Source organism: Enterobacter sp. RCC_40, from assembly GCF_041360735.1.
In the GTDB taxonomy this organism is placed as follows: domain Bacteria; phylum Pseudomonadota; class Gammaproteobacteria; order Enterobacterales; family Enterobacteriaceae; genus Enterobacter; species Enterobacter ludwigii.
This window is the reverse complement of sequence record NZ_JBFUPR010000004.1, coordinates 171,670-400,758: the sequence shown is the minus strand read 5'-3', so window position 1 is coordinate 400,758 and position 229,089 is coordinate 171,670. Positions and strand designations below refer to the sequence as shown.

At 55.1% G+C, this 229,089-nt stretch carries 228 protein-coding genes, 3 tRNA genes, 1 other RNA gene, 1 pseudogene and 1 riboswitch (2 of these 234 cut by a window edge); of the genes and pseudogenes, 130 read left to right on the top strand and 103 right to left on the bottom strand.

Annotated elements, in window-relative coordinates; translation table 11 throughout:
* The 7 genes in view from rpoN to AB6731_RS16560 are tightly spaced (at most 47 nt apart) and all read right to left on the bottom strand, a layout consistent with a single transcriptional unit that may run on beyond the window.
* Positions 1-839, bottom strand: partial view of an RNA polymerase factor sigma-54 gene (gene rpoN, locus AB6731_RS16590; RefSeq protein WP_014171817.1) — the 5' portion only. The gene continues 595 nt to the left of window position 1, outside the view; the window shows 839 of its 1,434 coding nt (coding positions 1-839); its start codon is at positions 837-839; the stop codon falls past the left edge of the window.
* A gap of 47 nt (positions 840-886) precedes the next feature.
* Positions 887-1,612, bottom strand: a complete 726-nt coding sequence (lptB, locus tag AB6731_RS16585; protein ID WP_014171816.1) for an LPS export ABC transporter ATP-binding protein — start codon at positions 1,610-1,612, stop codon at positions 887-889.
* Positions 1,613-1,618: 6 nt separating this feature from the next.
* On the bottom strand, positions 1,619-2,173 hold the full coding sequence (gene lptA / locus AB6731_RS16580) for a lipopolysaccharide ABC transporter substrate-binding protein LptA (RefSeq protein WP_020883526.1): 555 nt from the start codon (positions 2,171-2,173) through the stop codon (positions 1,619-1,621).
* Positions 2,142-2,717, bottom strand: a complete 576-nt coding sequence (lptC, locus tag AB6731_RS16575) for an LPS export ABC transporter periplasmic protein LptC (RefSeq protein WP_014171814.1) — start codon at positions 2,715-2,717, stop codon at positions 2,142-2,144. The genes lptA and lptC overlap by 32 nt, the downstream gene beginning before the upstream one ends.
* Complete coding sequence (kdsC, locus tag AB6731_RS16570) at positions 2,714-3,280, bottom strand: 3-deoxy-manno-octulosonate-8-phosphatase KdsC (protein WP_014171813.1); 567 nt, start codon at positions 3,278-3,280, stop codon at positions 2,714-2,716. The genes lptC and kdsC overlap by 4 nt, the downstream gene beginning before the upstream one ends.
* A 14-nt stretch (positions 3,281-3,294) precedes the next feature.
* A complete protein-coding gene (kdsD, locus tag AB6731_RS16565; RefSeq protein ID WP_020883527.1) occupies positions 3,295-4,281 on the bottom strand; it encodes an arabinose-5-phosphate isomerase KdsD in 987 nt (328 codons plus the stop codon).
* A gap of 13 nt (positions 4,282-4,294) precedes the next feature.
* Positions 4,295-5,272, bottom strand: coding sequence for a calcium/sodium antiporter (locus AB6731_RS16560; RefSeq protein WP_020883528.1), 978 nt, complete (start codon positions 5,270-5,272; stop codon positions 4,295-4,297).
* 231 nt (positions 5,273-5,503) lie between these two features.
* Between AB6731_RS16560 and mlaF the strand changes: the two genes are divergently transcribed.
* The 7 genes from mlaF to murA all read left to right on the top strand — a co-directional run bounded on the left by mlaF (position 5,504) and on the right by murA (position 10,297).
* Complete coding sequence (mlaF, locus tag AB6731_RS16555) at positions 5,504-6,316, top strand: phospholipid ABC transporter ATP-binding protein MlaF (protein WP_020883529.1); 813 nt, start codon at positions 5,504-5,506, stop codon at positions 6,314-6,316.
* A 7-nt stretch (positions 6,317-6,323) separates the two neighbouring features.
* Positions 6,324-7,106, top strand: coding sequence for a lipid asymmetry maintenance ABC transporter permease subunit MlaE (gene mlaE / locus AB6731_RS16550; RefSeq protein ID WP_010436044.1), 783 nt, complete (start codon positions 6,324-6,326; stop codon positions 7,104-7,106).
* A gap of 4 nt (positions 7,107-7,110) precedes the next feature.
* Positions 7,111-7,659, top strand: coding sequence for an outer membrane lipid asymmetry maintenance protein MlaD (mlaD, locus tag AB6731_RS16545; protein WP_025202923.1), 549 nt, complete (start codon positions 7,111-7,113; stop codon positions 7,657-7,659).
* An 18-nt stretch (positions 7,660-7,677) separates the two neighbouring features.
* The gene (mlaC, locus tag AB6731_RS16540) at positions 7,678-8,313 is read left to right on the top strand and encodes a phospholipid-binding protein MlaC (protein WP_014171807.1); all 636 of its coding nucleotides are present in this window, start codon (positions 7,678-7,680) and stop codon (positions 8,311-8,313) included.
* Positions 8,313-8,606 (top strand): lipid asymmetry maintenance protein MlaB, encoded by a 294-nt coding sequence (mlaB, locus tag AB6731_RS16535; protein ID WP_014171806.1) that lies wholly within the window; start codon positions 8,313-8,315, stop codon positions 8,604-8,606. Before mlaC ends, mlaB begins: the two co-directional genes overlap by 1 nt.
* A 126-nt stretch (positions 8,607-8,732) precedes the next feature.
* Entirely contained in the window at positions 8,733-8,987 is a 255-nt protein-coding gene (ibaG, locus tag AB6731_RS16530) for a BolA family iron metabolism protein IbaG (RefSeq protein ID WP_008501458.1), read from the top strand.
* Positions 8,988-9,037: 50 nt separating this feature from the next.
* The gene (gene murA / locus AB6731_RS16525; RefSeq protein ID WP_020883531.1) at positions 9,038-10,297 is read left to right on the top strand and encodes a UDP-N-acetylglucosamine 1-carboxyvinyltransferase; all 1,260 of its coding nucleotides are present in this window, start codon (positions 9,038-9,040) and stop codon (positions 10,295-10,297) included.
* Positions 10,298-10,358: 61 nt separating this feature from the next.
* Here murA and sfsB read toward each other — a convergent pair whose 3' ends face one another.
* Both sfsB and ispB read right to left on the bottom strand, forming a co-directional pair.
* Complete coding sequence (gene sfsB, locus AB6731_RS16520; RefSeq protein WP_014171802.1) at positions 10,359-10,646, bottom strand: DNA-binding transcriptional regulator SfsB; 288 nt, start codon at positions 10,644-10,646, stop codon at positions 10,359-10,361.
* A gap of 231 nt (positions 10,647-10,877) precedes the next feature.
* On the bottom strand, positions 10,878-11,849 hold the full coding sequence (ispB, locus tag AB6731_RS16515; protein ID WP_020883532.1) for an octaprenyl diphosphate synthase: 972 nt from the start codon (positions 11,847-11,849) through the stop codon (positions 10,878-10,880).
* Positions 11,850-12,105: 256 nt separating this feature from the next.
* On the opposite strand from ispB, the gene rplU reads away from it, so the two are divergent.
* From rplU to cgtA, 4 genes are all read left to right on the top strand, one after another.
* Complete coding sequence (gene rplU / locus AB6731_RS16510) at positions 12,106-12,417, top strand: 50S ribosomal protein L21 (protein WP_003025032.1); 312 nt, start codon at positions 12,106-12,108, stop codon at positions 12,415-12,417.
* A gap of 19 nt (positions 12,418-12,436) precedes the next feature.
* A complete protein-coding gene (gene rpmA, locus AB6731_RS16505) occupies positions 12,437-12,694 on the top strand; it encodes a 50S ribosomal protein L27 (RefSeq protein WP_004385076.1) in 258 nt (85 codons plus the stop codon).
* Between the two features lie 96 nt (positions 12,695-12,790).
* Entirely contained in the window at positions 12,791-13,756 is a 966-nt protein-coding gene (locus AB6731_RS16500; RefSeq protein WP_014171799.1) for a DMT family transporter, read from the top strand.
* 15 nt (positions 13,757-13,771) lie between these two features.
* Entirely contained in the window at positions 13,772-14,944 is a 1,173-nt protein-coding gene (gene cgtA, locus AB6731_RS16495) for an Obg family GTPase CgtA (RefSeq protein ID WP_134179627.1), read from the top strand.
* 32 nt (positions 14,945-14,976) lie between these two features.
* On the opposite strand, the gene pmrB is transcribed toward cgtA, so the two are convergent.
* From pmrB to dacB, 3 genes are read right to left on the bottom strand one after another with little or no spacing between them, the layout of a single operon-like run.
* Complete coding sequence (gene pmrB, locus AB6731_RS16490; RefSeq protein ID WP_371006573.1) at positions 14,977-16,020, bottom strand: two-component system sensor histidine kinase PmrB; 1,044 nt, start codon at positions 16,018-16,020, stop codon at positions 14,977-14,979.
* Positions 16,017-16,679, bottom strand: coding sequence for a two-component system response regulator PmrA (gene pmrA, locus AB6731_RS16485; RefSeq protein WP_014171795.1), 663 nt, complete (start codon positions 16,677-16,679; stop codon positions 16,017-16,019). The genes pmrB and pmrA overlap by 4 nt, the downstream gene beginning before the upstream one ends.
* Positions 16,680-16,681: 2 nt before the next feature.
* A complete protein-coding gene (gene dacB, locus AB6731_RS16480; protein ID WP_371006572.1) occupies positions 16,682-18,115 on the bottom strand; it encodes a serine-type D-Ala-D-Ala carboxypeptidase in 1,434 nt (477 codons plus the stop codon).
* Between the two features lie 227 nt (positions 18,116-18,342).
* Here dacB and greA point away from each other — a divergent pair, with 227 nt between their 5' ends.
* Positions 18,343-18,819, top strand: a complete 477-nt coding sequence (greA, locus tag AB6731_RS16475) for a transcription elongation factor GreA (protein WP_014171793.1) — start codon at positions 18,343-18,345, stop codon at positions 18,817-18,819.
* Positions 18,820-18,970: 151 nt separating this feature from the next.
* Here the strand turns inward: greA and yhbY are convergent, their stop codons facing one another.
* Positions 18,971-19,264, bottom strand: a complete 294-nt coding sequence (yhbY, locus tag AB6731_RS16470) for a ribosome assembly RNA-binding protein YhbY (RefSeq protein ID WP_003861814.1) — start codon at positions 19,262-19,264, stop codon at positions 18,971-18,973.
* A 127-nt stretch (positions 19,265-19,391) separates the two neighbouring features.
* Between yhbY and rlmE the strand changes: the two genes are divergently transcribed.
* The 6 genes from rlmE (at position 19,392) to AB6731_RS16440 (ending at position 24,984) form a co-directional block, all read left to right on the top strand.
* On the top strand, positions 19,392-20,018 hold the full coding sequence (gene rlmE / locus AB6731_RS16465; RefSeq protein WP_014171792.1) for a 23S rRNA (uridine(2552)-2'-O)-methyltransferase RlmE: 627 nt from the start codon (positions 19,392-19,394) through the stop codon (positions 20,016-20,018).
* 102 nt (positions 20,019-20,120) lie between these two features.
* A complete protein-coding gene (gene ftsH, locus AB6731_RS16460; protein ID WP_025202925.1) occupies positions 20,121-22,055 on the top strand; it encodes an ATP-dependent zinc metalloprotease FtsH in 1,935 nt (644 codons plus the stop codon).
* 98 nt (positions 22,056-22,153) lie between these two features.
* Complete coding sequence (gene folP / locus AB6731_RS16455) at positions 22,154-23,002, top strand: dihydropteroate synthase (RefSeq protein WP_040018747.1); 849 nt, start codon at positions 22,154-22,156, stop codon at positions 23,000-23,002.
* Positions 22,995-24,332 carry a phosphoglucosamine mutase gene (gene glmM, locus AB6731_RS16450; protein ID WP_014171789.1) on the top strand — a complete coding sequence of 446 codons (1,338 nt, stop codon included), beginning with the start codon at positions 22,995-22,997 and terminating at the stop codon, positions 24,330-24,332. The genes folP and glmM overlap by 8 nt, the downstream gene beginning before the upstream one ends.
* A 223-nt stretch (positions 24,333-24,555) precedes the next feature.
* Positions 24,556-24,888 carry a preprotein translocase subunit SecG gene (gene secG, locus AB6731_RS16445; protein ID WP_020883537.1) on the top strand — a complete coding sequence of 111 codons (333 nt, stop codon included), beginning with the start codon at positions 24,556-24,558 and terminating at the stop codon, positions 24,886-24,888.
* A 9-nt stretch (positions 24,889-24,897) separates the two neighbouring features.
* Positions 24,898-24,984: transfer RNA gene (locus tag AB6731_RS16440), tRNA-Leu, on the top strand.
* Between the two features lie 165 nt (positions 24,985-25,149).
* Here the strand turns inward: AB6731_RS16440 and argG are convergent.
* Positions 25,150-26,496, bottom strand: a complete 1,347-nt coding sequence (gene argG / locus AB6731_RS16435; protein ID WP_020883538.1) for an argininosuccinate synthase — start codon at positions 26,494-26,496, stop codon at positions 25,150-25,152.
* Positions 26,497-26,783: 287 nt separating this feature from the next.
* Between argG and AB6731_RS16430 the strand changes: the two genes are divergently transcribed.
* The 12 genes from AB6731_RS16430 to mtr all read left to right on the top strand — a co-directional run bounded on the left by AB6731_RS16430 (position 26,784) and on the right by mtr (position 40,477).
* A tRNA-Met gene (locus AB6731_RS16430) sits at positions 26,784-26,860 on the top strand.
* Positions 26,861-27,067: 207 nt separating this feature from the next.
* Positions 27,068-27,520 carry a ribosome maturation factor RimP gene (rimP, locus tag AB6731_RS16425; RefSeq protein ID WP_014833432.1) on the top strand — a complete coding sequence of 151 codons (453 nt, stop codon included), beginning with the start codon at positions 27,068-27,070 and terminating at the stop codon, positions 27,518-27,520.
* A 28-nt stretch (positions 27,521-27,548) separates the two neighbouring features.
* Entirely contained in the window at positions 27,549-29,051 is a 1,503-nt protein-coding gene (gene nusA, locus AB6731_RS16420) for a transcription termination factor NusA (protein WP_014171785.1), read from the top strand.
* Positions 29,052-29,075: 24 nt separating this feature from the next.
* Positions 29,076-31,763 carry a translation initiation factor IF-2 gene (gene infB / locus AB6731_RS16415; protein ID WP_014171784.1) on the top strand — a complete coding sequence of 896 codons (2,688 nt, stop codon included), beginning with the start codon at positions 29,076-29,078 and terminating at the stop codon, positions 31,761-31,763.
* Positions 31,764-31,851: 88 nt separating this feature from the next.
* A complete protein-coding gene (gene rbfA, locus AB6731_RS16410) occupies positions 31,852-32,256 on the top strand; it encodes a 30S ribosome-binding factor RbfA (RefSeq protein ID WP_014171783.1) in 405 nt (134 codons plus the stop codon).
* On the top strand, positions 32,256-33,206 hold the full coding sequence (truB, locus tag AB6731_RS16405) for a tRNA pseudouridine(55) synthase TruB (protein ID WP_014171782.1): 951 nt from the start codon (positions 32,256-32,258) through the stop codon (positions 33,204-33,206). Before rbfA ends, truB begins: the two co-directional genes overlap by 1 nt.
* Before the next feature lie 155 nt (positions 33,207-33,361).
* The gene (gene rpsO / locus AB6731_RS16400; RefSeq protein WP_013098914.1) at positions 33,362-33,631 is read left to right on the top strand and encodes a 30S ribosomal protein S15; all 270 of its coding nucleotides are present in this window, start codon (positions 33,362-33,364) and stop codon (positions 33,629-33,631) included.
* Positions 33,632-33,873: 242 nt separating this feature from the next.
* The gene (pnp, locus tag AB6731_RS16395; RefSeq protein WP_014171780.1) at positions 33,874-36,012 is read left to right on the top strand and encodes a polyribonucleotide nucleotidyltransferase; all 2,139 of its coding nucleotides are present in this window, start codon (positions 33,874-33,876) and stop codon (positions 36,010-36,012) included.
* Positions 36,013-36,120: 108 nt separating this feature from the next.
* A complete protein-coding gene (gene nlpI, locus AB6731_RS16390) occupies positions 36,121-37,005 on the top strand; it encodes a lipoprotein NlpI (protein WP_013098912.1) in 885 nt (294 codons plus the stop codon).
* A gap of 107 nt (positions 37,006-37,112) precedes the next feature.
* Positions 37,113-37,193, top strand: coding sequence for a protein YrbN (yrbN, locus tag AB6731_RS16385; protein WP_100122156.1), 81 nt, complete (start codon positions 37,113-37,115; stop codon positions 37,191-37,193).
* Entirely contained in the window at positions 37,186-39,090 is a 1,905-nt protein-coding gene (locus tag AB6731_RS16380; RefSeq protein WP_020883539.1) for a DEAD/DEAH family ATP-dependent RNA helicase, read from the top strand. The genes yrbN and AB6731_RS16380 overlap by 8 nt, the downstream gene beginning before the upstream one ends.
* 142 nt (positions 39,091-39,232) lie before the next feature.
* The gene (gene mtr, locus AB6731_RS16375) at positions 39,233-40,477 is read left to right on the top strand and encodes a tryptophan permease (RefSeq protein WP_134179629.1); all 1,245 of its coding nucleotides are present in this window, start codon (positions 39,233-39,235) and stop codon (positions 40,475-40,477) included.
* Positions 40,478-40,522: 45 nt separating this feature from the next.
* Here the strand turns inward: mtr and AB6731_RS16370 are convergent, their stop codons facing one another.
* From AB6731_RS16370 to AB6731_RS16360, 3 genes are all read right to left on the bottom strand, one after another.
* The gene (locus AB6731_RS16370) at positions 40,523-41,530 is read right to left on the bottom strand and encodes an LLM class flavin-dependent oxidoreductase (RefSeq protein WP_032679044.1); all 1,008 of its coding nucleotides are present in this window, start codon (positions 41,528-41,530) and stop codon (positions 40,523-40,525) included.
* 89 nt (positions 41,531-41,619) lie between these two features.
* Complete coding sequence (locus tag AB6731_RS16365) at positions 41,620-42,498, bottom strand: U32 family peptidase (RefSeq protein ID WP_032679043.1); 879 nt, start codon at positions 42,496-42,498, stop codon at positions 41,620-41,622.
* Positions 42,499-42,505: 7 nt separating this feature from the next.
* Positions 42,506-43,501 carry a peptidase U32 family protein gene (locus AB6731_RS16360; RefSeq protein WP_020883543.1) on the bottom strand — a complete coding sequence of 332 codons (996 nt, stop codon included), beginning with the start codon at positions 43,499-43,501 and terminating at the stop codon, positions 42,506-42,508.
* Between the two features lie 211 nt (positions 43,502-43,712).
* Between AB6731_RS16360 and AB6731_RS16355 the strand changes: the two genes are divergently transcribed.
* Both AB6731_RS16355 and AB6731_RS16350 read left to right on the top strand, forming a co-directional pair.
* The gene (locus tag AB6731_RS16355; protein WP_014171771.1) at positions 43,713-44,237 is read left to right on the top strand and encodes an SCP2 domain-containing protein; all 525 of its coding nucleotides are present in this window, start codon (positions 43,713-43,715) and stop codon (positions 44,235-44,237) included.
* Positions 44,231-44,734 (top strand): GNAT family N-acetyltransferase, encoded by a 504-nt coding sequence (locus tag AB6731_RS16350; RefSeq protein ID WP_020883545.1) that lies wholly within the window; start codon positions 44,231-44,233, stop codon positions 44,732-44,734. The genes AB6731_RS16355 and AB6731_RS16350 overlap by 7 nt, the downstream gene beginning before the upstream one ends.
* On the opposite strand, the gene AB6731_RS16345 is transcribed toward AB6731_RS16350, so the two are convergent.
* Positions 44,721-45,050 carry a GIY-YIG nuclease family protein gene (locus AB6731_RS16345; protein WP_014171769.1) on the bottom strand — a complete coding sequence of 110 codons (330 nt, stop codon included), beginning with the start codon at positions 45,048-45,050 and terminating at the stop codon, positions 44,721-44,723. The two genes, AB6731_RS16350 and AB6731_RS16345, sit on opposite strands and share 14 nt — an antisense overlap.
* Positions 45,051-45,064: 14 nt before the next feature.
* Between AB6731_RS16345 and AB6731_RS16340 the strand changes: the two genes are divergently transcribed.
* Positions 45,065-45,499 carry a YhbP family protein gene (locus AB6731_RS16340; RefSeq protein WP_014171768.1) on the top strand — a complete coding sequence of 145 codons (435 nt, stop codon included), beginning with the start codon at positions 45,065-45,067 and terminating at the stop codon, positions 45,497-45,499.
* Here AB6731_RS16340 and AB6731_RS16335 read toward each other — a convergent pair.
* Entirely contained in the window at positions 45,479-45,997 is a 519-nt protein-coding gene (locus AB6731_RS16335) for a type 1 glutamine amidotransferase domain-containing protein (protein ID WP_014171767.1), read from the bottom strand. The two genes, AB6731_RS16340 and AB6731_RS16335, sit on opposite strands and share 21 nt — an antisense overlap.
* Before the next feature lie 130 nt (positions 45,998-46,127).
* Here AB6731_RS16335 and AB6731_RS16330 point away from each other — a divergent pair, with 130 nt between their 5' ends.
* Both AB6731_RS16330 and AB6731_RS16325 read left to right on the top strand, forming a co-directional pair.
* Positions 46,128-46,772: an NAD(P)H-binding protein gene (locus AB6731_RS16330; RefSeq protein ID WP_371006571.1), complete on the top strand. Its 645-nt coding sequence runs from the start codon at positions 46,128-46,130 to the stop codon at positions 46,770-46,772.
* Positions 46,773-46,812: 40 nt separating this feature from the next.
* Entirely contained in the window at positions 46,813-47,850 is a 1,038-nt protein-coding gene (locus tag AB6731_RS16325; RefSeq protein WP_044866069.1) for a permease, read from the top strand.
* 52 nt (positions 47,851-47,902) lie between these two features.
* Here the strand turns inward: AB6731_RS16325 and dolP are convergent, their stop codons facing one another.
* Genes dolP through AB6731_RS16305 form a run of 4 tightly spaced genes read right to left on the bottom strand, consistent with a single transcriptional unit; the run spans position 47,903 to position 51,597 of the window.
* Positions 47,903-48,478 (bottom strand): division/outer membrane stress-associated lipid-binding lipoprotein, encoded by a 576-nt coding sequence (dolP, locus tag AB6731_RS16320; RefSeq protein ID WP_014171764.1) that lies wholly within the window; start codon positions 48,476-48,478, stop codon positions 47,903-47,905.
* A gap of 9 nt (positions 48,479-48,487) precedes the next feature.
* The gene (gene diaA, locus AB6731_RS16315) at positions 48,488-49,078 is read right to left on the bottom strand and encodes a DnaA initiator-associating protein DiaA (RefSeq protein ID WP_003861754.1); all 591 of its coding nucleotides are present in this window, start codon (positions 49,076-49,078) and stop codon (positions 48,488-48,490) included.
* 21 nt (positions 49,079-49,099) lie between these two features.
* Positions 49,100-49,495 carry a YraN family protein gene (locus AB6731_RS16310; protein ID WP_020883549.1) on the bottom strand — a complete coding sequence of 132 codons (396 nt, stop codon included), beginning with the start codon at positions 49,493-49,495 and terminating at the stop codon, positions 49,100-49,102.
* Positions 49,453-51,597 (bottom strand): penicillin-binding protein activator, encoded by a 2,145-nt coding sequence (locus tag AB6731_RS16305; protein ID WP_183516736.1) that lies wholly within the window; start codon positions 51,595-51,597, stop codon positions 49,453-49,455. Before AB6731_RS16305 ends, AB6731_RS16310 begins: the two co-directional genes overlap by 43 nt.
* A gap of 62 nt (positions 51,598-51,659) precedes the next feature.
* Here AB6731_RS16305 and rsmI point away from each other — a divergent pair, with 62 nt between their 5' ends.
* Positions 51,660-52,520 (top strand): 16S rRNA (cytidine(1402)-2'-O)-methyltransferase, encoded by an 861-nt coding sequence (gene rsmI, locus AB6731_RS16300; RefSeq protein WP_014171761.1) that lies wholly within the window; start codon positions 51,660-51,662, stop codon positions 52,518-52,520.
* A gap of 36 nt (positions 52,521-52,556) precedes the next feature.
* Here the strand turns inward: rsmI and AB6731_RS16295 are convergent, their stop codons facing one another.
* From AB6731_RS16295 to kbaZ, 11 genes are all read right to left on the bottom strand, one after another.
* A complete protein-coding gene (locus AB6731_RS16295; protein WP_163326576.1) occupies positions 52,557-54,446 on the bottom strand; it encodes an enterotoxin in 1,890 nt (629 codons plus the stop codon).
* Between the two features lie 16 nt (positions 54,447-54,462).
* On the bottom strand, positions 54,463-55,635 hold the full coding sequence (locus AB6731_RS16290) for a MalY/PatB family protein (RefSeq protein WP_068795047.1): 1,173 nt from the start codon (positions 55,633-55,635) through the stop codon (positions 54,463-54,465).
* A gap of 12 nt (positions 55,636-55,647) precedes the next feature.
* Complete coding sequence (gene malX, locus AB6731_RS16285) at positions 55,648-57,219, bottom strand: maltose/glucose-specific PTS transporter subunit IIBC (protein ID WP_020883553.1); 1,572 nt, start codon at positions 57,217-57,219, stop codon at positions 55,648-55,650.
* 118 nt (positions 57,220-57,337) lie between these two features.
* On the bottom strand, positions 57,338-58,210 hold the full coding sequence (gene kbaY, locus AB6731_RS16280; RefSeq protein WP_014171757.1) for a tagatose-bisphosphate aldolase subunit KbaY: 873 nt from the start codon (positions 58,208-58,210) through the stop codon (positions 57,338-57,340).
* A 12-nt stretch (positions 58,211-58,222) separates the two neighbouring features.
* A complete protein-coding gene (locus tag AB6731_RS16275) occupies positions 58,223-59,371 on the bottom strand; it encodes an SIS domain-containing protein (RefSeq protein WP_371006570.1) in 1,149 nt (382 codons plus the stop codon).
* Positions 59,372-59,617: 246 nt separating this feature from the next.
* Positions 59,618-60,751, bottom strand: coding sequence for an N-acetylglucosamine-6-phosphate deacetylase (gene nagA, locus AB6731_RS16270; protein WP_371006569.1), 1,134 nt, complete (start codon positions 60,749-60,751; stop codon positions 59,618-59,620).
* A complete protein-coding gene (gene agaF, locus AB6731_RS16265) occupies positions 60,748-61,182 on the bottom strand; it encodes a PTS galactosamine/N-acetylgalactosamine transporter subunit IIA (protein WP_138014182.1) in 435 nt (144 codons plus the stop codon). Before agaF ends, nagA begins: the two co-directional genes overlap by 4 nt.
* Before the next feature lie 15 nt (positions 61,183-61,197).
* A complete protein-coding gene (agaE, locus tag AB6731_RS16260) occupies positions 61,198-62,076 on the bottom strand; it encodes a PTS N-acetylgalactosamine transporter subunit IID (protein WP_025202940.1) in 879 nt (292 codons plus the stop codon).
* Positions 62,066-62,845 carry a PTS N-acetylgalactosamine transporter subunit IIC gene (gene agaW, locus AB6731_RS16255; protein ID WP_020883559.1) on the bottom strand — a complete coding sequence of 260 codons (780 nt, stop codon included), beginning with the start codon at positions 62,843-62,845 and terminating at the stop codon, positions 62,066-62,068. Before agaW ends, agaE begins: the two co-directional genes overlap by 11 nt.
* A 10-nt stretch (positions 62,846-62,855) precedes the next feature.
* Positions 62,856-63,329, bottom strand: coding sequence for a PTS N-acetylgalactosamine transporter subunit IIB (agaV, locus tag AB6731_RS16250; protein WP_014171751.1), 474 nt, complete (start codon positions 63,327-63,329; stop codon positions 62,856-62,858).
* 19 nt (positions 63,330-63,348) lie between these two features.
* Complete coding sequence (gene kbaZ / locus AB6731_RS16245) at positions 63,349-64,644, bottom strand: tagatose-bisphosphate aldolase subunit KbaZ (RefSeq protein WP_371006568.1); 1,296 nt, start codon at positions 64,642-64,644, stop codon at positions 63,349-63,351.
* Positions 64,645-64,895: 251 nt separating this feature from the next.
* Here kbaZ and AB6731_RS16240 point away from each other — a divergent pair, with 251 nt between their 5' ends.
* Positions 64,896-65,705 (top strand): DeoR family transcriptional regulator, encoded by an 810-nt coding sequence (locus AB6731_RS16240; RefSeq protein ID WP_121339864.1) that lies wholly within the window; start codon positions 64,896-64,898, stop codon positions 65,703-65,705.
* A 34-nt stretch (positions 65,706-65,739) separates the two neighbouring features.
* Here AB6731_RS16240 and garD read toward each other — a convergent pair whose 3' ends face one another.
* Entirely contained in the window at positions 65,740-67,311 is a 1,572-nt protein-coding gene (gene garD / locus AB6731_RS16235) for a galactarate dehydratase (protein WP_279261716.1), read from the bottom strand.
* 407 nt (positions 67,312-67,718) lie between these two features.
* Between garD and garL the strand changes: the two genes are divergently transcribed.
* The 11 genes from garL (at position 67,719) to AB6731_RS16180 (ending at position 77,905) form a co-directional block, all read left to right on the top strand.
* Entirely contained in the window at positions 67,719-68,489 is a 771-nt protein-coding gene (garL, locus tag AB6731_RS16230) for a 2-dehydro-3-deoxyglucarate aldolase (RefSeq protein WP_371006567.1), read from the top strand.
* A gap of 21 nt (positions 68,490-68,510) precedes the next feature.
* A complete protein-coding gene (garR, locus tag AB6731_RS16225; protein WP_041162871.1) occupies positions 68,511-69,401 on the top strand; it encodes a 2-hydroxy-3-oxopropionate reductase in 891 nt (296 codons plus the stop codon).
* Positions 69,402-69,461: 60 nt separating this feature from the next.
* Entirely contained in the window at positions 69,462-70,607 is a 1,146-nt protein-coding gene (gene garK, locus AB6731_RS16220; protein WP_371006566.1) for a glycerate 2-kinase, read from the top strand.
* A gap of 32 nt (positions 70,608-70,639) precedes the next feature.
* Positions 70,640-71,018, top strand: an RNA gene (gene rnpB / locus AB6731_RS16215) — RNase P RNA component class A.
* 289 nt (positions 71,019-71,307) lie between these two features.
* Entirely contained in the window at positions 71,308-72,702 is a 1,395-nt protein-coding gene (locus AB6731_RS16210) for a tyrosine-type recombinase/integrase (protein ID WP_233456266.1), read from the top strand.
* Positions 72,703-72,851: 149 nt separating this feature from the next.
* Positions 72,852-73,118, top strand: a complete 267-nt coding sequence (locus AB6731_RS16205; RefSeq protein WP_371006588.1) for a helix-turn-helix domain-containing protein — start codon at positions 72,852-72,854, stop codon at positions 73,116-73,118.
* 92 nt (positions 73,119-73,210) lie between these two features.
* Positions 73,211-73,711 (top strand): hypothetical protein, encoded by a 501-nt coding sequence (locus AB6731_RS16200; protein WP_371006565.1) that lies wholly within the window; start codon positions 73,211-73,213, stop codon positions 73,709-73,711.
* Positions 73,712-73,843: 132 nt separating this feature from the next.
* Positions 73,844-74,044 carry a hypothetical protein gene (locus AB6731_RS16195; protein WP_202785670.1) on the top strand — a complete coding sequence of 67 codons (201 nt, stop codon included), beginning with the start codon at positions 73,844-73,846 and terminating at the stop codon, positions 74,042-74,044.
* Positions 74,017-75,363, top strand: a complete 1,347-nt coding sequence (locus AB6731_RS16190) for a primase-helicase family protein (RefSeq protein ID WP_371006564.1) — start codon at positions 74,017-74,019, stop codon at positions 75,361-75,363. The genes AB6731_RS16195 and AB6731_RS16190 overlap by 28 nt, the downstream gene beginning before the upstream one ends.
* Before the next feature lie 611 nt (positions 75,364-75,974).
* Positions 75,975-76,598, top strand: coding sequence for a recombinase family protein (locus AB6731_RS16185; protein WP_100124897.1), 624 nt, complete (start codon positions 75,975-75,977; stop codon positions 76,596-76,598).
* 170 nt (positions 76,599-76,768) lie between these two features.
* Complete coding sequence (locus tag AB6731_RS16180) at positions 76,769-77,905, top strand: hypothetical protein (RefSeq protein WP_371006563.1); 1,137 nt, start codon at positions 76,769-76,771, stop codon at positions 77,903-77,905.
* Positions 77,906-78,216: 311 nt separating this feature from the next.
* On the opposite strand, the gene AB6731_RS16175 is transcribed toward AB6731_RS16180, so the two are convergent.
* Positions 78,217-78,969: a hypothetical protein gene (locus tag AB6731_RS16175; protein ID WP_371006562.1), complete on the bottom strand. Its 753-nt coding sequence runs from the start codon at positions 78,967-78,969 to the stop codon at positions 78,217-78,219.
* Between the two features lie 159 nt (positions 78,970-79,128).
* On the opposite strand from AB6731_RS16175, the gene AB6731_RS16170 reads away from it, so the two are divergent.
* Positions 79,129-79,338 (top strand): hypothetical protein, encoded by a 210-nt coding sequence (locus tag AB6731_RS16170; RefSeq protein ID WP_274417619.1) that lies wholly within the window; start codon positions 79,129-79,131, stop codon positions 79,336-79,338.
* A gap of 123 nt (positions 79,339-79,461) precedes the next feature.
* On the opposite strand, the gene AB6731_RS16165 is transcribed toward AB6731_RS16170, so the two are convergent.
* Both AB6731_RS16165 and AB6731_RS16160 read right to left on the bottom strand, forming a co-directional pair.
* Entirely contained in the window at positions 79,462-80,574 is a 1,113-nt protein-coding gene (locus tag AB6731_RS16165; RefSeq protein WP_371006561.1) for a helix-turn-helix domain-containing protein, read from the bottom strand.
* Positions 80,571-81,242 carry a hypothetical protein gene (locus AB6731_RS16160; RefSeq protein WP_033486668.1) on the bottom strand — a complete coding sequence of 224 codons (672 nt, stop codon included), beginning with the start codon at positions 81,240-81,242 and terminating at the stop codon, positions 80,571-80,573. The genes AB6731_RS16165 and AB6731_RS16160 overlap by 4 nt, the downstream gene beginning before the upstream one ends.
* A 1,146-nt stretch (positions 81,243-82,388) precedes the next feature.
* Here AB6731_RS16160 and tdcA point away from each other — a divergent pair.
* The 8 genes from tdcA (at position 82,389) to AB6731_RS16120 (ending at position 92,784) form a co-directional block, all read left to right on the top strand.
* On the top strand, positions 82,389-83,309 hold the full coding sequence (gene tdcA, locus AB6731_RS16155; RefSeq protein ID WP_014171743.1) for a transcriptional regulator TdcA: 921 nt from the start codon (positions 82,389-82,391) through the stop codon (positions 83,307-83,309).
* Between the two features lie 116 nt (positions 83,310-83,425).
* Positions 83,426-84,415 carry a bifunctional threonine ammonia-lyase/L-serine ammonia-lyase TdcB gene (gene tdcB, locus AB6731_RS16150; RefSeq protein WP_106504347.1) on the top strand — a complete coding sequence of 330 codons (990 nt, stop codon included), beginning with the start codon at positions 83,426-83,428 and terminating at the stop codon, positions 84,413-84,415.
* 10 nt (positions 84,416-84,425) lie between these two features.
* Positions 84,426-85,757 carry a threonine/serine transporter TdcC gene (tdcC, locus tag AB6731_RS16145; RefSeq protein ID WP_014171741.1) on the top strand — a complete coding sequence of 444 codons (1,332 nt, stop codon included), beginning with the start codon at positions 84,426-84,428 and terminating at the stop codon, positions 85,755-85,757.
* Positions 85,758-85,787: 30 nt separating this feature from the next.
* Positions 85,788-86,996 carry a propionate kinase gene (gene tdcD / locus AB6731_RS16140; RefSeq protein WP_151711698.1) on the top strand — a complete coding sequence of 403 codons (1,209 nt, stop codon included), beginning with the start codon at positions 85,788-85,790 and terminating at the stop codon, positions 86,994-86,996.
* A gap of 15 nt (positions 86,997-87,011) precedes the next feature.
* A complete protein-coding gene (gene pflB, locus AB6731_RS16135) occupies positions 87,012-89,306 on the top strand; it encodes a formate C-acetyltransferase (RefSeq protein ID WP_020883569.1) in 2,295 nt (764 codons plus the stop codon).
* A gap of 151 nt (positions 89,307-89,457) precedes the next feature.
* Positions 89,458-89,868 carry a Spy/CpxP family protein refolding chaperone gene (locus AB6731_RS16130; RefSeq protein WP_014171738.1) on the top strand — a complete coding sequence of 137 codons (411 nt, stop codon included), beginning with the start codon at positions 89,458-89,460 and terminating at the stop codon, positions 89,866-89,868.
* A 262-nt stretch (positions 89,869-90,130) separates the two neighbouring features.
* A complete protein-coding gene (locus tag AB6731_RS16125) occupies positions 90,131-91,462 on the top strand; it encodes an amino acid permease (protein ID WP_025202948.1) in 1,332 nt (443 codons plus the stop codon).
* A 20-nt stretch (positions 91,463-91,482) separates the two neighbouring features.
* A complete protein-coding gene (locus AB6731_RS16120; RefSeq protein ID WP_032679024.1) occupies positions 91,483-92,784 on the top strand; it encodes a serine dehydratase subunit alpha family protein in 1,302 nt (433 codons plus the stop codon).
* A 42-nt stretch (positions 92,785-92,826) separates the two neighbouring features.
* Here AB6731_RS16120 and AB6731_RS16115 read toward each other — a convergent pair whose 3' ends face one another.
* Complete coding sequence (locus AB6731_RS16115) at positions 92,827-93,528, bottom strand: pirin family protein (protein ID WP_371006560.1); 702 nt, start codon at positions 93,526-93,528, stop codon at positions 92,827-92,829.
* A 103-nt stretch (positions 93,529-93,631) separates the two neighbouring features.
* On the opposite strand from AB6731_RS16115, the gene AB6731_RS16110 reads away from it, so the two are divergent.
* Positions 93,632-94,534 carry a LysR family transcriptional regulator gene (locus tag AB6731_RS16110; RefSeq protein ID WP_014171734.1) on the top strand — a complete coding sequence of 301 codons (903 nt, stop codon included), beginning with the start codon at positions 93,632-93,634 and terminating at the stop codon, positions 94,532-94,534.
* A gap of 40 nt (positions 94,535-94,574) precedes the next feature.
* On the opposite strand, the gene AB6731_RS16105 is transcribed toward AB6731_RS16110, so the two are convergent.
* From AB6731_RS16105 to AB6731_RS16055, 11 genes are all read right to left on the bottom strand, one after another.
* Positions 94,575-94,940 (bottom strand): DUF805 domain-containing protein, encoded by a 366-nt coding sequence (locus AB6731_RS16105; RefSeq protein WP_014171733.1) that lies wholly within the window; start codon positions 94,938-94,940, stop codon positions 94,575-94,577.
* Between the two features lie 106 nt (positions 94,941-95,046).
* Positions 95,047-96,033, bottom strand: a complete 987-nt coding sequence (locus AB6731_RS16100) for a glutathione S-transferase family protein (protein ID WP_020883573.1) — start codon at positions 96,031-96,033, stop codon at positions 95,047-95,049.
* 72 nt (positions 96,034-96,105) lie between these two features.
* Positions 96,106-96,498: a DoxX family protein gene (locus AB6731_RS16095; protein WP_006178691.1), complete on the bottom strand. Its 393-nt coding sequence runs from the start codon at positions 96,496-96,498 to the stop codon at positions 96,106-96,108.
* 209 nt (positions 96,499-96,707) lie between these two features.
* A complete protein-coding gene (locus AB6731_RS16090) occupies positions 96,708-97,004 on the bottom strand; it encodes a YqjK-like family protein (protein WP_049023341.1) in 297 nt (98 codons plus the stop codon).
* On the bottom strand, positions 97,001-97,399 hold the full coding sequence (locus tag AB6731_RS16085; protein ID WP_013098867.1) for a phage holin family protein: 399 nt from the start codon (positions 97,397-97,399) through the stop codon (positions 97,001-97,003). Before AB6731_RS16085 ends, AB6731_RS16090 begins: the two co-directional genes overlap by 4 nt.
* A 1-nt stretch (position 97,400) precedes the next feature.
* On the bottom strand, positions 97,401-97,706 hold the full coding sequence (locus AB6731_RS16080; RefSeq protein WP_003862645.1) for a YqjD family protein: 306 nt from the start codon (positions 97,704-97,706) through the stop codon (positions 97,401-97,403).
* Between the two features lie 29 nt (positions 97,707-97,735).
* Positions 97,736-98,104: a DUF1090 domain-containing protein gene (locus tag AB6731_RS16075; RefSeq protein WP_014171729.1), complete on the bottom strand. Its 369-nt coding sequence runs from the start codon at positions 98,102-98,104 to the stop codon at positions 97,736-97,738.
* A gap of 143 nt (positions 98,105-98,247) precedes the next feature.
* A complete protein-coding gene (gene mzrA, locus AB6731_RS16070; RefSeq protein ID WP_020883575.1) occupies positions 98,248-98,631 on the bottom strand; it encodes an EnvZ/OmpR regulon moderator MzrA in 384 nt (127 codons plus the stop codon).
* A 2-nt stretch (positions 98,632-98,633) separates the two neighbouring features.
* Positions 98,634-99,296, bottom strand: a complete 663-nt coding sequence (gene yqjA / locus AB6731_RS16065; RefSeq protein ID WP_014171727.1) for a DedA family general envelope maintenance protein YqjA — start codon at positions 99,294-99,296, stop codon at positions 98,634-98,636.
* A 344-nt stretch (positions 99,297-99,640) separates the two neighbouring features.
* Positions 99,641-100,417, bottom strand: a complete 777-nt coding sequence (exuR, locus tag AB6731_RS16060; protein ID WP_014171726.1) for a transcriptional regulator ExuR — start codon at positions 100,415-100,417, stop codon at positions 99,641-99,643.
* A 117-nt stretch (positions 100,418-100,534) separates the two neighbouring features.
* Positions 100,535-101,833, bottom strand: a complete 1,299-nt coding sequence (locus tag AB6731_RS16055) for an MFS transporter (protein WP_014171725.1) — start codon at positions 101,831-101,833, stop codon at positions 100,535-100,537.
* A gap of 473 nt (positions 101,834-102,306) precedes the next feature.
* On the opposite strand from AB6731_RS16055, the gene uxaC reads away from it, so the two are divergent.
* Entirely contained in the window at positions 102,307-103,719 is a 1,413-nt protein-coding gene (uxaC, locus tag AB6731_RS16050; protein ID WP_371006559.1) for a glucuronate isomerase, read from the top strand.
* Between the two features lie 17 nt (positions 103,720-103,736).
* On the top strand, positions 103,737-105,224 hold the full coding sequence (locus AB6731_RS16045; protein ID WP_014171723.1) for a UxaA family hydrolase: 1,488 nt from the start codon (positions 103,737-103,739) through the stop codon (positions 105,222-105,224).
* A gap of 102 nt (positions 105,225-105,326) precedes the next feature.
* Here the strand turns inward: AB6731_RS16045 and sstT are convergent, their stop codons facing one another.
* The 4 genes from sstT to AB6731_RS16025 form a co-directional block, all read right to left on the bottom strand.
* Positions 105,327-106,568 (bottom strand): serine/threonine transporter SstT, encoded by a 1,242-nt coding sequence (gene sstT, locus AB6731_RS16040; RefSeq protein WP_014171722.1) that lies wholly within the window; start codon positions 106,566-106,568, stop codon positions 105,327-105,329.
* 235 nt (positions 106,569-106,803) lie between these two features.
* Positions 106,804-107,772: a TerC family protein gene (locus tag AB6731_RS16035; RefSeq protein WP_020883576.1), complete on the bottom strand. Its 969-nt coding sequence runs from the start codon at positions 107,770-107,772 to the stop codon at positions 106,804-106,806.
* Positions 107,773-108,035: 263 nt separating this feature from the next.
* Positions 108,036-109,034 carry a Gfo/Idh/MocA family protein gene (locus AB6731_RS16030; protein ID WP_014171720.1) on the bottom strand — a complete coding sequence of 333 codons (999 nt, stop codon included), beginning with the start codon at positions 109,032-109,034 and terminating at the stop codon, positions 108,036-108,038.
* 70 nt (positions 109,035-109,104) lie between these two features.
* A complete protein-coding gene (locus AB6731_RS16025) occupies positions 109,105-109,608 on the bottom strand; it encodes a YgjP-like metallopeptidase domain-containing protein (RefSeq protein WP_032679016.1) in 504 nt (167 codons plus the stop codon).
* Between the two features lie 85 nt (positions 109,609-109,693).
* On the opposite strand from AB6731_RS16025, the gene rlmG reads away from it, so the two are divergent.
* Positions 109,694-110,830, top strand: coding sequence for a 23S rRNA (guanine(1835)-N(2))-methyltransferase RlmG (gene rlmG / locus AB6731_RS16020; RefSeq protein ID WP_371006558.1), 1,137 nt, complete (start codon positions 109,694-109,696; stop codon positions 110,828-110,830).
* 61 nt (positions 110,831-110,891) lie between these two features.
* On the opposite strand, the gene AB6731_RS16015 is transcribed toward rlmG, so the two are convergent.
* The 3 genes from AB6731_RS16015 to lsrR all read right to left on the bottom strand — a co-directional run bounded on the left by AB6731_RS16015 (position 110,892) and on the right by lsrR (position 115,659).
* Positions 110,892-112,913 carry an FAD-dependent oxidoreductase gene (locus AB6731_RS16015; protein ID WP_371006557.1) on the bottom strand — a complete coding sequence of 674 codons (2,022 nt, stop codon included), beginning with the start codon at positions 112,911-112,913 and terminating at the stop codon, positions 110,892-110,894.
* A gap of 160 nt (positions 112,914-113,073) precedes the next feature.
* Complete coding sequence (gene lsrK / locus AB6731_RS16010) at positions 113,074-114,654, bottom strand: autoinducer-2 kinase (RefSeq protein ID WP_020883580.1); 1,581 nt, start codon at positions 114,652-114,654, stop codon at positions 113,074-113,076.
* A 33-nt stretch (positions 114,655-114,687) separates the two neighbouring features.
* Entirely contained in the window at positions 114,688-115,659 is a 972-nt protein-coding gene (gene lsrR, locus AB6731_RS16005) for a transcriptional regulator LsrR (RefSeq protein ID WP_020883581.1), read from the bottom strand.
* A gap of 215 nt (positions 115,660-115,874) precedes the next feature.
* Here lsrR and lsrA point away from each other — a divergent pair, with 215 nt between their 5' ends.
* Genes lsrA through lsrG form a run of 6 tightly spaced genes read left to right on the top strand, consistent with a single transcriptional unit; the run spans position 115,875 to position 121,561 of the window.
* On the top strand, positions 115,875-117,362 hold the full coding sequence (gene lsrA / locus AB6731_RS16000) for an autoinducer 2 ABC transporter ATP-binding protein LsrA (RefSeq protein ID WP_138614670.1): 1,488 nt from the start codon (positions 115,875-115,877) through the stop codon (positions 117,360-117,362).
* The gene (lsrC, locus tag AB6731_RS15995; protein ID WP_020883583.1) at positions 117,359-118,390 is read left to right on the top strand and encodes an autoinducer 2 ABC transporter permease LsrC; all 1,032 of its coding nucleotides are present in this window, start codon (positions 117,359-117,361) and stop codon (positions 118,388-118,390) included. The genes lsrA and lsrC overlap by 4 nt, the downstream gene beginning before the upstream one ends.
* Positions 118,391-119,374: an autoinducer 2 ABC transporter permease LsrD gene (gene lsrD, locus AB6731_RS15990; protein WP_014171712.1), complete on the top strand. Its 984-nt coding sequence runs from the start codon at positions 118,391-118,393 to the stop codon at positions 119,372-119,374.
* On the top strand, positions 119,371-120,372 hold the full coding sequence (gene lsrB, locus AB6731_RS15985; protein ID WP_025202959.1) for an autoinducer 2 ABC transporter substrate-binding protein LsrB: 1,002 nt from the start codon (positions 119,371-119,373) through the stop codon (positions 120,370-120,372). The genes lsrD and lsrB overlap by 4 nt, the downstream gene beginning before the upstream one ends.
* Before the next feature lie 11 nt (positions 120,373-120,383).
* Positions 120,384-121,271, top strand: a complete 888-nt coding sequence (lsrF, locus tag AB6731_RS15980) for a 3-hydroxy-5-phosphonooxypentane-2,4-dione thiolase (RefSeq protein WP_014171710.1) — start codon at positions 120,384-120,386, stop codon at positions 121,269-121,271.
* Positions 121,268-121,561: a (4S)-4-hydroxy-5-phosphonooxypentane-2,3-dione isomerase gene (gene lsrG, locus AB6731_RS15975; protein ID WP_020883586.1), complete on the top strand. Its 294-nt coding sequence runs from the start codon at positions 121,268-121,270 to the stop codon at positions 121,559-121,561. The genes lsrF and lsrG overlap by 4 nt, the downstream gene beginning before the upstream one ends.
* A gap of 38 nt (positions 121,562-121,599) precedes the next feature.
* On the opposite strand, the gene AB6731_RS15970 is transcribed toward lsrG, so the two are convergent.
* Both AB6731_RS15970 and AB6731_RS15965 read right to left on the bottom strand, forming a co-directional pair.
* Positions 121,600-122,448: a dihydrodipicolinate synthase family protein gene (locus tag AB6731_RS15970; protein WP_371006556.1), complete on the bottom strand. Its 849-nt coding sequence runs from the start codon at positions 122,446-122,448 to the stop codon at positions 121,600-121,602.
* Between the two features lie 12 nt (positions 122,449-122,460).
* Positions 122,461-123,147 carry a B3/4 domain-containing protein gene (locus AB6731_RS15965; RefSeq protein WP_371006555.1) on the bottom strand — a complete coding sequence of 229 codons (687 nt, stop codon included), beginning with the start codon at positions 123,145-123,147 and terminating at the stop codon, positions 122,461-122,463.
* 42 nt (positions 123,148-123,189) lie between these two features.
* Here AB6731_RS15965 and AB6731_RS15960 point away from each other — a divergent pair, with 42 nt between their 5' ends.
* Entirely contained in the window at positions 123,190-123,792 is a 603-nt protein-coding gene (locus AB6731_RS15960) for a helix-turn-helix domain-containing protein (RefSeq protein ID WP_020883589.1), read from the top strand.
* A gap of 33 nt (positions 123,793-123,825) precedes the next feature.
* On the opposite strand, the gene ygjG is transcribed toward AB6731_RS15960, so the two are convergent.
* Positions 123,826-125,205, bottom strand: coding sequence for a putrescine aminotransferase (ygjG, locus tag AB6731_RS15955; protein ID WP_020883590.1), 1,380 nt, complete (start codon positions 125,203-125,205; stop codon positions 123,826-123,828).
* A gap of 436 nt (positions 125,206-125,641) precedes the next feature.
* Here ygjG and AB6731_RS15950 point away from each other — a divergent pair, with 436 nt between their 5' ends.
* Both AB6731_RS15950 and AB6731_RS15945 read left to right on the top strand, forming a co-directional pair.
* Positions 125,642-127,162, top strand: a complete 1,521-nt coding sequence (locus AB6731_RS15950; protein WP_371006554.1) for a methyl-accepting chemotaxis protein — start codon at positions 125,642-125,644, stop codon at positions 127,160-127,162.
* 335 nt (positions 127,163-127,497) lie between these two features.
* Positions 127,498-129,071: pseudogene (locus AB6731_RS15945) on the top strand (methyl-accepting chemotaxis protein).
* Here the strand turns inward: AB6731_RS15945 and AB6731_RS15940 are convergent.
* Entirely contained in the window at positions 129,068-129,562 is a 495-nt protein-coding gene (locus AB6731_RS15940) for a PadR family transcriptional regulator (RefSeq protein WP_047956132.1), read from the bottom strand. The pseudogene AB6731_RS15945 and the gene AB6731_RS15940 overlap by 4 nt on opposite strands.
* 146 nt (positions 129,563-129,708) lie before the next feature.
* On the opposite strand from AB6731_RS15940, the gene AB6731_RS15935 reads away from it, so the two are divergent.
* Entirely contained in the window at positions 129,709-130,473 is a 765-nt protein-coding gene (locus AB6731_RS15935) for a siderophore-interacting protein (RefSeq protein WP_371006553.1), read from the top strand.
* Here AB6731_RS15935 and AB6731_RS15930 read toward each other — a convergent pair whose 3' ends face one another.
* Both AB6731_RS15930 and AB6731_RS15925 read right to left on the bottom strand, forming a co-directional pair.
* Complete coding sequence (locus tag AB6731_RS15930; RefSeq protein WP_047956131.1) at positions 130,474-131,643, bottom strand: DNA repair protein; 1,170 nt, start codon at positions 131,641-131,643, stop codon at positions 130,474-130,476.
* Positions 131,644-131,923: 280 nt separating this feature from the next.
* Positions 131,924-132,499 (bottom strand): phage repressor protein CI, encoded by a 576-nt coding sequence (locus AB6731_RS15925; RefSeq protein ID WP_025202968.1) that lies wholly within the window; start codon positions 132,497-132,499, stop codon positions 131,924-131,926.
* 287 nt (positions 132,500-132,786) lie between these two features.
* Between AB6731_RS15925 and AB6731_RS15920 the strand changes: the two genes are divergently transcribed.
* The 25 genes from AB6731_RS15920 to AB6731_RS15800 all read left to right on the top strand — a co-directional run bounded on the left by AB6731_RS15920 (position 132,787) and on the right by AB6731_RS15800 (position 149,951).
* The gene (locus AB6731_RS15920; RefSeq protein ID WP_014171697.1) at positions 132,787-133,125 is read left to right on the top strand and encodes a DUF5347 domain-containing protein; all 339 of its coding nucleotides are present in this window, start codon (positions 132,787-132,789) and stop codon (positions 133,123-133,125) included.
* Between the two features lie 67 nt (positions 133,126-133,192).
* Complete coding sequence (locus tag AB6731_RS15915; RefSeq protein ID WP_073396349.1) at positions 133,193-133,420, top strand: DUF2732 family protein; 228 nt, start codon at positions 133,193-133,195, stop codon at positions 133,418-133,420.
* Positions 133,420-133,641 carry a TraR/DksA family transcriptional regulator gene (locus tag AB6731_RS15910; protein WP_020883597.1) on the top strand — a complete coding sequence of 74 codons (222 nt, stop codon included), beginning with the start codon at positions 133,420-133,422 and terminating at the stop codon, positions 133,639-133,641. The genes AB6731_RS15915 and AB6731_RS15910 overlap by 1 nt, the downstream gene beginning before the upstream one ends.
* A gap of 7 nt (positions 133,642-133,648) precedes the next feature.
* Entirely contained in the window at positions 133,649-135,844 is a 2,196-nt protein-coding gene (locus AB6731_RS15905) for a replication endonuclease (protein WP_371006587.1), read from the top strand.
* Positions 135,845-135,953: 109 nt separating this feature from the next.
* The gene (locus AB6731_RS15900; protein WP_020883599.1) at positions 135,954-136,394 is read left to right on the top strand and encodes a DinI-like family protein; all 441 of its coding nucleotides are present in this window, start codon (positions 135,954-135,956) and stop codon (positions 136,392-136,394) included.
* 123 nt (positions 136,395-136,517) lie between these two features.
* Positions 136,518-136,721 (top strand): tail protein X, encoded by a 204-nt coding sequence (locus AB6731_RS15895; protein ID WP_020883600.1) that lies wholly within the window; start codon positions 136,518-136,520, stop codon positions 136,719-136,721.
* The gene (locus AB6731_RS15890) at positions 136,712-136,933 is read left to right on the top strand and encodes an HP1 family phage holin (protein WP_014171693.1); all 222 of its coding nucleotides are present in this window, start codon (positions 136,712-136,714) and stop codon (positions 136,931-136,933) included. The genes AB6731_RS15895 and AB6731_RS15890 overlap by 10 nt, the downstream gene beginning before the upstream one ends.
* Positions 136,917-137,426, top strand: a complete 510-nt coding sequence (locus tag AB6731_RS15885) for a lysozyme (RefSeq protein WP_020883601.1) — start codon at positions 136,917-136,919, stop codon at positions 137,424-137,426. Before AB6731_RS15890 ends, AB6731_RS15885 begins: the two co-directional genes overlap by 17 nt.
* The gene (lysB, locus tag AB6731_RS15880) at positions 137,423-137,836 is read left to right on the top strand and encodes an Rz-like lysis system protein LysB (RefSeq protein WP_059306143.1); all 414 of its coding nucleotides are present in this window, start codon (positions 137,423-137,425) and stop codon (positions 137,834-137,836) included. The genes AB6731_RS15885 and lysB overlap by 4 nt, the downstream gene beginning before the upstream one ends.
* On the top strand, positions 137,736-137,981 hold the full coding sequence (gene lysC, locus AB6731_RS15875; RefSeq protein ID WP_072126476.1) for an Rz1-like lysis system protein LysC: 246 nt from the start codon (positions 137,736-137,738) through the stop codon (positions 137,979-137,981). Before lysB ends, lysC begins: the two co-directional genes overlap by 101 nt.
* Positions 137,944-138,411 (top strand): phage tail protein, encoded by a 468-nt coding sequence (locus AB6731_RS15870; protein ID WP_059306142.1) that lies wholly within the window; start codon positions 137,944-137,946, stop codon positions 138,409-138,411. Before lysC ends, AB6731_RS15870 begins: the two co-directional genes overlap by 38 nt.
* Before the next feature lie 109 nt (positions 138,412-138,520).
* Positions 138,521-139,162 carry a phage baseplate assembly protein V gene (locus AB6731_RS15865; protein ID WP_032678996.1) on the top strand — a complete coding sequence of 214 codons (642 nt, stop codon included), beginning with the start codon at positions 138,521-138,523 and terminating at the stop codon, positions 139,160-139,162.
* A complete protein-coding gene (locus AB6731_RS15860) occupies positions 139,159-139,509 on the top strand; it encodes a GPW/gp25 family protein (RefSeq protein ID WP_014171687.1) in 351 nt (116 codons plus the stop codon). Before AB6731_RS15865 ends, AB6731_RS15860 begins: the two co-directional genes overlap by 4 nt.
* Before the next feature lie 5 nt (positions 139,510-139,514).
* On the top strand, positions 139,515-140,423 hold the full coding sequence (locus AB6731_RS15855; RefSeq protein WP_025202974.1) for a baseplate assembly protein: 909 nt from the start codon (positions 139,515-139,517) through the stop codon (positions 140,421-140,423).
* Entirely contained in the window at positions 140,416-140,946 is a 531-nt protein-coding gene (locus tag AB6731_RS15850; RefSeq protein WP_040018803.1) for a phage tail protein I, read from the top strand. Before AB6731_RS15855 ends, AB6731_RS15850 begins: the two co-directional genes overlap by 8 nt.
* A gap of 11 nt (positions 140,947-140,957) precedes the next feature.
* Entirely contained in the window at positions 140,958-142,739 is a 1,782-nt protein-coding gene (locus AB6731_RS15845) for a phage tail protein (RefSeq protein ID WP_232947182.1), read from the top strand.
* Complete coding sequence (locus AB6731_RS15840; RefSeq protein WP_232947183.1) at positions 142,736-143,257, top strand: tail fiber assembly protein; 522 nt, start codon at positions 142,736-142,738, stop codon at positions 143,255-143,257. The genes AB6731_RS15845 and AB6731_RS15840 overlap by 4 nt, the downstream gene beginning before the upstream one ends.
* 124 nt (positions 143,258-143,381) lie before the next feature.
* Positions 143,382-144,569 (top strand): phage tail sheath protein, encoded by a 1,188-nt coding sequence (locus AB6731_RS15835; protein WP_371006551.1) that lies wholly within the window; start codon positions 143,382-143,384, stop codon positions 144,567-144,569.
* An 11-nt stretch (positions 144,570-144,580) separates the two neighbouring features.
* Entirely contained in the window at positions 144,581-145,099 is a 519-nt protein-coding gene (locus AB6731_RS15830) for a phage major tail tube protein (protein WP_014171681.1), read from the top strand.
* Between the two features lie 56 nt (positions 145,100-145,155).
* Positions 145,156-145,464 (top strand): phage tail assembly protein, encoded by a 309-nt coding sequence (locus AB6731_RS15825; protein ID WP_014171680.1) that lies wholly within the window; start codon positions 145,156-145,158, stop codon positions 145,462-145,464.
* 32 nt (positions 145,465-145,496) lie between these two features.
* Positions 145,497-145,616, top strand: coding sequence for a GpE family phage tail protein (locus tag AB6731_RS15820; protein ID WP_014171679.1), 120 nt, complete (start codon positions 145,497-145,499; stop codon positions 145,614-145,616).
* The gene (locus tag AB6731_RS15815) at positions 145,609-148,056 is read left to right on the top strand and encodes a phage tail tape measure protein (protein ID WP_371006550.1); all 2,448 of its coding nucleotides are present in this window, start codon (positions 145,609-145,611) and stop codon (positions 148,054-148,056) included. The genes AB6731_RS15820 and AB6731_RS15815 overlap by 8 nt, the downstream gene beginning before the upstream one ends.
* Positions 148,057-148,067: 11 nt before the next feature.
* On the top strand, positions 148,068-148,532 hold the full coding sequence (locus tag AB6731_RS15810; protein WP_371006549.1) for a phage tail protein: 465 nt from the start codon (positions 148,068-148,070) through the stop codon (positions 148,530-148,532).
* Positions 148,529-149,683 carry a phage late control D family protein gene (locus AB6731_RS15805; RefSeq protein ID WP_371006547.1) on the top strand — a complete coding sequence of 385 codons (1,155 nt, stop codon included), beginning with the start codon at positions 148,529-148,531 and terminating at the stop codon, positions 149,681-149,683. The genes AB6731_RS15810 and AB6731_RS15805 overlap by 4 nt, the downstream gene beginning before the upstream one ends.
* A gap of 67 nt (positions 149,684-149,750) precedes the next feature.
* Positions 149,751-149,951, top strand: coding sequence for an ogr/Delta-like zinc finger family protein (locus tag AB6731_RS15800; protein ID WP_025202983.1), 201 nt, complete (start codon positions 149,751-149,753; stop codon positions 149,949-149,951).
* Positions 149,952-150,032: 81 nt separating this feature from the next.
* On the opposite strand, the gene AB6731_RS15795 is transcribed toward AB6731_RS15800, so the two are convergent.
* A tRNA-Ile gene (locus AB6731_RS15795) sits at positions 150,033-150,108 on the bottom strand.
* 124 nt (positions 150,109-150,232) lie between these two features.
* Between AB6731_RS15795 and mug the strand changes: the two genes are divergently transcribed.
* Positions 150,233-150,739: a G/U mismatch-specific DNA glycosylase gene (gene mug / locus AB6731_RS15790; RefSeq protein ID WP_025202984.1), complete on the top strand. Its 507-nt coding sequence runs from the start codon at positions 150,233-150,235 to the stop codon at positions 150,737-150,739.
* An 82-nt stretch (positions 150,740-150,821) separates the two neighbouring features.
* Here mug and rpoD read toward each other — a convergent pair whose 3' ends face one another.
* The 3 genes from rpoD to rpsU all read right to left on the bottom strand — a co-directional run bounded on the left by rpoD (position 150,822) and on the right by rpsU (position 154,895).
* On the bottom strand, positions 150,822-152,669 hold the full coding sequence (gene rpoD, locus AB6731_RS15785) for an RNA polymerase sigma factor RpoD (protein WP_020883616.1): 1,848 nt from the start codon (positions 152,667-152,669) through the stop codon (positions 150,822-150,824).
* A 150-nt stretch (positions 152,670-152,819) separates the two neighbouring features.
* Positions 152,820-154,565 (bottom strand): DNA primase, encoded by a 1,746-nt coding sequence (gene dnaG, locus AB6731_RS15780; RefSeq protein WP_025202985.1) that lies wholly within the window; start codon positions 154,563-154,565, stop codon positions 152,820-152,822.
* 114 nt (positions 154,566-154,679) lie between these two features.
* Positions 154,680-154,895, bottom strand: a complete 216-nt coding sequence (gene rpsU, locus AB6731_RS15775; protein WP_001144069.1) for a 30S ribosomal protein S21 — start codon at positions 154,893-154,895, stop codon at positions 154,680-154,682.
* Positions 154,896-155,131: 236 nt separating this feature from the next.
* On the opposite strand from rpsU, the gene tsaD reads away from it, so the two are divergent.
* Positions 155,132-156,145 carry a tRNA (adenosine(37)-N6)-threonylcarbamoyltransferase complex transferase subunit TsaD gene (gene tsaD / locus AB6731_RS15770; RefSeq protein WP_371006546.1) on the top strand — a complete coding sequence of 338 codons (1,014 nt, stop codon included), beginning with the start codon at positions 155,132-155,134 and terminating at the stop codon, positions 156,143-156,145.
* Between the two features lie 40 nt (positions 156,146-156,185).
* On the opposite strand, the gene ureG is transcribed toward tsaD, so the two are convergent.
* From ureG to plsY, 10 genes are all read right to left on the bottom strand, one after another.
* Positions 156,186-156,803 carry an urease accessory protein UreG gene (gene ureG, locus AB6731_RS15765; RefSeq protein WP_163304313.1) on the bottom strand — a complete coding sequence of 206 codons (618 nt, stop codon included), beginning with the start codon at positions 156,801-156,803 and terminating at the stop codon, positions 156,186-156,188.
* 9 nt (positions 156,804-156,812) lie between these two features.
* Positions 156,813-157,487 (bottom strand): urease accessory protein UreF, encoded by a 675-nt coding sequence (locus tag AB6731_RS15760; protein WP_371006545.1) that lies wholly within the window; start codon positions 157,485-157,487, stop codon positions 156,813-156,815.
* A complete protein-coding gene (locus tag AB6731_RS15755; RefSeq protein WP_020883621.1) occupies positions 157,487-158,026 on the bottom strand; it encodes a HupE/UreJ family protein in 540 nt (179 codons plus the stop codon). Before AB6731_RS15755 ends, AB6731_RS15760 begins: the two co-directional genes overlap by 1 nt.
* Before the next feature lie 9 nt (positions 158,027-158,035).
* Positions 158,036-158,512: an urease accessory protein UreE gene (gene ureE / locus AB6731_RS15750; protein ID WP_113656387.1), complete on the bottom strand. Its 477-nt coding sequence runs from the start codon at positions 158,510-158,512 to the stop codon at positions 158,036-158,038.
* A gap of 9 nt (positions 158,513-158,521) precedes the next feature.
* Complete coding sequence (gene ureC / locus AB6731_RS15745) at positions 158,522-160,225, bottom strand: urease subunit alpha (protein WP_047956113.1); 1,704 nt, start codon at positions 160,223-160,225, stop codon at positions 158,522-158,524.
* The gene (locus tag AB6731_RS15740; RefSeq protein WP_020883624.1) at positions 160,218-160,532 is read right to left on the bottom strand and encodes an urease subunit beta; all 315 of its coding nucleotides are present in this window, start codon (positions 160,530-160,532) and stop codon (positions 160,218-160,220) included. The genes ureC and AB6731_RS15740 overlap by 8 nt, the downstream gene beginning before the upstream one ends.
* A 10-nt stretch (positions 160,533-160,542) precedes the next feature.
* Entirely contained in the window at positions 160,543-160,845 is a 303-nt protein-coding gene (locus tag AB6731_RS15735; RefSeq protein ID WP_003862556.1) for an urease subunit gamma, read from the bottom strand.
* A 10-nt stretch (positions 160,846-160,855) separates the two neighbouring features.
* Positions 160,856-161,683 (bottom strand): urease accessory protein UreD, encoded by an 828-nt coding sequence (locus AB6731_RS15730; RefSeq protein ID WP_371006544.1) that lies wholly within the window; start codon positions 161,681-161,683, stop codon positions 160,856-160,858.
* Positions 161,684-161,799: 116 nt separating this feature from the next.
* On the bottom strand, positions 161,800-163,266 hold the full coding sequence (locus AB6731_RS15725) for an MFS transporter (protein WP_121339840.1): 1,467 nt from the start codon (positions 163,264-163,266) through the stop codon (positions 161,800-161,802).
* 92 nt (positions 163,267-163,358) lie between these two features.
* Positions 163,359-163,973 carry a glycerol-3-phosphate 1-O-acyltransferase PlsY gene (plsY, locus tag AB6731_RS15720; RefSeq protein ID WP_020883628.1) on the bottom strand — a complete coding sequence of 205 codons (615 nt, stop codon included), beginning with the start codon at positions 163,971-163,973 and terminating at the stop codon, positions 163,359-163,361.
* 107 nt (positions 163,974-164,080) lie between these two features.
* Between plsY and folB the strand changes: the two genes are divergently transcribed.
* Together folB and bacA are read left to right on the top strand one after the other, a co-directional pair.
* On the top strand, positions 164,081-164,449 hold the full coding sequence (gene folB / locus AB6731_RS15715) for a bifunctional dihydroneopterin aldolase/7,8-dihydroneopterin epimerase (RefSeq protein ID WP_020883629.1): 369 nt from the start codon (positions 164,081-164,083) through the stop codon (positions 164,447-164,449).
* Positions 164,450-164,556: 107 nt separating this feature from the next.
* Positions 164,557-165,378: an undecaprenyl-diphosphate phosphatase gene (gene bacA, locus AB6731_RS15710; protein ID WP_014171656.1), complete on the top strand. Its 822-nt coding sequence runs from the start codon at positions 164,557-164,559 to the stop codon at positions 165,376-165,378.
* A 10-nt stretch (positions 165,379-165,388) separates the two neighbouring features.
* Here bacA and AB6731_RS15705 read toward each other — a convergent pair whose 3' ends face one another.
* Entirely contained in the window at positions 165,389-166,630 is a 1,242-nt protein-coding gene (locus tag AB6731_RS15705) for a multifunctional CCA addition/repair protein (protein WP_371006542.1), read from the bottom strand.
* A gap of 61 nt (positions 166,631-166,691) precedes the next feature.
* On the bottom strand, positions 166,692-167,312 hold the full coding sequence (locus AB6731_RS15700) for a TIGR04211 family SH3 domain-containing protein (protein WP_025203004.1): 621 nt from the start codon (positions 167,310-167,312) through the stop codon (positions 166,692-166,694).
* Between the two features lie 229 nt (positions 167,313-167,541).
* Here AB6731_RS15700 and AB6731_RS15695 point away from each other — a divergent pair, with 229 nt between their 5' ends.
* The 3 genes from AB6731_RS15695 to hldE are packed head-to-tail and all read left to right on the top strand — an operon-like array spanning position 167,542 to position 173,190.
* Positions 167,542-168,843 (top strand): inorganic triphosphatase, encoded by a 1,302-nt coding sequence (locus AB6731_RS15695; protein ID WP_032678982.1) that lies wholly within the window; start codon positions 167,542-167,544, stop codon positions 168,841-168,843.
* Positions 168,844-168,860: 17 nt separating this feature from the next.
* The gene (gene glnE, locus AB6731_RS15690) at positions 168,861-171,719 is read left to right on the top strand and encodes a bifunctional [glutamate--ammonia ligase]-adenylyl-L-tyrosine phosphorylase/[glutamate--ammonia-ligase] adenylyltransferase (RefSeq protein ID WP_371006586.1); all 2,859 of its coding nucleotides are present in this window, start codon (positions 168,861-168,863) and stop codon (positions 171,717-171,719) included.
* A 40-nt stretch (positions 171,720-171,759) separates the two neighbouring features.
* Entirely contained in the window at positions 171,760-173,190 is a 1,431-nt protein-coding gene (gene hldE, locus AB6731_RS15685; RefSeq protein ID WP_020883633.1) for a bifunctional D-glycero-beta-D-manno-heptose-7-phosphate kinase/D-glycero-beta-D-manno-heptose 1-phosphate adenylyltransferase HldE, read from the top strand.
* A gap of 95 nt (positions 173,191-173,285) precedes the next feature.
* Here the strand turns inward: hldE and ubiK are convergent, their stop codons facing one another.
* Entirely contained in the window at positions 173,286-173,582 is a 297-nt protein-coding gene (gene ubiK / locus AB6731_RS15680; RefSeq protein ID WP_020883634.1) for a ubiquinone biosynthesis accessory factor UbiK, read from the bottom strand.
* 117 nt (positions 173,583-173,699) lie between these two features.
* A riboswitch (FMN riboswitch) is annotated at positions 173,700-173,850 on the top strand.
* Between the two features lie 105 nt (positions 173,851-173,955).
* On the opposite strand from ubiK, the gene ribB reads away from it, so the two are divergent.
* Entirely contained in the window at positions 173,956-174,609 is a 654-nt protein-coding gene (gene ribB / locus AB6731_RS15675; protein WP_014171649.1) for a 3,4-dihydroxy-2-butanone-4-phosphate synthase, read from the top strand.
* Positions 174,610-174,676: 67 nt separating this feature from the next.
* Here the strand turns inward: ribB and zupT are convergent, their stop codons facing one another.
* Positions 174,677-175,450 (bottom strand): zinc transporter ZupT, encoded by a 774-nt coding sequence (gene zupT / locus AB6731_RS15670; protein ID WP_014171648.1) that lies wholly within the window; start codon positions 175,448-175,450, stop codon positions 174,677-174,679.
* A 196-nt stretch (positions 175,451-175,646) separates the two neighbouring features.
* Between zupT and ygiD the strand changes: the two genes are divergently transcribed.
* A complete protein-coding gene (ygiD, locus tag AB6731_RS15665) occupies positions 175,647-176,435 on the top strand; it encodes a 4,5-DOPA dioxygenase extradiol (RefSeq protein WP_020883636.1) in 789 nt (262 codons plus the stop codon).
* A 69-nt stretch (positions 176,436-176,504) separates the two neighbouring features.
* Here ygiD and AB6731_RS15660 read toward each other — a convergent pair whose 3' ends face one another.
* The 3 genes from AB6731_RS15660 to tolC all read right to left on the bottom strand — a co-directional run bounded on the left by AB6731_RS15660 (position 176,505) and on the right by tolC (position 180,002).
* Positions 176,505-177,665, bottom strand: a complete 1,161-nt coding sequence (locus tag AB6731_RS15660; RefSeq protein WP_014171646.1) for a glutathionylspermidine synthase family protein — start codon at positions 177,663-177,665, stop codon at positions 176,505-176,507.
* A gap of 2 nt (positions 177,666-177,667) precedes the next feature.
* A complete protein-coding gene (locus AB6731_RS15655) occupies positions 177,668-178,333 on the bottom strand; it encodes a DUF1190 family protein (protein ID WP_014171645.1) in 666 nt (221 codons plus the stop codon).
* A gap of 190 nt (positions 178,334-178,523) precedes the next feature.
* Positions 178,524-180,002: an outer membrane channel protein TolC gene (tolC, locus tag AB6731_RS15650; protein WP_020883637.1), complete on the bottom strand. Its 1,479-nt coding sequence runs from the start codon at positions 180,000-180,002 to the stop codon at positions 178,524-178,526.
* Positions 180,003-180,206: 204 nt separating this feature from the next.
* Here tolC and nudF point away from each other — a divergent pair, with 204 nt between their 5' ends.
* From nudF to parE, 5 genes are read left to right on the top strand one after another with little or no spacing between them, the layout of a single operon-like run.
* Positions 180,207-180,839 carry an ADP-ribose diphosphatase gene (gene nudF, locus AB6731_RS15645; protein ID WP_014171643.1) on the top strand — a complete coding sequence of 211 codons (633 nt, stop codon included), beginning with the start codon at positions 180,207-180,209 and terminating at the stop codon, positions 180,837-180,839.
* Complete coding sequence (locus AB6731_RS15640; protein WP_014833293.1) at positions 180,836-181,258, top strand: DUF1249 family protein; 423 nt, start codon at positions 180,836-180,838, stop codon at positions 181,256-181,258. Before nudF ends, AB6731_RS15640 begins: the two co-directional genes overlap by 4 nt.
* A gap of 27 nt (positions 181,259-181,285) precedes the next feature.
* Entirely contained in the window at positions 181,286-182,113 is an 828-nt protein-coding gene (gene cpdA, locus AB6731_RS15635; RefSeq protein WP_014171641.1) for a 3',5'-cyclic-AMP phosphodiesterase, read from the top strand.
* Entirely contained in the window at positions 182,113-182,694 is a 582-nt protein-coding gene (gene yqiA, locus AB6731_RS15630) for an esterase YqiA (protein ID WP_032680279.1), read from the top strand. The genes cpdA and yqiA overlap by 1 nt, the downstream gene beginning before the upstream one ends.
* Positions 182,695-182,722: 28 nt before the next feature.
* A complete protein-coding gene (parE, locus tag AB6731_RS15625; protein ID WP_020883640.1) occupies positions 182,723-184,615 on the top strand; it encodes a DNA topoisomerase IV subunit B in 1,893 nt (630 codons plus the stop codon).
* Positions 184,616-184,699: 84 nt separating this feature from the next.
* Here parE and AB6731_RS15620 read toward each other — a convergent pair whose 3' ends face one another.
* Positions 184,700-186,841, bottom strand: coding sequence for a TonB-dependent siderophore receptor (locus tag AB6731_RS15620; protein ID WP_371006541.1), 2,142 nt, complete (start codon positions 186,839-186,841; stop codon positions 184,700-184,702).
* A gap of 384 nt (positions 186,842-187,225) precedes the next feature.
* Here AB6731_RS15620 and AB6731_RS15615 point away from each other — a divergent pair, with 384 nt between their 5' ends.
* From AB6731_RS15615 to AB6731_RS15595, 5 genes are read left to right on the top strand one after another with little or no spacing between them, the layout of a single operon-like run.
* The gene (locus tag AB6731_RS15615) at positions 187,226-188,038 is read left to right on the top strand and encodes an ABC transporter ATP-binding protein (protein WP_104440381.1); all 813 of its coding nucleotides are present in this window, start codon (positions 187,226-187,228) and stop codon (positions 188,036-188,038) included.
* The gene (locus tag AB6731_RS15610; protein WP_371006539.1) at positions 188,035-189,018 is read left to right on the top strand and encodes a FecCD family ABC transporter permease; all 984 of its coding nucleotides are present in this window, start codon (positions 188,035-188,037) and stop codon (positions 189,016-189,018) included. The genes AB6731_RS15615 and AB6731_RS15610 overlap by 4 nt, the downstream gene beginning before the upstream one ends.
* Positions 189,015-190,055, top strand: coding sequence for an iron ABC transporter permease (locus tag AB6731_RS15605; protein ID WP_342864165.1), 1,041 nt, complete (start codon positions 189,015-189,017; stop codon positions 190,053-190,055). The genes AB6731_RS15610 and AB6731_RS15605 overlap by 4 nt, the downstream gene beginning before the upstream one ends.
* Positions 190,056-190,064: 9 nt before the next feature.
* Positions 190,065-191,015 carry an iron-siderophore ABC transporter substrate-binding protein gene (locus AB6731_RS15600; RefSeq protein WP_020883645.1) on the top strand — a complete coding sequence of 317 codons (951 nt, stop codon included), beginning with the start codon at positions 190,065-190,067 and terminating at the stop codon, positions 191,013-191,015.
* Positions 191,012-191,899: a MurR/RpiR family transcriptional regulator gene (locus AB6731_RS15595; RefSeq protein WP_020883646.1), complete on the top strand. Its 888-nt coding sequence runs from the start codon at positions 191,012-191,014 to the stop codon at positions 191,897-191,899. The genes AB6731_RS15600 and AB6731_RS15595 overlap by 4 nt, the downstream gene beginning before the upstream one ends.
* A 5-nt stretch (positions 191,900-191,904) precedes the next feature.
* Here AB6731_RS15595 and AB6731_RS15590 read toward each other — a convergent pair whose 3' ends face one another.
* The gene (locus AB6731_RS15590) at positions 191,905-192,744 is read right to left on the bottom strand and encodes an AraC family transcriptional regulator (RefSeq protein ID WP_020883647.1); all 840 of its coding nucleotides are present in this window, start codon (positions 192,742-192,744) and stop codon (positions 191,905-191,907) included.
* Between the two features lie 166 nt (positions 192,745-192,910).
* Between AB6731_RS15590 and AB6731_RS15585 the strand changes: the two genes are divergently transcribed.
* The 3 genes from AB6731_RS15585 to AB6731_RS15575 are packed head-to-tail and all read left to right on the top strand — an operon-like array spanning position 192,911 to position 197,238.
* A complete protein-coding gene (locus AB6731_RS15585; RefSeq protein WP_371006537.1) occupies positions 192,911-194,725 on the top strand; it encodes a DUF2264 domain-containing protein in 1,815 nt (604 codons plus the stop codon).
* 32 nt (positions 194,726-194,757) lie between these two features.
* Positions 194,758-196,023 carry an oligosaccharide MFS transporter gene (locus tag AB6731_RS15580; protein ID WP_040018827.1) on the top strand — a complete coding sequence of 422 codons (1,266 nt, stop codon included), beginning with the start codon at positions 194,758-194,760 and terminating at the stop codon, positions 196,021-196,023.
* Positions 196,024-196,050: 27 nt separating this feature from the next.
* Positions 196,051-197,238 carry a glycoside hydrolase family 88 protein gene (locus AB6731_RS15575; protein WP_371006536.1) on the top strand — a complete coding sequence of 396 codons (1,188 nt, stop codon included), beginning with the start codon at positions 196,051-196,053 and terminating at the stop codon, positions 197,236-197,238.
* Between the two features lie 58 nt (positions 197,239-197,296).
* Here the strand turns inward: AB6731_RS15575 and AB6731_RS15570 are convergent, their stop codons facing one another.
* The 4 genes from AB6731_RS15570 to qseB all read right to left on the bottom strand — a co-directional run bounded on the left by AB6731_RS15570 (position 197,297) and on the right by qseB (position 200,334).
* A complete protein-coding gene (locus AB6731_RS15570; RefSeq protein ID WP_014171627.1) occupies positions 197,297-197,611 on the bottom strand; it encodes a putative quinol monooxygenase in 315 nt (104 codons plus the stop codon).
* A gap of 30 nt (positions 197,612-197,641) precedes the next feature.
* Positions 197,642-198,223 carry an NAD(P)H-dependent oxidoreductase gene (locus AB6731_RS15565; protein WP_371006535.1) on the bottom strand — a complete coding sequence of 194 codons (582 nt, stop codon included), beginning with the start codon at positions 198,221-198,223 and terminating at the stop codon, positions 197,642-197,644.
* 105 nt (positions 198,224-198,328) lie between these two features.
* Complete coding sequence (gene qseC / locus AB6731_RS15560) at positions 198,329-199,678, bottom strand: quorum sensing histidine kinase QseC (protein ID WP_121339833.1); 1,350 nt, start codon at positions 199,676-199,678, stop codon at positions 198,329-198,331.
* Positions 199,675-200,334, bottom strand: a complete 660-nt coding sequence (gene qseB, locus AB6731_RS15555) for a quorum sensing response regulator transcription factor QseB (RefSeq protein ID WP_020883652.1) — start codon at positions 200,332-200,334, stop codon at positions 199,675-199,677. Before qseB ends, qseC begins: the two co-directional genes overlap by 4 nt.
* 138 nt (positions 200,335-200,472) lie before the next feature.
* On the opposite strand from qseB, the gene AB6731_RS15550 reads away from it, so the two are divergent.
* From AB6731_RS15550 to ftsP, 4 genes are all read left to right on the top strand, one after another.
* The gene (locus AB6731_RS15550) at positions 200,473-200,874 is read left to right on the top strand and encodes a YgiW/YdeI family stress tolerance OB fold protein (protein ID WP_020883653.1); all 402 of its coding nucleotides are present in this window, start codon (positions 200,473-200,475) and stop codon (positions 200,872-200,874) included.
* A gap of 118 nt (positions 200,875-200,992) precedes the next feature.
* Positions 200,993-203,251, top strand: coding sequence for a DNA topoisomerase IV subunit A (gene parC / locus AB6731_RS15545; protein ID WP_014171622.1), 2,259 nt, complete (start codon positions 200,993-200,995; stop codon positions 203,249-203,251).
* Between the two features lie 164 nt (positions 203,252-203,415).
* Positions 203,416-204,153, top strand: coding sequence for a 1-acylglycerol-3-phosphate O-acyltransferase (plsC, locus tag AB6731_RS15540; protein WP_020883654.1), 738 nt, complete (start codon positions 203,416-203,418; stop codon positions 204,151-204,153).
* 59 nt (positions 204,154-204,212) lie between these two features.
* Positions 204,213-205,625 (top strand): cell division protein FtsP, encoded by a 1,413-nt coding sequence (ftsP, locus tag AB6731_RS15535; RefSeq protein ID WP_020883655.1) that lies wholly within the window; start codon positions 204,213-204,215, stop codon positions 205,623-205,625.
* A gap of 33 nt (positions 205,626-205,658) precedes the next feature.
* Here ftsP and AB6731_RS15530 read toward each other — a convergent pair whose 3' ends face one another.
* A complete protein-coding gene (locus AB6731_RS15530) occupies positions 205,659-207,134 on the bottom strand; it encodes a TrkH family potassium uptake protein (protein WP_014171619.1) in 1,476 nt (491 codons plus the stop codon).
* 200 nt (positions 207,135-207,334) lie between these two features.
* Between AB6731_RS15530 and AB6731_RS15525 the strand changes: the two genes are divergently transcribed.
* On the top strand, positions 207,335-209,506 hold the full coding sequence (locus AB6731_RS15525) for a YgiQ family radical SAM protein (RefSeq protein WP_020883656.1): 2,172 nt from the start codon (positions 207,335-207,337) through the stop codon (positions 209,504-209,506).
* 35 nt (positions 209,507-209,541) lie between these two features.
* Here the strand turns inward: AB6731_RS15525 and dkgA are convergent, their stop codons facing one another.
* Positions 209,542-210,369 carry a 2,5-didehydrogluconate reductase DkgA gene (gene dkgA, locus AB6731_RS15520; RefSeq protein ID WP_371006534.1) on the bottom strand — a complete coding sequence of 276 codons (828 nt, stop codon included), beginning with the start codon at positions 210,367-210,369 and terminating at the stop codon, positions 209,542-209,544.
* Between the two features lie 105 nt (positions 210,370-210,474).
* Positions 210,475-211,638 carry an alcohol dehydrogenase gene (gene yqhD / locus AB6731_RS15515; RefSeq protein ID WP_020883658.1) on the bottom strand — a complete coding sequence of 388 codons (1,164 nt, stop codon included), beginning with the start codon at positions 211,636-211,638 and terminating at the stop codon, positions 210,475-210,477.
* A 195-nt stretch (positions 211,639-211,833) separates the two neighbouring features.
* On the opposite strand from yqhD, the gene AB6731_RS15510 reads away from it, so the two are divergent.
* Entirely contained in the window at positions 211,834-212,733 is a 900-nt protein-coding gene (locus AB6731_RS15510; protein WP_138614632.1) for an AraC family transcriptional regulator, read from the top strand.
* A 47-nt stretch (positions 212,734-212,780) separates the two neighbouring features.
* On the opposite strand, the gene yghB is transcribed toward AB6731_RS15510, so the two are convergent.
* Positions 212,781-213,440: a DedA family general envelope maintenance protein YghB gene (yghB, locus tag AB6731_RS15505; RefSeq protein WP_014171613.1), complete on the bottom strand. Its 660-nt coding sequence runs from the start codon at positions 213,438-213,440 to the stop codon at positions 212,781-212,783.
* Between the two features lie 149 nt (positions 213,441-213,589).
* Entirely contained in the window at positions 213,590-214,777 is a 1,188-nt protein-coding gene (gene metC / locus AB6731_RS15500; RefSeq protein ID WP_371006533.1) for a cystathionine beta-lyase, read from the bottom strand.
* Positions 214,778-215,028: 251 nt separating this feature from the next.
* Between metC and exbB the strand changes: the two genes are divergently transcribed.
* Both exbB and exbD read left to right on the top strand, forming a co-directional pair.
* Positions 215,029-215,760, top strand: coding sequence for a tol-pal system-associated acyl-CoA thioesterase (gene exbB, locus AB6731_RS15495; protein ID WP_014171611.1), 732 nt, complete (start codon positions 215,029-215,031; stop codon positions 215,758-215,760).
* 4 nt (positions 215,761-215,764) lie between these two features.
* A complete protein-coding gene (gene exbD / locus AB6731_RS15490; protein ID WP_014171610.1) occupies positions 215,765-216,190 on the top strand; it encodes a TonB system transport protein ExbD in 426 nt (141 codons plus the stop codon).
* 45 nt (positions 216,191-216,235) lie between these two features.
* On the opposite strand, the gene AB6731_RS15485 is transcribed toward exbD, so the two are convergent.
* Positions 216,236-216,688, bottom strand: coding sequence for a hypothetical protein (locus AB6731_RS15485; RefSeq protein ID WP_050737296.1), 453 nt, complete (start codon positions 216,686-216,688; stop codon positions 216,236-216,238).
* A gap of 1 nt (position 216,689) precedes the next feature.
* Positions 216,690-217,094, bottom strand: coding sequence for a hypothetical protein (locus tag AB6731_RS15480; RefSeq protein ID WP_371006532.1), 405 nt, complete (start codon positions 217,092-217,094; stop codon positions 216,690-216,692).
* Between the two features lie 102 nt (positions 217,095-217,196).
* On the opposite strand from AB6731_RS15480, the gene AB6731_RS15475 reads away from it, so the two are divergent.
* Positions 217,197-217,700, top strand: coding sequence for an ESA_00282 family adhesion-associated protein (locus tag AB6731_RS15475; protein ID WP_020883663.1), 504 nt, complete (start codon positions 217,197-217,199; stop codon positions 217,698-217,700).
* An 81-nt stretch (positions 217,701-217,781) separates the two neighbouring features.
* On the top strand, positions 217,782-218,270 hold the full coding sequence (locus tag AB6731_RS15470; RefSeq protein WP_014171606.1) for a TIGR00645 family protein: 489 nt from the start codon (positions 217,782-217,784) through the stop codon (positions 218,268-218,270).
* A gap of 53 nt (positions 218,271-218,323) precedes the next feature.
* Here the strand turns inward: AB6731_RS15470 and AB6731_RS15465 are convergent, their stop codons facing one another.
* Together AB6731_RS15465 and AB6731_RS15460 are read right to left on the bottom strand one after the other, a co-directional pair.
* Complete coding sequence (locus tag AB6731_RS15465; RefSeq protein ID WP_032680300.1) at positions 218,324-219,364, bottom strand: aldo/keto reductase; 1,041 nt, start codon at positions 219,362-219,364, stop codon at positions 218,324-218,326.
* Between the two features lie 148 nt (positions 219,365-219,512).
* Entirely contained in the window at positions 219,513-222,059 is a 2,547-nt protein-coding gene (locus AB6731_RS15460) for an autotransporter domain-containing protein (RefSeq protein ID WP_371006531.1), read from the bottom strand.
* A 553-nt stretch (positions 222,060-222,612) separates the two neighbouring features.
* Between AB6731_RS15460 and AB6731_RS15455 the strand changes: the two genes are divergently transcribed.
* Positions 222,613-224,160, top strand: a complete 1,548-nt coding sequence (locus AB6731_RS15455) for a methyl-accepting chemotaxis protein (protein WP_032678967.1) — start codon at positions 222,613-222,615, stop codon at positions 224,158-224,160.
* Between the two features lie 80 nt (positions 224,161-224,240).
* On the opposite strand, the gene AB6731_RS15450 is transcribed toward AB6731_RS15455, so the two are convergent.
* Entirely contained in the window at positions 224,241-224,573 is a 333-nt protein-coding gene (locus tag AB6731_RS15450; protein WP_020883667.1) for a glycine zipper domain-containing protein, read from the bottom strand.
* A 160-nt stretch (positions 224,574-224,733) separates the two neighbouring features.
* Positions 224,734-225,603 carry a glutathione-dependent disulfide-bond oxidoreductase gene (gene yghU, locus AB6731_RS15445; RefSeq protein ID WP_032678965.1) on the bottom strand — a complete coding sequence of 290 codons (870 nt, stop codon included), beginning with the start codon at positions 225,601-225,603 and terminating at the stop codon, positions 224,734-224,736.
* 213 nt (positions 225,604-225,816) lie between these two features.
* Between yghU and gss the strand changes: the two genes are divergently transcribed.
* Complete coding sequence (gene gss / locus AB6731_RS15440; RefSeq protein WP_025203162.1) at positions 225,817-227,679, top strand: bifunctional glutathionylspermidine amidase/synthase; 1,863 nt, start codon at positions 225,817-225,819, stop codon at positions 227,677-227,679.
* A gap of 65 nt (positions 227,680-227,744) precedes the next feature.
* On the opposite strand, the gene pgaD is transcribed toward gss, so the two are convergent.
* The gene (gene pgaD / locus AB6731_RS15435) at positions 227,745-228,176 is read right to left on the bottom strand and encodes a poly-beta-1,6-N-acetyl-D-glucosamine biosynthesis protein PgaD (RefSeq protein ID WP_014171599.1); all 432 of its coding nucleotides are present in this window, start codon (positions 228,174-228,176) and stop codon (positions 227,745-227,747) included.
* A protein-coding gene (gene pgaC / locus AB6731_RS15430) for a poly-beta-1,6-N-acetyl-D-glucosamine synthase (protein WP_041162851.1) crosses the window boundary here: on the bottom strand, positions 228,173-229,089 show its 3' portion. Its footprint extends 415 nt past the window's final position; the window shows 917 of its 1,332 coding nt (coding positions 416-1,332); its start codon lies off the right edge, out of view — the gene reads right to left on this strand; the stop codon is at positions 228,173-228,175. The genes pgaD and pgaC overlap by 4 nt, the downstream gene beginning before the upstream one ends.

Below are 229,089 nucleotides of genomic sequence, written 5' to 3'. Positions count from 1 at the left end.
TTTCTGACCAGCACATCCGGGATGACGTACTCGGGTTCGCTGGTCTGAATGGACTGACCGGGGCGCGGATCGAGGGACTGAATCAGATTGACCGCCTCTTTCAGCACCTCTTCTTTCAGGCGCGTGACGCGCATCAGGCTGCGGAAATCGTGATTGGCCAGAAGATCCAGATGGTCGCTGATGATCAAGCGGGCTTCATCAAGCCATGGCGTCTCTTTGCTGAACTGAGAAAGTTGGATAAGCAGGCAGTCGCGCAGATCTTTTGCGGCCACCCCAACCGGATCGAAACGCTGAATGCGCTTCAGAACGGCTTCTATCTCCTCGAGTTCAATCTCTTCGTCACCCATGCTTTCCAGAATTTCGTCCAGCGTGACGGTCAGATAACCGGTGTCATCCACGGCATCGACAATGGATGTCGCGATCGCGCGGTCGGTATCGGAGAAGGGGGTAAGTTCCACCTGCCACATCAGGTAATCCTGCAGTGACTGGGTAGTTTCACCCTGATAAACCGGTAGCTCATCGTCCTGGTAGTCTGCACGCGTACCGGAAGGGGTTCCGGCGGTGTAGATTTCATCCCAGCTGGCATCCAGCGGAAGCTCGTCCGGCATCTCTTTTTGTTCGAGCGCATCGGCGGTGTCGAGTGCTTCAGTATCCTGCGACTGCTGGGTATCTACCTCTTCATGAAGATCGGCTTGCTCCAGCAACGGATTGCTATCCAGCGCTTGCTGGAGCTCCTGCTGGAGTTCTAAGGTGGACAGTTGCAACAGGCGAATCGCCTGCTGTAGCTGCGGCGTCATCGCCAGTTGTTGGCTGAGCCGTAATTGCAAACCTTGCTTCATGTTCAGAGCATTTTTCTCCGGTTCGGCGTTACATTACCTCTACCCTATCAGAGTCTGAAGTCTTCCCCAAGGTAGACACGCTTAACATGATCATCTTCGAGGATCTGCTGCGGCGTACCGTGGGCGATCAGATTGCCCTGGCTCACGATGTATGCGCGTTCGCACACGGCCAGCGTTTCACGGACGTTATGGTCAGTGATCAGTACGCCAAGCCCGCTGTCGCGCAGATGCTCAATGATACGTTTAATGTCGATAACGGAGATGGGGTCAACGCCTGCAAACGGTTCATCCAGAAGGATAAATTTCGGGTTTGCAGCCAGCGCACGCGCAATCTCAACGCGACGGCGTTCACCGCCGGACAGCGCCTGACCGAGGCTATCGCGCAGATGTTCGATATGGAACTCTTCCATCAGCTCGTTAGCCCGGTCCTGACGCTGTTCGCTGGTCAGATCGTCACGAATTTGCAGGACGGCCATCAGGTTATCGAAGACGCTCAGGCGGCGGAAAATGGAGGCTTCCTGCGGCAGATAGCCGATACCGCGACGCGCACGCGCATGCAGCGGCAGAAGACTGATATCTTCATCATCAATGACGATGTTGCCCGCATCGCGCGACACAATGCCAACGACCATGTAGAAGGTTGTGGTCTTGCCCGCACCGTTAGGGCCAAGCAGGCCTACAATTTCGCCGGAGTTGACGGTCAGACTGACATCTTCTACGACACGGCGGCCTTTATAGGCCTTCGCGAGATTTTTTGCAGTTAATGTTGCCATAACGAATTAGTTACTCTTCTTCTGTGCCGGGGCCTGACCCTTACCTTTGTCCTGCAGCTGCGACGGAACCAGCACGGTGGTTACGCGTTTGCCTTTCTCGCTGGAGGCCTGCATTTTTTGCTCTTTCACCAGATAGGTGATCTGGTCGCCGGTGATGTTGCTGTCCAGCTGTTCCAGATAAGCGTTACCGGTCAGGATGACCAGGTCCTTCGCCAGCTCATAGTGCATATGTGTGGCGCGGCCTTTCACGGGTTTGCCGTTATCCTGCATCTGGTAGAAGGTTGCCGGGTTGCCATAACCATCAATGATCTCTTTGCCTTGCTCGCCACCGGGACGGGTAACGACCACTTTGTCGGCGTTGATTTTAATGGTGCCCTGGGTCATGACGACGTTACCGGTAAAGGTAACGACATTGCCTTGCATATCAAGCGACTGCGTGTCGGACTCGATATGGATAGGCTGGTCAGTATCGCCCGTTACAGCAAGCGCGGGAAGACTGGTCGCCAGCATCGCACTGGCGATAATTACTTTAAGGCTGAGTTTGTTTGTTTTGAATTTCATAGGAGGTTCTAACCTTTTCAATCAGCTCGGCGTTTTTGCTGCGTAAGTTCCCGCGCATTCTTAAACCGCTGGAATTAAATGTTGTGCCATACAGTGTGACCAGATCCTGCGACGTCACGTCCTGGGTCACGAGGTTGATCTGTGCATTATCCGTCGTGATTTTGCGCAGTTGTGAGTCAGCGGTCAGGGCGTTGACTTCAACGTGGCCATACAGATAAAGCATACGGTCATTCGTCAGTTTTGCCCGGTCAGATTTAATCGACCACGTCGGCACTTTGTCTTTATCAAACGTGGTCATGACAGGCTGGGTAAACCACGAAATACCGTCATCTGAAAAATATTCAACATGCTGGGCAATCAGGCGATAGTTCAGCGCACCTTCCGGGCTGTAGACCACGGTGTCACTGTGATCGCTTTTATAGGTTGGCTCGCTCGTATTGACCACTTCCGTCTGCGTATCGTCGCGATCGGCAAGGTTCACGCCAATCAATACCAGTGCGACAAGCGAAAGCAGAATGATAACCCAACGTCTGGTTTTACTCATATCGATTGCCCTTTGGCCTCATCAAGCTTGCCCTGCGCCAGCAAAAGCAGATCGCAGACTTCACGTACGGCACCACGGCCACCGTTAATATGGGTGACATAGTCAGCACGCGGGATCAGCAGCGGATGCGCATCGGCCACGGCGATACTCAGACCGACTTCAGCCATCACCGGCCAGTCAATCAGATCGTCCCCGACATAGGCCACGTTTTCCGGCGCGACAGCCAGTTTACCCAGTAAATCGTTGAACGCCGCCATCTTATCGGACTGACCCTGATACAGATGGGTAATGCCTAACGTTTCACAACGGTCTTCTACCAGTTTAGCTTTCCGACCGGTGATAATGGCAACGTCGATGCCTGATGTGAGCGCACAACGAATACCGTAGCCATCGCGAACGTTAAACGCTTTCAGCTCTTCACCATTATTGCCCATGTAAATCAGGCCATCAGAGAGTACCCCATCCACATCCAGGATGAGCAGGCGAATGTTTTCCGCCTTTGCCATCATATGGGTACTGACCGGACCATAACAGGTTGCAAGGGATGCACCCGCATTACTCATTGTCTTATCCTTCATTACACTACGCCTGCGCGCAGCAGATCATGCATATGTACCACACCCAGCAACTGGTCGCCATCGGCAACCATCACTGAGGTGATATGACGGGACTGCATCAGGTTCAGCACATCCACCGCCAGCGTACCCGGACGAACACGGATACCGCCGGACGTCATCACATCAGCGATGCCCAGCGTGCGAACATCAACACCCATGTCGAACACGCGGCGCAGGTCGCCATCGGTGAAGATCCCCTGGATCTTCATCAGGTCGTCGCACACAACCGTCATACCCAGATTTTTGCGGGTGATCTCCAGCAGCGCATCGCGCAGGGAGGCCTCTTTACTGACGTGAGGGATCTCATCGCCAGTGTGCATAATATCGTTAACCCGAAGCAGAAGCTTACGCCCGAGCGCGCCACCTGGGTGGGAAAGCGCGAAATCTTCCGGGGTAAAACCGCGGGCTTCCAGCAACGCAACGGCAAGCGCATCGCCCATGACCAGCGCAGCGGTCGTGCTGGACGTTGGAGCAAGACCCAGCGGGCAGGCTTCTTTAGGCACTTTCACGCACAGGTGAATATCCGCCGCGCGCGCCATGCTACTTTCCGGGCGGCTGGTCATGCAAATAAGCGGAACCCGCAGCCGCTTCAGCACGGGGATCAGCGCCAGGATCTCATTAGACTCACCGGAGTTCGATAGCGCGATGACGATATCCTGCGGCGTTACCATGCCCAGATCGCCGTGCGCGGCTTCCCCCGGGTGTACAAAGAAGGAAGAGGTTCCGGTGCTGGCAAACGTTGCCGCCATTTTGCGCCCAATGTGACCGGACTTGCCCATGCCCATCACCACGACTTTACCGGCACAGTAGAACATCTTCTCACATGCCAGACTAAAATCCTGATTAATGTACTGATCTAACTGCGCCAGACCTTCACGTTCAATCTCCAGAACCTCTTTGCCTGCTTTCTGAAAGTCAAAACCCGGCTGCAATTCTATTTGCGACATAATGCGTTTCCGTTTACCCAGAGAGAAGAGGCGAAAGCCAGTACAGCATCGCCATCCATACGATAAATCCACCCGTCAGCAGCGCCCCTGCGCCTTTGCCGATCTGTCGTTGCCGCCGCCAGCAGAGCAGGGCAAAAATGACGCTGACCAGCAACATCACCCCGTAATCGCGTGAGAATGCCAGGGGGTTAAAAGGCCCGGGCGTTATCAGGGCCGGCAGGCCCATCACGATGGCGATATTAAAAATGTTTGAACCGATAATATTGCCTATGGCAATGTCATCTTCACCTTTACGTGCCCCTGCGATAGCGGTGGCCAGTTCTGGCAGACTGGTGCCAATGGCAATGACCGTCAGGCCAATGGTGAGCTCACTCATGGCGAAATAGTTCGCCAGCACCGTGGCGTTATCGACGACCATGCGCGTGGCCATCGGCATGATGATCAGCGCGACGCCGAGCCACAGCAGCGCCACAGGCAGCGTGCCTTCACGCGGGAGTTCGGCGACCTGCTCTCGCGTCAGGCTGTCCTGGCCCTGTTTTTCTGCCAGACGGGCGATTTTAACACTATACAATAGCCAGATAACGGCCAGCGCCAGCAAGAAAATGCCGTCACCGTAGCTCAGTACGCCATCATAAAATACGCACCCTGCCAGCAGGCTTACGATTAACATTAGCGGCAATTCACGGCGCAGAACATCAGAATGCACGCGAAATGGATGGAGCAGGGCCGCCAGGCCAAGGATCAGTAAGATATTGACGATGTTGGAACCAATCGCGGTGCCGACGGCAAGGTCTAACTGACCGTGCAGTGATGCCGTGACAGAGACGATGATTTCAGGAAGCGAGGTTCCGACACTGACCACGGTCATCCCGATGACGACAGGCGGTACGCCAGTCAGGCGGCACAGGATAGATGCAGCAAATACCAAACGGTCAGCACTGTAGACCACCAAAAGTAAACCAATTATTAACAGTGCTGTTGCTAAAAGCATCAAAAGTCCTTTCTTCAGGTATACTCGTCGGTCCATCGCGCAGGAATGGAATGGCAGGACTGCATACAGTCTGAGGCGTAACGAATTCCTAATTTTGACTTTATGCGCCGGAAAAGTAAAACAAATGCCAGCTTTCGCTAACCTCAACGGCTAATATTCTGTAAAAATGCTGAGTTTAGGGCTGATTCAGTCTGCATGCTTAACGTGAGCAGGGTAAGAAAGGAACCATAAATGAGCCAAACTATGGCGAATTTAGTTGATGTCCGGGGTGTGAGTTTTTCTCGCGCCAACAGATTGATATTCGATGATATTTCGTTGACCGTACCGCGTGGCAAGATCACTGCCATCATGGGGCCGTCCGGGATCGGTAAAACGACCTTGCTGCGCCTTATTGGTGGCCAGATCCCACCCGATAGCGGTGAAATCCTCTTTGACGGCGAAAACATCCCCGAGATGTCACGATCGCGCCTGTATACTGTTCGTAAACGCATGAGTATGCTTTTCCAGTCGGGAGCGTTGTTCACTGACATGAACGTCTTTGATAACGTGGCCTATCCGCTGCGCGAACACACCAGTCTGCCGCCAGAGCTGCTGAAAAGTACGGTGATGATGAAGCTTGAGGCCGTGGGGCTGCGAGGGGCTGCAAAACTGATGCCCTCAGAGTTGTCCGGCGGTATGGCACGCCGCGCCGCGCTGGCACGCGCCATCGCCTTAGAACCCGATTTAATCATGTTCGACGAACCGTTCGTCGGGCAGGACCCTATCACGATGGGCGTGCTGGTGAAGCTCATCTCTGAACTGAACAGCGCGCTCGGCGTAACCTGCATTGTGGTTTCTCACGATGTACCGGAAGTGTTGAGCATCGCCGACTATGCCTACATTGTGGCAGACAAAAGGATCGTCGCGCATGGCAGCGCTCAGGCGTTGCAGGAAAACTGCGATCCGCGTGTACGGCAGTTCCTCGACGGCATTGCGGATGGGCCTGTGCCGTTCCGCTACCCGGCGGGCGACTATCGTGACGATTTACTGGGAATAGGGAGTTAAGCCACTGATGCTGTTAAATGCATTGGCCGCTCTTGGACACCGTGGCATAAAAACCATCAGGACGTTCGGGCGTGCCGGATTGATGTTGTTCAACGCGCTGGTCGGCAAGCCGGAATTTCGTAAGCATGCACCGCTACTGGTGCGGCAGCTCTATAATGTCGGCGTGCTGTCGATGCTCATCATCATTGTCTCCGGTCTGTTTATCGGTATGGTGCTGGGGCTGCAGGGCTACCTCGTTCTGACGACCTACAGCGCCGAAACCAGCCTCGGCATGCTGGTGGCGCTGTCGCTGCTGCGTGAACTGGGGCCGGTGGTGGCGGCGCTGTTGTTCGCCGGGCGTGCAGGGTCGGCATTGACCGCTGAAATTGGCCTGATGCGTGCGACCGAGCAGCTTTCCAGCATGGAGATGATGGCGGTCGACCCGCTGCGTCGTGTGATCTCGCCACGCTTCTGGGCGGGGGTGATTTCCTTACCGCTCCTGACGATCCTCTTTGTCGCCGTGGGTATCTGGGGCGGCTCGCTGGTTGGCGTTCACTGGAAGGGCATCGATGCGGGCTTCTTCTGGTCGGCCATGCAGGACGCCATCGATCTGCGAATGGATCTGGTTAACTGTCTGATTAAAAGCGTGGTATTTGCCATTACGGTCACCTGGATCGCCTTGTTCAATGGCTATGATGCGATCCCGACCTCGGCGGGCATCAGCCGTGCAACTACACGTACTGTCGTACATTCGTCGCTGGCCGTACTGGGTCTGGATTTTGTGCTCACCGCACTGATGTTTGGGAATTGAGTTCATGCAAACGAGAAAAAATGAAATTTGGGTCGGCGTGTTCCTGTTACTGGCGTTGCTGGCCGCGCTGTTTATCTGCCTGAGAGCGGCGGATATCACGTCTGTGCGCACCGAGCCGACTTATCGCATTTATGCGACCTTTGATAACATCGGCGGGCTGAAGGCGCGCTCGCCGGTACGTATAGGCGGGGTGGTCATCGGGCGCGTCTCTGACATTACGCTTGATGAGAAAACCTATCTGCCGCGCGTGTCGATGGATATTGAAGAGCGTTACAACCATATCCCGGACACCAGCTCGCTTTCTATCCGCACTTCCGGCCTCCTGGGTGAGCAATATCTGGCGCTTAACGTCGGTTTTGAAGACCCGGAGCTGGGAACGACTATCCTTAAAGACGGTAGCGTAATCCAGGATACGAAGTCCGCGATGGTACTGGAGGATATGATTGGTCAGTTCCTTTATAACAGTAAAGGAGATGATAAGAAGTCCGACGCTGCCCCTGCGCAGAGCGAAGATCCTGCCAGTGTCGCACCGACACCAGGCACGACGAATTAATTTCAGGAGAAGTCATTCATGTTTAAACGACTGTTAATGGTTGCCATGCTGGTCATTGCCCCTCTCACCGCGGCGCATGCTGCGGATCAGAGTAACCCGTACAAACTGATGGATGAGGCTGCGAAGAAGACCTTCGACCGGCTTAAAAACGAACAGCCGAAAATTCGTTCCAATCCTGATTATCTGCGCGACGTGGTTGATCAAGAGCTGCTGCCGTACGTGCAGATCAAATATGCGGGTGCGCTGGTTCTGGGCCGTTATTACAAAGACGCGACCCCGGCGCAGCGCGACGCCTATTTTGCCGCGTTCCGTGAATACCTGAAACAGGCTTACGGTCAGGCACTGGCGATGTATCACGGTCAGACCTATCAGATTGCGCCAGAGCAGCCGCTGGGCGACGCGACTATCATTCCTATCCGCGTCACGATTATCGATCCTAACGGCCGTCCGCCAGTACGCCTGGACTTCCAGTGGCGTAAAAACAGCCAGACCGGTCACTGGCAGGCCTATGACATGATTGCGGAAGGGGTGAGCATGATCACCACTAAACAGAACGAGTGGAGTGACCTGCTGCGCACCAAAGGCATTGATGGCCTGACCGCACAGCTGCAGTCTATCTCGCGTCAGAAAATCTCTCTGGACGAGAAGAAGTAATGTCGGATCAACTGAGCTGGTCACGTGAGGGTGAGACGTTGAAGCTGACGGGTGAACTCGACCAGGATCTGCTGAACCCGCTCTGGGACAAACGTTTTGAAGCGATGCAGGGCGTGACGGTTATCGATCTGAGCGGCATTTCACGGGTGGACACGGCAGGCGTCGCGCTGCTGGCCCATCTTGTTGCCGTGGGGAAAAAGCAGGGGACAAGCGTTACGCTGCACGCGGCGAGCGATAATGTGGTCACCCTGGCCCAGCTCTATAATCTCCCTCAGGACGTACTGCCTCGTTAATATTTTCAGTGCGTTACTTCTGAAAGCCCTGACAGATTCATCGTCGGGGCTTTTTGCTTGTTTAAGACGACGCCACTTTGCTCTAAGATGTTGGGCTTGTTTTCACTATCAGATGATTAAGAACCCATGGAAAATCATGAAATCCAGACAGTGCTAATGAATGCACTCTCCCTTCAGGAAGCCCACGTCACTGGCGATGGCAGTCACTTCCAGGTTATTGCTGTGGGTGAGATGTTCGACGGTATGAGCCGTGTGAAGAAACAGCAGGCTGTATACGCGCCGCTGATGGAATACATTGCGGATAACCGCATCCACGCCCTGTCGATTAAAGCGTTCACCCCTCAAGAGTGGGCACGCGATCGCAAACTAAACGGTTTTTGAGTTGTGGGCGACACGCCCGCAGCACGGTTGAATTTATAAGAGAGCACACAATGGATAAATTTCGTGTACAGGGGCCAACGCGTCTCCAGGGCGAAGTCACAATTTCTGGCGCAAAAAATGCCGCGCTGCCCATCCTCTTTGCTGCGCTGCTCGCGGAAGAGCCGGTAGAAATTCAGAACGTACCGAAGCTGAAAGATATCGACACCACCATGAAGTTGCTCAGCCAGCTGGGCACCAAAGTTGAGCGTAACGGTTCCGTCTGGATCGACGCCAGCAACGTAAACAACTTTTCTGCACCTTACGATCTGGTGAAAACCATGCGTGCATCCATCTGGGCGCTTGGCCCGCTGGTGGCACGTTTTGGTCAGGGTCAGGTTTCCCTGCCGGGTGGCTGCGCAATCGGTGCACGTCCGGTTGACCTGCACATCTTTGGCCTGGAGAAACTGGGCGCCGAGATCAAACTCGAAGAAGGTTATGTTAAAGCGTCTGTGAATGGCCGCCTGAAAGGCGCGCACATTGTCATGGACAAAGTGAGCGTTGGTGCCACCGTCACCATCATGTCTGCGGCAACGCTGGCAGAAGGTACTACCATCATCGAAAACGCCGCGCGTGAACCGGAGATTGTGGATACCGCGAACTTCCTCGTGGCGCTGGGTGCGAAGATCACCGGCCAGGGCACCGACCGTATCACCATCGAAGGCGTTGAGCGTCTGGGCGGCGGCGTGTACCGCGTCCTGCCAGACCGTATCGAAACCGGGACATTCCTGGTTGCTGCCGCGATTTCAGGCGGGAAAATTACCTGCCGCAACGCGCAGCCAGATACCCTGGATGCGGTGCTGGCGAAACTGCGTGACGCAGGCGCTGATATCGAAATCGGTGAAGACTGGATCAGCCTGGACATGCACGGCAACCGTCCAAAAGCGGTAAACGTGCGTACAGCTCCGCATCCTGCTTTCCCGACCGATATGCAGGCGCAGTTCACTCTGTTAAACCTGGTGGCGGAAGGGACGGGGTTCATTACCGAGACCATCTTTGAAAACCGCTTTATGCACGTACCGGAACTGATCCGTATGGGCGCACATGCTGAGATAGAGAGTAATACCGTGATTTGCCACGGCGTTGAGAAACTGTCTGGTGCTCAGGTGATGGCAACCGATCTGCGTGCATCTGCAAGCCTGGTGCTGGCGGGGTGTATTGCGGAAGGGACGACGGTCGTTGATCGTATTTATCACATCGATCGTGGCTATGAACGTATCGAAGATAAACTGCGCGCGCTGGGTGCGAATATCGAGCGTGTGAAGGGCGAGTAATCGTTCCGGCAGCCCCCTGCCAGAAATGACCGGGGGGTTGCTGTTCCTGTCAAAAAAACCGCTATTCCTGCGGGTCTTTCTTCACTTTCCTCTGGCGGATCATGCGCGATCTGTCGATAAATTCATGGGTAATGGGATCGTGGTAACGCGAAGGCCAGATCACCCACGGATGCGTATCCAGCGCCGTCGCAATGATCAATTCTCCCTTCGGCCAGGGGCGCGTCAGGGCATTTGCCAGGGTTGAAGAACTCAGGCCATGGCGGCGAGATTCCGCAGCCAGTGATGTGCCTTTTTTGCGCAGTGCCGCAATGATATCTGCTGTGTGCCAGTCGATAAATTTCGTGTCCATAACGCTGTCCTTAAGTTCGGATTCACTTACGCCATTTCGTCTGAAACGACTGGCCTTACTATACCCATTTCAATTTCTTGTTCTAAAAAGTTCGCGTTACTGGTAGGGATATTCAGAATAAGGCATGGCTTTATTCATGCGGTCTGTAAACCGGTGCGTTTACGTGAAAGAGGAATATACAGGTGTGTACTGGAATCTCCCCGCGAGGGCCGCGGGGAGGGGAGAGCAGGATTAACGGTCGCGCTGAACGGCGATATGGGCAAGACCAATGAGCGCATCGCGCCATGGGCTGTCCGGGATGACCTGAAGTGCGGCGATGGCTTTATCCGCCTCTTCTTCGGCACGCTGACGCGTCCAGTCCAGCGATCCGCAAATGGCCATTGTTTCCAGCACGGGTTCCAGAAGATGACGACCATTTCCCTGCTCGATCGCTTCACGGATCATTTTCGCCTGGTCGGCTGACCCGTTGCGCATCGCATGGAGTAGCGGCAGCGTCGGTTTGCCTTCGTTCAGGTCATCACCCACGTTTTTGCCGAGCGTTTCGCCGTCTGCACTGTAATCCAGCAAATCATCAATCAGCTGGAATGCGGTACCCAGATAACGGCCATAGTCCTGCAGCCCTTTTTCCTGGGCTTCGCTACAGCCAGCCAGAATGCCGGAACACTGTGCAGCCGCTTCAAACAGGCGCGCAGTTTTGCTGTAAATCACGCGCATGTAGTTTTCTTCGGTGATGTCAGGGTCGTTGACGTTCATCAGCTGAAGCACTTCGCCCTCAGCAATCACGTTAACGGCTTCAGACATGACCTCCAGCACTTTCAGCGAACCCAGGCTGGTCATCATCTGGAAGGCACGGGTATAGATAAAATCCCCCACCAGGACGCTGGCAGCATTGCCAAAGGCGGCGTTGGCGGTGGCTTTACCCCGGCGCATGTCTGATTCATCCACAACATCATCATGAAGAAGCGTCGCAGTGTGAATAAATTCGATCAGTGCCGCGATCGTGACGTGAGCATTTCCCTGATAGCCGACGGCTCGGGCAGCCAGGATGGCAATCATCGGGCGAATGCGTTTACCGCCGCCGCTGACGATGTAATAGCCCAACTGATTGATCAGCTGAACGTCAGAATTGAGTTGCTCCAGGATTGCTGCATTCACACCCGCCATATCTTGCGCGGTTAACTCGTTGATTTTTTCTAAATTCATCGCAAAAGCCGGGCTTTTTATCCTGTTTATCCCATCTTCAATGGGGTAACGAAGGGTTAGGTTTATCAATAGTAGTGCTGATTGTACTGAAAAAACGGCTCAGATAAACGTTACCTTACGCGTTGTGTTTTTTTTCTTCATGTATTGATGGTAGCACTTGTCAAAGGCTCGCGTTTTGCGTAATATTCGCGCCCTATTGTGAATATTTATAGCGCACTCTGATTCATACGAGGATGTGCGCGGAAGCGGAGTTTATATGTACGCGGTTTTCCAAAGTGGTGGTAAACAACACCGAGTAAGCGAAGGTCAGACCGTTCGCCTGGAAAAGCTGGACATCGCAACTGGCGAATCTGTTGAGTTCGCAGAAGTTCTGATGATCGCAAACGGTGAAGAAGTCAAAATCGGCGTTCCTTTCGTTGATGGCGGCGTTATCAAAGCTGAAGTTGTTGCTCACGGTCGTGGCGAGAAAGTTAAAATCGTTAAGTTTCGTCGTCGTAAACACTACCGTAAGCAGCAGGGCCACCGTCAGTGGTTCACTGATGTGAAAATTACTGGCATCAGCGCCTAAGACCTGAGGAGAGATTTAAATGGCACATAAAAAGGCTGGCGGCTCCACACGTAACGGTCGCGATTCAGAAGCTAAACGCCTGGGCGTTAAGCGTTTCGGTGGCGAATCCGTTCTGGCGGGTAGCATCATTGTTCGTCAACGTGGCACCAAATTCCACGCTGGCAACAACGTAGGTTGCGGTCGTGACCACACTCTGTTTGCTAAAGCAGACGGTAAAGTGAAATTTGAAGTTAAAGGCCCGAACAACCGTAAATACATCAGCATCGTTGCTGAGTAAGGTTTTCTCGGTCCGGTAACGGATTAAAGCCCCGCAACCTGTTGCGGGGCTTTTTACATTGGAAACCCGGTAATTTTTTCTGTAGGGAAAACGGGCATGAAGCAGCAGGCCGGCATTGGTATTCTTTTGGCGCTCACGACCGCAATGTGCTGGGGTGCGCTGCCGATTGCAATGAAGCAGGTACTGGAAGTGATGGAGCCGCCAACGGTGGTGTTTTATCGCTTTCTGATGGCAAGTATCGGCCTTGGGGCCATCCTCGCGATCAAAGGTAAGCTTCCGCCGTTGCGTATCTTCCGTAAACCGCGCTGGCTGGTGTTGCTGGCTATCGCGACGGGTGGCCTGTTCGGTAACTTCATACTGTTCAGTTCTTCCCTGCAGTATCTTAGCCCCACGGCGTCGCAGGTGATTGGTCAGCTTTCACCGGTCGGCATGATGGTCGCCAGCGTCTTTATCCTCAAGGAGAAGATGCGTGGCACGCAAATTATCGGGGCGAGCATGTTGCTCTGTGGTCTGGTGATGTTCTTCAACACCAGTCTGATAGAGATTTTTACCCGACTGACGGATTACACCTGGGGTGTGATCTTCGGAGTGGGAGCAGCAACGGTTTGGGTGAGTTATGGCGTCGCGCAAAAGGTGTTATTGCGTCGTTTGGCCTCACAGCAGATCCTCTTTTTGCTGTACACTTTGTGTACAATAGCATTATTGCCGTTAGCAAAACCGGGTGTGATTACCCAGCTTAGCGACTGGCAACTGGCGTGCCTCATTTTTTGTGGGCTGAACACGCTGGTCGGTTATGGCGCGCTGGCCGAAGCGATGGCGCGCTGGCAGGCAGCACAGGTGAGCGCACTCATTACGCTTACCCCGCTGTTTACGCTGTTATTTTCAGATTTGTTATCAATGGCCTGGCCCGATGTCTTCGTCAGACCGATGCTCAACATGTTGGGCTATCTCGGTGCGTTTGTCGTGGTTGCGGGCGCGATGTATTCCGCCATTGGTCATCGTCTTTGGGGGCGTTGGCGCAAAAATGAAGCGGTCGTAGTAGTCCCCCGCTCAGGCGAATGAGTTACGGAGAGTAAAATGAAGTTTGTTGATGAAGCGACAATCCTGGTCGTGGCAGGTGATGGCGGCAATGGTTGCGTGAGCTTCCGCCGTGAGAAATATATTCCACGTGGCGGTCCTGACGGCGGTGATGGCGGGGACGGCGGTGACGTGTGGCTGGAGGCGGATGAGAACCTCAACACGCTGATCGACTACCGTTTCGAAAAATCCTTCCGCGCTGAGCGTGGTCAGAACGGTCAAAGCCGTGACTGTACGGGCAAACGCGGTAAAGACGTGACCATTAAGGTTCCGGTTGGTACGCGTGTGATTGACCAGGGGACGGGCGAAACCATGGGCGATATGACCAAACACGGTCAGCGTCTGATGGTGGCGAAAGGCGGCTGGCACGGTCTGGGTAACAGCCGTTTCAAATCGTCCGTTAACCGTACCCCGCGTCAGAAAACGATGGGTACGCCGGGCGACAAGCGCGATCTGCAGCTGGAGCTGATGCTTCTGGCCGATGTCGGGATGCTGGGTATGCCAAACGCCGGTAAATCGACGTTTATTCGTGCGGTCTCTGCAGCCAAGCCAAAAGTGGCGGATTATCCGTTTACCACGCTGGTACCAAGCCTGGGCGTTGTCCGTATGGATAACGAGAAGAGCTTTGTGGTTGCTGATATCCCGGGTCTGATTGAAGGTGCTGCAGAAGGTGCCGGTCTGGGGATCCGCTTCCTGAAACACCTTGAGCGCTGCCGCGTACTGCTGCATCTCATCGATATCGATCCAATCGACGGTTCCGATCCGGTAGAAAATGCCCGCATCATTATCGGCGAGCTGGAAAAATACAGCGAAAAACTGGCGAACAAGCCGCGCTGGCTGGTCTTTAACAAGATCGATTTGATGGATAAAGCCGAAGCGGAAGCGAAAGCGAAAGCCATTGCTGAAGCGATGGGCTGGGAAGATAAATACTACCTGATCTCCGCGGCAAGCCAGGTTGGCGTGAAAGATCTGTGCTGGGATGTGATGACCTTTATCATCGAGAACCCGGTTGTTCAGGCTGAAGACGCGAAACAGCCAGAAAAAGTCGAATTCATGTGGGATGACTACCACCGCCAACAGCTCGAAGAGCTGGAAGTGGAAGAGGAAGAAGACTGGGACGACGACTGGGATGAAGACGACGAAGAAGGTGTCGAGTTCATCTACAAGCACTAATCGCAGTTTAAAGCCCCCGGAAGGGGGCTTTTTTATTGCAGGCTGGACGGCAACCAGCAGCTGGCGATTAAGCCGCCCTCAGCACCATTCTCCAGCGTCAGCTTGCCGTGGTGGAGCTGCACGATACGTTGCACAATGCTCAGCCCCAGGCCGCTGCCACCGTAGCGCTGGTCAAGACGAAGGAACGGTTCAGTAATCGACTGGCGGTGCGCTTCATCTATTCCCGGCCCCTGATCGATAACGCTGACCTGTGTCCCCCCGTCAACGTCGGCCAGAGTCACGCGAATCGTTGTGCCTGACGGACTGTAGCGCCCGGCGTTCTCAAGCAGATTGCGCAGCATCAAACGCAGAAGTACCGCATCACCCTGCACCGTGAGCGGGCTTTTGTCCGGCCATATCACCGTATGCTCTTTGGCTTCATGTCCAAGACCGAGCGGCATGATGATATCGTCTGTCCAGTTGACGGTTTCATAGTGACCGCTCGCCATCGCCTGTCCGGCACGGGACAACATCAGCAGTTGCTCAACCGTGTGCATCAGCTGATCGATACGGGTAATTAACGTTGTGGCCTGTGGAGAGCCAGACTGTGCCATCAGTTCCAGATGCAGTCTGATCCCCGCAAGCGGCGTTCGCAGCTCGTGAGCGGCGTCCGCGGTGAAGAGACGTTCCTGTTGAATGGTGTGATCCAAACGGGCGAGGAGCTGGTTGAGCGAGGTTGTGACGGCACCAATTTCTTCCATGTCGGAATAGACAGGGAGCGGGGTTAAGTTATCCGCCGAGCGGTTCGCCAGGCTGACGCGCAGTTGATTCAGCGGCCGGGTTATCCAGGTGACCGCCCAGAATGAGAAGCACAGCGTAAAACCGACCATCACCAGAGAGGGGACCAGCAGCGAGGCAATCGCTTCACGGATCTCTTTCTCGACATGATTATTGCGCGATTTCGCCGAGAGCGTTTCGTTGACCAGAAAACCAATCTGTTCACGGCTTTCATGCCAGAGCCAGATCACGCTTATCAGCTGGAAAAATAACAGAATGACCGCCAGCAGAACCATTAATCGCCGACGCATGCTGTTCATTTCTGGCTCTCCAGACGGTAGCCTACGCCACGGACAGTTTTAATCCGGTCTTTACCCAGTTTGCGACGCAGATTGTGAATATGCACTTCGAGGGTATTTGAGCCCGGATCGTCCTGCCAGGAATAAATGTCCTGCTGCAGGGTTTCGCGGTGTACCGTTTGTCCGCTGCGCATAATCAGGCGCGTCAGCAGCGCAAACTCTTTAGGGGTTACTTCAACCGGCAGGGACTGGCAGAGCACCTGCTGGGTTTGCAGATTCAGCGTAATATCGCCGTCAGTCAGTAGGTTATCGCTGTGTCCCTGATAACGACGAATCAACGCCCGTACCCGCGCCTGAAGCTCCGCAAGGGCAAACGGTTTCACCAGGTAATCATCAGCGCCAGAATCGAGGCCGTTGATACGATCTTCGATGGCATCCCGTGCCGTCAGGATCAATACCGGATTGGCGATACCCCGGCGGCGCCACTGGCTTAGCTGCGTAGCGCCGTCTTTATCCGGTAAGCCTAAATCGAGGATCACCAGACTGTATTCGCCGCTCTGGATCAGGGCATCCGCCTCAGCCGCCGTGGCGGCGCAGTCGAGGGCATATCCTTCATTGGCCAGCGCCAGAGCCAGCCCTTCCTGCAATAACAGATCGTCTTCAACTATGAGTAGTTTCATCGCTAGTTATTCTGGTAGATGTCCTTATAAAGCCTGCTTTCGAAGCGAACCAGTGGAATACGACGATTACGCTGGTCGGTCGGTTCGACGGCATAGCCGGAAAGATACTGCACGAATGCCATGCGTTGCCCGCTGGCGGTAGTGATGAAGCCTGCAAGGTTATAAACCCCCTGCAGTGAACCTGTCTTGGCTGAAACTTTTCCGTCCACCCCGGCCGCATGAAGGCCGGCACGGTACTGAAGCGAACCGTCATGCCCGGCAAGTGGCAGCATCGAAATAAAGTTTAGCTCAGTGTCATGTTGTGCAATGTACTGAAGTACTTGCATCATCGTTGCCGGGGAGATCAAATTATGCCGCGATAACCCGGAGCCATCGACGGCAATGGTGTTGCCAAGATCGATCCCCGCCTGTTGGCGCAGGATCTGACGTACGGCGTCGGAACCCGCACGCCAGGTTCCTGGCACGCCGAAACGCGCGTGACCAATCATGCGGAACACCGTGTCAGCAATCATGTTGTCAGACTTTTTCAGCATAATCCGTAGCAAATCGCGCAGCGGCGCAGATTGTTTGCTGGCGATGACCGTACCGGGTTGATTAACCTGCGTCTGGCGCAGCAGGGTACCGGAATAGGTTATTCCCGCCTGCTTCAGTTCATCCTTGAGAATGGCACCCGCATAGCTTGCGCCATCCTGTATCGCAAAGGCCAGCGGCAGCGGGTCGGCGCGCTGTGTCAGGCACCCGGTCAGCGTGAAGCGGTTGAGATCGCCTGGCACCACGTCCAGCTCGCAATACTGCGCATCCGGGGAGCCTTTTGCGAGGGTACGAACCTGGCTGAACATCGTCACCGGGTAGTAAGACGCCACGCGAATAAACGCTAAGTCATCCGGTTTTGGCGCGCTGTAAAGTGAAATGGAGAAGCAGTTACGATCCACAATCGCGGCGGCTGGCGGAGCGCTAAAGCACTGCGTCATGTCGTTCCACGGCCATCCTGGTGCTTTATCGTGGCTGGCAAAAATAGAGGTGTCGATTAACACATTGCCATCAATCTTCTGCACGCCAGATTTTTTCAGCGACGCGACCATGTTGCGGATATCCTGGCGTTTAAACGTAGGATCTCCCCCGAAACGAGCGATAAGATCGCCTTTCAGTTCGCCACCCTCGATGTTGCCTTTGGTCTCGAGCGTGGTGGTAAAACGGAAGTCAGGTCCAAGCTGAAGCAGGGCGGCGAGTGCGGTGATCACCTTCTGGGTACTGGCAGGCAGCGCCATCTGTTGACTGTGATAGTCAATCTCTGGCGACTGCGCCCCGACCTTCTGCACCATCAAGGCAAGGTTGGCACCTGCGGGTAGCTGATTAATGTACTCATCAACATTCGCGGCCTGAACGCTGAACGCTATACTGGTAGTCAATCCGATGATAAATCTGGAAAATCGCATAATCTCGCGCTAACAACCCGAAAACAAACCGTCATACTACGGTGCATAGCACTGCAAAGTAAACGATGACCCATAGTGAACTTCGCGGTAAAATGCGTATCAAATTGAAAATTGTTGCTGACCTGGGGCTTCGCTCCCGGGTCGGTTTTCTTTTTGCTTCTGGCCCGCTCATGGGGGCCGGGGCAGGGAACACTGCTCCCAACAGGAATGTTTAAGAGGTATAACAAATGCAAGCTATTCCGATGACCTTACGTGGTGCCGAAAAACTGCGCGAAGAGCTGGATTTTCTGAAATCCGTTCGTCGCCCTGAAATCATCGCCGCTATCGCGGATGCGCGTGAGCATGGCGACCTGAAAGAGAATGCTGAATACCACGCGGCGCGTGAGCAGCAGGGCTTCTGTGAAGGGCGTATTAAAGATATCGAAGCAAAACTGTCCAATGCGCAGGTTATCGATATCACCAAAATGCCTAACAATGGCCGCGTCATTTTTGGTTCAACCGTTACCGTGCTGAACCTGGACAATGACGAAGAGCAGACTTATCGCATCGTGGGTGATGATGAAGCGGACTTTAAACAGAATCTGATTTCGGTGAACTCCCCGATTGCTCGCGGCCTGATTGGCAAAGAGCAGGATGATGTTGTCACTATCCGCACCCCGGGTGGTGAAGTGGAATACGAAATTATTAAGGTTGAATACCTGTAATTCGCATCTCGACTAAGATGTTGATACATTGTAAAGAAAAGAAAAAGGCCGCATAGCGGCCTTTTATCAACTCAAGGAGCGTGGCATTTTGCTCACCTGCTGACAGAAATCCCTCGTTTTACACAGAAAATGTGTTCGATTCAGGATATCCTTAGCGTGGCAGCGAGATTTTACGCTCTTTAGATGGGCGATAGAGCACCAGCGTTTTACCGATGACCTGTACATTACAGGCACCCGTTTCACGCACGATGGCTTCCACGATCAGGTTTTTAGTGTCTCGGTCTTCAGAGGCGATTTTCACCTTGATCAACTCGTGGTGTTCCAGCGCTTGTTCAATCTCGGCAAGCACCCCTTCGGTCAAACCATTGTTGCCAAGCATGACTACAGGCTTGAGCGGATGTGCCAGACCTTTAAGGTGCTGTTTTTGTTTAGTACTCAGATTCATCGTATATTTTTGCTTACGTTGGGATTGAAAACGGTTCATTCTACCGCCATCTCCCTTATATCGCCAAATAGCTGCGTAGAAATTTACGTCACAGGCAAGTAACGATGAACCAGGACGGAAATGTTAAATGACAGGTAAAAAGCGTTCTGCCAGCTCCAGCCGCTGGCTTCAGGAACACTTTAGCGATAAATATGTTCAACAGGCACAGAAAAAGGGGTTGCGTTCCCGTGCCTGGTTTAAACTTGATGAAATACAGCAAAGTGACAAACTTTTTAAGCCGGGAATGACGGTTGTCGATCTCGGTGCAGCACCTGGCGGATGGTCCCAGTATGCGGTTACGCAGATCGGCGGAACGGGCCGAATCATCGCATGCGACCTTTTACCAATGGATCCCATCGTCGGTGTCGACTTCCTTCAGGGCGACTTTCGTGATGAATTAGTGCTGAAAGCGCTACTTGAGCGTGTAGGTGATAGTAAGGTCCAGGTTGTCATGTCAGATATGGCACCAAATATGTGTGGAACACCGGCGGTGGATATCCCCCGCGCCATGTATTTGGTGGAGCTAGCGTTAGAAATGTGTCGTGATGTACTAGCGCCTGGTGGTAGTTTTGTTGTGAAGGTGTTTCAGGGCGAAGGTTTCGAGGAGTATCTTAAGGAAATTCGCTCCCTGTTTGCGAAGGTTAAAGTTCGTAAGCCGGACTCTTCCCGGGCCCGTTCCCGAGAAGTGTATATTGTAGCGACCGGGCGAAAATGATAACCCGCGTCTTTCAGACGAAAGTTTGAATGACACGGGATATAGAGTATCCTGACGCTGTTTTTAACACAGTTGTAATATGAGGTTAATCCCTTGAGTGACATGGCGAAAAACCTAATACTCTGGCTGGTCATTGCCGTTGTGCTGATGTCAGTATTCCAGAGCTTTGGGCCCAGCGAGTCGAATGGCCGCAAGGTGGATTATTCTACCTTCCTGCAGGAGGTCAATCAGGACCAGGTTCGCGAAGCGCGTATCAACGGACGTGAGATCAACGTTACCAAGAAAGATAGTAACCGTTACACGACTTACATCCCGGTGAACGATCCTAAGCTGCTTGATAACCTTCTGACCAAAAACGTCAAGGTGGTAGGTGAGCCGCCAGAAGAACCAAGCCTGCTGGCTTCTATCTTCATCTCCTGGTTCCCGATGCTGCTTCTTATTGGCGTCTGGATCTTCTTTATGCGCCAGATGCAGGGCGGCGGTGGCAAAGGTGCCATGTCGTTCGGTAAGAGCAAGGCGCGTATGCTAACGGAAGATCAGATCAAGACCACGTTTGCCGACGTTGCAGGTTGCGACGAAGCAAAAGAAGAAGTGGGCGAACTGGTTGAATACCTGCGCGAGCCGAGCCGTTTCCAGAAACTGGGCGGTAAGATCCCGAAAGGCGTTCTGATGGTGGGGCCTCCGGGTACCGGTAAAACCCTGCTGGCGAAAGCCATCGCGGGTGAAGCGAAGGTGCCGTTCTTTACTATTTCAGGTTCTGACTTCGTTGAAATGTTCGTGGGTGTTGGTGCATCTCGTGTGCGTGACATGTTCGAGCAGGCCAAGAAGGCAGCACCGTGCATTATCTTCATCGATGAAATCGACGCCGTAGGCCGCCAGCGTGGCGCAGGCCTGGGCGGTGGTCACGATGAACGTGAACAGACGCTTAACCAGATGCTGGTTGAGATGGATGGCTTCGAAGGTAACGAAGGTATTATCGTTATCGCGGCGACTAACCGTCCGGACGTTCTTGACCCTGCGTTGCTGCGTCCAGGCCGTTTCGACCGTCAGGTTGTGGTTGGTCTGCCGGATGTACGTGGTCGTGAACAGATTCTGAAAGTTCACATGCGTCGCGTACCGCTGGCACCTGATGTCGACGCGGCGATCATCGCGCGTGGTACGCCGGGCTTCTCCGGTGCTGACCTGGCAAACCTGGTCAACGAAGCTGCACTGTTTGCTGCTCGCGGTAACAAACGCGTTGTGTCGATGGTGGAGTTCGAGAAAGCGAAAGACAAAATCATGATGGGTGCGGAACGTCGCTCCATGGTGATGACGGAAGCGCAGAAAGAGTCCACGGCTTACCACGAAGCCGGTCACGCGATTATCGGTCGCCTGGTGCCGGAACACGATCCGGTGCATAAAGTGACGATTATTCCGCGCGGTCGTGCGCTGGGTGTGACGTTCTTCCTGCCGGAAGGCGATGCCATCAGCGCCAGTCGTCAGAAGCTGGAAAGTCAGATTTCAACCCTTTACGGCGGTCGTCTGGCAGAAGAGATTATTTACGGCGCGGAACATGTTTCGACCGGTGCGTCCAACGACATTAAAGTCGCGACCAACCTGGCACGTAACATGGTGACCCAATGGGGCTTCTCCGAGAAGCTGGGTCCCCTGCTGTATGCGGAAGAAGAAGGTGAAGTGTTCCTGGGCCGCTCCGTGGCGAAAGCGAAACACATGTCCGATGAAACCGCACGTATCATTGACCAGGAAGTGAAGCTGCTGATCGAGCGTAACTACAATCGCGCCCGTCAGATCCTGAACGATAACCTGGACATTCTGCATTCGATGAAAGATGCGCTCATGAAATATGAAACCATCGATGCTCCGCAGATTGACGACTTGATGGCTCGCCGCGAAGTGCGTCCGCCAGCGGGTTGGGAAGACCCAGGCGCTTCCAACAATTCTGACAACAATGGCACACCGCGTGCGCCGCGTCCGGTCGATGAACCGCGTACGCCGAACCCGGGCAACACCATGTCAGAACAGTTGGGCGACAAGTAAGTCACTGCTGTTGAAGTCTATGTTTGCACCTCAAACCCTGGAGCTTGCTCCGGGGTTTTTCTTTTCTGTAAAACCATATTGATACCAGGGATTTGACCATGAAACTATTCGCCCAGGACTCGCATCTCGATCTCTCACATCCGCATGTGATGGGTATCCTGAATGTCACGCCTGACTCCTTCTCTGACGGCGGCACGCATAACACGCTTATCGAGGCTGTGAAGCACGCAAATTTGATGATTAACGCGGGCGCCACCATCATTGACGTAGGCGGGGAATCGACGCGCCCTGGGGCGGCAGACGTTTCGGTGGAAGAAGAACTGGCGCGCGTGGTGCCTGTGGTTGAAGCTATCGCACAGCGGTTCGAAGTGTGGATCTCCGTCGATACGTCTAAACCTGAAGTGATCCGTGAAGTCGCGAGAGTGGGTGCTCACATCATCAATGATATTCGCTCGCTGACGGAGCCTGGCGCACTGGAGGCGGCCGCGGAGACCGGGCTACCGGTTTGCCTGATGCACATGCAAGGACAGCCGAAAACCATGCAGGAAGCGCCAAAGTATGACGATGTTTATGCCGACGTAAATTGCTTCTTTATTGAGCATATTGCACGTTGTGAACGTGCGGGTATCGCAAAAGAGAAATTGCTGCTCGACCCGGGGTTCGGTTTCGGTAAAAATCTCTCTCACAATTATGAGCTGCTTGCGCGCTTATCGGAATTCCATCATTTCGACCTGCCATTGCTGGTTGGTATGTCGAGAAAGTCGATGATTGGTCAGTTACTGAATGTAGGGCCGAGCGAACGTCTGAGCGGAAGCCTGGCCTGCGCTGTAATTGCGGCGATGCAGGGCGCGCACATTATTCGTGTCCATGACGTTAAAGAAACAGTAGAAGCCATGCGTGTAGTGGAAGCTACACTGGCAGCGAAGGAAAACAAACGCTATGAGTAATCGTAAATATTTTGGTACCGATGGTATTCGTGGGCGCGTGGGTGATGCGCCAATCACCCCTGATTTTGTACTGAAACTGGGCTGGGCAGCGGGTAAAGTCCTTGCGCGTCATGGCTCCCGTAAAATCATCATTGGTAAAGATACCCGTATCTCCGGGTATATGCTGGAGTCAGCGCTGGAGGCCGGTCTGGCTGCCGCGGGGCTTTCCGCTTCCTTCACTGGCCCAATGCCAACGCCTGCTGTGGCATATCTGACGCGTACTTTCCGTGCTGAAGCAGGGATTGTGATTTCGGCCTCGCATAACCCGTTTTATGACAACGGCATTAAATTCTTCTCCATCGACGGCACTAAGCTGCCGGATGAAGTGGAAGAGGCGATCGAAGCGGAGATGGAAAAAGAGATCACCTGTGTCGACTCCGCCGAGCTGGGTAAAGCGAACCGCATTGTCGATGCCGCGGGTCGTTACATCGAATTCTGCAAAGGTACTTTCCCGAATGAACTGAGCCTGGCCCATCTTAAAATTGTGGTGGACTGCGCCAACGGTGCGACCTATCACATTGCGCCGAATGTTTTCCGCGAACTGGGTGCGAACGTGATTACCATCGGCTGTGAGCCTGATGGCCTGAATATTAACGAACAGGTGGGTGCGACTGACGTTCGTGCTCTGCAGGCGCGCGTTCTGGCGGAAAAAGCCGATCTGGGCATCGCACTGGATGGCGACGGCGATCGCGTGATCATGGTCGATCACGAAGGTAATAAGGTCGACGGCGACCAGATCCTCTATATCATTGCGCGTGAAGGTCTGCGTCAGGGCCAGTTGCGCGGCGGTGCAGTAGGCACGCTGATGAGCAACATGGGTCTGGAGCTGGCGCTGAAACAGCTGGGTATTCCGTTTGTCCGTGCAAAAGTGGGCGACCGCTATGTGCTGGAAAAACTGCAGGAAAAAGGCTGGCGCATCGGGGCTGAAAACTCAGGCCACGTGATCCTGCTGGATAAAACCACCACCGGAGACGGTATCGTCGCTGCGCTGCAGGTTGTTGCCGCCATGGCGCGCAACCATATGAGCCTGCACGATCTCTGCAGCGGCATGAAAATGTTCCCGCAGATCCTGGTGAATGTGCGTTTCACCGCCGGTAAAGGCGACCCGCTGGAAAATGAAAATGTGAAAGCGGTGATGGCTGACGTTGAAGCCGCGCTGGGCAACCGTGGGCGTGTGCTGCTGCGTAAGTCTGGAACTGAACCGCTGATCCGCGTAATGGTGGAAGGCGAAGACGAGGCGCAGGTGAATGAATTTGCGCACCGTATTGCGGATGCCGTAAAAGCTGCATAGTTTTTCACGTTAAGTGATTAAAAAGGCGGCGCTTGCCGCCTTTGTTTTGAGCAATTGATGGCTTTTTGCTGTTTTTTTCCGCAGTTGATACAATGCGTCAAAATTGCCCTTGCGAAGCACATTCGCTTTGGTTAGTATTCACACCCGCTTCAGTGGGAAACAAAAATCCTGCTAATTGGTCGAAGCATTGGTATGCGGCAAATCCGCAAGGAACAGGTTGATTATGTACGAAGCTCTTTTAGTTATTTTCCTTATTGTAGCCATCGCTCTCGTAGCGCTGATCATGCTGCAGCAAGGTAAAGGCGCTGATATGGGAGCCTCCTTCGGAGCAGGCGCTTCCGGTACGCTGTTCGGTTCAAGTGGTTCTGCGAACTTCATGACCCGCACAACGGCGATTCTGGCTACGCTGTTCTTCATCATCAGTCTGGCGCTTGGCAATATCAACAGCAACAAGACCAGCAAAGGAAGCGAGTGGGAAAATCTGAGTGCGCCAGCGAAAACTGAGCAGACTCAGCCAGCTGCACCGGCTAAGCCGACCAGCGATATCCCGCACTAAGTATTCAGTACCGAGGTGGTGGAATTGGTAGACACGCTACCTTGAGGTGGTAGTGCCCTAACGGGCTTGTGGGTTCGAGTCCCATCCTCGGTACCAATATTCCAGAAGAAAGACGTCGAAAGACGTCTTTTTTTTTGTCTGTAGATTTCGTCTGTAGAAGGAGCGTTTTCGTCGGCGGGTACGTTCGTGCCAGCGGGACCGGTTCTGCAGCGATCGTAAAAAAGGCGCCCACTGGGCGCCTTTTGCATTTCTGCGTAAGCCTTACTTCTTAACGCTGTGCTCCAGGTTTTCAACCTGCGGCAGGCCATTACCGGCGCTTGCGGAGAGCAGGCCATTCTCAACGTAGTTGAACAGCTTCTCACGGGTATCGGTGATGTCCAGGTTACGCATGGTCAGCTGGCCAATACGATCGTCCGGAGAGAACACGGATTCACCTTTCTCCATGGTCAGACGCTCTGCTTTATAAGTCAGGTTGTCGGACACGGTGTTGAGAATCGAGTAGTCATTCCCGCGACGCAGCTCCAGCGTCACTTCGCCGGTGATCGCGCTTGCCACCCAACGTTGCAGTGCATCACGCAGCATCAGGGCCTGTGGGTCGAACCAACGGCCCTGGTACAGCAGTTTACCCAGCTGACGACCATGAGAGTGATACTGCTCGATGGTGTCTTCGTTGTGAATACCGGTCAGCAGACGCTCATAAGCAATGTGCAGCAGCGCCATCCCAGGGGCTTCATAGATGCCACGGCTTTTTGCTTCGATAATACGGTTTTCTATTTGATCGCTCATGCCCAGACCGTGACGGCCACCGATACGGTTAGCTTCCAGCATCAGTTCCACATCGTCAGAGAAGGTCTTGCCGTTCAGGGCAACCGGATGGCCGCGCTCGAAACGCACGGTAACTTCTTCCGCCTGGATTTTGACGTTTTCGTCCCAGAACTTCACACCCATGATCGGGTTAACGATCTTCACGCTGGAGTTCAGGAATTCCAGGTCCTTCGCTTCGTGCGTCGCACCCAGCATATTGGAATCGGTAGAGTAGGCTTTCTCAACGGACATCTTATAGTCGAAGCCACAGGCGATCATAAACTCGGACATTTCATGACGGCCGCCCAGCTCGTCGATAAAGTCGGTATCGAGCCACGGTTTATAAATCTGCAGCTCGGCGTTGGTCAGCAGGCCATAACGATAGAAACGTTCGATATCGTTTCCTTTATACGTACTGCCATCACCCCAGATGTTTACGCCATCTTCTTTCATGGCGGCAACCAGCATGGTACCGGTCACTGCACGGCCCAGCGGGGTGGTATTGAAATAGGTCAGGCCGCCGGTAGTATTATGGAAAGCACCACACTGAATAGCAGCAATACCTTCAGCGACCAGTTGCTTACGGCAGTCAATCAGGCGCGCGTTCTCTGCGCCATACTCTTTAGCGCGACGAGGGATTGCATCATAATCGTCCTCATCCGGCTGACCCAGGTTCGCAGTATATGCATACGGAACCGCTCCCTTCTGGCGCATCCACAGCAGTGCAGCGCTGGTATCCAGGCCGCCTGAAAAAGCGATGCCAATACGTTGTCCTACCGGAAGATGCTTGAGAATCGTCGTCATAAAATAAAACCCTGCTTGATTGACTGATTAAGAGACCGCTTTCGCTCTCGATGCATGTTTATGCAAAATAAGTGAGTATTCATTTAATCATCTTTTGTCGATGACCGGAAGAGACTCGTGCGTTTTTTGTAAAATTTTCCCTTTGTTTGACCTGGCGGAAACTGGCTTGACAGGTGGGGTTCACTATCAATATACTAAACGCCGATTTTACGTCCCGTCTTCGGTACCAAATCCCAGCATTATTTGCAAATTCTCTCCAAAACGCGTAGAATTTGCCACGTTTCAGGCGCGGGGTGGAGCAGCCTGGTAGCTCGTCGGGCTCATAACCCGAAGGTCGTCGGTTCAAATCCGGCCCCCGCAACCACTTTCCCATAAAGTTCTTTTTCAAATATACTGTGAAGACTTAGAGCCTTCGTAGCTGGATTTGAAAAAATTCTTTCGGAGAGTGCTCCAGGCCGCAGTTGCGGCTATAGGGTTCAGTTATCTAAAGCCCCGATTTATCGGGGTTTTTTGTTATCTGACTACAGAATAACTGGGCTTTACGCCCTTTTTTTATGTCTTGGGGGTGGGCTTGTCCACATTAGAGCAAAAATTAACAGAGATGATTACTGCACCGGTCGAAGCACTGGGCTACGAACTGGTCGGCATCGAATTCGTTCGCGGCCGTACATCGACGCTGCGCATCTATATTGATAGTGAAGATGGCATCAATGTTGATGATTGTGCTGATGTTAGCCACCAGGTGAGTGCGGTTCTTGATGTTGAAGACCCGATTACCGTTGCGTACAACCTGGAAGTTTCCTCACCCGGCCTCGATCGCCCGATGTTCACGGCCGAGCACTATGTGCGCTTTACCGGTGAAGAAGTGGCTCTCGTTCTGCGTATGGCCGTACAGAACCGCCGTAAATGGCAGGGAATTATCAAAGCCGTTGATGGTGAAATGATCACGGTTACAGTCGAAGGCAAAGATGAAGTGTTCGCGCTGAGTAATATCCAGAAGGCGAACCTGGTTCCCCACTTTTAACAGTCTGGATTGAGGTGAAAAGCCCGCGATGAACAAAGAAATTTTGGCTGTTGTTGAAGCCGTCTCCAACGAGAAATCACTGCCGCGTGAGAAGATTTTCGAAGCGCTGGAAAGTGCACTGGCTACAGCAACCAAGAAAAAATACGAACAAGAGATCGATGTTCGCGTAGAAATCGATCGTAAAAGCGGTGACTTCGATACATTCCGTCGTTGGGTAATCGTTGAAGAGGTGACCCAGCCGACGAAAGAGATCACCCTGGAAGCGGCGCGTTTTGAAGACGAAAGCCTGAACGTGGGTGACTATGTTGAAGATCAGATTGAATCTGTCACCTTCGACCGTATCACCACGCAAACCGCAAAACAGGTTATCGTCCAGAAAGTCCGTGAAGCTGAGCGCGCGCTGGTTGTCGATCAGTTCCGCGATCAGGAAGGTGAGATCATTACCGGCGTGGTGAAGAAAGTAAACCGCGACAACATCTCTCTGGAAATCAAATCTGAAGGGCTGCCAGGTAACGCTGAAGCCGTTATCCTGCGTGAAGACATGCTGCCGCGTGAAAACTTCCGCCCGGGTGACCGTATTCGTGGCGTTCTGTATGCCGTACGCCCTGAAGCGCGTGGTGCACAGCTGTTTGTGACCCGTTCCAAGCCAGAGATGCTGATTGAACTGTTCCGTATCGAAGTACCGGAAATCGGCGAAGAAGTTATCGAGATTAAAGCGGCTGCCCGCGATCCGGGTTCACGCGCGAAAATCGCGGTGAAAACCAACGACAAGCGTATCGACCCGGTCGGTGCTTGCGTAGGTATGCGCGGTGCGCGTGTTCAGGCGGTTTCTACCGAACTGGGCGGCGAGCGTATCGATATCGTCCTGTGGGACGACAACCCGGCGCAATTCGTGATTAACGCAATGGCTCCGGCGGATGTGGCGTCTATCGTTGTTGACGAAGACAAACACACCATGGATATCGCTGTTGAAGCGGGCAACCTGGCGCAGGCAATCGGCCGTAACGGTCAGAACGTACGCCTGGCGTCACAGCTGAGCGGCTGGGAACTCAACGTAATGACCGTTGATGACCTGCAGGCTAAGCATCAGGCTGAAGCCCATGCGGCGATCGATACCTTCACGAAATACCTGGATATTGACGAAGATTTCGCCACTGTTCTGGTTGAAGAAGGTTTCTCTACCCTTGAAGAACTGGCCTATGTGCCAATGAAAGAGCTGCTGGAAATCGACGGTCTTGATGAAGCCACCGTTGAAGCCCTGCGTGAACGCGCTAAAAACGCACTGACCACCCTGGCACTGGCTCAGGAAGAAAGCCTTGGCGATAAGAAGCCGGCTGATGACCTGCTGAATCTGGAAGGTCTTGATCGTGCGATTGCGTTCAAGCTGGCTGCCCGTGGTGTTTGTACGCTGGAAGATCTCGCTGAGCAAGGCGTTGATGACCTGGCCGATATCGAAGGTTTAACCGACGAGAAAGCCGGCGAACTCATCATGGCCGCACGTAATATTTGCTGGTTCGGCGACGAAGCGTAATAAACTGTAGCAGGAAGGAACAGCATGACTGATGTAACTGTAAAATCGCTGGCTGCCGAGATTCAGACCTCCGTGGACCGCCTGGTACAGCAATTTGCTGATGCAGGGATCCCGAAGTCCGCTGATGACTCGGTGAACGCGCAAGAAAAACAAACCTTGTTAGCGCACCTGAACCGTGAACACGGTTCGACGCCTGACAAGCTGACGCTGCAGCGCAAAACGCGTAGCACGTTGAATATCCCTGGTACCGGTGGTAAAAGCAAATCGGTACAAATTGAAGTCCGCAAGACACGCACCTTTGTAAAACGTGATCCGCAAGAGGCAGAACGCCTTGCTGCGGAAGAGCAGGCACAGCGTGAAGCGGAAGAACAAGCTCAGCGTGAGGCAGAAGCGACTGCCAAACGTGAAGCAGAATTAAAAGCTGAACGTGAGGCCGCAGAAAAAGCGAAACGCGACGCAAGTGATAAAGTGAAGCGTGAAGCTGCGGAAAAAGACAAAGTGAGCAATCAACAGACCGACGAAATGACAAAAACCGCCCAGGCTGAAAAAGCCCGCCGTGAAAATGAAGCTGCCGAGCTGAAGCGTAAAGCGGAAGAAGAAGCTCGCCGCAAGCTTGAAGAAGAAGCTCGCCGTGTAGCTGAAGAAGCGCGCCGTATGGCTGAAGAAAACGAGAAGAACGGTGTGAACCCTGCTGAAGCGTCTGAAGACACCAGCGATTATCACGTCACCACTTCTCAGCATGCGCGCCAGGCAGAAGACGATAACGACCGTGAAGTTGAAGGTGGTCGTGGCCGTACTCGCAGCACCAAAGCTGCTCGCCCAGCCAAAAAAGGCAACAAGCACGCTGAATCTAAAGCTGACCGTGAAGAAGCTCGTGCAGCGATCCGCGGTGGTAAAGGCGGCAAGCGTAAAGGTTCCGCACTGCAGCAGGGCTTCCAGAAGCCAGCTCAGGCTGTTAACCGTGACGTAGTGATTGGTGAAACCATCACCGTTGGCGATCTGGCCAACAAAATGGCGGTTAAAGGCTCTCAGGTCATCAAAGCGATGATGAAACTGGGCGCAATGGCCACCATCAACCAGGTTATCGACCAGGAAACTGCGCAACTGGTAGCCGAAGAGATGGGCCACAAAGTTATCCTGCGTCGTGAAAACGAGCTGGAAGAAGCAGTAATGAGCGACCGTGACACCGGTGCAGCGGCAGAACCGCGCGCGCCTGTAGTGACCATCATGGGTCACGTTGACCACGGTAAAACCTCTCTGCTCGACTACATTCGTTCGACGAAAGTGGCCTCCGGTGAAGCGGGTGGTATTACCCAGCACATCGGTGCGTACCACGTAGAAACCGACAACGGCATGATCACCTTCTTGGATACCCCAGGCCACGCAGCGTTTACCTCTATGCGTGCTCGTGGTGCTCAGGCAACGGATATCGTTGTACTGGTTGTTGCTGCAGATGACGGCGTGATGCCACAGACCATTGAAGCTATCCAGCACGCGAAAGCGGCGCAGGTGCCTCTGGTGGTTGCAGTGAACAAGATCGATAAGCCAGAAGCTGACATGGATCGCGTTAAAAACGAACTCTCCCAGTACGGTGTTATGCCGGAAGAGTGGGGCGGTGAAGCGCAGTTCATCCCAGTATCTGCGAAAGCCGGTACCGGTATCGACGACCTGCTGAACGCTATCCTGCTGCAGGCTGAAGTTCTGGAGCTGAAAGCGGTTCGTAAAGGTATGGCGAGCGGCGCGGTTATCGAATCCTTCCTGGATAAAGGTCGTGGTCCGGTTGCAACCGTTCTGGTTCGTGAAGGTACGCTGCATAAAGGCGATATCGTCCTGTGTGGTTTCGAATACGGTCGTGTTCGTGCGATGCGTAACGAACTGGGCCAGGAAGTTCTGGAAGCAGGTCCGTCCATTCCAGTGGAAATCCTGGGCCTGTCCGGTGTGCCGGCTGCGGGCGATGAAGTGACCGTCGTACGTGACGAGAAGAAAGCGCGCGAAGTTGCACTGTATCGTCAGGGCAAATTCCGTGAAGTTAAACTGGCTCGTCAGCAGAAATCTAAACTCGAGAACATGTTTGCGAACATGACCGAAGGCGAAGTTCACGAAGTGAACATCGTTCTGAAAGCCGACGTTCAGGGTTCTGTGGAAGCGATCTCCGACTCCTTGCTGAAACTGTCTACTGACGAAGTTAAAGTGAAGATCATCGGTTCTGGCGTAGGGGGTATCACCGAAACCGACGCCACCCTGGCTGCTGCATCCAATGCAATCCTGGTTGGCTTCAACGTACGTGCTGACGCGTCTGCACGTAAAGTGATTGATGCTGAAAGCCTGGATCTGCGTTACTACTCCGTCATCTATAACCTGATCGACGAAGTGAAAGCAGCGATGAGCGGCATGCTGTCTCCAGAGCTGAAACAGCAGATCATCGGTCTGGCTGAAGTGCGTGACGTGTTCAAATCACCGAAATTTGGTGCGATCGCGGGCTGTATGGTTACCGAAGGTATCATCAAACGTCACAACCCAATCCGCGTACTGCGTGACAACGTGGTTATCTACGAAGGCGAGCTGGAATCCCTGCGCCGCTTCAAAGATGACGTTAACGAAGTCCGTAACGGCATGGAATGTGGTATCGGCGTGAAGAACTACAACGACGTTCGCGTTGGCGACATGATCGAAGTGTTCGAGATCATCGAAATTCAGCGTACGATTGCTTAATCATCGATGCAGGCCGGGTAAGCAAAGCGCCACCCGGTAATAATTTTAAAAGGGGCTTTTTGCCCCTTTTTTGTCTGGAGAATTTATTATGGCGAAAGAATTTGGTCGCCCGCAGCGCGTAGCGCAAGAAATGCAGAAAGAGATCGCCCTCATCCTGCAACGTGAAATTAAAGATCCACGCGTGGGTGTGATGACCACCGTGTCCGGCGTGGAAATGTCCCGCGACCTGGCGTATGCCAAAGTGTTCGTGACCTTCCTGAACGATCAGGACGAAGCCGCGGTTAAAAACGGCATTAAAGCGCTGCAGGAAGCCTCTGGTTACATCCGCTCTCTGCTCGGCAAAGCGATGCGTCTGCGTATCGTGCCTGAGCTGACCTTCTTCTACGACAACTCTCTGGTCGAAGGTATGCGCATGTCTAACCTGGTGACCAGCGTGGTGAAACATGACGACGAACGTCGTGTTAACCCAACGGACGACAGCAAGGAGGACTAATGAGTCGTCCTCGTCGTCGCGGTCGCGACGTGCATGGTGTGCTGCTGCTGGATAAACCCCAGGGCGCTTCCAGCAACGACGTGCTGCAAAAAGTTAAGCGTATTTTTAACGCCAACCGTGCGGGCCACACGGGCGCGCTCGATCCGCTGGCGACCGGCATGCTGCCGATCTGCCTGGGGGAAGCGACAAAGTTTTCCCAGTACCTGCTGGACTCCGATAAGCGCTATCGGGTCATCGCCCGATTAGGCCAGCGCACGGACACCTCCGATGCCGATGGTCAGGTGGTAGAAGAGCGTCCGGTGACCTTCAGCGCGGAGCAACTTGATGCCGCGCTGGAAAGTTTCCGTGGCGACACGCTGCAGGTACCGTCAATGTATTCGGCGCTGAAGTACCAGGGTAAGAAACTGTACGAATATGCGCGCCAGGGCATTGATGTTCCTCGTGAACCCCGTCCGATTACCGTGTACGAACTGCTCTTTATTCGTCACGAAGGCGATGAGCTGGAGCTGGAAGTTCACTGTTCGAAAGGCACCTATATTCGTACCATCATTGACGACCTGGGTGAAAAGTTGGGCTGCGGTGCGCACGTGATTTACCTGCGTCGCCTGGCTGTCAGCACGTACCCGGTTGAGCGAATGGTGACCCTTGAACATCTGCGCGAGTTGGTTGAGCAGGCGGAAGCGCAGGAGATTGCGCCTGCCGATTTGCTCGATCCGCTGCTGATGCCAATGGACAGCCCGGCGGCCGATTTCCCGGTTGTTAATCTTCCTTTAACATCCTCCGTTTACTTTAAGAACGGAAACCCGGTTCGTACCACCAGTGCTCCTTCTGAAGGTCTGGTACGCGTGACCGAGGGGGATGAAGGTAAGTTTATCGGCATGGGTGAAATGGATGGCGAAGGGCGCGTCGCGCCGCGTCGCCTGGTCGTTGAGTATCCGGTTGAAGCCTGATAGCGATAACGGCTCGCCTTGCGATAAGCAGGGGAGACGAGTAGAATATCGCGGCTTAACGTTCGGCAAATTGTTTAACATATTGCGGGACGTATACTGGGATTGCTGAATTAGAGATCGGCATCCTTACATTCTTTATATTCTGGAGTTTGAAAATGTCTCTAAGCGTTGAAGCTAAAGCTAAAATCGTTTCTGAGTTTGGTCGTGGTACTAACGACAGCGGTTCTACCGAAGTTCAGGTTGCACTGCTGACTGCACAGATTAACCACCTGCAGGGTCACTTTGCAGAGCACAAAAAAGATCACCACAGCCGTCGTGGTCTGCTGCGTATGGTTTCTCAGCGTCGTAAACTGCTCGACTACCTGAAACGTAAAGATGTTGCACGTTACTCCGCGCTGATCGAGCGTCTGGGTCTGCGTCGCTAAGTCTTGCGAGTTTCAGAAAAGGGGGCCTGATGGCCCCTTTTTTCAACCAGACGGCAGCAATTCACTGGAAACTATTGTATTGTTGCTATAAATGATCTTCATTGCAGAGGTTCGCGCGGCTAATGAGAGGCTTCACCCATGGGGGTGTTGGTTGTCATTAGTCGCGAGGATGCGAAGAAGGTCGGGTTAAATCGTCAGCACACCGGTGGTGTGCTGTCATACATTTAAGAAAGGACAGAACTTTGCTGAATCCGATCGTTCGTAAATTCCAGTATGGTCAACACACCGTCACGCTGGAAACCGGCATGATGGCACGTCAGGCTACTGCTGCCGTTATGGTAAGCATGGATGACACTGCGGTATTCGTAACCGTAGTTGGCCAGAAAAAAGCAAAACCAGGTCAGGACTTCTTCCCACTGACCGTTAACTACCAGGAGCGTACCTACGCTGCCGGTAAAATTCCGGGTGGCTTCTTCCGTCGTGAAGGCCGTCCAAGCGAAGGCGAAACCCTGATTGCGCGTCTGATTGACCGCCCGGTTCGTCCGCTGTTCCCGGAAGGCTTCGTGAACGAAGTGCAGGTTATCGCGACCGTTGTTTCCGTTAACCCACAGGTTAACCCGGATATCGTTGCGATGATCGGTGCTTCCGCGGCCCTGTCACTGTCTGGTATTCCATTCAATGGCCCAATCGGTGCTGCACGCGTTGGTTACATCAACGACCAGTACGTGCTGAACCCAACGCAGGAAGAGCTGAAAGAAAGTAAGCTGGACCTGGTTGTTGCTGGTACTGAAGCGGCTGTGCTGATGGTTGAATCCGAAGCGGAACTGCTGAGCGAAGACCAGATGCTGGGCGCGGTGGTCTTTGGCCACGATCAGCAGCAGATCGTTATTCAGAACATCAACGATCTGGTTAAAGAAGCGGGCAAACCACGTTGGGACTGGCAGCCTGAAGCCGTCAACGACGCGCTGAATGCACGCGTTGCTGCGCTGGCTGAATCTCGTCTGAGCGATGCTTATCGCATCACCGACAAACAGGAGCGTTATGCTCAGGTTGACGTGATCAAAGACGAAACTATCGCAACGCTGATTGCTGAAGACGAAACGCTGGATGCTAACGAGCTGAGCGAAATTCTGCATGCTATCGAGAAAAACGTGGTTCGTAGCCGCGTCCTGGCGGGTGAGCCGCGTATCGATGGCCGCGAAAAAGACATGATCCGTGGTCTGGACGTGCGTACTGGCGTTCTGCCACGTACTCACGGTTCTGCACTGTTCACCCGTGGCGAAACGCAGGCGCTGGTTACCGCGACCCTGGGGACAGCACGTGACGCGCAGAACATCGACGAACTGATGGGCGAGCGTACTGACAGCTTCCTGTTCCACTACAACTTCCCTCCATACTCCGTAGGTGAAACCGGTATGGTGGGTTCGCCTAAGCGTCGTGAAATTGGTCACGGTCGTCTGGCGAAGCGTGGTGTGCTGGCAGTGATGCCGGATGCTGACAAATTCCCGTACACCGTTCGTGTGGTTTCTGAAATCACCGAATCTAACGGTTCTTCTTCCATGGCTTCCGTGTGTGGCGCATCTCTGGCGCTGATGGATGCAGGCGTGCCAATCAAAGCCGCCGTTGCGGGTATCGCAATGGGCCTGGTGAAAGAAGGCGAGAACTTTGTTGTTCTGTCTGACATTCTGGGCGACGAAGACCACCTGGGCGATATGGACTTCAAAGTTGCGGGTTCCCGCGACGGTATCTCTGCGCTGCAGATGGATATCAAAATTGAAGGTATCACCAAAGAGATCATGCAGGTTGCGCTGAACCAGGCTAAAGGTGCTCGTCTGCACATCCTGGGCGTGATGGAACAGGCGATCAACGCGCCACGTGGCGACATTTCTCAGTTCGCTCCGCGTATCCACACCATCAAGATCAATCCAGACAAGATCAAAGATGTTATCGGTAAGGGCGGTTCCGTTATCCGTGCTCTGACCGAAGAGACTGGCACCACTATCGAAATCGAAGATGACGGTACGGTGAAAATTGCAGCGACCGACGGCGAGAAAGCGAAATTCGCTATTCGTCGCATCGAAGAAATTACTGCAGAAATCGAAGTGGGCCGTATCTACAATGGTAAAGTGACCCGTATCGTTGACTTTGGCGCGTTCGTTGCCATCGGTGGCGGTAAAGAAGGTCTGGTTCACATCTCTCAAATCGCTGACAAGCGCGTTGAGAAAGTGACCGATTACCTGCAGATGGGTCAGGAAGTCCCGGTTAAAGTTCTGGAAGTTGACCGCCAGGGCCGTATCCGTCTGAGCATTAAAGAAGCAACCGAGCAGTCTCAGCCGGCTGCTGCGCCAGAAGCATCGGCAGCAGAACAGCAAGGCGAGTAAGTTGCATTTGCCCTCCGCTTCGGCGGAGGGCCTATTATCAGGCAGGACGCCTTGTTAAGCCGCCGGGGGACAGGACGTTCATCCAATAGTTGTCTTCGGGAGTGGGAAATGAAGCCTTTTTTGCGCTGGTGTTTCGTTGCGACAGCTTTAACGCTGGCAGGATGCAGCAACTCTGCCTGGCGTAAGAGCGAAGTCCTCGCAGTGCCATTGCAACCGACTTTGCAGCAGGAAGTGATTCTGGCACGCATGGAACAAATTCTTGCCAGTCGGGCTTTAACCGATGACGAACGCGCACAGCTTTTATATGAGCGCGGAGTGTTGTATGATAGTCTCGGTCTGAGGGCATTAGCGCGGAATGATTTTTCACAAGCGCTGGCAATCCGACCTGATATGCCTGAAGTATTCAATTACTTAGGCATTTATTTAACGCAGGCAGGCAATTTTGATGCTGCCTATGAAGCGTTTGATTCTGTACTTGAGCTTGATCCAACTTACAACTACGCGCACTTGAATCGCGGTATCGCCCTGTATTACGGCGGTCGTGACAAGTTAGCGCAAGATGATCTGCTGGCGTTTTATCAAGACGATCCTAATGATCCTTTCCGCAGTCTGTGGTTATACATCGTTGAGCAGAAGCTCGATGAGAAGCAGGCAAAAGAAGCACTGAAACAGCGCTTCGATAAATCGGACAAGGAACAGTGGGGATGGAACATTGTCGAGTTCTACCTGGGCAACATTAGCGAAGCAACGCTGATGGAACGCCTCAAGGCGGACGCAACGGATAACACCTCGCTCGCTGAGCATCTCAGTGAAACCAACTTCTATTTAGGTAAGTACTACCTAAGTCTGGGGGATAAGGACAGCGCTACGGCACTGTTCAAATTAGCGGTTGCTAACAACGTACACAACTTCGTTGAGCACCGTTATGCATTGTTGGAATTATCGCTCTTGGGCCAGGAGCAAGACGACCTGGCAGAATCGGACCAGCAATAGCTGACGACATAAACATCAGCCCGTAATCTTTTGATTGCCATCACCTTAACTGGTGAGGGCGTTGTTGTTCGTCAATACATCTACTTTGAGCCGGTTCACACTTTTCAATGAAAATTGCTAATCATTTTCACGATGAGCTAAGTAGACTGGCCGCCATTGACATTGAGGCACTCGTACTACATGGCTGAATTCGAAACCACTTTTGCAGATCTGGGCCTGAAGGCTCCTATCCTTGAAGCCCTTACCGATCTGGGTTACGAAAAACCATCTCCGATCCAGGCAGAATGTATCCCACATCTGTTGTCTGGTCGTGACGTGCTGGGCATGGCCCAGACTGGTAGCGGCAAAACCGCAGCGTTCTCGCTGCCGCTGCTGCACAACATCGATCCGGAACTGCGTGCACCGCAGATCCTCGTCCTGGCTCCAACCCGTGAACTGGCTGTTCAGGTTGCAGAAGCTATGACTGATTTCTCTAAACATATGCGCGGCGTAAACGTGGTGGCCCTTTACGGTGGCCAGCGTTATGACGTGCAGTTACGTGCCCTGCGCCAGGGTCCACAGATTGTTGTCGGTACGCCGGGCCGTCTGCTGGATCACCTGAAGCGCGGTACTCTTGACCTCTCTAAACTGAGCGGTCTGGTACTGGATGAAGCAGATGAAATGCTGCGTATGGGCTTCATCGAAGACGTAGAAACGATTATGGCGCAGATCCCGGAAGGTCATCAGACCGCTCTGTTCTCTGCAACCATGCCAGAAGCGATTCGTCGCATTACCCGCCGCTTCATGAAAGAGCCGCAGGAAGTGCGCATTCAGTCCAGCGTGACTACTCGCCCGGACATCAGCCAGAGCTACTGGTCTGTATACGGTATGCGTAAAAACGAAGCGCTGGTTCGCTTCCTGGAAGCGGAAGATTTTGATGCGGCGATTATCTTCGTTCGTACCAAAAACGCGACTCTGGAAGTGGCTGAAGCGCTGGAGCGTAGCGGCTACAACAGCGCAGCGCTGAACGGTGACATGAACCAGGCTCTGCGTGAGCAGACGCTGGAGCGCCTGAAAGACGGTCGTCTGGATATCCTGATTGCAACCGACGTGGCAGCACGTGGTCTGGACGTTGAGCGTATCAGCCTGGTTGTTAACTACGATATTCCAATGGACTCCGAATCCTACGTTCACCGTATCGGTCGTACCGGTCGTGCGGGTCGTGCAGGTCGTGCGCTGCTGTTCGTTGAGAACCGCGAGCGTCGTCTGCTGCGTAACATTGAACGCACCATGAAGCTGACCATTCCAGAAGCGGAACTGCCAAATGCAGAACTGCTGGGCAAACGCCGTCTGGAAAAATTCGCCGCGAAAGTACAGCAGCAGCTGGAAAGCAGCGACCTGGACCAGTATCGTGCACTGCTGGCACAGATTCAGCCTACCGCTGAAGGCGAAGAGCTGGATATGGAAACGCTGGCCGCAGCACTGCTGAAAATGGCACAGGGCGAACGTACCCTGATCGTGCCACCAGATGCACCGATGCGTCCTAAGCGTGAGTTCCGTGACCGTGACGAGCGTTTCGAACGTCGTGGCGACCGTAACGATCGTGGTCCACGTGCTGACCGTCCAGAGCGCAGTGGCGAAGAACGTCCACGTCGTGAGCGTCGTGACGCTGGCGAAATGGAACTGTACCGCATTGAAGTGGGCCGTGATGATGGTGTTGAAGTTCGTCATATCGTTGGCGCGATCGCTAACGAAGGCGACATCAGCAGCCGTTACATCGGTAACATCAAGCTGTTCGCATCTCACTCTACCATCGAGCTGCCAAAAGGCATGCCGGGCGAAGTACTGCAGCACTTTACTCGCACCCGCATCCTGAACAAGCCGATGAACATGCAGCTGATGGGCGATGCCCAGCCACGTACTGATCGTGGTGGCGAACGTCGTGGCGGTGGTCGTGGTTTCGGTGGCGAACGTCGTGAAGGCGGTCGTAGCGAAGGCAACCGCGCTGGCGCAGGCGAAGGTCGTCGTTTCTCTGGCGAGCGTCGCGAAAGCCGCGGCCCACGTCGTGAAGAAGGTACCGCTCGTCGTCGTTTCGGTGACGCGTAAGTCTTTCGTTTCTGACGTAAAGTAAACTATACAGCCCCGATAAACACTGTCGGGGCTTTTTTTATTCCTTTTGTACTCTTGTACTGGTACAGTGCTGCGCATTAACATGCATAACCGCATTATTGACTGGAGAAAAGGCTGTATGGCGACACTTACCACCACCCAAACGTCACCTTCGCTGCTTGGCGGCGTGGTGATCATCGGCGGAACCATCATTGGTGCCGGGATGTTCTCCCTGCCTGTGGTTATGTCCGGTGCGTGGTTCTTCTGGTCGCTGGCGGCACTGGTGTTTACCTGGTTCTGTATGCTTCATTCCGGGCTGATGATCCTCGAAGCCAACCTGAACTACCGCATTGGCTCCAGCTTCGACACCATCACTAAAGACCTGTTAGGCAAAGGCTGGAACCTGATAAACGGCCTCTCCATTGCCTTTGTGCTCTACATCCTGACTTACGCGTACATCTCAGCGAGTGGCTCCATTCTGCATCACACATTCTCGGAGTTGTCGCTGAACGTGCCAGCAAGAGTGGCGGGCTTGTGCTTCGCGCTGGGCGTCGCGTTTATCGTCTGGATGAGTACCAAAGCGGTGAGCCGCATGACGGCGATTGTGCTGGGCGCGAAGGTGATCACCTTCTTCCTGACCTTCGGCAGCCTGCTTGGACACGTTACGCCGGCCACGCTGTTCAACGTGGCGGAGACGAATACCGCTTACACGCCGTACCTGCTGATGACCCTGCCGTTCTGTCTGGCATCTTTTGGTTACCACGGTAATGTGCCGAGCCTGATGAAGTATTACGGTAAAGATCCACGCACGATTGTGAAGTGCCTGATCTACGGCACGCTGCTGGCGCTGGCGCTGTACGTGATTTGGTTGCTGGGGACGATGGGCAATATCCCGCGTCCTGAATTTATCGGCATTGCGCAGAAGGGCGGTAACATTGATGTGCTGGTACAGGCGCTGAGCGGCGTACTGAACAGCCGCAGTCTGGATCTGCTGCTGGTGGTGTTCTCTAACTTTGCCGTCGCGAGCTCTTTTCTCGGCGTGACGCTGGGCCTGTTTGACTACCTGGCCGATCTGTTTGGTTTTGATGATTCTGCTATGGGGCGCTTTAAAACCGCGATGCTGACTTTCCTGCCACCGATTGTTGGCGGTCTGCTGTGGCCGAATGGTTTCCTCTATGCCATCGGCTATGCCGGGCTGGCGGCGACCATATGGGCGGCGATTGTGCCTGCGCTGCTGGCACGCAAATCACGTAAACGCTTCGGCAGCCCGAAATTCCGCGTCTGGGGCGGAAAGCCGATGATTGCGCTGATTCTGGTGTTCGGTATTGGCAACGCGCTGGTGCATGTTCTGTCGAGTTTTAACCTGCTGCCGGTGTATCAGTAACACCACCTGTCACCCTCTCCCGACGGGAGAGGGTGACAAACTGCGCTAACCTGACACTTCCTCTTTCACCTGCATCGCCAGGTCAAACGAATGCAAGCGTGCCTGATGATCGAAAATCTGGCCGTTAACCATAATTTCATCCGCCTGCGTCTCACGCAGCACCGCCTCCAGCCCGTGACGCACTTTTGCCTTATCCCCCACCAGCGACATGCTCAACGCCTGCTGAACGCCATACTGTTCGGATGCCGACCACAGCTGATGCATATTCTCCACCGGCGGCGGCAGCTGGCCGGTCTCACCGCGACGCAGCTTCACAAAAGCCTGTTGCATAGAGGTGAACAGGAATTCCGCATCGCGATTGCTGTCGGCGGCAACGATGTTGATGCACACCATCGCATACGGTTTTTCCAGACGCTCTGAAGGTTTGAAGTTTGTGCGATAGAGGTGAAGCGCCTGGTGGAGCATATCTGGCGCGAAGTGTGAGGCAAAGGCGAACGGCAGCCCCAGCTGCGCGGCAAGCTGCGCGCTGTACAGGCTGGAGCCCAGCAGCCACACCGGGATCTTCTCACCGTAGCCTGGCACCGGGCGCACGTGCGGGTTAGGGTCACGCGCGTCAAACCAGTCCACCAGTTCAGCCACATCGCGCGGGAAGTTATCGATGTCGCCGCTCATATGGCGACGCAGGGCGCGCATGGTCGGCTGGTCGCTGCCCGGCGCACGGCCAAGACCCAGGTCGATACGGCCAGGATAGAGGGTATTCAACGTACCAAACTGCTCGGCAATCACCAGCGGGGCGTGGTTCGGCAACATCACGCCACCGGAGCCAAGGTGCAGCGTGGTGGTGTTCGCCGCCAGGTAACCAATCAGCACGGAGGTCGCCGCACTGGCGATACCAACCATATTGTGGTGCTCAGCCAGCCAGTAACGGTGATAACCGCGTTTTTCTGCCAGGCGAGCGAGATCGAGAGAGTGGGTAAAGGCTTCTCGTGCTGAGGACCCTTGAGGGATCGGCGCCAGATCCAGCACCGAAAACGGAATGGTTTTATCAGTCATAACAGCTCACTTTGTCGACGGTGAATCTTTTAATAGTGCATTAAAATTTAATAACCGTTGTTAACAAAGTGAGCTTTTACATTTCTTCTTCAGCCCTGTAACACCAGCCCGGGGAGGCGTTTCCAGTAGCCGTTACAGTCGCTGCTAGCGGTTAACGGCAGCGGAGCATCACCGTTTTCATTGGCGCGGAAGGCATCCAGCATGGCGAATACGCCCGTATCCACCGGTGACAGGCGCACCATGTCGACCAGACCGTTCATCGACGCCAGTTCATTGCCGAGGTTATACACATAGCCGCTCATGGTCTGGATACCGTTCAGGACGAACACCTGCTGATTTTCCTGCGACAGCATGCTGCGCCCGTTCGGGTATTTGATGCAGCAGGTTTCACACTCGTCTTTCGGGCGGTCTTCAGAGCGGGCGGTGAAACAGCGGGCAGAATAGGCCAGCGGCAGATGACCATAACTCAGCACTTCCACCTCAAACTGATTGCGAATACCCAGCGTTTCGCACTGGTTGAGCAGGTTAGCCAGCCAGTCGCGCGAGAGTTCGACCGGCATGCACCAGCGCGTCATCCCCTGTTTAAGCAGCAGGCGCAGCGTCACGGCGTTATAGCAGTTCAGCGCATGGCCTGCGACAAACGGCAGCCTGCGTTCGGCGCACATGTTCACTACGCCCAGATCGCTGGCTTCCAGCAGGAATTCACCGTTCTCTACGTAGCGTTTGAGTTCACCCAGTTCGGAGGAGGCCTGGACGAGGGCGAGCGTTGAGAGCACCACCTGTTTACCGCTTCCGGCGAGGCTTTTCGCCATATCCAGCCAGTCGCCCACTTTGGTGGCGCGGCGCTTGCTGCATACCGCTTCACCGAGGTAAATCACATCTGCGCTGCTGGTCGCGGCCTGGTGGTAAAAATCTTCCAGCGTCTCTTTTGGCCAGTAGTAGAGCACCGGCCCTAATGAATATTTCATGATTATCTCACTGCCATTTACGGTGATACGCGCCAAGCGTGGTTTGTGTACCCTCGGACATCGCACCGAGTGTCTCCATCCACGCCGGTTGCGGTGCGTAGTTCTGCGGGTCTGCCATGCAGCGATCGATAGCCTGGCGCCAGACTTTCGCCACCTGGCTGACGTACGCCGGGCTGCGCTGGCGGCCCTCAATTTTCACCGAGGCGATATTGGCGGCCAGCAGTTCTGGCAGCAGTTCCAGCGTATTAAGGCTGGTTGGCTCTTCCAGCGCGTGGTAACGCTCGCCGTCTACCAGATAGCGGCCTTTGCACAGCGTCGGGTAACCGGCATTTTCGCCATCCTGATAGCGGTCAATCAGCACGTCGTTCAGGCGCGATTCCAGCCCCTGCGGCGTTTGTTGCCAGCGAACAAAGCGGGCGGGCGAGCAGGCCCCAACGGTATTGGGGGATTCGCCGGTTAAATAGGAAGAGAGATAGCAACGGCCTTCGGCCATGATACACAGGCTGCCAAAGGCAAAAACTTCCAGTGGTACTGGCGTGACGCGCGCGAGTTGCTTAACCTGATGAATAGAGAGCACGCGTGGCAGCACCACGCGGGCAACATCAAAGTGACGATGATAAAAACGCACCGCCTCTTCGTTAGTGGCAGATGCCTGAACGGAGACGTGACGCTCAATATGAGGATAGCGTTCTGCCGCATACTCAAGCATAGCGAGGTCGGCGAGGATCAGCGCATCGGCGCCCAGCTGTGCTGCCATATCCACCGCGCGTTGCCAGCGGGCGTAGCCATCAGGATGGGCGAAGGTATTGATGGCGATATGCAGTTTGCGGCGGTGCTGGTGGACGAAGGTAACGGCTTCCTGAAGCTTTTTCTCCGTAAAGTTGAGGCCAGCAAAATGGCGGGCGTTGGTATCATCTTTCAGCCCGATATAGACCGCATCGGCCCCATTTTCGATGGCCGCCTTAAGCGCCGGAAGATTTCCGGCTGGGCAGAGCAGCTCCATAATTTATCCTGATGTAGTCGATCGCAAATTTGTTAACGAGCTGGGATTTTAATTAACCCATACGCGACAATTTTTGATTTAAGGCAGCTAATGGCGTATTGATGGCACCAATAATGAGGTACACCTGACGACAGTTTGTTGATTTACGCCGCTATGTTGTGCTTCGGATATGGCAAAATAGCAGGACTATAGCTATCAGGGAGTAAAGCTCGTGCTGGATAAACTGCGTTCACGTCTCGTACAATTTGGTCCATCAATGCTGAGCGTGCCGGTAAAACTGGCCCCGTTCGCGCTTAAACGCCAGGTGCTGGAGCAGGTGTTGAGCTGGCAATTCCGCCAGGCACTGCAGGACGGTGAGCTGGAGTTCCTGGAAGGGCGCTGGTTAAGCATTGACGTCCACGATATCGGGCTGCGCTGGTTTACCTCTGTTGAGAATGACCAACTGATCGTCCGTGAGTCCGCCGACGCGGATGTGAGCTTTAGCGCCAGCGCCAGCGATCTGCTGATGATCGCCGCGCGTAAGCAGGATCCGGACACACTCTTCTTCCAGCGCCGCCTGGTTATCGAAGGCGATACGGAACTTGGTCTGTACGTAAAGAATTTAATGGATGCCATTGAGCTGGAGCAGATGCCGAAAGCGCTGCGTGTGATGTTGATGCAAATGGCAGATTTCGTTGAGGCGGGGCTGAAAACCCCGCCGGAAAGTAAACACACTTCAGTAGGTGAGCCATGCTGATTCGAGTCGAAATTGGGATTGATGCACCGGGTATCGATGCGTTGTTACGCCGCTCTTTTGCGCGGGATGACGAAGCGCAACTGGTCCACGATCTCCGCGAAGACGGCCTGATTACGCTGGGGCTGGTTGCCACCGATGACGAAGGTCAGGTGGTGGGCTATGTTGCCTTCAGCCCGGTTACCGTTCAGGGCGAAGAGCTACAGTGGGTAGGAATGGCACCGCTGGCGGTTGATGAGCACTACCGCGGCCAGGGGCTGGCGCGCCAGCTGGTTTACGAAGGGCTGGACTCGCTCAACGAATTTGGCTATGCCGCCGTGGTGACGCTGGGAGATGCTACGTTCTATGGCCGTTTAGGCTTCGAGCCGGCAGCGCATTACGATCTCCGCTGCCGCTGGCCGGGAACGGAATCCGCCTTCCAGGTGCACCGTCTGGCGGATGACGCGCTTAATGGCGTGAACGGTCTGGTTGAGTACCACGACCATTTCAATCGCTTTTAATCAGGCTCTCGCGAAGCGCCTCAAAGGAGCCGTCTCCGGTGACGAGGCGCTCTTTCTGACGCTTCGTTAGCTGCTTAATGCGGTATTCCATTCTGAGCGCCAGCGATCTGTCGCCAACGGGCGCCGAAAAGGCGAGCTGTAATTCCCCTTTCCCCCGCAGCGCTTTGGCACCTTTCCCCGTTTGATGTTGCAGAAAACGCCGCGCCACATCGGTAGTGATCCCGGTGTACAGGGCGTTATCGGCGGTACGAACAAGATAGAGAAACCAGCACACGGTAAACAGATTCAGTATGTTAAGGTGAACGCACCTTAGCATGAGAGAGAGCGAAAATGGAAACTCTGACCACCATTAACCGCTGGCTGTCAAAACAGCATGTCGTCACCTGGTGCGTGTATGACGAAGGTGAAATGTGGTGTGCAAACGCGTTTTATTACTACGATCCCGAGCGTGTCGCCTTTTATGTCCTGAGTGAGGATAAAACCCGTCATGCACAAATGTCGGGTCCGCAGGCGAAGGTGGCGGGCACGGTGAACGGCCAGCCTAAAACGGTCGCGCTGATTCGTGGCCTGCAGTTTAAAGGGGAGATCCGCCGCCTGGACGGAGAAGAGAGCGACGCGCAGCGAAAACGCTACACGCGCCGCTTTCCGGTTGCCATTGCGCTAAAAGCTCCGGTGTGGGAAATCCGCCTTGATGAGCTGAAATTTACCGATAACACCCTGGGCTTTGGCACAAAGCTTCACTGGCTACGCGCCGAGCAGGCGTAGCGCTTCACGGTTAAACGCGGGCAGATCGTCCGGGGTCCTGCTGGTGATCAGCTGATCTTTGTCGTTCACAACTTCCTGATCGTAAAACTCAGCCCCCGCATTTTTCAAATCGATAACGATCGGTTTTACGGCCGTGAGTTTACGCCCGCGCACGACATCTGCGCTGATGAGCAGCTGCGGACCGTGGCAGATGGCAAAGACCGGTTTGCCCGTCGAGACAAAGTCTCGCGTGAAGGTCACGAACCGTTCATCCCCACGCAGGGAATCCGGTGAATGACCGCCGGGTAACAGCAGGGCATCGAAATCTGACGGGCTGACGTTATCGATGGTTTCATCGATGGTCACGCTGGCTTCGCCCTTATGGCCTTTCACCGTTTTACCCGCCTCTTTCTCAATGGTGATGACCTCATGTCCTGCCTTGCGAAATGCCTCGGCTGGCGAGGTGAATTCTGAATCTTCAAACTCGTCGGTGATCAAGACTGCGATTTTCTTGCCCATGCTTCCTCCGTTGTTTTGGCTTCAGACAGATTTTTCTCCGCTTGTGGTAAATACTTACCTGTAACAGACTTCTAAGTGTGGTCGACGACGCTGAGTTCGCAAACGGACAATTCTGTAAAGGGGAGATGAGATGAGTCAGGTACTGATTACCGGCGCGACCGGGCTGGTGGGCGGACATCTGCTGCGGCTGCTGCTTCAGGAGCACCGGGTTAACTATATTGCCGCCCCGACGCGTCGGCCTCTCGCGGATATCTCCGGCGTCTTTAACCCCCACGACCCGCAGCTTACCGATGCACTGGCGCAGGTACAGGATCCTGTTGATATCGCCTTTTGCTGCCTCGGTACAACGCTGCGTGAAGCGGGCAGTAAAGAGGCGTTTGTGCATGCGGACTACACGCTGGTGGTCGATACGGCGCTGACGGCTAAAAAGCTGGGGGCAACACATTTTGTGGTGATCAGTTCGCTCGGTGTCAATGCCGGGTCACCTTTTTTCTACAACAAGGTGAAGGGCAAAATGGAAGAGGCGCTGATTGCCCAGAAGTGGGAGCAACTGACCATTGTTCGCCCCTCCATGCTGCTCGGGCATCGGGATGAACGCCGTTTTAACGAATCGTTTTTCGCGCCTCTGTTCCGCATCCTGCCGGGTAACTGGAAATCCATTGAGGCAGCGGACGTGGCGCGTGCGATGCTAAAAGAAGGGCTCTCGCCATCGAAGGAGGGCGTGAATATCATCCCGTCGGCAAAACTGCGTGAAATCGCACAGGGCGAGGCGTAAACTCCCCCGGCTAATAACCTACTACTCTCCGGGGAATGCTATGACTGGTCAGTCTTCATCTCAGGCGGCTTCACCTGTTCAATGGTGGAAGCCCGCGCTCTTCTTTCTCGTGGTCATCATCGGCCTCTGGTATGTGAAATGGCAGCCGTATTACGGTAAAGCCTTCACGGCCGCCGAAACGCACAGTATCGGAAAATCTATTCTCGCTCAGGCTGATTCCAGCCCGCTTCAGGCGGCGTGGGATTACGCCATGATCTATTTCCTTGCCGTCTGGAAAGCCGCGGTACTGGGCGTCCTGCTGGGCTCGCTGATTCAGGTGCTTATCCCGCGTCACTGGCTGGTGAAAACCCTCGGTCAGCCCCGCTTTCAGGGTACGCTGCTGGGGACGATTTTCTCCCTGCCGGGCATGATGTGCTCGTGCTGTGCGGCGCCTGTGGCCGCCGGGATGCGTCGTCAGCGCGTCTCGATGGGCGGTGCGCTTGCTTTCTGGATGGGGAACCCGTTGTTAAACCCGGCGACGCTGGTGTTTATGGGCTTTGTGCTGGGCTGGCATTTCGCCATTATTCGTCTGGTGGCCGGGCTGCTGACGGTGCTGGTCGTGGCGACCCTGGTGCAACATCTGGTGAAAGACAAAACCGTAGCGCCTGCGTCAGTTGACGTGGATATCAGCGAACCGCAGGGCGGCTTCTTCGCGCGCTGGGGCAGGGCGCTGTGGCAACTTTTCTGGAGCACCATTCCGGTCTATATCCTGGCGGTTCTGGTGCTGGGCGCGGCGCGCGTCTGGCTGTTCCCGCATGCTGACGGGGCTATCGACAACACGCTGCTGTGGGTCGTTGCAATGGCCGTTGCCGGTTGCCTGTTCGTGATCCCAACGGCCGCTGAAATTCCCATTGTTCAGACCATGATGCTGGCCGGGATGGGCACCGCGCCTGCACTGGCGCTGCTGATTACCTTGCCTGCAATCAGCCTGCCGTCGCTTGTCATGTTGCGTAAGTCATTCCCGGCGAAAGCGCTGTGGCTGACCGCGGGGCTGGTGGCGCTGAGCGGGGTGATAGTAGGAAGTATTGCACTGGTATAAAAAAAAGCCCGGTAGCGTTACCGCTTACCGGGCTTTCTGTCAGACGTTCTGGTTACTTGATGTAGGTGAAGGCGGTGGTGACGTGTTTCACGCCGCTCACCCGGCTGGCGATATCGGCCGCCGCTTTCCCTTCACGGTCGGTGACCAGACCCAGCAGGAACACTTCGCCGTTTTCCGTTGTCACTTTCACGTTTGAGGATTTCACCTGGTCCGAGCCCAGCAGTTGGGAGCGTACTTTAGTGGTTATCCAGGTATCAGACGACGCGGTACCCAGGCTGATTGGCTGCCCCTGACGGATTTCATTGAAGACTTCCGTGGTGCCCTCAACGCCCATTGCGATCTGTTTTGCGCGGCTGGAGAGTTCGGTATTCGGCGACTGGCCCGTCAGCAACACTTTGCCCTGATAGGCCGTGACGTTGATACGCGCTTCTTTCTTGATTTGTTCGTCTTTCGACAGCGCACTGTTGACGCGCAGCTCCAGCGTACCGTCATCGACCTGTGTCCCTACGGAACGCGGGTCGGTTGCCGCTTTAGTACCAACCGCGGCGGTACCCACGACAGCCGCAGCGATACATCCCTGAAGCAGTAATGCAGACATAAGGACTGCGAGGGTCGATAAAGCCTTCATAAGAACTCCTTAATCATCCTGGTGAGGGAAAAGCGTGTTATCGATCAAATCGCATAAGCAGTTCACCGTGAGCATATGCATCTCCTGAATGCGCGCGCTACGGTGAGAGGGAATGCGGATTTCAACATCCTGCGGCCCAAGCAAACCCGCCAGCTCACCACCGTCATAGCCTGTTAAGGCAACGATAGTCATGTCGCGGGTGACGGCGGCTTCAACGGCTTTGACAATGTCCCGGCTGTTGCCGCGCGTGGAGATTGCCAGCAGAACATCTCCGGCATGACCCAGGGCTCGCACCTGCTTTGCGTAAATCTCATCATGCAGACGATCGTTAGCAATCGCTGTTAAGACCACATTATCGGTATTAAGTGCAATGGCGGGTAAACTCGGTCGTTCTGTTTCAAAACGATTGATCATGCTGGCAGCAAAATGCTGTGCGTTGGCGGCTGAAGTGCCATTGCCACAACAGAGGATTTTGTTGCCGTTGAGCAGGGATTGCACCAGCGTCATGGCGGCACGAGAGATAGCGTCCGGAAGGGCTTCCGCCGCTGCAATCTGAGTCTGGATGCTTTCAGTGAAGCACACTTTAATTCTTTCGAGCACGTTATCCCTTTTAAATCTTAATTATGCGTCTTCGCCAAAAGCGTTTTTCAGCCATTCGATCGCATTGCCGGTGAAGGCTACCACATCGAACCGGCAATCCACAGTATCAAAACTCCCATTATGGCGGGCAAGCCACAAGTGGGCAGTCTGTAATAATTTATGTTGTTTGGCGAACGTCACGCTGGCGGCAGCGCCGCCAAAACGGGAAGACTGTCGGTAGCGAACTTCTACAAACACGATGACCTCACCGTCTTTCATGATGAGGTCGATTTCGCCGCCACGTCCGCGAACGTTAGCGGCGATAAAGTGCAGTCCTTTGCCTTCAAGCCAGCGACGCGCTTTTAATTCCCACGCGTCACCGGTCTCTTTACGGCTTAACTGGCCGGGACGATTTGCCCCTGCTGGTATTTGAGCCATGATAACTTCCTGTTAATCACACAATCCTGAGTGGCCGTCAGATCGCCGGTATTGCCGTTAAGCTCAAAGCCCGGCACCTGACGCATCTGGGTAAAGTGGTTCGCCAGTGCCCAGGCATCGACACCCATGGCATACAGACGTGCCAGAGAGTAGTCGTTGCGGACGGTGCTCAGCGCCTGCTGCATCAGTGCCGGGTTGCTGCCTGCGAGCATGGGAATCTCGCTGTACTGCAGGCCGTCCATCTCCAGACGGAAATCCGGGCCGGCGGTACCTTGCGCGCTGCGTGAACTGGCGTACAGCGTTGCGCCGCTCTGGCTACCGTTACGCATTGCAATCATCGGTTTGATGAAGGCGATTTCCTGCGGGGTGGCAACGATATACGCTGCATCCACTTTACCGCCACCGCTGATCTGCGCGTCGGTAGGTGGCGCAGGGATCGACAGACCGCCAATGGTCACACTCTGCTGCTGCGGCAGGCTTGCGCTGACCGGGCTGCCGTTGAGGGCAATGCCCGCTCCGCCATTGACGCCCGCGCGCAGTTCAGACGCGGAGCCGAATTTCTGCTGCAGCACAATGCCGCCGCCCAACTTCTGCCACTCATCGGCAAAAGCATTAGCAACGCGATCCCCCAGCGTACTGCGTGGGATGAGCAACAGCGGAGCCTGTTTACCCTGCTCGTGAATATGACGCGCCGCATCGCGGGCTTCATCTTCCGGCGACAGCGCGAAGTAGCAAATATTGGCACGGTTCTGAACCTGCTCTGGCTGGTTGAGTGCCAGCACGTTCAGCGTGGTATTGCTCTTCATCAACTCTTCGACATTGTTTTTCAGCAGCGGGCCGACAACGATGCTCGCACCATCCTGTTGAACCTGCGCCAGTACCTGGTCAAGCGGCTTCGAACTGGTGTCGTAGATTTTCAGCTCAGCACCCGGGTTCGCGCTGGTGGTGGCCACCGGCGGTGTTTGCGCGACAGGTTGTGCCGTTTGTTCTGCGGGCTGTGCAGGCTGAACGTTCTGCGGTTGAGGTTGTTCAGACGCGGCGTCAGTCGCCGGAGCTGCTTGAGTTTCAGCCGGCGCTGGCGTTGCCGTCGTAGGGGCCGTTACCGGGTTCTGCATCGTTCCCTGTGCCGGCGTCTGCGCGGTGGTCAGGTCACTGGTTTCAGCGGCGGAAGGGCTGACCACGTCGTTCACGTTTGCCGCCTGTGCTGCCTGGGTCGGTACTGCGCTGCCCGTCACTGGCGTCGTGCCGTTTTTCGCGGCTTCAAAACCCTGCTGAATAGTGCGACCGAATACCGCCGCCTGACCGTTTAAGGGCAGAAGGAGTGCAATCTTGCTGGTCGAGGCCGGCTTAAAGTTCTGCACGTTTACCAGCTGCGTCGGCAGCATTTTCGCGCCCGGATTCTGCGGGTAGCGGGTCTGCCAGTCAGTGATACCGGCTTTCAGCATCTTCGGATCGTTGCGGTTGTTAAACCACATCTGCTGCAGATCCAGCCAGCCCTGCAGGACGTTTTCATCTGCATTGATCACCAGTGCACGCGCCTGCTCCTGCGTCATAGAGGCCAGCGCCTGCCACGTGGCATCGATATTTTTCTGCTTATCAGCCCCGCCGAGCAGAGGCTCCTGGGCGATCAGCGCACGGAGCAGCGTCAGGGAAGGGCGGCCCTGTTCAGCGGTAATGCCCGCCTGCCAGAAGCGAGCCTGCTGATTTTTGTCCAGCGCGCTCACGTCGATATCCCCGAGGATCTTTTTCGCGGCATCGTAATCTTTCAGCGCGACTTTCAGCTCGGCAGAGAGCAGGCTCTGCTCACGACGCTGAACATCATTCAGATCTTTTGGCAACTGGTTGAACAATTCGGCAGCCTGCTGGGTTTTCCCCTCTTTCAGCAGTGCACGAATGGCGAGTAATTGCCAGTTGGTCTTGGTATCATTTGAACTCTGCGACATTTGTTGCAGATAAAAGCCAGAGTCAGCCTGAGCAGAACCCTGCAAATGGGCGGTGCTCTGGTCGGGTGCCTGGGTGCCACAGCCTGCAAAGATCAGGGCTGCCAGCAGGAGCGGCACGCTGCGCGTGGCTTTTTTTCGAAGAAACGTTAACGGTACCATACTGTATCCAGTGATTTTTTTTACGCAATGCTCAATATTAAATCGGCAATACGGACGAAACAATGAAACAACACGAAACGGCAGATAATTCTCAAGGCCAGCTCTATATTGTACCTACTCCTATCGGGAATTTATCTGATATTACCCAACGTGCGCTTACCGTATTGCAGGCTGTTGATTTAATTGCCGCTGAAGATACCCGACACACAGGCTTACTGCTCCAGCACTTCGCCATTAGCGCGCGTTTGTTCGCGTTACACGATCACAATGAGCAACAAAAAGCCGAAACGCTGGTGGCGAAGCTGAAAGAGGGGCAGAACATTGCCCTGGTCTCCGATGCGGGTACGCCGCTGATTAACGATCCCGGCTACCATCTGGTGCGTACCTGCCGTGAAGCCGGGATCCGCGTGGTGCCGCTGCCTGGCCCATGTGCGGCTATCGCGGCGCTGAGCGCTGCGGGTCTGCCTTCCGACCGCTTCTGCTATGAAGGTTTCCTGCCTGCCAAATCCAAAGGCCGACGCGACGTGTTAAAAGCGCTGGAAGCTGAACCGCGCACCCTGATTTTCTACGAATCTACGCATCGCCTGCTGGAAAGCCTGGAAGATATGGTGACCGTCTGGGGGGAAGCCCGCTACGTGGTGCTGGCACGCGAGCTGACCAAAACCTGGGAAACTATTCACGGCGCACCGGTAGGAGAACTGCTGGCGTGGGTGAAGGAAGACGAAAACCGCCGCAAGGGCGAGATGGTGCTGATTGTCGAAGGACATAAGGCGCAGGAGGACGCATTACCTGCCGATGCGCTTCGTACACTTGCGCTGCTGCAGGCTGAACTGCCGCTCAAGAAAGCGGCTGCGCTGGCGGCAGAGATCCACGGCGTGAAGAAAAACGCACTGTATAAGTATGCGCTGGAGCAGCAGGGGTAATATATCGGCCCGGCAATCACGCCGGGCCAGTTTATTTTACTTCGCAGGAATGGCCTCGTACACCAGCGTTTCCAGCGGCTGCAGCGTAATCACCACGGCCTTTTGATACTCTCCTGGTACGCTTGTGTTACTGCCGTACACGGCGTTCAGACTGAACTGCGCCATGCCCCCTGTCGGGATTTCAAAGTCTTTTGCCAAATCCAGATAATAGGTTTGCGGCTTATCTGACGGGTTTCGCAAGCCCAGAATGGCTTTGTCTTTGCTCCAGGAGGCCCAGCCGTAAACCTCAAGCGCCGTCGGGTCGCCACCGATCCAATGCGTATCCACCAGCACGCTGGCGTTATTTCGCGCCCATTTTGCTGCCTGCGCCAGGGTGTCCCATTTCACCTTATTCAGCATTGATGGCGTGATATATAACTCCTGCAGTTGCGTCCCTGTGGCGAAGTAGCTCCAGACCTGATCGGCAAAATCGCTGTCCGTTTGCACCTTCTCCAGTCCGTAATAGGCATTTTCCGCGCTAACTATCCCGTGGTACATCAGCGAGTTCAGCGGGAACAGTGGGCCTTTACGCACAATAGAGCGGTATGTTTCAGCATCGCGGTAGGTCATCCACTGCTGTACCGGCGTGCCGGGGCCGTAAAGGTTGATGTCATCTCCCTGACGCCAGATGGAGTCGGCATAGAACAGCCAGGACGGGCTGGCGTCGGTACCGGTTGTCAAGTTGATAAACAGATTGGGGTTTGCGCTGCGCATGTTATGCAGCAGGGCGATAGACGCATCAAAATCGGACGCGAACTGGCTGCCAGTAATATGCGAGTTGGCGTTGCCCATCCCGTCGAGCTTAAACGAGGTGATATGTTCGTTTTTAATCAGCTTGATGATCTGCTCATTGAAGTTTTTGAAGTAGCGCGGGCCCGAGAGAGCCAGCTTCCCGTCTACCGTTTCGAAGCCGTACTCTTTGGCGTGGGAGACGCGAATATCGCGCGGCTTATTATAACCTCCCCACGGTGAGAGCCACAGCCCGACGGAACTGTGCAGACTGTCCGCTTTTTCCCTGACCTTACCAAAGCCGTGGCTGAAGGCCGGGCCAAACAGCCAGCGTCCGGTACGATCGTCCCAGCCATCGTCCAGCAGGAATGCATCCAGCGCCACGCCGCGTCCGGTGATAAATTCTTTATTCCACTCATCCATCCGCCCCAGCACATCCTGTTCGGTGTAGGGGTTAAAGAAGCCGATATCCATCCAGCTGTTATAGTGCAGATAGGGTTTGTACGCCCGTGGACGCACGGCGTCGATAAACTGGTTTACGCTACGGCGCAGCTGGCTGGTTTCCGGGAACGTACCAAAGTAGGTGGTAAAGCTGACCGGCGCGTCAGGCTGAACCGGCGTTTTCAGCTCCACGTTCAGATTGGTCGTCGCTTCATAGGCATACGTATTAACGATTGGCTTATCCGGCAGGATAAAGAACGAATCAGCAATAATGGGCGAGCTGTTGATGGCGCCATCAACGTACGGTGCCTGAGACTGCTTTTTCGTCGGGAAGAAGGTGATTTTCGCCACCTCTCGCGGCTGGCCGACGGCCGCAATGGTGTAATCAATACTGGCGTATTTTCCCTTCACCAGATTCAGCTTCACCGTCACGTTAAAATCCGGACGGGTGAAATCAATGACAATCGCGTTGTCCTGTTTTTCTACATGCTTAATTGTAAAATCTGCGGTGTGAATTTTGGTCTCATCCGGCAGGGTCAGAAAGAACAGCTCCTGCGGCGTAAGCGGATGGTTAGCCGTTTTGTCTTTCACTACTACCGTTGAACTGGCGTCATCAAACGAGAGGGCAATGGAGTCATTATCGAGCGCATATTGCGCTGCCGCCGCGCCATGAGAAACACACAAGGCAAGCATCGAGAGTGTGAGCACTTTTTTCATCAGGGTAAGATCCTTATTAGTAATGCTTCAGCATTCGGGTGATGGACTGCTCCAGCCAGTAGCGCTGGGTGCCGAAATTAATGCGCAGGTAGTGTTCGCCGTTTTGGACATAGTGGCTGCCATCTTCGAGGACGACGCCAGCCTGATGGGCGAAATGTCGGGTCAATTCAGTGGCGCTACGTTCATCTGCGCTGACGTCAACCCAGGCCAGATACGATGATTCCGGGTTCATCATTTTCCAGGCCGGGAAGTGGGTCTGGATGGCCTCTGCCAGATAGCCAGCGTTACGGCGCAGATAGCCGTTCAGCGCGTCGAGCCACGGCAAACCATGCTGGTAGGCAAGAATAATTCCCCATATCCCGAATATATTGGGTGAGGTGATGGCATTCTTCTCAAGCTGGTGGCGAAAGCGCTGGCGCAGGGTGGCATCCGGAATGATGGCGTAGGAGGTTTTCAGCCCGCCAAGGTTGAACGCTTTATTCGGGGAGGTCAGCAGGATCAGATTGTCCTGCGCCGCGCAGCCGGATGCCAGACAGCTGACGAAATGACCGTCCAGAATATGTTCGGCGTGGACCTCATCAACCATCAGAAGGGTGCCGTAGCGTTGACAGAGGTCTGACACCTGGCGTATCTCATCGGCGTGCCAGATCCTGCCGGAAGGGTTATGCGGCGAGCAGAAGAACCACAGTTTTGGACGGTATGTTCTGAGCTGTTCTTCCACCAGATTAAAATCAAGCTGGTAGCGATTTTCCCTCACGCACAGTGGGTTTGCCAGTATTGCTACCCCCTGACGCTGGGCGGCCATGGCAAACGGATCGTACACCGGTGTGTTCATCATCACCGTGTCGCCAGGTTTACAAAACGCCTGAACCGTATAATGCAGCGTGGAGACAGTACCGTACGTCAGCGTGATCCACGATTCATCGACGTCAACATGATGTCGTTCGCGCTGGAAGGCGATAACCGCATCGTAAAATTCGTCAAAGCACCAGGTGTAGCCGAAGGTGCCATGCTCCACGATGCGCTGGAAACCTTCTGTCACGGCAGGTGGGGAGGTGAAATCCATATCGGCAATCCACAGCGGGATAAAACCTTCAGGCACATCACCAAAGCGCGAGCGGACAAAGGCGTGATCCCATTTTCGACACCGGTCGCTTTTACGCTCAATGATTTCGTCAAAATTAAACACCACAACCCCCTGTTAAATTAAGGCTTCAATGCCGGTTTTTACGCTTTGCACCTGCGGGCCGATGATCACCTGGACGCTGTGCGCATCCAGCACCACAACCGACAATGCACCGGCCTCTTTTAACGCCTGCTGGTCGATCAGACTCATGTCTTTCACCACCAGACGCAGCCGGGTAATGCAATTATCAAGCGACTCGATGTTCTCTTTACCGCCGAGCGCACGCAGGATAAGCCCATGATCGTATTTCGATTTTCCGCGTGCCCGGGTATTGGCCTCGACGGCCTGCTGTGCACCCTGGGTGTCCACTTCACGGCCCGGCGTTTTAATATCGTGTTTGAGGATGTACCAGCGGAAGACGAAGAAGTAGAGGGCAAACCAGGCAATGCCTACCGGGAATACCAGATACCATTTGGTCGACATTCCTTGCATGACCCCGAAGATAAGCAGATCCAGAATGCCGCCGTCGGTGTTGCCGATGGTCACCCCCAGCAGAGCCATGACCATCAGCGCCAGGCCCGACATCACAATATGGAAGGCGTAAAGGGCAGGGGCGATAAACAAGAACAGGAATTCAATTGGCTCGGAGATCCCGGTGACGACGGAGACCAGCACGCCGGAGAGCAGCAGGCCTTTAATCACCGGGCGGTTTTCCGGGCGGGCCGTGCGATAGATGGCGTATGCCACTGCCGGTAAGCCGAAGATAAAGGTCGGCATAAAGCCCTGCGACAGGAACGCGGTAACGTGCGGGCTGAACGGCAGACCCGCTTTCAGTTCGGCGTAGAAAATGTTCAGCGCCCCGGCGACTTCATGACCATTGACCATTTCAATACCGCCCGCGGGCGTGAAGCGCACCATCGCCAGCAAAATATGGTGCAGGCCAAAGGGTTTGAGCAGTAGTACCCCCACGCCGTAGAGGAACGGGCCGAACACGCTGGTGCTCTGGATAATATGGCCAATCCCGGTAATACCCAGCGCAACGTACTCCCACAGCAGGGGAATAAACAGCCCCACCAGTGAGAGGGTGAGGGCGGTGATAATCGGCACAAAACGAATGCCGCTAAAGAAGGCGAACGCGTCGTGTAAAACGGTGTCCTGAAAACGCTCGTGCAGGAAAAAGGTAATGACCCCAACCACGATACCGCCCAGCACACCCATCTCCAGGGTTTGAATGCCCAGTACCATCGATTGCCCGACTTGTCTCATGGAGGCGGCATCTGCAAGCTGGTGGGTCGCAATCAGGTAATAATTGATGCTCATGTTCATCAGCATATAGCCAACAAACCCGGCAAAAGCGCCCACTGCTTTGTTGCGTCTGGCCAGCCCCATTGGGATCGCCATGGCAAACATGAGGGGAAGATAGGTAAAGGCGAAGCCGCCAACCATGGCAATAAAGCCAAAGGTGAGCTGAGTTAATTCGCCGCCCAGAAAGGGGAAACTTTTGAGGGTGGAGGGGCTGGTAACAGAACTACCGATACCCAGCAATAACCCCATAAAGGCCAGAAGGGAGACCGGGAACATAAAGGTCTTTCCCAGGCTCTGAAAAAACTCCCACGCTTTCGATTTAAACGACTTTTCCTGTGTCATGTAGGGACTCCTCGGAATTATTTATCGTAATGGAAGGCGCTGTCTGGCTTAAGGACACGCCTTCATATTTGCGAGGCTTATAGTTATTTTTGAGTTACTGATGTTCTATGCGATGAGATCAGGCTTCCGCCGGGAGCAGCAATCGGTTCGCCGAGCCGCACACGGTGATTTTGCTTCTGACCACGTCTTTCATGGCATCCATGCCAACCCGCATGTAGAAACGCGGATCGTTGCCCTGCGGGTTCTCAGCAAACCAGGCCTTAACGGCGCCAGAGAACGCTATTTTTAGCTCGGTTGCCACGTTCACTTTGCAGACGCCCAGCTCTATGGTGCGGCGAACATCGTCATCCGGCACATCACTCGCCCCGTGCAGCACCAGCGGTACGCTCACCACGTCGCGGATTTCAGCCAGCCGTCGGAAGTCGATTTTTGGCCGTTTGGTATAAAGACCGTGAGCGGTTCCGATGGCCACGGCCAGGCTGTCGACGCCGGTCAGCGCAACGAAGCGTTTCGCTTCCTGCGGGTCGGTCAGAAACGCGCTTTCAGCGTCCACGCTCATGTCATCTTCCACGCCGCCCAGGCGGCCCAGTTCGGCCTCAACGCTGCAATCGTTGAGGTGGCAGAAGTCGACCACTGATTTCACCAGCTTTACGTTTTGCTCAAACGGATAGTGGCTGCCGTCGATCATCGCGCTGCGCACACCCGCGTTAACTTTGCGACGAATGTCGTCGAGCGATTCATGATGATCGAGATGCAGCGCCAGCGGCATGTCGTAAGTGGTGGAGTACGCGCTACACAGGGCGTAGATCTCTTCCAGGGCAATGTGCTTAAAGGTGCCCGGCGTGCCCGCGAGGATCACCGGCGATCGCATTTCACTACACACTTCGAGGATCGCCTGGATCGTCTCCGCGTTATGGATGTTGAACGCCGGTACGGCGTAGCCTTTCGCCTGGGCGTCCAGAAGAAGATATTTTGTCGAAATAATACTCATGATCGGATCCTCTTAAGCCTGCCACGGATGAATAACGACGCCCTGCACGACACGGTTAACCGTGCCGCTGGCGGACGGCGTATCCGGGGTATTGCCCACACGAAGTGACTGAGACAGGGCAAAGACCTGGGCGTACATCAGGAAGCAGAAGGCCTGCTCCATATCGATAAACGTGCGGGCAGGGGGCAGCAGGATATGCGGGCCAGCCTCAACGACCGGATCGGTTTCGGCGGCAATGGCCACCACGCGCATGGCCTGACGATCGCGGCGCAGCTCAGCAAGCAGATCCAGATCGTACTGCCGCGTATACGGATGGCTGGAGACAAACACCACCACCAGCGTTTCGCGATCCACCAGCGATTTAGGGCCATGACGGAAACCGGTTGGGGAATCGTAGAACGCCGCCAGCTTGCCTGCCGTCAGCTCCAGCACCTTCAGCGCCGATTCACGAGCGGCCCCCTGCAGACCCCCGCTTCCCAGATAGACGATCCTTTTCCACGGATCGTTGCCAAAGACGCTCTGGCTGAAATCGCCCAGTGACGTGAGGATCGTCTGGCAGCGATCGGCCACATCGCGGAAGGTGTGGCTGTTGATGGTCTCCGGGGCGAAGACTGCCAGGCAGCTTGCCATCATGGTGGTAATGCTGCTGGTCATCGCGAACCCGCGATCGTGTGTTTCGGCAGGCATCAGCAGCGCATACGCGTTATCGCTGTTTACCGCGGTCTGATAAAGGCTTCCCGCCTCATTACAGGTGATCGACAGGTGGTAGCACTCCGGCACACACTGGTTTGCCAGTTCAACGGCGGCTACGCTTTCCGGACTATTGCCGGAACGGGCAAACGACACCAGCAGCAGCGGGTGTGCGGCGCTCAGGTAGTCCATCGGATTCGTGACCAGATCGGTCGTCGGTACGGCGGTAATGTTTTTCCCGGTGTGGCTGGCGAGCCAGGGCGAAATGATGTCGCCGATAAAGGCCGAGGTGCCTGCCCCCGTCAACACGATCCGCAGCTCGCGCTTGCGCAGCAGCGGCGTCAGGAAGTTATCGATCGACCCGCGCAGGTTATCGATATTGTTGAGTGAGCGGATCCAGCTGGCGGGTTGCTGACGGATCTCTTCTTCGGTCCATGTGCCGGTGGTGGCGGTAGTGTTGGTTTCTGACATAACTCAGTCCTTAGTCGTGTGAATTCCACATCAGACGCTGGCAAACGTGTCGCTATCTTTCGTTTCGTTTCACTTGTTCACTTAAGCAGTTAAATAAAATCTATAGAAAAGAAATCGAAAGTTCAATGAAAGAAAAGAAATAAAACGAAAAGTGTGATCGGCAAAGAAAAGGCAATGATTAAGGAAAGGAAAAGAAAGACCTTGCGATCGCTTGCCGCAAGGCCCAATAACGGGACAATGAAAGGTCTAAAGGGGGAGAGCCAAACCCTGGATCCAGATCTGCTGAAGGTGGAAACCTTCATCCAGCGCAATCATATTGGCACGCTTGCCCGGTTTTAAGGAACCGAGCTGGTGATCAATACCCAGCAAGCGGGCAGGGTGCAGCGAGGCCATATGGATCGCATCCGCTGGCGTTATTCCCGCCTGCGCCACCATATTGCGCACGGCGGCATCGAGAGACAGCGTGCTGCCTGCAAGCCCACCGGAAACGGTGCGTACCACCCCACCGTGCATGTTGACCTCGTCGCCACACAGCCTGTAACGTCCGTCGGGCATCCCTGCGGCCTGCATGGCATCGGTAATCAGTACGATCCGCTCTATGGCACAGCAGGTGCACAGCCGCAAAGCGCCCGGGTGAACATGATGCCCGTCGGCAATCAGTTCCAGCCATGCCCGCGGGTCCGTCAAGCCTGCACCGACCATACCGGGTTCACGATGATGGAGCCCGGTCATGCCGTTATAACAGTGCACTAACCCATCAGCGCCCGCCTCAAAAGCGGCAAGCGTTTGATCGTACGTCGCGGCGCTGTGACCCAGCATGACCCGTATCCCACGCTGCTTAAGGTGGCGAATGGCCTGCAACGCACCGGGTTTCTCCGGTGCCAGAGCGACAACCCTGAGGGTGTGTTGCGATACTTCAATCAGCGAGTCCAGTTCGCTGACATCCAGCTCACGAAACAGCGCCGGCGGATGTGCCCCTTTGTTCTGTGGCGTAAAGTAGGGACCTTCAAGATAGCTGCCCAGTATCTGCGCGCCAGGCCCCCCGGACATGCAGCGCCGGGCGATGCGTGCGAGCGCCCGGTGGACAGTCTCCAGCGGTGCGGTGACGGTCGTCGGTAAAAAAGCCCCTGTGCCTTCACGCGCTTTATGCATCGCCAGCGTGTCCAGCACCTCTGGGGCATCATCCATCACGTCCACACCCGCGCCACCGTGAACGTGGGTATCGATAAACGCCGGGCAAAGCTGGTCGGCATCCCGGGCATGCACGCCAGCTGGGATCGGCTCGATGGCGGTGATAATTCCGCTCTCCATGCGTAGCTGGTGATCCTCCAGCCAGCCCTGCTCGGTCAGCAGACGACGCGCGCGCAGCACCTGACTCATATCCCTTCCTCAGCGGGGGCTTCCTCACGACAGCGCCCCAGCTCATCCACCAGGCTGGTCAGGCCGCGATGCCCGCATTCCAGGGCCTGCAGACGAAAGGCTTCGCTGCTTAACCCGTCGCGCTCCAGTACCATCTCAAGTAACAGCTGCAGGTTTGTACCGGTAATCACTTCGCTGCCGGGTCTTTTCATGGCGAGTGTTGATGCCACCCGGAACGGCGTCCCCCCGAGCAGATCGGTGAGAAACACAATATCGTCCTGCCCGTCCAGTTCACTGACTGCCTGTTCAAGCTGCGCGGTCAGCCGCGCGGTGGTGGAGCTTTCAGGAAAATCGATGGCGATAAACTGCGGCTGCTCGCCGAGGATTTGTTTCATCGCCTGTTCAAGCCCGCTGGCAAACCCGCCGTGACCCGTCAAAATAATGCCCAACATTGCGACCTCTTTGCTTTACAGGAAGTGACAGAACTTACCGACAACCCCCAGCACAACGGTGATACCGATCAGGCGCAGTGGGGTCCAGCCGCGACGAACCAGCCAGAACATGGTCAGGGTATAGACCAGCGGCAGGAAAGCGGGCATCAGTTTGTCGATAACGTCGGCTTGCAGCTTGACCACCGCATCCCCGGCCTTGATTTCAAGCGTGGTGTTGAGACGTACGTAGGTTGCCACCAGCGCGCCAATGACCGTCATCCCCACGATGGAGGCCGCGTGGCCGACCTTTTTGGTATTGGCTTTAATCAGCGGGATGGCTGCCACGCCCATCCGGTAGGCGTAATGTGCCAGGCCAAAACGCAGGCCAAGATGCACTACGTTAAACAGCACAATAAAGACCACCGCACCCAGTATGGAGCCTTGCAGGGCAAGGCTTGCGCCGATCCCGCCGCAAATTGGCAATAGCGTAAGCCAGAACATGGCATCGCCAATGCCGCCAAGCGGTGCCCCCACGGCAATCTTGGTGCTCTGGATACTGTTGACATCCTGCTTGGAGCGCTCCATCGCCAGGATGATGCCAATGACAAATGTCACCAGAAACGGATGCGTATTGAAGAAGCCCATATGGCCTTTCATGGCGCGGGCCAGATCCCGCTTGTTGGTATGGATCTTTTTCAGCGCGGGCAGGAGGCCATACAGCCAGCCGGAAGCCTGCATACGTTCATAGTTAAACGAGGCCTGCAGCAGCATCGAACGCCAGGCGACACGGTTAATATCCTTTTTCGTCAGCTCGGCACCAATATGTTGATCTTCGTAGACGTTTTCATTCACGCCCGTGAGCAGCGTCTCTTCGTGGTCAGAAACGCCAGGCAGCGTAGTTTGATTAGATGCCATCTTCGAATTCCTCTTTCTGGGCTGCAGGTGTCGCCGGTTCAGGCGATTTACGCATCAGGTCAATCAGCGCCATTGCCAGCGCGGCCGCGGCAATCGCCAGCACCGGCAGTTTCAACCAGGCTGCGGCAACAAAGCCGATGATAAAGTAAGGGATATAGACGTTTTTCATCATGATTTTCAGCAATACGGCGAAGCCAATCGCGGGCATGATGCCGCCGGCGACGCCGAGGCCGTCAATCAGACGTTCCGGCAGCACATCAATGGCGGTTTTCGCGTGTTCAGCGCCAAAGTAGATCGGCAGGAAGGCACACAGAAAATAGAAGATACCGAGCGCCAGCAGTGCCAGATAGTTGACCCTTTCGATGCCGTTCGTGTCCGCATTGGCTGCCATGCGGTCACAGCGGGACATCACCCCGGACATGACGGAGAACAGGAAAGTGATCCCCATCTGTACCGCAACCGCAAACGGGACGGCGACCCCAACGGCGACATCCGGCTTCACACCGGTGCTGATCGCAAACGTGGTGCCGACAATCGTGCCGATAATGACGTTTGGCGGTTGCGCGCCGGCCAGCGGAGCCAGCCCCATCCAGACCAGTTCCAGCGTACCGCCCGTTAAAATACCGGTGTGCAGATCGCCCAGAATGAGGCCAACCAGCGGCCCGAGCACCACCGGGCGGTGCATGTGTGTTAACCCGTTAAACATATCCAGGCCCGCGATAAAGGCGAGAATGCCCAGCGCGAATGCCTGCAAGAGACTAATTTCCATTGTGAATCCCTCAGAGCAGTTTAAAGAGATCCAAAGCAGTCTCAGTCGGAACACCCTGAACGAAGCATTCCACTCCGGCGGCTTTCAGGCCGTTAAATGCGGCGATATCGTTCGCATCGACAGAGACCGTTTTGGCAATTTGTTTTTTGCCACTGGCGTAATGCAGGTTTCCTACGTTGATACGGGTGATGGGCACGCCGCCTTCGACCAGCGTCAGAAAATCCGCGGGTGATTTGCAGACCAGCAGAATTTTCTGGCGCTCGGCAGCGCGATGAATGTTGTCGATCACTTTTTGCAGCGACCAGAAACGCACGGCGATCCCTTCTGCGAGCACCATCTCCATCAGGTTTTGTTGAACCGGATCCTCAGCGACTTCATCATTAGCGACCAGCACCAGGTTGGCCCCCGCAAACCCAACCCATTGCACACCTACCTGACCGTGGATCAGGCGTTCATCGATGCGGCATAAGACAATGTTTGGCATAGCGCTTTCCTCTTTTTAATTATGCGTTTTGAGTCGTTACGCCTTCGCAGGCGGCATGGTACTGCTGGAGTATGTCCTGAATGTGGTCGAGGATGAGGTCCCGTGGTGTCGACTTGAGAGCACCCTCGCGAACTTTGCTGTACTGCAACGGCAGGTACTGGCTGATCAGCGGCAGCGGGATCGGTTCGTCTGCCAGGTTGCGTACCAGTCGCGCAAAGGCTTCGTCGATCTGGCTGTCCGGCCAGTAATAGCGCACCCGATCGGAGTAGCTATACCCGCGTGCCAGGCGTCGCGCATTGCCATCACCGTGATAATGGCTTTGCCAGTATTCGGGGCGATCGAGCATCACGTTTTCCAGGACATGACGCAGGCCCGAACAGGCTTTTGCAGGCAGCAACTCTTCTTCAATGGCGGCCAGCGAGAACAACACTTCACGCAGGGCAAAGGTCAGTGCCGGGCCAACTTTGAGGATGGCGAAGTGATCTTTCACCAGCTGGCGCAGCGCCTGCGGTGTCTGGTAGTCGGTAGAGTGCGCTTCAAATATCAGCGTGTCGTAAGCTTCAACCATATGGCTCAGGGCGACGGCGTTTTGCGGTTGATAGTCACACACATGTGCGTGGTCAAACTCAACGCCAGGCTGAACCACCAGGCCAATAATGCGTGGCCAGATGTCGCTTAACCCTTCTTTCTCGAACGCGTGGCGGTGAGCTTCAAGGGTGGCACGCGCGGCTTCTGGGGTCGTGACGGCAAGCTCGGTGAGCGTTTCATGCGCGCCGCCCGGAACCGGCACTTCCGTACCGATGACATAGACCAGGTCAGCGACATCAGCGTGCGCCAGGCTGGTTTTCTCCGCAATTTTCGCCAGGCGTGCCGCGCGCTCGGCAACGATGGCGTCGGTTAACGGTACTGGATCGTCTTCGCAGGACATGCTGCAGTCGAGGTGGATCTTTTTAAACCCGGCAGCGACATAGCTTCTGATCAGATCTTCGGCATTCGCCATCGCCTGCCGGGCAGGCAAGTTTTGCCAGCGGTTTGGCCCTAAATGATCGCCGCCGAGGATCAGTTGCGATGTCGGGAAACCAAGGGATTCCGCCAGCTTACAGACGAACCCGTGAAAATCGGCGGGTGTCATACCGGTGTAACCGCCAAATTGATCCACCTGATTAGAGGTGGCTTCAATCAGCAGCGGCGTGTGATGCAGTTGGGCGTAGCGAATTGCGGCTTCAAGTACCAGTGGATGTGCGGAACAAACGGCATAAATCCCGTTCGCATTCCCCCGTTTATGTTGTTCCACCATTTCTGTCAGATGTTTCACTTTCCTCTCCATTTCGGATGGTGATGGTTTTCATCTTTCGTTTTGTTTCATTTAATCCTGCATCATGGTGGTATAAAAATAAAACGAAAGATAATAGTTTTCCGATCTGTTTCACAAAAGAAACATAATGAAAGGTTTCAGCGACGAGAGAGTGCGCTGACTGGAAGCAGGCAGGGCTTGCATTCCCATAAAAGAAAGGCGTTAATAGACAAAACGAAATGAAATGAAAGACCATTTATTAAGGAGCTCGCATGAGCAGCACCGATTCATCCGCGGAGAAGCGCGTCACCGGCACCAGTGAAAGGCGAGAGCAGATCATTCAGCGGTTGCGGGCACAGGGAAGCGTGCAGGTTAACGATCTTTCTCATTTATATGGCGTTTCCACGGTGACGATCCGTAACGACCTAGCGTTTCTTGAGAAGCAGGGCATTGCCGTTCGTGCTTATGGCGGAGCGCTGATTTGTGAAGGCAATGCGCCTGGCAATGAACCCTCCGTGGAGGACAAAAGTTCGCTCAATACTGCAGTTAAGCGCAGTATCGCGCAGGCCGCCGCCGCGCTGGTGAAGCCGGGTCATCGCATCATTCTGGATTCCGGAACCACAACGTTTGAAATCGCCCGTATGCTGCGTCAGCACACGGATGTGATTGCCATGACCAACGGAATGAACGTGGCGAATGCATTACTGGAAGCGGAAGGGGTGGAGCTGCTGATGACCGGTGGGCACTTGCGCCGCCAGTCGCAATCTTTTTACGGCGATCAGGCTGAGCAGTCCTTACAGAATTACCACTTTGATCTGCTTTTTCTTGGGGTCGACGCCATCGACCTCGATCGCGGCGTCAGTACCCACAATGAAGATGAAGCCCGACTGAACCGGCGGATGTGCGAGGTGGCAGAGCGTATTATCGTGGTCACTGACTCCAGCAAATTTAACCGTTCGAGCCTGCATAAAATCATCGATACCCAGAGAATCGACATGATTATCGTCGATGAAGGGATTCCGCCTGAGAGCCTGGAAGGGCTGCGTAAGAGCGGGATAGATGTGGTGTTGGTGAAGGGATAAGTTGCCCCCTCTCTTCGGGAGAGGGGGAAAGCGGTCACGTCACCGGTGCCGGGTTAAACACCGCCAGCTGGTTATGTAATCCCCATTGATCGGAGAACGTCTTCTTACGGCCGCTTGCCACGTCCAGAATGAAGTGGAACAGCTTCCAGCCGACATCCTCAATACTCTCTTCGCCAGTGGCAATGGTGCCTGCGTTGATGTCCATTAGGTCATACCAGCGGTTTGCCAGCTCGGTACGGGTGGCCATTTTAATCACCGGTACCGCCATCAGCCCGTACGGCGTGCCGCGCCCGGTGGTAAAGACCTGCACCGTAATGCCGGATGCCACCTGCTGTGTGCCACAGACGAAGTCGCTGGCCGGGGTCGCGGCGTAAATCAGGCCGCGTCTGGTGGGGCGCTGGCCCGGGGAGAGCACTTCAACAATGGCGCTCTGGCCGGATTTGGCAATCGAGCCGAGGGCTTTTTCCACCACGTTCGCCAGACCGCCTTTTTTATTGCCCGGAGAGGGGTTGGCGCTGCGATCGGTTTGTCCCATGTCGAGATAGTTATCGTACCAGGCCATCTCCTCAAGCAGGCGTTTGCCCACCTCTTCATTGATGGCGCGTGGGGTGAGCAGATGGATGGCATCACGCACTTCGGTCACTTCGGAGAACATCACCGTGGCGCCACAACGGACAAACAGATCCGAGGCATAGCCCACCGCCGGGTTCGCCGTGACGCCTGAAAACGCATCGCTGCCGCCGCACTGGGTGCCTATCACCAGCTCTGATGCCGGGCAGGTCTCGCGCTGGCGCTGGTTCAGTTTTTCCAGATGGCGCTCCGCCACCTGAAGGATATCGTCAACCATTGAACGGAATCCGACGTGATGCGCATCCTGTAAACGAACAATGCTGGTCTCGTCGACCGGAATGGCATTCACATCTTCGGTGCCCTGCAACAGACGCTCTGGCTGCAGCTTTTCGCAACCGAGACCAATGACCATCACTTCGCCACCGAAATTCGGGTTCAGAGCGATGTTATGGATGGTACGAATCGGTACCACGGCCGCCGGAGCATTGATGGCCACGCCGCAGCCGTACAGATGGTTCAGACCTACCACGCCGTCGACATTCGGGTATTTCGGCAGCAGGTCGCGCTCAATGATTTTCACCACGTAATCCACCACGCCTGCCACACAGTGCACGCTGGTGGTGATACCGAGCAGATTCTTGGTGCCTACGCTGCCGTCCGCATTCCTGTACCCTTCGAATGTGTACCCTTCCAGCGGGGGCAGTGGCTCAGGAACCCGGGTGGCCAGGGGTAGCGTGTTCAGCGGCGGCGCTTCGGGTAGCTCAACCAGCGACTCCTCAATCCAGCTCCCCTGAGGAATAGCGCGAACCGCATACCCGATAACTTCGCCATACCGCACGATTTCACCGTGGGCCGGGATATCCACCAGGGCGACTTTATGCCCCTGCGGAATATGTTCAGTCAGCTCCAGCCCATCCGGGAAACGGGTTCCCGCTTTTAGACCGTTGTCGTTAACAATTATCGCCACATTATCCGTGTCGTGAACTTTGATATAGAACGCCGTCGGCGACGCTTGTCGAATTTCAATGTCGGCCATTGTTCAATATTCTCCAGCAAAATGTCTGATAGTAAATGCAGCCAGGGGATGTTTATTTTCTTATCGCAGAAATAAAGACGCAGCTTGAGTCAATAAAGAATGTCAGGAGACGAGATATCAAAATGTGATCCCGATCGCTCCTTAAACCCGGCGAAGATGCCACCCGGCCAGCAATGCCTGATTCTGTGCATCAGCGCCCATCGCATTGTGCATATGCTCAAAATATTATCAAAACACGCCGCAATGCTTGAGCATTAAAACAATGTGCTGTCATGACGTGAGGATTATACTGAATGACGATTTTATAACGCCTAAATTAAGTCAGGAAATAAATATAACGCTGACGCTGCGTCTGAAAATATAAATATGAACCTGAATAAGACTGCGGAATTAAAAAGGTAAACGCGATGAATAATGATATCTTCCCGAATAAGTTTAAAGCGGCCCTCGCGGCGCACCAGATCCAGATTGGCTGCTGGTCCGCGCTGGCAAGCCCCATCAGCACCGAAGTACTGGGCCTGGCCGGTTTCGACTGGCTGGTGCTGGACGGCGAACATGCGCCGAACGATATCAGCACCTTTATTCCGCAGTTAATGGCGCTCAAAGGGAGCCATAGCGCGCCGGTGGTTCGCGTCCCGACCAACGAGCCGGTAATCATCAAACGTCTGCTGGATATTGGGTTTTACAACTTCCTGATCCCGTTTGTGGAAACGGAAGAGCAGGCGGTGCAGGCCGTGGCGTCAACACGTTATCCGCCGGAAGGGATCCGCGGGGTCTCCGTTTCCCATCGTGCCAACATGTTTGGCACCGTCCCGGACTACTTCACACAGTCCAACAGCAACATCACCATCCTGGTACAGATTGAGAGCCAGCAGGGGGTCGATAACGTCGACGCTATCGCTGCCACCGACGGTTTGGATGGCATCTTCGTTGGCCCAAGCGATCTTGCTGCGGCATTCGGCCATCTGGGCAATGCGGGTCATCCGGAGGTGCAGCGCGCTATTCAGCACATCTTTGCCCGTGCCAACGCGCACGGCAAACCGTGCGGCATTCTGGCGCCGGTTGAGGCTGATGCCCGCCGCTATCTGGAGTGGGGCGCGACCTTCGTTGCCGTCGGTAGCGACCTCGGCGTATTCCGCTCGGCCACGCAGAAGTTAGCGGACGCCTTTAAAAAATAACCATCATTGAGGAAACGAATTATGACGCTGAAAGTGGGTTTTATTGGCCTTGGGATCATGGGTAAACCCATGAGTAAAAACCTCATCAAAGCAGGTTACTCCCTGGTGGTTGCAGACCATAATCCGCAAGCCGTGGCCGAGGTGATTGCCGCAGGTGCAGAAACCGCAGCAAGCGCCAAAGCGATTGCTGAGCAGTGTGATGTCATTATCACCATGCTGCCAAACTCCCCGCATGTGAAAGAGGTGGCCCTGGGGGAGAACGGCATCATTGACGGTGCCAAACCCGGCCTGGTGGTGATTGACATGAGTTCTATCGCGCCGCTGGCAAGCCGTGAAATCAGTGAGGCGCTAAACGCGAAGGGCGTCGATATGTTGGATGCCCCGGTCAGCGGCGGAGAGCCCAAAGCCATCGACGGCACCCTGTCGGTGATGGTTGGCGGCGACAAAGCTGTTTTTGATAAATACTACGACCTGATGAAAGCCATGGCGGGCTCCGTGGTGCATACCGGCGATATCGGGGCGGGTAACGTCACCAAGCTGGCAAACCAGGTGATTGTGGCGCTGAACATTGCCGCAATGTCGGAAGCGCTGACGCTGGCCACCAAAGCGGGCGTTAACCCTGATCTGGTGTATCAGGCGATCCGTGGCGGCCTGGCGGGCAGCACCGTGCTGGATGCCAAAGCGCCTATGGTGATGGATCGTAACTTCAAGCCCGGTTTTAGAATCGACCTGCACATTAAAGATCTGGCGAATGCCCTGGATACCTCCCACGGCGTGGGCGCGCAGCTGCCGCTGACCGCCGCCGTCATGGAGATGATGCAGGCCCTGCGAGCGGATGGTCTGGGCACTGCCGACCACAGCGCGATTGCGTGCTACTACGAAAAACTGGCGAAGGTGGAAGTCTCTCGCTAATAAAAACGGACGCGGGAACGCGTCCGCTATTTTTGCCGAGTGCGGTAACAGGCGACAACTATGAAAATCGTAATCGCGCCAGATTCCTGGAAAGAAAGCCTTTCTGCCTCCGGGGTTGCTCAGGCGATTGAAAAAGGATTTCGGGAAATTTTCCCCGACGCACTTTATGTTTCGGTGCCGGTTGCTGACGGCGGGGAAGGTACGGTTGACGCGATGATCGCCGCCACCCAGGGCACAGAACAGTATGCTCGGGTCACGGGCCCGTTGGGTGAACAGGTAAACGCCCGCTGGGGCATGTCCGGCGATGGCAGCACGGCATTTATTGAGATGGCCGCCGCCAGCGGTCTGGCACTGGTCCCGGCCACCCAACGTAACCCGCTCGTCACCACGTCCCGGGGTACCGGGGAGCTTATTCTAAGCGCGCTGGATAAAGGTGCCCGACATATCATTATCGGCATTGGCGGCAGTGCCACCAACGACGGCGGCGCCGGAATGATGCAGGCGCTGGGGGCCACGCTCTGCGACGCCAACGGCACTGAAATGGGTTATGGCGGCGGCAGCCTGATGACGCTCAACAGCGTCGATCTCTCCGGCCTCGACGCCAGGCTAAAAGATTGCACAATACACGTCGCGTGCGACGTCACGAATCCGCTGGTTGGCGAGAGAGGCGCTTCCCGTATCTTTGGCCCGCAAAAAGGGGCGACAGAGGAGATGATCCTCACTCTCGACGCTAACCTCAGCCACTATGCCGATGTGATAAAAAAATCTCTGCGAATTGACGTGAAACAGGTTCCCGGTGCGGGTGCCGCGGGGGGCATGGGGGCGGCCCTGATGGCCTTCCTCGGCGCGGAACTGAAGAGCGGTATTGAGATTGTCACCCAGGCACTTAACCTCGAAGAACATATTCACGACTGCACGCTGGTACTGACGGGCGAAGGGCGCATTGACAGCCAGAGCATTCAGGGCAAAGTGCCCGTCGGTATCGCCCGTATCGCCAAAAAATACCATAAGCCGGTGATCGGCATTGCCGGCAGTCTGACCCGGGATGTGGGGGTCGTGCATCAGTATGGCATCGACGCGGTATTCAGCGTGCTGAGCCGCGTCGAGTCGCTGGAAGAGGCTTACCGTGGGGCGTTTGACAATATTTACCGCGCCTCGCGCAATATCGCCGCCACTTTGCAGATAGGGATGCACGCCCAAGGGTGACAGCGGGGCACAAACCCTCTATACTGCGCGCCGAAGCTGACCAGACAGTCGCCGCTTCGTCGTCGTCCCCTTTCGGGGGGAGACGGGCGGAGGGGAGGAAAGTCCGGGCTCCATAGGGCAGGGTGCCAGGTAACGCCTGGGGGGGAAACCCACGACCAGTGCAACAGAGAGCAAACCGCCGATGGCCCGCGCAAGCGGGATCAGGTAAGGGTGAAAGGGTGCGGTAAGAGCGCACCGCGCGGCTGGTAACAGTCCGTGGCACGGTAAACTCCACCCGGAGCAAGGCCAAATAGGGGTTCACATGGTACGGCCCGTACTGAACCCGGGTAGGCTGCTTGAGCCAGTGAGCGATTGCTGGCCTAGATGAATGACTGTCCACGACAGAACCCGGCTTATCGGTCAGCTTCAACTTCTTCTAAAACAATACGTTGGTGTGTCTCAGGCTTTCTAAGGCAAAACTGTGACACAGACTGTGATACAAAAGAGACACACCAACGGCTGTTCCATCCCCAACATCCTAAAGCGTGGCAATCGCTACAGCCTTCATTTCAGACTACCCTCAGGTGGTTTTTTTCGTGTGTCTCTGGGCTGCGATTCAGCCACTAGAGCAAGATTTATATCTTCCCGTCTCTCTATATTCATTTCTTTTGTAAAATCGGCCAAGATGGAGCCAGCGCAACTTTTGGACATAGTGCAGAAAATGAAGAAGTTAGAACAAGACGATATTGATAGTTATTTGCTCAAAATTCAGGCAGCTTTTTACGCCGCGGCAAAAAAAATTCCCTCAAAAGTGCGTAGTACATTGCGAAAGTCAGGTTCTCTGGTTGATGAAAAACGGAATGCGAGAGATTTCGGGCAATTGCTTGATTTTACCTTCAAACAAGACTCTGACCCGTTGTCATTGGATTCGGTTATCGAACAACTTGGTAGCCAGTTTGATCTTACGGGCATGGAGGATGAAGTTGATTATTTGGCTTCAGAGTACGATCTCCGATGGCGACATTACTGCGATGCACATATAGCCTTTCTGGATCAACGACATTCAGATTATCGGCAGATTGTTAGCTCTATGCGACCTGACAATGATTACGTTTCCATCGCAGAAGATAAACCTGCAACACCCTTAATCTCTAAACTAACCTTATCCGATGCATGGAAGGGATTTGTAAAATTTAAGTCGGACTGGACTCCCAAGATTCGGCAGGGGAATGAAAAATACTATGAAGTGATAGAGGCGGTTTTGGGGGCTGACACTCAAGTTTCTGACATTACTCGACGTGATATTAAAAACCTGCTTGAGGTAGTTGAAGGTTTACCTCGTCAGAATAAGAGGCCTTATAACCGGATGACGATCCAGCAATGTTTGGACTTGGATGAAGTCCCAGAAGAAGATCTGGTTTCATCCAAAACGGTCAAAGATTATCTGAAACTGTGTCAGGGGTTGTTTTCAACCTACCTGACTAAAGAAGAGGATATTCTTGAATCATCACCGACACTTAACGTTACGTACCAAGCTAAAAGCCACAGCTATGGTTATTACACTCGAGCAGAAATGCGAAAATTAGTATGTCACTTTGCAACTTTGGAAGGGTGGAATAAATGGGGTTTTTTGCTATTGGCGTACACTGGCGCTAGACGCTCTGAAATCGCAAAACTGAAAGTTTCCGATGTGCGGTTGGACGAGGATAGCCAGAGGCATTACATAATGATCGGGGATAGTAAAACTGAGGCAGGCATTCGACAGGTTCCTATCGCAAAGCGTCTTCTTGACATGGGGTTCTTGCTGTATCTGGATGGCAAAAAGCCAGATGCTTACCTGTTTCCCGAGATTACTAATCGAAGTCAGGTAACCCGGTTGTTCCACGCGATACGTGAGCAATTGAATATTGATTACCTTGACGATTTTAAAAACAGGCGCATTGTTCACAGCTTACGCCACACTTTCGTAACTGAAATTCAGGCAAAACATACCCTCACGCTTGTTCAGCAGACAATCGGCCATGAGCATTCAAACCAGGGACAAACTAAGGTTTATACAGGCAAGATGAAAGTTTCTGACTTGCTTCCAGTGGTTGATAGTGTTGATTGGTTTTAAATGATAATTGTTCCCATTTGGGTGATTTTATGATAAAATACCTCTTATAATGAATAACTTATTGAGAGGTCATTTTGTGCTTTGCCTTAACGCTACCAGCTTTTTCACCGCCTTCCTCAGAAGAACGTAAAACGCTGGTCAGCATTCTCATGAAGTCCGGGCTGACTCTGACGACTTCACGAATTCACCTTCTTCACTACCTGACGCAAAACCATATCCCGTTAACAGCTTTCGACCTGTCACGATTGGTGAATATTCCTTTATCGACAACGCACAGAAATTTATCCGCATTTGCCGATTTTGGGCTGGTGGATTTCATTGTTGACCGTTCGAGTGTGTGCCGCTGGTATCTTCTGATAGCTGGACGACCGAACTATTGTCCTACATGCAACCAGACGTTTAACGCCGCTTACTAAACACAACATAACTGCTCAAAAACGGTACTACTGACGCAAGTTAGCGCCAGCGATCACTTTTGCCCAACTTTCACCGATTACGGAGACCAACTATGGCAACGAAAAAAAGCACTCAGAATGCAATTTCACCGGAGCTACAATCCTTTATTGACGAGATTGCAGCCAGATACCAACCCGACCCCGAAGCACTGCACCGCCGTATTGAAAACGCTGAAGCCCGCTATAACCGATATCAGAATTTTACTGATATCCCAGCGCGGCTGGTGGATAAATTCCAGAGCCTGATCCTTGAAGGCTGGAGGTTTCATCTTGCTGGGCCTGCTTCAGTTATTGCCAACTCATCGATGATTTCCGTTACTTTGCAAAAGCCAGACTTATTGATTGAGCAGGAACTTGAGTATTTACGAAACAAAGTCTCCGAGGACTACCGCACGTCACTGTTTGACACAATGGAAGTTGAAATCGAGGAGTTGATGAATGATGCTTCTGACGACGTTAAACGTAGAGCTGAAGAGCAAGCCGCCGCCGATGTGTCAGCAATGAAACAACAGCTTCGTAATCTGCTTACGCAGGGGGGGTATGACATCTTCTAAACAGAGCCGCGAATGCCCTGAGGTCATCATTGATCCTGATGCTCTGACCCGAGCTATAGCCGCCGCGCGAAGGCTAAAGGAAGCAGACCCTGAACGCTACAGATCAATACCTGTTGGTGCGGAGAAGCAGCTATGAAAATTTACGATATTACGGTGACAGGTGCGACCGCCGATTGGCTGACCTCTGCACGCGGAGATATGCCACTGCCAGTTTTTTTACGTCGCCTACTTACTGAAATCGCCAGCGCCCCGGAAAACTATATCGACCTTATCGATGGTATTTTTAACACCTCAGTGGAGGATACATGCAGAACCAGACAGCAAATAACCTGACCGAAGATCACGCCGCAAATGATGTGGACGCTTACGATAGTGAGCAGGAAGAAACAAAGAAGTTACATGCCCTCAATTTTGCCAATTACATGAAAGAAAGGGGGTATATTTACCTCAACCGCCCACAGGGACCGGAGCTTTACAGCATTGGGACAGATAAAACTTATCCCTATCATTCAGAGTACAACTTATTTCTTCAATGGTACAAAAAGCAGCCTGAAGTAAACGTGAAGCCAAATCCGGCTATAGTTCACGAAGCCCTTGTTCAGGGTTTAAAATTTGTTTCTGGTAAGACTTTCGCGCCGGGTAGCAGTGTTCCGCTGATCTATGAAGCAGATGGTGTGCCAGTGCTTAACACATGGCAGCCATACGAGCCAAAGACTGAAGTCATGCCAGACGCGGATCTTTCGCTGTGGCTTGAGTATCTGGAGCGCCTATTCCCTGCTGCTCAAGAGCGTCATACAGTTTGCCAATGGCTAGCGCATATGTTCCAGCGACCAGAAGAAAAACCAAGCTGGCATCTGATGTTGACAAGCGACACCGGGACCGGAAAAGGCTTTTTCTTCCATAACGTCTTATATCCATTGCTGAACAAACAAGCATCACTGCTTAATTCATATGACAAGCTGACCGGAAAGTTTAGCTCAGTGCTTTCATCCAGCCTGCTGGTGTTCCTTGATGACTGTCAGTCAATGTCAAAGACTTTGCAAACACAGCTCAAGTCACTACTTACCGAGCGGCGGCAACAGGTTGAAGAAAAATATGCTCAGGCCCGGATGATTGATACCTGTACTCGCTTTATTCTTGCCAGTAATGAAAAGCGCCCACTGAAACTGGATGCTAACGAGCGTCGTTGGTATGCCGTCACATACCTGGAGCACCAACAGGGTCGCGAAGATACCACGCAATTTCTTGATCGTCTGGATACATGGTTGAAACAGGAAGGGAATCTTGATGCGCTTTACTTCTGGTTTCAGCAATATGACCTGGCTGGCTTCAACCCAAACCGCTGCGAATCCACAGTGACCTTAAACAGTATGATCGAGCAATCCCGGTCAATGCTGGATATTGAGTTATCCGACTGGCTGGAATCCAACAGGGTTTTCAAAATGGATACGCTGAAGCTCGTCCTCAAAGAGCCCCCAGATAAGGTAAAGCGCAAGCTGGAGGAACTTGGTTACCGACAGGCACCGATATACACTAACGGGCCGGGTGTAGATCGCTCCCGTTACTGGTTCCCACGAGACTGGAAACCAAAACAGGCGGCACAGTGGATTGAAGATCTAAAGATCGACAACGATGCATCGACACCGTTCTAATCGGGGCTTGACCGCCCCTTATATTTTCCCTGAACTCAATAATCCCTTGCTAGAGAAATAAAGCCCAGAACAATCCCAGAGAAAAATTTTGTTATATTAAGTGTTATCAATAGGTTATCACCTTAATCCCGATAATCCCAATAATCCAAAACATCTTTTATATACAACGTTAGTTACTGTGACGCACGTCAGTAAGTCACGGATGCAAGGCGTTGCCGCATGTGCAAACCCTGAAGCGGCGCACCGCTTTACTATGCTGGTGGCAAGTTTGCTTAACATGGTCACCTCTCACCGCCAGCGCTCAGACGCACATAAAAATTCAAGCAGGCATTCTCACTGCTGAACTAAACCAACCAGCTAGACACAGCGATCTGATGCAGCAACATAGGCTGGAGTTTCTCAGATTAAATCCGGCTGAAAGCTGGGAAAATGCTCTTCTGAATAATCGCCTCACCTCGGTGATAAGGTCATATCGCTATTTTCACAAAGGGTATACCTGAAATGAAAACAGCTTTCGTGAACAAAGTCATTCACAATGAGTAGTAAAAATTGACTCTATGTAGATAATTCACGTAAAGTTATAGAGTGAGAACCCAATGTGAAAAAAAACAATGACTACACACCAAATCACGACCCACGTTTACCTCAGGGCATCCACTGACGATCAAGACGCTACACGCGCACTTGAAACCATCAATGACTTTGTTGAAGAGCATCGGCTAACAAGTGTTGAGTATTATGTCGAAAACTTTTCTGGGGCCAAGTTGGAGCGCCCCGAACTTACCCGTTTGATTGCCGCAGCCAAAAAAGGCGACTTTTTGCTGGTGGAGTCCATAGACCGCTTAACCCGACTCCCCGCAGCACAATATGAAGCCCTCAAGGCTCGTATTAAAAAACAAGGTTTACGAGTCGTTGTTGTGGATCTGCCTACATCGCACGATGCATTAAAATCCGCAGCAGGTGACCGCATCATTGAGCTTATCAACGGCCTCATGATGGATATTGCAGCCCATTACGCACACGAGGACTACACCAAACGCCGCCAACGTCAGGCACAGGGCATTGCTAAAGCAAAGGCTGAAAATAAGTACAAAGGCAGACCAGCGGATACAGATCTGCGACGCAAGGTTGAGTCGTACCTCACCAAAGGCGGGAATACATACGCGGAGATCGCGAAACTGTGTGATTGTTCCGTTGGCATGGTCGCAAAGGTCAAAGCATTACTATCAAATTGATAAACATGAAATTTTGTCCTAATGATCATTTATTCCACTTATCGAGTCTGAGCTGTTTTCATTTTGGGCATTGAAAATGCCCCCCATATACGACAGCAAAGGAAAAAATTTAAAAAAGGAACTGAATGAATTACTTTATGTTTTAAACAAGTACGCTGGGGGGGAATGTTATGCACACGATGCTTGAGGACTATGGCGTAGAGATAAATGAGTATCTCATCGATGAGCTTAGGGAGGCGGTAAACCACAACCTTGATTACGTTTATACACACTTCTCTGATCAGAAGGGTAAAAACAGATGGGGTGCATTATGCAGTTGCATGGACTGGATAACCGTAGCTATCCGATACATAAAAAATTACCCTGAGTTATCTGATGATATCGACATCAGAGCGATGCAAGTTTACTCCCTCATATCTTCAATCGACATCATCACTGAATCCATTGAGCAACTTCACCGCATTGTGATAAGTGAGAAACTTGAAGGATGGCCCTTTAAGGGAAAGAATACTGTTTTCAAAAAGAAAGTTGCTTACTTATCAGGTAAGGATGATGACCTCTACTTTGGCGAAATCAGATCAGTGTTCGGAGCTCATCCAACAAAACTTCGCAACGGCAAAGAGGAAAAGCTGTTCGCGAGTTGGCCGCATGAGAATTCTTTCGAAGGTTTTGACTTTACCGTTAATCTTTCGAGCAACATTGTGGGCAAGGAAGATGTGAGTTTCGGTATAAATATTGCTGAACTCCTCGCCTACGCCAAAGAGCGCTTTGAACATCTTGTGGACATAAAACATGGTCTGGATTTTCTTTATGACAAACGCTGTAATGAGTTAGCCAAAATACAAATACCAGAATCACATAGCATTCAGGAAGAGCTGGATCTCTTATTGGAGGCGTCCAAGGTTCGGTTCAATAACGAGTATTATCACTATACTATCAGTGAGTTAATCACCATTTTTTCAGTGACTCTCACTGAAGAAAAGCTCAAATCTGATGAATTGGCGTTCAAAGAGAAGTTACTACCACTAATTGCTGAAATACGACGAAATCTCCAGAACATGAAACTAGTCGATCTTGAGTGCGGTAACGGAGTTATTGTTTCTTCCCTGCCTGGTCGTGCTCTAAGCTACGAACTACCGAAACTATTCTCACTCTTACATTCAGAGCGTTATGACCCACTTATTGATTATTATTTCAAGCAATTAAACAAATACTGTGGTGAAAAATACACATTCCGAATCACTGACGGCTATGGGATAACGTTACTTAAGCTCCGTATGATGACCTACGCAGAAAGCAAGAGATGAGAGCTTCAACAGAGAGGTATTCACGGTAAGCACTTTACGGAATGTCACCCTCAAAATAATTATTATGAATCAATGGGATAAAAAATTTTGACTTGTTCATTATAGTTAAAGTACGTACTAACCCTTCCTGATATTTCTGTATTTCCAGAACGGGCTTTATGCCTCAGAAAGTCCGGGCTTGACCGTGCGGCCCACGTACCGCCGATATTTTTCTTCTGTGTGCAATTTGGGGAAGGGGCTTCTGGACTCTTTGCGGCAGCGCGGGGGGGGGGTAAGTCGCCGGGAATTTACCCGGCAGACTGTATGACAGATTAGTTAAAGGTGCAGTTGCCGCCAGACGGAGCACCGATGAAAAGCTGCATCTTTTCGCAGGTCACGGTGATCTTCTGCCCCTTTATCAGCTTCGACGCCTTCGTCTTTTCTGAATCAGACATACTCAGGCTGACAGGCATAAAGCGGTTACTGCTTTCAAGTTTAAGGACTACATCATTCGCGAAATTTTTTGTTATGTCCTGAACAGTTCCAGTCACTTCCACCTTACGACCACCAATGGTGTCATCGGCTGCAACCTCGTTAGCTTTATAAAGTTCAACCAGCTCTTTCGCCGTAGTCCGATACACGCTTTCGTCAGAAGATGTCACCTTTGGTTTTACGGCACCAGCTTGCGATTGCTCTGATGTCGTCATCTCATCAACCACCATTTTCATAAAATCTTTTTGCATCGCGATATAGGCTGCGACCCCACCACAGCTATCAATGGCTATCTTATCTTTCGTTATCAACCTCCCTTTAGCTTTAAGCGCTGTACCAGCTCCAGCGCCCTCAACGACAGAATTGTAAACAGCGTAGAAGCTCGGTGTATCTTTCTTCATACCCCGTGTTGCCTGCTCTATCAGTACATCCTCAGAATCTCCCTTCAGTGCCTGTTCACACCCGGCAGTAACAAGCGTTTTGACATATGCAGCAAGGTAATCGGGGTATGGTTGGATTTCGCCCGAGACCGCACCACCAGCTATGGACGAGAAAGCGTAGAACACCAGAGGTAGCGCAATAATTTTTTTCATGCTTCTTCCTGTATGCAGACATGACCGTTTAAATTAATAATAGATTTTATCGATCGAAATTATATTATCGATCGTTTTTATAGATCAATAACTGAGATGCATCCTACATACACCGCTTACAGGAAGGCGGGAGAAATCAACTGCAATGGAGATTTAGAGATGGTTAGAAGAGTGTTGTTGATGGGATTTATTCTTGCTGTGTTCAGTGCAAATGCCGGGCGTATAACTATGAGCAACCCGGAGCAGTCAACCACGGCGAACGGGCAAACCTTGTGTGTCTATTCCAACAGTATTTACACCTTTACCTACGTCACGAAGTCGAAACATTGTCCATATAGCAAAAGTTTCAACACGGTCGAAAGTGAGTAAATTATGGATAAGAATGCGGCGAACATTGAAAATGAAGGTTATTGCTCAGAAGGATGACTGCGGCGAGCCCACTGCCGATCAATAATAAGCCGCTAAAGAAGGTCTCTAACGGCTTATAGCGTTTCACACCAGACGGAGAGAGGCCTTTGACAGTGAGCTTGATGTTCTGCTATTACCACCACTAATTGCCGCCACACCGTAAAGCAGGCTACTCAGTTCATCAAGAGGCACGTTAAGCTCATCACTCAATTGAGTCAGATTAATGCCGTTACCAGCCAGAGCGGTCATCATTTTTTCAATAATGAGCGATCTTTCACGCTCAATTCCTCCCGGCTCACCGGTTCGATACCCCTTTGCCGTCGCATCGCGCATCAGACTGTTGTACTGCCATTCTGTAAGCATGTTCAGATTTCGCATTCTGACAATCAGAGCCATCGCCGAGACTTTCCAGAGCGATTTCAATTGCACGATTTTGTCGAACGTCGGCAACGTCATCTTAACAGCCATCACGTTTTCCAGGGGCATCAGAAATGCTGACGCAAAAGCATCCGCTTCACGCTCTGCATCTTGCCCCTTGACGTCACCATGACGGTGGAGCACCAGGTGAGCGAGTTCATGTGCCGCATCGAAACGACTGCGTTCACCTGATTTACGAGTATTCAGGAAGATGTAAGGGACATCATCTTTCCAGAACGAAAATGCATCGATACTCGCCGTTTCCTCCGAGAGCCAGAACACCTTAACACCGTGCTTCTCCAGAAGATGAACAACGTTGGTGATGCTCTTCTTGCCAATACCCCAAGCTTCGCGCACCGCCTGAGCAGCGATCTCAGGCTCACTTCCACGAAGATTCGGCAATTCAGGCTGCGGCAGAGTGAAACGGGTGCTGAAATACTCGCTCAGCATAACTCCCAGCGCACCAGCTCCAATTGCCGCATGCTGGTCGGCGGCTTTTGTCGTGCGCAAAGAACGGAATGAAACCGTCAGTGGATCGATTGCTTCAACGTCATCCCCGAAAAAAAAGGATTCTGGGTAATTCAGAGCCCTGGCGTACGCCTGGACCGTCTCTGGCGTGGGTTCATATAGGCAATAGGCTTTTTCGTACTCAATTACAATACGGCTGGAAAGCCCCATCTTTTCTGCCAGTTCTTTTAGGGTCAGTTTGCGTCTGATCCGTGCCAGCTTGAGCCGGGATGGATTAAAAAGACGTTTACCGTCATCAACAGGGTTACTCATTTGCTTTCAACAGTAATTGATATGTCGTCATTGAAATCCTCATCAGGGAAAATATCCGCACCTTCAAATGGCAGAGGACTCAAAATAATACGCTCACTCCATGCGCTTACGCGGGCAAATCCGTCCTGATTCACCATTCCTACCGGATAAGACACCTCGCAGCGAACCTCTTTGTTAGCCGCATCATAATAGTACAGGACGATATAAGTGCGAGTGCTATCTATCGGAGTGATTTCAGATTTGCCTGAATACAACGCATCCGTCTGGAACATATCAACTGTGCCAGGATTGTTGTGAACAATCGAGCGCGTTGCCTCACCTTTGGCATTTTTGGTTTTCGGCAATCCATCAGGACGCCCGGTGTGTCTGTCACCCGAGGTGATAATCAGATTAACCCCTCTCGCTGAGTTAGCGACCATTTCCATTCGCTTGACCACTTCAGGGGACCAGCCGTTACCCTTACCAATTAGTACACGGCGTGTCGCGGCAACCATTTCACTCCAGAAACGGAACCCTGCATCGACAGCGGGGTGAAGCTTGCTGGATTTGCGGCGCTCGTACAAAGCAGATGTCAGAGCAGCATGAATATCGTTTTCTGAAAAGCCCAGTCCATTAAGTACAACATCTGAATCAGCTTCGGTATGCAGGATACAGTAAGGCATGGTCATGAAAGTCTCTCCGGTAGTTTCACTTCATGATTTCAACATAAATATTATGACAAAATCAAGAAGTGATTCTCGAAAAGTCATTACAGCTTCATATTTATTTTCTTACCGGCTTTCTTCCAGCTCATTGACATACTGCTATGTTTGTTAAGCCAACTGGCAGTGAAACTCCGCTTCTCGCGCATAGCTGATTTTTATCTACACCCGTCAAATGACGACCTTTCAAAATCAATATTTGTTTCAATTTTCAGCAGAGTAGCTGGTTTCGCCCCTGCGAGTTTTTTGCTTGTTAACTGACTTTATCTGCTACACAAAGTGAGGTACAGTCTGCGACACAAGGCAATCCTGGCGCTGTAGATACCTGACGTATGGTCGAACGAAGCCGCCTTATCGGTCAGCTTCAACTTTTTACACAACCCTGCTTCGGCGGGGTTTTTGCTGTCTGCGCTAAATGAGATGAATGACTGTCCACTCCGCTTTCTATGAAAGAACGCGGCTTATCGGCCTTGCAAATTGCAAGCAAGTGCCACCCGATGCATCGCTCACACGACATCAATTATCATATTTGCGACATTAAGCACATTTCACTGCTTTTACCCCTTCAGTCTCTTTTTCGCATCTGTTGGCGATCGTAATCACAAAATTTCGCGCTAAATAATCCTGATTCTGCAGTATTGTTAATTTGTTATGAATGTTGCTTTTATGATCGTGAATGTTTTCTTATTTGATATATGTATATTGAATTCAAAAACATTTAGCTCATGAATGTGTGATGCATTCCACTGTTTCCCGAAAGTCAGCAAAATCACCCCAGACAAATTTGATAAATTGAAAGAATGTTTTAAAAGAATTACGGTTATTTATTAATCTTTAATTGCCTGAAAGATAGTCTTTATCGATTTTTTTAACGCCGAAAAATTTACCTGTGTTATCGCCATAAAATAAATTTATTACTGCTCTTTTTGTTGATCAATATCAGCGTTATGGCGTATTTATTTTAATATAAGTTATTGATAATAAAATATTTTAATGGATTATCGTTATGCTGATTAAGGGTGTGAAAAAGCAAATTGTGAGTAACAGCACATACCCCCGTCAGCCATATTGAGTAGAATCCACCCCGTCATAGGGAAATAAGCGCAGAATATTATGAACACTATTATTCTACCGAAAACACAGCACCTCGTGGTATTTCAGGAAGTCATTAAAAGTGGCTCCATTGGTTCTGCTGCAAGACAACTGGGCCTGACGCAACCTGCCGTCAGCAAAATTATCAGCGATATCGAATCTTACTTTGGCGTTGAAGTCATGGTGCGCAAAAACACCGGCGTTAAACTGACTGCGGCAGGCCAGGTATTACTCTCGTATTCTGAGTCGATCACCCGTGAGATGAAAAACATGGTGAGCGAGATTAACAGCCTCAGTTTCAGTACCGTCATGGATGTCTCCTTTGGTTACCCGTCGCTCATTGGCTTCACCTTCCTGTCCGAAATGATCAAAAAATTCAAGGAAGTGTTCCCGAAAGCGCGCGTCTCGATGTACGAAGCTCAGCTGTCCTCTTTCCTGCCGGCCATTCGCGACGGTCGGCTGGATTTTGCCATCGGCACATTAAGTGATGAAATGCTGCTGCAGGATCTTCATGTCGAGCCGCTGTTTGAGTCTGAGTTTGTCCTGGTGGCCAACAAATCACGAACGTGCACCGGCTCGACTACCCTGGCATCACTCACGGATGAACAGTGGGTGATGCCGCAAACCGATATGGGCTACTACAAAGAACTTCTGACCACCCTGCAAGACAATCACATCAGCATTGAAAACATCGTCCAGACCGATTCCGTCGTGACCATTTACAACCTTGTCCTGAATGCCGATTACCTGACGGTTATTCCCCGCGACATGATTGCGCCATTCGGTTCCGACCAGTTTATTGTACTGCCGGTGGAAGATGAATTACCCATAGCGCGTTATGCCGCCGTGTGGTCAAAAAATTACAGAATTAAGAAATCGGCGTCAGTATTAGTCGAACTGGCAAAACAATACGCGTCACTGACCAGTGAAAGACGACGATGATTAAATAACCCTCTGATAACACGTTAACCTTTTTAAAAACACCCAGAGCTTATTTTATCCGTGCTCTGATACCCTGACTTTGCCTGAAGAAAATGAATTATTATAACGAGGATATTATGCATATTACCTACGATCTCCCGGTGACCATTGAAGATATTCAGGACGCCAGAAAACGACTGGCAGGCAAAATATATAAAACCGGCATGCCGCGCTCAAATTATCTCAGCGAACGCTGTAAAGGTGAGATATTCCTGAAGTTTGAAAATATGCAGCGTACTGGCTCCTTCAAGATCCGCGGTGCGTTTAATAAATTAAGTTCGCTGACCGAAGCTGAAAAACGTAAAGGCGTGGTCGCCTGTTCTGCAGGCAACCACGCGCAGGGCGTGTCGCTCTCCTGTGCAATGCTCGGTATCGACGGCAAAGTGGTCATGCCGATGGGCGCGCCGAAATCTAAAGTCGCCGCCACCCGTGACTACTCGGCTGAAGTGGTGCTGCACGGCGAAAACTTCAACGACACCATCGCCAAAGTCAGCGAAATCGTGGAGCTGGAAGGGCGCATTTTTATCCCGCCGTATGACGATCCGAAAGTGATTGCCGGCCAGGGCACCATTGGTCTGGAAATTCTCGAAGATTTGTATGATGTGGATAACGTGATTGTACCCATCGGCGGTGGCGGTTTAATTGCCGGAATTGCAACGGCCATTAAATCCATTAACCCGACCATTAATATTATCGGCGTGCAGTCTGAAAACGTACATGGAATGGCCGCATCGTATCAGGCAGGAGAAATCATTAACCACCGCGTTACCGGGACATTAGCCGACGGATGTGATGTGTCTCGCCCGGGTAAATTAACCTTCGACATTGTTCGTGAATTAGTCGATGACATTGTGCTGGTCAGCGAAGACGAAATTCGTAACAGCATGATTGCCCTCATTCAGCGAAATAAAGTGGTTACAGAAGGTGCTGGCGCACTGGCCTGTGCGGCGTTATTAAGCGGCAAGCTTGATCACTATATTCAGGGGCGTAAAACCGTCTGCATTATTTCCGGCGGCAATATCGATCTCTCCCGCGTATCCCAAATTACCGGCTTCGTTGACGCATAAAGGATGACCTATGAGCAACACAGAAAGCATTATCGTTGGCCAGACAAAAACGTCCTCCTGGCGTAAGTCTGATACCACTTGGACGCTTGGCCTGTTTGGAACCGCCATTGGCGCAGGTGTGCTGTTCTTCCCGATTCGCGCAGGCTTCGGCGGCTTGATTCCTATCCTGCTGATGTTGGTTCTCGCTTTCCCGATTGCGTTTTATTGCCACCGGGCGCTGGCACGCCTGTGTCTGTCCGGCAGTAACGTGTCTGGCAACATCACCGAAACGGTGGAAGAGCATTTTGGTAAGACCGGTGGGGTGGTGATCACGTTCCTCTACTTCTTCGCCATTTGCCCGCTGCTGTGGATTTACGGCGTCACCATTACGAACACCTTTATGACCTTCTGGGAAAACCAGCTCCAGCTGCCCGCGCTTAACCGCGGCGTGGTGGCGCTGTTCCTGCTGCTGCTGATGGCCTTTGTTATCTGGTTTGGTAAAGACCTGATGGTGAAGGTGATGAGCTTCCTGGTGTTCCCGTTTATCGCCAGCCTGGTGCTGATTTCCCTGTCGCTGATCCCTTACTGGAACTCGTCGGTGATTGACCAGGTCAATCTGAGCGATATCGCATTTACCGGGCATGACGGCATTCTGGTGACGGTCTGGCTGGGGATCTCCATCATGGTCTTCTCCTTCAACTTCTCGCCCATCGTCTCCTCGTTTGTGGTCTCGAAACGTGAAGAGTACGAACCCGAGTTCGGTAAAGCGTTTACCGAGCAGAAATGTTCCAAAATCATCGGTCGCGCCAGCTTGCTGATGGTCGCGGTGGTGATGTTCTTCGCCTTTAGCTGCCTGTTCACGCTCTCGCCGCAGAACATGGCCGATGCCAAAGCGCAGAATATTCCCGTGCTCTCTTACCTGGCGAACCACTTTGCGACCATGTCAGGCACTAAATCAACGTTTGCCACGGTGCTGGAATACGGTGCCTCCATCATTGCTCTGGTCGCTATCTTCAAATCCTTCTTCGGCCACTATCTGGGCACGCTGGAAGGGCTGAACGGCCTGATCCTGAAGTTCGGTTATAAGGGCGATAAGAAGAAAGTCTCCGTGGGCAAACTGAACACCATCAGCATGGTATTCATCATGGGGTCGACCTGGGTCGTTGCCTATGCCAACCCGAACATTCTTGACCTTATCGAAGCCATGGGGGCGCCAATCATCGCCTCTCTGCTGTGCCTGTTGCCGATGTATGCCATTCGTAAAGCGCCGGCAATGGCGAAATATAAGGGCAGACCCGAGAACATCTTCGTCACGGTTGTGGGCCTGCTGACCATCCTGAACATCGTCTACAAACTGTTCTAAACCCTGGCTCAGGAAGAGCGGAGTAACACCATGATTGAGTTTCCGGTTGTATTGGTTATTAACTGCGGATCGTCCTCTGTTAAGTTTTCAGTACTCGATGCCAGCAGCTGTGATGCCCTGATGACGGGCATTGCAGACGGGATTAACACTGAAAAAGCCTTTATTTCCGTGAACGGGGGTGAGCCAGCCAGACTGGCTCACCATGACTACGAAGGGGCGCTGGCAGCCATCGCCCTGGAGCTGGAGAAGCGTGACCTGATGAGCAGCGTGGCCCTGATTGGCCATCGTATTGCGCACGGCGGCGACCTCTTCAGCGAGTCGACCCTTATCACGGAACAGGTTATTGAGCAGATCCGTCAGGTTTCCTCGCTGGCACCGCTGCATAACTACGCCAACTTAAGCGGCGTCGAGGCAGCCGAACGCCTGTTTCCGGGCATACAGCAGGTGGCGGTGTTTGACACCAGCTTCCACCAGACGCTGGCCCCGCAGGCCTATCTGTACGGGCTGCCGTACCGCTATTTTGAAGAGCTTGGCGTGCGGCGCTATGGCTTCCACGGGACGTCCCACCGCTACGTTGCCGGGCAGGCGCATGCCCTGCTCGGGATTTCGCCTGAGGACAGCGGGCTGGTGATTGCCCATCTCGGCAACGGGGCATCCATCTGCGCGGTACGCAATGGTGAGAGCGTGGATACTTCCATGGGCATGACGCCGCTGGAAGGGCTGATCATGGGAACCCGCTGTGGCGACGTTGATTTCGGCGCCATGGCCTGGATAGCCCAACAGACCGGACAGTCATTTGAGGATCTGGAACGCGTCGTCAATAAAGAGTCCGGCCTGCTGGGGATCTCGGGAATATCCTCCGATCTGCGAGCCCTCGAAAAGGCCTGGCATGAGGGACATCAGCGGGCACAGCTGGCGATCCAGACCTTTGTTCACCGTATCGCACGGCATATTGCCGGGCACGCGGCGTCGTTACACCGCCTGGACGGTGTGGTGTTCACCGGCGGGATTGGTGAGAACTCCAGACTGATCCGCACCCTGGTGGCGGAACACCTGGCCGTCTTTGGCATCACCCTCGATGAAGCCAAAAATGCCCTGCCGGGCAGCGCAGGTGAGCGTGTGATCACCACCGATTCGTCCCGCGTGGCCTGCGCGGTGATCCCAACCAACGAAGAAAAAATGATCGCGCTGGATGCCCTCCGTCTTGGGAAGGTCATTCCGGCTGCGGCTTATGCCTGACAGAGCGAGAAATTCATGAAAGTAGCAATCGATACGCGCGTTGCCCCTTACAGCGACGCATGGGCCGGGTTTCGCGGTGAAGAATGGAAAGACACCGTCAACGTGCGCGATTTTATTCAGCATAACTATACCCCTTATGAAGGCGACGAAACTTTCCTCGCGCAGGCGACGCCAGCAACGACGGCGCTCTGGGAGAAGGTAATGGTGGGCATTCGTCAGGAGAATGCCACCCATGCGCCGGTGGATTTTGACACCAACATTGCCACCACCATCACGGCCCACGGACCGGGCTATATTGACCAGCAGCTGGAGACGATCGTCGGCCTGCAAACCGATAAGCCGCTCAAACGTGCGCTGCATCCGTACGGCGGGATCAATATGATCCGCAGTTCATTCGAAGCCTATGGCCGCGAGATGGATCCGCAGTTCGAATATCTCTTTACCGAACTGCGCAAAACCCATAATCAGGGGGTCTTTGACGTTTACTCCCCCGAGATGATGCGCTGTCGTAAATCAGGCGTGCTGACCGGGCTACCGGACGGCTACGGACGCGGGCGCATCATCGGTGATTACCGTCGCGTGGCGCTGTACGGCATCCGCTATCTGGTGCACGAGCGTGAGCGCCAGTTCGCGGATCTGCAGGGCAAACTCGAACGGGGTGAAGATCTGGAGGCGACGATCCGCCTGCGTGAAGAGCTGGCGGAACACAAACGCGCACTGCTGCAGATCCAGCAGATGGCAGCGAACTATGGCTTCGATATTTCTCGCCCGGCGATGAATGCGCAGGAAGCGGTACAGTGGGTTTACTTTGCCTATCTGGCCGCGGTGAAATCCCAGAACGGCGGGGCGATGTCGCTGGGACGCACGGCCTCGTTCCTGGATATTTATCTCGAGCGCGATATGCAGGCGGGTCGCCTGAGTGAGATCCAGGCGCAGGAACTGATCGATCATTTCATCATGAAGATCCGCATGGTGCGCTTCCTGCGTACTCCGGAGTTCGACACGCTCTTCTCCGGCGATCCTGTCTGGGCCACCGAAGTGATTGGCGGAATGGGGCTGGATGGCCGCACGCTGGTCACCAAAAACAGCTTCCGTTACCTGCATACCCTGCACACGATGGGACCCGCACCGGAGCCAAACCTGACGATCCTGTGGTCCGAACAACTGCCCGTCGCATTCAAGAAGTACGCTGCACAGATGTCGATCGACACCTCGTCGCTGCAGTATGAGAACGACGACCTGATGCGCGTGGATTTCAACAGCGACGACTACGCCATTGCCTGCTGCGTCAGCCCGATGGTGATCGGCAAGCAAATGCAGTTCTTTGGCGCCCGTGCTAACCTGGTGAAAACGCTGCTGTATGCGATCAACGGCGGGATGGATGAGAAGCTGAAGATCCAGGTCGGGCCGAAAACCGCGCCGCTGCTGGATGAGGTGCTGGATTACGACACCGTGATGGCGAGTCTGGATCACTTTATGGACTGGCTGGCGGTGCAGTACATTAGCGCGCTGAATCTCATTCATTACATGCACGATAAGTACAGCTACGAAGCCTCACTGATGGCGCTGCACGACCGGGACGTTTACCGCACCATGGCCTGCGGTATCGCCGGGCTGTCGGTGGCGGCGGACTCGCTGTCCGCCATCAAATATGCCACGGTAAAACCCGTACGCGACCATACCGGCCTGGCGGTCGATTTTGTGATTGAAGGGGACTACCCGCAGTACGGTAACAATGATGACCGCGTGGACAGCATTGCCTGTGACCTGGTGGAACGCTTTATGAAGAAAATTCAGGCGCTGCCGACCTACCGCAACGCGGTGCCGACCCAGTCGATCCTGACCATTACGTCGAATGTGGTCTACGGCCAGAAGACCGGCAATACGCCGGACGGACGCCGCGGCGGTACGCCATTCGCACCGGGCGCGAACCCGATGCACGGACGAGACAGGAAAGGGGCGGTGGCCTCGTTAACCTCCGTCGCTAAGCTGCCGTTTACCTATGCGAAAGACGGGATCTCTTACACCTTCTCCATCGTGCCTCAGGCGCTGGGCAAGGATGAGAGGGTGCGCAAAACCAACCTTGTAGGGCTGCTGGACGGGTATTTCCACCACGAAGCGGCCATTGAGGGGGGACAGCACCTCAACGTTAACGTCATGAACCGGGAGATGCTGATGGAGGCGATTGAGCACCCGGAGAACTATCCCAACCTGACCATTCGTGTCTCAGGGTATGCGGTGCGCTTTAATGCGCTGACGCGCGAGCAGCAGCAGGACGTGATCTCAAGGACGTTTACCCAGGCACTGTGATCGTCGTCTGAAACAGGCCCCCTTTGGTTAAGGGGGCTTTTTTGTCCGCGGAACATACAAAAATGTTTATATAATTACTCACACATCTTCATCCGCTTCTGAAAAACAATGCGCCTGCTTTTTCCCTGAAACAGTATGTAAGGACAGTAAGATGATGAAAATGACCCGTATCACCCTGGTTGCTGCCTCGCTGGTGGCGTGCAGTTTTGCCGCACAGGCCGCTGACGTTGAAGCTGCCCCCTCTCCGGCGCAGGATCCGCTGGTGCAACACCTCAAGCTGAGCAACGATCAGATTAAGAAGATCGACGCGCTGCATCAGACGCTGGAACAAAATGTCAGCAAGATCCCGATGACCGGCGTGAAAGACGGTGCGCTGATCGAGATGTTCCAGACCGGGAAATGGGATGAAAGCACGGTGAAAAACCAGCTTGCCGCATTCAGCAAAATTGAAGAGCAGACCCGCTATTACCGCGTCAAATACTACTTTGATGTCAGCCAGGTTCTGACAGCGGAGCAGCGTAAACAGGTGAAAACCGATATGGCGAACGCGCTGGCTAACTGATGACACACCCGCGCATGTCGCGGGTTTTTTATTTCTTGAACGGCGTCACTTTTAGAAAATCACCTCCATTATTCCTCATCTAAGAGTATTTTTTTCTCTCGCTTGCGAAAAGCCTTATAAATATTGTGACTTTTTTCTCCCGCTCTCCACGTATGATTTGTCCATTCCAATAACACACACCTGCAGCAGTCTGGCTCATTATCGCTGGTGGTCAGAATCCCATAAAAACAACTGGTTACCCTACAAAATAAGCGAGTGCCTTATGGATACGGCAACAAACAGCAGTGTGATTGTGAACGATTCACCCGCGGCAAAGCGGGCAGGGATGAGTGAAAGCGAGTGGCAGGAGGCCATTAAATTCGACAGCACCGATACGGGCTGGGTCATCATGAGTATCGGAATGGCCATCGGCGCGGGGATTGTTTTTCTCCCGGTACAGGTGGGGCTGATGGGACTGTGGGTGTTTCTGCTTTCGTCAGTGATTGGCTATCCGGCCATGTACCTGTTTCAGCGGCTGTTTATTAACACGCTGGCAGAATCGCCGGAGTGCAAAGATTATCCGAGTGTTATCAGCGGCTACCTCGGTAAGAACTGGGGCATCTTATTGGGTGCGCTCTATTTCGTGATGCTGGTTATCTGGATGTTCGTCTACTCCACCGCCATCACCAACGACAGCGCTTCCTATTTACACACCTTCGGCGTGACGGAGGGGCTGCTCTCTGAAAATCCGTTCTACGGTCTGTTCCTGATCTGCATCCTGGTGGCGATCTCCTCCCGTGGCGAGAAACTGCTGTTTAAAGTCTCCAGCCTGATGGTGCTGACCAAGTTATTTGTGGTGGCGGCGCTCGGGTTGTCGATGATTGGACTCTGGCATTTAGCCAACGTGGGCATGCTGCCACCCGTGGGGCTACTCATTAAAAACGCGATTATCACGTTGCCGTTTACCTTAACGTCGATTCTGTTTATTCAGACATTAAGCCCGATGGTGATCTCCTATCGTTCACGCGAAAAATCGGTTGAAGTGGCGCGCCATAAAGCGCTGCGGGCGATGAACATCGCCTTCGCGATCCTCTTCGTGACGGTCTTTTTCTACGCGGTCTCGTTCACCCTGGCAATGGGGCATGATGAGGCGGTCAAAGCCTACGAACAGAATATTTCCGCACTGGCAATTGCCGCGCAGTTTATCAGTGGCGACGGTGCCGGCTGGGTCAAAATTGTCAGCGTTATCCTGAATATTTTTGCCGTCATGACCGCGTTCTTCGGCGTGTACCTGGGCTTTCGTGAAGCGACGCAGGGCATTGTAATGAACATTCTGCGCCGCAAAATGCCGGCAGAGAAAATCAACGAAAACACCGTACAGCGCGGCATCATGCTGTTTGCCATTCTGCTGGCATGGAGCGCGATTGTGTTAAACGCGCCGGTACTGAGCTTCACCTCTATTTGCAGCCCAATCTTCGGTATGGTGGGGTGTTTGATTCCGGCGTGGCTGGTCTACAAAGTGCCGGCGCTGCACAAATATAAAGGCGTGTCGCTAGTGATCATTATCATCACCGGTCTGCTGCTGTGTGTTTCTCCTTTCCTCGCGTTTTCTTAAGGGCAAACAAGGTCGTAACGATGTCAGAGCAAACTCAATCTTTATGGAATCAATTTATTCGGGCGGTGCAGGAGGAAGTTAAACCTGCACTGGGGTGTACCGAGCCGATCTCTCTGGCGCTGGCTTGTGCGATGGCCGCGGAGCTTCTGCCGGGTGACGTCACACAGATTGAGGCGTGGGTTTCACCGAATCTGATGAAAAATGGCCTTGGCGTGACGGTACCTGGCACTGGGATGGTCGGGTTGCCGATTGCGGCGGCACTAGGGGCCATTGGCGGCAACGCGCACGCCGGACTGGAGGTACTGAAGGATGCCACTGCCGATGCGCTGGTGCGTGCCAAAGCGCTGCTGGACGCCGGCCAGGTGCAGGTCAAGTTGCAGGAGCCGTGCGATGACATCCTCTACTCCCGCGCCTGCGTTCACGCCGGACAGGCCTCGGCGATGGTGACCATCGCCGGTGGGCATACGCGGGTGGTGGAGATTGTCTGTCAGGGCGAAACCCGCTTTACGCTTGATTCTCAACCCGACGAGAGGAATGACGACCCGCTGGCGGTACTTTCAAACGCCACGCTATCGCAGATCCTTGAGTTTGTGGAGCAGGTGCCGTTTGACGCGATCCGCTTTATCCTGGCTGCCGGACAATTAAATGATGCGCTCTCCCGTGAAGGTTTAAGCGGAAAATGGGGGCTGCACATTGGCGCGACGCTCAATAAGCAGCGCGCTCGCGGATGGATAGCGCAGGATCTGGGCTCGGATATTGTCATTCGCACCAGCGCGGCCTCGGACGCCCGAATGGGCGGGGCGACGCTGCCAGCAATGAGCAATTCCGGATCGGGCAACCAGGGGATCACGGCCACCATGCCGGTTGTGGTGGTGGCGGAACATGTCCAGGCGGATGATGAACGTCTTGCCCGGGCGCTGATGCTTTCACACCTTTCGGCTATTTATATCCACGCCCAGCTTCCGCGCCTGTCGGCGCTGTGTGCGGCTACCACGGCGGCGATGGGGGCGGCGGCAGGCATGGCCTGGCTGATGGGCGGAAGCTATCAGACGCTCTCAATGGCAATCAGCAGCATGATTGGCGATGTCAGCGGGATGATCTGCGATGGCGCGTCCAACAGCTGCGCCATGAAGGTCTCAACCAGCGTCGGCAGTGCCTGGAAAGCGGTGATGATGGCGCTGGATGATTCGGCTGTAACGGGCAATGAAGGGATTGTGGCGCACGATGTGGAGCAGTCGATCGCGAACCTGTGTTCGCTGGCGTGCCGCTCCATGCAGGCGACGGACCGGCAGATTATTGAGATTATGGCACGTAAAGTGTAACGGTTTCCTCTCTCCCCGCCGGGGAGAGAGGATTATCGGGTGTTAAACCGGTAAATCAATTAAAAGCGCGCGCAGCGGCGAATCAGCAACCAGCGTGATATTCGCTTCGTCGCGAATAAACGCCCCGTCACCGCAGGTGAGCGCTTCTTTCTCTTCCGTATGCGTCAGCGCATGCACCGTACCGTGAATCGATTGCAGATAGGCGCGCGGACCATGAAGCTGGAAGCTCGCCTGTTCCCCTTTCTTCAGTTCGATATGGTGCAGCCACACCTGCTGGCGCAACTGCAGGCTGCCTTGACTGCCGTCCGGGGAGGCTATCAGCTGCTGCCTGTCGCCCGTCAAATCTAACTTCTGTACCAGCGGGTTTTCCCGCTCAGGGCAGGCATCCAGCCACAGCTGCATACGGGTCAGCGTTTTATCTTTGCTGAGGTTATGCTCGCTGTAACTGATGCCCGGCTGCGTGGAGATTAATAATGCTTCGCCGGCCTTCGCCAGGACATGATTGCCCTCGCTGTCGCGGTATTCTGCTTCGCCTTCCAGGATCAGGTTCAGGATATCGACTTTCGGGTACGTACGCGGCTGGAAGGACGCGCCTGGGGCGAGCACTTCCTGATTCAATACGCGCAATGAAGCGTAACCGAGCAGTTTAGGGTCAAAGTAGTGTCCAAAGGAAAAGGTGTAGCGGGCCTGCAGCCAACCGAAATCGGCTTGTCCGCACTGTTTAGCTGTTCTTGTCGTAATCATAAACTTGACCTCTCTTTACACTAAACAATGGTAAAGGTATGGACGCTTCATTGTTAGCCAGATATTCTGCCCGGTATGTTCAAATTTCCTGAATGAGAACGAGATGGCTAAAGAGAGAGCATTGACGCTTGAGGCGCTTCGCGTCATGGACGCAATTGACCGGCGTGGCAGTTTTGCCGCGGCGGCAGATGAACTGGGGCGCGTTCCGTCTGCGCTCAGCTATACCATGCAGAAGCTGGAGGAAGAGCTGGACGTGGTGCTCTTTGACCGCTCCGGTCATCGAACAAAATTCACTAACGTCGGACGGATGCTGCTGGAGCGTGGTCGCGTCCTGCTGGAAGCGGCGGACAAGCTGACGACGGACGCCGAAGCGCTGGCGCGCGGCTGGGAAACCCATCTGACGCTGGTGACGGAAGCGCTGGTGCCCACCGAGGCGCTGTTCCCGCTGGTGAACCGGCTGGCTGACAAAGCAAACACCCAGTTATCGATCATCACCGAGGTGCTGGCCGGGGCCTGGGAGCGACTGGAGACGGGCAGGGCGGATATCGTCATTGCCCCGGATATGCACTTCCGTTCCTCATCTGAAATCAACTCCCGCAAACTCTACAGCGTGATGAACGTCTATGTCGCCGCACCGGATCACCCGATTCACCAGGAGCCGGAGCCGCTCTCGGAAGTGACGCGGGTGAAATACCGCGGGGTTGCGGTCGCAGATACCGCGCGCGAGCGTCCGGTGTTAACGGTGCAGTTGCTGGATAAACAACCGCGTCTGACCGTCACGTCGCTTGAAGACAAACGCCAGGCATTGCTGGCAGGCCTGGGCGTGGCAACGATGCCGTATCCGTTTGTCGAAAAAGATATTGCAGAAGGGCGGCTACGCGTGGTCAGCCCGGAGTACACCAGCGAAGTGGACATCATTATGGCGTGGCGGCGCGACAGCATGGGTGAGGCCAAATCGTGGTGCCTGCGCGAAATACCCAAGCTCTTTGCCCATCACAACAAATAAAAAATCGAGCCCGGTACGCGAAACGCCACCGGGCTTTGTTTTATGCGTTGAGTTTTGGATCGGGCCCGAAGCGGTTTTCGCCCGGCGTGCCGGCCTGGCAGTTGAAGACCAGAATGACCAGCCAGCCCACAATCGGGATCAGCAGCAGCAGTAACCACCAGGCTGAACGATCGGTATCGTGTAGCCGTCGGAACAGTACGGCCCATGAGGGAAGCAGGACCAGCAGGCCGTAAATCGTGGTGAGAACACCTTCACCGCCGGCTCGTTCCCAGCCGAGAATTTTATCGATAATGCCCAGCACCATGATGAGGATGAAGTTCACCAGAACGAACATCCAGTACTCTTTACGGCGAGCGCGGCCACCAAATCCAATGTAGTTGCGCAGTACTTTTAAATACCAGTCCATTTTCCTTGCCTCATTAGTCAGTCAATCACTTGTTTTTTAAGCGATCGAGGTAAGGATAGATGGAGATTGTGAATTAAAAAAGGGCATCAATTGATGCCCTTGATATTTATCCGAAACGCACGTCGCGACCGTGCGGTTCATCCAGGTCCTGCCACGGACCCACCGAGATAATACCCGTCGGGTTGATGGTCTTATGGCTGCGGAAATAGTGGGTGCGGATATGGTTGAAATCGACCGTTTCAGCAATGCCCGGCATCTGATAAATATCGCGCAGGAAACCGTACAGGTTCAGGTAATCGCTGATGCGGTGTTTATCACACTTGAAGTGGGTGACATACACAGGATCAAAGCGAACCAGCGTTGTCCACAGACGAATGTCTGCTTCCGTCAGGCGGTCGCCCGTCAGGTAGCGATGCTGGCCGAGGATCTGCTCAAGGCGCTCCAGCGATTCAAACACTTTTCCCACCGCGTCGTCATACGCTTCCTGGCTGGTGGCAAAGCCGGCCTTGTAGACACCGTTATTCACGTTGTCGTAAATCCAGCTGTTCAGCTCATCAATCTTATCGCGCAGCTCAACCGGATAGTAATCCCCGGCGCGGGCCCCGTGGGCATCAAACGCGGTGTTGAACATGCGGATGATCTCTGCGGACTCATTGCTGACAATGGTCTGGTTTTTCTTGTCCCACAGCACGGGTACGGTCACGCGTCCGGTGTAGTGCGGATCGGCGCGCAGATAGAGCTGATAGAGAAAATCGTGGTGGTAGAGGTCATCACCGGTGGCGGCCGGGAAATCACTGTCAAACGTCCAGCCGTTTTCCAGCATCAGGGGGTTGACTACCGAAACCGGAATTAAGGATTCGAGTCCTTTCAGCTTGCGCACAATCAGCGTGCGGTGCGCCCATGGGCAGGCCAGAGAAACATAGAGATGATAACGGTCTTTCTCAGCCGCAAAGCCGCCTTCGCCGCTTGGGCCCGGTGCGCCATCGGCGGTTAGCCAGTTACGGAAGGCCGAAACAGAGCGCTTGAAGCGTCCCCCGGTGGATTTGGTGTCATACCAGACATCCTGCCAGACGCCGTCTACGAGTTGTCCCATTTTTTTCTCCTCCGTCAATAAGCAAAAGCGAGGAGATATCTCCTCGCTTTGTGTTCATTCAGTATAGCGTGCTTACCACTTCTTATTCAGAACGCGGTCGATGCTGTATGCGCCTGGGCCAGTGATGGCCAGCAGCAGGAAGCCACCCGCGATGGTCAGGTTTTTCATGAACATCAGGGAGTTCACGCCTTCCGCAAAGTTACTGTGGAAGATGAACGCCGTCAGCAGGGTGAAGCCTGCGGTAAACAGTGCCGTGGTGCGGGTCAGGAAGCCGAACAGAACCGCCAGGCCGCCGCCGAACTCAAGGAGAATAGTCAGTGGCAGCAGGAACCCGGGAACACCCATGGCTTCCATGTATTGCTGCGTGCCCGCATAACCGGTGATTTTGCCCCAGCCTGCGGTGATAAACAGAACCGGCATCAGAATACGCGCTACCAGAACACCAACATCTTCTAATTTTTTCATTTTACTCTCCAGGAAACCACATCAGCGGCTGAACTTTATTTGTGTGCAAATTCGGGTAGATACCGCGTCTTTGCTGTCGATGGAGAGGAGTGTAAACGGGGCAGATGGGAATTGTTAGCAAGGAAAACTGTCAATCTTCTTCAAAGATATTGAGTAACGGGGGAGGGGGAAAGTGTGCCGGGTAAGCGAAACGCTACCCGGCATAAGAACTAACGCAGCTGTTGTTGACGAATCGTCGCTTTCACCAGACGCCAGGCGCTCCAGGCACCAAAGCCGCGGCGGGCCCAGCGGATCAGCATATTTGGATGACGAATCGTCCAGATAGCCATCACGCTGCTTCCGACCAGCGCCCATGAGCGCAGGCTCAGGAAGGTATTCCAGCCCCGGTCAAAACGACGCGTCGCGTCAACCCAGTCGCGACGACTGGCAGACAAATCCAGCCGTTGCTGCTGGATCTGACTGAGCAGGAATGCTTTTCGCTTCTGACGTTCGGCTTTATCGCTCACGGCTTGTCATCCTCCAGCAGGGCGCGATCGTTGGCCAGTTCCTGGCGCGTATGGCGCAGGAAAGTGGATTTGCGTGCTTTACGCATCGTCCATATGCCGCCAATCAGTGCCGCAACCAGCAGAACAACGGTGGTGGCAATCATCGCGTTGAGTCGATATTGCGGGTCAATGGCCCAGATGATTAACACCATCAGGCTCATCAGACCAAACGCGGCGAAGAGCATGGTAAGCCCGAGCATCAGCAGCATCTGGAAAAGGTTCGCTTTCTCCTCTTCCAGTTCAACCACTGCCAGTCGGACGCGCGTTTCGGCAATCCCGACCAGCGTCGTCAGAATACGCTGGCCGATGCCGAGGACGTTATTAGCAGGCCCTTGTGCGTGACGAGGATCTTCCATATTAACGACGCGTCAGGAGGACACCCAGTACCACACCTACCGCGGCACCAATCCCTACACCCGTCCACGGATTATCGCGAACATATTCGTCCGCGCGAGCTGCCGCTTCGCGGGTCTGTTTCGCCAGTGCATCACCGGTTTCACCCAGGCGATAACGGCTCTCTTTCAGCGCCTGCTCAGCTTTGCTGCGCAGTTTGCTGACCTCTTCTTTTGACTTATCTGCAGAGGAGTTCAGCACCTCTTCCAGGGTATCGGCCAGGGATTTCAGTTCAGCGCGCAGATTTTCAGACGTCGTATCTTTTGACATGATTCTCTCCTGTTGAGATTTCCGTTAACTCAATAATCGCGAGCTTCCAGCGCTTTCAGGTCGTCCTGCGCTTCTTTCAACTTCTTCTCGCGCTTAGCAATTTTTTCCGCATCCCCTTTCTCTTTCGCTTCCTGCAGGTCGTGACGGCGCTCGGCTATCTCGTCCTTCTGTTCAGCGATTTTTTTCTGGTGATCGGCACGTAGCTTGCTGTCAGAACAGTTCGCTTTCACTTCGCTCAGCGCTTTTTTGAGACCCTCAACACGATGCTGATTGTTATGCTTTTCGGCATAACTGATCTCACGCTGAATATCCTGTTCTTTCTCCTGACAGAGAGAGTTGGCGAAGGACGCTGTGCTTAAAGAAAAAAGGGCCAGAGCCAGAGTAATGCGGAATTTCATTATCGAAACCTTCCATTGTGTTGCGGCGTGAGCCGCTATCCAGAGTCAAGCGGAGTACATACATGGGGTGCTCCGCGTACTTAAGCATAGTAAGTAAACGGGGGATTCACCAAAGTGAGTGAAAAGATTCGGAATCTTGGTAATTATCCAAATCTATGCGACGAATCGCGAATCAGTGACAGCCAGGCTGCAGGCTGGTTGTCATCTTCCTGCTGGGCAATGATATAACCGTGCGGCAGCGTACGGTCGAGCACCACTTTCGCGGCGGCACTTTGCGCACGGGAATCAAACTTAATCAGTAAAACATCGTCCTGCGGGGTGATGCTCTTAAAGCGGATGCCGTTGGCATCAAGATGATGCCACACCGAAAAACCGTCAGGCACGCTGACACCCTGACTCACCGGACGAATGGCCAGCGTCGATTCCTGATGCGAAAGCGTCGTCCAGGCCAGGAACATGAGGCTGAGCAACCCCAGGGCAATCATGGCCACGGCAAAACGGCGCACGGCAAGCGGTGAGATAACCATCGTTAACCTCTGGCCCCGTATTTCTTCTTCCACAGCACCACCAGCGAACCGACCAGACCAAAGACCAGCAGAACCACCGGTAACAGCATCAGGCAGGACATGAGCTGATCTTCATATTTCATGAAGACCGGCGTTTTGCCCAGCGCATAGCCCAGCGTGGTCAGGATCAGAACCCACAGCAGGCCGCTCATCCAGTTGAAGAACTGGAAGCGGGTGCTGCTTAATCCGGAAAGACCCGCAATGGTAGGCAGCAGGGTGCGTACAAAGGCGATAAAGCGGCCGATCAGGAGCGCGGAAAGCCCGTGCTTATGGAAAAGATGGTGCGCCCGCTGGTGATAATGCGCAGGAAGGTGGGAGAGCCAGTTCTGCACCAGACGCGTATTGCCCAGCCATCGTCCCTGGATATAGCTCACCCAGCAGCCAAGGCTGGCGGCGATGGTCAGTAATAAAATGGTTTGCGGAAAGGCCATTGCCCCTTTGGCACACAGCACGCCGACGAGCACCAGTAAGCTGTCGCCCGGTAAAAAGGCAGCAGGCAGTAAACCGTTCTCAAGGAACAGAATCATAAATAAGACGAAGTAGAGCATGCCAATCATGGAAGGGTTGGCCAGCGTTTCAAAATCCTGCGCCCAGAGGGCATGCAGTAGTTGGGTCAAAAGTTCCATTCAGTGTTCCTGGAAATCGGTTAACGTCACGCCTGTTATCCGGGACAAACAGCACGGCGACATTGTTGTGATTTCATTATGGTCGCTCGCGGACACATTGAGGTGTGGCCAACACTGTTCCCTGTTAATTGGCTGGTTAGCAAGCACTAACTTACAAAATAACGAATTGAATCCAATTGTAACAAAGCCCAAGGTTCTGCGTCACAGAATTTGCAGGGGTGTGATGATTTTGGCGTAAGCCATGGAGGGGAGCGAGGGGATTTACAAAGGCTGACACTATATATGTTTTGCTTACCCACCTCTGCCAGAAGGCGCAGCGAAGCGCCTGCCAGCGAAAAGGTAAACTATTTTGCCGCACTGGCTGCCGTATCGAGATGAACGACAGGATTATCGGCAAAAAGATAGCGGTCAGCGTTAAATTCGAAGTCATCGCTGGTTTCATTGAACAGCATCTGCTTGGTGTTTTCCAGGTGCTGCCACATGGCCAGTTTTGCCGCATGTGGATCTTTGCGAATCAGCGCTTTAAGGATCTGATCGTGATCGTCGCACCAGTTATCCACGGTGCGGGAATCGATGTGATCGTGCAGTTTTTTCCAGTACGGGTTGTGAACGCGCTGAGTCCACATTTTTTCCACGATTGCCGCCAGCGCCGTGTTTTGCGTTGCCAGCGCGACCTGAACGTGGAACTGCAGGTCCCACTCTGAATCACGGAAACATTTTTCCTTGCGCGCGTTTTCCTGGATTTCCATCAGCTTCATGATGTCCTGCTTGGTCACCTGAGTCGCTGCAAATTCCGCAATATTGCTTTCGATAAGCTGGCGCGCCTGGAGCAGTTCAAACGGACCGTAGCTGGCGAATTCGAGACTTTCGTCGGCGACCGGGGAGTGTTTCGGCTGATTAGAAATCACGTGAATGCCGGAGCCTTTGCGAACTTCAACGTAGCCTTCCACTTCCAGCATGATAATCGCTTCACGCACCACGGTGCGGCTTACGCTTTTTTCATCAGCGATAAAGCGCTCAGCGGGGAGTTTATCACCGACAAGGTAGACACCTTGCTCGATGCGATCTTTCAGCTCGGCAGCAAGTTGTTGATATAAACGACGTGGTTCGGTGATTTCCATATGCGCTCCAGGCAGGGTACGGCGGATTATTTGTTATACCACTTTTGCGTGCCAGTCTCCAGATTTTGCCATGAAAAAAACCGCCCGGAGGCGGCTTCTGTGACATCAGGAGGGGCGCTAACTTTGCGTTGCCGGTCCCCCCAGGGACTCTTTTAGCACCTCTTCTGCCGACTTACTTTTCAGCACCGTCCAGATAACCACTGCACCCATCAGGTCGAAGATAGCCAGTACGGCAAACAGCGGGCTGAAGCCGATGGTGTCCGCCAGTGCACCGACCACCAGAGCAAACAGGGTGCTCGCCGTCCAGGCAGCCATACCGGTCAGGCCGTTAGCGGTAGCCACTTCGTTACGCCCAAAGACGTCAGAAGAGAGTGTAATCAGCGCACCGGACAGTGACTGGTGGGCAAAACCACCGACGCACAGCAGGGCGATTGCCACATACGGGCTGGTGAAGAGGCCGATCATGCCCGGGCCAATCATCAGCACTGCGCCCATCGTCACGACCATTTTACGGGAAACGATCAGGTTCACGCCAAACCAGCGCTGGAACAGCGGTGGCAGATAACCGCCAACGATACAGCCCAGATCGGCAAACAGCATTGGCATCCACGCGAACATCGCAATCTCTTTCAGGTTAAAGCCGTAGACCTTAAACATGAACAGCGGGATCCAGGCGTTGAAGGTCCCCCAGGCGGGTTCGGCGAGGAAGCGCGGCAGGGCGATACCCCAGAACTGACGGGTACCCAGAATCTGCCAGACCGTCATTTTTTTGCCGTTGTTGGTCTGATGCTGAGCTTCCTGACCCCCAATGATGTATTCGCGTTCGTCTTCAGACAGTTTTTTCTGATCGCGCGGGTGTTTATAGAAAATCAGCCACGCCATGGCCCACGCAAAGCTCAGTACACCAGAGATAATGAACGCCATCTGCCAGCTGTGCATCACGATAGCCCACACCACCAGCGGTGGTGCAATCATCGCACCGATGGAAGAACCGACGTTGAAATAGCCGACGGCAATAGAACGCTCTTTCGCCGGGAACCACTCAGAGCTGGCTTTCAGCCCGGCCGGGATCATTGCCGCTTCCGCTGCACCTACCGCACCACGTGCCAGCGCCAGACCGCCCCAGCTGCCTGCCAGCGCCGTGGCGCCGCAGAAAATAGCCCAGGCGATGGCGAAGAAGGCGTAGCCGATTTTGGTCCCGAGAATATCCAGAACATAGCCTGCGACAGGCTGCATGATGGTGTAAGCCGCGGAATAAGCAGCAATGATGTAGGAATATTGCTGAGTGGAGATATGCAGCTCTTCCATCAACGTCGGGGCTGCGGCTGCCACGGTGTTACGTGTCAGGTAGCCCAGCACGGTGCCTAACGTCACCAGTGCGATCATATACCAACGTAACCCTTTAATTTTACGCATCTAAAACCTCATCGTTATGTTAATTCCGTGCCTTGCACGGCAACCTCTCGACCGTGTCCGGGAGCGGTTGTGTAACGGGAGGGGCTTAACCGGGAGATGTCCCGGAACGGCCCGAACCTTGCCATAAGTAAGCGTGCATAAGTCGGTATCCGTACCGTTAAAACCGATGTTTTCACACCGGGAATGCATTCCGTCGGCTTAGTGTTTGCGACGGCGAAAAGATAACTTGTCATACAACTTTAAAAGGTGAGTGACATCACAAATGCATGATTATTTGTAGGGACATTATGTGTTACGGATAAAGCCAGTTCTGGCGCGGCCTGGCGAAGGGTTTACCTCATTTGAGGTAATTAATTTGTCTGCGTTTATTGATCTAACTCACGAAAAAATGTTCTGTCTCTGGAAATTGGTGTGATAACTTTGCAGCATCTGAGCATAAGCTTTCTGACGCTCTCGTTACGAGGAAGACGATAATGACACCGTTTATGACCGAAGATTTTCTGTTAGATATCGAATTTGCTCGCCGCCTGTACCATGACTACGCCAAAGACCAGCCAATTTTCGACTACCACTGCCATTTACCGCCGCAGCAGGTTGCCGAAAATTACCGTTTTAAAAACCTGTATGACATCTGGCTGAAAGGTGACCACTACAAATGGCGTGCGATGCGCACCAACGGCGTGGCGGAGCGCCTGTGTACCGGTGATGCAAGCGACCGCGAGAAGTTTGACGCCTGGGCGGCGACCGTTCCGCACACCATCGGCAACCCGTTATATCACTGGACGCACCTTGAGCTGCGCCGTCCGTTCGGCATCATCGGAAAGCTGCTCTCCCCGGCTACCGCCGATGAAATCTGGGAGCAGTGCAATGAATTACTGGCGCAGGATACCTTCTCCGCCCGCGGCATCATGAAGCAGATGAACGTGAAGATGGTGGGGACCACTGACGATCCGATTGACTCCCTGGAACATCACGCGGTGGTCGCCCGCGATACCTCGTTTGATATTAAAGTGCTGCCAAGCTGGCGTCCGGATAAAGCCTTTAACATCGAACAGGCGACGTTCAATGATTACATGGCGAAGCTCGCGGAAGTGTCTGACACCGACATTCGTCGTTTTGCAGACCTGCAGAGCGCGCTGACCAAACGTCTGGACCACTTCGCGGCACACGGCTGTAAAGTCTCTGACCACGCGCTGGATGTGGTGATGTTTGCGGAATCAAATGAAGCTGAGCTTGATAGCATTCTGGCACGTCGCCTGTCCGGTGAATCCCTGAGCGAGCACGAAGTGGCACAGTTCAAAACGGCGGTGCTGGTCTTCCTCGGTGCGGAATATGCTCGTCGCGGTTGGGTGCAGCAATACCACATTGGTGCCCTGCGCAATAACAACCAGCGTCAGTTTAAACTGCTGGGCGCGGACGTGGGCTTCGACTCCATCAACGATCGCCCGCTTGCGGAAGAACTCTCTAAGCTGCTGAGCAAACAGAACGAGCAAAATCTGCTGCCAAAAACCATCCTCTACTGTCTGAACCCGCGCGATAACGAAGTGCTGGGTACCATGATCGGTAACTTCCAGGGTGAAGGTATGCCAGGCAAGATGCAGTTCGGTTCCGGCTGGTGGTTCAATGACCAGAAAGACGGGATGGAGCGTCAAATGACGCAGCTGGCGCAGCTGGGTCTGTTAAGCCGCTTTGTGGGCATGCTGACCGACAGCCGTAGCTTCCTTTCTTACACGCGCCACGAATATTTCCGCCGCATTCTGTGCCAGATGATTGGCCGCTGGGTGACCGCGGGTGAGGCCCCTGCCGATATTCAGCTGCTGGGCGAAATGGTGAGAAACATCTGCTTTAACAATGCGCGCGACTACTTCGCCATTGAACTGAACTAAGGCCGTTTGAGGTTGATATGCAATACATCAAAATCCATTCGCTGGATAACGTTGCCGTCGCGCTGGCGGATCTGGCCGAAGGTGAAGTTGTCACCGTTGATAACCAGACGGTAACCCTGCGTCAGGCGGTGACTCGCGGGCATAAGTTTGCCGTAAAGCCGATCGCCCAAGGAGACAACGTTGTTAAATACGGTCTCCCGATTGGTCATGCGCTGGCGGATATTGCGCCGGGTGAGCATATTCATTCCCACAACACCCGCACCAATCTGAGCGATCTGGACGAGTACAGCTATCAACCTGATTTAGCGGCAGAAGAAGCGCAGGCGGCGGATCGCGAGGTACAGATCTACCGCCGGGCGAACGGTGAGGTGGGGATCCGCAACGAGCTGTGGATCCTTCCCACCGTCGGCTGCGTGAATGGGATCGCGCGTCAAATCCAGACGCGTTTCCTGAAAGAGACCCACGACGCCGAAGGTACGGACGGTGTGCACCTGTTCAGCCACACCTACGGTTGTTCTCAGCTTGGCGACGACCACATCAACACCCGCACCATGCTGCAAAACATGGTCCGCCACCCGAACGCGGGCGCGGTGCTGGTGATTGGCCTGGGCTGCGAGAATAATCAGGTGGATGCGTTTCGCGACACGCTGGGTGAGTTTGACCCCGAGCGCGTGCACTTTATGGTGTGTCAGCACCAGGATGATGAAGTGGAAGCGGGCATTGAGCACCTTCACCAGCTGTATGAGGTGATGCGTCACGACAGGCGTGAGCCGGGCAAGCTGAGCGAGCTGAAGTTTGGCCTGGAGTGCGGCGGGTCTGATGGCCTGTCCGGGATCACCGCGAACCCGATGCTGGGCCGCTTCTCAGATTATGTGATCGCCAACGGCGGTACGACGGTGCTGACAGAAGTGCCGGAAATGTTCGGTGCTGAGCGTATTCTGATGAGCCACTGTCGCGACGAAGAGACGTTTGAGAAGACCGTCACCATGGTGAACGACTTCAAACAGTACTTTATCGCCCACAACCAGCCGATTTATGAAAACCCGTCTCCGGGTAACAAAGCGGGCGGGATCACCACGCTTGAAGAGAAGTCTCTCGGCTGCACGCAAAAAGCGGGCGCCAGCCCGGTGGTTGATGTCCTGCGCTACGGTGAACGTCTGAAAACGCACGGTCTGAATTTGCTCAGCGCACCGGGTAACGATGCGGTTGCGACCAGCGCGCTGGCCGGCGCCGGCTGCCACATGGTGCTGTTCAGCACCGGGCGCGGGACACCGTACGGTGGCTTTGTGCCGACGGTCAAAATCGCGACCAACAGCGAGCTGGCAGCGAAGAAAAAACACTGGATCGACTTTGATGCAGGCCAGTTAATCCACGGCAAAGGGATGCCGCAGTTACTGACGGAATTCGTGGATACCATTGTAGAGTTTGCCAACGGCAGACAGACCTGTAACGAGAAGAATGACTTCCGCGAACTGGCGATCTTCAAGAGTGGCGTGACGCTGTAAGTGTGGTGCGGGTGATGCCCTCACCCCTGTGGAGAGGGTCAAACACTAAAACGGCAACCTTCGGTTGCCGTTTTGCTTTACGTTTTGTCACCGGGCTTTTGTTTACCCGCGTAACGCGTTCTTCGCTAAACGCGCGTCTTCCGCCTGGCATGCCGCTGCGGTGAACAGCACGTCCGTTGAGGAGTTCAGCGCGGTTTCGCAGGAGTCCTGCAATACACCGATGATAAAGCCGACGGCCACTACCTGCATGGCAATCTCATTCGGGATACCGAACATATTGCACGCCAGTGGGATCAGCAGCAGCGAACCACCCGCCACACCCGATGCACCACACGCACACAGCGACGCCACCACGCTCAGCAACAGCGCCGTGGGCAGATCGACCGGAATGCCCAGCGTATGCACAGCCGCCAGCGTCAGCACGGTAATGGTAATTGCCGCACCCGCCATATTCACGGTCGCACCCAGCGGGATGGAAACCGAGTAGGTGTCGCGATCCAGATTCAGCTTCTCCGCCAGCGCCATGTTAACCGGAATGTTTGCCGCAGAACTGCGGGTGAAGAACGCATACACACCGCTCTCGCGCAGGCAGGTTAACACCAGCGGATACGGGTTACGGCGGATCTGCCAGAACACCAGCAGCGGGTTAATTACCAGCGCAACCAGCAGCATGCAACCAATCAGTACCACCAGCAACTGCGCATAGCCCAGCAGTGCGCCAAAGCCGGTGGTCGCCAGTGTGGAAGAGACCAGACCGAAGATGCCAATTGGCGCAAAGCGAATCACGATTTTGACCATAAAGGTCACGGCGTTCGACACGTCGTTGACCAGGTTTTTCGTTGTTTCGTTGCCGTGACGCAGGGCAAAACCAAGACCGATCGCCCAGACCAGGATGCCGATGTAGTTAGCGTTCATCAGTGCCGTAATCGGGTTAGAGACCATGCTCATCAGCAGGCCGCGCAGCACTTCCACAATACCGGATGGCGGGGTGATATCACCCGCAGCGCTGGTCAGGTGCAGCGAGGAAGGGAACAGGAAGCTGAAAACGACGGCTGTTAAGGCTGCAGAGAAGGTGCCCAGCAGATACAGGAACAAGATAGGGCGAATGTTGGTTTTTTGTCCGTGTTGATGATTGGCAATTGACGCCATGACCAGCATCAGCACCAGCACCGGTGCCACGGCTTTCAGTGCGCCAACGAAAATGGTGCCAAGCAGCCCCGTCGCTTCCGCAGCCGGTTTTGACACCATTGCCAGCAGAATCCCCAGTACCAGCCCTACCAGAATTTGTTTAACGAGACTGCCTTGCGCCAGGCGCGCAAAGAGACCAGTTGATTGTGTGCTCATAAAAATTCCTAAGTGAAATTGCGTTCCATCCTTTATGTGCTCTAAGTCACATTTATGTCCGGATGTAAGAAAATGTTTGCCTGGTTGAGTATAGGGAAACCGGATGCGGAGGGAAGCGTAAAATGCTGCATTTTACGTGTTGTGTCATAGTTTTTAACTATTCATTCACAAAAGTGTGCTGGCCCTCTCCCTGGGGGGAAGAGGGCCAGCGTAAAGGCAGCAGGAAGGAGCGTAATTACTCCATCTGTTGCTTCTTATCGTGCTGACGATTAACCCAGGTATTGATAAGCAACGTCACGATCAGAATGCCAAACACCACACCGAGCGAGATAGCGATAGGGATGTGGTAGAAATCGACAATCAGCATCTTGATACCGATAAACACCAGAATCACCGACAGACCATATTTCAGCATTGAGAAGCGCTCAGCCGCGCCTGCCAGCAGGAAGTACATGGCACGCAGACCGAGGATGGCGAACAGGTTAGATGTCAGCACAATGAACGGGTCAGTGGTGACCGCGAAGATAGCCGGAATGCTGTCTACCGCGAAAATCACATCGCTCAACTCAACCAGAATCAGCACCAGCAGCAGCGGCGTGGCAAAAAGCAGGCCGTTCTTACGCACGAAGAAGTGCTCGCTCTCGATCTTGTCGGTCATGCGCAGATGACCACGGATCCACTTCACCAGCGGACGGTCGCCAATGGCGGAGCCATCTTCTTTTGCCAGCGCCATTTTGATCCCGGTGAACAGCAGGAATGCGCCAAAGACATACAGCAGCCATTCGAACTGCGTGATCAGCCAGCTTCCGGCGAAGATCATAATCGTACGCAGAATAATCGCACCCAGCACGCCGTACACCAGCACGCGACGCTGCAGGGCCGCAGGCACGGCAAAGTAGCTGAACAGCATCAGCCAGACGAAGACGTTATCGACCGCCAGGGCTTTTTCAATCAGATAGCCGGTGAGGAACGCGAGCGCCTGAGGATCGGCAACCGCGCGGCCTTCCGTTGAGGCCAGGTACCACCAGAAGGCAGCACAGAAGAGCAGGGAGAGGGTGACCCACACCAGTGACCAGGCCGCAGCCTGTTTCATCGTCATGCCATGTGCGCCGCGACGCCCCTGCAAAAAGAGGTCGATCGCCAGCATGATGAGCACGACAACCGCGAATCCGCCCCACAACATGGGAGTGCCGACAGAATGCATACTATTTTCCTTACACATAAAAAACAAAAACGGCCATGGTCAGAAGACGATAGCCGTTAGCTTTTTATGCATAGACCTCGCCTTCCGGCAAGGTCTCACTTACAACCAAAAAGACGGGCTTTTTGATTGCCCGGCGACCGGATGCGGTTTTGCACGCATCGTAATGACGATCCACCGGCAAGGAAGTTACTCCCCTTTGCAGGTAACAAAATATGTCAGACCAGTGATTTCGTCAATGGTCTGCACCGTTTCATTACACAGCTTTACGCGATAGCTTCTGCGCCCACGCCATCTGCAGGGAAGACCACGCCGGTTTGACGGCGGATCTCGGTTTGCAGTTTCGCCGTGGTGCGGCTGACCGCCAGCCCAGGGTGATTCACTTCGTTGTCTTCCACCAGACGGGCGAAGACCTCTGCCTCATAGAGCATAGTGTTAATATGCTGAGGCTGCGTCAGCTCCTGCGCTTTGCCGCCGCGTGGGACAATGCTCAGCTTCTGACACTCGGAAATCTTCTCGATAACCAGTGAGCCCGCTTCGCCCTGAATTTCGCTGGGCAGAACGGAATCGCTCACCTTGGAGTGCTGCAGCGTAACGCTGAAATCACCGTAATCCAGCACCACGATGCCGTGCGCATCCACACCGCTTTCCAGCAGGCTGGCCGTGGCGGTGACGCCGTGCGGCTCGCCCCACAGCGCCACGGCAGAGGCCAGACAGTAAAAACCGATGTCCATAATCGAGCCGTTAGAGAAGGCCGGGTTAAAGGTGTTCGGGTTTTCACCGTCCAGATAACGCTGATAGCGCGACGAGTACTGGCAGTAATTAATAAACGCTTTACGCACTTTGCCAATCTTCGGCAGAGACTGCTGTAACAGCAGGAAGTTTGGCAGGCTTGCGGTTTTGAACGCTTCGAACAGCACCACCTGATTGTCGCGGGCAAGCTGAATCGCGGCTTCCACTTCCTGAATGTTCGAGGCCAGCGGCTTCTCGCAAATCACATGTTTTTTATGGCTAAGAAACAGCGACGTTTGCGGAAAGTGCAGGGAGTTTGGGCTGGCGATGTAGACCGCGTCAATGGCGTCACTTTGCGCCATCTCATCGAGCGACGTGAACAGATGTTCAACCAGATAGTCGTTCGCGAAACTCTGCGCCTGCTCCAGGCTGCGAGAATAGACTGCGGTGAGCTTAAATTTGCCGGTTTCATGGGCGGCGTCGACGAACTGGCGGGTGATCCAGTTCGTGCCAATAACTGCGAAACGTATCATAAACGTTTACGTACTCCGTAGCAGGGAACCTTTAGCCACTGTAGCACGTGATTATTGCAAAACCAGTGCGCTACTGCGCATTACTCTTTAACGATAAATGCGTAAGCCATAAACGGGTATCGAACTCCAGCTGGTGGTACTGCGGCTCCATATGGCAGCACAGGGAGTAGAAGGCCTTGTCGTGCTCTTTTTCCTTCAGGTGTGCCAGCTCATGCACCACGATCATCCGCAAGAACGCTTCCGGCGCGTGACGAAACACGGTAGCAACGCGGATCTCCGCTTTCGCTTTGAGCTTGCCGCCCTGAACACGGGAAACGGCAGTGTGCAGGCCGAGCGCGTTTTTCAGCACATGGATCTTGTTGTCGTACATCACCTTATTGATGGGTGGCGCGCTCTTCAGATAGGTGTTTTTCAGATCCTGGGTATACTGCCAGAGCGCCTTATCGGTCGCGAAGTCATGCGTCCCCGGATAGCGTTTTTCCAGCACCGTGCCCAGCTTTTGCTCGGCAATTAAGCTGCGAACCTGAGAAAGTAAGTTCTCCGGGTAGCCCTGGAGATAAGTTAGTTGGTTCATCAACGCCCCAATTTGACAATAAAACGGGTATACTCACGCACCCTTTTCAGGGATAACGCCGAAATTTTACCATTCAGGAGGGCCGATGAGCCACTTAGACAACGGTTTCCGTTCACTCAACCTTAAACGTTTCCCGGAAACGGACGACGTTAACCCGCTTCAGGCGTGGGAAGCGGCGGATGAATATCTGCTGCAACAGTTGGATGACACTGAAATCAGCGGCCCGGTTTTGATCCTGAATGACGCATTTGGCGCGCTGGGCTGTGTTCTGGCAGAACACACGCCTTACAGCATCGGTGATTCCTACTTGAGCGAGCTGGCGACGCGGGAAAACCTGCGCCACAACGACATCGACGAATCCAGCGTTAAGTTCCTCGACAGCACCGCGGACTACCCGCAGGAGCCGGGCGTGGTGCTGATCAAAGTGCCGAAAACAATGGCGCTGCTGGAACAACAATTGCGCGCACTGCGCAACGTCGTAACCCCACAAACGCGTATTATCGCGGGGGCCAAGGCGCGTGATATCCATACCTCAACGCTGGAACTGTTCGAGAAAGTGCTCGGCCCAACCACCACGACGCTGGCCTGGAAAAAAGCGCGCCTCATTAACTGTACTTTCAGTGCCCCCGAACTGGCCGACGCGCCAGAAACCCTGAGCTGGACGCTGGAAGGCACTGACTGGACAATCCACAACCACGCGAACGTATTCTCCCGCACCGGCCTTGATATCGGGGCGCGTTTCTTTATTGAAAATCTGCCGGATAACCTGGAAGGCGAAATCGTCGATCTGGGCTGTGGTAACGGTGTGATTGGCCTGACGCTGCTGGCGAAGAACCCTGAAGCGAGCGTTGTATTTAGTGATGAGTCGCCGATGGCGGTGGCCTCCAGTCGTCTGAACGTTGAAACCAACATGCCGGACGCGCTGGATCGTTGCGAGTTTATGATTAATAACGCGCTGTCGGGCGTTGAGCCGTTCCGCTTTAATGCCGTGTTCTGTAATCCCCCGTTCCACCAGAAACACGCCCTGACGGATAACGTCGCCTGGGAGATGTTCCACCATGCACGCCGCTGCCTGAAAATTAACGGCGAGCTGTATATCGTGGCGAACCGTCACCTGGACTACTTCCACAAGCTGAAGAAAATCTTCGGTAACTGCACCACGGTTGCCACCAACAACAAGTTCGTGGTGCTGAAATCCGTCAAGCTGGGTCGCCGCCGCTAACGCGGGGCGCTGAGTTTACACCGGCCTGCCTCGCGTGCAGGCCCGGTGAGCGTTGCGTCACTCAGAGACTCAAGGCCAGCGTTGTGCCCTGCGCAATGGCGCGTCGCGCATCCAGCTCCATCGCCACGTCGCATCCGCCGATCAGGTGTACCGTTTTTCCCGCCTCACGTAGCGGATCCACCAGATCGCGCTTCGGCTCCTGACCCGCACACAAAATCACATGATCCACCTGCAGCAGCTGCGGCTCACCGCCGATCAGCACGTGCAGCCCCGCATCATCGATCTTCTGATAGCTCACCGACGGTATCATCTTCACCCCGCGAGAGAGCAGGGTTGCGCGATGGATCCAGCCCGTGGTTTTGCCCAGGCCTTCACCGGGTTTGCTGGCTTTACGCTGCAGCATGACGATCTGACGCGGGCTTTTCGGCAGCTGGGGTCCTTCCGGTCGCAAGCCGCCGGACTGGTTAAGGCTGGTGTCGATACCCCATTCCACGCAGAAGTCGGCAATGTTCTGGCTGGTGGGTTCGCCCGGCTGACTTAAGTACATCGCGGTATCGAACCCGATCCCGCCGCAGCCGATGATCGCCACTTTTGCCCCCACCGGCGCTTTGTCACGCAAAACGTCCAGATAGCTCAGGACTTTCGGATGATCGATGCCCTCGATCGCAGGCCTGCGTGGTGCGATCCCGCTCGCCAGGATCACCTCATCGTAATCCATTACATCCGCCGGATTTACAAACTGGTTGAGGCGAAGATCCACGCCCGTCAGGTCGATCATTCGGCGGTAATAGCGCAGGGTTTCGTAAAATTCTTCTTTGCCCGGGATCTGTTTGGCGATATTGAACTGCCCGCCAATCTCAGCGGCGGCATCGAACAACGTCACGCTGTGGCCGCGCGAGGCGGCATTCACCGCAAACGCCAGACCCGCCGGGCCGGCACCGACCACGGCCAGGCGTTTTTTATGCACCGCCGGGAAAATCGGCATTTTGGTTTCGTGGCAGGCGCGGGGGTTGACCAGACACGAAGTGACCTTGCCAACAAAAATCTGATCCAGACAGGCCTGATTACAGCCGATGCAGGTGTTAATCTCATCTGCACGCCCGCTCTGCGCTTTGGAAAGCAGCTCGGCATCTGCAAGGAACGGACGCGCCATGGAGACCATGTCGGCATCACCGGCGGCGATCACATTTTCCGCCACCTGCGGGTCGTTAATGCGGTTAGTGGTCACCAGCGGGACAGACACTTTCCCTTTCAGCTTGCGCGTGACCCAGCTGAACGCCGCGCGTGGCACCGGCGTGGCGATGGTCGGAATACGCGCCTCGTGCCAGCCGATGCCGGTATTGATGATGGTCGCGCCGGCGGCTTCAATCGCCTGCGCCAGTTGCACGGTTTCGTCGAACGTCCCGCCACCTTCCACCAGATCGAGCATCGACAGGCGGTAGATAATAATAAAATCCGCCCCGGCACGTTCACGCACGGCACGCACCACTTCCACTGCAAAGCGCATGCGGCGCGCGTAATCGCCACCCCACTCATCGTCGCGCTGGTTTGTGCGGGCCGCGAGGAATTCGTTGATCAGGTAGCCTTCCGAGCCCATCACCTCAACACCGTCATAGCCCGCTTCACGCGCCAGTGCCGCACAGCGGGCGAAGTCGTCAATCAGCGTCAGGATCTCATCGTGGCTGAGGGCATGGGGCGTAAAGCGGTTAATCGGGGCCTGAATGGCCGACGGTGCGACCAGATTCGGTTGATAGCTGTAACGCCCGGTGTGCAGGATCTGCAGGGCAATTTTCCCGCCCTCCCGGTGAACGGCGTCAGTGACCACGCGATGATGCGGCAGCTGGCTGGCGTCGTTCAGCACCGCACCGCCTTCCATCCCCACGCCAGAAGGCGCAGGGGCCACCCCGCCGGTAACAATCAGCGCCACCCCGTGACATGCACGCTCGGCATAGAAGGCCGCCAGACGTTCGGCCCCGTCCGGATGTTCTTCAAGCCCGGTATGCATTGAGCCCATCAGCACGCGGTTTTTAAGGGTGGTGAACCCCAGATCGAGGGGGGTAAATAACGACGGGTAGTGGCTCATAGTCTCTTCCAGTGTAAAATTATTGTTATGTGGTCGGATGAGTTACTAATTTAGCCAGCGATGAGTAAAAGGGAAAAGGGGAATGCGGCGATTGTGATGGGATTCAAATATTGGTGTGGCCTGACCCCCTCTCCCTGAGGGAGAGGGGGCGTTATAGCTCTCAGGGAGAGGGGGCACGCACTAAACCCGGTGCCTGCCACATCGATGTCGTCAGTCCGCTGTCCACCAGCCCAAGCTGGTCGGCATAAACGGCCTGCCACTTCTGCATCATACCGTCGTACAACTCCCGGTGCGCCGGGTTTGGCGTGAACTCGCGGCTCCATTTCACCAGCCGTTCGCCTGTCGCCGCCATATCCGAAAACAGCCCGGCTCCTGTTCCGGCAGCAATCGCGCAGCCCAGCGCTGTCGCCTCTTTCACTTGCGGGACGCGCACCGGCAGACCGGTCACGTCGCTTAAAATCTGGCTCCACAACGCGCCTTTCGAGCCACCGCCTGCAAACACCAGACCGTCGAACGTTACCCCTGAGAACCGTGAAATCTGCGTCAGGTTACACGCCGAGACAATCGCCGCGTTCTCTTCCAGCGCACGGAATAGCGTGGCTTTGTTGCATTTTTCCGGGTCGATGGAGAGGTTAATAAAAGACGGCGCGGCGTGATACCACTGCTTGAAGTGCATAGCATCTGAGAAGATCGGCATAACACCGTGTGAACCGGCAGGCACGCGGCTGGCCATCTCCTCAAGCAGGGAGTAAGTGTCCATTCCCATCCGCTCCGCGATGAGTTTCTCTTCCGCGCAGAAGGCGTCACGGAACCAGCGCATGGTCAGGCCGGTAAAGAAGCTGATCGACTCCGCCTGCGCCATGCCGGGGATCACATGCGGATTCACGCGGATGTTCATCTCCGGGTCGGTGCGTACCTGCGGCAGGTTGACCACCTGCTGCCAGAAGGTACCGCCCAGCACGGCCGTTTGCCCGGCCCGCACGACGCCTAACCCAAGACAGCCAAGCTGCACGTCGCCACCGCCCATCACCACCGGCGTGCCTTCGCGCAGGCCGCTCTGCTGTGCGGCATCTTTGGTGATCGCACCGAGCACGGTACCGGTCTCCTTCACCGGAGAGAGGATATCGGCACGCAGCCCGGCCATGTCGAGCAGCGCCGGACGCCAGTCGCGGGAGAAGAGATCCAGCATACCGGTAGTCCCGGCATTGGACGGATCAACGGCCAGCTCGCCGGACAGTTTTGCCGCCAGCCAGTCGCTTATCATGGTGATCGTGGCGGCTTTGCGATAGATGTCCGGACGATGGTGCGCCAGCCACAGCAGGCGCGGCATGGCGCTCAGGGCCAGGGTCTGGCCGGAGACGTCATACACTTCGGATTCAAAACGGTAGTCGTGGATCTCTTTGAGTTCGGCTACCTCGCGGCTGGCGCGGGCATCGACGTTGGCGCACGCCCAGATGGCGTCGCCGTTGCGGTCATACAGCACGATCCCCTCGCGCATTGAGCAGCAGGCCACGGACTGGATATCCGCTGCGCTCAGGCGGGCGCGCTCCAGCGCCTGATGAATACACTGGCAGGTGAGTCGCCAGTTAATGTCGAGATCAAACTCCATCGAGCCCGGCACATTCTCCACGCTCAGGTGTTTCCACTCGGCCTGGCCAACGGCAACCTGGTTGCCCTGCAAATCGAAAATTACGGCGCGAACGCTGCCTGTCCCTGCATCTAACGCTAAAAGGTAACTCATGAGCATGCCTCGTGTCAGGCGCAGGACAGGCTCTTAGCTCGCCAGAGCCAGCACCGCGCGGGCTGTCGTCTCCTCCGTCACCAGGCCATTAATACGGCGGCCTTTGAGTGCGGCATAAATCGCATCGGCTTTCTCTTCACCTCCGGCCACGCCAACGATGGTGGGCAACTGCGCCAGTTCATCGAGCGTGACGCCCAGTAATTCCCGGTGGATCTCCAGCTCGTGCACGCATTCCCCTTCGGCGTTCAGGAAATAGCCAAGGATATCGCCCACCGCCCCTTTGCGGGCGTACATCAGCTGTTCACCTTCGCTGATATAGCCGGAGCGCAATATAGTGGCGTCCCGGCGCTGGTTTACTGAACCAATGCCTACCACCGCCACATCGGCCGCGGCGGCGGCGAGGATCACGTCCCGCACGCTGGATTCGCGTTTTAGGATCCCGGCCACTTCGGCGGAGGAAACGCGAAGCGGGGCGGGGATCATGCTGACGCTGCAGGCGGCATCAAGCTGACCGATGCCCGTCATATACGGCCCAACACCGCCGGAGAGCGTCACCAGGCGGATCTGCTGCGAGCTGATAAAACCGCTTAAGTGCTGCAGGCTGCTCATGGTGGTTTCACCAAATCCCACCGCCAGCAGCTGGCCGGGCTCCAGCACGCCCATCAGCGATTGTGCCGCACCAATGCCCAGCCGGACATTCATGGGCGGGGTATTCAGGGCCGGCAACACGCGAACCAGCTTGAGCCCGAAGCGTTGCTGCAGCTCGGTTTCCAGCGCCAGACACCCCTCATAACGGGAGTTGATCTGCACGCGGATCACCCCGGACTGGCGTCCTTTCTCCAGCAGACGCGAGATCTTCAGGCGCGGCAGTCCGAGCCGCTCGCCGATGTCATTCTGGGTTAATCCGTCGTGGTAGTAGCACCAGGCGACGCGGGCAACCAGCTCTTCTTCCGCCAGTGCCAGCCCGGCAAAACGACCTTCTTCCGCAGTGCGTTTATCGCTCATAATTGAACTCTTATAAAAATTTAGATCATATGTTCGTGATCGCGCAGAAAGAAAGTGTGAACCACGCGACAAAACAGATCTTTTAGATTGATTTGTGTCTGTGTGGATCTTAATCGATAAATTTGTGATCCCTGCACGGTTCTAAATATAGTTCACCGTCTACGCTTTTGAACATTATTAAATCTAAAAATCATTTGTTCAATAGCGGAGCGATAATGACGCCACTTATCGAAGCACGTGATATCAGCAAGCAGTTCTCCGGCGTACCGGTCCTGAAAGGTATTCATTTCACGCTGCTTGCGGGTCAGGTGCATGCGCTGATGGGCGGTAACGGCGCGGGAAAATCAACGCTGATGAAAATCATCGCCGGGGTGGAAACGCCAGACAGCGGTGAACTTTCGGTTGACGGCCACGCGTTTGCGCGGCTTTCGCCCGCGCAGGCCCACAGGCTGGGGATTTATCTGGTGCCGCAGGAACCCCTGCTTTTCCCCAACCTGACGGTGCGGGAAAACATCCTTTTCCGCCTGCCGCGTGAGGCCGGTATGGGGGAACGGCTGGCGGAGAAACTCCAGCAGCTGCAGTGTCAGCTCACTCTTGATGCCACCGCCAGCACCCTGGAAGTGGCGGATCAACAGATGGTGGAGATCCTGCGCGGCCTGATGCGTAACGCGAAGATCCTGATCCTTGATGAACCCACGGCGTCGCTCACCCCGGGGGAAACCGAACGGCTGTTCCGCCAGATCCGCGCGTTGCAGGCGCTGGGCGTCGGCATTGTTTTTATCTCGCACAAATTACCGGAGATCCGCCAGCTGGCGAGCCACGTCTCGGTAATGCGCGACGGCGCGATCGTGCTCAGCGGTGAAACTGCACAGTTTGACGATAACGCCCTGATTGCGGCCATGACGCCGGTGAGCCGCGAAAAAGGATTAAGTGATGCACAAAAACTGTGGCTGGCGCTGCCGGGCAATCGCCGCACGCAGCCGCAGGATTTCCCGGTGCTGCGGGTGGAAGAGCTTACCGGTGAGGGATTTATCGATCTCAGCATGGAAATCTATGCCGGGGAAATAGTTGGCCTCGCCGGGCTGGTCGGATCCGGGCGCACCGAATTTGCGGAAACGCTGTATGGGCTGCGCCCGGTGCGCGGTGGACGAGTCTGGCTGGAAAATCAGGAAATAACCGGCGAACCCGTGGCGGCACGGCTGGAGAAAGGGCTGGTCTACCTGCCAGAGGACCGACAGGTTTCCGGCTTGTTCCTGGATGCGCCGATTCGCTGGAACACCGTGGCGCTGAATGAGCCCTCGGTCTGGCAGCAGCGCAAACGGGAGTCGGCGGTGGTGGAGCGCTATCACCGGGCGCTGGGGATCAAGCTTAACCATGCGGATCAAACCGTGCGCACGCTTTCCGGCGGCAACCAGCAGAAGGTGTTGCTGGCGCGCTGTCTGGAGGCGAACCCGCTGCTGTTGATCGTCGATGAACCGACACGCGGAGTGGATGTGTCGGCGCGGGCCGATATCTATCAGCTCATCAAAAGCGTGGCGGCGCAGAACGTGGCGGTGCTGATGATCTCAAGCGATCTGGATGAGTTCCCCGGGCTTGCCGATCGCGTGCTGGTGATGCACCAGGGCGTGCTGAGCGGCGAGTTGTCCCGGCACGCGGTCAGTCTCGACAGAATGATGGCGCTGGCATTCGGAGGGCAGTCATGAAGACCTTACTGAAAAATCGCGAACTGAGCGCGTTCATCGCCATTCTGGCGTTGTTCGCGGTGCTGGTGGGGCTCAATCCGGCCTATTTCAGCCTGCAAACGCTGGGGATGATCTTCGCCAGTTCGCAAATCCTGATCCTGCTGGCGCTCGGCGCCGCGCTGGTGATGTTGACCCGCAATATTGATGTTTCCGTCGGCTCTACCGTCGGGCTGTCTGCCATTGCCGTGGGGGTGGCTCTGAACAGCGGCTACACCCTGCCGGTATCGATCCTCTTTGCGCTGTCGATTGGCGCACTGGCGGGAGCATTTAACGGTTTTCTGGTGGTGGGGCTGCGTATTCCGGCAATCGTGGCCACCCTCGGCACGCTGGGCCTCTATCGCGGGGCGATGCTGCTGTGGACGGGAGGAAAGTGGATTGAAGGGCTACCGCCGAGCCTGAAATCGCTCTCTGAACCTGCCGCTATGGGTATTTCACCGCTCGGAATGGGCGTGGTGTTTTTAGCCGCGGTCGGCGCATGGACGTTGTCGCGCACCGCCTTCGGACGCGATTTCTACGCCGTGGGCGACAACCTTGCCGCCGCACGCCAGCTGGGCGTGGCGGTGAACCGGACGCGAATGATCGCTTTTACGCTGAACGGCATGCTGGCCGCGTGTGCGGGGATTGTCTTCGCTTCGCAGATTGGCTTTGTACCTAACCAGACCGGCAGCGGGCTGGAGATGAAAGCCATTGCCGCCTGCGTACTCGGGGGGATCTCTCTGCTGGGCGGTACCGGGACGCTTATTGGCGCCTTACTGGGGGCTTTTTTCCTGACTCAAATCGACACCGTGTTGGTGCTGTTCAGGCTGCCCGCGTGGTGGAATGACTTTATCGCCGGGCTGGTGCTGCTCGGTGTGCTGGTGCTCGACGGGCGTTTGCGCCAGGCGCTGGCCCGGCATCAGCGGGCACTCAAGTACAGCCGCTTCCAGCCCGGTAACAAAGGGGGGAAGCATGTCACCCCGTTTACGAAACACAAAAAAGAGGTGGCGTAAATGAAGCTTAACTGGGAAAGCGCGCTGCTGATATTACTGGTGCTGGAAATTCTGCTCTTTGGGGCCATCAATCCGCGCATGCTCGATATCAACATGCTGCTGTTCAGCACCAGTGATTTTATCTGCATTGGCATTGTGGCGCTGCCGCTCACCCTGGTGATCATCAGCGGCGGCATTGATATTTCTCTCGGTTCGACCATCGGCCTGTGTGCCATCGCGCTGGGGGTGATGATGCAGGCGGGCTGGCCGATGGCGCTGGCCATACCGTTGACGCTGCTGCTCGGCCTGCTGTGCGGTCTGGTCAACGCTGCGCTGATCCACTACACCGGCATCAGCCCACTGGTTATCACCCTTGGCACGCTCTATCTCTACGGCGGCGGAGCACTGTTGCTCTCCGGCATGGCGGGGGCGACCGGTTACGAAGGCATCGGTGGCTTCCCGGACAGCTTTACCGCGTTCGCTAACCTCACGTTCCTGGGGTTGCCAATCCCGCTGGTGCTGTTCGCCGTGATTACCGTCTTCTTCTGGCTGATTACCCATCGCGGACGCTTTGGCCGCCATCTGTTTTTGATTGGGCAGAACCCGCGCGCGGCGCGCTATGCGGCGCTCTCGGTCAACGGGATGCCCTACGCCCTGTATGGCCTGGTGGGCGTCGCTTCGGCCATTGCTGCGCTGGTGATGGTCTCCTATTTCGGTTCGGCGCGTTCGGATTTGGGACGCGATTTACTGATGCCTGCACTGACCGCAGCTGTCCTCGGGGGCGCCAATATCTATGGCGGTTCGGGGTCGGTAATCGGTACGGCCCTGGCGGCGTTGCTGGTGGGGTATCTGCAGCAGGGTTTACAGATGGTCGGCATCCCCAACCAGGTGTCGAGCGCGCTGTCAGGGGCGCTGTTGGTTGTGGTGGTGATGGGACGTTCACTGAGTTTGCACCGTGAATGGGTGCGCTCTCTCCTCACAAAACATACCCGGAGCGTAAGATGAAAACAAAACTGATAGTCCTGGCGATGGCACTCAGCTTCGCGTCGGCACAGGCCGCGGACCGCATCGCCTTTATCCCCAAGCTGGTGGGCGTTGGCTTCTTTACCAGCGGCGGCAATGGCGCGAAAGAGGCGGGTAAAGATCTCGGCGTGGACGTCACCTACGACGGCCCGACCGAGCCCAGCGTCTCAGGCCAGGTGCAGCTCATCAATAACTTCGTTAACCAGGGCTATAACGCCATTATCGTTTCGGCGGTGTCGCCGGATGGCCTCTGCCCGGCGCTGAAGCGCGCGATGCAGCGTGGCGTCAAAGTACTGACCTGGGACTCCGACACCAAACCGGAATGCCGCAGCATCTACATCAACCAGGGCACCCCGGCGCAGCTTGGCGGCCTGCTGGTCGACATGGCCGGTAAACAGGTCACCAAACCGAATGCCAAAGTGGCGTTCTTTTACTCCAGCCCGACCGTTACCGACCAGAACCAGTGGGTGAAAGAGGCGAAGGCCAAAATCGAGAAAGATCATCCGCAGTGGCAGGTCGTGACCACGCAGTTTGGCTATAACGATGCCACCAAATCGCTACAAACCGCCGAGGGGATCTTAAAAGCGTATCCGGATCTGGATGCGATCATCGCCCCGGATGCCAACGCCCTGCCGGCGGCGGCGCAGGCGGCGGAAAACCTGAAGCGAGAAGGGGTGGCGATTGTCGGCTTCAGCACGCCTAACGTGATGCGTCCGTACGTAGAGCGCGGCACGGTGAAAGCCTTCGGCCTGTGGGATGTGGTGCAACAGGGCAAAATTGCGGTCAATGTCGCCGATCGGTTGTTGAAAAAAGGCGATCTTAACGTTGGCGACAGCGTGGACGTGAAAGATATCGGTACGCTGAAGGTCGAGCCGAACAGCGTGCAGGGCTACCAGTATGAAGCGAAGGGCAACGGCATTGTGCTGCTGCCGGAGCGGGTGGTGTTTACCAAAGAGAACATCAACAAATACGATTTCTGACGGGGGAGCAAATGGCTGATTTAGACGACATCAAAGACGGCAAAGATTTTGGCATCGGCACACCGCAGCAGAACGTGCCGTTTACCCTGAAGGGATGCGGCTCGCTGGACTGGGGAATGCAGTCCAGGCTGGCGCGCATCTTCAACCCAAAAAGCAACCGCACGGTGATGCTGGCCTTTGATCACGGCTATTTCCAGGGACCGACGACCGGCCTTGAGCGTATCGATCTCTCTATCGCCCCGCTGTTTGGGGAAACCGACGTGCTGATGTGCACCCGCGGTATTTTGCGCAGCCAGGTGCCTGTCGCCACCAATAAACCCGTCGTGTTGCGCGCCTCCGGCGGCAATTCGATTTTAGGGGAACTTTCCAACGAGTGCGTGGCGGTGGCGATGGAAGATGCGCTGCGCCTGAACGTCTGCGCGGTGGCGGCGCAGGTGTACATCGGCAGTGAATTTGAACATCAGTCGATCAACAACATCATCAAACTGGTGGATGCCGGTGCGCGCTATGGCATGCCGACCCTGGCGGTAACGGGTGTTGGCAAAGAGATGGCGCGCGACGCGCGGTATTTCTCGCTTGCCAGCCGTATCGCGGCCGAGATGGGGGCGCAGTTCGTCAAAACCTATTATGTCGACGAAGGGTTTGAAAAAGTAACCGCCAGCTGCCCGGTGCCGATCGTGATTGCCGGAGGCAAAAAGCTGCCGGAGCACGACGCGCTGGAGATGTGCTGGCGGGCGATTGACCAGGGGGCGTCCGGGGTGGACATGGGTCGCAATATCTTCCAGTCCAGCGCCCCGCTGGCCATGCTGAAAGCGGTGAAAAAAGTGGTACATGAGAACATGAGCGCGCGGGACGCGTTCCAGTTCTGGCAGGAAGAGAAACAGGGAGAAGCAAAATGAACGTGACATTAGTGGAAATCAACATCAAACCCGAGCGGGTCGATGAGTTTCTGGAGGTGTTTCGCGCTAACCACGAAGGGGCGATTCAGGAGCCGGGCAATCTGCGCTTTGATGTTTTACAGGATCCGCGCGTGAAAACCCGGTTCTTTATCTACGAGGCCTACAAGGATGAAGAGGCGGTGCTGGCGCACAAGAAAACCCCGCACTATCTGGCCTGCGTGGATAAGCTTGAGGACCTGATGTCAGAGCCGCGCAAAAAACGCAGTTTTGTCGGGTTGTTGCCGGCGTAACAGACCGCCGGGTAGCGCTTACGCTAGCCCGGCGATGCTCAGGCGAGGGCCAGGTCCGCCAGGATCGCCGCCAGCGTTTCGCGCGGTTTCCCGCTCAGCGACGCAAGCGGGAACGGCAGTGCAGGCGCGGCCACTTTCCCTGACATTTCTGCTGCTGCGGCCATCACCCGCAAACTGCCGTACTGGCGGAACAGCGCCCACAGCGGTGCCAGCCGGTCTGAGGGGGCGGTGTCTTTGGCTCGGGCAATCGCCAGTGCCGTCTGCGGATAGAGCCCTGCGATAACCGAATACCAGACATCAAACCCGGCCTGCAGGGCTGACGCCGCCCGCCAGTCGCCACTGATGCCCAGGGTGACGTTTTCAGGAAGACGGGCGCGCATGCGGGCGATATCGTCCGGTATGCGCCCGAGCTTGACGGATTTGACGTTCGGTAGCGCCGCCACGGCATACAGCAAATCGTCGTTAAACTCGAACCCGGTGGTGGCCGGGTTGTCGTAAATGCACAGCGGAACAGAGATCCGGTGGGTCACCGTCTCATACAGGGTAAACACTTCCTCTGCCGTCAGGCGCTGGTACGACACGGGGGCCAGTAACACCCCGCGGGCGCCGGCACTTTGCGCCTCATCCGCCAGACGGAGAATATCGTCGAGGCGAAGCGCGCCAATACTTACGCTCACCGGAATGTTGTCGGCATGCGCCACGGCACTACGGGTGATATGCGTGCGCTCTTCAGGCGTCAGATACGCGTAACTGCCCGTCGAACCGAGGATCCCCAGTGAATCGACACCGGCATCCACCAGCGGGCGCAGCAACTGCACAAACGCCTGCTCATCAAATTTCCCCTCTCGCAATGGCGTCAGAGGGAATGCGCTTAACCCGTGAAACATCCGCTTATCCTTTTAGAGTTCAATCAGTTGAAGGTGAGCAGTGGAGCCCGGCATCAGCCGCTGCAGGTTGCTGACTAACTCATCGCCAGCCTCCTGCAACGCCGATAACGGCATCGACGGCAGACTTTCGAGAATAAACCACATGTGTTGCGCCTGGCTATCGAGACGTGTACGCACGCCCTGGCGCCAGTTCCAGCGACGGCAGGTGACGCCGATATCATCGCGCCAGATAACTTCGCCCGCAGCCGGGTATTCGATAACCGGCTGGCCCTCTTTCAGGGTATCAAACGGTTCATTACCTTCGGCAAGCGTCAGACGCGGTGCGCCTGCATAAGCGGCAAGGTTCTCACCCCCGACGGGAATGGCGTAACGAATGCTGATGGCATTGTAAATATCGACCACTGGATCGAGCGGGGGCAGTGCGCCCTCTTTCAGCACTCGCTTACGCAGGGCCGATGCCGAGCAGGGCGTGCGTTTCGGTTTCGCACCAAACGCCCTGAACACGTCATCCCAGGCGCTGAGGTGCGCTTCCGCCCAGGCGACATCATCAGAGAGGACCTGCTGGCAGGCCTGTGCCAGCGCGGCAGAGGCCACGTCCGGCTGGGTTATCGGGGCGGCTTCAACCAGAATGCTCAGCGCCCGAAAGCCGGGGGCAATCCCGGTAAGACGCGGGTCTATTGACGGCGTAACGAGAGACATAAATAATCCTGTATTGACTGTTTTATACTATGGTAGTGACCAATGACTGATAAAGTCAATATAATGACCGATTCGGGTGCCGATATCGCCCAGGTAAGCCTGGCCGTCGCCACCCGCATTCGCAACTGGCGCAAAGAGAAAAAACTGTCGCTGGATGAGCTTTCACGCCGCGCCAGCGTCAGCAAAGGCATGCTGGTGGAGATTGAAAAAGGGGCGGCGAATCCCAGCATTGCCATTCTCTGCAAGCTGGCTGCCGCGCTGGGCGTTTCGGTGGCGGATATCGTTAACGTCTCCAGCGAGCCGCGGGTGCACGTCATAGAAGAAGCGGCGATCCCGGTTCTGTGGCAGGGCCCACAGGGCGGATATGCCCGGCTGCTCGCGGGCACGTCTGGCCCGGATATGATTGAACTCTGGCAGTGGGTGATGCATCCGGGGGAGCGTTTTACCTCGCCGGGGCATCCGGCGGGAACGTTTGAGCTGCTGCATGTCACTGAGGGAGGATTGACCCTGACGGTGGAAGAGACGGTGACGCAGGTGGCGGCAGGCGCTTCGGCGGTGGCGAAAACGGAAGCGGCACACGGCTACGCGAATGAGGGCGAAAATGTGTTGCGGTTTACCATGACGGTGGCGGAGTTTCACCGCTAAAAATACCCCCTCCGTCAGGAGGGGGAGTGGATATCACGCTTCTTCCACACTTACCCGCAGGGCTGCCAGCGCTTTACGCGCCGCTTTCAGCACCTGCTCACACTGTTCAACCGTTAGCGTCAGCGGCGGTTCAATGCGAATGGTCTTCGAGTTGTTGAGCGTTCCGGCAACCAGGACACGCTGGCGGAACATCTCGCTCGCGAAGCTGTAGCCGATTTCGTTGTCGACAAACTCAATGGCCATCAGCAACCCTTTACCCCGCGCATCCTGCACCAGATCCGGATATTCCCGGCCCAGCTGGCGGAAACCGTCCAGCAGCATATCGCCTTTCTGTTCCGCCTGTGCAGGCAGGTTTTGATCCAGCAGCACGTTGATGGTCGCCAGCGCGGCCGCGCAGGCCAGCGGGTTACCGCCAAACGTAGTGGTGTGCAGGAACGGGTTGTCGAACAGCACCGAGAAGACCTCTTCGGTCGCCACCGTCGCGCCAATCGGCATCACGCCGCCGCCCAGCGCTTTTGCCAGACAGAGAATGTCCGGCTGGACGTTCTCATGCTCGCAGGCAAACATCTTGCCCGTACGCCCCATCCCGGTTTGGACTTCGTCGAGGATCAGCAGTGCGCCAAATTCATCGCACAACTGACGCACGGCAGGCAGATAGCCCTGCGGGGGCAGGATCACGCCGCCCTCACCCTGAATAGGCTCCAGGATCACCGCTGCCACGTCGTCGCCGGTTTTACGGCATTCGCTCAGCATGGTGCGCATAGCGCTAATGTCACCAAACGGCACGTGGCGGAAGCCCGGCAGCAGCGGCATAAACGGTTTGCGGAAGGTGGATTTGGCGGTAGCTGACAGTGCGCCCAGGGATTTTCCGTGGAACGCGCCGCTGGTGGCGATAAACGTGAATTTGCCGCGCGGCGACTGGTACGCTTTGGCGAGTTTAATCGCCGCTTCGACCGATTCCGTGCCGCTGTTGCTAAAGAAGCTGTACTTCAGTTTGCCGGGCGTTAAGGCCGCGAGCGTTTTCGCGAGCATAGCGCGAAGTGGATCGAGCAGTTCCTGGCTATGGAGAGGTTGTTTCGCAAGTTGATTCTGTACGGCGGAAACCACAACTGGATTACGGTGCCCCACGTTGAAAATTCCAAAACCACCCAGGCAATCTATAAACTCCTGTCCCTGGGTGTCGACAAGCGTATTAAGACTTCCCGCTTGCCACTCTACGGCTCCGTAATCCCCGCCGGCGGTAACAGATTTGCGATACTCCAAAAACCCTGGATTGACATGCTCTTTAAAGTAATCGATGACCTCTCGGTTAAGTTGTTTCATCTCCTCATGATCAAGCGTTCGCTTCTCAATGAGATTCAGTGCGTGCGCGGTACAGGCAAGAGCCGAGGCGCTGGAAGGTAACCTGTTCAAAATGTGCTCCCGGGGATCGCGTATCACATGATACTGGATTAAGTATTGCAGGGATTACGCCACTTCAGATGCCTTAACGAAAATCAGGATAAACACCAGGTTAACATTGTGTTGCGCAAAATTTAATCATGCCGATATAACCGATACGGGATTTAGCGGTACGGCGGAAAAGGCCTGGGGAGGTGCGATTAAGAGGCCATTGCACTTATAGGGTGCAGACGCTGCGACTTAAGTGGGCGTTAACCCGTCATGCTCTGCAGGTAATTTCTCTACGAAAGTATTTGAAATCAATGAATTATAAAATCTCACAAAAAGTGCGGTTTAAGTGAAATCTGCGATCTCTATCAACTTTAACAACTAAAGATAAATTCTTTACCGCCGAAAAAACATTAATCCACAAAATTAACATTCAAATAACCTGCAAGGGATGCTCACGATGTCCGCTCCAACCTTTCTCACCCAGAATGAATATCCTCTGGACGATGACACCACCTTAATGTCGACCACCGATATCCACAGTTACCTGACCCACGCCAACGACACCTTTGTGCAGGTGAGTGGCTATCAGCTTGATGAGCTGATGGGCCAGCCGCACAATCTGGTACGCCACCCCGATATGCCAAAAGCGGCGTTTGCCGATATGTGGTACACCCTGCAAAAGGGCGAGCCGTGGAGCGGCATTGTCAAAAACCGACGTAAAAATGGCGACCACTACTGGGTGCGCGCCAATGCGGTGCCGATGGTGCGTCACGGGCAGGTGACGGGCTATATGTCGATTCGTACCAAAGCCACGGCAGAAGAGATTGCTGGCGTGGAGCCGCTCTATCGGGCTCTGAATGACGGGCGCTGCAAGAAACGTATACATAAAGGACTGGTGGTAAGGAAAGGCTGGCTGGGGAAACTTCCGGCTATGCCGCTGCGCTGGCGTGTGCGCAGCGTGATGGCGGGGCTGTTTGCGGTGCTGGCTGCCACGCTGGTGGCCACCTCAGCGGGTGCGTACTCGCTGGCTGCCGCCGCGGTAGTCATGCTGCTGGGCACGCTGCTGTTCGAGCAGCAGATTGTTCGTCCGATCGAAAACGTGGCGCGTCAGGCGCTGAAAGTCGCCACCGGCGAGCGCAACAGCGTGCAGCACCTGAACCGCAGCGACGAGCTGGGGTTGACCCTGCGTGCGGTAGGGCAGCTGGGGCTGATGTGCCGCTGGTTGATTAACGATGTGTCAAGCCAGGTGGTGAGCGTGCGTGATGGCAGCGACAGGCTGGCAAAGGGGAATGAAGATCTGAACGATCGGACGCGTCAGACCGTGGCCAATGTGCAGCAGACCGTGGCGACAATGAATCAGATGGCCGCCTCCGTGCAGAGTAATTCAGAAACCGCCGCCGAAGTGGACAAGCTGTCAGTGGCCGCCAGCAGCGCGGCGACCAAAGGCGGAAACGCGATGCAGACGGTGGTGAAAACCATGGATGACATCGCGGATAGCACGCAGCGGATTGGCTCGATTACCTCCCTTATTAACGACATCGCGTTTCAGACCAATATTCTGGCGCTGAATGCGGCGGTGGAGGCAGCAAGAGCCGGTGAGCAGGGAAAAGGCTTTGCGGTTGTCGCCGGCGAAGTGCGCCATCTCGCCAGCCGTAGCGCCAGTGCAGCCAACGATATTCGCAAGCTGATTGATGCCAGCGCCAGCAAGGTGCAGTCCGGCTCTGATCAGGTTCATGCCGCCGGTCGTACAATGGATGATATCGTCGAGCAGGTGAAAAACGTGACGCAGCTTATCGCGCAGATCAGCCACTCCACCTCTGAACAGGCTACCGGCTTGTCAGAGCTCACCCGTGCGGTGGCCGAGCTGGACAGCATCACGCAGAAAAATGCCGATCTGGTTGAGGAAAGTGCCCACATATCCGCAATGGTGAAGCATCGCGCCGGGCGTCTTAAGGATGCGGTCACCGTGCTCCATTGAGCCAGTAAGGTTCCAGCAAGCCGTTTATTTCATCAGGAATAAGCGGCTTTATTTTTTCTGAATGTAATTATCAATGTCTTTTATTGTTAATTTTATATTAAGTAACTAAAGAAAGCACATCAGATATTTACCCCAGCCTAAGTCCGTTTTCCCCGATGCTATTTTGAAAATGCCTCATCAGAGGGTGACGTAACGATCGATTTACGGATATTAATAGCCTGCACCTATCCATTGTTGTGGTTATGAAATAAAAAAACGATCAAAGTCATAAAGTTAGCGGTTTCGTTACCGATAACGGTGATCGTCTGAGAAATAATCACATCGATGGAGAAAATATGTTCTTACATGACGTAAAGATCGGCACGAAATTATTTCTGGCGTTTGGATTCTTTATTGTCCTGATGGTGGTCAGTGCGAGTTTATCCTTGCTAAGCCTGAACCGGGCGAACAACGGAATGCAATCCATCATTACCCGTGATTATCCGACCACGGTAAAAGCGAACCAGTTAATCGACAACTTCCAGGAATTTATTGGCACTCAGCAGCTGATGTTACTGGATGAACAGGGAACGTATACAGCGCAGTCACAGCAGCGTCTTAAAGCGATCAGCGAACAGATTACGGTGATCCTCGGCGAGCTGAATACTGCGCTGCAGGATCCAGAATCACAGCGGGTTCTTGCTGAGATACGCGGCGTGCGTCAGCAGTATCTGGACTCGCGTTATCGCATTTTGCAGGCGGTGCAGAATAACGATCGGGCGGGCGCTATTCAGGAGATGATGACCAACACCCTGAAGCTACAGCAGGCCTATAAAGCCAACGTGCAGGCATTGATCGCGATTCAGAACCAGGAAATGCAAAGCGCAGGAGTGCAGGTCGAGGGCGATTTCAAATCGAACCGCCTGCTGCTGATCCTGATCACGCTCTTTAGCGTCGCGACCGGCAGCCTGATTGGCTGGTTTATCGTGCGCTCAATCACGCGTCCGCTGGGCGAGGCGGTGGATTTTGCAAAAGCCATTGCCGAAGGCGATCTGACCGGCAGCATCACGCCGCACGGTAAAGACGAAACCGGCCTGCTGCTGCATGCGCTGATGGAGATGAAAACGCGTCTGCTGGACATTGTGCAGCAGGTCCAGACCGGTTCGGAGAATATCTCGACTGCCGCCGCGCAGATTGTCGCGGGGAACCAGGATCTTGCCGCGCGCACTGAAGAGCAGGCCAGCTCTGTTGAACAGACCGCTGCCTCGATGGAGCAGATCACGGCGACGGTAAAAAACACCGCCTCACACACCGGAGAAGCAACTCACCTCTCGGCGGACGCCGCCATGGTGGTCAAAAACAACGGCGAGATGATGAAGCAGGTCACCAGCAAAATGCGCCTGATTAACGAGACTTCTAACCGGATGTCCGACATCATCGACCTGATCGACGCCATCGCTTTCCAGACCAACATTTTGGCGCTGAACGCGGCGGTGGAAGCAGCACGTGCGGGCGAGCACGGTCGTGGTTTTGCGGTCGTGGTTTTGCGGTGGTGGCGGGCGAAGTGCGTCAGCTTGCGCAGAAGAGTGCGTCATCTGCCAGTGAAATTCGTCAGCTGATCGAAAGTTCTACCAGCCAGACGCAGGACGGGATGAACCTGGTCGAGAAAGCGAGCGAGTTGATTAACGGTATGGTCGGCAACGTGGAAGAGATGGACGTCATTCTGCGTGAGATCCGCCAGGCCAGCCATGAGCAGACGGAAGGGATCTCGCAAATTAACAGCGCGATTGGTCTGATTGATGCCACCACGCAGCAGAACTCCGCCCTGGTGGAGGAGTCTGTCGCGGCAGCAGCGTCCCTGAACGAACAGGCGATGCACCTGAAAGACCTTGTCCGCGTCTTCCGCGTGAGCGATCGCGTACTGGCTTAATCCAGCTGGGAGATCTCCAGCGCTGCGCGGTCGATCACGCCGATGATCTGCTTGAGCTGCGCATCGCTGAGTTCGCCCTGGTTCACCTTCAGGTCTAACACCGCTTTGAAGTTATCCAGAGCCCGCTTCATTTGCGGGTTTTTTCTCAGCTGGAAGCCGACGGAGCGCGCTTTAATACGCGCCTGAATCTGCGCCAGCTGCTCCTGATTTTCATCCAGCCACTGCTGACCGGCCGCGGTAATCGCAATTCTCTTGCGGCCATTCTCTTCTTCGGTGATGGTGATATAGGTCTGATCCTGAAGGTAATCGAGGGTCGGGTAGATAACGCCAGGGCTTGGGGTGTAATTCCCCTGCGTCATGTTCTCGATCGCCTTGATCAACTCGTAGCCATGGCTCGCGTTGTGGGTCAGGATATCCAGTATCACCAGACGCAGATCGCCGTGACCAAAAAAGCGTGGTCGGCGTCCGCCGCCGTCGTGTTCGTTTCGCATACTCATCCCTTCAAATTGATATATCTAAACTATATCTTAGATATATTCAGATGCAATCTAAAAGATCTTGCATTCTTGCTGATTAGCAATCATTATCATTTAAAATTAATTTAGATATATCGTATTCACCTGAGAAGGGTCTCACCATGACATCCACCCGTTACCCACAACGTGTTCGTAATGATCTCCGTTTTCGCAAGCTGGACGTGCTTCGCGTTGAGCGTGTCAGCGCAGGTTTCCAGCGCATTATTTTAGGCGGCGAGGCGCTGGAGGGCTTTAGCTCTCGCGGTTTCGACGACCACACAAAAGTGTTTTTCCCGGCCCCGGGGGCGACCTTTGTACCACCGGTTGTTACCGATGAAGGTATCGACTGGGGCGACGGTGTGCGTCCGCAGGCGCGAGACTATACGCCCCTGTACGATGCCGAACGGCATGAGCTGGTGCTCGATTTCTTCATACATGATGGCGGCGTTGCCAGTCACTGGGCGACAGAGGCAAAAGTGGGTGACACGCTCACGATTGGCGGCCCGCGCGGCTCGCTGGTTGTGCCGGAAGATTATGCCTGGCAACTGTATGTGTGCGATGAATCCGGCATGCCCGCGCTGCGCCGTCGCCTGGAAAGCATCGCAACACTGCCGGTTCGCCCGGACATTCATGCGGTGGTGACGGTCGGTGATGCGTCGTATCAGGACTATCTGGCCCATCTGAGCGCGTTCAACATCACCTGGGTTGTCGGCCACAGCGAACAGGCGGTGGCCGAGCGTCTGGCGGCGTTGACGGTGCCTGCGGAAGATTATTTTATCTGGCTGACCGGGGAAGGGAAGGTAGTGAAAAACCTGAGCCGTCAGTTTGAAACCGACGCAATCGACCAGCAGCTGGTGCGTGCCAGTGCATACTGGCACGCTAAATAATCAGGCTGCGGACTCCAGCTGCGCTTCGCTCACCTGATGTTCGAGCGAGGCGCGAACGTCATGCAGCGCCTTCTCCTGCTGGGCAAAGTAGGCTTCCATATTGCTTAGCGACGAGACCAGCAGCCAGGACTCCTCTTTCTCCAGCTCCGCCAGCTCGTTCACTAACGTGTCAATCTGCTCGCGAACCTGCGCCATTTTTTTGCGGATACGTTCCAGATCGTTCAGCCTGTCGCTGGCCATCAGCGGCTCAAAGCCCTGCTGCAGACGTGCCACCAGCGAACGAATGGCTTTAACGTCACCACGCTGTTTGGCCTGGTTGAGTTGCACCATCATCGCGTTGGCTTCTTCTTTCAGATCGTCAGCGACCAGGTCCGGATGGCAGAGCTTGCTCGCCTGACGCCAGAGACGCTTCAGTTCGTTCTGATCTTCCTCGGAAAGGTTCTTGCCTTTACGCAGACGCATTTCGGCATCGTGATGCTGCTCGCGGTATTTCTCGTACTCTTCATTGGCCTCGTCGCGCGCCTGACGTGCAGGCTCTTCTTCGCGCGTTAAGCCACTCTCCAGCTCCAGCGCTTCGGCCAGCAGGTTAGCAATCAGATTGCTTTGCTGCTGCAGTTGCTTACGCGCCTCGGCGGCCTGTACGGAATCCGCAGGCAGATCGCGCCAGCGCTGGGTCAGCATCGCCAGCACCTCCACCGCCTGCGCCATATAGCGCTGGCAGCGACGGTAATCTTCCTCACGTCGACGCGCCTCCGCCTGCTGACGTCGCAGGTTCAGCTCCGCCAGCGTTTTACGCAGGGCGAGGATCTGCTGCATCAGCGGTCCGAGGCGGGAGAAATAGAGATCGTTGAATTCATCGAGCTGTTGCACGCGGGCATTGCGACGGTCAATCAAATCCCTGAGGCGCTCTTCCAGCGCTTTCAGCTCCATCTTGCTGGCCGCCACCTGCGGGTCACGCCATTGCGTCATGGCGCGCTGGCCCTGTAGCCAGGCAGCGATCGCCGCCATGGCAACGGTATAGTTTTTCTGCTCAAGCGCCGCGACGATTGCCTGTAGCTCATCGTCAAACGCTTCATTTTTCAGCCGTGTCAGCTGGCTCTGGATGATGTCGTCGTCTTCCAGTTCAATCGCATTTTTTATGATTTCTAGCCGTTTGATCGGTGTGCTCATGATGCCTTTCGCTTTGGCGCTTAAGTATTTGAGTTAAGGTTAATTGTTGTAAACGCTACAGGAAATAATACACACGGATGATGATCGGCGCGATGGGGGATTTCTTTAGTTTTTAGGGTTTGTGAAGAAGAGTGGCACGAACAGGAAGCCGAAAGGCTGGCGGGGGAGCGTTGGCCCCGGTTCTTGTTCTGCCAGTCCTGAAGGAATACCTAAGGCTGAATGCACTGCATAGCGAAATCGAATGATGCCATACGAACCATACGTGCCATACGACCCGCCATCAGTTCACCTCGCTGTAGATGCCCACCACACGGCCCAGTGTTTTTATCTCATCGATACCGCATTCAAAGGGGACTTTGCCGCCCGCGACGTGGAGTTTTTTCCCCGGTAGCAGGGTTAAATCACGAAGACTGATAGTGCCTTCAATCTCAACCAGCCATAGCCCGTCGGTTAATGACGCCCCTTTTTCAACAAAGTGGAGCTTTGCCTCAGACCGGACTGCGATACCGCGAGTGAGCGGTTTGCTAAAGAGATGTGAATCGATACTCAAAGTGGAATTTTCTTCCAGCTGGCCATCACTGAGAGTGAATGTAACAACAGCAACGGGATCGCCAGGTGCAGGGTTACCTTCAAACTGGGCACCCTGTCCGGTCATCAACCAGCGCAGGCTGGCCCCTGTGTCCAGTGCACATTGTACCGCGAAGTCGTAGGAGATGGTGCCGCGCGCGTAGCGGTTCTGAAGGGAACTGGCGGCAATATTGAAGTGCCGGGCCAGCTGGATTTTTTGGGTAAAACCATATACCTGACAGATTCTATCGAGTAACTCTTCATTATTCACTTGAGAATCTAAAATCAAAATATATTCCTTTGGGTATTTACTAATACTCAATTGGGTATTAGTATCAATGCGAATTCGGGCAATCAGCGGCAGACGTTGGCAAACAGAGGCTAAAGATTGCAGACATTATCAAAATGGGAATCATGCAACATGGCTTCTGAAATCGCAATCATCAAAGTGCCAGCCCTGTCGTTAGGCTGGCGCAGTTCGCTGCGCTGGAAAGTGGCGTAACGCGTAGGCCAATCCCGTTTTCAACCCGTTACGGGTGAGTAATTCACACAGTGTGAATCAACGCGAGGGACGTTATGGCAATAGAAGCGACACGTGCAACGGTCCCACTCAAGGTGGGGGCACGTCTTTCCGGGCTTAATCACGTGGCCGAACTGCGTGCCAGGTACTGGGGCGATAACGAGAAAGCGCTGGCGCGGTTTTTGGCCGAGATGCGTGATAAGCGCGATCCCTGTTTTGAAGAGAATAACAGGGCGCTGGCCGCCATCTTTTTCCTGGCTAAATTACCCGCCGCCCGTCACGAATGCGGTATCAATGAGCTGACGACTGAGGAGAAAAGAGCGCTTATCGGAGCCATGAATCATTTCCGTGCAGTCGTGAGTTTATTTCCTGAACGGCTGACCATGCCGCTTTAATCCACCCCAAAACGTAATGGCGTAAACCCGCCGGGCATTTTATTGCCTGAATTAAGGAGAATGAGTGATGCGAAATAGCGAAAACCGCACTTTTCTGAACGGGCGCGAGGAACTCCAGCACCTGCTGGTGCAGGCGAAGATGGAGGAGCGCAGGGCGCGCGCACTCGCCGTCTCCCTGCGTCTGGAGGCATTAGCCAGTCACATCTATAAAACCGGAATGTGTGGCGAAGACGCAGCGGAACTGCTGTGTCACGAGGCTGCCCGTTACGAACGCGAATCCCAGGAGCTGCACTGATGGCCGATTTTATCGATCTGGCGCAGGAGCGCGAGCTTGAAGATCGCGAACGTCATATTAATAGCGCCCGCCAGCGATGCGCATCGCCCTCGCGTTTTACCTGCGAGGAGTGCGACATCCCGATCCCCGAGGCGCGGCGAAAGGCGTTACCTGGAGTGGCCTTATGCGTCACTTGCCAGGAGATAACGGAGCTGAAAAACAAACATTTCCGGGGAGGATAAGTTGGTGATGTCATTTGCTTATCCGTGGAATGAACCACGGTCGGCTATTGCCAGCCCCTACCTGACTCACCCCCAATTACAGCGTCGCGACCGTCTGTTCGCGGCGCTGCAGCAAGCCAGAAAAGCGCTCGCTCTGCAGCCTGACTGCGTGCGTTTTGACGTCTGGCGCACGGTTGATGCTCTTGAACTCCATCAGGGCAGCCTGCGAGCCAATGCCTTTTTGATTCGGTTCTGCAACAGGGTATTACCGCGTCTGCAGCAGGTCTCGGCACGGTATGCCTGTTCAGGTGTTGACCGTAACGTCTCCACCGCCGTTTTTGGTGGACACTTCGACACGCCGCTTTCGCAATATCTTGCATCGCGGATGGTTACGCTGATTGCCCGCTTCAACCGTCTCCCGGATATGTCCCGCGCCGATATTGATTTGCTGGCCGCTGACATCGCTGGCTTTATTCGTTCCGAGCTGGCGAATATCAATGACGCTGGCCTCGGCGAATTTCAAACCCTTCATGTCTGGTATCAGCGCGCTGGATTAATCACCCGCCAGTTCAATGTACTGCCTCCTCACTGGGAGCGCGTGTCGAAGATACTCTTTAACAAAGAGGACATTGCGCCAGCGGTGATCCGCATGTTTTCCGAAGACTGGTGGCGTGGACGACTGCGTCGCATGGCGGCCGCCTGGCGTGAGCATGTGCAGATTGCACTTGGAAACGTCAGCAAAAAGAAGTCTGTCTATGCGAGTAAACGCTGCATCACTGACTGGCGTGAACAGAAGCGGCGCACGCGTGAATTTCTTAAAGGTCTGGAACTGGAGGATGAAGAGGGCAACCGTATAAGCCTGATTGCCAGGCACGATGGCTCGGTGGCCAATCCCGCGATACGTCGCTGCGAACTGATGACCCGCATCCGCGGGTTTGAAAATATCTGCCATGAGCTTGGCTATGTGGGCGAGTTTTATACCTTAACCGCGCCGTCGAAATATCACGCCACCCTGAACACCGGCTATCGTAACGGCAAATGGAACGGGGCGAGCCCTGCGGATACACAAAGCTACCTGACAAAACTGTGGGCGCGGATCCGGGCAAAACTCCACCGGCAGGCGATTCGTCTGTTTGGCATCCGCGTTGCTGAACCCCACCATGACGGTACGCCTCACTGGCACATGCTGATGTTCATGCTGCCCGAAAACGTTGAGCGCGTTCGCCGCATTATGGAGGAATACACACAGGAGGAAGACGCTTTTGAACTGCAAAGCGATAACGCCAGAAAAGCTCGCTTTCACGCTGAAGCTATAGACCCGCAAAAGGGCAGCGCCACCGGTTATATCGCTAAATACATCTCCAAGAATATCGACGGCTATGCCCTTGATGGCGAGACAGATAACGAAAGCGGCGAGTTGCTTAAAGTGACTGCATCTGCTGTTTCGGCCTGGGCGGCGCGCTGGCATATCCGTCAGTTTCAGTTTATCGGCGGTGCACCGGTGACTGTCTACCGTGAGCTGCGCCGTTTGACTGATACGCAGGCCGCGCACGGTCTGAGCGTAGAATTTGCGGCAGCGCATGACGCCGCGGACGCCGGAGACTGGGCAGGATACGTCAATGCACAGGGAGGACCGTTTGTCCGTCGGGATGCGTTGCAGGTGCGCACGCTGTATGAGCCCCGTGCCGAATATAATCAGTACGGCGAAGAACGTGTCTGTATTCGCGGCGTTTACGACGCCGCACTCGGCCCGGGCTCGCCGATTTTGACCCGGCTCACGCAGTGGAAAATTGTGCCGAAGCGTGCCGTTGATTTGGCCGTTGACCTTAACGGCACCGCTGCGCGTTCTTGGAGTTCTGTCAATAACTGTACGGTGAGCGACGTCTCTCAACCCCTCAGCCGGCGTGCGAGACGCGCGTTAGCCGCCCGCATAACCCTCCCCAGACCGGTTGCAAAGACTCCCTTTGTCTATGAAAAGGATCCGCAGAACGGAGTGGCAGAGAGAGTGATTGATGAGATACGGCTCGCCACCGGAATAACGATCAGCCGGGGGGAAGCCCTGCATCTTATGGCGGGGGGCATTAGCCGTTTTAACGACAAATGGTGCCGGGGATCTGCAGACGGATCGCTATTTCCTGCGGCACCGTCTTATCAGCAAAAGGCCCGGAAAATCCTTGAACGTATAAGGTATTTAACGCATCTGATAAGCAAAGGGATTCGCTAATCTTCATCGATATCATGTACATACCTCGCATGGTTCTGATTTTTTGCTTCACTCTTTTTATGAATACATGCTACTGTATGTTTATACAGTATCTCGTGGTGGAGGTTGTGTGGACAGAGAGTTGAACGAGCAAGTCATGATTGAACGCGTCGAGATGATTGCGCGGCTGACGACAGAAGGAACGTGTCAGGAAAGAGATCGTGAAATTGCCCTGAATTTGATCGCTGAGATTGCGAGAGGAAATTTAATCAGGAACAACGCGTTTACCGTGGTTTTCTCGGCATCACCCGTTCCGGACAGAATCAAAAAAGAGGCCAGCGTGCGGGTGAACATTACCCTGGATAAGGATCAGCTTATTGGTCCGTCCGTCGTGGAGGCGTTTCAGGACGAATTAACCCGCAGGATAAGATCCGTGTTTCCGTCAACGCTGGTTACCGTCAAAAAAGGATCCATGACCGGCGTGGAGTTGCAGGGGATTGAAAGAGAGGCCGATCGCGAAGCGCTGGACAATATCCTCCGGGAAGTCTGGGAAGACGAGAGCTGGCGCTAGGCCCTCTGCCATCTCGCGGGCAGTCTGTTGTGTCCGCGATTGTCCATCCTGCAGCAATAGCAAAAAGGGCGCCAGCGCTGGAAACTCAACGGTACCTGGAAATCCGGATGTTGGGAGCGTCTGATGAAAATCTATGCAATGCAGGGGGACACGCTTGATGCCATCTGTGCCCGTTATTATGGGCGCACGGCAGGGGTGGTTGAAACCGTTCTGAACGCCAATTCTGGCCTCGCGGAGTTGGGGGTCATCTTACCTCATGGCACGCCGATAGACATGCCAGAGGTTGATAGCGCACCGACTAAAGAATCAGTGAACCTATGGGACTGAGTCTTGAGAAAATCACCACGTTTATCGCCTACTGGCTGGCCGTAGCGCTGGCCTGGTTCGGGGCGATGTCTCCTGAAAAAGTCGCGCTATACGTGGGAAGCCTCTGCGCCATTTTTACCGCGCTGACGAATTACTGGTTTAAGCGGAAAACCTATCGCTATCTGACCTCTCTTGGACTCGATAAGAAGAGTATTCGTGAACTCAATCATTAAGCGTTGCAGCGCCGCGGGCGTACTGGCCCTGGCGGTGCTGATGCCTGACTTCCGGTTACTGAACACCTCACCGGAGGGGTTGGCGCTCATTGCTGATCTCGAAGGGTGTCGCCTGTCGCCTTATCGTTGCAGTGCGGGCGTATGGACATCAGGCATTGGCCATACGTCAGGCGTCGTGCCGGGACGGGAAATTACAGAGCGTGAGGCGGCAGCGAACCTTGTTGCCGACGTGATGAACGTTGAAAGACGGCTGGCGGTATGCGCACCGGTGGAGATGCCGCCCCGTGTCTATGATGCGCTGGTGAGTTTTGCCTTTAACGTTGGAACAGGGGCTGCCTGCCGTTCCACGCTGGTGTCATTCATTAAGCGTAAACAGTGGCCGCAGGCGTGCAATCAGCTTACCCGCTGGGTGTACGTCAATGGGGTCAAAAATGCCGGACTGGAAAACCGTCGAGCTCGTGAGAAGGCCTGGTGCCTGAAGGGGATGCCATGAAACCTCTCCTGCTGGTACTGGCCGTTCTGCTGGCCATCACGCTGTGGTTTCGTCATGACAACGTGAACCTGTCCCGCTCTCTTGCTAAAGCCAACCAGAGCGCCCGCGATCAAAAAAACACTATCAACACGCTGCTTCAGCAGTTATCCGAAGCACAGCGGATTGCCAGGTCGAACGAAGATGCGCAGGTCAGGCTCCGCGAGGATCTTGCTGCCGTCGGCGAGGAGATGGCACGACGCGAAGCGGCTATCGGGAAATGGGTAAATGAAAATGAAGAGTTACGCCGCTGGTATAACGCTCAGCTGCCTGATGCTGTGCGCAGGTTGCACACCCGCGCCGCCTGCGCCTCCGCAGCACATTGTTTACAACGCCTGCCCGAAGGTGAGCGCCTGTCCGATGCCGGGAAGTGAGCCCATCACCAACGGCGATCTCAGTGCTGATATTCGTCGGCTTGAGCATGCCCTTATCGCCTGCGCGCTGCAGGTCGAAACCATAAAAGACTGTCAGGATAAACTCGATGCACAAACTCAACAGCCTGCGTCAGGCATTAATTGACGCCGTTCCCCAACTGAACGATCACCCTGATTATCTGCAGATGTCGGTGGGGAGCGGAAATATTGACGCCCGCCTCGCGTCCTCGCTCTCCTTTGAAAAAAAGTATGAACTGAAAGCGAATATCAGTAGCTTCGCCGGCGACAGCGAGGGGGTCTTCGTCCCGGTACTGGCCTGGCTGCGTGATAACCAGCCAGATATTTTTACCCTCGATGACGGGCGAAAAAACGGGTTTCTCTTTGGCGTCACCATCAACGACGATGGTACGGCGAATATCAGCTTTAGCCTGCAGCTCACCGAGCGCATTCTTGTTTCGCAGGAGCAGGGAACGTTGCATGCCACCTATTCCCCGGAGCCGCCGTTACCAGAGCCCGTCACACGTCCGCTGGAGCTGTACATCAACGGTGAACTGGTCAGCCAGTGGAAAGCGTAAGTTCACCACGCTGATGGCTGTCCAGCCATCAGCGTGAACGATTGTTGTTTCATCCCGCATAAAACCCCGTCTCGTTGCTGCCGATCCCCCTGAAGGGCATTCTCTTCTCATGAATACACTCACTTCCATGCACGGTATCGCTCGCGCGATCCGTAACCTGATTCGTATCGGTGTTGTCACCGATGTTGACCTCAACAGAGGGCTCTGCCGCGTCCAGTCCGGAGGGATGAAAACCACCTGGCTGAACTGGCTGACCTGTCGCGCCGGCCGTTCGCGCGTGTGGTGGGCACCGTCCGAGGGAGAACAAGTGCTGCTGCTGGCCATCGGCGGTGAGCTTGATACCGCCTTCGTGCTGCCAGGTATCTTTTCCGATGACCACCCGGCGCCGTCAGGTTCCCCTGACGCACTCCACGTCTCGTTCCCTGATGGGGCAGTTATCGAGTACGAGCCCGGGAGCGGAGCACTCATGGCCGCAGGCATTAAAACGGCTGACATCACAGCCTCTGAATCACTCACCGCCACCGTACCGGTGGTCCTGGTGAAGTCTGAGACGCGCATCACCCTGGATACACCTGAGGTGGTGTGTACCAACAAGCTAATTACCGCCTCTCTTGAAGTGCAGAAGGGCGGGGTAATGGCCGGCAATATTGAGCATTCCGGCGGTAAATTCACCTCCAATGGGGTGCAGGTGGACAACCATGCTCACGGCAGTGTGCAAAGCGGCGGAAGCTGGACTAAGGGGACGCAATGACGGTGCGCTACAGGGGAATGAACAGTCAGACCGGGCTCAGCATTTCAGAGGCTGAACATATCAGACAAAGCGTGCGGGACATTCTGGTTACGCCGATTGGCTCGCGGGTGATGCGCCGCGAGTACGGTTCACTGCTGGCGGCAATGATCGACAGGCCGCAGAGTCCGGCGCTGCGCCTGCAAATCATGGCCGCATGTTACTCCGCTATCCAGAAATGGGAGCCGCGGATCAGCCTGACGGCCATCACTTTCGAACGTTCGGAGAATGACGGGACGCTGTATGTCGATCTCACCGGCACCCGCCAGACCTCCGGGCATTCCTTTTCTATCACTATTTCATTGAGTTAAACGCTATGGCTATTGTTGATCTGAGCCAGCTCGCCGCGCCGGATGTCGTGGAGGAGGTGGATTACGAAACGCTGCTGGCAGAACGAAAGGCCACTTTTGTCTCGCTCTATCCCGAAGAAGAGCAGGAGGCAATTGCACGAACGCTGACGCTTGAGTCGGAACCGATTGTGAAACTGCTGCAGGAGAATGCGTATCGGGAAGTTATCTGGCGCCAGCGCGTTAACGAGGCCGCGCGTGCGGTCATGCTGGCCTACGCCACCGGTAGCGATCTCGACCAGCTTGGTGCTAACGCTAACCTTGCGCGTCTGGTGATAACGCCTGCCGACGACACGACGTTTCCGCCCACACCGGCAGTGATGGAGTCTGACACCGACTTTCGTTTGCGCATCCAGCAAGCCCCGGAAGGGCTGAGCGTGGCGGGATCGACGGGGGCTTATCAGTTCCATGGCCGCAGCGCGGATGGCCGGGTAGCGGACATCTCTGTCATCAGTCCTCAGCCTGCGAACGTTACCGTCTCCGTGCTGTCCCGGGAGAATAACGGCGTGGCGTCTGAAGAGCTGCTGGCCATTGTTCGCAACGCGCTGAACGATGAGGACGTCAGGCCCGTTGCCGATCGTGTGACCGTTCAGTCCGCCAGCATTGTCGACTACAACATTGCGGCTTCTCTTTTTCTCTTCCCAGGTCCCGAAAGCGAGCCAGTACTCAACGCGGCAAGGGCCCGGCTGCAGGCCTATATAACGGCACAGCACCGGCTCGGGCGGGATATTCGTAAGTCCGCCATTTACGCTGCACTGCATGTTGAGGGTGTACAACGCGTCGAACTGACCGCGCCTGCGGCCGATATTGTGCTTGATGAAACCCAGGCCTCATGGTGCAGCCAGTACAGCGTAACCGTTGGGGGAAACGATGAGTAATGCCCGATTGTTACCGGTGGGGTCGTCGCCGCTTGAGGTCGCGGCGGCGCGCGCCTGTGCCGACATTGAGAATACCCCCGTCCCGCTTCGTCACCTCTGGAATGCCGACACCTGTCCGGCAAATCTGTTGCCCTGGCTGGCGTGGGCGTTTTCGGTTGACCGCTGGGATGAAAACTGGCCGGAGGCCACCAAGCGCGATGTTATCCGCAATGCATGGTTTATCCATGCACACAAAGGAACGATCGGCGCAGTACGCCGCGTGGTGGAGCCACTTGGCTATCTGATCAACGTGACGGAGTGGTGGCAAACCAACGACCCGGCAGGCACGTTTCGCCTGGACATTGGCGTGCTGGAAACCGGCATCACCGAAGAAATGTATTACGAAATGGAGCGGCTTATTGCTGATGCAAAGCCCGCCAGCCGACATCTTATCGGCCTCAATATCATTCAGGACGTTCCGGGCTATCTCTATACCGGTGCCCTGAGCTATGACGGCGACATCATCACGGTTTACCCCGGATAAGTGAGAGCACAATGACAGTGAAGTATAAAACGGTTATCACCAAAGCCGGCGCCGAAAAACTGGCTGCCGCAACCGTCCCGAACGGGAAGAAAGTGAATTTTACGGCGATGGCGGTGGGTGATGGCGGCGGCACGTTGCCGATGCCGGATGCCAGTCAGACCAGGCTTGTGAATGAAGTTTGGCGTCATGCCTTGAATAAAATCAGTCAGGACAACAAAAAGCGGAACTATGTGATCGCAGAACTTCTCATTCCTCCCGAAACAGGCGGTTTCTGGATGCGAGAAATGGGGCTTTATGATGACACCGGGACGCTAATTGCCGTCGGGAACATGGCTGAAAGTTACAAGCCATTGTTGGATGAAGGCTCAGGCCGCGCGCAGACTGTGAGGATGGTGATCATGGTCAGCGATATCGCCTCGGTCGAGCTCTCAATAGATACTTCTATGGTCATGGCGACGCAGGAGTATGTAGACGAGAAGCTTGAAGAGCATGAACAATCCCGCCGTCATCCGGATGCCACGACCAAGGATAAAGGCTTTACACAACTCAGCAGTTCGACCGACAGTACGTCTGAGACACTCGCCGCAACACCGAAAGCGGTTAAGGCCGCCTATGATCTTGCAGCCGGGAAATACACGGCTCAGGACGCCACTACAGGACAAAAGGGTATTGTTCAGCTCAGTAGCACAATTGATAGTGTATCCGAGTCTCTTGCAGCAACACCTAAGGCTGTGAAAATAGTTGGCGATGACCTCTCAAAACTAAAAAGCAGCCTGGGTACGGCAGCGACCAAAAACATACAGGAAGCTCCAGACGATATTACTCCAGGTCGGGTGCTGGTAAATGGTGGTGCAGTTGCTATCAGAGGAGTGTCTGCGAGAGCCAGCACGGGACTTTCAAATGCCGATGCTCTGCCATCCAATTCAGTTAGCTTTTGTTATTCGAATGCAACAAATTCACCAGGTTATGAGGCAACTATCCTCGATATTGGCGGGCTTGGCGGTTATCGGGTGCAGTATGCTGCATCTTATGGTGATGGTGGTAAACAGCTTAAATTCCGCTCCCTTAATGGCGACAACAATGTCTGGGGAGGCTGGACAAAGGTCATCACTAATCATGGCGGAAGTGTTTCGTACTTGTCAGATGCAACTTATTACCAGACGAATCCCACAGGTTGGTACGGCTCTGGCGCTTTTGCTGATCAGTATCAAAACAATGCTGCACCATTTTTGATGCCAAAAGGATATCAATCTCCTAACGGTACTTCTATTTATCTACCGATAATTAAGGGCTTTTCGGAAACTGTCGGTCATGGTTATGGAACAGCGATAAGTTTTGGCGTTTATCGCACTGGCACCAACGCTTTTGGAGCGGCGATTATCAATTTAACTGGCGATGCCAGGAATAGTGTTAATTTTCTGTTTGATATTAACGGTAATTTTGATGCCCCTGGGCAAGTTACTAGCGGTGGTAATATTGTTGCCGGGCAGGGTTTATTTGAATCAGGCGGAGCGGTACGAGTTTACTCGTCAAATAACCCACCTCCACAACAGGATTTAAGTCCTTATGCAAGGCAAGACTGGACGTTGCAATACTTTGTTCGAGATATTGCAATGGGGGCAGAAGGGTCATTCATAATTATGCAAAACGGTTGGCAACGGGTTCCGGCTGGATGCGCAATGACTGGATGGAATGCAGAAGGTCAAAACCCCGGCGGGGATACTATTTTTTATCGTCCGATTCAAAAATACATGTCCAATATTGGATGGATTACGGTAGGTCATACAGCATGATTACACTTAAAAATTTCGTTCAATATGAACCAGAATATAAAGAATTTTTGTTTAATGCTATATTTATTCAATCAGAGGAGGGGCTGGACTGGTATTACCATATGTCACGTTTTCAGCCTGATACACTGAAGATTTGCTTTGACAAAAACAATATTATTCGCTCTTTCAGTCATCAGGTTGATCGCCTCTTTCCTCTGGGGATGTCTGTTTCAGAAGTCGATCCAACAGAAGTGCCCGAAGGGCTGAATATACATGGTGACTGGGTGTGGAATGGCACTAAAATTATTCCACGTCAGTTGACAAAGGAGGAATTAATTCAACAGGCGGAAACCAGAAGAAGTGAATTGCTTGCCGAAGCTTCGGATACTATCGCCCCCCTTCAGGACGCTTCAGAACTCGGCATTGCAACAGACGAGGAAGCTGCCACGCTGTTGCTCTGGAAGCACTATCGGGTGATGCTAAACCGGCTGGATCTCAGCACTTCACCAGAAATTGAATGGCCAGAACGCCCTGCCTGACCCCAAACCCTCCATCCGGAGGGTTTTTCGTTTGTTGTGTAATCCTTTCTCCAACCCCAATACGTCGCATCAATCGTGCGCGCCACAGACAATAGCCTCACCACTAAACGAAGGAGTTAAACGGATGGGCGACTATCATCACGGCGTGGAAGTCATCGAAATCAACGATGGCACCCGCACCATTTCCACCGTCTCGACGGCAATCATCGGCATGGTCTGTACGGCCAGCGATGCGGACGACAAGACATTTCCTTTAAACGAGCCTGTGCTCATTACCAACGTGCAAACCGCGATTGCGAAAGCCGGGAAAATGGGGACGTTGTCCGCTTCCCTGCAGGCGATTGCCGATCAGTGTAAACCGGTTGTTGTTGTCGTACGTGTCGCTGAAGGCACCGCTGATACCGCTGAGGAAGCACAGAAAGAGACTATCTCTAATATCATCGGTACAACCGATGAAAACGGTAAATATACCGGTCTGAAAGCGCTCCTTACCGCGAAAACGGTCACTGGCGTTAAGCCACGTATTCTCGGTGTTCCGGGGCTGGATTCGCAGGAAGTGGCGACCGCGCTGGCCGCCATGTGCCAGAGCCTGCGCGCGTTTGGCTATGTCAGTGCATGGGGTTGTAAAACCATTTCAGCCGCTATCGATTACCGCAAAAACTTCAGTCAGCGCGAGTTGATGGTGATTCACCCTGATTTTCTGGCGTGGGATACCACCACCAACACGACGACCCACGCCTGGGCCACTGCACGTGCTCTCGGCCTGCGCGCCAAAATCGACCAGACGATTGGCTGGCACAAAACCCTGTCCAACATCGGCGTTAACGGTGTCACAGGTGTAAGCGCCTCCGTGTCCTGGGATCTGCAGGAACAAGCGACCGATGCGAACCTGCTTAACCAGGCCGGCGTCACCACGCTTATTCGTAACGACGGCTTCAAATTCTGGGGCAACCGTACCTGTTCAGACGATCCGCTCTTCGTCTTTGAAAACTACACCCGTACCGCGCAGGTGTTGGCCGATACCATGGCCGAAGCACACGCATGGGCAATGGATAAACCCATTACGCCAACGCTCATCCGCGACATCGTTTCCGGTATCAATGCCAAATTCCGTGAGCTGAAAACCAACGGCTATATCGTTGATGGCACTTGCTGGTATGACTCGGAATCAAATGATGCATCGACCCTGAAAGCGGGGAAATTGTACATCGATTACGACTACACCCCTGTCCCGCCGCTGGAGAACCTGACCCTGCGCCAGCGCATCACCGATACCTATCTGGCAGACCTGTCCGATTCGGTTAACAGCTAAGGAGCTGAAGCATGGCGTTACCACGCAAACTTAAATATCTGAACATGTTCAACGATGGCCTGAGCTATATGGGCGTTGTTGAGTCTGTCACCTTACCGAAGCTCACCCGCAAACTGGAGAAGTATCGCGGCGGCGGTATGCCGGGCTCGGTCTCTGTCGACCTCGGCCTGGACGATGATGCCCTGGCGCTTGAGTGGACCATTGGCGGTCTGCCGGACGTCGCGCTGTGGGCACAGTATGCCTCTCCGGGCGCGGACAGCGTGCCTCTGCGCTTTACCGGCTCCTTCCAGCGTGACGACACGGGCGAAATCTCCGCCGTCGAAATCGTCATGCGAGGCCGTCATAAAGAGTTTGATGGTGGTGAAAACAAGCAGGGCGAGAGCGGCACCACCAAGATGTCCACCGAGTGCGCTTACTACCAGCTGACCATCGATGGCAAAGAGATCATCGAAATTGACATCATCAACATGGTGCTGAAAGTCGACGGCGTCGATCGTCTGGCGGAACACCGTAAGGCGATTGGCCTGTAAACCTTTAACCGGCCGGGACTGCCGGCCGGTAAGTTAACTTTCTGAAGAGTAACGAAATGGAAAATATCAACGAGACCGTCATTAACGAAAGCGAAAACCCGAACACCATTACGCTCGACACCCCCGTTCTGCGCGGCGAGCAAAAAATCGAAAAGGTGACCGTCGCAAAACCCAACGCGGGGACCCTGCGTGGGGTATCGCTGGCGTCGCTGGCACAATCTGACGTCGATGCGCTGATTAAAGTGCTGCCGCGAATGACCTCGCCGGCCCTGACCGAGCATGAGATTGCGCGTCTGGATGCTTCCGATCTGCTCTCTTTTGCGGGCAAGGTGATCGGTTTTTTGTCACCGGCTTCGGCTCGCTAACATTTCCCGAAAACCTGTCGGTCGATGATCTGATGGCGGATATCGCGGTGATCTTTCACTGGCCGCCGTCAGAGCTGTACTCGCTGAGCATGACCGAACTCCTTATATGGCGCGAAAAGGCGCTGCAGCGAAGCGGAAACTACCATGAGTAATAATGTCAGACTTCAGGAGTTGCTTAAGGCAGTCGACCGGGCAAGCCGACCGCTTAACGCTATTCAGAACGCCAGTCTCTCTCTCGCGGCCAGTATCCGCGATTCAGAGGCGGCGTTGCGCGCGCTTGATGAACAGGCGGGCCGCATTAACGGCTTCAGAAAAGCCAACGAACAGCTCGCCGTGACGGGGCAATCTCTTGCCCGGGCGAAACAGCAGACCGCGGAGCTGGCGCTCCAGCTCAAAAACACCCAGAACCCAACCCGTGACCAGGCGGATGCGCTGGCGGCAGCCCGCCAATCTGCCGCCGCGCTTAAGCTTGAGTACAACAATTTACGCCAGTCAGTGCAGCGCCAGCGCGGTGAGCTGGCGCAGGCAGGGATTAATACGCGCACGCTGTCGTCAGATGAGCGTCGTTTAAGACAGGGTATCAGCGAAAAAACGCTACAACTAAATCGACATAAAGAGGCGCTTGCCAGGGTCAATCAGCAACAGGAGCGGCTTAATACCGTCCAGAACCGCTACGAGTCTGGCAAACGTGTTGCCGCGGGTGTGCAGCAGTTTGCTAATGCGAGCGCAGGAATGGCAAAGGAGGGTTTTAATCAGACGTCCCGCTTTATTGCCCCGGGCATCCGTTTTGAAAAGCAGATGTCTGCCATACAGGCAAGCCTGGGACTGCAGAAGGGGGATACCAGGCTGGAGGCCATTCGTCAGCAGGCACGGGATGTCAGCGTCAGTACAGGAACCTCTACAGATGTTGTCACCCGGGCGCAGGGCGAGCTGGCCCGGTCAGGCTATGACGCCGACGGGGTGGTGGCCGCCACTGTGCCGACGGTTAACCTCAGCCTCGCAGGGAATATTGATGCCGCAAAAGCGGTCGACATCATCCGCAGCACGCAGGCCTCGTTTAACCTGGCGAATACGGATGTTGAACGCGTTGCAGATGTCCTTACCCGCGGTTTCACTGCGTCAAATACCAGTCTCACCGAACTGAGTACCGCCGTTGCATCCGCCGCACCTGCCGCCGAAGAAGCCGGCGCCAGCCTTGAGGAGACCACCGCGCTGCTTGGTATTCTGATGGAAAAGGGGATGAAAGGGGCAGATGCCAGCGCAGAGGTTAGCGCCATGTTGAGCCGCCTGCAGACGCCGGATGGGCAGCGTTCTGCAGCGCTGAATGAACTGAAGGTGCAAACCCGGGATGGTGAGGGTAATCCACTGCCGACAGAGAATATCCTCAAGGCGATCTCTGCCTCATTCGAAAACAGCAAAATCGGTGCGGCTCAACAAACGGAATACCTGAAGGCCATTTTCGGTGCGGATGCGATGCAAGGCGCAGGCGTACTGGTTTCAGCGGCTGGGAATGGAGCACTGGATAACAAGCGCCAGACACTCCAGGGCGCGAGGGGGAGCACCGCGCTGACAGCCTCGGTTCAGGGCGATAACCTCGAGGGTGATATCAGCAAGTTCCAGGCTGCATTAAATGGCCTGAAGATTGATGTCTTTGATAAGGCCGATGGTGCCCTGCGCACGCTGATCTCAACCGCGACCGGATGGCTTAGTACGCTCTCTCTCTGGGTCAATGCTAACCCTGCACTGACGCAAGCCCTGGTCAGCGTGGTTATGGGCGCACAAGCCTTTGCCGGTGTCCTGGGCACGCTAGGTATGGTGGTCGCCCCCATTGTGTCAGGCCTGAATCTGGTGATAACCGCTGCCGGGATGCTGGGCACGGTATTCAGCGTAGTGGGGGGGAGCATCATGACGGTGCTGGGCGCCCTGAGCTGGCCCGTTATTGCTCTCGGAGCGGCAATTGCCGCCGGCGCTTTACTGATTCTTAAATACTGGGAGCCCATTAGCGCCTTCTTTGGCGGGGTGATTGAGGGGCTTTCTGCGGCCTTCGCGCCGCTGGGCGAGCTGTTCTCTCCGCTGTTACAGGCCTTTGGTTTCATTTCAGAAAAACTGGGCGGGATCTGGCAGTGGTTCATCGATCTGATTGCGCCGATTAAGGCGACGCAGGAAACGCTCGACAGCTGCAAAAATGTCGGCGTGGCGTTCGGTCAGGCGCTGGGAGATGCGCTAATGGCGCCGCTAAATCTCTTTAACAGCCTGCGCGGCAAGGCCAGCTGGCTGCTGGAGAAACTCGGCGTCATAAAAAAAGAGTCGGGCAATATCGACTCGGCTGTACCGAAAGAAGGCACCTCCTCTGCTGACGCCGGCAGTGCCTGGGACCCGGCGTCACCTGTTTACAGCGGCTTCATGGGATACCAGCCGATGGCAGCAGCGGGAGGGCGTTCTTACATCGATCAGAGTAAAAGTGAATACAACTTCACGCTGCAGGGAAGCGCAGCCTCCGGAACGGATCTGACTCGTCAAATCCGGGAGGCTATAGAGAGCAGTGAGCAGGAAAAAGCGAGACGGCAGCAATCCTGCTTTATGTATGGTTAAGGAGAGAGAAAATGTTAATGGTGCTGGGTCTGTTTGTCTTTGAACGACGAACCTTACCGTATCAGTCAATGGTATTTACAAAAGACTACCGCTGGGCATCCAACGAACGCATCGGGAAACCCAAAGCCTGGCAGTACCTTGGCGAAGGTGAGACATCCTTTAACCTTTCCGGATTACTTTACCCGGAGCTCACGGGAGGGCGGCTTTCTCTCAAGGCGATTGAGCTGATGGCGAATGAAGGGCGGGCATGGCCGTTGATAGACGGTACCGGCATCATTCATGGCATGTTTATCATTGAGAAAGTCACGCATACGCATTCGGATTTTTACAGCGATGGCACTGCCCGGAAAATTGATTTTACCCTGGTACTGAAACGCGTGGATGAATCGCTGATGACGACGTTTGGCGACCTGAGAACGCAGGCCTCAGAGCTGGTGGAAAGCGCACGTAATAGCATTGGAGGGCTGGTGGGATGATCACCGAAATGAATATCCGGGCGGGTGGGAAAATCGCCCCTGATTTTATGCTTAAGCTTGACGAGCGCGATATCACGCAAAATTTCAGCCATCGTCTTATCAGTTTGACCATGACCGACAAACGTGGGCTGGAAGCCGATCAGCTGGATATTCTACTGGATGATTCCGACGGGTTGTTAGACCTGCCTGCCCGGGGGGCAAGACTGTCCTTATGGCTGGGATGGGAAGGAACACCGCTCCAGCCGAAAGGGGACTTTACGATAGATGCGATTGAATTCCGGGGCACGCCGGACACGCTGACCATCCGGGGATGCAGCGCAGATTTTCGTGGGAAGCTCAACGTGCGGCGCGAACAGTCGTGGCATGACACGACGATCGGCGCGATAGTCAACACCATTGCTCAGCGTAACCAGTTTACCGCCAGCGTCGGGGCGGGACTTGCATCCATCGCCATTTCTCATATCGATCAGTCACAGGAGACTGACGCGGCGTTTCTCTCCCGCCTGGCCGAACGTAATGGTGCATTTGTTTCAATCAAAGCCGGGAAGGTTATTTTTATGAAAGCGGGCCATGCCGTGACGGCCAGTGGCACACCGCTTCCCTTAATGATGATTGAGCGTGGGGATGGCGATCGGCACCTTTTTTCCGTCGCTGACCGTGAAAATTATTCCGGCGTGACGGCCAAATGGCTGCAAACGCGTGACCCAAAACAACAAAATGCTCAATTGAGTATTAATCGTCAGCCCGGGGGGCAGCCGACAGAAGGACTACAGCACCCGGATGCCGCTACACCGGTAGCGGGAGCAGGAGGCAAGGCAGAGAAGCCGCAAGAGAGGCTGGTGGGATCGGCGGAAAACGTTTTTGAGCTCACCACGGTTTATGCCTCTGAAGAGCAGGCGCTCAGGGCTGCAGAGGCGAAGTGGCGCGCGCTTCAGCGGGGTACCGTGAATTTTTCTATCCAGCTGGCGCTGGGACGCGCCGATCTGTATCCCGAAACGCCGGTGCTGGTCAACGGCTTTAAACGGGTCATTGACGAGCAGGCGTGGATTATCAACGAGGTGGTTCATACCCTCAGCGAAAGTGGATTTACCACGCAACTTAAGCTTGAGCTGAACGTCGCTGATGAAAAATTTTCCATCAAAAATGAGTAATGCATTTGCTATTGATTTCTTTTTGGGTATTATTAATTCACAAGTTGTGAATTATGTGGAGAGGTACATGTTTCATTGTCCTAAGTGCAAGCATTCCGCGCATGCGCGTACCAGTCGCTATTTAAGTGAAAATACCAAAGAGCGCTATCACCAGTGCACCAATGTGGACTGCAGCTGTACGTTCGTGACGATGGAGTCCGTGGAGCGTCTGATTGCGACACCTGGCGCCGCTGAGCGTGTCCGAACGGCTTCGCAGACCCACGGTTAGCGACTGCGCCACCGGCTCAAAAAAACCAATAAAAAAGCCACTCAATAGAGTGGCTTAATCATTTGATTCTACAGCTAAATTTGGTGGCCCCTGCTGGACTTGAACCAGCGACCAAGCGATTATGAGTCGCCTGCTCTAACCACTGAGCTAAGGGGCCGTGGCGGTGAATTATAGAGGAACTCCCTTCAGCAATCCAGCCATTCACACCTGCCTGCTGTTTTTATAAACAATGCATAATCAATCCTTTATACTTCCATAAGGATGTATCAATGGGAGTAGAGATGATCAACGATATTCTGGCCCCGGGCTTGCGGGTGGTGTTTTGCGGGATTAACCCTGGGAAGTCCTCGGCGCACACCGGTTTTCACTTTGCCCATCCGGGGAATCGCTTCTGGAAGGTTATCTATCAGGCCGGGTTTACCGACAGGCTACTGAAGCCTGAAGAGGAGCAGCACCTGCTGGATACGCGCTGCGGGATTACCATGCTGGTCGAGCGGCCCACGGTACAGGCGAGTGAAGTGAACCTGCATGAACTGCGCAGCGGTGGGCGGGAGCTGATTAAGAAGATTGAAGATTATCAGCCGGCAGCGCTGGCCATCCTGGGCAAGCAGGCTTACGAGCAGGCGTTTAGTCAGCGCGGTGCGCAGTGGGGCAAACAGGCCATCACTATTGGCGTCACGCAGGTGTGGGTGCTACCGAACCCGAGCGGGCTTAACAGGGCAACGCTGGATAAGCTGGTGGAGGCGTATCGGGAACTGGATGAGGCCCTGGTTGTGCGTGGGCTCTAGGGCGGTGTTTCCTTGTCCCTGAGGGGCGGAGAAAATGCAAAAAAAAGCTCCCAAAAGGGAGCTTTTTCACTGACAGGATCGATTAATCGTCCAGGAAGCTACGCAGTACTTCAGAGCGGCTTGGATGGCGCAGTTTACGCAGCGCCTTCGCTTCAATCTGACGGATACGTTCGCGGGTAACGTCGAACTGTTTACCCACTTCTTCCAGCGTATGGTCGGTGTTCATATCGATACCGAAACGCATACGCAGCACTTTTGCTTCACGGGCGGTCAGGCCAGCCAGAACGTCGTGCGTTGCAGCACGCAGGCTCTCGGTCGTCGCAGAGTCCAGCGGCAGCTCGAGGGTGGTATCCTCGATGAAATCACCCAGATGCGAATCTTCATCATCACCGATTGGTGTTTCCATGGAGATTGGCTCTTTGGCGATCTTCAGCACTTTACGGATCTTGTCTTCCGGCATCAGCATGCGCTCAGCCAGCTCTTCCGGCGTTGGCTCGCGGCCCATCTCCTGCAGCATCTGGCGGGAGATACGGTTGAGCTTGTTGATGGTCTCAATCATATGCACCGGAATACGGATGGTGCGCGCCTGATCCGCGATAGAGCGGGTGATAGCCTGACGGATCCACCAGGTAGCATAGGTGGAGAACTTATAACCACGACGGTATTCAAACTTATCAACCGCTTTCATCAGACCGATGTTGCCTTCCTGAATCAGATCCAGGAACTGCAGGCCACGGTTGGTGTACTTCTTGGCGATAGAGATAACCAGACGCAGGTTCGCTTCAACCATCTCTTTCTTCGCACGGCGGGCTTTCGCTTCACCGATGGACATACGACGGTTGATGTCTTTAACCTGCTCAATGGTCAGGCCGGTCTCTTCTTCAATCTGATGCAGTTTCTGCAGGCCGCGGAACACGTCTTCTTTCACGTCATGCAGTTTTTCAGACCACGGCTTGTTCATCGCGATAGCCGCGTTGAACCAGGTTTCGCTGGTTTCGTTGCCGGTGAAGAGGGTGATGAAGTTCTTCTTCGGCATTTTGCACTGCTCAACGCACAGTTTCATGATGATGCGTTCCTGGGTACGTACGCGATCCATCATCACGCGCATGCTGTTAACCAGGTAGTCGAACTGTTTAGGCACCAGACGGAACTGTTTGAAGACTTCAGACAGTTTCAGGATCTCTTCCTGTGCGGCTGCGTGGCTGCGACCTTTTGCTTTGATGGTGTCACGCGTGACTTCGTACTGGGTACGCAGCTCAGCAAACTTCTCGCGCGCCAGTTCCGGGTCGATGCTGTTGTCATCATCGGCGGTGTCGTCGTCGGCATCTTCCTCATCTTCGTCTTCGTCATCATCCATCTCTTCCTGAGACAGTTCAGAACCCACGTGAGTGGCGGTCGGTGCCATATCTTCTTCAGCGTTCGGGTCGACAAAACCGGTGATCAGGTCAGACAGGCGCGCTTCTTCCGCTTCAACACGATCGTACTGCTCCAGCAGATAGGTGATCGCTTCAGGGTATTCGGCAACAGAGCACTGAACCTGGTTGATCCCGTCTTCGATGCGTTTCGCGATGTCAATTTCGCCTTCGCGGGTCAACAGTTCAACGGTACCCATTTCGCGCATGTACATGCGGACCGGGTCAGTGGTACGCCCGATTTCAGATTCCACGCTGGACAGGACCTGTGCAGCAGCTTCTTCCGCATCTTCGTCAGTGTTGTTGGAGGTTTCAGCCAGCAACAGATCATCGGCATCAGGTGCTTCTTCCATCACCTGAATACCCATGTCATTGATCATTTGGATGATGTCTTCGATTTGATCTGAATCGACGATATCTTCCGGCAGATGGTCATTGACCTCGGCATAGGTCAGATAGCCTTGCTCCTTACCGCGTTGGACAAGAAGTTTCAGCTGTGACTGCGGGTTTTGCTCCATAAGACGGTATCCACACTTAATTCGTTTGATTGGTGTCGGCGATGGGGCTGCCAACCTTTAAAGCGAGGGCGTACTTATATTTGTGCCGCTGCCTCTCAGTGCGGCTGCCGGGGGCTTCCCGATCGATATTCGGCACTTAAGCCGTTGAATTCATTTTTTTGCCAGCTCCTGGTTCAGCATCCAGAGTTCCCGGCGTTCTTCGCTGCTTAAGCCGTGTGTGCGCTCGCGAGCTATCAACTCTTCCTGGCGCAGCTCAAGCATCGAATCAAACATATGGTTGAGTGAGTCGGTGAACGTTTTTTCTGCAATGTCCTTATCTGCTATATCGTCCCACATCGACAGTTTTTCAAGGGTAGCAGCCTCTTTTGTGCCGCGATAATGTTCTAAAAGTTGTCCGGTGGTCAGACCTGGCTGAGACAAACAAGTGTTGACCAATTCTGAAAATAAGCCAAGCCCGGGCAATTTTTCGTGGTTCAAACCCGCCAGCGATGGCACTTGCGGAGCAAGTTCGGGGTTTTGAACCAGTAACCCTATCAGTATACGCATGGTTGTGCGTTTTAGCTGAGGCGCGGGACGAACCGCACCGTTTTCAGACTGTTTAGGCATTAAACGTTCAAGCTGGCTGTCATCCAGAATGCCGAGCTTGTTGCCTAGCTCCTGACGCAGATAGATGCGCAGCGTTTCGCCGGGCACCTGACTGATTAACGGCAGCGCCAGCGTGCTGAGCTGCGCGCGCCCGTCAGGGGTACTCAAATCGACCTGCGGCATCAGGCTGTTAAACAAAAACGTGGAGAGCGGCTGAGCCTGCTCCATCCGCGCTTCAAACGCCGCTTTGCCCTCTTTACGCACCAGCGTATCCGGGTCTTCACCGTCGGGCAGGAACATAAAGCGTAGCTGACGCCCGTCGGTCATATAAGGCAGTGCGGTTTCCAGCGCACGCCAGGCGGCGTCGCGCCCTGCACGGTCACCGTCGTAACAGCAGATGACATTGTTAGTCACCCTGTACAGCAGCTGAATGTGATCGGCTGTGGTCGAGGTGCCCAGAGATGCAACCGCATAGTTGATGTCATACTGCGCCAGCGCGACGACATCCATATAGCCTTCGACGACCAGAAGGCGCGGAGGTTCCGCGTTATCCTTCAGCGCCTCATAAAGACCGTAAAGCTGGCGGCCTTTATGAAAAATATCGGTCTCCGGGGAGTTGAGGTACTTCGGCAGGGCATCACCCAGCACGCGACCACCAAAACCAATCACCCGGCCACGCTTGTCGCGGATCGGGAACATTACCCGTTCGCGGAAGCGGTCGTAGCTTCGTCCCTGGTCATTGGTGACCAGCATGCCGGCATCGATAAGAGACTTACGATCTTCGCTATTGCCGCCAAAACGCTTTAACACGTTGTCCCAGCCGGGCGGGGCGTAACCAATAGCGAAACGCGCAATCACATCGTCACTCAGTCCGCGCGCTGTCAGGTACTGACGCGCAGGCTCAGCAGCAGCGTGCTTAAGAGACTGTTGATAAAACGAGTTCAGACCATCCATCAGTTGGTACAGCGTCTGCCGTTGATGGCGCTCGATCTGGCTTGGCCCACTGCCTGCTTCATACGGCACTTCAAGGTTGTGCATCGCCGCCAACTCTTCGACGGTTTCAACGAACTCGAGCTTGTCGTAGTTCATTAAAAAATCGACAGCATTACCGTGAGCACCACAGCCGAAGCAATGGTAAAACTGCTTTTCACCGTTAACGGTGAAGGAGGGGGTTTTTTCGTTATGGAAAGGACAGCACGCATGGTAGTTCTTGCCCTGCTTTTTCAGCTTTACCCGCGCGTCGATGAGATCGACGATGTCGGTTCTGGCTAGCAGGTCATTGATGAATACGCGTGGGATTCGTCCGGCCATATGCCCCAAAAATTTTAGTAACTCATAAACGAAAACAAGCCGCGCATTCCTTCCGGAAGCACGGCCTTACGACTACAACTCTGTCTGTCATTGAGGGCTGAGGCCCTCAATTGATTAGTACAGACGAGTACGGCGTGCGTTTTCGCGAGCCAGTTTCTTCGCGTGACGTTTCACAGCAGAAGCTTTAGCGCGCTTACGTTCGGTCGTTGGTTTTTCATAGAACTCACGACGACGAACTTCAGCCAGAACACCTGCTTTCTCGCATGAACGTTTGAAGCGACGCAGTGCAACGTCGAACGGCTCGTTTTCACGTACTTTAATTACCGGCATGTAACTCTCACCTTTGATAAATTCGGTTTGCCGCTGGCATCAACGCCAGCTTATTTCAAAATGGTGCGGAATTTTACTGCAAATGCTGCTGCTTTGTAAAGCACCGACGCGTTTTTGAAAGGGACTTTAATAAGGGTGAGGAGTATACACGAGGCTTCTTCCTGGGGCGAACAAAGTTTTACATCAATCCGCATTGGCCCTACACTGCGCGGTATTGAAACGAGGTAAAACAAGTCATGCGTGTACTGGGTATTGAAACATCCTGCGATGAGACCGGCATCGCCATTTACGACGACGAAAAAGGGCTTCTTGCCAACCAACTGTATAGTCAGGTGAAATTACACGCTGACTACGGCGGCGTCGTGCCTGAACTGGCTTCTCGTGACCACGTGCGTAAAACGGTTCCCCTGATTCAGGCGGCGCTGAAAGAAGCCGGGTTGAACTCTACTGATATTGATGCTGTAGCGTATACCGCAGGCCCGGGCCTGGTGGGTGCGCTGCTGGTCGGCGCAACGGTGGGCCGTTCGCTGGCGTTCGCGTGGGATGTGCCGGCCATTCCGGTTCACCATATGGAAGGGCATCTTCTGGCGCCGATGCTGGAAGATAATCCGCCTGCGTTTCCTTTTGTGGCGCTGCTGGTTTCAGGTGGCCATACCCAGCTGATTAGCGTAACGGGGATTGGCAAGTATGAGCTGCTCGGCGAGTCCATTGACGACGCAGCCGGTGAGGCTTTCGACAAAACGGCCAAACTGCTGGGCCTGGATTATCCTGGCGGTCCGATGCTCTCGAAAATGGCATCGCAGGGCACGGAAGGGCGTTTCGTCTTCCCGCGTCCGATGACTGACCGTCCAGGGCTGGATTTCAGCTTTTCCGGTCTGAAAACCTTCGCGGCCAATACCATTCGCAATAATGACGATAGCGAGCAGACCCGTGCTGATATCGCCCGTGCGTTCGAAGACGCGGTGGTCGGTACCCTGATGATCAAATGCAAACGCGCACTGGAAAAGACCGGCTTTAAGCGTCTGGTGATGGCCGGGGGCGTCAGCGCCAACCGCACGCTGCGTGCAAAACTCGCGCAGATGATGCAAAAGCGTGGTGGGGAAGTATTTTATGCCCGTCCGGAATTCTGTACCGATAACGGGGCGATGATCGCCTACGCGGGTATGGTACGTCTGAACGCTGGCGCGACCGCCGATCTGAGCGTCTCTGTACGTCCACGCTGGCCGCTGGCGGAGTTGCCGGAGGCGTAATGTCTGACCCTCTCCCGCCAGGGAGAGGGGAGTTATACGGTTACACCCGCAACATCCCTTTCTCTTCCAGAAATGTCACGATCGTCGCCAGTCCGTCGCCCGCCTTCAGATTGGTGAAGGTCCACGGGCGCTCGCCGCGCATGCGGTTGGTGTCACGCTCCATCACCTCCAGTGAGGCCCCCACATAGGGTGCCAGGTCGGTTTTGTTGATCACCAGAAAATCGGATTTGGTAATCCCTGGGCCTCCCTTACGCGGGATCTTCTCCCCTTCAGCGACGTCAATCACATAGATCGTCAGGTCAGCCAGCTCCGGGCTGAAGGTGGCGCTCAGGTTGTCACCGCCGCTTTCAACGAAGATCAGGTCCAGATTGCCGAACTTTTCGCTTAACGCTTCCACTGCCGCTAGGTTCATTGAGGCATCTTCGCGGATTGCGGTATGCGGGCAACCGCCCGTCTCCACGCCCACGATGCGCTCTGGCTCAAGGGCACCCGCTTCGGTGAGAATGCGCTGGTCTTCTTTGGTGTAGATATCGTTGGTCACCACTGCCAGGTGATAGGTGTCGCGCATTGCTTTGCAGAGTGCTTCCAGTAACGCGGTTTTGCCCGACCCCACCGGGCCGCCCACGCCCACGCGCAGGGGATGTTTGTAATCAACCATGTTGTCTCCTCAGGAACGGAATAATCGTGAATATTGTGTTTCGTGGCGCGCAGAGGCGATGGCCGACAGCGGCGTTGCCGCACCCAGCGCGTCGTCGCCACGCAAAAAAGCCGGTTCAAGCCCGGCGGCAAAGTGGTCGCTCAGGTCGATAATCAGCTGCTGCGCCGCCTGTTGCCCGAACGGCACCAGCTTGACGCCCGCCATGACCGCGCTCTCAATCCAGCTGTAGCCCAGGCTCAGGGCCAGCTCATGGGCGCTAATGCCCCAGCGTACTCCGAGCCACGCCATGCCGCTGAGCTGGCTTTGCATAAACAGCGTCCGCCACTCTGCCGGACAGTCCGGCTCCCAGCTTTTGAGCAGGCGCGTAAAGGCCGCCCCGCGGTTGCGTTCCTCTTCACGCAGTTCACGCGTTTCCCGGCAGGCGAGAAGGTAAGCCGTCCAGCGTGTTGCCGTCGCCAAATCGTTTTGCTCGCACGCCTGATAAAGTCGGGAAAACAGCGGCAGATCGACACAGAACAAGCTCTGCTCCATCTGCAGGATCTGCCAGTTTTTGAACGCCTCAGCATTGGGGACCCAGCCTGCTTCTACGGCCCACTCCAGCCCCTGCGACCAGGTGAATGACCCGACCGGAAGGCTGCTGCTGGAGAGCTGCATCAGGCGCAGCCGCTGGCGGACGTGCTCCATCAGCTCATCAGCGCCAGCAGCGCAGAGACAATCAGCCCGCCACCAAAGGTTTTACGTAACCCGTCGTGACGGCGCAGCAGCAACCCGGCGGCGAAGCTGGCGCACAGCACCGTGGCACTGGCAAACATAAAGCCGCTGGTGAAGAGCCAGAAGTTATGGCCAGACATCTCTACCCCATGCGCCCAGCCGTGGAACATTGCCAGCGCCGGCACGGCCAACAGCAGGCGATTTTCGGTTTTAAACATCATCGCGCCGCAGACCGCCAGCGAGGCGATAATCAGCATTTCCATGCCGCTAAAGCCGCCAAGCAGGCTGCCTGCAACGGCCCCGGCCAGCATCATGCCGAGAGTGGCAAGAGGCAGCAGCAGCTTGCGCCCGCTCAGGGCCGAAAGTACGCCCGCACCGGTTAGCATCAGCAGATGATCAAGACCCGTCAGCGGATGGAAAAAACCGGCCTGAAAGCTGTCTGTGCCGTGTCCGGGATGCGCCAGGGCAGGAAGAGAAAAGGCCAGCAGTAGCAGAGGTAAAAACGTACGCATGATGAATCCTTAATGTGAATGAGCGTGAGAGTGACTATGGCTATGACTATGGCTGTGGGCATCGCTGGTATACGCCCCTGCTTCCGGTTCAAACGGGAGGGTGGCAAATGTCACCTCGAGCCCGAACTGGCGCAGCATGTCATCGAGCACATGATCGTGGTGATAGCGCAGCTCGCCGGGCATGATCTGCAGCGGCACGTGGCGGTTGCCGAGGTGGTAGCAGGCGCGGGCGAGCAGGAACGGATCGTCGCAGCGCACCACGGAGACCGATTCCGGCGCGGCGATCACCTCGATCACCTCGCTGCCGTCGTCAGTGGTCAGCAGATCTCCCCCGCGCAGCAGCAGGCCGCGCGGCAGCATCAGCCCGGCTTCGCGGCCGTCATTCAGCGCCACGCGGGCACGGCTTTTCACCCGGACTTCAATCGGCAGCGTGACGCTGGCGGTTATCGGATGGGCATGGTCAAGGCGTTGGGTCAGGTAGATCATCGTCACTCCTTAAAACAGGAAATAGCGTTGGGCCATCGGCAGAACGTCTGCCGGCTCGCTGGTAATGAGCTCGCCATCAACGCGAACCTCGTAAGTTTGTGCATCAACGGTGATGTTGGGCTGCAGGCTGTTGTGGATCATGTCGGCCTTTTTCACCGTGCGGCAGCCTTTTACGACGGCTATGCCGCTCTGCAGGCTGAGCTGGTGCGAAATGCCCTTCGCATCGGCAGCCTGGGAGACAAACGTCAGCCGTGTCGCATGGCGTGCGGCACCCAGCGTGCCAAACATCGGACGGTAATGGACCGGTTGCGGCGTTGGGATAGAGGCGTTGATATCCCCCATCGGCGCGCAGGCGATCATCCCGCCTTTCACAATGGTGGCGGGTTTGACGCCAAAGAACGCGGGGGACCAGACCACTAAATCCGCCAGTTTCCCGGCCTCAATCGAGCCCACTTCATGAGCAATCCCGTGGGTCAGCGCCGGGTTAATGGTGTATTTGGCGATATAGCGTTTCACGCGGTAGTTATCGTTGTTCCCGGTCTCTTCCGGCAGTGCGCCGCGCTGAACCTTCATACGGTGCGCCACCTGCCAGGTACGAATAATCACTTCGCCGACGCGACCCATTGCCTGGGAGTCGGACGAGGTCAGCGAGAAGGCACCGATATCGTGAAGGACATCTTCCGCGGCGATGGTCTCCCGGCGAATGCGTGATTCAGCAAAGGCCACGTCCTCGGCGATATCCGGGTCGAGGTGGTGACACACCATCAACATGTCGAGATGCTCGTCGATGGTATTCACCGTGTAGGGCAGCGTCGGGTTAGTGGAGGAGGGCAGAATATTCGGGTGCGCGCAGGCGGTAATAATATCCGGTGCATGTCCGCCGCCTGCCCCTTCCGTATGGAAGGTGTGAATGGTCCGTCCGCCGATAGCCGCCAGCGTGTCCTCAACAAACCCGGATTCGTTCAGCGTGTCGCTGTGCAGCGCCACCTGAATATCCATCTCCTCCGCCACCGCCAGTGAGCAGTTGATGGCTGCAGGCGTCGCGCCCCAGTCTTCGTGGATCTTCAGCCCGATGGCACCCGCTGCGATCTGCTCGCGCAGGGCATCAGGGTTGGAACCATTACCTTTGCCAAGCAGGCCGATATTCACCGGTAGTGTATCGGCCGCCTGCAACATCCGCGCGATATACCAGGGCCCTGGCGTACAGGTCGTGGCGTTGGTGCCTGCCGCTGGGCCCGTGCCCCCACCAATCATGGTGGTGACGCCAGAGACCAGCGCCTCTTCCGCCTGCTGCGGGCAGATCCAGTGGATGTGCGTGTCGATCCCGCCGGCGGTGACAATTTTCCCTTCGGCGGCGATCACTTCTGTCGCTGCGCCAATCGGGATCGTGACCCCGGGCTGTATATCCGGGTTACCGGCTTTACCCACGGCAAAGATCCGGCCGTTTTTTACGCCAATATCGGCTTTAACGATCCCCCAGTGATCGATAATCAACGCGTTGGTCAGCACCAGATCCACGCAGCCGTCGGATGTCATCTGCCCCTGGCCCATACCGTCGCGGATCACCTTCCCGCCGCCGAATTTGACCTCTTCGCCGTAGACCGTGAGATCGTTTTCCACTTCTATCCACAGCTCACTGTCGGCCAGACGCACTTTATCGCCAGTGGTGGGACCGAACATATCGGCGTAGGCCTGGCGTGAAATTTCAGCCATTTTTCACCTCTCCCATCACCTCGCCGCGAAAGCCGAAAATACGCTGCGCGCCGCTGACCTGAACCAGCGTCACCTCGCGCTTCTGTCCGGGTTCGAAACGCACGGCGGTGCCTGCCGGAATATTCAGCCGATAGCCTTTGGTGGCTTCCCGGTCGAATTTCAGCGCCGGGTTAATCTCATAAAAGTGGTAGTGCGATCCCACCTGGATCGGCCTGTCGCCATGGTTTTCGACGATCACGTTTTGCGTGTCTCGCCCAACGTTGATCGCAATGTTTCCGGATTGGATCTGGTATTCGCCTGGGATCATCACGCGCTCCTTATACGATCGGGTTATGGACGGTGACGAGCTTTGATCCGTCCGGGAACGTCGCTTCCACCTGAATGTCGGGGATCATCTCCGGTACGCCTTCCATCACCTGGTCGCGCGTCAGGACGTGACGGCCCGCTTCCATCAGTGAGGCGACGGTTTCGCCATCGCGGGCGCCTTCCATAATAAACGCGCTGATCAGCGCGACTGATTCCGGGTAATTCAGTTTTACCCCGCGCGCAAGGCGGCGTTCGGCAACCAGCGCAGCGGTAAACAGCAACAGCTTGTCTTTTTCTCTGGGGGTCAGTTCCATAACGTTTCTCTTATGTCTGCCAGATACGCGGCGAACAGGCGGTTTTGGGGGTTAAAAGCGGGCGAAGCGACTGCCAGATATCGCGCATCACCCGCTGGCACATCAGGTTGTCGTGGGAGAGAAAACGCACCGACAGCAGATCGTCTGTGAGCGTTGCCCCGGCAAAGTGGCTCAGCGGCGTCAGCAGCTCGCGCACCGTTTCGAGGTGCGCTTCCCTGGCCGGAAAGAACAGCAGCGTGCCGACCCACGGGAGACCTGCAACGGGCGTGAGATCGCCATTGCTGAGGTGCTGACGTTCAATCAGCCGTGGCTCATCGTCGACCCAGATCTCAAGGCGGCTTTCCAGCGTGCCGTGGCTGAAGGTTTCGCCGATCACCGGGCGACCCAGACAGTACAACTCCCACGCCAGCAGCGTACTGGAAGCCTTCAGATGAAAAACGGAACGCAGGGCGGCATTCGCACCGGGAAAGATAATGGTGTCCTGTGGCAGCCACTCCAGCGTAGCCTCATCGTCGAGCCAGAAGTGCTGATTGAGACAGGCCTGCGGGCCGCTGCTGCGATAGAACTTGCTCGCGCCGGGCATGGTGATCAGCGCATGGCTTTTCGCGTCCAGATGCACCGAAATATCCAGCGTATCGCCGCCGACTATCCCGCCTGGCGGGTGCAGCAAATACAGGTGGCAGGTGTCGCCTTCGGGATAAAAAGGCCGCTGTACGGTGAGGGGCCCGCTGTGATGAGCAGCGTGCAGGAGGGTTTTCTCAGGGGTGTAACAAAACTGCAGGGCAAGCGATGCCTGCCAGCCTTTGTAAGAATTATCAGTGACCTGAGCTGCTAACATGCTGCATCCATCTGCTCATCATCGGGAGACGTTTCAGTATGCCCTGGCAGAAATGAAGGCTGTCATATGAGTCGCTTATGGATAAAAAAACCGGCTCAAGGAGCCGGTTGAGAAGGTTATCGATAATCCTCTGCATCCACATCATAGCCGGACGGTTCCCAGCGGATCGCCAGCAGCGAAGCCAGCCCGATAAACGGTGCCAGAGCGATCACCCAGAACACGGCGGTATCAAGAGAGGCCACCAGCAGCGGGAACAGAAACAGCGAGAGCGTAGAACTGCTGCGCATCAGCGTCTGGTTAAGGCCCACGCCCACGCCGCGCAGAGAGGTGGGATAGCTCAGGGACGCAAACGTCATGGTATGGGCGCCAGGCCCAAAGCCCTGACCGAACAGGAATAGCGCCAGCATCGCGACGGCGATAACGCCTTCCGATACGCCTTCCGGACGACCAGTCAGCGCCAGCCCCAGCAGAGCAACAAGCTGACAGGCGTAGCCCGCCAGCGACATCCGCCACGCGCCGAAACGCGGAACATAGCGCACTGCCAGCAATCCGCCGACGAAGGCAAACAGCAGGTTTAGCACCAGCGAGATCAGAATAGTGGTCAGCATCGACTGCACAAAGAAGCTGGAGATAATGACCGGCAGACCAAATGCGACGGCGTTATAGGCGAAAGACGACACCACCGAGAGCAGGGTAGCGAGCGTGGTACGTCGCAAATAGACGCCACGGAACAGGTGCAGATAGTTTGCCCACTTCGCCTTGTTGACCACCGGTGCCGGTTGGTTAAGCGCATCCTGCGGCACGTGGGCGTTGATGTTATACGATTGCCGCAAGATAGCGGCCGCCTCTTTCAGGTTGCCCTGATTCGCCGCCCAGACCGGGGACTCGCTCATGTAGCGGCTACGAATGGCGATAATCACCAGCGCAGGCACCGCGCCAAACCCCAGGATTAAGCGCCACAGCCAGTCGCTGTGACTTTCTGGCAGTACGGCGTAGAAGAATAACACCAACAGGTAAGAGATGCTGATTGCGGCATACCAGGTTGGGCACCACATTGCCACGCTGGAGGCCTTGTTTCCGGGGCCTTTGAGCCTGGCGAACTCGCTAAGAAACGCCATCGCCACCGGCAGATCGATCCCCACGCCGAGGCCCATCACAAAGCGTGCGCCCGCCAGCGCATATTCGTTGGGTGCCAGTGCACAGGCGATGGCCGCTACCACGAAGAACAGCATGTCGGCCATAAAGACGCGGTAGCGTCCGATCTTGTCCGTGAGATAGCCACCCAGTAGCGCCCCGACAATCGCACCAAAGGTAATGGCCGAGGCCACCATGCCGGTACCGGCAGGGGTGAGATTAAATTCGCGGGTGATGTCTTTGATGCCGAACGCCAGCGCACCAAGGTCGTACGCATCGAGGAAAATACCGCCCAGCGCGATACCGACTACGATGCGGGCGTTGGCCCGACCCTGAGAACCGTCGTTGACCAGACGTGAAACGTCAGAGGCGTTACGTACCCACTTGATGTCGCCATCAGGCGAATGTCCTGCCGTTGAAAGGGGAGTTGTGTCTGTAATGTCTGCCATTTTCTTTTTGTGTGGTTGTGTTGTGTCATTAACAGTTACCACAGGCAGAGGGTGACCAAAATCACATTTGGTTATAAGGCATAACTAACCCCTTACGGGGCGTCTTTTTTCTTTCTCTTGAGCTTCGACCAGATTTTGGTCTCCTGGCGACGCCACAGGCGCTGAATATTATCGTGATGGCGTAGCAGGATGAGGCAGGAGAGCATCGACACCGGGAAGGTGAACTGCGGTTTGAACCACCAGACATAGAATGGCGCGATCAGCGCGCTGACGATGGCGCCCAGTGATGAGTAACCGCTCAGAAGAATGGTCAGTAGCCAGGTGCCGGCCATCACGCCGGTTAAGTCCCAGCCGATTGGGGCAATAGCACCAAAGGCGGTGGCGACGCCTTTACCGCCTTTAAAACCAAAGAATACAGGCCAGATATGGCCGACACAGGCGGCGATAGCAATGAGCCCCAGCCAGAACGGCGTTACGCCCAGCGCATACGCTCCCCAGACGGGTAACATTCCTTTCAGAACATCAAAAATCAATACCGCTACGGCTGCTCCCTTGCCGCCAATTCGTAGTACATTGGTCGCCCCCGGATTCCCGGAACCACTTTCGCGCGGGTCAGGTAACCCGGCAATGCGGCAGACCAGAATGGCGCTGGAGATTGAGCCGCAAAGGTAGGCGAGGAGGATCATTCCAGGCGCGATTGCACTCATAACGCTGTTCCGTTTTGAAAATGTATCTGTATTCTCAGCATCTGTGGATAATACGCATAATTCGCCGGAAGTGGTATCCGGTTTAGCCAAAAAGCAGGCAGGTCGTGATGGATATTGTATTTATAGAGCAACTTTCGGTAATCACCACTATTGGTGTTTACGACTGGGAACAGACCATTGAGCAGAAACTCGTGTTCGATATCGAAATGGGCTGGGATAACCGCAAGTCAGCAAAAAGCGACGACGTGAATGACTGTCTAAGCTACGCCGATATCAGTGAAACGGTCGTGGGCCACGTCGAAGGGCAACGTTTTGCGCTGGTGGAGCGTGTGGCAGAAGAGGTGGCCGAGCTGCTGCTGAGCAAGTTCAACGCACCGTGGGTACGCATCAAATTGAGCAAACCGGGCGCCGTGGCGCGTGCCGCTAACGTCGGCGTGATCATTGAGCGTGGCACAAATCTGAAAGGGAAGATTTAACGTCATAATAGCTAAACCATTTTAGGTTATACCGGTCTTAAAGCTGTATCTTTCACGGTTGTCCGCGTGGGACACCGTTTTTTTTATATCTTTTTAGGGGTTTATAGATGAGCGATATGCACTCGCTGCTGGTGGCGGCAATACTGGGTGTGGTCGAAGGATTGACGGAGTTTTTGCCGGTTTCCAGTACGGGCCATATGATTATCGTTGGCCATCTGCTGGGCTTTGAAGGCGATACCGCAAAGACGTTTGAAGTTGTCATTCAGTTGGGGTCTATTCTGGCGGTCGTTGTGATGTTCTGGCGTCGTCTGTTCGGGCTTATCGGTATCCACTTTGGCCGTCTTCCTCAGCGCGAGGGTGAAAGCAAAGGTCGCCTGACGCTTATCCATATTCTGCTTGGCATGGTTCCGGCAGTGGTTCTGGGCCTGGTTTTCCACGACACCATTAAATCGCTGTTTAACCCGATTAACGTCATGTATGCGCTGGTCGTCGGCGGTTTCCTGCTGATCGCGGCAGAACTGCTGAAGCCGAAAACGCCACGCGCGGAAGGTCTGGATGACATGACCTACCGTCAGGCGTTTATCATCGGTTGTTTCCAGTGTCTGGCGCTGTGGCCGGGCTTTTCACGCTCAGGCGCGACCATCTCTGGCGGGATGCTGATGGGCGTTAGCCGTTATGCTGCGTCGGAGTTCTCGTTCCTGCTGGCAGTGCCGATGATGATGGGCGCGACCGCACTCGACGTCTATAAAAGCATTGGCTTCCTCACCACGGGTGACATTCCGATGTTCGCCGTGGGCTTTGTCACCGCCTTTATTGTGGCGCTGATCGCCATCAAAACCTTCCTGCAGTTGATTAAACGTATTTCGTTTATTCCGTTCGCGATCTATCGCTTTATCGTGGCGGCTGCGGTTTACGTGGTCTTCTTCTGACCGACGGCCCTCAGTCTTTAGGCTGAGGGCAATGCTTTTCCTTCCAGTCCGACACCGCCTGAATTCGACGTTTCGTCAGCTCTTCCCGGATTTCCGGTCCCTTGAAGCCCGCCTCGACAACCGCTTTAGTCGGTACCGCTTTTGCCACGTCCCACGCTGCGCGTAACAGCCGCCCCTGCGGATAATCGCTGGCTTCAAAACCGGTGCGGCCACGTACGTCGGCTTCGCTGGTCAACGCGATCTGCTCGACGCGCTGGGGTTTGCGCCATGCGTCGATGTTATCAAACAGCTTAACGATGGTGGCCGGTTTGAGGATCGGGAAGGTGTGGATCAGGTCGTGAAATTCCGCCACCAGTCTGGCGAGATCGCGAATCTCATTGGGTACCCGCAGGCGCTGGCAAAGCCCTTCGACCAGCTTCACCCCGGCAGGACCGTGGCCATGGTGGCGCGGCCACATGGCTTTTGGCGTTAATCCTTTGCCGAGATCGTGGCACAGCGTTGAAAAACGCACATCCACCTCGGGGCTGAGCATGGCAGCCATACTCAGGGTCATCAGGGTATGCACGCCGGTATCGATTTCCGGGTGCCATTTCGCCGGGGCGGGCACGCCGAACAGCGCGTCAATTTCCGGGAACAGCACTTTCAGTGCGCCACAGTCACGCAGCACCTGGAAAAAGACCTGCGGGTTGCGGGTAGTAAGGGCGTTTTCCGTCTCTTTCCAGACGCGCTCTGGCGTGAGGTGGGCCAGTTCGCCCGCCTCGGTCATGGCGGTCATCAGTGCCAGGGTCTCATCGGCAATGCGGAAGCTCAGATGCGCGTAACGCGCCGCAAAGCGCGCCACGCGCAGCACGCGGAGCGGATCTTCAGAAAACGCCGGGGAGACGTGACGCAGCAGTCGATTACGCAGATCGTCCTGACCGCCATACGCGTCAATGATCTGGCCGTCTTCGTCCTGCGCCAGCGCGTTGATGGTGAGATCGCGACGCAGGAGATCTTGCTCCAGCGTGACGTCCGGTGCGGCATAGCAGGTGAAGCCGGTATAACCCGAACCGGATTTCCGTTCGGTACGCGCCAGGGCGTACTCCTCACGGCTTTGCGGGTGCAGAAACACGGGAAAATCGCGGCCTACCTGCTGGTAGCCCGCGTTAAGCATCTCTTCAGGTGTGGCTCCCACCACCACCCAGTCTTTATCTTTGACCGGCAGACCTAACAACGCATCACGTACCGCACCACCGACCAGATAACTCTTCACGCCCTGTACTCCCGTTTTCTCTTTTCGCAAGATAATACGTAAGTCTGGCAGAGAAGACGAATTAGTTCATCCAGCGGTCTTTACGCTTACGGCTTGGGATCAGGTGAGGAAGCACCAGACCCAGCACCAGGCCAACGCCCAGCACACCGCCACCGTACATAAACCACTGCATGATGATGGTACGTTGTTTGTCATCAAGTTGCAGATTGGCGGCGTTCACCTTCTTCTGCGCAACAATCAGCTCGTTTTTCAGTTTCTGATTTTCGTCTTTCAGACCGTTAATCACGCTGTCGCTCTGGGCCACTTTCTGCTGCATTTCCGCGGTACGCTGGTTCCAGGTACCGTCGATATTGTTCAGCTTGTCGGTCAGCGTTTTCACCTGATTTTCCAGATCCGGCACGCGGGTGCGCAGGCTTGGCACCGCACTCAGCTCTTTCAGTGGGATCCAGGACGTGCGGCCGGTACTGTCGCGAACCTGACCATAATTGGTCTCCGCGTTGGTCTGTAACAGCGTCACTTCCTCGCCGGCATTGACCGTACCCACGAGGCGATAATTATCTCCAGGGCCACTGCGTACCCAGGTGTTCAGTTCGTCAGAAACGTAACGCTTCTCTTCAGCGTGCACGGCGGTTGCGGCGCTAAAAGCGAGGAAAGTAAGTCCAATCAGGCGTAATTTAAGCATCATTAGTCGTTATTTTCATAAATAGTGGAACGATAGTAGTGGCAACAGTGTCTCTACGCAAAGCATTCGTCAGCAATCAGAATCATCTGTGTCACGACCCTAAACATTTACGCCCGTCAAATTGCTCATTGCGTGGCAATTTGGCGCAAAATACTATGTACTGACAAACAAATGGCGAGGAAGTTCGCCCTCATTGACGCGTCTGTGACGCCTGCAAAAGTACAAGGCTATGGCTCAAGAAATCGAATTAAAATTTATCGTCGAAAAAGACAGCGTTGACGCACTCCGTCAGCATCTGCAGACCCTTTCCGGCGAACACCATGAACCGGTACAACTGCTTAATATCTATTACGAAACGCCAGACAACTGGCTGCGCCGCCATGATATGGGGTTGCGCATCCGTGGCGCGAACGGGCGCTACGAGATGACGATGAAAATCGCTGGCCGCGTGGTCGGCGGTTTGCATCAGCGCCCGGAATACAATATCGACATCAATCAGCCAGAACTTGAGCTGGATCGTTTCCCGGCAGAAGTCTGGCCGGACGGCGTGCTGCCAGAAACCTTATCCGCCGAGGTGAAACCGCTGTTTAGTACCGATTTCTGGCGTGAAAAATGGCTGGTAACGGAAGGGAAAAGCCGCATTGAAATCGCCCTCGATCAGGGTGAGGTAAAAGCGGGTGAGCTTCAGGAGCCGATTTGCGAGCTGGAGCTTGAACTGCTGGAAGGTGAAGTCCAGGACGTACTGAAGCTGGCGCGTAAGCTGGTAAGTCAGCCGGGCCTGCGTCAGGGCAGTCTGAGCAAAGCGGCGCGGGGGTATCATCTGGCCGCCGGGAATGCGCCGCGCCTGCTGAAAGAGACCACTATTTTGCACGTGCCACCGAAAGCCAGCGTTGAGCAGGGCATGGAGGCGGCGCTGGAGCTGGCGCTCTCACAGTGGCTTTATCATGAAGAGCTGTGGGTGCGTAATGTGAAAAACGCAAAAGCGCACGTGTTAGCGGCGATGAGCCTTGTGCGTCATACCCTGGCGCTGTTCGGCGGCATCGTACCTCGTAAAGCGAGCGCTCACTTACGTGACCTGCTGACCCAGACCGAAGCGCTGCTGCTCTCTGACGTATCCGCACAAACGGCACTCTACAGCCCGCAAAACGCCGCCGCCAGGCTGGCGCTGACCGAGTTTCTGGTGACGCGCAGCTGGCGTGCCTTCCTGGATGCAAAAGCGCAGGCCAAAATTGAAGATAACTTCAAACGTTTCGCCGATATCCATCTTTCACGCCACGCGGCGGAGCTTAAAACCACCTTTGCGTATCCGCTGGGAGACCAGTATGGCGATCAGCTGATCCGCCTGTCGCGCAATATCGACAGCATGCTGCTGCTGTCGGGTGCCTATGACGGCCCTAAAGCGCAGGCCTGGCTGGAGAACTGGCAGGGGCTGAAACATGCTATCGAAACCCGTCAGCACATTGAGATTGAGCATTTCCGTAATGAAGCCATTTCGCAGGAGCCGTTCTGGCTGCACAGCGGAAAACGTTAACTCTGGCAAGGAACCCTATAATGCCGCTTTCTTCGCAGTTACAGCAGCAGTGGCAGACCGTTTGCGAACGTCTGCCTGAGTCATTACCGGCGTCATCGTTAAGCGAGCAGGCCAGGAGCGTGCTCACCTTCAGTGATTTTGTGCAGGAAAGTATCACCGCTTACCCGGACTGGCTGGAGGCGCTTGAGAGCACCCCGCCGCAGGCAGACGAGTGGCGGCATTATGCGGGCTGGTTGCAAACCGCACTTGAAGAGGTCGCGGATGAAGCGACACTGATGCGCGTCCTGCGCCAGTTCCGCCGCCGGGTGATGGTGCGTATTGCCTGGGCTCAGGCGCTGGAACTGGTCAGCGAAGAAAGTACCCTGCAACAGCTGAGCGAGCTGGCACAAACGCTGATTGTTGCCGCACGGGACTGGCTCTATGCCGCCTGCTGTAAAGAGTGGGGCACGCCGTGCAATGAGGATGGGGTTCCTCAGCCACTCTTGATTCTGGGCATGGGCAAGCTCGGGGGCTGCGAACTGAATTTCTCCTCGGATATCGACCTGATTTTTGCCTGGCCGGAGAACGGCTCCACACGCGGGGGCCGCCGTGAACTGGACAATGCGCAGTTCTTTACCCGTCTCGGGCAACGTCTGATTAAAGCGCTGGATCAACCTACCCAGGATGGTTTTGTCTATCGCGTGGATATGCGTCTGCGCCCGTTTGGCGACAGCGGTCCGCTGGTGCTGAGCTTTGCGGCACTGGAAGATTATTACCAGGAGCAGGGGCGCGACTGGGAGCGTTACGCGATGGTCAAAGCGCGGATCATGGGAGACAGCGACGATGCCTACGCCAACGAGCTGCGCGCCATGCTGCGCCCGTTCGTGTTCCGTCGCTATATCGACTTCAGCGTTATTCAGTCGCTGCGCAACATGAAAGGAATGATCGCCCGTGAAGTGCGTCGCCGGGGTCTGAAGGACAACATCAAGCTCGGCGCGGGCGGCATTCGCGAAATCGAATTTATCGTTCAGGTCTTCCAGCTGATCCGCGGCGGACGTGAGCCTTCACTGCAATCCCGTTCGCTGCTGCCGACGCTGTCAGCCATAGAGCAACTGCATCTTCTGCCGGAAGGCGACGCGCAGATCCTGCGTGAGGCCTATCTGTTCCTGCGCCGCCTGGAAAACCTGCTGCAAAGCATCAATGACGAGCAGACACAGACTTTACCAGGCGATGACCTGAACCGGGCGCGGCTGGCCTGGGGGATGCACGTCGATGACTGGTCAACGTTGACCGGGCAACTGGATGCGCATATGGCCGGCGTGCGCCGTGTCTTTAACGCGCTGATTGGTGACGATGAAAGTGAATCGCAGGACGATACGCTCTCTGAACACTGGCGCGAATTGTGGCAGGACGCGCTGCAGGAAGATGACACCACGCCGGTGCTGGCGCACCTGAGCGACGACGATCGCCATCGTGTGGTGGCGTTAATTGCTGATTTCCGTCTCGAACTGAATAAACGGGCCATTGGTCCGCGCGGTCGTCAGGTGCTGGATCATCTGATGCCGCACCTGCTGAGCAACGTCTGCTCGCGTGCGGATGCGCCGGTCCCGCTGTCGCGCATGATGCCGCTGCTGAGCGGGATCATCACCCGTACGACCTATCTTGAGTTGCTGAGCGAGTTCCCGGGCGCGCTCAAGCATCTGATTACGCTTTGCGCCGCTTCGCCGATGGTGGCCAACAAGCTGGCGCGGTATCCGCTGCTGCTGGATGAGCTGCTCGATCCCAATACGCTCTACCAGCCGACGGCAACGGACGCTTACCGTGACGAGCTGCGTCAGTATCTGCTGCGCGTACCGGAAGAGGACGAAGAGCAACAGCTGGAGGCGCTGCGTCAGTTTAAGCAGGCGCAAATGCTGCGCGTGGCGGCGGCAGATATCGCCGGAACACTGCCAGTGATGAAAGTGAGCGATCACTTAACATGGCTTGCGGAAGCGATCATTGATGCGGTGGTGCATCAGGCATGGATTCAGATGGTGGCGCGCTACGGCCAGCCGAAACACCTTGCTGACCGCGAAGGCCGCGGTTTTGCCGTTGTGGGTTACGGTAAGCTCGGCGGATGGGAACTGGGGTACAGCTCGGATCTCGATTTAATCTTCCTGCATGACTGCCCGGCAGACGTCATGACCGACGGCGAGCGTGAAATCGACGGGCGTCAGTTCTACCTGCGTCTGGCCCAGCGCATTATGCATCTGTTCAGCACCCGCACGTCATCCGGCATTTTGTATGAAGTGGATGCGCGTCTGCGTCCTTCCGGCGCGGCCGGCATGCTGGTGACCTCAACGGAATCCTTCGCTGAGTACCAGAAGAATGAAGCCTGGACGTGGGAACATCAGGCGCTGGTGCGTGCCCGCGTGGTGTACGGCGATCCGTCGCTGAAAACGCAGTTTGATGCCATTCGTCGGGAGATTATGACGACCCCGCGTGACGGCAGCACGCTCCAGACCGACGTGCGTGAGATGCGCGAGAAAATGCGCGCGCACCTGGGCAATAAGCATCGCGATCGCTTTGATATTAAAGCGGATGAGGGCGGCATTACCGATATTGAATTTATTACGCAATATCTGGTGCTACGCCATGCGCACGCTAAACCGAAGCTGACCCGCTGGTCTGATAATGTGCGTATTCTGGAACTGCTGGCGCAAAACGACATTATGGATGAGCAGGAGGCGCAGGCCTTAACGCGCGCCTATACCACGCTGCGCGACGAGCTGCACCACCTGGCCTTACAGGAGCAGCCTGGCCACGTCGCGCTGGACTGTTTCGCCACTGAACGCGCGCAGGTCACCGCCAGCTGGCAGAACTGGCTGGTGGAACCGTGCGTAACAAAACAAGTGTGATATTATCGCGCGCAAATTGTGAATCTTTCTGGAGTCAGGAATGAAAGTAACACTGCCAGAGTTTGAACGTGCTGGAGTTATGGTTGTCGGGGATGTCATGCTGGATCGCTACTGGTACGGGCCGACCAGCCGCATCTCTCCGGAAGCACCGGTACCGGTAGTTAAGGTCGACACCATTGAAGAGCGTCCTGGCGGCGCGGCAAACGTGGCGATGAACATTGCCTCTTTGGGCGCGCAGTCGCGTCTGGTTGGCTTAACCGGCATTGATGATGCGGCGCGTGCGCTGAGCAAGTCGCTGGCGGACGTGAACGTGAAGTGCGACTTCGTTTCGGTTCCGACACACCCGACGATCACCAAACTGCGCGTTCTGTCGCGTAACCAGCAGCTGATCCGCCTCGACTTCGAGGAAGGCTTTGAGGGCGTTGATCCTGAGCCGCTGCACGAGCGCATTAACCAGGCGCTGAGCACTATCGGCGCGCTGGTGCTGTCCGACTACGCCAAAGGTGCGCTGGCAAGCGTACAGCAGATGATCCAGCTCGCGCGTAAAGCCAATGTGCCCGTGCTGATCGACCCGAAAGGTACTGACTTTGAGCGCTATCGTGGCGCAACGCTGCTGACGCCAAACCTCTCTGAGTTTGAAGCGGTGGCGGGCAAATGTAAGACGGAAGAAGAGCTCGTTGAGCGCGGCATGAAGATCATTGCTGACTTCGAACTCTCCGCGCTGCTGGTGACCCGCTCCGAGCAGGGGATGACGCTGCTACAGCCTGGCAAAGCGCCGCTGCATATGCCGACCCAGGCGCAGGAAGTGTATGACGTGACCGGTGCCGGCGACACGGTCATTGGCGTTCTGGCGGCGACGCTGGCGGCAGGGAACTCTCTGGAAGAAGCGTGCTACTTCGCTAATGCTGCGGCAGGCGTGGTCGTCGGCAAGCTGGGGACTTCCACCGTTTCGCCGATCGAACTGGAAAACGCGGTGCGCGGTCGTGCCGATACCGGTTTTGGCGTGATGAGCGAAGATGAGCTGAAAGTGGCCGTTGCCGCCGCCCGTAAACGCGGTGAAAAAGTGGTGATGACCAACGGCGTGTTCGACATCCTGCATGCCGGTCATGTCTCTTATCTGGCCAATGCGCGTAAGCTGGGCGACCGTCTGATTGTGGCGGTGAACAGCGATGCGTCGACGAAACGTCTTAAAGGTGAAACGCGTCCGGTGAACCCGCTGGAGCAGCGCATGATCGTGCTGGGTGCGCTGGAAGCGGTGGACTGGGTGGTGTCGTTTGAAGAAGATACCCCGCAGCGCCTGATTGCCGGTATTTTGCCGGATCTGCTGGTGAAAGGCGGCGATTACAAACCGGATCAAATCGCAGGCAGCGAAGAGGTCTGGGCTAATGGTGGTGAAGTGATGGTGCTCAACTTTGAGGACGGGTGCTCAACCACCAACATCATCAAGAAGATCCAGAAAGACAGCAAATAAAGTCAGCCAATAAAAAACGGGCCATCTGGCCCGTTTTTTTCACCCTCTCTTTACAGGAGGGGGTATCTTCGCAAACAGCCCGTTATACGCGGCTGTTATTCTGCTTCATCAACCGGTGGAATGGCCGGGGCCGGTTTTACTTCCGCTGGCGTATTGCGGTTTTCCAGCTCGTTCAGACGCTGCTCCAGCAGGGCCAGCTTCTCGCGGGTACGCAGCAGAACCTGCGTCTGCACGTCAAACTCTTCGCGGCTGACTAAATCAAGGCGAACCAACTGCGCCTGCAGCGTCTGGCGGATTTTCTTCTCTACGTCATCCCCAAACTCACGAATGCCTTTTGGCATAGACTCATGAACCTGACGCGCAATTTGCTCAATTTTCTTCGGGTCAATCATTGTGGCTTCCCTTGATAAGACGGTGTTAATGAACATTGTAGCGCGTCATGCCCCAGGATAAAGGAGATTTTATGTCTGCGCATTGCCCAGGGTAATCAATCGCGTTATAGTTATCTCGCTTATTCTCAGGGCGGGGCGAAATTCCCCACCGGCGGTAAATCAGCGTAACGCTGAAAGCCCGCGAGCGCTTTGAGTCACCCCTCAAAGGACAGCAGATCCGGTGTAATTCCGGGGCCGACGGTTAGAGTCCGGATGGGAGAGAGTAACGATCAAGTCGGGCCTGGCCCGCTCACGTTATCTTTTTGCCGCTAATACGGCGCTCCTAAGACTGCCCTGATTCTGGTAACCATAATGTTAATGAGGTTTTTTTACCATGAATCAGACGCTACTTTCCTCTTTTGGCACTTCTATTGAACGTGTTGAACATGCACTGGATGCACTGCGCGAAGGCCGCGGCGTGATGGTGCTTGACGATGAAAACCGTGAAAATGAAGGCGACATGATTTTCGCCGCCGAAAACATGACCGTTGAGCAGATGGCGCTGACCATCCGTCACGGTAGCGGCATCGTGTGCCTGTGTATCAACGAAGACCGTCGTAAGCAGCTCGACCTGCCCATGATGGTTGAAAACAACACCAGCGCCTTTGGAACCGGTTTTACCGTGACCATCGAAGCGGCACATGGCGTGACCACCGGCGTGTCGGCGGCTGACCGTCTGACCACCGTACGTGCCGCGATTGCCGATGATGCGAAGCCATCAGACCTGCATCGTCCAGGCCACGTCTTCCCGTTGCGTGCGCAGGCCGGCGGTGTATTGACCCGTGGCGGTCACACCGAAGCGACCATTGACCTCGTGACCCTGGCAGGCTTTAAACCTGCGGGCGTACTGTGTGAACTCACCAACGACGATGGCACCATGGCACGTGCGCCGGAGTGCATCACCTTTGCCCGTCTGCATAATATGCCCGTGGTGACGATTGAAGATCTGGTAGAGTATCGCCAGGCGCACGCGCGCAAAGCCAGCTGAAAGGGCTGATGTGAAAAAGCCGGGGAAACCCGGCTTTTTTGTTGTGAGACGTTAATGCGCTATTGTCTTAGCCGATCCCTGCCGTTTGCAGCAGCACCAGGCTCAAGCCCATCACCGACATGCCGCACAGCACGCCATAGCTCGGGTTATTATTCGGATCGATCTCTTTCGCCAGCGGCATCAGCTCATCCACGGAGAGCGCCACCATTATCCCGGCCACGGCGGCCATGATAGCGGCCATCACCACAGGCGAGACCAGGCTGCCCAGAATCAACCACGCCAGCACGCCGCCGAGAATTTCGGCCATCCCCGAGATCCCCGCCCAGAAGACTGCGGTCCGTTTCGAGCCCGTGGCGGCATAAACCGGCCCGGCCACCGCCAGTCCTTCAGGAATATTGTGCAAAGCGACCGCCAGGGCGATACCAAAGCCCATCTCCAGATTGCTGCTGGCGGTGACATAGGTTGCCACGCCTTCCGGGAAGTTGTGCAGGCTTATGCCGAGCGTTAACAGAATGGCCGTGCGCTTAATATTGCGCGGCATCGGGGTCACGCTTTTTTGCATTAAATCCTGCGGATGCGCGTGCGGCAGCATGCGGTCGAGGGCAAAGTAGCCAAGCAGGCCGAATACAAACATGCCATACCCCAGCACCGGAGACATGCCTTCGGTGCCCAGTGCGGCAGGGAGCATCTCCATCAGAGAGATGAGCAGCATGATCCCGGCAGCAAAGCCCAATGAGAAGGCCAGCACGCGGTTAGACGGCTTTTGACCAAGCACACCGAGAATGGCACCGATGAACGTTGCGGCGCCCGCCAGTATAGTCAGGATCAAGGGGACTGACATGCATTGCTCCTTATGATAATGATTATCATTAATATTAATGGTTCATTTCGGTCAAAGCGAGAGGCGAAACCCTGCTTTACACATTTCTTACATTCAAATTTCCTGATGATGATCTTCACGCTTATCAGCGTTCATCCGGGCGAGATTGCGCGTAATGTAGAACCATTAAATTGACACCTTCTGTAAGGATATCACCATGACTTCTTCCCGTATGCCAGCACTGTTTTTAGGCCACGGTAGCCCAATGAACGTTCTGGAAGACAACGTCTATACCCGAGTATGGCGTCATCTGGGCGAGACGCTACCGCGTCCGAAAGCGATTGTGGTGGTGTCTGCGCACTGGTTTACCCGGGGCACGGGCGTGACCGCAATGGAAACGCCAAAAACCATTCATGATTTCGGCGGCTTCCCGCAGGCGTTGTACGACACGCACTATCCGGCACCCGGCTCGCCAGCGCTGGCCCGACAGCTGGTGGAATTACTCGCGCCTGTGCCTGTGGCGCTGGATAACGAAGCATGGGGCTTTGACCATGGCTCGTGGGGCGTACTGATAAAGATGTATCCCGAGGCGGACATCCCAATGGTGCAGTTGAGTATCGACAGCACTAAACCGGCGGCCTGGCACCTGGAGATGGGGCGAAAACTGGCGACCTTACGCGACGAGGGTATCATGCTGATCGCAAGCGGCAACGTGGTACACAACCTGCGTACAGCGCGCTGGCACGGTGAGAACACGCCATACCCGTGGGCGACATCTTTTAACGATTACGTGAAAGCAAATCTGACCTGGCAAGGGCCGGTTGAGGAGCATCCGCTGGTGAACTATCTGGATCACGAAGGCGGTTCACTCTCTAACCCGACGCCGGAACACTTTCTGCCGTTGCTGTATGTACTGGGCGCGTGGGATGGTCAGGAGCCGATCAGCATACCGGTCGATGGCATTGAGATGGGAAGCTTAAGTATGTTGTCGGTGCAGATTGGATAACGTATGCATGCCTTTCCCAAAGAGAAAGGGCCGGGGTGAGGGCTTCCGCTCGCACCCCGGCACACCCGATCACTCGACGAAAATGTGCGGATAGAACCGTGACAGATCCTGCGTGATCAGCGCGCGATCTTCGCGGATGCCAATCCCGGCTGGCTGATCGTTAATGAGCCAGCTGCCAATCAGGGTATAGCTGTCACCAAACTTCGGCAGTTGATAAAACGCCTGGACGATCATTCCTTCCTCGCCGTAAGGCCCTTCAACGGCTTCCAGCGTTTTGCCATTTTCAATAATCGACACGTTCGCCCCTTCGCGGGAGAAGATCGGTTTAACGACGTATTTCTCCATCGGCGGGTGATCGTCTTCCGCAAAGTAAGCTGGCAGCAGGTTCGGATGGTTCGGGAACATCTCCCACAGCATCGGCAGGAGGGCTTTGTTGGAGATAATGCTCTTCCACGCCGGCTCCAGCCAGCGCACGCCGGCGTCTTCCAGCTTGGTGGAGAACATTTCACGCAGCATGTATTCCCACGGGTAGAGCTTGAACAGGTTGCTTATCACCTGATCCTGCAGGTCAGTAAACTGACCTTTCTCACCCAGGCCGATATCTTCGATATAGAGAAACTCGGTCGCCACTTCAGCTTCGGCCGCGCAGTCCTGCAGATATTGCACCGTGCCACGGTCTTCTTCCGTGTCGCGGCAGCAGGCAAGGTGCAGCAGATTAAAACCATGCTGTTCGCGCAGTTCGGCGAAACGCTCAATCAGCTTTTCCTGCAGGCTGTTGAACTGGTCGCTGCCTTGCGGCAGGTTGCCGGCATTGGCCTGGTCTTCCAACCAGATCCACTGGAAGAACGCCGCTTCGTACAGCGAGGTTGGCGTATCAGCATTGTTTTCCAGAAGCTTAGGATCGCCCACGCCGTCCCACGCCAGATCCAGACGTGAGTAAAGCGAAGGCTGGTGGGTTTTCCACGACTGGCGGACGAAACTCCAGGTGTGCTTCGGAATGCGGAACTTCGCCATCAGCGCGTCGCTGTCGATGACTTTATCCACCACTTTCAGGCACATCTGGTGCAGCTCGGCGGTCACCTCTTCCAGTTTCTCAACCTGGGCAAGCGTGAGCTTGTAGTAAGCGTCTTCACACCAGTATGGCTCGCCGTACATCGTGTGGAAGTTAAAACCGTATTCGGTCGCTTTTTCGCGCCAGTCCGGGCGCTCGGTGATACTGACTCGTTCCATGATCAGCCGCCCATTGAGCGAGTGGACGTGCCTGACGCGCTACGCTGCATGCTGGTCTGTTTCGCCACAGACTCACCGAACCCGCCACGGGTAATGGTGCTGGTGGTCGCGGGTTTCGGAGCCATCGCCGTTTTCGGTACGGTTACGGAGCGGCCAGGGGTGGCTGCGCCATAGCCTTTGCCGCTGGCATCGGTATATTGACCATAAGCCGGGCTGGCCGGGTTTTTCGAGCTAAACAGCGGCTGCTGCTGGTAACCCGCACCACCACTCATCAGGCGGCCCATCATGTAACCTGCCATCAGCGGCATCCAGAAACTGCCGCTGGACTGGGCCTGTGCCTGGTTTTCAGGGGCCGTGCCTGCCTGAGCCGGTGCCTGCTGACACTGACCTTCACCGAACTCTGCCACGCAGTCTTCACGTGAAGCATATTTCGGCGCAGTACGTTCCGCCTCTTTCAGGGCGTTGGTATACGCCGTTTTACACTCTGCGGCGTTGCCGGTTGCAGCAGAACAGTCGTCCGCGTTTTGATAAAGCGAAACTGTTTCATCGCTTTTCTCACAGCCTGCCAGCATAAAGACAGCCGTGACGGCCAGCGCAACAGGGGTGAGATGACGCGCGTTCCAGCTTTTGCGGAACGAAGCGTGATTGATAGATTTTGTCCGTTTCATCGTTGTCTTCCTGGACCCAGTGGTAATAACGCTCAGGATAGAGGATGAGTGGTTGAAAATGAAGCGATGATGGCCGGAATGAGGGGGATCTTTACGTTGGCTTACGTTCAGGTGTGATTTACGTACGCCCTCTCCCGAAAGGAGAGGGGTATAGCGAAGGCATCAGGCCGCAATGGGCCCGATGACATGCTTAATTGCGGAACGGATTGTTACCGCTGCTGGCGGGGGCAGTCGTACGTGCGGCAGCTGGCTGCGCGGCAGGTGCAGCGCCGTTACCGTTGAAGTTATCAACGGCGGCAACCTGCTCAGGGTTCTCTGGCGCAACATTTTCCGGAGAAGTAGAGACAGGTTTACCCAGGGTGCTGTTCAGCATCTGCAGATCCTGCTCGTTCAACGTACCCAGCGCCTGTTTGATGTTCAGCTGGTTAATCAGGTACTGATAACGTGCGCTGGAGAGCTGCTGTTTCGCGTTGTACAGCGTGGTGGTCGCGTCCAGGACGTCAACGATGGTACGCGTACCCACGGAGTAACCCGCTTCCATGGCATCAAGAGAGCTCTGCGCAGACACAACGGCCTGTTTATAGGCGTTGATGCTGCTGATAGAGGCATTCACGTTGTTGAAGGACGAACGAACGGTCTGTACCACGTTGCGGTGGGCACTTTCCAGCTGTTCGCTTGCGCCAACAAAGTTGTACTGCGCCTGTTTCACCTGAGAGGTCACCTGGCCGCCCTGGTACAGTGGCAGCGAGAAGTTCAGACCCACTTTGTTCTGACCCATGTTGCTGTCGTCGTACTGGGAGGTGTTCGTTTTAGAACCACTGTAAGTGGTATCAGACACGCCGGTAGACGCGCTCAGGCTCAGGGTCGGCAGGTGGCCGTCCTGTGCCTGACGGATTTGCTCGCGGGCCAGATCCTGGCTCAGACGCGCCTGCAGTAACGTCAGGTTGCGGTTTTCCGCTTCTTTCAGCAGGGCGTTAACGGCCTGCGGTTTATCCGTTTTGAAGCTGTCGACGTTCAGAGACGCCAGCTCAGGGTAGTAATTCCCGGTAACCTGACGCAGGGATTCCAGCGCGTTATCGAGGTTGTTACGTGCGGTCACTTCGTTGGCCAGGACGCTATCGTATTGTGAACGGGCGTTCTGAACGTCAGTGATTGCCACCAGACCCACGTTGAAACGCTGGGTGGTTTGATCTAACTGGCGGTAAATCGCCTGTTTCTGCGCTTCGGTGTAGGAGAGCGAGTCAATTGCGCTCAGCACGTTGAAGTATGCGGTGGCGGTGTTCAGGATCAGCGTCTGCTGATCGGTCTGATACGTCACATCCTGGATGCCCGCACTCTTTTCCTGCAGGGTCAGGGCACGCCATTTGGACATATCAAACAGCGTCTGTGTTAATTGCAGTGAGGCGCTGGTAGCATTGGAGTTAACGCCATTGGCGTCGCGGAAACCGTTGCTGTAGGTATAATCTGCACCTAAACCTAACTGTGGAAGCAATGGGCTACGCGCTTCGTTAATCTTTTCAAACGCAGCATCACGATCGGCCGCTGATTTACGTAAATCAGGGTTGCCCAGACGTGCCTGCTGGTAGACCTGTAACAGGTTTTCCGCCTGGCTCATTGCACTGAAGCCCGTCAGGCTCAGGCCGATAAGGATGGGGAGCAATTTCTTCATTTGCATTCCTTGTTGTGAAGCAGTATTAGCGCTGATCTAATTAAAAAATAATTGCCGATTCTAACAGAATCTTCCATACCAAAAGGTTGGCGTTACGTGCCATCTGGCGGTAATTTGCACCAATCTACCATATAGCCTTACAAACGGCAGCCAAACAGCCTTGAAATTCATAATTTCATCACCATTGCTACCAGGACTCGACTCATGCAAAAACCAGAAAACTTGCCCGTGACATTCGCGAAAAACGATGTAGAAATTATTGCACGAGAAACGCTTTATAGCGGTTTTTTTTCAATGGAACTTTACCGTTTCAGGCATCGCCTGTTTAACGGCGAAATGAGCGGTGAAATCAGACGCGAAATTTTTGAGCGCGGGCATGCGGCAGTCTTGCTACCCTTTGACCCAGTGCGTGATGAAGTCGTGCTGGTGGAGCAGATCCGCATTGCCGCGTATGACGTCAGCGCCAGCCCCTGGCTGCTGGAGATGGTGGCCGGCATGATTGAAGAGGGCGAATCGGTCGAAGATGTTGCCCGCCGCGAGGCGCTGGAAGAGGCGGGGCTGGTGGTTGGCCGGACAAAACCGGTGCTGAGTTATCTGGCAAGCCCAGGCGGCACCAGCGAGCGCTTGTCCATTATGGTGGGCGAAGTGGACGCCACGACGGCGGAAGGGATCCACGGTCTGGCAGATGAAAACGAAGATATTCGGGTTCATGTGGTGAGTCGGGAGCAGGCTTATCAGTGGGTAGAAGAGGGGAAAATCGACAACGCAGCGTCTGTCATCGCTCTGCAATGGCTGCAACTGCATTATCAGACTTTACGAAACGAGTGGAAAAAATGAAGCGTTATACACCTGACTTCCCAGAAATGATGCGCCTGTGCGAAACCAATTTCGCACAATTGCGCCGCCTGCTGCCGAAAAACGACGCACCCGGCGAAACGGTGAGCTATCAGGTGAGCAACGCGCAGTATCGATTAACGATAACAGAATCAACGCGCTACACTACGCTTGTCGAAATTGAACAAACGGCGCCCAGCATTAGCTACTGGAGCCTGCCGTCGATGACGGTGCGCCTTTACCATGACGCGATGGTCGCTGAAGTGTGTTCAAGCCAGCAGATCTTTCGCTTCAAAGCGCGGTATGATTATCCGAATAAAAAGTTGCATCAACGCGACGAAAAGCATCAAATTAACCAGTTTTTAGCCGACTGGCTAAGATATTGTTTAGCACATGGAGCAATGGCGATTCCGGTTTGTTAGCGTCATAAACCTACCTAAGGACACCATTTGGAAAGCCTGTTGAACCTGACTGTTGCTGGTGGGGCACCAGTCAGGATATTACAAATCACCGATACCCACCTTTTTGCCGAAAAGCATGAAACTCTGCTTGGGGTGAATACCTGGGAGAGCTATCAGGCGGTACTTAGCGCCATTCACGCTGAAAATCGCCCATGCGATCTGATTGTCGCGACGGGCGATCTGGCGCAGGACCAATCCTCCGCGGCCTACCAGCATTTCGCTGAAGGCATCGCGAGTTTTAGCGTGCCTTGCGTCTGGCTACCGGGAAACCACGATTTCCAGCCTGCCATGTACAGCTCGCTGCAGGATGCGGGGATCTCTCCGGCAAAATGTGTTTTTGTGGGTGACCACTGGCAGATCCTGCTGCTGGACAGCCAGGTCTTTGGCGTCCCACACGGTGAGTTAAGCGACTTTCAACTCGACTGGCTTGAGACCAAACTGTCTGCCGAACCTGAACGTCATACGCTGCTGTTGCTGCATCATCATCCTTTGCCGGCGGGCTGTAGCTGGCTTGATCAACACAGCCTGCGCAACTCTGCCGCGCTGGACAGAGTGTTGGCGAAATTCCCGCGGGTGCAGAATCTCCTGTGCGGACACATTCATCAGGAGCAGGATCTCGACTGGAATGGCCGCCGACTGCTGGCCACGCCCTCGACCTGCGTTCAGTTCAAGCCGCATTGCGCAAACTTTACCCTGGACACCATCGCACCGGGCTGGCGCTGGCTCGAACTGCATCCCGATGGCCTGCTCACCACGGAAGTCTGCCGTTTAACCGGCGCAAAATTCCGCCCGGACACCGCTTCAGAAGGCTATTGATGTCTACGCTCCTCTATCTGCACGGATTCAACAGTTCGCCGCGTTCCGCGAAAGCGACGCAGTTTCGCCAGTGGCTGAGCGAACATCACCCGCACGTTGAGATGATCGTCCCTCAACTGCCGCCTTACCCGGCGGAAGCCGCAGAAATGCTGGAATCGGTAGTGATGGAACACGGCGGCGAATCGTTCGGCGTGGTTGGTTCTTCGCTGGGCGGATATTACGCCACCTGGCTCTCGCAATGTTTTATGCTGCCTGCGGTGGTGGTTAACCCGGCGGTTCGGCCATTTGAGCTGCTGCGGGACTTTCTCGGGCAAAACGAGAACCCCTACACCGGCCAACAATATGTGCTAGAGTCACGCCATATTTACGATCTCAAAGTTATGCAGGTAGACCCGCTTGAAGCGCCCGATCTTATCTGGTTGCTGCAACAGACGGGTGATGAAGTGCTGGATTACCGCCAGGCAGTGGCGTATTACGCATCCTGCCGCCAGACTATAGAAGAAGGCGGAAACCATGCTTTCACGGGCTTTGAGAATCATTTCACCCAGATTGTCGATTTTCTTGGACTGCACAGCCACTGACAATCAATGCGAACTGCTAGTTTAAATCATGACGCAAACCTATAACGCTGATGCCATTGAGGTACTCACCGGGCTTGAGCCGGTTCGCCGCCGCCCTGGGATGTACACCGATACGACACGCCCAAACCATCTGGGCCAGGAAGTTATTGATAACAGTGTGGATGAAGCGCTGGCTGGCCATGCCAAACGCGTCGACGTCATCCTCCATGCCGATCAGTCGCTGGAAGTCATCGACGACGGACGCGGCATGCCGGTGGATATCCACCCGGAAGAGGGTGTGCCAGCCGTTGAGTTGATCCTCTGTCGTCTTCATGCGGGCGGTAAGTTCTCCAACAAAAACTACCAGTTCTCGGGTGGTTTGCACGGCGTGGGGATCTCCGTGGTTAACGCCCTGTCGAGACGCGTGGAAGTCAACGTCCGCCGCGACGGTCAGGTGTATAACATCGCCTTTGAAAACGGCGAGAAGGTGCAGGATCTGCAGGTCGTCGGCACGTGCGGCAAGCGCAATACCGGAACCAGCGTCCACTTCTGGCCTGACGAAAGCTTCTTCGACAGTCCGCGTTTCTCTGTTTCACGCCTGACGCACCTGCTGAAAGCCAAAGCGGTACTGTGCCCTGGCGTAGAAATTACCTTTAAAGATAACGTCAACAACACCGAACAGACCTGGCGCTATGAAGACGGTCTGAACGACTATCTGTGCGAAGCCGTTAACGGCCTGCCAACCCTGCCGGAAAAACCGTTTGTCGGTAATTTCACCGGTGATACGGAAGCAGTGGACTGGGCGCTGTTGTGGCTGCCGGAAGGCGGCGAGCTGCTGACCGAAAGCTACGTCAACCTGATCCCGACCATGCTTGGCGGTACGCACGTCAACGGTCTGCGTCAGGGGCTGCTGGATGCAATGCGCGAGTTCTGCGAATACCGCAACATTCTGCCCCGCGGCGTGAAGCTGTCGGCGGAAGATATCTGGGATCGCTGCGCCTACGTCCTGTCGGTGAAGATGCAGGATCCGCAGTTCGCCGGTCAGACCAAAGAACGTTTGTCCTCACGTCAGTGTGCGGCGTTCGTCTCCGGCGTGGTCAAAGATGCTTTCACCCTGTGGCTGAACCAGAACGTGCAGGCCGCCGAGATGCTGGCAGAAATGGCCATTTCCAGTGCCCAGCGACGTCTGCGTGCTGCCAAGAAGGTGGTGCGTAAAAAACTGACCAGTGGCCCGGCGCTTCCGGGTAAGCTGGCGGACTGTACCGCGCAGGATCTGAACCGCACCGAGCTGTTCCTCGTGGAAGGGGACTCGGCAGGGGGCTCTGCCAAGCAGGCGCGCGATCGTGAATATCAGGCGATCATGCCGCTCAAGGGTAAGATCCTGAACACCTGGGAAGTGTCGTCGGATGAAGTGCTGGCCTCGCAGGAAGTGCATGATATCTCCGTTGCGATCGGCATCGATCCGGACAGCGACGATCTGAGCCAGCTGCGCTACGGTAAGATCTGTATCCTCGCGGATGCGGACTCCGATGGTCTGCACATCGCTACGCTTCTGTGCGCGCTGTTTGTGAAGCACTTCAGGACGCTGGTGAAAAACGGTCACGTCCACGTGGCGCTGCCGCCGCTCTACCGTATCGACCTCGGCAAAGAGGTTTACTACGCGCTGACGGAAGAGGAAAAAGCGGGCGTACTGGAACAGCTCAAACGTAAGAAGGGTAAACCGAACGTGCAGCGCTTTAAAGGGCTGGGCGAGATGAACCCGATGCAGTTGCGCGAAACCACGCTGGATCCAAACACCCGCCGCCTGGTGCAATTGACCATCAGCGACGAAGACGAACAGCAAACCAACGCCATGATGGATATGCTGCTTGCCAAGAAGCGTTCGGAAGACCGACGCAACTGGCTGCAGGAAAAAGGCGATATGGCGGATATTGAGGCCTGATGCCCTCTCTTTACTCCTCTCTCGCCGGGAGAGGGGATGGAACGAAGGCCCGGTAGGCGCTAGCGCCTACCGGGCTTTTTTACATCAAAATTCCATCTTCACCGTAAACTGCACTTCACGCGGATCGCCTGGCTGGTTGCCGAGGTTATTGGTCGCAATCGACGAGGTGTAGTAGGTCTTATCAAACAGGTTCTTCACGTTGACCTGCAGCGTCACCGGATACTGTAGCTTCATTTTATAGGCCGCAAAGGCATCAGCAACAACGTACCCTGGCAAATAATAATCCGCACCGTTGGTCGCGGAGCGACGGCTCACGCCGTGTCCACCGCCGCCGATTGTCAGGGTATTCCCGCCGATGACGTTGTGAATATCGTACGTCAGGAACAGCGAACCGGTATGGTGCGGCACGTTTGGCAGTGGTTTGCCGGCATAATCCGGGTCTTCCAGCACTTTCGCATCGGTGTAGCCATAGCTGGCAATAATATTGGTGTTCTCGGTCAGAGAGCCTGCCAGATCCACTTCCACGCCCTGCGAGCGCACGCGGCCAGCGGTTTTAGCAATGTTTTCACCCGCCACGCTTTCGGTGTACAGCACGTTGCGCTTGTGGATATCAAACAGCGCGATGTTGGCGGTAATACCGTTGAACAGGTCAAATTTAGCGCCGACTTCGTAGGCATTGGACGTTTCTGGTGGCAGGTCGCCAATGTAGCTCGCGATGGACGATTGCGGCATAAACGTCTGGGCGTAGTTCGCAAACAGCGAGACGGATGGCGTGAGCTTGTAGACCAGCCCCAGCTTTGGCGTCCACTGCTCGTCGCGGCTGTCGGTATTGACGTTGAACGGCCGGCCCTTGCCCGCGTACTGGGTGTAATACTGATAACGCAGCCCCGCGACGGCAATCCATTTATCCGTCAGGTACAGGGCGTCCTGAGCATAAGCGGAGTAACTCTCCTGTTTGAGCGTCTGATCGCTGTCCGCGGCGGAAACGGTCGTACACTTGCTCAGATTGCCGTAAGACGGATGGTAAATATTGAAATCTTTTACATTCTTACAGCGAATCATATCCGTGCGCAGCAGGTCGTAATTCTCATACGACACGCCGGTCAGGATCTCATTGTAAAAGCCCGCGATATCCACGTTCCCCTGCAGGTCTGCACGGGTGGAATGCATGCGCTGCGTTGATCCCTGCGTCGCATCGACACGACGGGTCAGGTTGCCGGTTTTCGCGTCATAGGCCATCACCCGCGCCTGGTTATCGCTGTATTTATCCTGGCTGTAGCTGTAATCGAACTTCGCCGTCCACTGGCTGTTAAGGCGGTATTCCGCGTTGAGTTGCGCCAGATCGGACTGGCCATCGGTAATGTTGAACGGCTCGTCAAAGCGGGTTTTACGGTCAACATTCACCGGCTGTTTGGTCGTGAGATCGAAGATCGTGCCGCGATCGAACGGCGTCTTATAATCACGATGTGAATAGAGCACGGTCACGGTGGCGTCATCACCAAACCAGGTCAGCGAGGGCGCGATAAAGGTGCTGCGCGCCTTGCCGAAACTTCGCCAGTAATCTTCGTCCTGATACTCGCCCGTCAGGCGGTAAGCCAGGCGCGTTCCTTCAATGGGACCCGTGACATCGACCTGGCCTGTACCGCCGCCAAAACTTGAGGAGGTGCCCGAGATCGAACCGCCAAACTGTTTTTCCGGGCGTCGGGTGACCACATTGATAAGCCCTCCCGGATCGAGGATGCCGTACAGCGTTGAGGCCGGTCCCTTGAGGACTTCCACACGCTCGGTGGCCGCGTTAAAGCTGCGCGGCAGCACGGTGCGCAGGCCGTTGGTCATGATTGAGCCGTCGCGGTTCGCGCCAAATCCACGGCGTACAAACGCATCCTGCGTGCCGCCCAGCGTGTTGGTCTGCACCACGTTACTGACGTTATAGAGGGCTTCATCCAGCGTGGTAGCATGCTGATCTTCCAGCACTTTATCGCTGACAGTATTTACCACCTGCGGGATATCCAGCATCGGCATATTGGTCAGCGTGGCGGTGGAGGTGTTCAGCGGCTGATAGCCGTTGGTGGCATCGGCCACGGCATTAGGATCGGCGGTGACGGTAAGCGTTTCGCCGTCCTGAGCCGCGGTGTTGTCTGCTGCCTGCACCAGCGGCGCCATAAACAGCAGTGAAAAGAGCGCGCGCCCTTTTACCCCAGAGAGTGAAGGAGTGAACGTAGCCATTACATCTGTTTTCCCGAAATATCCCGCGAATGAAGCGTCACGGAAGAATGTGTGAGTCATTGCCCTTTACGGTCTGCTCGTTAGCCATCGCTGGCATCGAACATGTAATTGAGAATCATTCAATCATGCGCTGATGTAGTAGTAAATGGAAAAAAGCAAAAATCGACTACAGCGGTACTTCCGCTCTGATGCTTAGCGAGGTAAGTAATTAACCTGTTGAAAATAAATTAATTAATGCGTTTGGCGGTTTTCCCGTTCCTGCACGATAACCCTGGGGTTTTAAGGGCGTTTCTTCTCTTGACTACTACATGGCGCAGCGGCAAACTCTCAAAAGAGAATGAGTTTTATTTTTATTTGTTAGTTTTTTATTAAGTTGGCGTTCACGTGGCTCACAACACGAATAAGTCAGGGCTGGTTCTTGAGAACCTCTCTGCTGGCTATCAGAAAAAAATCATCGTCGATGAGATCTCGCTTGCGATCCCCCCACAGAAAATAACCGTTCTGGTGGGCGCGAACGGCTGTGGAAAATCCACGCTGCTGAGCACGATCGCACGTCTGCTGCAACCGCTCGGGGGAGCTGCGCTGCTGGATGGCAAAGCCATTCATCAACAGCCAACCAAAGCGGTCGCCCGTCAGCTGGGCATTCTGCCGCAGTCACCGCTGTTGCCGGAAGGGTTAACCGTGTTTGAGCTGGTTTCGCGCGGGCGTTTCCCCTGGCAAAATTTTATGCGCCAGTGGAGTGACGAAGACGAGCAGGCCGTGGAAGAGGCACTGCGCCTGACCGGTACGGCGGAGTTTGCCCATTTGTCGGTGGAAAGCCTTTCCGGCGGCCAGCGTCAGCGCTGCTGGATTGCGATGGCGCTGGCGCAGCAAACGCCCTATATTCTGCTCGACGAGCCGACAACGTTTCTTGACCTCCGCTATCAGGTGGAAATCCTTGAACTGCTGCATACGCTGACCCGCCAGCACGGGCGCACCGTCGTGGTGGTGCTGCACGATCTTAACTTCGCGGTGAACTACGGTGATTCCCTGGTCTTTTTACGCCAGGGGAAAGTAGAGGGCGTGCTTCACGAGGGCGATACCTGTACGCCGGAACTGATCAAAGCGGTGTTTGAGGTTGACGTACATATGTCAGTTAATCCGCTCACCGGCAAACCGTTCTTCATGCCGTTTCGCCAGGTCGCAGAAAAATTATGATGCGAACGTCACTGGCTTTTCTGCTCTTTGCGCTGCTGCTGGTGATGGGCGCAATTGCACACCTGGGCACGGGCGCGCGCGTTATTTCTCCCCTGACGGTCGTGCAGGCTTTTGTCGATTTCGACCCGCGCAATTTCGACCATAACATCATTATCAGGCTGCGCCTGTTACGCCTCCTTGCGGCCATGCTGACCGGCGCTGCACTTGGCGTGGCAGGCGTCTTGCTGCAGTCCGTTATCCGTAACCCGCTGGGTGAGCCACATATTCTGGGGCTGAATGCCGGCGCCGCGCTGGCCGTCGTGCTGACAAGCGCACTCGGGTTCACTCTGCCGTTTGGCCGCCCGCTGATTGCCGCCGCCGGCGCCGCCGCACTGTTTCTGCTGGTACTGATGCTCTCCTCTTCGGGACGCACCGGGTTGACGCCGATGAAAGTCACCTTGTGCGGGGTGGCGATGTCGGCGTTCGCCTCCTCGATTACCGCCACGGTCCTGATCCTTGATGAGCAGACGCTTCTCGCCTTACGCACCTGGCTGGCGGGGGATTTGGCCGGGATAACAGAAGGGACGCTTCGCAGCGCTTCGTGGGCCGCTGGCGCGGGTTTCGCCCTTGCGCTGTGGCTGACGCCGTCACTCAATATGCTGGCACTGGGGGACCGGATGGCCCAGGGGCTTGGCGTATCGCTTCTCAGGACGCGCCTGTTCGCGCTGCTGGCAATCGCGCTGCTGTGCGGCGCGGCAGTCTCCGTTGCCGGGCCGATTGGTTTTATTGGCCTCGTGGTGCCACAGCTGATACGGCGTCTGGTGACGGTGGATCTGCGCGTGATGGTGCCGCTTTCAGCCCTGTGTGGAGGGTTGGTTTTGCTGCTGGCGGATCTCGCCGCCCGCACGCTGTTTACCCCTTATGAACTGGCGACCGGCATTATGACCGCGCTGGTCGGTGCTCCCGTCTTTATCTTTATGGCCTCGAGGGCGTTCAAATGAGCCGGGCCGGACTGCGCGCGTTGCGTATTGGCACCTTTTCAACGCTGGTACGCCCGAGGGCGCTGGCCTGCCTTGCGTTGATTTCGCTCGCGGCCTTTATCCTGCTCGGGTTTGGCCTGATGCACGGCTCGCTGCCGATCCCGACGTCGGCCATCGGACGGGCGCTGCTGTATCCGCAAAGTCTGGAGGCGGATACGCGCTACATCGTGATGGATATCCGCCTGCCGCGTCTGCTGATGGCGGTGTTATGCGGTGCCATGCTCGGCATGGCGGGGGCAGCGATGCAGTCTGTCACTCGTAATGGCCTTGCCGACCCGGGGCTTATCGGCGTGAAAGAGGGATGTAGCGCGGCGGTGCTGGTGCTGATTTTTCAGTTCCCGGCGCTCAGCCTGGCCTGGCGACCGCTGGCGGGAATGGCGGGGGGCATACTCACCGCGCTGCTGGTGGTGGCGCTGGCGCGCGATATTTCGCGGCCGCGATTTATCCTGACGGGGATCGGTGTTTCCTGGGCGTTTGCCGCGGCAATGGGGGTCTTTATGACCACCGCCGACGTGCGTGACGTGCAGACGGCGATGCTGTGGCTGGCGGGAAGCCTGCATGCAGCAAACTGGACGCTGGTGGGCATTGCGGCAGCCTGGACGCTGCCGGCATTTGCGCTATTGCTGTTGACCGCGCGCGCCGCAGACGTGGCCCTGATGGGCAACCCCACCGCAACGGGGCTTGGCGTACACACCTCTCGGCTGGCGCTGCTGCGCGTGCTTGCCCCGGTGGTGCTGACCGCGGCCTGCGTCTCCTGCGTGGGCAGTATCGGTTTTGTGGGACTGATTGCGCCACATATGGCACGCCTGCTGCTGCGCGGCGGACAAACCGCGCTGCTGGCGGGAAGTGCCGTGCTGGGTGCGCTGCTGGTTCTGCTGGCAGATAACGTCGGACGTCTGGCTTTCCTGCCGCTGCAGCTGCCGGCAGGCGTAGTCATTTCATTGATTGGCGGACCGTTTTTCCTGCTGCTGCTCTGGCAGCGACGGGACAGATTTTAGGGGATGGTGATGCGTATACTTTTTTCGATGTTGTTGCTGGTGGGATTTACCGTGAGTGCGGCGGAGCCGACGCAGACGTTTACCGACGATCTGAACCGCAAGGTGACTGTGCCCCTTCACCCAAAGCGGATTGTCTCGCTGCACGATCTGGATATCACCATTCCGCTGATTGAGCTCGGCGTGCCGCCAGTGGCAAGCCACGGGCGCACGCGGCCGGACGGTAGCCATTTTCTGCGCGCCAGCGGCATGCTGACGGGCGTTGATTTTGATAATGCCGACATCAAATTTATCGGCTCCGCGGATATCGACATCGAGGCCATCGCTGCTGCAAAGCCGGATTTAATCATCACCGAACCAACCCGTAACACGCCGGTTGAACAGCTGGAGAAAATTGCCCCGACGGTGAGTATCGATCATCTCGATGGCGGCGCGCCGGAGATCTACCGCAAGCTGGCACAGCTCACGGGCACCGAAGCCCGGTTGAAGATCCTTGAACGTCGCTATCAGGAGCAGATTAACGCCCTGAAAGCGACCATCGACACCCGCAACATCACCGTGTCGGTGATACAGGCCAACCAGGGCAAAATCAACGCCATGCACAGCTACCACTCGCTGGGGCGCGTGCTGCGCGACGCAGGATTCACATTCCCGCCGCTGATTGAGTCCATCCCTGACGGCGGCCGAATTGACGTCAGCGCCGAGCGTCTGCCCGAGCTGGATGCAGATTTTGTCTTTGCCACCTGGCGCGGGGATACCGGCGGCAAACCGCAGGATGAGCTGGCAGCGATGGATGCCGTGATGCCTGGCTGGTGTCAGTTCCTCAATGCCTGTCGCACCGGCCACTACATACTGATCTCCCGTGAAGAGGCCATCTCGAACTCCTTTGCTTCCTTAGGCCTGATGGCCGCCCAGGTGCAGTCGCAGATTGCCGGTCGACCGCTGCCGGAGGCGTCACAGTGATCAGAAAAGACAAAGCCCGGGTTGATGTCTATGGCGACCGCTTTCGCTCGCGGGCGCACCAGCTCACGCCGCGCCTGCTGCAGGTTGCGCGTTACATCAATGAAAACCGCGAAGCGGTGATGGAGCAGACGGCGATGGAGATTGCCGCGTTGCTGAAAACCTCGGACGCTACGGTGGTTCGCGCCATTCAGGCTCTTGGCTTTGCCGGGCTGCGTGACCTGAAGCAGACTCTGGAGCAGTGGTTTGGGCCGGTGGTCTCCTCCAGCGAAAAAATGTCCACCACGGTGAATACGCTCACCAGCGACGTGAACGCGAGCATCGATTTTGTGCTGGAAGGGCATCAGCATACCTGTGATGTGCTATCCGAGCCGCACAACCGCTACGCAATGGCGCAGGCGGTGTCGTTGCTGGCGCAGGCACGTCAGGTCGCGATCTTTGGGATTGGGGCTTCCGGCATTCTGGCCGAGTACACTTCCCGGCTGTTCAGCCGTATCGGCCTGCCCGCTATTGCGCTCAACCGCACCGGCATTGGTCTGGCAGAGCAACTGATAGCCTTACAGCGCGGCGACGTGCTGGTGATGATGGCGCAAAAATCGGCCCACCGGGAAGGACAAACCACGCTGCGTGAAGCGAAACGGCTGGGTATTCCCACGATATTGCTGACCAATGCTACGGACTCGCGCTTCAGCAAAGAGGCCAGCGTGGTGATCCACGTTCCGCGCGGCGGTGAAAAGGGCAAAATTCCGCTCCACGGCACGGTGCTGCTGTGTCTGGAGATGATTATTTTATCTGTAGCGTCAACGGAGCCCCAGCGCACCATCAGGTCGATGAAGCGCATTAACGAATTTCATCGCGGGTTAAAACCGGGCAAGAAGAGCGGGTGAGGGGATCACGCCGCGCCATGATTTTTCCGGTACTGCAGCGGCGTCTCGCCAATCCCTTTTTTAAAGGCGCTGATAAACCACGTCACATCTGAAAATCCCACCCGCGCGGCAATCTCACGCACGCTGGCATCACTGTGCAGCAAATACTCGCAGGCTTTTCGCAGCCGTAGCGTATTCAGATAGTCGTGGATCTTCTCGCCTGTTTCCGCATGGAATTTTCGCGATACATAGCTGCGTGATTTCCCCAGCTCAGCCGCCAGCGCATCCAGGCGAAATTTCTCCCGATAGTGCTCATCCAGCCAGAACATCACCTGACTTGCTACTCCCTGACTGCTCCCCGGGGCACCGTCGTTATCATCCGGCAGCATGGCAAACAGGCTAATCAACAGCCCGGCAATGTTTTCGCTGTTCAGCGGCGGCTGATAACAGCCAAGAAGATAATCGATATGCTTCTGGCAATGCGCCAGGTCAGCGACCCAGGCCTCGCCGCCACGACGAGACAGCTTCTGCAGACGCTGCTGAGCCTGCGGAAAATCACGCAGGGTTTTCAGTACGGCATGCTGGTCGAGATGAATAATGGTACGCCTGTAAAGGGCCTCTGCCTTCTCGTCCACCATCACCTTATGCAGGGTAAATGGCGGGAAGAAAAACAGCCGCCCGGGGCGCATGGTGTAGTGACGGTTATCGACAATCGCCACGCCAAAGCCTTCTTCCACATAGAGAATTTCCAGACACTGATGCCAGTGGTGATAGCGCACCGTATTGGCGAACAGGCGGCTAAACGACACCACGGTGTCATTTAAGGTAATCAGCTCCAGATGATCGGATGTTGGCGTGTCGCGCATAGTGCAATAAAACTCAACTTTTTTCCGTCAGAATCTCTTTATAAACCACCTTTTTAAATTTTCTTAACTGCGGGTTTATTCATCGCTCTTAGCTGTGACATGGCTAACATTTCTGCCCCGTGTGGATTCACTATGCTTTGCCGCAGTTGATTACGAGGGTGAGCGTATGTGGGCGGCAAACAAAGAAAAATCAAATCCGTTGTCTTCACGCCAGGATATCGTGGCGTCACTGAATACTCTGTTGAGTGCGCTGGATAAGGCGTTTGCGCCGGGCAGTTCACGATTTTCGCTGGGCGAAACCTGTGCGCACTACAGCACGGATATCGCGCAGATGGAGGGACTCTCACGTGCGCTATGGGGGCTGTTTCCGCTGCTGGCATCCGGCGATGCCAGCCCCTTTTGCGAAAAATACCTTACCGCGATCAAACTCGGCACCGATCCGCACAGTGACGGTTACTGGGGCGAAACCGGCCCCTACGATCAGCGTCTGGTCGAGATGGCGGCCTACGGTCTGGGGCTTGCCCTGCTGGGGGATAAACTCACCGCGCACTTCACCGGGCGCGAGGTCATGAACCTGCACGCATGGCTCAACCAGATCACCCATGCGCAAATGCCGGACAGCAACTGGAACTACTTTGCCATTATGGTGCAGCTCGGTTTTAAGCGCGCCGGGCTGCCGTATGACCAGACGGCGATTGACCGACGGTTTGCGATGATGGAAGCCTATTACCTGGGCGATGGCTGGTATTCCGACGGGCCGGGGCGGCCGAAAGACTATTACATCTCGATGGCATTCCATTTCTACGGCCTGATTTACGCCACCCTGAGCGGTGACGAGGAGAGGGCGCAGGTGCTGCGAGCGCGTTCGCGCCTGTTCGCCGAAGACTTTATCTACTGGTCAGCCGCCGACGGTGCCTCGGTACCGTTTGGTCGCAGCCTGACCTATCGCTTTGCAATGGTCGCCTTCTGGAGTGCGGTCGCCTTTTCCGGTCTGGAGGTGTTCACGCCGGGGATTGTGAAGGGCATCGTGCTGCGCCATCTGCGCTGGTGGCAGCAACAGCCCATCACCGATCGGGACGGTATTCTGACCCTCGGTTTTGCTTACCCGAACCTGGCGATGTGTGAGGACTATAACGCCCCCGGCTCGCCATACTGGGCGCTGAAAACCTACCTGATTCTGGCGATGCCGGAGGACCATCCGTTCTGGCAGGCTGAAGAGCAGCCGCTGCCCGCGCTTGCGGAAAAACGCGTCATCCCGCATGCACTGCAGATCCTGATGCATGCCGGTCAGTCGCAGCACGTCACCCTGCTTACCGCCGGGCAGCTTGAGCTGAATAACTACGTGAATACGGAAGCCAAATACACCAAATTTGCCTACTCCAGCCGCTTTGGTTTCACGATTGAGCGCGGAAGGTTTGGCCTGAAACATGCCGCCTGCGACTCCATGCTGCTGCTGGCAGACGGGGATAACTATTTCCGCGGGCGCCGCGAATGTGAAGCGGTGCGGGTCACTGACGATTATCTCTACTCACGCTGGTCTCCTTGGCATGACGTCCATATCGAAACCTGGCAAGTGCCGTTTGGTGAGTGGCACCTGCGACTGCACCGTATCAACAGCGCCCGTCGACTGAATACGGCGGAGGGCGGTTTTGCGGTGATGAACACTGAACCGCAGATCCGTGAGAACGGATGCTGGCTTGTCGCCGGTAATGGCACCAGCGTGCTGGTCGATCTCTCTCCGGTGATTAACCGTGAACCGGACAGCATCGTCACACCGCCGAACAGCAGCATTATGTTCCCGGAATGCGCTGCCATTCCGCTGTTGAAAACCACGCTTGCGCAGGGGGAGAGCTGGCTCTGTTGTGCCGCCGTCGCCGGCGAAAGCCAGCCGGTTATGGCAGTCCCACAACTGAATATCAGCGAGAACCGGGTTGTTATCCGCGAGCCCGGCAGTGAGCGACAGCTGTCGTTCTCATTATAAAAACTCTGACCCTACACGTCGGCGAGGATGATATGAAAAAGACCGCTACAACAAACAGAACTGAATATTACAAAATCAGCAGTTTTATATTTCTCTATTTCTTTACCTGGTCTGCCAGTATTGGCCTGCTGGCTATCTGGTTAGGCCAGAAAGCGAACCTCAGTGGTTCGGTGATTGGTACCGTATTTGCGGTGAACGGGATTTTCTCCGTCATTCTGAAGCCCATCTATGGCTATATTCTCGATAAGATCGGCATGAGCAAATACCTGCTCTATTTTGTGGTGGCAATGTCTGCCCTGATGGCGCCGTTCTTTATTTATGTTTATCAGCCGCTGTTAATGTCCAACACGCTGCTGGGGATTATTATTGGCGCACTCTATTTAAGCTTTGCCTGGTATGCGGGCGTGGCGGCGTGCGAATCCTATTCTGACCGGTTTAGCCGTTTAAACGGTATGGAGTTTGGTCAGATCCGGATGTGGGGCTCCCTTGGCTGGGCAGTGGCGTCCTCCTTCTCCGGCCTGCTGTTTAATCTCTCCCCAGCGTATAACTTTATTATGGGCAGCGTGGCATCGGTGGTGATGCTGATTGTCCTGTTGAGCCTGAAAGTGAACACTAACTCCGCACATGCCGGCGAAGTGCTGACGAAAGAGAAAATTGCCCCGTCAGACGTTTACGCGCTGCTGCGTAACCGTAAATTCTGGGCCTTCTGTCTGTACGTGGCCGGTGTGGCGTGGATGATGTTTATCGCCGAGCAGCAGTTTTCGCGCTATTTCGTGACCTTCTTTGATGATATTCACCAGGGCAATGCGGTGTTTGGTTATCTGGGGACCGTGCAGTCGGGAATGGAGTTTGTCATGTATATGGTGATCCCGCTGCTGGTGAACGCTATTGGCGCCAAACGTGGGCTGTTAATTGTCGGGCTGGTGGTCGGTGCGCGTCTGATTATTTCCGGTCTGTGTGATTCACATCTGTTAATTTCCATTCTTAAGCCGCTGTACGGTCTGGAAATTTGTCTGCTGCTGGTCTCCGTCTTTAAATATATTGCCGAACATTTCGATAAGCGCGTTAACGCCACCATGTATTTGCTGGGATATCAGGCGATGCTGTACGTCGGCAATGTCGTGGTCTCGTCGCCTGCTGGCTATATGTATGACCGCATCGGTTTCGAGAACACCTATATCATCATGGGCGCCACGGCGCTGATCTTCACGTTTATTTCTGCCTTTACGTTATCTGCCTGCCAGAGTAAATGGCGCGGCCCCCGCTCGCTGAACGTAGCAGAACCCTCATCACGATAATTAAGCCGTCAAAGAAGGAACCGAAATATGTTAAGTCGTATCGCAGAGGAACGCCTGCCCGCTATCCCCGTGCCCGTTGATTCGCGCGTATTCCGTGATGAACTGAGTTCAGCACGCGACCATGTCCTTGCGCTGATTAGCCGCCATTTAACGGCGTTTGGTGAGCGGTTCCCGGCGGAAACCTGCCAGCAGGGTTTTTATCCGCTGACCGACAACGTGGAGTGGACCACCAGCTTCTGGACCGGGCAGCTGTGGCTGGCATGGGAGATGAGCGGCGAAGCGAAATTCCGCGCGATGGCGGAAAAACATGTGCGCTCGTTTGGCCTGCGTATCGCCGGGCGCCACGACACTAACACCCACGATCTGGGCTTTTTGTATACGCTCTCCTGCGTGGCGGCCTGGCGACTGACCGGTAACCGTGAGGCGCGTGGCTTCTCGCTGCTGGCGGCAGAGGCGCTGCTGGAGCGCTTCCACGAGAAGGCAAAAATTATTCAGGCGTGGGGCGATCTGGCTGACCCGGAACAGGCCGGGCGGATGATTATCGACTGTAATATGAACCTGCCGCTGCTCTACTGGGCGAGCGAACAGACGGGCGATCCGCGCTTTGCCGATGCCGCCAAAGCACACGTGATGCAGGCAGCGAGGTACCTTATCCGTGAAGATGCCTCAACGTTCCACACCTACTATATGGATGTGCACACCGGCGCGCCGCGCTACGGCAATACTCAGCAAGGCTATGCCGATGACTCCTGCTGGTCGCGCGGGCAGGCGTGGGGAATTTACGGCTTCCTGTTGAGCTACATCTATACCGGTGATGCGACGATGATTGCCCTGTCGAAACGGCTGGCGAACTACTTCCTCAACCGTCTGCCGGAAGATTACGTCTGCCACTGGGATCTGGCGCTGGTCGGGACGGATGCGCTACGCGACGCGTCCTCGGCGGCGATTGCGGTATGTGGCCTGCTGGAGCTGGTGAAGCACCTGCCGGTGACCGATCCAGATCGCGAGCGGTATTCTGAATGGGCAAAAGGAATGATGTCGTCACTGACGAAACACTACCTGATGGGCAAAGATGAGAAGGGCACTGGGCTGCTGAAGCACTCCGTTTATCATCTGGCAAGCAATAAAGGCGTGGACGAATGCGCGAGCTGGGGAGACTACTTCTACGTGGAGGCGTTGGTCAGGTTTACCCAAAGCTGGAAGTTGTACTGGTAATATGCCTCCCTGACCCTCTCCCGGAAGGGGGAGGGCAGGAATCAGGAACAGGGTAAACTTACACCCCTTGCTCCAGAATGCGGATATGCGTTTCCAGCACATCGCCCTTCACCGCGTCGCTCCACGCTTTCATGTGCGCGGTCTGCAGGTGGGCTTCAAGATGGGCCACGGTTTCCCACTGCTCAATCATAATGATCGAGTCTGGGGCAGTAGCCTGGAAGCTGGCGGTGGTGGTGGCGTCGACCATCGGCGCGTAGCCGTGGCAGCCTTCTTCCTTCAGTACAGTGGGGATAATTTTCACGAACTCATCCAGCACCGCCTGGCGGTGATGTTGGCCTGGACGAGTACGGATTTCAGCAATAACAGTAAGCATGGTTAACTCCTTCTAATTCCAGGTTACCAGTTAAGCAAAAATTTCCGCGAGATGCTTGCGATATTCTGCGATATAGCGCGGGACGTCAGGCATTTTGATGACGTCGTTAACGATAAAGGTTGGCAGCGGCGTCATTCCGAGGAACTGGTTAGCTTTGTGGAACGGCAGATATGCGCCGTCAACGCCCACCCCTTCGAAGAACTGATCTTTCTCGGTGAACGCTTCCAGCGGTGCGTTCCAGGTCAGGGACAGCATATATTTTTTGCCCTGAATCAGGCCGCCAGAACCGTATTTTTTGGATGCGTCGGAGCGGGTGCGACCGTCGCTGGCGTACAGTGCGCCATGGCCTTCGGTGAAGACATCATCCATGTATTTTTTCACGGTCCAGGGGGCGCCCATCCACCAGCCAGGCATCTGCCAGATAATCACGTCAGCCCACAGGAAATTCTGCACTTCCGCGTTGACATCGTAATCGCTGTTCGCGCGCACGACCTTAACATCATGCCCGGCGTCGCGCAGAAAACCGTCCGCGACCTCGGTCAGGGTGTCATTCAGCTGGCCTTTAGAGTGCGCAAATTCTTTTGCACCGTTGATAATCAGAATGTTGCTCATGAGGTGTCCTCGAAGATGAATGTATGGCGAGGATTCTACGCGCGCGAGCGATGCGGTTAAATGAGCAAAATGTGCAAAGTCTTTTGCATTAAACGCAATAATGCCTTACCAGCTGACCTTCACTTCGAAGCCGCCTTCTGCCGCATTGCCCAGCGCGACGCGCATACCATGCAGGGCGGCAATGCGCCTGACGATAGATAACCCCAGGCCGCTACCCGTTGCATCCTGTCCCGGTGGCCGATAAAAACGCTCGCCAATACGCGCCAGCGCATCGGTGGAAACACCGGGGCCGGTATCACGCACGGTAAAACGCCGGCTATCCAGCGTGACGTCCACCACGCTGCCATGCGGGCTATAACGCACGGCGTTGTCCAGCAGGTTACGCACCAGCAGGCTCAGCAGCAGCGGCTGGCCCTGGCGTGTGACCTGTGGGGCATGAATGTTCAGGCGAATATCAATCCCGGCCTGCTGTGCCGGATGCCAGATATCCAGCACTGCCGACTGCAGGAGATCGGCCATCACGATCGGTTCGATATCGTCGAGGTTATCCAGCGAGTCCAGACGCGACAGCGTAAGGAGCTGATCCACCAGCCGGGATGCGCGATCGATACCCGCATGCAGCTGCGCCAGCGCTTTTTGCTGCGCCTGCGGATCGTCCTGATACAGTTGCGCCACGTCGGTTTGCACCTTCAGGGCCGCGAGAGGGCTGCGTAGCTCGTGCGCGGCATCTGAGGTAAAACGACGCTCGCGAGTCATCATCTCCTGGGTTCGCGTGAACAGATGGTTCAGCGAGTCGAGCAGCGGGCGCACCTCAGTGGGAACCCCCTGAGTCGGAAGCGCGTCGGTGGCATCCGGTGAGCGGGAGCGCAGGGTCTGCGCCAGTTTTTTTAACGGTTTCAGTTCCCGGCTCAGCAAAACGATCAGCAACAGCAGCATCAGGGGCAGCGCCACCAGCCACGGGGTCAACTGGGAGCTGACCACATCTACCGCCATCTCCTGGCGATACTCCCACTCCTGGCCGACCACCACGCGGTACTTCCCGTCGGGTGAGGTGAGCCATAAAAAACGCCACTCGTCGTTGTCGCCCTGTAGCCGTCCATTATCAAACCCGTCGCGGCGATAGTGGTACGGAATGTCCCGCCCGTTTTCGCCGTCATTTAACATCATCTTGCCGTCGGTGGCGTAGATGGCGAAGGCCAGCGCGTCGTCATCCAGACGACCATGCTTCGCTTTTTTGGGGATCTCACGCATCCGTTCGGGGGCCCGGATCTCATCCAGATCCATGGTCAACAGGCGTTTGGCAAACAGCATCTGCTGCGTATCGAACAGCTTATCCAGCGTGTGGGTGGTCTGCTGCCAGGCGACCAGGCTTGCGGCAAACCACGCCGTCAGCGACAGCACTAAAAAGAGGAGCGTCAGGCGCAGCTTCAGGCTCAGGCGTTGGGTCAGTTTCATGCGTCACCCAGGGTATAGCCGATACCGTGCACGGTGCGGATAAATTCGCTGCCCAGTTTACGACGAAGATGGTGGACGTGGACTTCAACGGCGTTGCTGGAGACGTCGTCGTCCCAGGTGTAGAGCTTTTCTTCGATCAGCTTGCGCGGCAGCACGCGGCCCGCGTTACGCATCAGCAGCTCCAGCAGGGCGAACTCTTTCGGCTTGAGCGTCAGCGTTTCGCCGTCCAGCGTGGCCACGAGACTGGAGGGATCGAGCGTGACCTTTCCGTGGTGCAACTCGCTGCGGGTCTGGCCGTGGCTTCGGCGCACCAGCGCCTCAAGGCGGGCAGCCACTTCGATCAGTGCAAAGGGCTTGCACAGGTAATCATCCGCCCCCAGACGCAGCCCTTCGACACGCTGGTTCAACGCATCCCGCGCCGTCAGAATCAATACCGGCTCGCGGCGTCCGCTTTCGCGCCAGGCGCGCAGAATCTCCAGTCCGTCGATTTCCGGCAGCGTCAGATCCAGCACTACGGCATCATACGGTGCAGAATGAAGCGCGGTCTGGCCGGTTTTTCCGTCGGTGAACCAGTCCACGCTAAAGCCCATTTTGCTTAAACCCGCCTTGATGCCATCGCCGATCAACTTGTCGTCTTCAACCAGTAAAATGCGCATGTTCCCTCCTTGATAACGTCAGTAAACCCTCTGCATCAGCCTGCTGTACAGTAATAATAAATAAATTTTTCCCTTAAGAAGTTGTTAAGGTTTACCCTGTTAAATGGACTGCGAAACCACATTAAAGGGAGAGTTAATATGAAAAAATTCGCTGCGATTGCCGCCATCATGATGATGACCACTGCCCCTGTTTTTGCTGCACAGGGCGGATTTAACGGCCCCTCTGCCGCACAAACCCAGGCCCAGACGCAGGCGGGCGGTTTTGTCGATAATGACGCGAACCTCACCACCGCGGTGAAAGTGAAGGACATGAAGGACGACAGCTGGGTGAAGCTGCGCGGGAACATCACTCAGCGCCTGTCTGATGACCGCTACACCTTCCGCGATGAGACCGGTACGGTTAACGTGGAGATTGACCACAAGCGCTGGAACGGCGTGACCGTAACCCCGCAGGATAAGGTGGAAATTCAGGGTAAAGTCGATAAAGAGTGGAACGATTTTGAAATCGACGTGAAGCAGGTTATCAAACTGAACAAATAACCCCGAAAGGGCCGCGGATGCGGCCCTTTTTCTTTGTGACTCAACACGCCAGATAAGGTAGTATCTGCGGCAATATTGCCTGAAACCTTTCGGTTTCTGAGTTGAGGAATCACACATAATGAGCGATATGGCAGAGCGCCTCGCGCTACATGAATTCACGGAAAACGCCTACCTGAACTACTCCATGTACGTCATCATGGACAGGGCGTTGCCGTTTATCGGGGATGGCCTGAAGCCCGTTCAGCGCCGCATCGTCTATGCGATGTCCGAGCTGGGGCTGAATGCGACCGCCAAGTTCAAAAAATCCGCCCGTACCGTCGGTGACGTACTGGGTAAATACCATCCGCACGGCGACAGCGCCTGTTATGAAGCGATGGTGCTGATGGCACAGCCGTTCTCTTACCGTTATCCGCTGGTGGATGGTCAGGGAAACTGGGGGGCGCCGGATGATCCGAAATCCTTCGCAGCGATGCGTTATACCGAATCCCGTCTCTCCCGCTACGCTGAAGTGCTGCTGGGCGAGCTGGGTCAGGGAACCGTGGACTGGGTGCCAAACTTCGACGGTACGATGCAGGAGCCGAAAATGCTGCCTGCGCGTCTGCCGAACATCCTGCTGAACGGCACTACCGGTATCGCGGTGGGTATGGCGACGGACATTCCTCCGCACAACCTGCGTGAAGTGGCGAAAGCCGCCATCACCCTGATTGAACAGCCGAAAACCACGCTGGACGATCTGCTGGATATCGTGCAGGGGCCGGACTACCCGACCGAGGCCGAAATCATCACCTCGCGCGCGGAAATCCGCAAAATCTACCAGAACGGCCGCGGCTCCGTGCGCATGCGTGCAGTGTGGACCAAAGAGGACGGCGCAGTGGTCATCACCGCGCTGCCGCACCAGGTCTCCGGCGCGAAAGTGCTGGAGCAGATTGCCTCCCAGATGCGCAATAAAAAGCTGCCGATGGTGGATGACCTGCGCGACGAATCCGACCACGAAAACCCGACGCGTCTGGTGATCGTGCCGCGTTCCAACCGCGTGGACATGGAGCAGGTGATGAATCACCTGTTTGCCACCACCGATCTGGAAAAAAGCTACCGCATCAACCTGAACATGATCGGCCTTGACGGTCGTCCGGCAGTGAAAAACCTGCTGGAGATCCTGAGCGAATGGCTGACGTTCCGCCGCGATACCGTTCGCCGCCGTCTGAACTATCGACTGGAAAAAGTGCTTAAACGCCTGCACATCCTTGAAGGTTTGCTGGTGGCGTTCCTCAATATCGACGAAGTTATTGAGATTATCCGTTCCGAGGACGAGCCGAAGCCGGCGCTGATGTCGCGCTTTGGCATCAGTGAAACCCAGGCCGAAGCGATCCTTGAGCTGAAACTGCGTCATCTCGCCAAACTCGAAGAGATGAAGATCCGCGGTGAGCAGAACGAACTGGAAAAAGAGCGCGATCAGCTGCAGGCGATCCTCGCGTCCGAACGCAAGATGAACAACCTGCTCAAGAAAGAGCTGCAGGCTGACGCCGATGCATTCGGTGACGACCGTCGTTCTCCGCTGCATGAGCGCGAAGAAGCGAAGGCGATGAATGAGCACGACATGCAGCCATCTGAGCCGGTCACCATTGTGCTGTCTCAGAGCGGCTGGGTGCGCAGTGCTAAAGGTCACGATATCGACGCGCCAGGGTTGAGCTACAAGGCGGGCGATAGCTTTAAAGCCGCCGTGAAAGGTAAGAGCAACCAGCCGGTCGCCTTTATCGACTCGACGGGGCGCAGCTACGCCATCGACCCGATCACGCTGCCTTCTGCCCGCGGACAGGGCGAACCGCTTACCGGTAAGCTGACGCTGCCGCCGGGTGCGACGGTTGACCATATGCTGATGGAAGCCGATGACCAGAAACTGCTGCTGGCGTCTGACGCGGGGTACGGCTTTATCTGTACCTTTAACGATCTTGTTTCCCGCAACCGTGCCGGTAAGGCGCTGATCAGCCTGCCTGACAACGCGCATGTGATGCCGCCGCTGGTGGTGGAAAACGATAGCGATATGCTGCTGGCGATCACTGCCGCCGGACGTATGCTGATGTTCCCGGTCAGCGACCTGCCGGAATTGTCAAAAGGCAAGGGCAACAAGATCATCAGCATCCCGTCAGCGGAAGCGGCGAAAGGGGTAGATGGTCTGGCGCACCTCTTTATTCTGCCGCCGCAGAGCACGCTGACCATTCATGTCGGCAAACGTAAAATCAAGCTTCGACCGGAAGAGTTGCAGAAAGTGGTGGGCGAGCGCGGTCGACGCGGCTCGTTGATGCGCGGCCTGCAGCGTATTGACCGCGTGGAGATTGACTCTCCTGCGCGCAGTACCGCGGGCGACAGCGAAGAGTAACGCCGTTATCTCCCCCTCTGTTCCGGAGGGGGAATTTCAATAAAATTTCCCGTAAAATCGTTGTTAATTCGTGCGTTGCGATTAACAATACGCGCTCGTAATAAAGTCCTTACCTGGCCACAGGTGAAGTATAATTGTCAGCTGTCAGGGCTTCAGAGGTCGCTATGCTATTCATTGTTCGTTTAATTCTTACCATTATTTACTGCATTCTGGTCTGTATTTTCGGCTCTATTTATTGCCTGTTCAGTCCGCGCAATCCGAAACATGTCGCCACCTTTGGCCATATGTTCGGCCGCCTTGCGCCGCTGTTTGGCCTGAAGGTTGAAAAACGCCTGCCGGAAGGGGCTGAGAACTTCGGTAACGCCATCTTTATCGCTAACCATCAGAACAACTACGATATGGTGACGGCCTCCAACATTGTTCTGCCACCGACCGTGACCGTGGGCAAAAAGAGCCTGCTGTGGATCCCTTTTTTCGGCCAGCTGTACTGGCTGACCGGTAACCTGCTGATTGACCGTAACAACCGCGCGAAAGCGCACAGCACTATTGCTGAAGTGGTTAATCACTTCAAAAAGCGCAGGATCTCAATCTGGATGTTCCCGGAAGGGACGCGCAGCCGTGGTCGTGGCCTGCTGCCGTTCAAAACCGGTGCGTTTCATGCTGCAATTGCGGCAGGTGTTCCAATTATTCCTGTGTGTGTTTCCAATACTTCTAATAAGATTAATCTTAACCGCCTGAATAACGGGCTGGTGATTGTCGAAATGCTGCCGCCGGTGGATACCAGCAAATACGGTAAAGATCAGGTTCGCGAGCTGGCAGCACACTGCCGTGAACTGATGGCTCAGCATATTGCGCTGCTCGACAAAGAAGTCGCAGAGAGAGAAGCCGCCGGTAAGAAGTAAGCCGGCGTTAAAAGGGAAAACGAATTCCCGCGTTGTTAGTCGTTTCAGATGGAGCTTATATGTCATTCAGTCGGCGTCAGTTTATTCAGGCTTCCGGGATCGCCCTTTGTGCGGGTGCGCTGCCGCTGACAGCCAACGCCGCCGGGCAGCAACAGCCGCTGCCCATTCCGCCGTTAATAGAATCCCGTCGCGGGCAGCCGCTTTTCCTGACGCTACAGCGCAGCCACTGGTCCTTTACCCAGGGCACGCGTGCGCCGGTGTGGGGCATTAACGGGCGTTACCTTGGGCCGACCATACGCGTGTGGAATGGCGATGACGTTAAGCTGATCTACAGTAACCGTACGACAGAAAATGTCGCCATGACCATCAGTGGTTTACAGGTGCCTGGCCCGCTGCTTGGCGGCGCGGCGCGCATGATGTCGCCTAACGCTGACTGGGCGCCCGTTCTGCCGATTCGTCAGAGCGCGGCGACGCTCTGGTATCATGCCAATACCCCTAACCGCACGGCCCAGCAGGTGTATAACGGCCTGGCCGGCATGTGGCTGGTGGAAGATGAAATCAGTAAATCCCTGCCAATCCCGAACCACTATGGCGTGGATGATTTTCCGGTCATTATTCAGGACAAACGGCTGGATAATTTCGGCACGCCGGAATACAGCGAGCCGGGCAGCGGTGGCTTCGTTGGCGATACGCTGCTGGTTAACGGCGCGCAAAGTCCGTATGTCGAAGTGTCGCGCGGATGGGTACGTCTGCGTCTGCTGAACGCCTCTAACTCGCGCCGCTACCAGCTGCAAATGAGCGATGGCCGCGCGCTACACGTCATCTCCGGCGACCAGGGCTTTTTACCGGCCCCGGTTTCCGTGAAGCAGCTGGCGCTGTCGCCAGGCGAACGCCGCGAAATCCTTATTGATATGACCAACGGTGATGAGGTGTCGATCACCTGTGGCGAAGCGGCCAGCATTGTGGACCGCATTCGCGGTTTCTTTGAGCCGTCGAGTATCCTGGTCTCCACCCTGGTGCTGACCCTGCGTCCTACCGGCCTGCTGCCGTTGGTGACCGACAGCCTGCCGATGCGCCTGCTACCGCAGGAGATCATGAGCGGTTCGCCGGTGCGCAGCCGCGATATCAGCCTGGGCGACGATCCGGGGATCAACGGTACGCTGTGGGACGTTAATCGTATCGATATTACCGCGCAGCAGGGTACCTGGGAGCGCTGGACGGTTCGCTCGGACATGCCGCAGTCGTTCCATATCGAAGGGGTGAGTTTCCTGATCCGCAACGTCAATGGCGCGATGCCGTTCCCCGAAGACAGGGGCTGGAAGGATACCGTCTGGGTGGATGGGCAGGTTGAACTGCTGGTCTACTACGGACAGCCTTCGTGGCCGCACTTCCCGTTCCTGTTCCACAGCCAGACGCTGGAGATGATGGACAGGGGATCCGTCGGCCAGATGCTGGTCAACCCGGCACCCTAAACCACGATACGATTCCCGGTTCGCCGGGAATGTTTATGCCCGCCAGAAAAAGCGTGAGCACAGGATCAGTACCGGATAAATTTCCAGACGCCCCATAATCATCGCCGCACACATCAACAGCTTGGCCTCGTCTTTTAGCGTTCCGAAGGTTGACGCCGTTTCGCCGAACCCCAGCCCCATATTGTTAATACAGGCCGCAACGGTGGCAAATGACGTGAACAGATCGTATCCCAGCAGGTTCAGCGCCCAGACGAAAAAGCCCGTTATCATCACGTAGAGAAAAAAGAAGCTCCACACCGAGCGCAGAACGCGTTCATTCACGACGCTTTTGCCGACCTTAATGCTCAGCAGCGCGCGCGGATGCGCAAGTTGATTCATCTCCTGAATACACTGCTTAAACATGATGAGAAAACGCAGCGCTTTGATCCCGCCGCAGGTAGAGCCGACGCAGCCGCCAAAAAAGCTGGCGCTCAACAGCAGGAAAATGGTGTGGGGAGGCCAGTGAGCGTAATCGGCCGTCGAAAGACCGTTGTCGGTCATCATGGAGCTGGCCAGAAAGAAGGCATGTACCAGGCTGTCGGTACCGTTGTACATCCCCGCGTGCCACACCTGCCAGGCGGTGATGGCGATAATGACGGTGGCGGCACCAAGAAAGAACTTCACCTCCGGGCTGCGCCGAATCGGTTTCAGCGTGCGGCGCGCGATGACGACATACCAGAGGGTAAAGTTAAACGCGGAAAGCAATGAAAAAGCCCCGGCGACAAGCTCAATCGCGTGGCTGTCGTAAAACCCGATGCTCTCACTTCGGGTTGAAAACCCACCCAATGAGACGGTGGAAAGCCCGTGACAGACGGCGTCAAAAAAGGGCATGCCCGCCAGCCAGTACGCCAGCGTGCAGACCAGTCCCAGCGCCAGATAGGTTACCCACAGCGTACGCGCGGTATCGGCGAGTCGGGGCGTCAGGCGCTCCTCCTTAAACGGCCCAGGCATTTCCGACTGATACAGCTTCATGCCACCGATACCGAGCAGCGGCAGGACCGCGACGGCCAGTACGATGACCCCTAATCCGCCAATGAAATTGAGCTGAGCGCGGTAATAAAGGTACGACTTCGGCAGGGCACTGACGTCTCCAATCACCGTCGCCCCGGTGGTGGTGATCCCTGAGACCCCTTCAAAGAGCGCATCGGAAAAGGAGAGTTGCAGACCGTCATCCATCCATAACGGCATGGCGCTAATCAATGAAAACAGCAGCCAGAACAGAACGATAATCACGAAACCGTCACGGGTGCGCAGCTGTATACCGGAATGACGTGTTGCCCGCCAGGTGAGTCCGCCAAGGGTAAAAAAGGTCAAAAAGGTGGTTAAAAAAGCAAAGTAGGTTCGCTCTTTATTCAGCAGGGCGATAACCATCGGCGGCAGCATGGACAGGCTGTACAGAAGAACCAGAAAACCGCAGAGGTGAAGCACAACCCGCAGCTGGGACACATGTAACGAATCGTTGAACTTCACAAAGAAACTCCGTGCCAGAATGCATCCCGGTAACTGATTACCGCAAGATATAGTGGATATTATGATCCAAAATTAACAGTGCGCTGTATTTTAACGGCTTCCAGGATTTTCTGTTTACTTCTTGCATCCTTTTCTTCAAATCCGGCAGACTAACAGCGTATAATCCCGCTCCTTTTGTCTATTTTTTCTTCGGAAGCACTATGAGCGCAATTTCCCTGATCCAGCCGGATCGTGACCTCTTCTCCTGGCCCCAGTACTGGGCGGCCTGCTTTGGACCGGCACCGTTCCTGCCGATGTCCCGGGAAGAGATGGACCAACTGGGCTGGGACAGCTGCGATATCATTCTGGTGACGGGCGATGCCTATGTCGACCACCCGAGCTTTGGCATGGCTATCTGTGGCCGTATGCTTGAAGCGCAGGGCTTCCGGGTGGGGATCATTGCCCAGCCTGACTGGAACAGCAAAGACGACTTTATGCGTCTGGGGAAACCCAACCTGTTCTTCGGCGTGACCGCAGGCAACATGGACTCGATGATCAACCGCTATACCGCCGACCGTAAGCTGCGTCATGACGATGCCTACACGCCGGATAACGTCGCGGGTAAACGTCCTGACCGCGCGACGCTGGTCTACACCCAACGCTGCAAAGAAGCCTGGAAAGACGTGCCGGTTATCCTGGGCGGCATCGAGGCGAGTTTGCGCCGTACCGCGCACTACGACTACTGGTCAGACACCGTGCGCCGTTCGGTGCTGGTGGATTCCAAAGCCGATATGCTGATTTACGGTAACGGTGAACGTCCGCTGGTGGAAGTGGCGCACCGTCTCTCACAGGGTGAGCCGGTGAGCAGCATCCGCGACGTGCGCAACACGGCGATCATGGTGAAAGAGGCGCTGCCGGGCTGGAGCGGGGTGGATTCCCGTATCATTGATATGCCGGGTAAAATCGACCCGATCCCGCACCCGTACGGCGACGATCTGCCGTGTGCGGATAACAAACCGGTAGAGCCAAAGAAAGCCGAAACGAAAGCTATCGTTGTTCAGCCGCCGCGCCCGAAACCGTGGGAAAAAACCTACGTGCTGCTGCCTTCCTTTGAGAAGGTCAAAGCCGATAAAGTGCTCTACGCGCATGCGTCCCGTATTTTGCACCACGAAACCAACCCGGGCTGCGCGCGTGCGCTGATGCAAAAGCACGGCGAGCGCTTTATCTGGATCAACCCGCCGGCAATCCCGCTTTCCACCGAAGAGATGGACAGCGTCTTCGCGCTGCCGTACAAACGCGTGCCGCATCCGGCATACGGCGAGAGCCGAATCCCGGCGTATGAGATGATCCGTTTCTCAATAAACATCATGCGCGGCTGCTTCGGCGGCTGCTCCTTCTGCTCCATTACCGAGCACGAAGGGCGCATTATTCAGAGTCGCTCCGAAGATTCGATCATCAATGAGATCGAAGCCATTCGCGATACCGTGCCTGGCTTCACCGGGGTGATCTCCGATCTGGGCGGCCCGACTGCGAACATGTACATGCTGCGCTGTAAGTCACCGCGCGCGGAACAGACCTGCCGTCGTCTGTCGTGCGTGTATCCGGATATCTGTCAGCACATGGATACCAACCATGAACCGACGATCAACCTTTATCGTCGTGCGCGTGACCTGAAAGGGATCAAGAAGATCCTGATCGCCTCCGGGGTACGTTACGATATCGCCGTGGAAGATCCGCGTTACATCAAAGAGCTGGCGACGCATCACGTGGGTGGCTACCTGAAAATTGCCCCTGAGCATACCGAAGAAGGCCCGCTGTCCAAGATGATGAAGCCGGGTATGGGCAGCTACGATCGCTTTAAAGAGCTGTTTGACACCTACTCGAAGCAGGCGGGTAAAGAGCAGTATCTGATCCCATACTTCATCTCCGCGCACCCTGGCACGCGCGATGAGGACATGGTGAACCTGGCGCTGTGGCTGAAACAGCGTCGCTTCCGTCTGGATCAGGTGCAGAACTTCTATCCATCACCGCTCGCAAACTCAACGACCATGTATTACACCGGCAAGAACCCGCTGGGTAAAATTGGCTATAAGAGTGAAGATGTGGTGGTGCCGAAAGGGGATAAACAGCGCCGTCTGCATAAAGCACTGCTGCGCTACCACGATCCGGCTAACTGGCCGCTGATCCGTCAGGCGCTGGAAGATATGGGTAAAAAGCATCTGATCGGCTCGCGCCGCGACTGCCTGGTGCCTGCGCCTACGCTTGACGAGATGCGTGAAGCGCGCCGCCAGAACCGCCATACGCGCCCGGCATTGACCAAGCACACGCCGATTGTGCATCAGCGTTCAAACGGTAACGCCAGTGCGAAGAAACCCGTGAAACGTAAAGCGTAAAAAATAAAAACCCCGGCGAGCCGGGGTTTTTTTATTCACCCGCCAAACTGATCGGGATCCGGGCCTAAACGCTTGCCCTTGTCCAGCTTCGCAATTTCACTCAGTTCATCTTTATCCAGGCGGAAATCCCAGACGTCGAAGTTCTCAGCGATACGCGATGGCGTGACCGATTTCGGGATCACCACCAGGCCGTTGTCCAGATGCCAGCGAATAACGATTTGCGCCGGCGTCTTGCCGTATTTATCCGCGAGATCGCGAATAATTTTCTGGTCGAACACCCCTTCACCGCCCTGTGCCAGCGGGCTCCAGGACTCGGTCTGGATCTTGTGCGTGGCGTTCCAGGCGTGAAGCTGACGCTGCTGCATCAGCGGGTGCAGCTCAATCTGGTTGATAACCGGCGCGACACTCGTCTCGTCAATCAGGCGCTGCAGGTGGTGAACCTGGAAATTACACACGCCGATGCTTTTCACCAGCCCTGCCTGCTGCAGCTCAATCATCCCTTTCCAGGCGTCAACATAGTGATCGATAGCCGGGACTGGCCAGTGCATCAGATAGAGATCGACGAAATCGAGCTGGAGTTTGTCCAGACTCTCCTGCAAGGCTTCGCGGGGGCGTTTTTGATCGTCGTTCCACAGTTTGGTGGTAATGAAAAGGTCGTCGCGGGGCATGCCAGCGCTGGCCAGTGCCTTACCCACGCCGTCCTCATTTTTGTACGCGGCGGCGGTATCAATCGACCGATAGCCGACTTCCAGTGCTTTATGAATGGCGGAGACGACCTCGTCGTTACCGGCTTTCCATACACCTAGCCCCAACTGGGGCATCACGTTGCCATCCTGCAGCTTGATTACGGTTTGGTTTGCCATTTTTCCTCCTTCAGGTGCTCATCGTCGGAGGGAACCCCCGACGATGTGGTGTGCATTAAGTCTGGACGAAATGTCAAAAAACGAAAGGCGGGATGTCAAAAACGCTTAGCGTGCCGCTTCGTAGATACGACGGCTCACTTCCAGCGTAATGTCGCCGTGCTCACCCAACTGGGTCATACCGTGTTCTTCAAGTTTCGCCAGCAGGGCAGGGATGGAGCTGCCATCCAGACCATAGCCGGACAGACGCGTTGGCACGCCCAGACCTTCAAAGAAGCTGCGGGTTGCTTCAATAGCCGCGTCGATACGCGCATCGTCAGAACCTTCGGTGATGTTCCACACGCGCTCAGCGTATTGCAGCAATTTAGCGCGTTTGGTATCACGTTTTTCGTTCCACAGTGCAGGCAGGACGACGGCCAGCGTTTGTGCGTGATCCAGACCGTGCATGGCCGTCAGTTCGTGGCCCAGCATATGGGTTGCCCAGTCCTGCGGCACGCCGGCACCGATCAGACCGTTCAGCGCCTGGGTTGCCGCCCACATCACGTTGGCGCGCACATCGTAGTTTTCCGGTTCTTTCAGCGCTGTCGGACCGTCTTCAATCAACGTCAGCAGAATGCCTTCCGCGAAGCGATCCTGAATTTTGGCATCTACCGGGTAGGTAACGTACTGCTCAACGGTGTGCACAAACGCATCGACCACACCGTTCGCGACCTGACGTGCAGGCAGGGTGTAGGTGTAAACCGGATCGAGGATGGCGAATACAGGTTGAACGTGATCGTTCATAAAGGCCTGCTTATCACCCGTGGTTTTACGGGAGATAACGGCACCTTTGTTGGATTCAGAACCGGTCGCAGGCAGGGTCAGCACGGAACCCATTGGGATCGCGCTTTTGATATCGCTGCCGCGGGTTTCCAGAATGTGCCACGGGTCAATACCGTCCGCGTAGTGCGCCGCAGCGGCGATGAATTTGGTGCCGTCCAGAACGGAGCCGCCGCCGACTGCCAGCAGGAAGGTGACTTTTTCATCACGGGCGATCTTGACCGCGTTCATCAGTGTTTCATAAGACGGGTTAGGCTCGATACCGCCGAACTCACGCACGTCCAGACCTTCCAGCGCGCTGTAAACCTGATCCAGTACGCCGGTTTTTTTCACGCTGCCGCCACCGTAGGTGATCAGTACGCGGGCGTCAGCGGGGATCTGTGCGCGCAGGTCGGCGATAGCGCCTTTACCAAACAGAATGCGGGTTGGGGTGTGGAGATTAAAATTATTCATTGCTCGTTCCCTTATGTGGGTGAAAAACCGTGGTGGCGCTGAAGGCGACCTGATGCTGCACATTGTGGCCGTCCGGGGCTATCCTCTCAATGCACATTCCTGCCGATGTCTTGCCCATTTCTACAGAACGCTGGAGAAAACACGGTAAACTGCGCACACTGTTAACGTCGGAAACCGTAGCCGGAGTAACGTAAAATGAACCGTGAAGCGATCTGCCTTCAGCTTACTGCGCAGATTAAAAGACTGATTGATAAAGAAAATGGCGTCGGTGACATGTTGCCTGACATTCGTCTTCTGTATGGGACGCAGCCAGGGACACGCACACCGGTCATGTACCAGCCGGGCATCGTTTTTCTCTTTTCAGGCCATAAAATTGGCTATATCAATGAGCGCGTGTTCCGGTATGACACCAATGAATATCTTCTGCTCACAGTACCTTTACCCTTTGAATGTGAAACTTTCGCGACAGAAGCGGTACCGCTGGCGGGCATTCGTTTAAATGTTGATCTCCTTCAGCTGCAGGAGCTGCTGATGGAGATTGGCGAGGACGCATTGTTCCGCCCGTCGATGCCCGCGAGCGGGATTAACTCCGCGACGTTATCCGAGGAGATCCTCTGCGCCATTGAGCGTCTGCTCGACGTTATGGAACGGCCGCTGGATGCACGCATCCTGGGCAAACAGATTATCCGCGAAATTCTTTACCATGTGCTGCTAGGGCCGGGCGGTGGGGCATTACTCGCGCTGGTCAGCCGCCAGACGCACTTCAGCCTGATTAGCCGCGTGCTCAAGCGAATCGAAAGCCAGTACACGGAAAACCTGAGCGTTGACCAGCTGGCGGCGGAAGCAAACATGAGCGTCTCGGCGTTTCATCATAATTTTAAGTCGGTGACCAGCACCTCGCCGCTGCAGTATCTCAAAACCTATCGGCTGCATAAGGCTCGTATGCTGATGATCCACGACGGCATGAAGGCCAGCGCGGCGGCGATGCGGGTGGGCTATGAAAGTGCGTCGCAGTTTAGCCGGGAGTTTAAGCGTTACTTCGGCGTCACACCGGGGGAAGATGCGTCGCGCATCAGAATGATGCAGGGGACCTGAGGAGAGAGTCCAGCCGGGTAAGCGTAACGTCACCCGGCTTTTTTATATCACGCGCTGCAGTATTTCTTCTTAATCACGACCGCAATCGTCCCGAGCAGTCCCGCGACCAGCAGGAAAAGCGGGAGGATCATCAGGAAGGTCATTACCTGGTCTTCGTGGTGTTTCACAAAGGGGATCATATTCAGCGCGTAGCCAAGCGTGGTCACCACGCCTACCCACAGCAGGGCGCTCAACCAGTTGAAGAACTGGAAGCGGCGGTTTGACAGCCCGGAAATGCCTGCCATGGTCGGCAGCAGCGTGCGAACAAACGCCAGAAAACGCCCGGCCAGCAGCGCCAGCAGACCGTGGCGGTCAAACATGCAGGTCGCACGTTGATGATATTTATGCGGTAACTGCGCCAGCCAGCCTTTCACGACGCGCGTATTGCCGAGCCAGCGGCCCTGCAGATAGCTCAGCCAGCAACCGAGGCTGGCAGCGGAGGTAAGTATGACCATCGTCGGCGTGAAGTCCATGACGCCTTTACCGATTAACGCCCCGGCCAGTAAAAGCAGGCTGTCACCGGGTAAAAATGAGGCTGGCAGTAATCCATTTTCCAGAAACAGGGTTGCGAACATCACGAAATAGACGATACCTACAACGTGAGGGTCCGCCAGCGCGGCAAAATCGTGTTGCCAGAGTGCCGCAATAATATCTTGAATAACAGCCATGGACTTTCCTGTGGAACAGCAGATGCAGATATAGCGCTATTGTACTCCCTAATTCGCCCGTGGGGTTTGATCGCGGGCGCAACTAATGCAGACTTTTCTGGTGGCAGTGTTCACAAAAGCGTCCAGGGAGTACATTTTCAGCATGCACTCTACACGATACGTTCAAACCCTGCCGCTAAATCCGCAATTAAATCGTCAACATCTTCTAAACCAATATGCAGTCGGATCAGCGTGCCGCTGAAAACCACTTCTCCACCGGGGCGCAGAGCCGCAATTTGCTCCGGCTGGTTAGGCAGGATCAGGGATTCAAACCCGCCCCAGGAGTAAGCCATGCTGAAGAGGGTAAAATGATCCAGGTAGTTCGCCAGTTCGTCGTTATTGAGCCGTTTTTTAAGAACAAATGAGAACAACCCGCTACTGCCCGTAAAGTCACGTTGCCAGAATTCATGGCCTTTGCTGCCCGGAAGCGCCGGATGGTTAACGCGCTCGACCTGCGGGTGCCGGGCCAGCCATTCGGCCACCTTCAGACTGCTTTCATGGTGCTGACGCAGGCGCACTCCCAGCGTACGGATACCGCGGCTGGTCATGTAGGCCGTATCCGCATCCACCATCTGGCCCATCAGGTAGGCATTCTCCCGAAGTTGATCCCAGCAGCGCGCGTTGGATACGGCAGTACCGATCATGCCATCAGAGTGGCCAATCAGATATTTGGTCGCGGCCTGAATAGAGATATCAATGTCGAATTCCAGCGCCCTGAACAGCACGCCCGCCGCCCAGGTGTTGTCGATCATGATGATTGCCTCGGGGGCTTTGCTGCGCACTGCTTTCACAATAGCCGGGACGTCGTGCACTTCCATGGTGATAGAGCCTGGGGATTCCAGAAACACAATGCGCGTGTTCGGCTGGATAAGTTCAGCGATACCTTCGCCAATCAGCGGATCGAACCAGCCGGTGGTCACGCCGAGCTTGCTGAGGATTTTAGTGCAAAAATCCTGGCTTGGTTCATAAGCGGTATTGGTCATCAGGATATGGTCGCCCTGTTCCACAAACGCCAGAATGGTATTGGCGACTGCCGCCGCACCACAGGGGAACAGGGCGCAGCCCACGCCGCCTTCCAGTTCGCACATGGCTTCCTGAAGTGAAAAATGGGTTAGCGTGCCACGACGGCCATAGAACAGCCCGCCTTTGGCGCGGTTGCGCGTGGCGATTTTTTTATCCTCGACGGTATCAAATACCAGCGAGGAGGCGCGTTGAATCACGCTGTTGACCGATCCCTGGGTGTATTTTTTGCTGCGTCCTGCCTGTACCAGCGTGGTATCAAGATGCTTCTTTGTCATGTTCGCTAACCCTGTTTTTATACGTCTGGACGTCCAGACTACCACGATTGTAAAAATCTGCACCCGGGGGCTTATCGAATAAGCAGAAAATATTAGCAAAAATACGCATAAGAAATTTTTACTGCGTAAGCGCAAGGAAAGTGAACGAAAATTACGGCAGTATGTAAATACTAATGAGAACTACTATCAATTCGACGACGTTTTGATATTATTACGGTCAGATTTTGTGATTTGCGTCCTGGAGATACAGAGTGGGTAATAATTTGATGCAGACGGATCTCTCCGTCTGGGGCATGTATCATCATGCTGACATCGTGGTTAAGATTGTGATGATCGGCCTGGTTCTGGCGTCCGTGATCACCTGGGCTATCTTCTTCAGTAAGAGCGTCGAACTGCTGTCGCAGAAGCGTCGCCTCAAGCGGGAACAACAACAACTGGCTGAAGCCCGCTCGCTGGATCAGGCCTTAGACATGACCTCATCCTTCCATGGAAAAAGCCTGACCACCCTGTTAGTCAACGAAGCACAGAACGAGCTGGAACTCTCCGCAGGCAGTGAAGATAACGAAGGCATTAAAGAACGTACCGGCTTCCGCCTGGAGCGTCGCGTTGCTGCCGTTGGCCGCCATATGGGCCGCGGTAACGGTTATCTGGCCACTATCGGGGCGATCTCACCGTTCATCGGTCTGTTCGGTACGGTCTGGGGCATCATGAACAGCTTTATCGGCATTGCGCAGACGCAGACCACCAACCTGGCGGTGGTTGCGCCAGGGATTGCCGAAGCGCTGCTGGCGACCGCAATCGGTCTGGTCGCGGCCATTCCTGCGGTCGTCATCTATAACATCTTCGCGCGTATGATTGGCAACTATAAAGCCACGCTCGGTGACGTCGCCGCGCAGGTGCTGCTGCTGCAAAGCCGCGATCTTGACCTCAATGCCAGCTCCGTTAAACCGGTGCATGCGGCGTCTAAACTGCGCGTAGGTTGATTGTATGGCGATGCGTCTTAACGAAAATCTGGACGATAACGGCGAAATGCATGAAATCAACGTGACGCCGTTTATCGACGTCATGCTGGTTCTGCTGATTATCTTCATGGTGGCTGCGCCGCTGGCGACGGTCGACGTGAAGGTGAATCTGCCTGCCTCTTCCAGCCAGCCGCAGCCGCGTCCTGAGAAACCTGTCTATTTGTCGGTGAAAGCGGATAAATCGATGTTCCTCGGCAACGACCCGGTGACGGATCAGTCTGTTATCCCGGCGCTGGATCAGCTCACCGGCGGCAAGAAAGACACCACGGTCTTCTTCCGCGCGGATAAAACCGTCGATTACGAAACCATGATGAAGGTAATGGACACGCTGCATCAGGCGGGTTATCTCAAGATTGGGCTGGTCGGCGAAGAGAAAGCGGCCGCGAAATAACAAAGAAGCTGGCGAAAGCCGGCTTTTTTTATGCGTGTCGGGCGATCAGTTTTTTGTCTCAGTGGACGCAGGCGCAGGCGCGTGGGACGCCAGCGCGTCTTCATCAAGCGCAACGCAGGTGACGTTTGACGTGCGGTACTCGCCGTCAGACAGTTTGCGCGTCAGACGCAGGGTGGCCACTTCTCTGGCGAGCAGATACTGATAATGGGCCTCCAGACGCCCGAGAAGCTTCTCTTTCAGCTCAGGCCGCTGTTCGATGAGGGTATTCATCACCGCGCCGTATATCTCTTCCTTCACCTGCAGAGGATAAATCTCGCGGCGATTATGCCATTTCAGGCGTACCAGCGTCGCCGGGATCGATACCAGGTCCTGAGTTATTCGCGTCATCTCGGCATTTTTTGTGTTTCGCAGTGCATCGAGATTTTGCTTTAAGATAAATTCATCACTTTTTTTGTTATCTAAAGCCAAATAAACGTCGTTATCTTTAATTTCTTTCACGTTACTCTTCCCCCAGGTTATAAAAAATAGGGTTATTGGTTTCACGCGTAATAAGATTAAGCCAAATTTCATTGCCGGCTTCGTTTATTTCTTTGGTTTTTTCCGCGATTATTTGACTTAATTTCTGGGCATCTATTTCACCTTCGGCCTGCAGGTCATTCAGCAGGTGGACAAAGGCTTCTATTTTAACGGCGCGAAATAACCGGTCCTTTATATGACGGTCGTGCTCTTCCAGTAACATATTACGGGATTTACCGGTGCGAGAAATGCCTATTAATATGTCAGACTCGTAATCAGAGAGCTTTCTTTTCCCCTGAGTGAAATTAGCCTCTTTTTCTGCTTCCGTCGTTTGCTGTTCCACAGGCGCAATGTGGTACTTAGCCGGGACGAGGTAGTCGGGCAGCATTTTAATTTCCTTTAATTACAACAGGGTGGGGTTGGTAAAGGCGTGAGATTCGTTGACAATATCATGAGGCAATTTTAAAATCAAAAAAAATGGAGCCTACCCATGAACAGCATTTTTTTTACGGTCATCACATTACTATTACTGACCGCTGGTGTTCTTTTATTGATGCAGGAGTTCAATAAAACGCAAGTGTCGAAAGACGCCAGTGAACCTCCGCTACCTGAACTGATGACAAAAGAGGAAGGTGAAGACCACTTCTCCGTATTGATGAACTCGGTTACACCGGTTTGGTACTGGCGGGTGAACCATGAATATATCGACTTTTTGCACGCGACAATTAAGCGAATGAAAATGTCGGAAATTAATGACACGCCTGGGTTGTTTGAAGCGCAGCGCCGCTGCAGCGACCTGAATTCCGCGGTGTATAAATATTATGACAATATCAAAAAGCGTTGCCTTAACGGTGAGAAGGTCTCCTGTTCCGATCTGGACGTATTAAACCTGCGCCAGTGTTTTCGTGAGTTCAGCCTGGAGGCGTATCCGGAACTGGTGGTGCTGGTCTGGCCGGAGTACGCGCGCCCGGACGTCAATCCTGACAATGTCTGAACGTAGAACGAGTGAGTTGTTGCAAACAGTCAGCGCCGTTGAGATATACTGGGCGCTGGTTTCGTTTGCAGACAGGACTTTATGGAACGCTTCTTTGAAAACGCGATGTACGCCTCTCGCTGGATACTGGCACCCGTCTATTTTGGCCTTTCGCTGGCGCTGATTGCGCTGACGATTAAGTTTTTCCAGGAAATCTTGCATGTTCTGCCGAACATCTTTTCCATTGCCGAAGCAGATTTGATTCTGGTTCTGCTTTCGCTGGTGGATATGACGCTGGTGGGCGGATTACTGGTGATGGTGATGTTCTCCGGCTATGAGAACTTTGTCTCTCAGCTCGATATCGACGAGCGCAAAGAGAAGCTCAACTGGCTGGGCAAAATGGATGCCTCGTCGCTGAAGAATAAAGTGGCCGCGTCGATTGTGGCGATCTCATCTATCCACCTGTTACGCGTATTCATGGACGCCAAGAATGTCCCGGACAACAAACTGATGTGGTATGTGATTATCCATCTGACGTTTGTGCTGTCTGCGTTCGTGATGGGGTATCTGGATAAGATCAGTAAGAAGTAATTTTCCACCCCTCTTCCCAAGGGAGAGGGGTGACGTGAGCGCGACAGACCGCGCTATTTATCCGACGACGCCTGCCACAAATTCAATTCCCCATCCGCAACATGCTGGTCAATCCTTTTCAGCTCATCGTCGCTAAAGCGCAGGTTATTCAGGGCCTGCACGTTCTCTTCGATCTGCTCCGGACGGCTCGCACCAATCAGCACGGATGTCACGCGTTCATCCTTCAGCAGCCAGCTCAGTGCCATTTGCGCCATCGTCTGACCACGGGCCTGTGCCATCTCATTCAGTAAACGCAGGCTGTTCAGGTTGGCTTCAGTCAGCATGTTTTCCGTCAGACCGCGCACCTTCTTGCCTTCACGCTGCATACGAGAATCTTCAGGAATACCGTTCAGGTATTTTCCGGTCAGCAGACCCTGCGCCAGCGGCGTAAACGCAATGCAACCCGCCCCGTTTTTCTCAAGCGTATCCAGCAGGCCGGTGTGATCGACCCAGCGGTTGAGCAGATTGTAGGACGGCTGGTGGATAAGCAGCGGGATCTTCCACTCACGTAACAGGTCCGCCATTTTCTGGGTGCGCTCCGTGGAGTAGGAGGAGATACCAACATACAGCGCTTTACCGCTCTGCACGGCCTGGGCCAGCGCAGCGGCGGTCTCTTCCATCGGCGTATTTTCATCCACGCGGTGAGAATAGAAAATATCCACATACTCCAGCCCCATGCGCTTGAGGCTCTGATCGAGGCTGGCGAGCAGGTATTTGCGCGACCCGCCCGACCCATACGGCCCCGGCCACATGTCATAGCCTGCTTTGGTTGAGATGATCAGTTCATCGCGATACGCAGCAAAATCTTCCCGCAGCAGACGACCCATGTTTTCTTCCGCGCTTCCCGCCGGCGGGCCGTAGTTGTTGGCAAGATCGAAATGGGTAATGCCGAGGTCGAAGGCTTTATGCAACAGCGCCCGCTGAGAGTCGAGAGGCTGTACGTGGCCGAAACTATGCCACAGACCAAGCGACAGTGCCGGCAGGCGCAGGCCGCTTTTTCCGCAGTAGCGGTACTGCATATTTTCGTAGCGGGCGGGGTAAGGGTGCCAGGACATGATGTCTCCTTTCTTGTCGATGAATTTTCGAAACAACGTTTTCATTCTGTGCTTATCAAATCACAAATCCTGTTGATAAGCGATGACATGTCTGACCACCCGGAATGATTAAAGCCCGGCAGCATCAGACTGACCGGGCGTTCACTCGTCAGAAGCTGTAACTCATCCCCGCCTGCACGCTGGCATCGTTGTCCACGTCACCGGTGCCGACATACACCCCGGTATTGAGCGTGAAGTTATGCGCGATGGTTGCATTGATGCCTGCTCCGAAGATCCCCATCGTGTTGTTATGGCCGGAGGTGGTGTGGTAATCCGCCGCCTGAATATCAGTATCGTCGCTGAACTCTTTCTGGAAGCGTGCGTCGATCCACGGCATCATCTGCACGTTCTTGTTCAGATCGCGAAGCGTTGTGGTGAGTCTCAACCCGACCCCACTGTTCCAGGAAGAGACCTGACTGTCGGCGAAGGTCACTTCACTGTCGGAGAAGCCGTTTGCTTTGGTTTGATCCCAGCCTAAGGTGGCGTAAGGTTGCAGCAGGGTTTCACCTGGCAGCAACACGTTCACACCGGTACGCGCCTGCGCCATATACAGGGTGCCATCCGTCGAACCGTGCAGTGCTTCGGTCATGCCGCTGGTATTCCCCGTCACGTTATTCGCAGACAGGGTGTACCGCATATCGCCATAGCTGAAGCTACCGTCGGCAAACATACCCCATGTTCTGCCGTTAAGCGCCTGCTGCCAGCCACCGTATAGGCTGTAGTAATTACCGTAGACGCTGTCATTAAAGCTATCAGCGCCGTCATGGGTATCCTGCACGCGGCTGCGTGTCCATGCCAGTGCAATACCGCCAGTGACGCTATCACCGTTGTCCAGATGCGCCGTCCAGTCCACGCCACCCTGAGCGCCCTGGGTGATGCTCTTATAGTCAACATCATTGCTGAAATTGCCATTCTGATAGAGGAAATCACCCCAGACCTGCGCACCTTCCTCCTGCTTGCCGAGCAGGTTAGCCAGATGCACCTGATTCATATGGTTGCTGATATCATCAGCCACCTGATGTCCGGCCTGCTCGGCAGCGTCCAGACCGGCAACAAGGCCCTGAACGTCGCTCGCGAGGCTGCCCTTCTGGCTGTTAAATTCGATATTCCACGACTGCGTATTATCGGCGGTAAGGCGTGTCTGCGGCGCGGTATCTACGGCCACAATATTCAGACTGTTGTCATAATTATAAGCGCCGCTACGGTTTTCAACATTCTGTTGGCCATTTGTGAAGGTAGCCGCTGCATAATTTTGCGGGGTGCTGGTGCCTGAAGTGGTGAACGTACCCAGAATCACGTTCTGCTGATTTTGTGCCGAGGGAGTAATGCTGTTGACGACAACGGCGTTATTAACCCCGGTGATATTGCCGAAATCAACAAAGCTGTCGGTGCTCATATTTACCATCGCATTACTGCCGGTGGTAGTAGCGACAAGCGTTGAGCCATTTTGCAAACTCCAGCTGGTGGCATCGTTAATTTTATCAATGGCGATGCTGTTATTGCTGGTCGTGTTCACCGTCTCGAACTGACTAATTTCACCAGAAACAGAACTGCCGGCATCCATTGACAGCGTGTCGCTACCGTCACCGCCATCAACATTGCCGTTAACATGAGAATTATTGGTCAGCACGACCGTATCATCGCCCGCACCGGTTGTAATATCACCATTTACGGTGGCATTGTTTTGCAGTGTGATGGTGGTATTGCCGCTGTTTTGACCGGTATTTACCGCACCATTAATGGTGCTGTTATCCACCAGAACAGAATTCGCTGAACTGCCGTTCAGGGTAATATTGCCATTCACGACGCTCTTATTAGTAAACGTAAGTGATGTCGACCCCTTTTCATTAATAACGCCAATATCGCCAGTGACGGTACTGTTATTCAGGGCCAGGGAATCGGCCTGGGTGCCGTACATGGCGATGGCAAGATCGCCCACGCCATCCAGGTTGATGTCACTGAACGGCTTATACTCGCTGAGTTTTTCGGCCAGGTCGCCCATGTTCTGCGCGATTTCACTCTGCGAGGCATCGACGGTGGCTCCGGTCAGCGTAATGCGGGTATCCGATTGATCGCTCCCTGCATAAATACCGCCCTTATCCATTGTACTGTTGCTGAGGGTAATATCCTGTTCGCCAGCACCGGCGCTTACAATGCTGCCGTGCAGCGCGCTCCCGTTCTCAATATTGACGGTGTGGTAGCCTTTATCCAGGGGATCGAGATAAATTGCTGAGCCCATCATATAGGTTTTATCACGCTGGTAATTGCCTGTGCTGTTTTCACCGTTCAGCGTCGCGCCATCAACCGTCACGGTGGTATTGGTGGTCGCGCCTCCGCTACCGACTTCAATCATATCGGCCGTAGCGCCGTTATTCAGGGTGATATTCGCGGTACCGCCGTTGCTTCCCTGGATATAGTGGCCTGACATATCCGTTCCGGATACCGTTAATGACTGCGTGTCGCCATCACCTCGATGACCATCCATGAAAATATTATTCGCCGTGGCGTCGGCCATAACCGCATTTGTCACACCGGGATTTTGATAAAAGCTGTCATCGGTATATTTCGTTAATCCACAGGTTTGCGTCGTCACGCCATCCTCACACGGTGTCGCTGCCGTCATTGCTGCCTGGGTACCGAAAGAGGTTAAAGCCATTAAGACACACTGCGAAAGCAATGTGCGGTTCATAAATTTACGCATCTGAAACTCCGTTAATAAAAAATCGTCGCCATCCTTGTAAAGGAATTTATTTAATTTAAGAAATTTCTCATAAGTGAAGGATGTAATGAAATTTGAAAAATGGGGAGGTAAGTTATTGGGGTATTTAAATCAGGAAATCTGATAATTAGGTGTTAATATATTTATGTGATAAATAGAACTGAATAGTTACCCTGCAAATTAAGCGGGTTTTCGCGAAAGGGTAGCGCTATTGATTGACGCAACCTGTTGATGAGGTACTCCTCAGGAGGTATGACCGTTAATTTAATGCGCTGCAGTTTTACATTTATTTATCCACTGACAAAGTAAAACACATTCTTAGCAGGGTAATTTTCCCCTTCGAAAATGTCTCTTTTTTCTGAATGAACACAGGGGCAGTAAAAATTTTAATAAAAATAATGCGTGAAAGGTGATGAATTTGCTCATTCCTGCCGATAACGAGGGTAAGACTCGCCTCTGGGCGAATTCACCCTCACGGCAAGGAAGACTTATGAATATGTTGCGTAATTTCACGATCCGTTTCGTCATGCTGACGATTCTCGGGATCTTTTGTTTAATGTGGGCGGGCGTGGGGCTTTACAGCACCTGGTCTCTGTCACGGGTATCAGAGGGCAATGAGGTGGATCGCCAGCTGGTCAAACAGATGACCATACTCAGTCAGGGTAACGATCAGTATTTTCGCTTTGTGACCCGGTTGAGTCGCGCGATGGAAGTGAAAGCCGCGGGTGGCACACCGGACCTGGCCCCTGCCCAGCAGGCGCTGGACAATATGGGGAAGAAACTGGCTGAGATGAAGGCAATCTCACCAGGACCGATGGATGAGCAAGTTTCAGCTCAGGTGATCGGTAGCTGGCAGGCTTTGCTTGAGCAGGGCGTAACGCCGCAAATGCAGCAGGCGAAGCAGTCCTCTCTGGAGGGCTACCGTCAGCAGGCGAATAACATCACCCCTCCGCTGAGTCGTGCGTTTGGTGCTGCTGCGGAGAACTTTAACAACGCGGCCGCCCGGGCACTCGACAGCACCCGAGTCGTCGTAGACAGCCTGACCAGCATGACCCGCACGGTGATTATCACCGCCACGATTATTGGCCTGTTAATACTGCTCTTCACCGACCGTTACCTGGTGGCGATGCTGGTAAAACCGCTGGCTCGCATTCGCCAGCAGTTCCGCCAGATTGCCCAGGGCGATCTCAGTCAACCGATTGAACCGTTCGGTCGCAACTGCGTGGGTCAACTGGTTCCTCTGCTGAGCGCGATGCAGGATAGCCTGCGAGAAGCGGTGAGCTCTATTCGCTCCGGCAGCGAGAATATCTGGCGCGGCGCGACGGAGATCTCCAGCGGTAATAACGATCTCTCGTCCCGTACCGAAGAGCAGGCCGCCGCACTGGAAGAGACGGCGGCCAGCATGGAACAGCTGACCGCCACCGTGAAGCTGAACGCGGAAAGCGCGCGTCAGGCCAGCCAACTGGCGGATGTGGCGTCAACAACGGCCAGCCGCGGCGGCTCGCTGGTGGAAGAGGTGGTGACCACCATGAGCGGTATTTCTGAGAGCTCGAAGAAGATTGCTGAAATCACCAATGTGATCAACAGCATTGCCTTCCAGACCAATATCCTGGCGCTCAACGCTGCCGTGGAAGCGGCGCGCGCGGGCGAGCAGGGACGTGGGTTTGCCGTCGTGGCCGGCGAGGTGCGTAACCTGGCAAGCCGCAGCGCCAACGCGGCAAAAGAAATTGAGGGATTGATTACCGATTCCGTTTCCCGCGTTGAGCAGGGCGCAAAGCTGGTGGGCGACACGGGCACCACCATGGATGCCATTTTGCGTGATGTGACGGAAGTGACGACCATCATGAAGCAAATCGCGTCTGCGTCTGAGGAGCAAAGTAAGGGGATTTCGCAGGTGGGTATTGCTATCACGCAAATGGATGGCGTGACACAGCAAAACGCCTCGCTTGTGGAAGAGGTCTCGGCAGCGGCCTCCGCGCTTGAACGTCAGACCGAAGAGCTCCAGCGGTCGGTGCAGAAATTCCGCCTCTCGGCTTAATCACTGTTAAAAGGCCGCCGTGTGCGGCCTTTTTTTCGGTTAAATGCAGGCGAACCAAACGGAGCGCCGCCTGCCGCTTATCAGTGGGTGGCTTCACCAATCAGTGCGCCAGAGCCGGCACCGACGGCGGCCCCTTTCAGTACGCTGTTGCCTGTTACCGCCGCAGCACCTGCACCCACCACGGCACCCACCGCACCGCCTTTACGCGCAGCTTTACCTTTGTCGCCGTTTTTGAACATCGCACCGGTACCCGCGCCAACCACCGCACCGCCTACCGTGGATTTCAAATCTTTGCCCGTGGCTGCGCCAATTGCCGCACCGGCCACTGCACCGGCGGCGGTTTTATCTATCGCCATACCAGAAGTGGAAAAGATCAGGGTGCTGATAATCAGCGCTGTTTTCATCAATTTCATAACAAATCCTTTGTGACTGCTGTCGGTTGAGTCCGCTTTCCTCGTCATCTGATCTGAGAAAAACGTCCGCATAGTGCCAGTAATACCGGCTCAACCCTTAAGCAAATCATGCCCCTGGCAGGGATCCCTGTTGCCGGGCGGTGGTCCGCCCGGCAGAGAATTACGCCTGACGCTTGTCTTCTGTATGGGTCTCGAAGTCGCTCGCCGCGTGGCGTTCGTGGAGCTGCTCGTTGAGCTCGCCGCTGGTGCGGTTAACGATACGCCCGCGCTTCACGGCAGGGCGGTGTGCCACATCTTTCGCCCAGCGCTGAACGTTGGTGTACTTCTCAGCGTCGAGGAACTCGGCGGCGTTATACACGCTACCCAGCGCCACGCAGCCGAACCACGGCCAGACCGCCATATCGGCGATGGTGTACTCTTCACCGGCCACGTAGCGGCTACGCGCCAGCTGTTTATCCAGCACGTCGAACAGGCGTTTGGCTTCCATCGTGAAGCGGTCAATCGCGTACTCAATCTTCACCGGTGCGTAGTTATAGAAGTGGCCGAAACCGCCGCCGAGGAACGGGGCCGCGCCCTGCAGCCAGAACAGCCAGTTCAGGGTTTCCGTACGTCCCGCCGGATCTTTTGGCAGGAAATGGCCGAACTTCTCTGCCAGATAGAGCAGGATGCTGCCGGATTCAAATACGCGCGTGGGCGGTGTCGTGGAGTGGTCACGCAGCGCCGGAATTTTCGAGTTCGGGTTCACTTCAACAAAGCCGCTGGAGAACTGGTCGCCTTCACCAATGCGAATCAACCATGCATCGTACTCGGCACCCGTCACGCCAAGCGCCAGAAGCTCTTCCAGCATGATGGTCACTTTCTGCCCGTTTGGTGTGCCCAGAGAATAGAGCTGCAGGGGATGCGAGCCCACGGGTAACTCTTTCTCATGCGTCGCACCGGAGATCGGACGGTTAATATTGGCGAATGCGCCGCCGCCGTTCTTTTTCCATTCCCACACTTTGGGTGGCTGATAGGTATTTTCGTCTGACATGTTGGCCTGCCTTTTTTGTGATGTGTTGAGGGAGTGTAGCAGGAGTTCATGGGAGGGTTTAGCGAACTGAGCGCAATACATTTCCCCTTCGCGCCACGCTACACAGACAGCGGAACGGGTGTATGATAAATCCCACCTCTGTCAGGTTAATTACAACGTGCAGACGACGACAACCCTTTCAACATTGCCGCCTGCCCGTTTTAGGTTGGATACATGCGTAAAGGAAAGTTAAGCAGTGACGCGCCATTCGGGACGTTATTAGGTTATGCGCCGGGTGGCGTGGCGATTTACTCTTCAAACTACGGCAGTCTCGATCCGCGTCGTTATCCGGAAGACGCGGATTTTCGCAGCTATATTGGCAATGAATACATGGGCCACAAGTGGCAGTGTGTTGAGTTCGCCCGCCGTTTTCTGTTCCTCAATTATGGATGTGTTTTCACCGACGTCGGTATGGCGTGGGAGATCTTCTCTCTGCGCTTTTTGCGCCAGGTCGTGAACGATAACATCCTGCCGCTTCAGGCCTTTGCCAATGGGTCGAAACGCGCGCCGCAGGCCGGGGCGTTGCTTATCTGGCAAAAGGGCGGGGAGTTTCATGAGACCGGCCACGTTGCCGTGATCGCGCAACTGTTAGACGATAAGGTGCGCATTGCCGAGCAGAACGTTATTCACTCTCCGCTCCCGCTCGGGCAGCAGTGGACGCGCGAGCTGCGAATGACCGTTGAGAACGGTACTTACACGCTGCATGACACCTTTAACGATACCGAAATTCTCGGCTGGATGATCCAGACGGACGACACGGAGCACAGCATCCCGCAGCCGGAACTCGACGGTGAACTGCTGAAAATCAGCGGTGCGCGGCTGAAGAATAAACGTCAGTTTGACGGGAAATGGCTCAACGAAAACGACGCCCTGCAGCAGGCATATGTCCGTGCAAACGGCCACTTTATCAATAAAGATCCCTGCCAGTATTTTACCATCACCGAAAGTGCCGAGCAGGAGCTGATCAAAGCGACCAATGAACTGCACCTGATGTACCTGCACGCGACCGACAAAGTGCTGAAGGACGATAACTTACTGGCGCTTTTTGACATCCCTAAAATCCTCTGGCCGCGTCTGCGCCTCTCATGGCAGTGGCGTCGCCACCATATGATCACCGGTCGTATGGATTTCTGTATGGATGAGCGTGGCATCAAGGTTTACGAGTACAACGCCGATTCCGCCTCCTGCCACACGGAAGGGGGATTAATCCTCGAAGAGTGGGTGAAGAACGGTTATCGCGGTAACGGCCACAATCCGGCGGAAGGTTTGCTGGAAGAACTTACCGGCGCGTGGAAGCACAGCCATGCGCGTCCGTTCGTGCACATCATGCAGGACAATGACGTCGAAGAGGATTATCACGCGCTCTTTATTCAGCGCTCTCTGCTGCAGGCCGGGTTTGAAACCAAAATTCTGCATGGGCTTAACGCTCTCAGCTGGGATGCAGCCGGGCAACTGATTGACGATGAAGGCCGTCACGTTAACTGCGTGTGGAAAACCTGGGCGTGGGAGACGGCGATAGAGCAGATCCGCGAGGTGAGCGAAACCGAATACGCCGCCGTGCCGATCCGCACCGGGCATCCGGCAGGTGACGTACGGCTGATTGACGTCCTGCTGCGTCCGGAAGTGCTGGTGTTCGAACCGCTGTGGACGGTTATTCCCGGCAACAAGGCGATCCTCCCGGTGCTCTGGCAGCTGTTCCCGAATCACCGTTATCTGCTCGATACCGATTTCGAGGTTAACGACCTGCTGAAACAGACCGGTTACGCCATCAAACCGATTGCCGGACGCTGCGGCAGCAATATCGATCTGATTAGCGCCGGGGATGAAGTGCTGGATAAGTCGAGCGGCAAGTTTGTCGATCGCAAAAATATCTACCAGCAGCTGTGGTGCTTGCCGAAGGTGGATGGCAAGCATATCCAGGTCTGTACGTTTACCGTGGGCGGTAACTACGGCGGAACCTGTCTGCGCGGGGATGATTCGCTGGTGGTGAAGAAAGAGAGCGACATCGAACCGTTGATTGTGGTGAAAGACAAGTAAGCTGTTCCGGCTGTCAACACACACCCGCAAGTGTTCCTTGCGGGTGTTTTTCGTTTTCCGGCGGCTCAGGGATGCTCGTCGTGCTGCTGACTTATCTTCAGGTCAATGATGCGGCCGATCTGGTCATGATAGACCGTCAGCAAATTGTACTGACTCATCTCTGAAATGATTTGTGGGGGAACGTTAAAGCTTCTCGCCAGCTCATCGTGACGCCAGGCATCGGGACGCCGCCGCCTTACCTGAGCGCGACGGCGATTGTACTGATACCACAGAATGAGCAACCAGCCGTTAAGCGCGGCGATCAGCAAATAGATCAGCACTGTATTAAACGAGGCAATAATAATGCCCCAGCGGTAGTTGCTCTCCTCGGTTACCTGCATCCACAGATTGGCATAGAGGAAAAACAGAAAACCTCCCCATGCCAGCAGCGTCAGCACCGCATCAAAAAGACGGGGCAATAGCCGATGTTCAGTCAGAATTAGCGTATTTTCGTTCATTGAATGCTTCCTTTTCCCCGGTCCGGACTGATCCAGCGCGCACGTGCACGCTGGCGTTTAAGCATGACTTTTGGAAAGGCGACGAGGGTGGTGAACAGACCAATCATCCAGTACACCATCGGGAACCAGATCACCCAGAAAAGCGAACTCGCCACGTTTCTTTCATAGCGCCGCTCGATATACAAACTGACGAGGAATTGCATCAGACACATGACCCCCAGAAGCAACCCGGTAAATTCAGGAGGAAACAGACTCTCGACGGTAAGGTTTGTGGGTAACGTAATGATATGGCTGACAATGAACAGCAACACGGTCACCGCATAGGCGAATGCCCACAGCGTTGACAACGCGTACTCTAAAAACAGCGGCCACATGCGATGATGTTCCCAGCGCACGATCTTGCGAAGGTTAACCAGAAAGACCTCTGCACCGCCCTGCGCCCAGCGTAAACGCTGTTTCCACAGGCCTTTTAATGTCTCTGGCATCAGGATCCAGCACAGCGCCCGCGGCTCAAAAAAGATATCCCAGTGTCGAAGCTGAAGCTTCCAGCTGATGTCGATATCTTCGGTGATCATATCCGGGCTCCAGTACCCCACATCTGCCAGCGCCTGTCGGCGAAAGGCCGCAATAACCCCGGAGACGGTAAAGACCCTGCCGTAGATCCGCTGCGTTCGTTTGATGAGACCAATAATCGATGAGAACTCGCCTACCTGAATACGGCCAATCAGCGTTGATCGTGTGCGAATACGCGGGTTTCCGGTGACGGCCCCGACGTGGGGATACTTAATCAGCGGCTCTACCAGATAGGCTGCGGTATCACGATCGAGCAGGGCGTCGCCATCAATACAGACCAGCAGATCGCCGCGCGCTGCCGCCGCGCCGGCCTTAAGCGCCACCGCCTTACCCTGGTTTT

Coding starts and splice junctions, on each gene's coding strand:
- lptB (WP_014171816.1), bottom strand. CDS start 1,612: ATGGCAACATTAACTGCAAAAAATCTCGCGAAGGCCTATAAAGGCCGC.
- lptA (WP_020883526.1), bottom strand. CDS start 2,173: ATGAAATTCAAAACAAACAAACTCAGCCTTAAAGTAATTATCGCCAGT.
- lptC (WP_014171814.1), bottom strand. CDS start 2,717: ATGAGTAAAACCAGACGTTGGGTTATCATTCTGCTTTCGCTTGTCGCA.
- kdsC (WP_014171813.1), bottom strand. CDS start 3,280: ATGAGTAATGCGGGTGCATCCCTTGCAACCTGTTATGGTCCGGTCAGT.
- kdsD (WP_020883527.1), bottom strand. CDS start 4,281: ATGTCGCAAATAGAATTGCAGCCGGGTTTTGACTTTCAGAAAGCAGGC.
- AB6731_RS16560 (WP_020883528.1), bottom strand. CDS start 5,272: ATGCTTTTAGCAACAGCACTGTTAATAATTGGTTTACTTTTGGTGGTC.
- mlaF (WP_020883529.1), top strand. CDS start 5,504: ATGAGCCAAACTATGGCGAATTTAGTTGATGTCCGGGGTGTGAGTTTT.
- mlaE (WP_010436044.1), top strand. CDS start 6,324: ATGCTGTTAAATGCATTGGCCGCTCTTGGACACCGTGGCATAAAAACC.
- mlaD (WP_025202923.1), top strand. CDS start 7,111: ATGCAAACGAGAAAAAATGAAATTTGGGTCGGCGTGTTCCTGTTACTG.
- mlaC (WP_014171807.1), top strand. CDS start 7,678: ATGTTTAAACGACTGTTAATGGTTGCCATGCTGGTCATTGCCCCTCTC.
- mlaB (WP_014171806.1), top strand. CDS start 8,313: ATGTCGGATCAACTGAGCTGGTCACGTGAGGGTGAGACGTTGAAGCTG.
- ibaG (WP_008501458.1), top strand. CDS start 8,733: ATGGAAAATCATGAAATCCAGACAGTGCTAATGAATGCACTCTCCCTT.
- murA (WP_020883531.1), top strand. CDS start 9,038: ATGGATAAATTTCGTGTACAGGGGCCAACGCGTCTCCAGGGCGAAGTC.
- sfsB (WP_014171802.1), bottom strand. CDS start 10,646: ATGGACACGAAATTTATCGACTGGCACACAGCAGATATCATTGCGGCA.
- ispB (WP_020883532.1), bottom strand. CDS start 11,849: ATGAATTTAGAAAAAATCAACGAGTTAACCGCGCAAGATATGGCGGGT.
- rplU (WP_003025032.1), top strand. CDS start 12,106: ATGTACGCGGTTTTCCAAAGTGGTGGTAAACAACACCGAGTAAGCGAA.
- rpmA (WP_004385076.1), top strand. CDS start 12,437: ATGGCACATAAAAAGGCTGGCGGCTCCACACGTAACGGTCGCGATTCA.
- AB6731_RS16500 (WP_014171799.1), top strand. CDS start 12,791: ATGAAGCAGCAGGCCGGCATTGGTATTCTTTTGGCGCTCACGACCGCA.
- cgtA (WP_134179627.1), top strand. CDS start 13,772: ATGAAGTTTGTTGATGAAGCGACAATCCTGGTCGTGGCAGGTGATGGC.
- pmrB (WP_371006573.1), bottom strand. CDS start 16,020: ATGAACAGCATGCGTCGGCGATTAATGGTTCTGCTGGCGGTCATTCTG.
- pmrA (WP_014171795.1), bottom strand. CDS start 16,679: ATGAAACTACTCATAGTTGAAGACGATCTGTTATTGCAGGAAGGGCTG.
- dacB (WP_371006572.1), bottom strand. CDS start 18,115: ATGCGATTTTCCAGATTTATCATCGGATTGACTACCAGTATAGCGTTC.
- greA (WP_014171793.1), top strand. CDS start 18,343: ATGCAAGCTATTCCGATGACCTTACGTGGTGCCGAAAAACTGCGCGAA.
- yhbY (WP_003861814.1), bottom strand. CDS start 19,264: ATGAATCTGAGTACTAAACAAAAACAGCACCTTAAAGGTCTGGCACAT.
- rlmE (WP_014171792.1), top strand. CDS start 19,392: ATGACAGGTAAAAAGCGTTCTGCCAGCTCCAGCCGCTGGCTTCAGGAA.
- ftsH (WP_025202925.1), top strand. CDS start 20,121: ATGGCGAAAAACCTAATACTCTGGCTGGTCATTGCCGTTGTGCTGATG.
- folP (WP_040018747.1), top strand. CDS start 22,154: ATGAAACTATTCGCCCAGGACTCGCATCTCGATCTCTCACATCCGCAT.
- glmM (WP_014171789.1), top strand. CDS start 22,995: ATGAGTAATCGTAAATATTTTGGTACCGATGGTATTCGTGGGCGCGTG.
- secG (WP_020883537.1), top strand. CDS start 24,556: ATGTACGAAGCTCTTTTAGTTATTTTCCTTATTGTAGCCATCGCTCTC.
- argG (WP_020883538.1), bottom strand. CDS start 26,496: ATGACGACGATTCTCAAGCATCTTCCGGTAGGACAACGTATTGGCATC.
- nusA (WP_014171785.1), top strand. CDS start 27,549: ATGAACAAAGAAATTTTGGCTGTTGTTGAAGCCGTCTCCAACGAGAAA.
- infB (WP_014171784.1), top strand. CDS start 29,076: ATGACTGATGTAACTGTAAAATCGCTGGCTGCCGAGATTCAGACCTCC.
- rbfA (WP_014171783.1), top strand. CDS start 31,852: ATGGCGAAAGAATTTGGTCGCCCGCAGCGCGTAGCGCAAGAAATGCAG.
- truB (WP_014171782.1), top strand. CDS start 32,256: ATGAGTCGTCCTCGTCGTCGCGGTCGCGACGTGCATGGTGTGCTGCTG.
- rpsO (WP_013098914.1), top strand. CDS start 33,362: ATGTCTCTAAGCGTTGAAGCTAAAGCTAAAATCGTTTCTGAGTTTGGT.
- nlpI (WP_013098912.1), top strand. CDS start 36,121: ATGAAGCCTTTTTTGCGCTGGTGTTTCGTTGCGACAGCTTTAACGCTG.
- yrbN (WP_100122156.1), top strand. CDS start 37,113: ATGAAAATTGCTAATCATTTTCACGATGAGCTAAGTAGACTGGCCGCC.
- AB6731_RS16380 (WP_020883539.1), top strand. CDS start 37,186: ATGGCTGAATTCGAAACCACTTTTGCAGATCTGGGCCTGAAGGCTCCT.
- mtr (WP_134179629.1), top strand. CDS start 39,233: ATGGCGACACTTACCACCACCCAAACGTCACCTTCGCTGCTTGGCGGC.
- AB6731_RS16370 (WP_032679044.1), bottom strand. CDS start 41,530: ATGACTGATAAAACCATTCCGTTTTCGGTGCTGGATCTGGCGCCGATC.
- AB6731_RS16365 (WP_032679043.1), bottom strand. CDS start 42,498: ATGAAATATTCATTAGGGCCGGTGCTCTACTACTGGCCAAAAGAGACG.
- AB6731_RS16360 (WP_020883543.1), bottom strand. CDS start 43,501: ATGGAGCTGCTCTGCCCAGCCGGAAATCTTCCGGCGCTTAAGGCGGCC.
- AB6731_RS16350 (WP_020883545.1), top strand. CDS start 44,231: ATGCTGATTCGAGTCGAAATTGGGATTGATGCACCGGGTATCGATGCG.
- AB6731_RS16345 (WP_014171769.1), bottom strand. CDS start 45,050: ATGCTAAGGTGCGTTCACCTTAACATACTGAATCTGTTTACCGTGTGC.
- AB6731_RS16340 (WP_014171768.1), top strand. CDS start 45,065: ATGGAAACTCTGACCACCATTAACCGCTGGCTGTCAAAACAGCATGTC.
- AB6731_RS16335 (WP_014171767.1), bottom strand. CDS start 45,997: ATGGGCAAGAAAATCGCAGTCTTGATCACCGACGAGTTTGAAGATTCA.
- AB6731_RS16330 (WP_371006571.1), top strand. CDS start 46,128: ATGAGTCAGGTACTGATTACCGGCGCGACCGGGCTGGTGGGCGGACAT.
- AB6731_RS16325 (WP_044866069.1), top strand. CDS start 46,813: ATGACTGGTCAGTCTTCATCTCAGGCGGCTTCACCTGTTCAATGGTGG.
- dolP (WP_014171764.1), bottom strand. CDS start 48,478: ATGAAGGCTTTATCGACCCTCGCAGTCCTTATGTCTGCATTACTGCTT.
- AB6731_RS16310 (WP_020883549.1), bottom strand. CDS start 49,495: ATGGCTCAAATACCAGCAGGGGCAAATCGTCCCGGCCAGTTAAGCCGT.
- AB6731_RS16305 (WP_183516736.1), bottom strand. CDS start 51,597: ATGGTACCGTTAACGTTTCTTCGAAAAAAAGCCACGCGCAGCGTGCCG.
- rsmI (WP_014171761.1), top strand. CDS start 51,660: ATGAAACAACACGAAACGGCAGATAATTCTCAAGGCCAGCTCTATATT.
- AB6731_RS16295 (WP_163326576.1), bottom strand. CDS start 54,446: ATGAAAAAAGTGCTCACACTCTCGATGCTTGCCTTGTGTGTTTCTCAT.
- malX (WP_020883553.1), bottom strand. CDS start 57,219: ATGACACAGGAAAAGTCGTTTAAATCGAAAGCGTGGGAGTTTTTTCAG.
- kbaY (WP_014171757.1), bottom strand. CDS start 58,210: ATGAGTATTATTTCGACAAAATATCTTCTTCTGGACGCCCAGGCGAAA.
- AB6731_RS16275 (WP_371006570.1), bottom strand. CDS start 59,371: ATGTCAGAAACCAACACTACCGCCACCACCGGCACATGGACCGAAGAA.
- nagA (WP_371006569.1), bottom strand. CDS start 60,751: ATGAGTCAGGTGCTGCGCGCGCGTCGTCTGCTGACCGAGCAGGGCTGG.
- agaF (WP_138014182.1), bottom strand. CDS start 61,182: ATGTTGGGCATTATTTTGACGGGTCACGGCGGGTTTGCCAGCGGGCTT.
- agaE (WP_025202940.1), bottom strand. CDS start 62,076: ATGGCATCTAATCAAACTACGCTGCCTGGCGTTTCTGACCACGAAGAG.
- agaW (WP_020883559.1), bottom strand. CDS start 62,845: ATGGAAATTAGTCTCTTGCAGGCATTCGCGCTGGGCATTCTCGCCTTT.
- agaV (WP_014171751.1), bottom strand. CDS start 63,329: ATGCCAAACATTGTCTTATGCCGCATCGATGAACGCCTGATCCACGGT.
- AB6731_RS16240 (WP_121339864.1), top strand. CDS start 64,896: ATGAGCAGCACCGATTCATCCGCGGAGAAGCGCGTCACCGGCACCAGT.
- garD (WP_279261716.1), bottom strand. CDS start 67,311: ATGGCCGACATTGAAATTCGACAAGCGTCGCCGACGGCGTTCTATATC.
- garL (WP_371006567.1), top strand. CDS start 67,719: ATGAATAATGATATCTTCCCGAATAAGTTTAAAGCGGCCCTCGCGGCG.
- garR (WP_041162871.1), top strand. CDS start 68,511: ATGACGCTGAAAGTGGGTTTTATTGGCCTTGGGATCATGGGTAAACCC.
- garK (WP_371006566.1), top strand. CDS start 69,462: ATGAAAATCGTAATCGCGCCAGATTCCTGGAAAGAAAGCCTTTCTGCC.
- AB6731_RS16210 (WP_233456266.1), top strand. CDS start 71,308: ATGAAGAAGTTAGAACAAGACGATATTGATAGTTATTTGCTCAAAATT.
- AB6731_RS16205 (WP_371006588.1), top strand. CDS start 72,852: ATGAAGTCCGGGCTGACTCTGACGACTTCACGAATTCACCTTCTTCAC.
- AB6731_RS16200 (WP_371006565.1), top strand. CDS start 73,211: ATGGCAACGAAAAAAAGCACTCAGAATGCAATTTCACCGGAGCTACAA.
- AB6731_RS16195 (WP_202785670.1), top strand. CDS start 73,844: ATGAAAATTTACGATATTACGGTGACAGGTGCGACCGCCGATTGGCTG.
- AB6731_RS16190 (WP_371006564.1), top strand. CDS start 74,017: ATGCAGAACCAGACAGCAAATAACCTGACCGAAGATCACGCCGCAAAT.
- AB6731_RS16185 (WP_100124897.1), top strand. CDS start 75,975: ATGACTACACACCAAATCACGACCCACGTTTACCTCAGGGCATCCACT.
- AB6731_RS16180 (WP_371006563.1), top strand. CDS start 76,769: ATGCACACGATGCTTGAGGACTATGGCGTAGAGATAAATGAGTATCTC.
- AB6731_RS16175 (WP_371006562.1), bottom strand. CDS start 78,969: ATGAAAAAAATTATTGCGCTACCTCTGGTGTTCTACGCTTTCTCGTCC.
- AB6731_RS16170 (WP_274417619.1), top strand. CDS start 79,129: ATGGTTAGAAGAGTGTTGTTGATGGGATTTATTCTTGCTGTGTTCAGT.
- AB6731_RS16165 (WP_371006561.1), bottom strand. CDS start 80,574: ATGAGTAACCCTGTTGATGACGGTAAACGTCTTTTTAATCCATCCCGG.
- AB6731_RS16160 (WP_033486668.1), bottom strand. CDS start 81,242: ATGACCATGCCTTACTGTATCCTGCATACCGAAGCTGATTCAGATGTT.
- tdcA (WP_014171743.1), top strand. CDS start 82,389: ATGAACACTATTATTCTACCGAAAACACAGCACCTCGTGGTATTTCAG.
- tdcB (WP_106504347.1), top strand. CDS start 83,426: ATGCATATTACCTACGATCTCCCGGTGACCATTGAAGATATTCAGGAC.
- tdcC (WP_014171741.1), top strand. CDS start 84,426: ATGAGCAACACAGAAAGCATTATCGTTGGCCAGACAAAAACGTCCTCC.
- tdcD (WP_151711698.1), top strand. CDS start 85,788: ATGATTGAGTTTCCGGTTGTATTGGTTATTAACTGCGGATCGTCCTCT.
- pflB (WP_020883569.1), top strand. CDS start 87,012: ATGAAAGTAGCAATCGATACGCGCGTTGCCCCTTACAGCGACGCATGG.
- AB6731_RS16130 (WP_014171738.1), top strand. CDS start 89,458: ATGATGAAAATGACCCGTATCACCCTGGTTGCTGCCTCGCTGGTGGCG.
- AB6731_RS16125 (WP_025202948.1), top strand. CDS start 90,131: ATGGATACGGCAACAAACAGCAGTGTGATTGTGAACGATTCACCCGCG.
- AB6731_RS16120 (WP_032679024.1), top strand. CDS start 91,483: ATGTCAGAGCAAACTCAATCTTTATGGAATCAATTTATTCGGGCGGTG.
- AB6731_RS16115 (WP_371006560.1), bottom strand. CDS start 93,528: ATGATTACGACAAGAACAGCTAAACAGTGCGGACAAGCCGATTTCGGT.
- AB6731_RS16110 (WP_014171734.1), top strand. CDS start 93,632: ATGGCTAAAGAGAGAGCATTGACGCTTGAGGCGCTTCGCGTCATGGAC.
- AB6731_RS16105 (WP_014171733.1), bottom strand. CDS start 94,940: ATGGACTGGTATTTAAAAGTACTGCGCAACTACATTGGATTTGGTGGC.
- AB6731_RS16100 (WP_020883573.1), bottom strand. CDS start 96,033: ATGGGACAACTCGTAGACGGCGTCTGGCAGGATGTCTGGTATGACACC.
- AB6731_RS16095 (WP_006178691.1), bottom strand. CDS start 96,498: ATGAAAAAATTAGAAGATGTTGGTGTTCTGGTAGCGCGTATTCTGATG.
- AB6731_RS16085 (WP_013098867.1), bottom strand. CDS start 97,399: ATGGAAGATCCTCGTCACGCACAAGGGCCTGCTAATAACGTCCTCGGC.
- AB6731_RS16080 (WP_003862645.1), bottom strand. CDS start 97,706: ATGTCAAAAGATACGACGTCTGAAAATCTGCGCGCTGAACTGAAATCC.
- AB6731_RS16075 (WP_014171729.1), bottom strand. CDS start 98,104: ATGAAATTCCGCATTACTCTGGCTCTGGCCCTTTTTTCTTTAAGCACA.
- mzrA (WP_020883575.1), bottom strand. CDS start 98,631: ATGGTTATCTCACCGCTTGCCGTGCGCCGTTTTGCCGTGGCCATGATT.
- yqjA (WP_014171727.1), bottom strand. CDS start 99,296: ATGGAACTTTTGACCCAACTACTGCATGCCCTCTGGGCGCAGGATTTT.
- exuR (WP_014171726.1), bottom strand. CDS start 100,417: ATGGAAATCACCGAACCACGTCGTTTATATCAACAACTTGCTGCCGAG.
- AB6731_RS16055 (WP_014171725.1), bottom strand. CDS start 101,833: ATGCGTAAAATTAAAGGGTTACGTTGGTATATGATCGCACTGGTGACG.
- uxaC (WP_371006559.1), top strand. CDS start 102,307: ATGACACCGTTTATGACCGAAGATTTTCTGTTAGATATCGAATTTGCT.
- AB6731_RS16045 (WP_014171723.1), top strand. CDS start 103,737: ATGCAATACATCAAAATCCATTCGCTGGATAACGTTGCCGTCGCGCTG.
- sstT (WP_014171722.1), bottom strand. CDS start 106,568: ATGAGCACACAATCAACTGGTCTCTTTGCGCGCCTGGCGCAAGGCAGT.
- AB6731_RS16035 (WP_020883576.1), bottom strand. CDS start 107,772: ATGCATTCTGTCGGCACTCCCATGTTGTGGGGCGGATTCGCGGTTGTC.
- AB6731_RS16030 (WP_014171720.1), bottom strand. CDS start 109,034: ATGATACGTTTCGCAGTTATTGGCACGAACTGGATCACCCGCCAGTTC.
- AB6731_RS16025 (WP_032679016.1), bottom strand. CDS start 109,608: ATGAACCAACTAACTTATCTCCAGGGCTACCCGGAGAACTTACTTTCT.
- rlmG (WP_371006558.1), top strand. CDS start 109,694: ATGAGCCACTTAGACAACGGTTTCCGTTCACTCAACCTTAAACGTTTC.
- AB6731_RS16015 (WP_371006557.1), bottom strand. CDS start 112,913: ATGAGCCACTACCCGTCGTTATTTACCCCCCTCGATCTGGGGTTCACC.
- lsrK (WP_020883580.1), bottom strand. CDS start 114,654: ATGAGTTACCTTTTAGCGTTAGATGCAGGGACAGGCAGCGTTCGCGCC.
- lsrR (WP_020883581.1), bottom strand. CDS start 115,659: ATGAGCGATAAACGCACTGCGGAAGAAGGTCGTTTTGCCGGGCTGGCA.
- lsrA (WP_138614670.1), top strand. CDS start 115,875: ATGACGCCACTTATCGAAGCACGTGATATCAGCAAGCAGTTCTCCGGC.
- lsrC (WP_020883583.1), top strand. CDS start 117,359: ATGAAGACCTTACTGAAAAATCGCGAACTGAGCGCGTTCATCGCCATT.
- lsrD (WP_014171712.1), top strand. CDS start 118,391: ATGAAGCTTAACTGGGAAAGCGCGCTGCTGATATTACTGGTGCTGGAA.
- lsrB (WP_025202959.1), top strand. CDS start 119,371: ATGAAAACAAAACTGATAGTCCTGGCGATGGCACTCAGCTTCGCGTCG.
- lsrF (WP_014171710.1), top strand. CDS start 120,384: ATGGCTGATTTAGACGACATCAAAGACGGCAAAGATTTTGGCATCGGC.
- lsrG (WP_020883586.1), top strand. CDS start 121,268: ATGAACGTGACATTAGTGGAAATCAACATCAAACCCGAGCGGGTCGAT.
- AB6731_RS15970 (WP_371006556.1), bottom strand. CDS start 122,448: ATGTTTCACGGGTTAAGCGCATTCCCTCTGACGCCATTGCGAGAGGGG.
- AB6731_RS15965 (WP_371006555.1), bottom strand. CDS start 123,147: ATGTCTCTCGTTACGCCGTCAATAGACCCGCGTCTTACCGGGATTGCC.
- AB6731_RS15960 (WP_020883589.1), top strand. CDS start 123,190: ATGACTGATAAAGTCAATATAATGACCGATTCGGGTGCCGATATCGCC.
- AB6731_RS15950 (WP_371006554.1), top strand. CDS start 125,642: ATGTCCGCTCCAACCTTTCTCACCCAGAATGAATATCCTCTGGACGAT.
- AB6731_RS15940 (WP_047956132.1), bottom strand. CDS start 129,562: ATGCGAAACGAACACGACGGCGGCGGACGCCGACCACGCTTTTTTGGT.
- AB6731_RS15935 (WP_371006553.1), top strand. CDS start 129,709: ATGACATCCACCCGTTACCCACAACGTGTTCGTAATGATCTCCGTTTT.
- AB6731_RS15930 (WP_047956131.1), bottom strand. CDS start 131,643: ATGAGCACACCGATCAAACGGCTAGAAATCATAAAAAATGCGATTGAA.
- AB6731_RS15920 (WP_014171697.1), top strand. CDS start 132,787: ATGGCAATAGAAGCGACACGTGCAACGGTCCCACTCAAGGTGGGGGCA.
- AB6731_RS15915 (WP_073396349.1), top strand. CDS start 133,193: ATGCGAAATAGCGAAAACCGCACTTTTCTGAACGGGCGCGAGGAACTC.
- AB6731_RS15910 (WP_020883597.1), top strand. CDS start 133,420: ATGGCCGATTTTATCGATCTGGCGCAGGAGCGCGAGCTTGAAGATCGC.
- AB6731_RS15905 (WP_371006587.1), top strand. CDS start 133,649: ATGTCATTTGCTTATCCGTGGAATGAACCACGGTCGGCTATTGCCAGC.
- AB6731_RS15895 (WP_020883600.1), top strand. CDS start 136,518: ATGAAAATCTATGCAATGCAGGGGGACACGCTTGATGCCATCTGTGCC.
- AB6731_RS15890 (WP_014171693.1), top strand. CDS start 136,712: ATGGGACTGAGTCTTGAGAAAATCACCACGTTTATCGCCTACTGGCTG.
- lysB (WP_059306143.1), top strand. CDS start 137,423: ATGAAACCTCTCCTGCTGGTACTGGCCGTTCTGCTGGCCATCACGCTG.
- lysC (WP_072126476.1), top strand. CDS start 137,736: ATGCTGTGCGCAGGTTGCACACCCGCGCCGCCTGCGCCTCCGCAGCAC.
- AB6731_RS15870 (WP_059306142.1), top strand. CDS start 137,944: ATGCACAAACTCAACAGCCTGCGTCAGGCATTAATTGACGCCGTTCCC.
- AB6731_RS15865 (WP_032678996.1), top strand. CDS start 138,521: ATGAATACACTCACTTCCATGCACGGTATCGCTCGCGCGATCCGTAAC.
- AB6731_RS15860 (WP_014171687.1), top strand. CDS start 139,159: ATGACGGTGCGCTACAGGGGAATGAACAGTCAGACCGGGCTCAGCATT.
- AB6731_RS15855 (WP_025202974.1), top strand. CDS start 139,515: ATGGCTATTGTTGATCTGAGCCAGCTCGCCGCGCCGGATGTCGTGGAG.
- AB6731_RS15850 (WP_040018803.1), top strand. CDS start 140,416: ATGAGTAATGCCCGATTGTTACCGGTGGGGTCGTCGCCGCTTGAGGTC.
- AB6731_RS15845 (WP_232947182.1), top strand. CDS start 140,958: ATGACAGTGAAGTATAAAACGGTTATCACCAAAGCCGGCGCCGAAAAA.
- AB6731_RS15840 (WP_232947183.1), top strand. CDS start 142,736: ATGATTACACTTAAAAATTTCGTTCAATATGAACCAGAATATAAAGAA.
- AB6731_RS15835 (WP_371006551.1), top strand. CDS start 143,382: ATGGGCGACTATCATCACGGCGTGGAAGTCATCGAAATCAACGATGGC.
- AB6731_RS15830 (WP_014171681.1), top strand. CDS start 144,581: ATGGCGTTACCACGCAAACTTAAATATCTGAACATGTTCAACGATGGC.
- AB6731_RS15825 (WP_014171680.1), top strand. CDS start 145,156: ATGGAAAATATCAACGAGACCGTCATTAACGAAAGCGAAAACCCGAAC.
- AB6731_RS15820 (WP_014171679.1), top strand. CDS start 145,497: ATGGCGGATATCGCGGTGATCTTTCACTGGCCGCCGTCAGAGCTGTAC.
- AB6731_RS15815 (WP_371006550.1), top strand. CDS start 145,609: ATGAGTAATAATGTCAGACTTCAGGAGTTGCTTAAGGCAGTCGACCGG.
- AB6731_RS15810 (WP_371006549.1), top strand. CDS start 148,068: ATGTTAATGGTGCTGGGTCTGTTTGTCTTTGAACGACGAACCTTACCG.
- AB6731_RS15805 (WP_371006547.1), top strand. CDS start 148,529: ATGATCACCGAAATGAATATCCGGGCGGGTGGGAAAATCGCCCCTGAT.
- AB6731_RS15800 (WP_025202983.1), top strand. CDS start 149,751: ATGTTTCATTGTCCTAAGTGCAAGCATTCCGCGCATGCGCGTACCAGT.
- mug (WP_025202984.1), top strand. CDS start 150,233: ATGATCAACGATATTCTGGCCCCGGGCTTGCGGGTGGTGTTTTGCGGG.
- rpoD (WP_020883616.1), bottom strand. CDS start 152,669: ATGGAGCAAAACCCGCAGTCACAGCTGAAACTTCTTGTCCAACGCGGT.
- dnaG (WP_025202985.1), bottom strand. CDS start 154,565: ATGGCCGGACGAATCCCACGCGTATTCATCAATGACCTGCTAGCCAGA.
- rpsU (WP_001144069.1), bottom strand. CDS start 154,895: ATGCCGGTAATTAAAGTACGTGAAAACGAGCCGTTCGACGTTGCACTG.
- tsaD (WP_371006546.1), top strand. CDS start 155,132: ATGCGTGTACTGGGTATTGAAACATCCTGCGATGAGACCGGCATCGCC.
- ureG (WP_163304313.1), bottom strand. CDS start 156,803: ATGGTTGATTACAAACATCCCCTGCGCGTGGGCGTGGGCGGCCCGGTG.
- AB6731_RS15760 (WP_371006545.1), bottom strand. CDS start 157,487: ATGGAGCACGTCCGCCAGCGGCTGCGCCTGATGCAGCTCTCCAGCAGC.
- AB6731_RS15755 (WP_020883621.1), bottom strand. CDS start 158,026: ATGCGTACGTTTTTACCTCTGCTACTGCTGGCCTTTTCTCTTCCTGCC.
- ureE (WP_113656387.1), bottom strand. CDS start 158,512: ATGATCTACCTGACCCAACGCCTTGACCATGCCCATCCGATAACCGCC.
- ureC (WP_047956113.1), bottom strand. CDS start 160,225: ATGGCTGAAATTTCACGCCAGGCCTACGCCGATATGTTCGGTCCCACC.
- AB6731_RS15740 (WP_020883624.1), bottom strand. CDS start 160,532: ATGATCCCAGGCGAATACCAGATCCAATCCGGAAACATTGCGATCAAC.
- AB6731_RS15735 (WP_003862556.1), bottom strand. CDS start 160,845: ATGGAACTGACCCCCAGAGAAAAAGACAAGCTGTTGCTGTTTACCGCT.
- AB6731_RS15730 (WP_371006544.1), bottom strand. CDS start 161,683: ATGTTAGCAGCTCAGGTCACTGATAATTCTTACAAAGGCTGGCAGGCA.
- AB6731_RS15725 (WP_121339840.1), bottom strand. CDS start 163,266: ATGGCAGACATTACAGACACAACTCCCCTTTCAACGGCAGGACATTCG.
- plsY (WP_020883628.1), bottom strand. CDS start 163,973: ATGAGTGCAATCGCGCCTGGAATGATCCTCCTCGCCTACCTTTGCGGC.
- folB (WP_020883629.1), top strand. CDS start 164,081: ATGGATATTGTATTTATAGAGCAACTTTCGGTAATCACCACTATTGGT.
- bacA (WP_014171656.1), top strand. CDS start 164,557: ATGAGCGATATGCACTCGCTGCTGGTGGCGGCAATACTGGGTGTGGTC.
- AB6731_RS15700 (WP_025203004.1), bottom strand. CDS start 167,312: ATGCTTAAATTACGCCTGATTGGACTTACTTTCCTCGCTTTTAGCGCC.
- AB6731_RS15695 (WP_032678982.1), top strand. CDS start 167,542: ATGGCTCAAGAAATCGAATTAAAATTTATCGTCGAAAAAGACAGCGTT.
- hldE (WP_020883633.1), top strand. CDS start 171,760: ATGAAAGTAACACTGCCAGAGTTTGAACGTGCTGGAGTTATGGTTGTC.
- ubiK (WP_020883634.1), bottom strand. CDS start 173,582: ATGATTGACCCGAAGAAAATTGAGCAAATTGCGCGTCAGGTTCATGAG.
- ribB (WP_014171649.1), top strand. CDS start 173,956: ATGAATCAGACGCTACTTTCCTCTTTTGGCACTTCTATTGAACGTGTT.
- zupT (WP_014171648.1), bottom strand. CDS start 175,450: ATGTCAGTCCCCTTGATCCTGACTATACTGGCGGGCGCCGCAACGTTC.
- ygiD (WP_020883636.1), top strand. CDS start 175,647: ATGACTTCTTCCCGTATGCCAGCACTGTTTTTAGGCCACGGTAGCCCA.
- AB6731_RS15660 (WP_014171646.1), bottom strand. CDS start 177,665: ATGGAACGAGTCAGTATCACCGAGCGCCCGGACTGGCGCGAAAAAGCG.
- AB6731_RS15655 (WP_014171645.1), bottom strand. CDS start 178,333: ATGAAACGGACAAAATCTATCAATCACGCTTCGTTCCGCAAAAGCTGG.
- tolC (WP_020883637.1), bottom strand. CDS start 180,002: ATGAAGAAATTGCTCCCCATCCTTATCGGCCTGAGCCTGACGGGCTTC.
- nudF (WP_014171643.1), top strand. CDS start 180,207: ATGCAAAAACCAGAAAACTTGCCCGTGACATTCGCGAAAAACGATGTA.
- AB6731_RS15640 (WP_014833293.1), top strand. CDS start 180,836: ATGAAGCGTTATACACCTGACTTCCCAGAAATGATGCGCCTGTGCGAA.
- yqiA (WP_032680279.1), top strand. CDS start 182,113: ATGTCTACGCTCCTCTATCTGCACGGATTCAACAGTTCGCCGCGTTCC.
- parE (WP_020883640.1), top strand. CDS start 182,723: ATGACGCAAACCTATAACGCTGATGCCATTGAGGTACTCACCGGGCTT.
- AB6731_RS15620 (WP_371006541.1), bottom strand. CDS start 186,841: ATGGCTACGTTCACTCCTTCACTCTCTGGGGTAAAAGGGCGCGCGCTC.
- AB6731_RS15610 (WP_371006539.1), top strand. CDS start 188,035: ATGATGCGAACGTCACTGGCTTTTCTGCTCTTTGCGCTGCTGCTGGTG.
- AB6731_RS15605 (WP_342864165.1), top strand. CDS start 189,015: ATGAGCCGGGCCGGACTGCGCGCGTTGCGTATTGGCACCTTTTCAACG.
- AB6731_RS15600 (WP_020883645.1), top strand. CDS start 190,065: ATGCGTATACTTTTTTCGATGTTGTTGCTGGTGGGATTTACCGTGAGT.
- AB6731_RS15590 (WP_020883647.1), bottom strand. CDS start 192,744: ATGCGCGACACGCCAACATCCGATCATCTGGAGCTGATTACCTTAAAT.
- AB6731_RS15585 (WP_371006537.1), top strand. CDS start 192,911: ATGTGGGCGGCAAACAAAGAAAAATCAAATCCGTTGTCTTCACGCCAG.
- AB6731_RS15580 (WP_040018827.1), top strand. CDS start 194,758: ATGAAAAAGACCGCTACAACAAACAGAACTGAATATTACAAAATCAGC.
- AB6731_RS15575 (WP_371006536.1), top strand. CDS start 196,051: ATGTTAAGTCGTATCGCAGAGGAACGCCTGCCCGCTATCCCCGTGCCC.
- AB6731_RS15570 (WP_014171627.1), bottom strand. CDS start 197,611: ATGCTTACTGTTATTGCTGAAATCCGTACTCGTCCAGGCCAACATCAC.
- AB6731_RS15565 (WP_371006535.1), bottom strand. CDS start 198,223: ATGAGCAACATTCTGATTATCAACGGTGCAAAAGAATTTGCGCACTCT.
- qseC (WP_121339833.1), bottom strand. CDS start 199,678: ATGAAACTGACCCAACGCCTGAGCCTGAAGCTGCGCCTGACGCTCCTC.
- qseB (WP_020883652.1), bottom strand. CDS start 200,334: ATGCGCATTTTACTGGTTGAAGACGACAAGTTGATCGGCGATGGCATC.
- AB6731_RS15550 (WP_020883653.1), top strand. CDS start 200,473: ATGAAAAAATTCGCTGCGATTGCCGCCATCATGATGATGACCACTGCC.
- parC (WP_014171622.1), top strand. CDS start 200,993: ATGAGCGATATGGCAGAGCGCCTCGCGCTACATGAATTCACGGAAAAC.
- plsC (WP_020883654.1), top strand. CDS start 203,416: ATGCTATTCATTGTTCGTTTAATTCTTACCATTATTTACTGCATTCTG.
- ftsP (WP_020883655.1), top strand. CDS start 204,213: ATGTCATTCAGTCGGCGTCAGTTTATTCAGGCTTCCGGGATCGCCCTT.
- AB6731_RS15525 (WP_020883656.1), top strand. CDS start 207,335: ATGAGCGCAATTTCCCTGATCCAGCCGGATCGTGACCTCTTCTCCTGG.
- dkgA (WP_371006534.1), bottom strand. CDS start 210,369: ATGGCAAACCAAACCGTAATCAAGCTGCAGGATGGCAACGTGATGCCC.
- yqhD (WP_020883658.1), bottom strand. CDS start 211,638: ATGAATAATTTTAATCTCCACACCCCAACCCGCATTCTGTTTGGTAAA.
- AB6731_RS15510 (WP_138614632.1), top strand. CDS start 211,834: ATGAACCGTGAAGCGATCTGCCTTCAGCTTACTGCGCAGATTAAAAGA.
- yghB (WP_014171613.1), bottom strand. CDS start 213,440: ATGGCTGTTATTCAAGATATTATTGCGGCACTCTGGCAACACGATTTT.
- metC (WP_371006533.1), bottom strand. CDS start 214,777: ATGACAAAGAAGCATCTTGATACCACGCTGGTACAGGCAGGACGCAGC.
- exbD (WP_014171610.1), top strand. CDS start 215,765: ATGGCGATGCGTCTTAACGAAAATCTGGACGATAACGGCGAAATGCAT.
- AB6731_RS15480 (WP_371006532.1), bottom strand. CDS start 217,094: ATGCTGCCCGACTACCTCGTCCCGGCTAAGTACCACATTGCGCCTGTG.
- AB6731_RS15475 (WP_020883663.1), top strand. CDS start 217,197: ATGAACAGCATTTTTTTTACGGTCATCACATTACTATTACTGACCGCT.
- AB6731_RS15470 (WP_014171606.1), top strand. CDS start 217,782: ATGGAACGCTTCTTTGAAAACGCGATGTACGCCTCTCGCTGGATACTG.
- AB6731_RS15465 (WP_032680300.1), bottom strand. CDS start 219,364: ATGTCCTGGCACCCTTACCCCGCCCGCTACGAAAATATGCAGTACCGC.
- AB6731_RS15460 (WP_371006531.1), bottom strand. CDS start 222,059: ATGGCTTTAACCTCTTTCGGTACCCAGGCAGCAATGACGGCAGCGACA.
- AB6731_RS15455 (WP_032678967.1), top strand. CDS start 222,613: ATGAATATGTTGCGTAATTTCACGATCCGTTTCGTCATGCTGACGATT.
- AB6731_RS15450 (WP_020883667.1), bottom strand. CDS start 224,573: ATGAAATTGATGAAAACAGCGCTGATTATCAGCACCCTGATCTTTTCC.
- yghU (WP_032678965.1), bottom strand. CDS start 225,603: ATGTCAGACGAAAATACCTATCAGCCACCCAAAGTGTGGGAATGGAAA.
- gss (WP_025203162.1), top strand. CDS start 225,817: ATGCGTAAAGGAAAGTTAAGCAGTGACGCGCCATTCGGGACGTTATTA.
- pgaD (WP_014171599.1), bottom strand. CDS start 228,176: ATGAACGAAAATACGCTAATTCTGACTGAACATCGGCTATTGCCCCGT.